This is a genomic window from Mangrovimonas sp. YM274, assembly GCF_030908385.1.
Lineage (GTDB): Bacteria > Bacteroidota > Bacteroidia > Flavobacteriales > Flavobacteriaceae > Mangrovimonas_A.
On the sequence record NZ_CP133091.1, the window covers coordinates 1322501 to 1553186 of the forward strand.

General features: G+C 38.5%; 184 protein-coding genes, 3 tRNA genes and 1 riboswitch (1 of these 188 only partly in view). Of the genes, 81 read left to right on the top strand and 106 right to left on the bottom strand.

Annotation, left to right across the window (positions count from 1 at the left end; translation table 11 throughout):
• The 5 genes in view from RBH95_RS05815 to RBH95_RS05835 are tightly spaced (at most 56 nt apart) and all read left to right on the top strand, a layout consistent with a single transcriptional unit that may run on beyond the window.
• Positions 1–749 carry the 3' portion of a glycosyltransferase family 4 protein gene (locus tag RBH95_RS05815; protein ID WP_307901743.1) on the top strand. It extends 370 nt beyond the left edge of the window, so 749 of the gene's 1119 nt are visible here — the last part of the coding sequence; the start codon falls outside the window, past its left edge; the stop codon is at positions 747–749.
• 51 nt (positions 750–800) lie between these two features.
• Positions 801–1937, top strand: a complete 1137-nt coding sequence (locus tag RBH95_RS05820; protein ID WP_307901744.1) for a glycosyltransferase — start codon at positions 801–803, stop codon at positions 1935–1937.
• A gap of 25 nt (positions 1938–1962) precedes the next feature.
• Positions 1963–3333: an O-antigen ligase gene (locus RBH95_RS05825; protein ID WP_307901745.1), complete on the top strand. Its 1371-nt coding sequence runs from the start codon at positions 1963–1965 to the stop codon at positions 3331–3333.
• Positions 3284–4297: a glycosyltransferase family 4 protein gene (locus tag RBH95_RS05830; protein WP_307901746.1), complete on the top strand. Its 1014-nt coding sequence runs from the start codon at positions 3284–3286 to the stop codon at positions 4295–4297. The genes RBH95_RS05825 and RBH95_RS05830 overlap by 50 nt, the downstream gene beginning before the upstream one ends.
• Positions 4298–4353: 56 nt before the next feature.
• The gene (locus tag RBH95_RS05835) at positions 4354–5754 is read left to right on the top strand and encodes a sugar transferase (RefSeq protein WP_307901747.1); all 1401 of its coding nucleotides are present in this window, start codon (positions 4354–4356) and stop codon (positions 5752–5754) included.
• 86 nt (positions 5755–5840) lie between these two features.
• Here RBH95_RS05835 and lnt read toward each other — a convergent pair whose 3' ends face one another.
• Together lnt and RBH95_RS05845 are read right to left on the bottom strand one after the other, a co-directional pair.
• Positions 5841–7424, bottom strand: a complete 1584-nt coding sequence (gene lnt / locus RBH95_RS05840; protein ID WP_307901748.1) for an apolipoprotein N-acyltransferase — start codon at positions 7422–7424, stop codon at positions 5841–5843.
• Entirely contained in the window at positions 7424–8467 is a 1044-nt protein-coding gene (locus RBH95_RS05845) for a PorV/PorQ family protein (protein ID WP_374047826.1), read from the bottom strand. The genes lnt and RBH95_RS05845 overlap by 1 nt, the downstream gene beginning before the upstream one ends.
• 354 nt (positions 8468–8821) lie before the next feature.
• Between RBH95_RS05845 and RBH95_RS05850 the strand changes: the two genes are divergently transcribed.
• Positions 8822–9562, top strand: a complete 741-nt coding sequence (locus RBH95_RS05850) for a phosphatidylcholine/phosphatidylserine synthase (protein ID WP_307901750.1) — start codon at positions 8822–8824, stop codon at positions 9560–9562.
• A gap of 20 nt (positions 9563–9582) precedes the next feature.
• Entirely contained in the window at positions 9583–10461 is an 879-nt protein-coding gene (locus tag RBH95_RS05855; RefSeq protein ID WP_307901751.1) for a DUF808 domain-containing protein, read from the top strand.
• Positions 10462–10464: 3 nt separating this feature from the next.
• Here RBH95_RS05855 and lptB read toward each other — a convergent pair whose 3' ends face one another.
• The 4 genes from lptB to RBH95_RS05875 form a co-directional block, all read right to left on the bottom strand.
• A complete protein-coding gene (lptB, locus tag RBH95_RS05860; RefSeq protein ID WP_307901752.1) occupies positions 10465–11205 on the bottom strand; it encodes an LPS export ABC transporter ATP-binding protein in 741 nt (246 codons plus the stop codon).
• Positions 11206–11323: 118 nt separating this feature from the next.
• A complete protein-coding gene (locus RBH95_RS05865; protein ID WP_307901753.1) occupies positions 11324–11671 on the bottom strand; it encodes a carboxymuconolactone decarboxylase family protein in 348 nt (115 codons plus the stop codon).
• 1 nt (position 11672) lies between these two features.
• On the bottom strand, positions 11673–12488 hold the full coding sequence (gene tatC, locus RBH95_RS05870) for a twin-arginine translocase subunit TatC (protein ID WP_307901754.1): 816 nt from the start codon (positions 12486–12488) through the stop codon (positions 11673–11675).
• Positions 12488–13453: an SIS domain-containing protein gene (locus RBH95_RS05875; RefSeq protein WP_307901755.1), complete on the bottom strand. Its 966-nt coding sequence runs from the start codon at positions 13451–13453 to the stop codon at positions 12488–12490. The genes tatC and RBH95_RS05875 overlap by 1 nt, the downstream gene beginning before the upstream one ends.
• Positions 13454–13540: 87 nt before the next feature.
• On the opposite strand from RBH95_RS05875, the gene RBH95_RS05880 reads away from it, so the two are divergent.
• Positions 13541–15742, top strand: coding sequence for an ATP-dependent DNA helicase RecQ (locus RBH95_RS05880; RefSeq protein ID WP_307901756.1), 2202 nt, complete (start codon positions 13541–13543; stop codon positions 15740–15742).
• Positions 15743–15930: 188 nt separating this feature from the next.
• Here the strand turns inward: RBH95_RS05880 and RBH95_RS05885 are convergent, their stop codons facing one another.
• Positions 15931–16386: a hypothetical protein gene (locus tag RBH95_RS05885; protein WP_307901757.1), complete on the bottom strand. Its 456-nt coding sequence runs from the start codon at positions 16384–16386 to the stop codon at positions 15931–15933.
• Between the two features lie 186 nt (positions 16387–16572).
• Here RBH95_RS05885 and RBH95_RS05890 point away from each other — a divergent pair, with 186 nt between their 5' ends.
• Positions 16573–17505 (top strand): peptidylprolyl isomerase, encoded by a 933-nt coding sequence (locus tag RBH95_RS05890; RefSeq protein WP_307901758.1) that lies wholly within the window; start codon positions 16573–16575, stop codon positions 17503–17505.
• Positions 17506–17550: 45 nt separating this feature from the next.
• On the opposite strand, the gene RBH95_RS05895 is transcribed toward RBH95_RS05890, so the two are convergent.
• Positions 17551–17922 (bottom strand): protease complex subunit PrcB family protein, encoded by a 372-nt coding sequence (locus tag RBH95_RS05895; protein ID WP_307901759.1) that lies wholly within the window; start codon positions 17920–17922, stop codon positions 17551–17553.
• 88 nt (positions 17923–18010) lie between these two features.
• The gene (locus tag RBH95_RS05900; RefSeq protein WP_307901760.1) at positions 18011–18889 is read right to left on the bottom strand and encodes a DUF1684 domain-containing protein; all 879 of its coding nucleotides are present in this window, start codon (positions 18887–18889) and stop codon (positions 18011–18013) included.
• Between the two features lie 161 nt (positions 18890–19050).
• Here RBH95_RS05900 and RBH95_RS05905 point away from each other — a divergent pair, with 161 nt between their 5' ends.
• Entirely contained in the window at positions 19051–21201 is a 2151-nt protein-coding gene (locus RBH95_RS05905; protein WP_307901761.1) for a TonB-dependent receptor, read from the top strand.
• A 14-nt stretch (positions 21202–21215) separates the two neighbouring features.
• Here RBH95_RS05905 and RBH95_RS05910 read toward each other — a convergent pair whose 3' ends face one another.
• Positions 21216–21785: a hypothetical protein gene (locus RBH95_RS05910; RefSeq protein WP_307901762.1), complete on the bottom strand. Its 570-nt coding sequence runs from the start codon at positions 21783–21785 to the stop codon at positions 21216–21218.
• 40 nt (positions 21786–21825) lie between these two features.
• On the bottom strand, positions 21826–22179 hold the full coding sequence (locus RBH95_RS05915) for a hypothetical protein (RefSeq protein WP_307901763.1): 354 nt from the start codon (positions 22177–22179) through the stop codon (positions 21826–21828).
• A 239-nt stretch (positions 22180–22418) separates the two neighbouring features.
• On the opposite strand from RBH95_RS05915, the gene RBH95_RS05920 reads away from it, so the two are divergent.
• The 4 genes from RBH95_RS05920 to RBH95_RS05935 are packed head-to-tail and all read left to right on the top strand — an operon-like array spanning position 22419 to position 25506.
• On the top strand, positions 22419–23051 hold the full coding sequence (locus tag RBH95_RS05920; protein ID WP_307901764.1) for a M48 family metallopeptidase: 633 nt from the start codon (positions 22419–22421) through the stop codon (positions 23049–23051).
• 9 nt (positions 23052–23060) lie between these two features.
• Entirely contained in the window at positions 23061–24404 is a 1344-nt protein-coding gene (locus RBH95_RS05925) for a histidine kinase (RefSeq protein WP_307901765.1), read from the top strand.
• 2 nt (positions 24405–24406) lie between these two features.
• The gene (locus tag RBH95_RS05930) at positions 24407–24754 is read left to right on the top strand and encodes a 2TM domain-containing protein (RefSeq protein ID WP_307901766.1); all 348 of its coding nucleotides are present in this window, start codon (positions 24407–24409) and stop codon (positions 24752–24754) included.
• A complete protein-coding gene (locus tag RBH95_RS05935; RefSeq protein ID WP_307901767.1) occupies positions 24751–25506 on the top strand; it encodes a LytTR family DNA-binding domain-containing protein in 756 nt (251 codons plus the stop codon). Before RBH95_RS05930 ends, RBH95_RS05935 begins: the two co-directional genes overlap by 4 nt.
• Before the next feature lie 5 nt (positions 25507–25511).
• On the opposite strand, the gene RBH95_RS05940 is transcribed toward RBH95_RS05935, so the two are convergent.
• The 5 genes from RBH95_RS05940 to RBH95_RS05960 all read right to left on the bottom strand — a co-directional run bounded on the left by RBH95_RS05940 (position 25512) and on the right by RBH95_RS05960 (position 31346).
• Complete coding sequence (locus RBH95_RS05940; RefSeq protein WP_307901768.1) at positions 25512–26687, bottom strand: LETM1-related biofilm-associated protein; 1176 nt, start codon at positions 26685–26687, stop codon at positions 25512–25514.
• Positions 26688–26792: 105 nt separating this feature from the next.
• Complete coding sequence (locus tag RBH95_RS05945) at positions 26793–27785, bottom strand: glycoside hydrolase family 43 protein (protein WP_307901769.1); 993 nt, start codon at positions 27783–27785, stop codon at positions 26793–26795.
• The gene (locus RBH95_RS05950; RefSeq protein ID WP_307901770.1) at positions 27778–28932 is read right to left on the bottom strand and encodes an endo-1,4-beta-xylanase; all 1155 of its coding nucleotides are present in this window, start codon (positions 28930–28932) and stop codon (positions 27778–27780) included. The genes RBH95_RS05945 and RBH95_RS05950 overlap by 8 nt, the downstream gene beginning before the upstream one ends.
• Positions 28933–28950: 18 nt before the next feature.
• Positions 28951–30405 carry an MFS transporter gene (locus RBH95_RS05955; RefSeq protein ID WP_307901771.1) on the bottom strand — a complete coding sequence of 485 codons (1455 nt, stop codon included), beginning with the start codon at positions 30403–30405 and terminating at the stop codon, positions 28951–28953.
• 335 nt (positions 30406–30740) lie between these two features.
• A complete protein-coding gene (locus RBH95_RS05960) occupies positions 30741–31346 on the bottom strand; it encodes a superoxide dismutase family protein (RefSeq protein ID WP_307902236.1) in 606 nt (201 codons plus the stop codon).
• A 199-nt stretch (positions 31347–31545) separates the two neighbouring features.
• On the opposite strand from RBH95_RS05960, the gene RBH95_RS05965 reads away from it, so the two are divergent.
• Complete coding sequence (locus RBH95_RS05965) at positions 31546–32379, top strand: universal stress protein (RefSeq protein WP_307901772.1); 834 nt, start codon at positions 31546–31548, stop codon at positions 32377–32379.
• 56 nt (positions 32380–32435) lie between these two features.
• Here the strand turns inward: RBH95_RS05965 and RBH95_RS05970 are convergent, their stop codons facing one another.
• The 8 genes from RBH95_RS05970 to RBH95_RS06005 all read right to left on the bottom strand — a co-directional run bounded on the left by RBH95_RS05970 (position 32436) and on the right by RBH95_RS06005 (position 41021).
• Entirely contained in the window at positions 32436–33137 is a 702-nt protein-coding gene (locus tag RBH95_RS05970) for a sulfite exporter TauE/SafE family protein (protein ID WP_307901773.1), read from the bottom strand.
• A 3-nt stretch (positions 33138–33140) separates the two neighbouring features.
• The gene (locus RBH95_RS05975) at positions 33141–33584 is read right to left on the bottom strand and encodes a FixH family protein (protein WP_307901774.1); all 444 of its coding nucleotides are present in this window, start codon (positions 33582–33584) and stop codon (positions 33141–33143) included.
• Between the two features lie 20 nt (positions 33585–33604).
• The gene (ccoG, locus tag RBH95_RS05980; protein WP_307901775.1) at positions 33605–35029 is read right to left on the bottom strand and encodes a cytochrome c oxidase accessory protein CcoG; all 1425 of its coding nucleotides are present in this window, start codon (positions 35027–35029) and stop codon (positions 33605–33607) included.
• A gap of 9 nt (positions 35030–35038) precedes the next feature.
• Positions 35039–36016 carry a cbb3-type cytochrome c oxidase N-terminal domain-containing protein gene (locus RBH95_RS05985; RefSeq protein WP_307901776.1) on the bottom strand — a complete coding sequence of 326 codons (978 nt, stop codon included), beginning with the start codon at positions 36014–36016 and terminating at the stop codon, positions 35039–35041.
• A gap of 2 nt (positions 36017–36018) precedes the next feature.
• Entirely contained in the window at positions 36019–36198 is a 180-nt protein-coding gene (locus RBH95_RS05990) for a CcoQ/FixQ family Cbb3-type cytochrome c oxidase assembly chaperone (protein WP_307901777.1), read from the bottom strand.
• A 6-nt stretch (positions 36199–36204) separates the two neighbouring features.
• A complete protein-coding gene (gene ccoN, locus RBH95_RS05995; RefSeq protein WP_307901778.1) occupies positions 36205–38394 on the bottom strand; it encodes a cytochrome-c oxidase, cbb3-type subunit I in 2190 nt (729 codons plus the stop codon).
• Positions 38395–38397: 3 nt separating this feature from the next.
• The gene (gene ccoS / locus RBH95_RS06000) at positions 38398–38586 is read right to left on the bottom strand and encodes a cbb3-type cytochrome oxidase assembly protein CcoS (RefSeq protein ID WP_053990350.1); all 189 of its coding nucleotides are present in this window, start codon (positions 38584–38586) and stop codon (positions 38398–38400) included.
• Between the two features lie 62 nt (positions 38587–38648).
• On the bottom strand, positions 38649–41021 hold the full coding sequence (locus tag RBH95_RS06005; protein WP_307901779.1) for a heavy metal translocating P-type ATPase metal-binding domain-containing protein: 2373 nt from the start codon (positions 41019–41021) through the stop codon (positions 38649–38651).
• A 221-nt stretch (positions 41022–41242) separates the two neighbouring features.
• On the opposite strand from RBH95_RS06005, the gene RBH95_RS06010 reads away from it, so the two are divergent.
• Positions 41243–42370 carry a VWA domain-containing protein gene (locus RBH95_RS06010; RefSeq protein WP_307901780.1) on the top strand — a complete coding sequence of 376 codons (1128 nt, stop codon included), beginning with the start codon at positions 41243–41245 and terminating at the stop codon, positions 42368–42370.
• Between the two features lie 38 nt (positions 42371–42408).
• Positions 42409–43875, top strand: coding sequence for a magnesium chelatase (locus RBH95_RS06015; protein WP_307901781.1), 1467 nt, complete (start codon positions 42409–42411; stop codon positions 43873–43875).
• Here the strand turns inward: RBH95_RS06015 and RBH95_RS06020 are convergent.
• Positions 43872–44447 carry a YdeI family protein gene (locus RBH95_RS06020; RefSeq protein ID WP_307901782.1) on the bottom strand — a complete coding sequence of 192 codons (576 nt, stop codon included), beginning with the start codon at positions 44445–44447 and terminating at the stop codon, positions 43872–43874. The two genes, RBH95_RS06015 and RBH95_RS06020, sit on opposite strands and share 4 nt — an antisense overlap.
• 11 nt (positions 44448–44458) lie before the next feature.
• Entirely contained in the window at positions 44459–46669 is a 2211-nt protein-coding gene (locus RBH95_RS06025) for a bifunctional alpha,alpha-trehalose-phosphate synthase (UDP-forming)/trehalose-phosphatase (RefSeq protein WP_307901783.1), read from the bottom strand.
• Between the two features lie 90 nt (positions 46670–46759).
• Between RBH95_RS06025 and RBH95_RS06030 the strand changes: the two genes are divergently transcribed.
• Positions 46760–48559 (top strand): glycoside hydrolase family 15 protein, encoded by a 1800-nt coding sequence (locus RBH95_RS06030; RefSeq protein ID WP_307901784.1) that lies wholly within the window; start codon positions 46760–46762, stop codon positions 48557–48559.
• Positions 48560–48562: 3 nt separating this feature from the next.
• Here the strand turns inward: RBH95_RS06030 and RBH95_RS06035 are convergent, their stop codons facing one another.
• The gene (locus RBH95_RS06035; protein ID WP_307901785.1) at positions 48563–49042 is read right to left on the bottom strand and encodes a DUF6265 family protein; all 480 of its coding nucleotides are present in this window, start codon (positions 49040–49042) and stop codon (positions 48563–48565) included.
• A 206-nt stretch (positions 49043–49248) separates the two neighbouring features.
• Between RBH95_RS06035 and RBH95_RS06040 the strand changes: the two genes are divergently transcribed.
• Complete coding sequence (locus RBH95_RS06040) at positions 49249–50274, top strand: hypothetical protein (RefSeq protein WP_307901786.1); 1026 nt, start codon at positions 49249–49251, stop codon at positions 50272–50274.
• A 100-nt stretch (positions 50275–50374) separates the two neighbouring features.
• On the opposite strand, the gene RBH95_RS06045 is transcribed toward RBH95_RS06040, so the two are convergent.
• The gene (locus tag RBH95_RS06045; protein WP_307901787.1) at positions 50375–51235 is read right to left on the bottom strand and encodes a hypothetical protein; all 861 of its coding nucleotides are present in this window, start codon (positions 51233–51235) and stop codon (positions 50375–50377) included.
• Positions 51236–51343: 108 nt separating this feature from the next.
• On the opposite strand from RBH95_RS06045, the gene RBH95_RS06050 reads away from it, so the two are divergent.
• A complete protein-coding gene (locus RBH95_RS06050) occupies positions 51344–51718 on the top strand; it encodes a BlaI/MecI/CopY family transcriptional regulator (RefSeq protein ID WP_053978392.1) in 375 nt (124 codons plus the stop codon).
• Positions 51719–51851: 133 nt separating this feature from the next.
• Positions 51852–53132: a M56/M15 family metallopeptidase gene (locus tag RBH95_RS06055; protein WP_307901788.1), complete on the top strand. Its 1281-nt coding sequence runs from the start codon at positions 51852–51854 to the stop codon at positions 53130–53132.
• A gap of 95 nt (positions 53133–53227) precedes the next feature.
• Here the strand turns inward: RBH95_RS06055 and RBH95_RS06060 are convergent, their stop codons facing one another.
• The 6 genes from RBH95_RS06060 to RBH95_RS06085 all read right to left on the bottom strand — a co-directional run bounded on the left by RBH95_RS06060 (position 53228) and on the right by RBH95_RS06085 (position 60844).
• Positions 53228–55030, bottom strand: a complete 1803-nt coding sequence (locus RBH95_RS06060) for an acyl-CoA dehydrogenase family protein (RefSeq protein ID WP_307901789.1) — start codon at positions 55028–55030, stop codon at positions 53228–53230.
• A 41-nt stretch (positions 55031–55071) separates the two neighbouring features.
• Complete coding sequence (locus tag RBH95_RS06065) at positions 55072–55425, bottom strand: four helix bundle protein (RefSeq protein WP_307901790.1); 354 nt, start codon at positions 55423–55425, stop codon at positions 55072–55074.
• A 55-nt stretch (positions 55426–55480) separates the two neighbouring features.
• Positions 55481–56671, bottom strand: coding sequence for an acetyl-CoA C-acyltransferase (locus RBH95_RS06070; protein ID WP_307901791.1), 1191 nt, complete (start codon positions 56669–56671; stop codon positions 55481–55483).
• 69 nt (positions 56672–56740) lie between these two features.
• Complete coding sequence (locus tag RBH95_RS06075; protein WP_307901792.1) at positions 56741–59149, bottom strand: 3-hydroxyacyl-CoA dehydrogenase/enoyl-CoA hydratase family protein; 2409 nt, start codon at positions 59147–59149, stop codon at positions 56741–56743.
• Between the two features lie 5 nt (positions 59150–59154).
• A complete protein-coding gene (locus RBH95_RS06080; RefSeq protein ID WP_307901793.1) occupies positions 59155–59604 on the bottom strand; it encodes a MarR family winged helix-turn-helix transcriptional regulator in 450 nt (149 codons plus the stop codon).
• A 193-nt stretch (positions 59605–59797) separates the two neighbouring features.
• Entirely contained in the window at positions 59798–60844 is a 1047-nt protein-coding gene (locus RBH95_RS06085; RefSeq protein ID WP_307901794.1) for a hypothetical protein, read from the bottom strand.
• Positions 60845–61137: 293 nt separating this feature from the next.
• Here RBH95_RS06085 and RBH95_RS06090 point away from each other — a divergent pair, with 293 nt between their 5' ends.
• Together RBH95_RS06090 and RBH95_RS06095 are read left to right on the top strand one after the other, a co-directional pair.
• On the top strand, positions 61138–65280 hold the full coding sequence (locus RBH95_RS06090; protein ID WP_307901795.1) for a T9SS sorting signal type C domain-containing protein: 4143 nt from the start codon (positions 61138–61140) through the stop codon (positions 65278–65280).
• 321 nt (positions 65281–65601) lie between these two features.
• A complete protein-coding gene (locus RBH95_RS06095; protein ID WP_307901796.1) occupies positions 65602–68019 on the top strand; it encodes a T9SS type A sorting domain-containing protein in 2418 nt (805 codons plus the stop codon).
• 87 nt (positions 68020–68106) lie between these two features.
• Here RBH95_RS06095 and RBH95_RS06100 read toward each other — a convergent pair whose 3' ends face one another.
• The 4 genes from RBH95_RS06100 to RBH95_RS06115 all read right to left on the bottom strand — a co-directional run bounded on the left by RBH95_RS06100 (position 68107) and on the right by RBH95_RS06115 (position 73641).
• Positions 68107–69876 carry a long-chain fatty acid--CoA ligase gene (locus tag RBH95_RS06100; protein ID WP_307901797.1) on the bottom strand — a complete coding sequence of 590 codons (1770 nt, stop codon included), beginning with the start codon at positions 69874–69876 and terminating at the stop codon, positions 68107–68109.
• Positions 69877–70141: 265 nt separating this feature from the next.
• Positions 70142–71179 carry a cytochrome d ubiquinol oxidase subunit II gene (cydB, locus tag RBH95_RS06105; RefSeq protein ID WP_307901798.1) on the bottom strand — a complete coding sequence of 346 codons (1038 nt, stop codon included), beginning with the start codon at positions 71177–71179 and terminating at the stop codon, positions 70142–70144.
• Between the two features lie 12 nt (positions 71180–71191).
• A complete protein-coding gene (locus RBH95_RS06110; RefSeq protein WP_307901799.1) occupies positions 71192–72568 on the bottom strand; it encodes a cytochrome ubiquinol oxidase subunit I in 1377 nt (458 codons plus the stop codon).
• A 161-nt stretch (positions 72569–72729) separates the two neighbouring features.
• Complete coding sequence (locus RBH95_RS06115) at positions 72730–73641, bottom strand: mechanosensitive ion channel family protein (RefSeq protein WP_307901800.1); 912 nt, start codon at positions 73639–73641, stop codon at positions 72730–72732.
• 258 nt (positions 73642–73899) lie between these two features.
• Between RBH95_RS06115 and RBH95_RS06120 the strand changes: the two genes are divergently transcribed.
• The 3 genes from RBH95_RS06120 (at position 73900) to ppdK (ending at position 79100) form a co-directional block, all read left to right on the top strand.
• Positions 73900–74775 (top strand): AraC family transcriptional regulator, encoded by an 876-nt coding sequence (locus tag RBH95_RS06120; protein WP_307901801.1) that lies wholly within the window; start codon positions 73900–73902, stop codon positions 74773–74775.
• Positions 74776–74840: 65 nt separating this feature from the next.
• Complete coding sequence (locus RBH95_RS06125) at positions 74841–75992, top strand: iron-containing alcohol dehydrogenase (protein ID WP_307901802.1); 1152 nt, start codon at positions 74841–74843, stop codon at positions 75990–75992.
• Between the two features lie 372 nt (positions 75993–76364).
• A complete protein-coding gene (gene ppdK / locus RBH95_RS06130; RefSeq protein ID WP_307901803.1) occupies positions 76365–79100 on the top strand; it encodes a pyruvate, phosphate dikinase in 2736 nt (911 codons plus the stop codon).
• Between the two features lie 94 nt (positions 79101–79194).
• Here the strand turns inward: ppdK and RBH95_RS06135 are convergent, their stop codons facing one another.
• The 12 genes from RBH95_RS06135 to RBH95_RS06190 all read right to left on the bottom strand — a co-directional run bounded on the left by RBH95_RS06135 (position 79195) and on the right by RBH95_RS06190 (position 94504).
• A complete protein-coding gene (locus RBH95_RS06135) occupies positions 79195–79881 on the bottom strand; it encodes a hypothetical protein (protein WP_307901804.1) in 687 nt (228 codons plus the stop codon).
• A gap of 413 nt (positions 79882–80294) precedes the next feature.
• Positions 80295–83960 carry a phosphoribosylformylglycinamidine synthase gene (gene purL, locus RBH95_RS06140; protein WP_307901805.1) on the bottom strand — a complete coding sequence of 1222 codons (3666 nt, stop codon included), beginning with the start codon at positions 83958–83960 and terminating at the stop codon, positions 80295–80297.
• 112 nt (positions 83961–84072) lie between these two features.
• Positions 84073–84933 carry a fructosamine kinase family protein gene (locus tag RBH95_RS06145; protein ID WP_307901806.1) on the bottom strand — a complete coding sequence of 287 codons (861 nt, stop codon included), beginning with the start codon at positions 84931–84933 and terminating at the stop codon, positions 84073–84075.
• Between the two features lie 60 nt (positions 84934–84993).
• Complete coding sequence (locus RBH95_RS06150; protein ID WP_307901807.1) at positions 84994–86082, bottom strand: endonuclease; 1089 nt, start codon at positions 86080–86082, stop codon at positions 84994–84996.
• Between the two features lie 18 nt (positions 86083–86100).
• Complete coding sequence (locus RBH95_RS06155) at positions 86101–87315, bottom strand: RsmB/NOP family class I SAM-dependent RNA methyltransferase (RefSeq protein WP_307901808.1); 1215 nt, start codon at positions 87313–87315, stop codon at positions 86101–86103.
• A gap of 193 nt (positions 87316–87508) precedes the next feature.
• A complete protein-coding gene (locus RBH95_RS06160; protein ID WP_307901809.1) occupies positions 87509–87952 on the bottom strand; it encodes a hypothetical protein in 444 nt (147 codons plus the stop codon).
• On the bottom strand, positions 87949–88464 hold the full coding sequence (locus RBH95_RS06165; RefSeq protein ID WP_307901810.1) for a hypothetical protein: 516 nt from the start codon (positions 88462–88464) through the stop codon (positions 87949–87951). Before RBH95_RS06165 ends, RBH95_RS06160 begins: the two co-directional genes overlap by 4 nt.
• A gap of 31 nt (positions 88465–88495) precedes the next feature.
• Positions 88496–89038, bottom strand: a complete 543-nt coding sequence (locus RBH95_RS06170; protein ID WP_307901811.1) for an RNA polymerase sigma factor — start codon at positions 89036–89038, stop codon at positions 88496–88498.
• Positions 89039–89331: 293 nt separating this feature from the next.
• Positions 89332–91158 carry an ABC transporter ATP-binding protein gene (locus tag RBH95_RS06175; protein WP_307901812.1) on the bottom strand — a complete coding sequence of 609 codons (1827 nt, stop codon included), beginning with the start codon at positions 91156–91158 and terminating at the stop codon, positions 89332–89334.
• A complete protein-coding gene (locus tag RBH95_RS06180) occupies positions 91158–92885 on the bottom strand; it encodes a phospho-sugar mutase (RefSeq protein ID WP_307901813.1) in 1728 nt (575 codons plus the stop codon). The genes RBH95_RS06175 and RBH95_RS06180 overlap by 1 nt, the downstream gene beginning before the upstream one ends.
• Positions 92886–92982: 97 nt before the next feature.
• Complete coding sequence (locus tag RBH95_RS06185; RefSeq protein ID WP_307901814.1) at positions 92983–93930, bottom strand: glycosyltransferase family 2 protein; 948 nt, start codon at positions 93928–93930, stop codon at positions 92983–92985.
• Between the two features lie 43 nt (positions 93931–93973).
• Positions 93974–94504 (bottom strand): DUF4199 domain-containing protein, encoded by a 531-nt coding sequence (locus tag RBH95_RS06190; protein WP_307901815.1) that lies wholly within the window; start codon positions 94502–94504, stop codon positions 93974–93976.
• Between the two features lie 160 nt (positions 94505–94664).
• On the opposite strand from RBH95_RS06190, the gene RBH95_RS06195 reads away from it, so the two are divergent.
• Together RBH95_RS06195 and RBH95_RS06200 are read left to right on the top strand one after the other, a co-directional pair.
• The gene (locus RBH95_RS06195) at positions 94665–94916 is read left to right on the top strand and encodes a type B 50S ribosomal protein L31 (RefSeq protein ID WP_307901816.1); all 252 of its coding nucleotides are present in this window, start codon (positions 94665–94667) and stop codon (positions 94914–94916) included.
• Between the two features lie 151 nt (positions 94917–95067).
• On the top strand, positions 95068–96246 hold the full coding sequence (locus RBH95_RS06200) for a GlmU family protein (protein WP_307901817.1): 1179 nt from the start codon (positions 95068–95070) through the stop codon (positions 96244–96246).
• On the opposite strand, the gene RBH95_RS06205 is transcribed toward RBH95_RS06200, so the two are convergent.
• Positions 96243–97835 carry an ABC transporter substrate-binding protein gene (locus RBH95_RS06205; RefSeq protein WP_307902237.1) on the bottom strand — a complete coding sequence of 531 codons (1593 nt, stop codon included), beginning with the start codon at positions 97833–97835 and terminating at the stop codon, positions 96243–96245. The two genes, RBH95_RS06200 and RBH95_RS06205, sit on opposite strands and share 4 nt — an antisense overlap.
• 331 nt (positions 97836–98166) lie before the next feature.
• Between RBH95_RS06205 and mtaB the strand changes: the two genes are divergently transcribed.
• On the top strand, positions 98167–99492 hold the full coding sequence (gene mtaB / locus RBH95_RS06210; RefSeq protein ID WP_307901818.1) for a tRNA (N(6)-L-threonylcarbamoyladenosine(37)-C(2))-methylthiotransferase MtaB: 1326 nt from the start codon (positions 98167–98169) through the stop codon (positions 99490–99492).
• A gap of 102 nt (positions 99493–99594) precedes the next feature.
• The gene (locus RBH95_RS06215) at positions 99595–100113 is read left to right on the top strand and encodes a hypothetical protein (protein ID WP_307901819.1); all 519 of its coding nucleotides are present in this window, start codon (positions 99595–99597) and stop codon (positions 100111–100113) included.
• A gap of 56 nt (positions 100114–100169) precedes the next feature.
• Here the strand turns inward: RBH95_RS06215 and RBH95_RS06220 are convergent, their stop codons facing one another.
• On the bottom strand, positions 100170–100466 hold the full coding sequence (locus RBH95_RS06220; RefSeq protein ID WP_307901820.1) for a GNAT family N-acetyltransferase: 297 nt from the start codon (positions 100464–100466) through the stop codon (positions 100170–100172).
• 203 nt (positions 100467–100669) lie between these two features.
• Between RBH95_RS06220 and RBH95_RS06225 the strand changes: the two genes are divergently transcribed.
• The 3 genes from RBH95_RS06225 to cls are packed head-to-tail and all read left to right on the top strand — an operon-like array spanning position 100670 to position 103779.
• Entirely contained in the window at positions 100670–101332 is a 663-nt protein-coding gene (locus tag RBH95_RS06225; protein ID WP_307902238.1) for an alpha/beta fold hydrolase, read from the top strand.
• A gap of 48 nt (positions 101333–101380) precedes the next feature.
• Positions 101381–102319: a lytic transglycosylase domain-containing protein gene (locus RBH95_RS06230; protein WP_307901821.1), complete on the top strand. Its 939-nt coding sequence runs from the start codon at positions 101381–101383 to the stop codon at positions 102317–102319.
• Entirely contained in the window at positions 102319–103779 is a 1461-nt protein-coding gene (cls, locus tag RBH95_RS06235) for a cardiolipin synthase (RefSeq protein WP_307901822.1), read from the top strand. The genes RBH95_RS06230 and cls overlap by 1 nt, the downstream gene beginning before the upstream one ends.
• A 7-nt stretch (positions 103780–103786) precedes the next feature.
• Here the strand turns inward: cls and RBH95_RS06240 are convergent, their stop codons facing one another.
• Positions 103787–104467 (bottom strand): hypothetical protein, encoded by a 681-nt coding sequence (locus RBH95_RS06240; RefSeq protein WP_307901823.1) that lies wholly within the window; start codon positions 104465–104467, stop codon positions 103787–103789.
• A gap of 182 nt (positions 104468–104649) precedes the next feature.
• A complete protein-coding gene (locus RBH95_RS06245) occupies positions 104650–105213 on the bottom strand; it encodes a DUF2892 domain-containing protein (protein ID WP_307901824.1) in 564 nt (187 codons plus the stop codon).
• Between the two features lie 166 nt (positions 105214–105379).
• Between RBH95_RS06245 and rpmH the strand changes: the two genes are divergently transcribed.
• The 3 genes from rpmH (at position 105380) to RBH95_RS06260 (ending at position 108959) form a co-directional block, all read left to right on the top strand.
• Positions 105380–105541, top strand: a complete 162-nt coding sequence (gene rpmH, locus RBH95_RS06250; protein WP_076663569.1) for a 50S ribosomal protein L34 — start codon at positions 105380–105382, stop codon at positions 105539–105541.
• 100 nt (positions 105542–105641) lie between these two features.
• Positions 105642–108494 carry a carbamoyl-phosphate synthase large subunit gene (carB, locus tag RBH95_RS06255; RefSeq protein WP_307901825.1) on the top strand — a complete coding sequence of 951 codons (2853 nt, stop codon included), beginning with the start codon at positions 105642–105644 and terminating at the stop codon, positions 108492–108494.
• A gap of 165 nt (positions 108495–108659) precedes the next feature.
• Entirely contained in the window at positions 108660–108959 is a 300-nt protein-coding gene (locus RBH95_RS06260; protein ID WP_307901826.1) for a T9SS type A sorting domain-containing protein, read from the top strand.
• Positions 108960–109032: 73 nt separating this feature from the next.
• Here RBH95_RS06260 and RBH95_RS06265 read toward each other — a convergent pair whose 3' ends face one another.
• From RBH95_RS06265 to RBH95_RS06285, 5 genes are all read right to left on the bottom strand, one after another.
• Positions 109033–110421: a DNA recombination protein RmuC gene (locus RBH95_RS06265; RefSeq protein WP_307901827.1), complete on the bottom strand. Its 1389-nt coding sequence runs from the start codon at positions 110419–110421 to the stop codon at positions 109033–109035.
• Between the two features lie 79 nt (positions 110422–110500).
• A complete protein-coding gene (locus RBH95_RS06270; RefSeq protein WP_307901828.1) occupies positions 110501–112228 on the bottom strand; it encodes a tetratricopeptide repeat protein in 1728 nt (575 codons plus the stop codon).
• A gap of 131 nt (positions 112229–112359) precedes the next feature.
• Entirely contained in the window at positions 112360–113154 is a 795-nt protein-coding gene (locus tag RBH95_RS06275) for an ABC transporter ATP-binding protein (protein WP_307901829.1), read from the bottom strand.
• 13 nt (positions 113155–113167) lie between these two features.
• A complete protein-coding gene (locus RBH95_RS06280; protein WP_307901830.1) occupies positions 113168–114199 on the bottom strand; it encodes an iron ABC transporter permease in 1032 nt (343 codons plus the stop codon).
• The gene (locus RBH95_RS06285) at positions 114192–115334 is read right to left on the bottom strand and encodes an ABC transporter substrate-binding protein (RefSeq protein WP_307901831.1); all 1143 of its coding nucleotides are present in this window, start codon (positions 115332–115334) and stop codon (positions 114192–114194) included. Before RBH95_RS06285 ends, RBH95_RS06280 begins: the two co-directional genes overlap by 8 nt.
• A gap of 72 nt (positions 115335–115406) precedes the next feature.
• Positions 115407–115631: riboswitch (cobalamin riboswitch) on the top strand.
• Positions 115632–115662: 31 nt separating this feature from the next.
• On the opposite strand from RBH95_RS06285, the gene RBH95_RS06290 reads away from it, so the two are divergent.
• Positions 115663–117498 carry a TonB-dependent siderophore receptor gene (locus RBH95_RS06290; protein WP_307901832.1) on the top strand — a complete coding sequence of 612 codons (1836 nt, stop codon included), beginning with the start codon at positions 115663–115665 and terminating at the stop codon, positions 117496–117498.
• Positions 117499–117501: 3 nt separating this feature from the next.
• On the top strand, positions 117502–118581 hold the full coding sequence (locus RBH95_RS06295) for a YncE family protein (RefSeq protein ID WP_307901833.1): 1080 nt from the start codon (positions 117502–117504) through the stop codon (positions 118579–118581).
• A 48-nt stretch (positions 118582–118629) separates the two neighbouring features.
• Here RBH95_RS06295 and RBH95_RS06300 read toward each other — a convergent pair whose 3' ends face one another.
• Positions 118630–120066 (bottom strand): S41 family peptidase, encoded by a 1437-nt coding sequence (locus RBH95_RS06300; protein WP_307901834.1) that lies wholly within the window; start codon positions 120064–120066, stop codon positions 118630–118632.
• A gap of 256 nt (positions 120067–120322) precedes the next feature.
• Here RBH95_RS06300 and RBH95_RS06305 point away from each other — a divergent pair, with 256 nt between their 5' ends.
• Genes RBH95_RS06305 through RBH95_RS06320 form a run of 4 tightly spaced genes read left to right on the top strand, consistent with a single transcriptional unit; the run spans position 120323 to position 122497 of the window.
• Positions 120323–120832, top strand: a complete 510-nt coding sequence (locus tag RBH95_RS06305; protein WP_307901835.1) for an RNA polymerase sigma factor — start codon at positions 120323–120325, stop codon at positions 120830–120832.
• The gene (locus tag RBH95_RS06310; RefSeq protein ID WP_307901836.1) at positions 120819–121310 is read left to right on the top strand and encodes a hypothetical protein; all 492 of its coding nucleotides are present in this window, start codon (positions 120819–120821) and stop codon (positions 121308–121310) included. The genes RBH95_RS06305 and RBH95_RS06310 overlap by 14 nt, the downstream gene beginning before the upstream one ends.
• 16 nt (positions 121311–121326) lie before the next feature.
• A complete protein-coding gene (locus RBH95_RS06315; protein WP_307901837.1) occupies positions 121327–121947 on the top strand; it encodes a DUF4252 domain-containing protein in 621 nt (206 codons plus the stop codon).
• A gap of 4 nt (positions 121948–121951) precedes the next feature.
• A complete protein-coding gene (locus RBH95_RS06320) occupies positions 121952–122497 on the top strand; it encodes a DUF4252 domain-containing protein (RefSeq protein ID WP_307901838.1) in 546 nt (181 codons plus the stop codon).
• A 75-nt stretch (positions 122498–122572) separates the two neighbouring features.
• On the opposite strand, the gene RBH95_RS06325 is transcribed toward RBH95_RS06320, so the two are convergent.
• The 3 genes from RBH95_RS06325 to RBH95_RS06335 all read right to left on the bottom strand — a co-directional run bounded on the left by RBH95_RS06325 (position 122573) and on the right by RBH95_RS06335 (position 124779).
• Positions 122573–122749: a hypothetical protein gene (locus RBH95_RS06325; protein WP_307901839.1), complete on the bottom strand. Its 177-nt coding sequence runs from the start codon at positions 122747–122749 to the stop codon at positions 122573–122575.
• Between the two features lie 16 nt (positions 122750–122765).
• Complete coding sequence (gene purB, locus RBH95_RS06330) at positions 122766–124109, bottom strand: adenylosuccinate lyase (RefSeq protein WP_307901840.1); 1344 nt, start codon at positions 124107–124109, stop codon at positions 122766–122768.
• Positions 124110–124215: 106 nt separating this feature from the next.
• Positions 124216–124779 carry an adenylosuccinate lyase gene (locus RBH95_RS06335; protein ID WP_307901841.1) on the bottom strand — a complete coding sequence of 188 codons (564 nt, stop codon included), beginning with the start codon at positions 124777–124779 and terminating at the stop codon, positions 124216–124218.
• A 37-nt stretch (positions 124780–124816) separates the two neighbouring features.
• Here RBH95_RS06335 and RBH95_RS06340 point away from each other — a divergent pair, with 37 nt between their 5' ends.
• From RBH95_RS06340 to RBH95_RS06350, 3 genes are all read left to right on the top strand, one after another.
• Positions 124817–125293, top strand: a complete 477-nt coding sequence (locus RBH95_RS06340; RefSeq protein ID WP_307901842.1) for a heme-binding domain-containing protein — start codon at positions 124817–124819, stop codon at positions 125291–125293.
• Positions 125293–126522 carry a glycosyltransferase family 4 protein gene (locus RBH95_RS06345; protein ID WP_307901843.1) on the top strand — a complete coding sequence of 410 codons (1230 nt, stop codon included), beginning with the start codon at positions 125293–125295 and terminating at the stop codon, positions 126520–126522. Before RBH95_RS06340 ends, RBH95_RS06345 begins: the two co-directional genes overlap by 1 nt.
• A gap of 122 nt (positions 126523–126644) precedes the next feature.
• On the top strand, positions 126645–129920 hold the full coding sequence (locus tag RBH95_RS06350; protein ID WP_307901844.1) for a T9SS type B sorting domain-containing protein: 3276 nt from the start codon (positions 126645–126647) through the stop codon (positions 129918–129920).
• Between the two features lie 2 nt (positions 129921–129922).
• Here RBH95_RS06350 and RBH95_RS06355 read toward each other — a convergent pair whose 3' ends face one another.
• The 5 genes from RBH95_RS06355 to RBH95_RS06375 all read right to left on the bottom strand — a co-directional run bounded on the left by RBH95_RS06355 (position 129923) and on the right by RBH95_RS06375 (position 136657).
• Entirely contained in the window at positions 129923–130681 is a 759-nt protein-coding gene (locus RBH95_RS06355) for a hypothetical protein (protein WP_307901845.1), read from the bottom strand.
• Positions 130682–130837: 156 nt separating this feature from the next.
• Positions 130838–132547 carry a right-handed parallel beta-helix repeat-containing protein gene (locus RBH95_RS06360; RefSeq protein ID WP_307901846.1) on the bottom strand — a complete coding sequence of 570 codons (1710 nt, stop codon included), beginning with the start codon at positions 132545–132547 and terminating at the stop codon, positions 130838–130840.
• A 129-nt stretch (positions 132548–132676) separates the two neighbouring features.
• The gene (locus RBH95_RS06365; RefSeq protein ID WP_307901847.1) at positions 132677–133150 is read right to left on the bottom strand and encodes a DUF1572 domain-containing protein; all 474 of its coding nucleotides are present in this window, start codon (positions 133148–133150) and stop codon (positions 132677–132679) included.
• A gap of 95 nt (positions 133151–133245) precedes the next feature.
• Complete coding sequence (locus tag RBH95_RS06370) at positions 133246–136035, bottom strand: sugar-binding domain-containing protein (RefSeq protein WP_307901848.1); 2790 nt, start codon at positions 136033–136035, stop codon at positions 133246–133248.
• Between the two features lie 61 nt (positions 136036–136096).
• Positions 136097–136657, bottom strand: a complete 561-nt coding sequence (locus tag RBH95_RS06375; RefSeq protein ID WP_307901849.1) for a thioredoxin family protein — start codon at positions 136655–136657, stop codon at positions 136097–136099.
• A 126-nt stretch (positions 136658–136783) separates the two neighbouring features.
• On the opposite strand from RBH95_RS06375, the gene RBH95_RS06380 reads away from it, so the two are divergent.
• Genes RBH95_RS06380 through RBH95_RS06390 form a run of 3 tightly spaced genes read left to right on the top strand, consistent with a single transcriptional unit; the run spans position 136784 to position 139063 of the window.
• On the top strand, positions 136784–137119 hold the full coding sequence (locus RBH95_RS06380) for a tRNA-binding protein (RefSeq protein WP_307901850.1): 336 nt from the start codon (positions 136784–136786) through the stop codon (positions 137117–137119).
• A 4-nt stretch (positions 137120–137123) separates the two neighbouring features.
• Entirely contained in the window at positions 137124–138035 is a 912-nt protein-coding gene (locus RBH95_RS06385) for a bile acid:sodium symporter family protein (protein WP_307901851.1), read from the top strand.
• Positions 138032–139063 carry a 1-acyl-sn-glycerol-3-phosphate acyltransferase gene (locus RBH95_RS06390; RefSeq protein ID WP_307901852.1) on the top strand — a complete coding sequence of 344 codons (1032 nt, stop codon included), beginning with the start codon at positions 138032–138034 and terminating at the stop codon, positions 139061–139063. The genes RBH95_RS06385 and RBH95_RS06390 overlap by 4 nt, the downstream gene beginning before the upstream one ends.
• A gap of 79 nt (positions 139064–139142) precedes the next feature.
• On the opposite strand, the gene RBH95_RS06395 is transcribed toward RBH95_RS06390, so the two are convergent.
• A complete protein-coding gene (locus RBH95_RS06395; RefSeq protein WP_307901853.1) occupies positions 139143–139544 on the bottom strand; it encodes a PUR family DNA/RNA-binding protein in 402 nt (133 codons plus the stop codon).
• Positions 139545–139621: 77 nt separating this feature from the next.
• A complete protein-coding gene (locus tag RBH95_RS06400; protein WP_307901854.1) occupies positions 139622–141379 on the bottom strand; it encodes an ABC transporter ATP-binding protein in 1758 nt (585 codons plus the stop codon).
• 135 nt (positions 141380–141514) lie between these two features.
• Here RBH95_RS06400 and RBH95_RS06405 point away from each other — a divergent pair, with 135 nt between their 5' ends.
• From RBH95_RS06405 to yajC, 4 genes are all read left to right on the top strand, one after another.
• Positions 141515–142618 carry a Glu/Leu/Phe/Val dehydrogenase gene (locus tag RBH95_RS06405; protein WP_307901855.1) on the top strand — a complete coding sequence of 368 codons (1104 nt, stop codon included), beginning with the start codon at positions 141515–141517 and terminating at the stop codon, positions 142616–142618.
• A gap of 112 nt (positions 142619–142730) precedes the next feature.
• On the top strand, positions 142731–143675 hold the full coding sequence (nusB, locus tag RBH95_RS06410) for a transcription antitermination factor NusB (protein ID WP_307901856.1): 945 nt from the start codon (positions 142731–142733) through the stop codon (positions 143673–143675).
• Between the two features lie 70 nt (positions 143676–143745).
• On the top strand, positions 143746–144228 hold the full coding sequence (locus RBH95_RS06415; RefSeq protein ID WP_053990288.1) for a DUF1573 domain-containing protein: 483 nt from the start codon (positions 143746–143748) through the stop codon (positions 144226–144228).
• A 3-nt stretch (positions 144229–144231) separates the two neighbouring features.
• Positions 144232–144522: a preprotein translocase subunit YajC gene (gene yajC / locus RBH95_RS06420; RefSeq protein ID WP_307901857.1), complete on the top strand. Its 291-nt coding sequence runs from the start codon at positions 144232–144234 to the stop codon at positions 144520–144522.
• 73 nt (positions 144523–144595) lie between these two features.
• Here the strand turns inward: yajC and RBH95_RS06425 are convergent, their stop codons facing one another.
• On the bottom strand, positions 144596–145189 hold the full coding sequence (locus RBH95_RS06425; RefSeq protein ID WP_307901858.1) for a YdeI family protein: 594 nt from the start codon (positions 145187–145189) through the stop codon (positions 144596–144598).
• A 77-nt stretch (positions 145190–145266) separates the two neighbouring features.
• A complete protein-coding gene (gene pepT / locus RBH95_RS06430) occupies positions 145267–146505 on the bottom strand; it encodes a peptidase T (protein ID WP_307901859.1) in 1239 nt (412 codons plus the stop codon).
• Between the two features lie 121 nt (positions 146506–146626).
• On the opposite strand from pepT, the gene RBH95_RS06435 reads away from it, so the two are divergent.
• From RBH95_RS06435 to guaB, 13 genes are all read left to right on the top strand, one after another.
• Positions 146627–147646: a quinone-dependent dihydroorotate dehydrogenase gene (locus RBH95_RS06435; protein ID WP_307901860.1), complete on the top strand. Its 1020-nt coding sequence runs from the start codon at positions 146627–146629 to the stop codon at positions 147644–147646.
• Entirely contained in the window at positions 147646–148263 is a 618-nt protein-coding gene (locus RBH95_RS06440; RefSeq protein ID WP_307901861.1) for a LysE family translocator, read from the top strand. The genes RBH95_RS06435 and RBH95_RS06440 overlap by 1 nt, the downstream gene beginning before the upstream one ends.
• Before the next feature lie 51 nt (positions 148264–148314).
• Positions 148315–149178 carry a hydroxymethylglutaryl-CoA lyase gene (locus RBH95_RS06445; protein WP_307901862.1) on the top strand — a complete coding sequence of 288 codons (864 nt, stop codon included), beginning with the start codon at positions 148315–148317 and terminating at the stop codon, positions 149176–149178.
• 137 nt (positions 149179–149315) lie between these two features.
• On the top strand, positions 149316–150521 hold the full coding sequence (locus tag RBH95_RS06450) for a DUF4856 domain-containing protein (RefSeq protein WP_307901863.1): 1206 nt from the start codon (positions 149316–149318) through the stop codon (positions 150519–150521).
• 99 nt (positions 150522–150620) lie between these two features.
• Complete coding sequence (locus tag RBH95_RS06455) at positions 150621–151730, top strand: imelysin family protein (protein WP_307901864.1); 1110 nt, start codon at positions 150621–150623, stop codon at positions 151728–151730.
• Between the two features lie 65 nt (positions 151731–151795).
• Entirely contained in the window at positions 151796–153154 is a 1359-nt protein-coding gene (locus RBH95_RS06460; RefSeq protein WP_307901865.1) for an HTTM domain-containing protein, read from the top strand.
• On the top strand, positions 153135–155612 hold the full coding sequence (locus RBH95_RS06465) for a TonB-dependent receptor domain-containing protein (RefSeq protein ID WP_374047827.1): 2478 nt from the start codon (positions 153135–153137) through the stop codon (positions 155610–155612). Before RBH95_RS06460 ends, RBH95_RS06465 begins: the two co-directional genes overlap by 20 nt.
• Before the next feature lie 210 nt (positions 155613–155822).
• Entirely contained in the window at positions 155823–156260 is a 438-nt protein-coding gene (locus tag RBH95_RS06470) for a thioredoxin family protein (protein ID WP_307901867.1), read from the top strand.
• A 9-nt stretch (positions 156261–156269) separates the two neighbouring features.
• Positions 156270–157247: an FAD:protein FMN transferase gene (locus RBH95_RS06475; RefSeq protein WP_307901868.1), complete on the top strand. Its 978-nt coding sequence runs from the start codon at positions 156270–156272 to the stop codon at positions 157245–157247.
• A complete protein-coding gene (locus RBH95_RS06480; RefSeq protein ID WP_307901869.1) occupies positions 157244–157456 on the top strand; it encodes a DUF4266 domain-containing protein in 213 nt (70 codons plus the stop codon). The genes RBH95_RS06475 and RBH95_RS06480 overlap by 4 nt, the downstream gene beginning before the upstream one ends.
• Positions 157457–157458: 2 nt before the next feature.
• Entirely contained in the window at positions 157459–158763 is a 1305-nt protein-coding gene (locus RBH95_RS06485) for a DUF3570 domain-containing protein (RefSeq protein ID WP_307901870.1), read from the top strand.
• Between the two features lie 35 nt (positions 158764–158798).
• Positions 158799–159521 (top strand): Insecticidal toxin complex protein, encoded by a 723-nt coding sequence (locus tag RBH95_RS06490; RefSeq protein WP_307901871.1) that lies wholly within the window; start codon positions 158799–158801, stop codon positions 159519–159521.
• A gap of 72 nt (positions 159522–159593) precedes the next feature.
• A complete protein-coding gene (gene guaB / locus RBH95_RS06495; RefSeq protein ID WP_307901872.1) occupies positions 159594–161066 on the top strand; it encodes an IMP dehydrogenase in 1473 nt (490 codons plus the stop codon).
• A gap of 71 nt (positions 161067–161137) precedes the next feature.
• On the opposite strand, the gene RBH95_RS06500 is transcribed toward guaB, so the two are convergent.
• The 8 genes from RBH95_RS06500 to RBH95_RS06535 all read right to left on the bottom strand — a co-directional run bounded on the left by RBH95_RS06500 (position 161138) and on the right by RBH95_RS06535 (position 168047).
• Positions 161138–162394: an NAD(P)/FAD-dependent oxidoreductase gene (locus tag RBH95_RS06500; protein WP_307901873.1), complete on the bottom strand. Its 1257-nt coding sequence runs from the start codon at positions 162392–162394 to the stop codon at positions 161138–161140.
• A 165-nt stretch (positions 162395–162559) separates the two neighbouring features.
• Positions 162560–162901, bottom strand: coding sequence for a hypothetical protein (locus tag RBH95_RS06505; RefSeq protein WP_307901874.1), 342 nt, complete (start codon positions 162899–162901; stop codon positions 162560–162562).
• A 141-nt stretch (positions 162902–163042) separates the two neighbouring features.
• On the bottom strand, positions 163043–164008 hold the full coding sequence (locus RBH95_RS06510; RefSeq protein ID WP_307901875.1) for a hypothetical protein: 966 nt from the start codon (positions 164006–164008) through the stop codon (positions 163043–163045).
• A gap of 208 nt (positions 164009–164216) precedes the next feature.
• Positions 164217–164642 carry a hypothetical protein gene (locus RBH95_RS06515; RefSeq protein WP_307901876.1) on the bottom strand — a complete coding sequence of 142 codons (426 nt, stop codon included), beginning with the start codon at positions 164640–164642 and terminating at the stop codon, positions 164217–164219.
• Between the two features lie 88 nt (positions 164643–164730).
• Positions 164731–165462 (bottom strand): hypothetical protein, encoded by a 732-nt coding sequence (locus tag RBH95_RS06520; protein ID WP_307901877.1) that lies wholly within the window; start codon positions 165460–165462, stop codon positions 164731–164733.
• A 31-nt stretch (positions 165463–165493) separates the two neighbouring features.
• Positions 165494–167350 carry a M1 family metallopeptidase gene (locus RBH95_RS06525; protein ID WP_307901878.1) on the bottom strand — a complete coding sequence of 619 codons (1857 nt, stop codon included), beginning with the start codon at positions 167348–167350 and terminating at the stop codon, positions 165494–165496.
• A 9-nt stretch (positions 167351–167359) separates the two neighbouring features.
• Positions 167360–167599 carry a hypothetical protein gene (locus RBH95_RS06530; protein ID WP_307901879.1) on the bottom strand — a complete coding sequence of 80 codons (240 nt, stop codon included), beginning with the start codon at positions 167597–167599 and terminating at the stop codon, positions 167360–167362.
• Positions 167592–168047, bottom strand: coding sequence for an SRPBCC family protein (locus RBH95_RS06535; protein WP_307901880.1), 456 nt, complete (start codon positions 168045–168047; stop codon positions 167592–167594). Before RBH95_RS06535 ends, RBH95_RS06530 begins: the two co-directional genes overlap by 8 nt.
• Positions 168048–168250: 203 nt before the next feature.
• Between RBH95_RS06535 and RBH95_RS06540 the strand changes: the two genes are divergently transcribed.
• The 7 genes from RBH95_RS06540 to RBH95_RS06570 all read left to right on the top strand — a co-directional run bounded on the left by RBH95_RS06540 (position 168251) and on the right by RBH95_RS06570 (position 179780).
• A complete protein-coding gene (locus tag RBH95_RS06540) occupies positions 168251–170236 on the top strand; it encodes a peptidylprolyl isomerase (protein ID WP_307901881.1) in 1986 nt (661 codons plus the stop codon).
• Positions 170237–171091, top strand: coding sequence for a peptidyl-prolyl cis-trans isomerase (locus RBH95_RS06545; RefSeq protein ID WP_307901882.1), 855 nt, complete (start codon positions 170237–170239; stop codon positions 171089–171091).
• On the top strand, positions 171054–172502 hold the full coding sequence (locus tag RBH95_RS06550) for a peptidylprolyl isomerase (protein ID WP_374047817.1): 1449 nt from the start codon (positions 171054–171056) through the stop codon (positions 172500–172502). The genes RBH95_RS06545 and RBH95_RS06550 overlap by 38 nt, the downstream gene beginning before the upstream one ends.
• Position 172503: 1 nt before the next feature.
• Positions 172504–173457: a MoxR family ATPase gene (locus RBH95_RS06555; protein ID WP_307901884.1), complete on the top strand. Its 954-nt coding sequence runs from the start codon at positions 172504–172506 to the stop codon at positions 173455–173457.
• A gap of 445 nt (positions 173458–173902) precedes the next feature.
• Positions 173903–176683, top strand: a complete 2781-nt coding sequence (locus RBH95_RS06560) for a bifunctional aconitate hydratase 2/2-methylisocitrate dehydratase (protein WP_307901885.1) — start codon at positions 173903–173905, stop codon at positions 176681–176683.
• 168 nt (positions 176684–176851) lie between these two features.
• Positions 176852–179122 carry an aconitate hydratase gene (locus tag RBH95_RS06565; RefSeq protein WP_307901886.1) on the top strand — a complete coding sequence of 757 codons (2271 nt, stop codon included), beginning with the start codon at positions 176852–176854 and terminating at the stop codon, positions 179120–179122.
• A 133-nt stretch (positions 179123–179255) separates the two neighbouring features.
• The gene (locus RBH95_RS06570) at positions 179256–179780 is read left to right on the top strand and encodes a TlpA disulfide reductase family protein (RefSeq protein ID WP_307901887.1); all 525 of its coding nucleotides are present in this window, start codon (positions 179256–179258) and stop codon (positions 179778–179780) included.
• Positions 179781–179832: 52 nt separating this feature from the next.
• On the opposite strand, the gene RBH95_RS06575 is transcribed toward RBH95_RS06570, so the two are convergent.
• The 3 genes from RBH95_RS06575 to RBH95_RS06585 form a co-directional block, all read right to left on the bottom strand.
• Positions 179833–179905 (bottom strand) — tRNA-Lys (locus RBH95_RS06575).
• A 50-nt stretch (positions 179906–179955) separates the two neighbouring features.
• Positions 179956–180039: transfer RNA gene (locus tag RBH95_RS06580), tRNA-Leu, on the bottom strand.
• A gap of 53 nt (positions 180040–180092) precedes the next feature.
• Positions 180093–180165: transfer RNA gene (locus RBH95_RS06585), tRNA-Lys, on the bottom strand.
• A gap of 117 nt (positions 180166–180282) precedes the next feature.
• Between RBH95_RS06585 and RBH95_RS06590 the strand changes: the two genes are divergently transcribed.
• On the top strand, positions 180283–180810 hold the full coding sequence (locus RBH95_RS06590) for a shikimate kinase (RefSeq protein WP_307901888.1): 528 nt from the start codon (positions 180283–180285) through the stop codon (positions 180808–180810).
• A gap of 10 nt (positions 180811–180820) precedes the next feature.
• Here RBH95_RS06590 and RBH95_RS06595 read toward each other — a convergent pair whose 3' ends face one another.
• Together RBH95_RS06595 and RBH95_RS06600 are read right to left on the bottom strand one after the other, a co-directional pair.
• Entirely contained in the window at positions 180821–181324 is a 504-nt protein-coding gene (locus RBH95_RS06595; RefSeq protein WP_307901889.1) for a phosphoribosyltransferase domain-containing protein, read from the bottom strand.
• A 51-nt stretch (positions 181325–181375) separates the two neighbouring features.
• Positions 181376–181750: an RNA-binding S4 domain-containing protein gene (locus RBH95_RS06600; RefSeq protein ID WP_307901890.1), complete on the bottom strand. Its 375-nt coding sequence runs from the start codon at positions 181748–181750 to the stop codon at positions 181376–181378.
• 190 nt (positions 181751–181940) lie between these two features.
• Between RBH95_RS06600 and RBH95_RS06605 the strand changes: the two genes are divergently transcribed.
• Positions 181941–182873, top strand: coding sequence for an FKBP-type peptidyl-prolyl cis-trans isomerase (locus RBH95_RS06605; RefSeq protein WP_307901891.1), 933 nt, complete (start codon positions 181941–181943; stop codon positions 182871–182873).
• Between the two features lie 75 nt (positions 182874–182948).
• On the opposite strand, the gene RBH95_RS06610 is transcribed toward RBH95_RS06605, so the two are convergent.
• The 3 genes from RBH95_RS06610 to RBH95_RS06620 form a co-directional block, all read right to left on the bottom strand.
• Positions 182949–183767, bottom strand: a complete 819-nt coding sequence (locus RBH95_RS06610) for a hypothetical protein (RefSeq protein ID WP_307901892.1) — start codon at positions 183765–183767, stop codon at positions 182949–182951.
• 167 nt (positions 183768–183934) lie between these two features.
• On the bottom strand, positions 183935–195637 hold the full coding sequence (locus RBH95_RS06615) for an HYR domain-containing protein (protein ID WP_307901893.1): 11703 nt from the start codon (positions 195635–195637) through the stop codon (positions 183935–183937).
• Between the two features lie 510 nt (positions 195638–196147).
• Entirely contained in the window at positions 196148–204610 is an 8463-nt protein-coding gene (locus tag RBH95_RS06620) for an HYR domain-containing protein (RefSeq protein WP_307901894.1), read from the bottom strand.
• Between the two features lie 426 nt (positions 204611–205036).
• On the opposite strand from RBH95_RS06620, the gene RBH95_RS06625 reads away from it, so the two are divergent.
• Genes RBH95_RS06625 through RBH95_RS06640 form a run of 4 tightly spaced genes read left to right on the top strand, consistent with a single transcriptional unit; the run spans position 205037 to position 208441 of the window.
• Complete coding sequence (locus RBH95_RS06625; RefSeq protein WP_307901895.1) at positions 205037–207391, top strand: patatin-like phospholipase family protein; 2355 nt, start codon at positions 205037–205039, stop codon at positions 207389–207391.
• A 38-nt stretch (positions 207392–207429) separates the two neighbouring features.
• Positions 207430–207654 (top strand): hypothetical protein, encoded by a 225-nt coding sequence (locus RBH95_RS06630; RefSeq protein WP_307901896.1) that lies wholly within the window; start codon positions 207430–207432, stop codon positions 207652–207654.
• Positions 207642–208043, top strand: a complete 402-nt coding sequence (locus RBH95_RS06635) for a hypothetical protein (protein ID WP_374047818.1) — start codon at positions 207642–207644, stop codon at positions 208041–208043. Before RBH95_RS06630 ends, RBH95_RS06635 begins: the two co-directional genes overlap by 13 nt.
• Before the next feature lie 8 nt (positions 208044–208051).
• Entirely contained in the window at positions 208052–208441 is a 390-nt protein-coding gene (locus RBH95_RS06640; RefSeq protein ID WP_307901897.1) for a YchJ family protein, read from the top strand.
• A gap of 39 nt (positions 208442–208480) precedes the next feature.
• Here the strand turns inward: RBH95_RS06640 and RBH95_RS06645 are convergent, their stop codons facing one another.
• From RBH95_RS06645 to RBH95_RS06655, 3 genes are all read right to left on the bottom strand, one after another.
• Positions 208481–210913: a glycoside hydrolase family 95 protein gene (locus RBH95_RS06645; RefSeq protein WP_307901898.1), complete on the bottom strand. Its 2433-nt coding sequence runs from the start codon at positions 210911–210913 to the stop codon at positions 208481–208483.
• Between the two features lie 162 nt (positions 210914–211075).
• The gene (locus RBH95_RS06650; protein WP_307901899.1) at positions 211076–212551 is read right to left on the bottom strand and encodes a HAMP domain-containing sensor histidine kinase; all 1476 of its coding nucleotides are present in this window, start codon (positions 212549–212551) and stop codon (positions 211076–211078) included.
• 4 nt (positions 212552–212555) lie between these two features.
• Positions 212556–213254, bottom strand: coding sequence for a response regulator transcription factor (locus tag RBH95_RS06655; RefSeq protein ID WP_307901900.1), 699 nt, complete (start codon positions 213252–213254; stop codon positions 212556–212558).
• A 219-nt stretch (positions 213255–213473) separates the two neighbouring features.
• Here RBH95_RS06655 and RBH95_RS06660 point away from each other — a divergent pair, with 219 nt between their 5' ends.
• A complete protein-coding gene (locus tag RBH95_RS06660) occupies positions 213474–214229 on the top strand; it encodes a spondin domain-containing protein (RefSeq protein ID WP_307901901.1) in 756 nt (251 codons plus the stop codon).
• Between the two features lie 76 nt (positions 214230–214305).
• On the opposite strand, the gene arsB is transcribed toward RBH95_RS06660, so the two are convergent.
• From arsB to RBH95_RS06690, 6 genes are all read right to left on the bottom strand, one after another.
• On the bottom strand, positions 214306–215352 hold the full coding sequence (gene arsB / locus RBH95_RS06665; RefSeq protein ID WP_307901902.1) for an ACR3 family arsenite efflux transporter: 1047 nt from the start codon (positions 215350–215352) through the stop codon (positions 214306–214308).
• Complete coding sequence (locus tag RBH95_RS06670; protein WP_307901903.1) at positions 215352–215972, bottom strand: low molecular weight phosphatase family protein; 621 nt, start codon at positions 215970–215972, stop codon at positions 215352–215354. The genes arsB and RBH95_RS06670 overlap by 1 nt, the downstream gene beginning before the upstream one ends.
• 14 nt (positions 215973–215986) lie before the next feature.
• A complete protein-coding gene (locus RBH95_RS06675) occupies positions 215987–216451 on the bottom strand; it encodes a DUF6428 family protein (protein WP_307901904.1) in 465 nt (154 codons plus the stop codon).
• A gap of 44 nt (positions 216452–216495) precedes the next feature.
• Positions 216496–216825, bottom strand: a complete 330-nt coding sequence (locus RBH95_RS06680; RefSeq protein ID WP_053978545.1) for a helix-turn-helix transcriptional regulator — start codon at positions 216823–216825, stop codon at positions 216496–216498.
• An 83-nt stretch (positions 216826–216908) separates the two neighbouring features.
• Complete coding sequence (locus tag RBH95_RS06685; protein ID WP_307901905.1) at positions 216909–218126, bottom strand: metallophosphoesterase; 1218 nt, start codon at positions 218124–218126, stop codon at positions 216909–216911.
• Between the two features lie 7 nt (positions 218127–218133).
• Positions 218134–218724: a CDP-alcohol phosphatidyltransferase family protein gene (locus RBH95_RS06690; protein ID WP_307901906.1), complete on the bottom strand. Its 591-nt coding sequence runs from the start codon at positions 218722–218724 to the stop codon at positions 218134–218136.
• 286 nt (positions 218725–219010) lie between these two features.
• On the opposite strand from RBH95_RS06690, the gene RBH95_RS06695 reads away from it, so the two are divergent.
• Both RBH95_RS06695 and RBH95_RS06700 read left to right on the top strand, forming a co-directional pair.
• Positions 219011–219397: a hypothetical protein gene (locus tag RBH95_RS06695; protein ID WP_307901907.1), complete on the top strand. Its 387-nt coding sequence runs from the start codon at positions 219011–219013 to the stop codon at positions 219395–219397.
• Between the two features lie 68 nt (positions 219398–219465).
• On the top strand, positions 219466–220317 hold the full coding sequence (locus RBH95_RS06700; RefSeq protein WP_307901908.1) for a universal stress protein: 852 nt from the start codon (positions 219466–219468) through the stop codon (positions 220315–220317).
• A 36-nt stretch (positions 220318–220353) separates the two neighbouring features.
• Here RBH95_RS06700 and RBH95_RS06705 read toward each other — a convergent pair whose 3' ends face one another.
• The 9 genes from RBH95_RS06705 to RBH95_RS06745 all read right to left on the bottom strand — a co-directional run bounded on the left by RBH95_RS06705 (position 220354) and on the right by RBH95_RS06745 (position 230505).
• A complete protein-coding gene (locus RBH95_RS06705; protein ID WP_307901909.1) occupies positions 220354–222852 on the bottom strand; it encodes a glycoside hydrolase family 95 protein in 2499 nt (832 codons plus the stop codon).
• Between the two features lie 166 nt (positions 222853–223018).
• Positions 223019–224452, bottom strand: a complete 1434-nt coding sequence (locus RBH95_RS06710) for an FAD-dependent oxidoreductase (RefSeq protein ID WP_307901910.1) — start codon at positions 224450–224452, stop codon at positions 223019–223021.
• 1 nt (position 224453) lies between these two features.
• Positions 224454–225125 carry a phosphoglycolate phosphatase gene (locus RBH95_RS06715; RefSeq protein WP_307901911.1) on the bottom strand — a complete coding sequence of 224 codons (672 nt, stop codon included), beginning with the start codon at positions 225123–225125 and terminating at the stop codon, positions 224454–224456.
• A 365-nt stretch (positions 225126–225490) separates the two neighbouring features.
• Positions 225491–225961, bottom strand: coding sequence for a hypothetical protein (locus RBH95_RS06720; RefSeq protein WP_307901912.1), 471 nt, complete (start codon positions 225959–225961; stop codon positions 225491–225493).
• Between the two features lie 1729 nt (positions 225962–227690).
• Positions 227691–228116: a UPF0158 family protein gene (locus RBH95_RS06725; protein ID WP_307901913.1), complete on the bottom strand. Its 426-nt coding sequence runs from the start codon at positions 228114–228116 to the stop codon at positions 227691–227693.
• A 100-nt stretch (positions 228117–228216) separates the two neighbouring features.
• Positions 228217–228729, bottom strand: coding sequence for a hypothetical protein (locus tag RBH95_RS06730; protein ID WP_307901914.1), 513 nt, complete (start codon positions 228727–228729; stop codon positions 228217–228219).
• 139 nt (positions 228730–228868) lie between these two features.
• Complete coding sequence (locus tag RBH95_RS06735) at positions 228869–229378, bottom strand: hypothetical protein (RefSeq protein ID WP_307901915.1); 510 nt, start codon at positions 229376–229378, stop codon at positions 228869–228871.
• A 103-nt stretch (positions 229379–229481) separates the two neighbouring features.
• Positions 229482–229922: a hypothetical protein gene (locus tag RBH95_RS06740; protein WP_307901916.1), complete on the bottom strand. Its 441-nt coding sequence runs from the start codon at positions 229920–229922 to the stop codon at positions 229482–229484.
• A 7-nt stretch (positions 229923–229929) separates the two neighbouring features.
• Entirely contained in the window at positions 229930–230505 is a 576-nt protein-coding gene (locus tag RBH95_RS06745) for a hypothetical protein (protein WP_307901917.1), read from the bottom strand.
• Between the last annotated feature and the right edge of the window lie 181 nt (positions 230506–230686).

Sequence of the window (230686 nt, forward strand, 5' to 3'; positions counted from 1 at the left end):
TCAATTTTAAGAATCCCCTTTTACGATATTCTATTCAGAAGTCTTTGGGTTTTATGGGACAAATAATTTCAGTGTCGAAATTTACAAAGAGATTGCTACCTGGGTATTTACAGCGGCGAACCACTGTAATTCCTAATGGGATTGAAAAGGCTTGGGGACGTGAAGCTAGCAAAGTTAAAGAGTTTAAGGGAAGTCCAAAACTTATAACCGTGGGACATGTTTCTGAACGGAAAGGACAGTTACATGTGATACGGGCTTTGCCTAGGTTGTTGGCATCGTTTCCTAATTTACATTATCACTGTGTTGGATTGGCAACCGCGCAGGAACCATTTGAACAGGAAGCAAAAGCCTTGGGAGTTTTGGAGCATGTTAGTTTTCATGGAAGGGTGTCTGAAGAGGAACTACAGGGGATGCTCAAAACATCAAATGTATTTGTAATGTTAAGCGGCATGACCCAAAGTGGGGATGTTGAGGGCTTTGGAATCGCCATTTTAGAGGCCAATGTCCTAGGAATTCCCGCTATAGGTACAAAAGAATGTGGGATTTCCGATGCCATTGTTTCTGGGCGTACAGGGGAATTGGTGACGCTGGGGGATATGGAGGGTTTGTCGCAAGCTTTGCAACGGGTGTTAGGGGATTATGATGCCTATTCAAAAGCAGCCAAAGGTTGGGCCCTAAAACATGACTGGAACATGATTGTGGAACGCTATATTAGTGTTATAGAACGGGAAATTGGGAATAAGACATGATGATGTTGAGACTATTTTTAACAGGGTAATCATGAAAATATTAAGAGCGTATTGAAACTAGCTATTATTTCGCATACTGAACATTATACAGCAGACGACGGCCGTATTGTTGGTTGGGGACCTACGGTAACAGAACTCAATCATTTATTAGAAGTTTTTGAAGAAATTTGGCATGTGGCTATGTGGCACGATGGGAGCGCTCCTAAGAGTGCGTTGCCTTATGAGCCCTACAAGATCCATTTTGTACCCATACCAACGGTAGGAGGCTACGGGCTTGGAGCTAAATTGAGCATCTTATGGCAAGCCCCAAAAACATTGGCTATCATACGGCAAACACTCAAACAGGTAGATTGTTTCCAGTTTCGGGCACCTACGGGTATTGGTGTATATGTTTTGCCTTTCCTAAGTTGGTATCGCCAAAAACCTGGTTGGTTTAAATATGCAGGAAACTGGAATCAAGACAAACCACCGTTGGGGTATCGATGGCAGCGTTGGTGGCTCAAACAACAGACGAGGACAGTAACGGTTAACGGTCATTGGCCGAAACAACCAAAGCATTGTTTAAGCTTTGAAAACCCGTGTTTGACACAAGAGGAATTGAAGGAGGGACTTTTATGGAGTGGTAATCGGAGCATACCAAGACGTTGGACTTTTTGTTATGTAGGACGAATTGAAGACGCTAAAGGCGTTGGACGTATCCTTGAGGCTTTAAAAACTTTAGAACCCAACTATCGATCACGGATAGCATGTGTGCATTTGGTTGGAGAAGGTAAGTCTTTGGATGCATATAGGTTGCAAGCAAATGATTGCGAAATTCCTATACTATTTCACGGCGCTTTGAGCCGAAAGGAGGTTTTCGGCATATATAAGGAGAGTGATGTATTTTTAATGCCTACGACCGCATCTGAAGGGTTTCCTAAAGTAATTGCTGAAGCTATGAATTTTGGGTGTATACCCATGGTATCTCAAGTTTCGGCCATCACCCAATATGTGGAAGACCAAAAACATGGATGGATTTTGGAGAACGTTGAAATGGCTTCTCTTCATAGCGCGCTTAAGGATATGATGTCTCTTAGTTCAGAAACTTATCTTGACTATGTTTCCGAATGCCATGAACAGGTAGGTCCTTTTTCCTTTAAATATTATAATGATCGAATTCGTTCAATTTCGGCAGGATTTATAAAATAGCTATTTTTAAGACTTAAAGACAACCGTGCAACCGAATAGCCAATCCAAATATATCACGCAGATCCTGATCCATATGGGAATGGGTGTATTGGTGTTTTTGTTTGAGCCTATCTCTAAGGTGTATTTTATTGGTGCCTTATGCTATCTGACTTGGCAAATTATTATGGGCCCAAAAAAGGATACCACTGTAAATGTGTTTTTGGCCTGTTCCTATTTTGTTGGTGCGGAAGTGTTTTTTAGAATGACTAAAGGAGGACTGTCCTATGAAGCTTCTAAATATTTAGTGATTGTTTTTACTGTTATGGGCATGTTTTATAAAGGTATTTCAGGAAAAGGCTACCCTTATTTTATGTATTTGATTTTATTGGTGCCCGCTATTGTTGTAGCTTCCATAACCTTAACGTTTAATGCAAATTTTCGTACCAATGTAGCTTTTGTGTTAAGTGGCCCAGTTTGTTTGGGCATTGCTGCTTTATTCTGTTACGATAGGAAGGTATCCCATAAACAGATACTGGATATGTTACTTTATATGTTATTACCCTTGGTCACTACTACAACCTATCTGTTTTTATATAACCCAAGTATTAAGGATACGCTATCAGGGACCGCTTCCAATGCTGCCAGCTCAGGGGGATTTGGTCCCAATCAGGTGGCTACCGTTTTAGGCTTGGGCATGAGTATTTTAGTGGTGCGTTTATTTTTACAATCCCCTAATCTTTTATTAAAGTTCTTAAATATTGGGTTGCTGAGCGCCATGAGTTTTAGAGCTATTGTGACCTTTAGTCGAGGTGGGATTTTTGCCGCTATTATTGTGGTTGGCGCTTTTTTATGGACCTTATTCTTTAGGTCTTCACTGAAACAAAAAAATCAAATTTTGGGTTCTTTTGTTCTTTTAGTAGTTGGGATTGGTATTACTTGGATGATTAGTTCGGTGCAAACTTATGGGCTCATTGATAAGCGTTATGCAAATCAGGACGCTTTGGGGCGTGAGAAAGGTGATATTTCAACAGGGCGTTTAGATTTATTTATGGAAGAAGTGGATGGTTTTTTGGAGAGCCCTTTTTTGGGGATTGGAGCCAGTAGAACCAAAAATAAACGTGTGGAAGAAAGCGGTCATCATTTGCCTTCCCATAATGAAGTGGGACGACTCCTAGCGGAGCATGGTTTTTTGGGGATTATTATATTAATGATATTGAGTTTTACCCCATTAGCCTATCGAGGCAAAAATTCAAGGAATTTGTTTTTTTGGGCTTTTTTGTGCTTTTGGTTTGCTACCATCAATCATTCTGGGATGCGCATAGCTGCTCCATCCTTTATCTATGCCCTTAGTCTTTTAAATGTGACATATGAGAAACGTCCTTTACATAGGAAACAACTTAAGCAATCGACATACTAATCTGTCCTCTATTCATGTTTTGGGTAAACTTTTGGAAGAGGAAGGGTATACCCTACGTTATGCATCCTCCTATAATAACAAATTATTTCGTTTATTAGATATGTTATGGCAATGTGGGCGTCTTGCCAAGCGTATGGATGTGGTTCTTATTGACACCTACAGCACCCATAATTTTTATTATGCTTTGTTGGTAAGTCAGCTATGTCGGGTTTTGCAATTGCCATATATACCTAGTTTAAATGGAGGGAATTTACCAGCACGTTTAGCACGTAATCCAAAATTATGTGCCATGATCTTTAAAAATGCACATTATAATGTATCTCCTTCCTCATATTTACAAGATGCCTTTGCAAAGCAGGGTTATGACAATGTGGTTCATATTCCGAATAGTATTAAGCTAGAGGAGTATCCGGTATCAAAGCGCCGGTATGATACTATTCGTTTGTTATGGGTGCGTTCCTTTTCAAAAATTTACAATCCGCAATTGGCGGTAAACGTCTTGAAACGGCTAAAGCAAAAGGGCTATGATGCATCGCTCTGTATGGTAGGACCTGATAGTGACGGCAGTTTAGAGTCCGTAAAGTTGTTAGCCAAAGATTTGAATTTGGATGTCCGGTTTACAGGGAAACTGACTAAGATGGAATGGACGCAATTGGCCAAGGAGTACAATGTATTTATCAATACTACTAATTTTGACAATACTCCAGTGAGTGTGATTGAGGCCATGGCCTTAGGACTCCCTATTGTTAGTACTGATGTTGGCGGGATGCCTTATCTCATTAACCATGGTGTAAGTGGTTTGTTGGTGCCGCCAAACGATGTTTATGCTATGGTAGGAGCTATAGAACAGGTTTATGGGCATAGTACACTTCGAGAAGATTTGGTAAGAAATGCCCGGACTGTGGTGGCAGAATTTGACTGGGAAATGGTCAAACAACGGTGGAATGCCGTATTACAACCCTAAGCCCTTTGTTCTGAGAAATATCTTTATATATTTACCACAAAATTCCAACTAACGCTATGGGGGGGCCAACCAAGGATATACATTTTGAGATTTCAGAGCGTAAGGTATTGTTGCGCTTAATGGATTTAGGGATGGTCCTATTGGGACTTTGTGTGTTGGAATATGGTTTTGGTTTTAAGTATCTTACCATTGACCAAGAACATACCGTTGCCTTGGTAGTGTTAGGCTTGTATATCATGGTGTTTGGAACCGTTTTTGAAATATACGATTTGCATAAATCCAGCAAGTTGGATACTACCTTCCGAAATGTTGTATTGACCTCTTCCACAGTGGTGCTTTTTTATCTTTTGACTCCTTTCTTTACGCCATTTTTACCCGAAAAGCGTTTACAGATAGTCTATTTTTATATAGCCCTAATTGTGGGCATTTTTCTATGGCGGCTTGCGTATACGGCTTTTATAGCTTCTCCAAGGTTTTATAAGAAGGTTTTGTTGGTTGGAGAAATTTCCAATATGGAAAATATCATAAAGCCTTTGAGGGATTCCGATCCTAATTACCATATCATCGGTTTTATCAATTGTGAAGCGGTGGCAGATGCCCCTTTAAAGTTCAAGGGTTTAAAAGAATACCATCCCGAGGAGTTGATTTCTGTAATTGTAGAGGAACGTGTCTCTGAGGTATTGGTAGCTAGTTTTAATGCCGAGACCATTATGCCGGAAATTTATCATGATTTGATGATGCTTTTGGAGCGTGGTTTTACCATTAGAGAGTATACCCAAGTGTATGAAGAGGTAACCCAAAGGGTGCCCATTCAATTTATTGGTAAGGACTTCTATAAGTATTTTCCTTTTAGCCGTAGTAACCAAAATGCCTTGTACCTTTTTTTTCATAGAACTTTCGATTTGGTGTTTTCTTTTTTAGGGTTGTTGGTTGGATCTTGCTTTCTTCCATTTATTTTATTGGGTAATGCAGTGGCCAACAGGGGGCCTTTATTCTACAAACAAGAACGGGTTGGAAAAAATGGACAGCCCTTCCATATCCTTAAATTGCGAAGTATGGTTGTGGATGCCGAACGCCATTGTGGCGCCAAGTGGGCTGAGCGCAACGATACCCGTATCACCAGCTTTGGTCGTTTCTTAAGACGGTCTCGTTTAGATGAGATTCCTCAGTTTTTTAACGTATTAAAAGGGGATATGAGTATTATTGGTCCACGACCAGAACGTCCCTATTTTGTCAATGAACTTTCCCAGGTGATACCTTTTTATGAAACTAGGCATGTGATACGACCCGGACTTACCGGATGGGCGCAAATCAATTACCGGTATGGAGCGACTATTGATGATAGCTTAACGAAACTTCAGTATGACTTGTATTATATCAAACACCGTAGTTTCTTTTTGGATTTTAGTATTGTTCTTAAAACCTTAAGTGCCATTGTGTATTATAGGGGACAATAGGTAGTGAGTAGTGAGTAGTGAGTAGTGAGTGGGACGATAAAGAAATGCTACATTCCTTAAAGGCTTTTATTCCATATAGTATCCAACTATATTCTAGGTCTTCTGAACATAGTGATCAAAAACAATCCAATCATCACAAACAAACTGATACGTGCAATAAAATCGCCAGCTTTGGTGTAAAAGGTTTGTGTTTCGTTTGTGGTAATGGTACCAGTGAGTGCGCCTTGTGTATTATATGCCAAGGTTTCCATAATATCTCCCTTCGCATTAATAATGGCCGAAATCCCTGTATTGGCACTGCGCACCACCGGACGTCGCGTTTCGATGGCCCGAAGTCGGGCATAGCTTAAATGCTGCTTATGTCCTTGTGTTTCTCCCCACCAGGCATCGTTGGTGATAATGGCCAAGAGGTTGGCTCCATTTCGAACATAGCCTGTGACAAATTCACCATAGACCGATTCGTAGCAAATGATGGGGGCCGCTTTGGTGGTTCCATCTGAAGTGGTGAATACCGAACGTTCCTTTTGAGTGGTTTTCATGGCTACGGTACCTCCCAAATCAATCATGACATCTCCGATTAAAGGTTTTAGGATTTCCTGATACGGAAAGTTTTCAATACCTACTACCAATTTTGATTTATTGTAGAATTGTACACTGTCTGATGCATTGAGCATGATGGCCGAATTATAATCATCGTACCAAAGGTCATCCCTGAGTTGGTTAGTTTCTGAACGGACCTTTTTAGGATTGCCAAACACATCTATGAAGGAAATACCTGTTAAGAAATTGACCTGAGGGTGCCTTTTTATATAGCCTTCCATAAAGGATTTAAAACGCGCATTGGGAAATTGTTTTAGGCGTACATTATCTGCAAAAACGGTTTCAGGTGCCAATATCAAGGTTGTGTTGTCGGTAATGGTTTGGTCCGTTAACCTTAAAAGCATTTGGGCAATACTGTCATTTGATGTATGGTATTTTTCACTGTAGGGATCGATATTGGGTTGGAGTGCCATTACCTCTACCTGAGTCCCTTCATGTGAAAACGTATGGTAGCGTACTAAGGATATTGTGATGGGAGAAAGCAATAGTACTCCGAGACCAATTAAAGGCTTTTTGAGAGCTATTCTCCCTTTTTCTTTAAAGGCTAAATAGGCTTTAAAGCCTATGATGTTGCCTAGCCATACCCAAAGGGTGCCTCCAAAAGTTCCTGTATATTCATACCATTGGATCCATGTGGGATGTTCGGAAAAGGCATTTCCTAGATTTAACCAAGGCCAGGAGAATTCCCAACCCAAATGCAGTTTTTCAAAACAGATCCATAAAGTAACCAAAAACAATAGTGCTTTGTTTTGGGAACTGCGCTTGGCAATTGTGTGGTAGAGCAGGATGACAAAAGTCATTAATAAGGAGTTGACCAAAATGGCAAAACTGGCTCCAAATACATCCGCAAAACGCAACCAATTGGTAGTAATAAAATTCCAAATAACAAAGCCTATATAGGCATAGCCCATAAGTTTTAAGCGCTTTCCTTTTGAAGCGGAGTGCCGTAACTGATGTTCTAAAACCAAAAGCGGTATAAAAGCCACAAATAGAAGCAACGGCATACCATAGGTTGGCCATGAGAGGGCCAGCAATAGTCCGGAGCTTATGGCTAGAATTGGTTTTTGCACTATCTAAAGATACTAAAATCGAGTTTTAGAGAAAAGACATTGGAGTATAGGGCGGCACTTTGGTCGCCTATATCTGTAAAGGCATAATCTATTTGAATACCACGGTATTTAAATCCTACCCCAAAATTGGGTTGAAAGGTCGTGGTTTGAGAATCGTCAAACTGAGTTTCATTTTGAAAATTACCTAGTCCCCCTCTTAAGAACACCAAATTGGTATAGCCAAATTCAAAGCCAAAGGCAGGATTGATGCTTGCAAAGGAAGTGGATATGATATCATTGTTTTCGGCAAAACGTACGTTTAAATCCAAAGCCGTTACCAAGGAATAATCATAATGGAAAATAAACTTTTTGGAAAGTCCAACTTGTAGTTTTGGTATGGTAATTTCGGTAGTTTCAGGAAGGCTTTGGTTTTGGCCTTCAACGGCATCGCTAATATAATTAAACTTATCCTCATCGATAGCCCAAGCGTTATAGGTGGTTGTAATATCTCGCGCCATAATCCCAAACTTCCAATCGTTATCAGTTTGAAATTGTAAACCGGCATCCAGACCAAAGCCCCAAGAGGATGCAAAGTCCCCAATGATACGCCTTATGACTTTAGCATTGATACCATAACTAAAGCCTTGAAGTTTAAGGTTTCTGGCATAGGAAAATGTCAAACCATAATCGGCCGTTGAAAAGCGTTTAATACGATCATAATTAATGTTGCCCTGATCATCTATAAGTTGGGTGGTATCCAAAATATCATCCACTCCAAAGCGGATCAATGAAATTCCCAAAGCACTTTCGGTGTCCAAAGGCATGGCAAAGGCCATATAATTATAATTGGCAATATTGGCAAAATAACTAGAGTGCATCAAAGCCAATTGGTTATCTTCTATAGCCGTTAGTCCTGCTGGATTCCAATAGCCAGAATTCACATCGGAGGTTAGGGATACCACGGCATTGCTCATTCCTAGCGCTGCAGCATCGACTCCAATATTCATAAATTCATTAGAGTATTTTCTAGCGGTTTGCCCGAGGGTTCCTAAGGAAACCAACATAAAAAGAAGCCCTACATATTTTTTCAATAGCAAAAAATTTTTACAAAGATGCACATTATTTTTAATCTATTAAACAACAAATGTCTTCACTTATTGTGTGTAATGTCATGACCAAGATTCTTTTTTATCGGTAAGCGTTTCTCATGGCGTTAAGGCGTAGAAAAGAATACAGACTGCGATTCTACCAATGGGATTGATTTTTGATAATGATATGATTTTATAATGTTGATATAATGCTATTTAATTATTGTATCCTGATGACATTTATATGGGAATTGAGAAAATACCTGAGGACAACGAGTTTTTACTCATAAACATTTCAAAATTGTTACTATTTTTACACAAAACGAACCTATGAGCATCAAGCGGCATATTCCCAATTTATTTACTTTATTAAATTTGTTTAGTGGCTGTATAGCCGTACTTTTTGTAGTGCATGGCAATTTTGTGGCAGGAGCCTTTTGTGTGTTTTTGGGGATTTTCTTCGATTTTTTTGATGGATTCCTCGCCCGAAAACTAGGGGTGCCCAGTGAATTGGGGCTTCAGTTAGATTCCTTGGCCGATATGGTAACCAGCGGATTGGTTCCAGGGCTAGTGATGTTTAAATTATTGACCATGGCCTTAGCAACAGAACCCTTAAAAGAGTGGAATGCCATAGCCGATTTTAATGGTGGGGCTTTTAAGCCTTTAGCTTTGGTTGGGCTATTGATAACATTGGCGTCGGCTTACAGGTTGGCAAAATTCAATATTGATACCGAACAACAAACCGCTTTTAAAGGTTTACCAACCCCAGCCAATGCTTTGCTAGTGTTGTCTTTGCCTTTGATATTGGAATATCAAAGCACCACTTGGCTTAGTCAATTTATACTAAATCCATGGTTTTTAATCCTATTTACCATTTTTAGCTGTTCTATGCTCAATGCCAGTATTAGATTGTTTGCCCTGAAAACCAAAGATTGGAGCTTTCAAGCCAACAAGGTGCGCTATGGATTTTTGTTGGTAAGCTTGGTATTATTGCTATTGCTTCAGTTTGTGGCAATTCCTATTGTAATTGCTCTTTATATCCTATTATCGTTGTTCGCTAAAAACGCTTAAATTTCTAAAGACTTAAATGTATGGCCTCAGGTTTCTTTGCCTTATTAGATGATATTTCTGCCCTAATGGATGATGTGGTGGTCATGAGTAAAATCACCACCAAAAAAACTGCTGGAATTTTAGGGGATGACTTAGCTGTAAATGCCGAAAAGGCTTCGGGTTTTGTGTCCTCTAGGGAGTTACCCGTGTTGTGGGCTATAATGAAGGGTTCTTTTTTGAATAAAGTCATTATTTTACCCATAGCCTTTTTGCTTAGTGCTTTTGTGCCCGTGGCTATTACGGTTATTTTGATTTTAGGAGGCTTGTATTTGGCCTATGAAGGAGCTGAAAAGGTTTATGAATTTTTTGTACCCCATGCCCCTCATAATGAAGAATCTCATGAGGCTGTATCTAAATCTCCTGCTGAAATCTTGGCTCAGGAACAGAAAAAAGTAAAATCAGCCATATTAACAGACTTTATATTGTCTATTGAAATTGTGATTATTGCTTTAGGCAATGTAATGGAATCTGAATTGATGGTGCAAATTGCTGTGGTTTCGGTGGTGGCCATCATTGCTACCGTTGGGGTGTACGGTATTGTGGCCTTGATTGTGAGAATGGATGATTTTGGTTTGAAATTGATTTCCTTGAGTGAAGGAGAAACCAATATGACCTATCATATGGGGCGTGGTTTGGTAAAGGCCTTGCCGCTTGTAGTTAAGGGCCTTTCCTTTGTTGGAACTTTAGCGCTATTATTGGTGTCTGGAGGGATTTTTGCCCATAACATCGACTGGTTCCATGAGCATCATGTGTTGGCATCTTGGCCAAGTCTGATCCGTGAATTTTTATTTGGGCTTAGTATTGGGGCCTTAGTCCTTTTGCTAGTGCTACTATTTAAACGCTTGTTTAAGAAAAAATAGAAATTAGAATTCCAATTTCTTTTTACGCAGCTCGAAGTTCTGCCCTAAGTATACTTTACGTACCATTTCATCGGCGGCTAATTCTTCTGGTTCTCCAGCTTTAAGTATGCTTCCTTCAAACATTAAATAGGTGCGGTCTGTAATGGCTAAAGTTTCCTGTACGTTATGGTCTGTAATAAGGATTCCAATATTCTTTTTGGTTAATTGGGCCACAATACGCTGAATGTCTTCAACAGCCACTGGGTCTACCCCTGCAAAGGGTTCATCCAATAGAATGAAATTAGGATTTGTGGCCAAGGCTCTTGCAATTTCGGTACGGCGGCGTTCCCCTCCAGAGAGCAGGTCACCACGGTTTTTACGGATATGCCCCAAACTGAATTCTTCAATAAGCGATTCCATTTTATGCAATTGTTCCTTTTTGCTCATTTTGGTCAATTGCAGTACGCTTAAGATGTTTTCCTCAATACTCAATTTGCGAAATACAGAGGCTTCCTGTGCCAAATATCCAATCCCATTTTGAGCTCTTTTGTACATAGGGTAGTGGGTAATTTCAGTATTTTCTAAATAAATGGAGCCTCCATTAGGTTTGATAAGCCCAACAATCATATAAAAGGAAGTGGTTTTACCAGCACCGTTAGGTCCTAATAATCCAACAATTTCCCCTTGGTTAACTTCCAAGGAAACATCTTTTACGACCTTACGTCCACTATAGGACTTCATTAAATGTTCGGCTCTTAACTTCACAGATTTTATTTTGAGTAATGGTTGCTATAACGGCAAACTTACAATTTTTATTTTATTCTCAATGGGCGCACTAAGTGCTGCCATAGGAGGTGCCTATGACTTTAAAAAAAGGGGATTTTTATTCCTGATTTTCCAGAGCTTCCCAAAATTCATAGGCGCGGCGTAAATGTGGTATGACAATCGTACCACCAACCAAAGTGGCAATGCCTAAAGCTTCACTGACTTCTTCTTTACTTAAACCTTCTTGATAAGCCGTTTGCAAATGGTATTTTATGCAGTCGTCGCAGCGCAACACGGCCGAGGCTACCAAGCCTAAAAGTTCTTTGGTTTTCACATCTAAAGCCCCCTCTGCATAGGCATTGGTGTCTAGATTAAAAATGCGTTTAATGACCTTGTTATTGTCGGCCAAGATCTTATCGTTCATCCTACTTCTGTAGTCGTTGAACTCGTTTACTAAATCAGCCATTTTACTTTGTTTGTCGTTTTTGTTTTTTAATAACTATTGCCGAAATATAGATGCTAACCTGGTAAAGAAGCAAAATAGGGATGGCCACAATAACTTGACTAGCAATGTCTGGAGGCGTAATGATAGCCGAAAGAATCAACACCAAAACTAGGGCGAACTTGCGATATTTTTTTAGGAACTGTGGCGTTACCAAACCAACTTTTGTTAAAAAATAAATGATAATAGGCAACTCAAATACAAAACCAGAGGCTAAGGAGGAGGATCTTACCAAAGCCACATAGGAGCTGATGTCTATTTCATTGGAAATTTCTGTACTCACGTTATAGGTTCCTAAGAAATTGATGGATAATGGTGTTACCACATAATAACCAAACAACACGCCTAAAAAGAACAGTAATGAGGTAATGACAATAAAACCACGGGAATGTTTTCTTTCGCTAGGGTGTAATCCCGGGCTAATAAAATGCCATAGTTGATAGACCACATATGGGAATGCTATGATGAGGCCAGCATAGATGGAGGTCCAAATATGGGCAGAAAACTGTCCTCCCATGGTACGGTTTTGAATTCTAAAGGGAAGCTCTTCTGCACAAAACGTTGTATCAATACCAATAAATTGAGAAATTTGACAGAGGTATTTATAAGTTGGGAAACTCATTTTTTTAGGTCCAAAAATGATGGTGTCAAAAATAAAGTCGCTCATTAAAAAAGCGACCACACCTCCCAAAAGTATGGCCAAGGTAGCCCGTATTAAATGCCATCTTAAATCTTCTAAGTGATCTAAGAAAGACATTTCGTTTACATTCTTTTTTGTCATTAGATAATTCCTTCTTTTATCAGGTCATGTAAATGTACCACGCCGGCGTACTTGCCATGCTCTTCTACTAACAATTGGGAAATGCCATTGGCTTCCATAAGCTCCATAGCATCTACCGCCATAGCGTTGGCTTTGATGTGTTTAGGGTTGTGACTCATAATGTCCTTAGCTGTAAGATGTATAAATGAGTCATTTTTGGATAGCATACGTCTCAAGTCTCCGTCGGTAATGATTCCTATGATTTGGTCGTCTTCAACCACGGCAGTAACTCCCAACATTTTTTCGGATATTTCAATGATGACTTCTTTTACATTGGTATCTGGAGTTACTTGCGGCTTTTGGTTTAAAGAGGAAAGATCACTAACTCTTAGGTACAACCGTTTGCCCAAAGCACCTCCTGGGTGGTATTTGGCGAAGTCCTTACTAGTAAATTCTCGAAGTTCCAACAAGCAGATGGCCAAGGCATCACCAATAACCAATTGGGCCGTGGTACTGGTAGTAGGGGCCAAATTGTTAGGGCAGGCTTCATGTTCTACATAGGCATTTAAAATGTAATCCGCCTGTTGGCCCAAAAAGGAACTCTCATTACCGGTAATAGCGATCATTTTGTTTTTGGCATTTTTAATAAGAGGCACCAAAACCTTAATCTCCGGTGTGTTTCCACTTTTGGAAATACATATCACAATATCATCTTCCAATATCAAACCCAAATCACCATGAATGGCATCGGCAGCATGCATAAATACAGCCGGAGTTCCGGTAGAATTTAGTGTTGCTACAATTTTATTGGCAATAATGGCACTTTTTCCTATTCCGGTAATAATAACACGTCCTTTGGAGTTATATATTAAAGACACAGCATCGGCAAAATCGTCATTGAGCAATTTACCTAGGTTGTCTATGGCATCCCGCTCTAAATCAATGGTTCTTTTCGCCGTTTTGAGGATGTCGCTTTTTATGTTCAAAATTTATTAATTTTATGGTTTGAAGCGGTTAAAGAAATTCATATCTTTAATCAAATGCAAATGTATATAAAATACTAATAGGGATTAATGAGTATCAAAGAAATTGACTTGCATTCAGCACTTAAGCAGTACTTTGGGTTTTCAAAATTCAAGGGGTTGCAAGAGCCTGTAATTCAAAGTATTGTTGATGGCCATAATACCTTTGTGATTATGCCTACGGGTGGCGGGAAGTCGTTATGCTATCAACTTCCAGCTTTGATCAAGGAGGGAACAGCTATTATTGTATCGCCATTAATTGCGTTAATGAAGAACCAAGTTGACGCTATTAGGGGGATTTCGGATAATGAAGGCATCGCACATGTGTTGAATTCATCACTTAACAAAACAGAAGTTCGCCGCGTAAAATCGGATATTTCAAGCGGTATTACCAAATTATTATATGTAGCGCCAGAGTCGTTGACCAAGGAAGATAACGTAGAGTTTTTACGCTCGGTACCTATTTCCTTTATGGCGGTAGATGAAGCCCACTGTATCAGTGAGTGGGGACATGACTTTAGACCTGAATACCGTAATTTAAGGCACATTATTAAACGTATTGGGGAAAATATTCCCATTATAGGGTTGACCGCTACGGCTACACCAAAGGTTCAGGAAGATATCCTGAAAAGTTTAGACATTACGGATGCTAATTTATTTAAAGCTTCCTTTAATCGTCCAAACTTGTATTATGAAGTACGCCCCAAGACCAAACAAGTGGATGCGGATATCATTCGGTTTATCAAACAGAACGAAGGTAAATCGGGGATTGTGTATTGTTTGAGTAGAAAGCGTGTGGAAGAATTGGCCCAGGTGCTTCAGGTAAATGGTATTAAAGCGGTGCCGTATCATGCGGGGCTTGATCCTAAGACAAGGGTAAAACACCAGGACATGTTCTTGATGGAAGATGTGGATGTGGTTGTGGCTACCATTGCTTTTGGAATGGGGATTGACAAACCAGATGTGCGTTTTGTGATCCACCATGACATGCCAAAAAGTATTGAAAGTTATTATCAGGAAACTGGTAGGGCAGGACGTGATGGTGGCGAAGGTCATTGTTTGGCGTTTTATGCCTATAAGGATATTGAAAAACTAGAAAAGTTCATGGCCGGAAAGCCGGTGGCTGAACAGGAAATTGGACACGCTCTATTGCAAGAGGTCGTTGCCTTTGCGGAAAGTTCGGTGTCGCGCCGTAAATTCATTCTACATTATTTTGGTGAAGAATTTGATAATGCCACGGGTGAGGGAGGTGATATGGATGATAATGTACGCCATCCGAAGAAACAACACGAAGCCCAAGATGATGTGGTGACCATTTTGGAAACGGTTCAAAAAACTAATGAAAAATATAAGGCCAAGGATTTAGTTCAAGTTTTGTTAGGGCGTTCCAATGCCTTGATTGCTTCGCATAAAACGGATGAACAGCCCTTTTTTGGAATTGGTAGCCATCACGATAAACGCTATTGGATGGCTTTGATACGTCAGTTGTTGGTGGCAGGATATTTAAAGAAAGACATCGAAACTTATGGGGTAATGCGTTTGTCAAAAGAAGGGAAGGCGTATTTAAAGGACCCTATCTCCTTTATGATGACTGAAGACCATGTGTTTGATGAGACTACCGATGATAGCATTGTAACTACGGCTAAATCGAGTGCCGCTGTTGCTGATGCCAATTTAATGGGAATGCTTAAGGACTTGCGTAAGCGCAACGCAAAGAAATTGGGCGTGCCGCCTTTTGTGATTTTCCAAGATCCTTCTTTGGAGGATATGGCCCTTAAATATCCTATGACTATTGAAGAGCTGAGCTATGTTCATGGGGTAGGAGAAGGAAAGGCTAAAAAATATGGGAAAGATTTTATCGAGTTGATTGCCCGTTATGTGGAGGAAAACGATATCATCCGTCCTGACGATATGGTGGTGAAAAGTACAGGAACCAATTCAGCCTTAAAACTTTTTATCATTCAAAACGTGGATAGAAAGTTGCCATTGGATGACATTGCGGCTTCCAAAGGCATGAATATGGGGGAGTTTATCAAGGAGATGGAAGCCATTGTGTATTCGGGGACGAAACTGAACATCGACTATTGGATTGATGAAATTTTGGATGAAGACCAGCAGGAGGAAATCCATGAGTACTTTATGGATTCTGAAACCGATAAAATCTCCGACGCCATCGAGGAGTTTGATGGAGATTACGACGATGAGGAATTACGACTGTATCGTATTAAGTTTATCAGTGAGGTAGCTAATTAAATAGTGTTCCTTAATAGTAAACAGTGAATAGTGAAAAGTAAATAGAAAAGGGAGCTAAGAGCTCCCTTTTTGTTGCATTTATGTCATTCCCTTAAAGGAGAAATCCCATTAAAGGTAAATGGATTCTTCATTTCGTTTCACTCCATTCTGAAGCCGAAGATTCGGTGCGGTCAATGACGATATTGTTTTTAAGCTTCTTTTGAAGGCTTATAGATATCAAAAGGAATGCGGTGTTTTTTGGCTTCCAACAACAAACTTTTGATGTTCGATTTTTTGAATTTAGCCATATCTTCTTTTTCAATGGCAAAATCGATGCGTGTGATGCTTCGGTTGGAAACGTTGGAATGTTCAGATTCCAATTCTTCCATATCCGAAGTCATGACCATTTTGAAATCTTTCCCATTAATGGTCAATCGTGCTCCTTTAATGGTTTTGATATGAAAACTTCCAACGATAATGGTCTGAAAAAAATGGTAGCCTCCCAATTCATTGAACCCTGCATAGCAAACATTCTCAGTTCCTAAGGCAAAAGGTTCATCCTCGATATCGTTGATAATGTTTTGGGTATAATCGTCAGCGTGCAATTTTTCCATGTTTTTGGAGTCTCCAAAGGCCGCTTTTAGTTTGGTAAGTGAAAATTTCATAGGTATCTGTTAGATCATTGCAAATCTAGGTTTTCAAACAGGCCTTTCCAAAAAGTATTAGTGCTAAATGCCGTCTGTTTTTCTAAAGCGTTTTTTCATCTTTTAGACAATGCATCTTCTTCAGGGAAGCTTTCTGCTTCAACCATAGTTTAGTATCTTTGCGCATCGAAACAAAATACAAAGACAATGCAAGACGGTTTATACGCAAAATTTAATACAAGCAAAGGCGACATTTTGGTTGCTTTAGAATTTGAAAAAGTACCGGGAACGGTAGGGAACTTTGTAGCCTTGGCAGAAGGAAATTTGGAAAATTCGGCAAAGCCACAAGGGAATCCTTATTATAATGGTCTAAAATTCCACAGGGTAATTCCAGACTTTATGATTCAAGGAGGATGTCCTCAAGGAACAGGAACTGGAAGTCCAGGATATAAATTTGACGATGAATTCCACCCAGACTTGAAGCACGATGGTCCTGGTGTATTGTCTATGGCCAATGCCGGTCCTGGAACCAATGGTAGCCAGTTTTTCATTACGCATGTAGAGACGCCTTGGTTGGACAATATGCATACCGTATTTGGAAAAGTGGTAGAAGGCCAGGATGTGGTTGATGCTATTGCTCAAGGTGACGTTATGGATGCGGTTGAAATTATCCGTGTAGGTGCAGCTGCTGAAAACTTTAATGCTATTGAAGCTTTTAGAACTTTTGAAGGTGCTCGTGAAGAGCGTATTGCTGCCGAGCGCGAAGCCAAGAGAGCTGAGTTGGATAAATTGGCTGCGGGGTTTGAAGAAACTGCTAGCGGTTTGCGTTACCAAATCATTCAAAAAGGAGCTGGTAAAAAAGCCGAAAAAGGAAAAACTGTTGCCGTACACTATAAAGGTCAATTGGCCGATGGGACTGTATTCGATTCTTCCTATAAGCGCAACCAACCTTTGGAATTTACCGTTGGTGTTGGTCAGGTGATTGCTGGATGGGACGAAGGTATTGGTCTGTTGCAAGTAGGTGACAAAGCACGTTTTGTAATCCCTAGTGATTTAGGGTATGGAAGTCGTGGTGCTGGAGGTGTGATTCCTGGTGACGCTACTTTGGTATTCGACGTAGAATTGATGGATGTAAAGTAATCCAGCCTTATATAAAATGGAAAGCACCTCATTGAGGTGCTTTTTTTATTGGAATATTATGGGGGTGTCCATTCGTGGAATGGCCATTATTTTAAAGGGTTGGGTCATGACGGTGGTAGCTATTCCTTCCGGCGCTTTGGTATTTACGGTAATGGTGCGCTGGGTTTTGGAAGTTTCTAATGCCATATCTATATGGTACCCTCCTGTGGTCTTCACATTTTCAAATACTGCAATGACTTGATGGGTTTTAAAATCAATGTCCTTAGGTGTGAATTGCTCCGATACGGGATTTACACGATCCATTTGCTTTTTTAAAGCATGCCATTCTGCTTCGGTATCAATAATGATCTGTTGCTTGGGAATGCCTTCGTCTCCATTTCCATAGAGGCTACCTTCCCCAATTGTAAAAGGTTCCATGTTCTGGGTTGTTTTATTTGGTTTTGCACCACAGTTCACTAAGGTAAACACGATGGTACATATTAGGAAGCATATATTTTTCATGGTATTATAATCTAGTGGTTGTTTCTCCAGCCAAAATTTCGAATGGCAATTGGTTTTGACTTGGTGGTAGTAAGCAAGTGGTAAAGGCACAATAGGCGCAAGGCGGATTGTATAATCTATTGAAATCTATGGTAACCGGTCCATTGGTACTCGGTATTTCCAAGACATAGTAGCGTCCGCCACCATAAGTGGTATTACCGGAAGTGGCATCGCCTAACATGATAAAACCATCGGCTTCGGTGTCGAGTTTGTATTCTTTACCTTTAAATTCAAAACTTACAAAACCGGCAAAATCTGTGGCATGCATATAGCCTAATTTGGATGCTACATCTTTAGTTTGGGTTTGGTCGTAATAGGTAAATTGCCCTTCTAGGATAAAATTTGGATTTAAAGGGAAGGTTTCAAATCCTTTAAAAGCGTCTATGGCCGTATTCTTTGCATCCCAAACCCTAATATAGCGGTTATCCCCTCGGGTAATAATTTGCCATTTCATATGCTGTTGATGTAGCATTTGTGAGCTTCCGTAGCTATCAAAAACCATGGGGAGTCTAGCTGATATGGTATCGGCTTCTACCGTAATAATTTTGTTTTCAGCTGGAGTGAATACAAGGCTATCGCCTTGTTGGGTATAATTGCCAAAGATGGTTTGCAGGTCTTCCTTTTTTGTGGAAGGTTGATTGCTTGCATTCAGTCCAAAAACAGTACTACTGTCGGCAAGTTTTAACAAGCCGGATAATTGTAGATAATTGTCCTTTCTTACCTCATTTTTAGACTTCCAAAACGCTTCAATGTCATCTTTATATGTTTGATCAATTTTCTTTTCTGAGGAAGCATTTCCGCAGGACATTAAAGCTATACATAAAAGGAAGAGAAGGATTCGCATGAATTGAGATTTTAGATTTGAAAGTTATGAAATTTAAAGATACTCACTTTTGGGAAATTGGAAGGTTCACACAATTCATCCTTAAAAACTAACAGCTCAGAGGGTTTGAATTTTAAGAGGGCCATCAGGAGATGATATTTGTACTCATAAACGAACCTATCATGAAATCACTTCTCTATTTATTGGTAATGCTAACCGTGGGCAACACATTTTCGCAGCAATTAATTTCAGGTACTGTTGTAGACTCTAAAGGGCTGCCTGTTGTAGGGGCCAACATTTATATTGATGGCACTTATGATGGTGCTACCAGTAATGAGGAGGGCCATTTTGAGTTCGAAACCCTTGAAGAAGGGCAGGTGCATTTGATAGTCTCCTATGTCTCATATGAAACCCATGATGTCACCAAAGCCGTTACAGACTTGCAAAACCTGAAAGTGGTATTGCGAGACGCCGTAAATGCTTTGGATGCCGTGGTGATTTCGGCGGGGACTTTTGAGGCCGGTGATAATTCCAAGGTGTCAGTTTTAAAACCTTTGGATGTGGTAACTACGGCGAGCGCCTTGGGCGATTTTGTAGGAGCGCTGCAAACCTTACCAGGAACCTCCACGGTGGCTGAAGATGGACGTTTGTTTGTAAGAGGTGGGAGTGCTGATGAAACTCAAATTTTTATTGATGGCATTAGAGTGTTTACACCCTATACCCCCAGTACCAACAATACGCCTTCTCGAGGGCGTTATTCCCCCTTTTTGTTTGATGGCATTACGTTTTCTACAGGCGGTTATTCTGCGGAATATGGTCAAGCTTTGTCCAGTGTTTTGTTACTAAACACTATTGATGAACCCGATCAAGAAAAAACGGATATTGGTTTGATGACGGTTGGAGGTACCTTAGGCCACACTGAAAAATGGAAACGTCGATCCCTAAGTGTGAACGCCAGTTATATCAACTTGGCTCCCTATACGGCAATTTTTCCCGATAGAAATGATTGGGACATTCCTTTTAGGGGAGGACAGGGAGAGGCAGTTTTTAGACAAAAGTTTGATAGTGGTCTGTTGAAATTTTACACCGCCTTTGATGCCGGTAGTTTTGCTTTGACCCAAGAGGATATCAATTTTGAGGAAGGGTTGTATGTACATTTAAAAAATAGAAATTGGTATACCAATCTGTCTTATCAAGGAACTTTGGGAAACGGATGGTCTGTACATTCGGGGATGAGCTATACCTTGGGTAAAAATGAGATTGAGCTTATGGAAAGCAAAATTGACAATCGAGAGCAATCGGCACATTTTAAGTTGAAACTGAAAAAGCATTTCAGCAATAGATTGAAGTTAAGTTTCGGAGGTGAAACTTTTGTAACGAATTTTGATGAAGACTTTAAGGAAGATGTACTGGCAGTGAGTTATGGATTTAGTAACAGCATTTCGGCAGCCTATACTGAAGCAGACATTATTTTCAGTAAGCAATTGGCTTTAAAGGCCGGACTAAGGGCCGATTATCATCATTTGTTCCAAAGTATGGAAGTAGCGCCCAGAATGTCCTTGGCTTTTAAAACCTCAAAGAATGGGCAGCTTTCTTTGGCATATGGGCAATTCTATCAAACGCCTTCCAACGATTATTTAAAGTTTAATCAGACTTTGGAGGCTGCACATACGTCCCATTATATTTTAAACTATCAGTATGTAAAGGATGGCAAGATTTTTAGAGCCGAAGCTTATAGAAAGGATTATAACGATTTACTGACCTATGATGGCCAACAGCCCACTTTTGATAGTGATTTTGGAACCGATGGTGATGGCTATGCCCAAGGGGTGGATGTATTTTGGCGTGATAACAGAAGCCTCAAAAATATGGATTATTGGTTGAGCTATTCTTATTTGGACACCAAGCGAAACTATTTGAATTTTCCAGAGGCAGCCACACCTAATTATGCCAATGCCCATAACCTTTCTGTAGTAGGGAAATATTGGATTGAGGCTTGGAAAAGTCAGTTGGGATTGAGTTATACCTTCGCTTCAGGAAGACCTTACGACAATCCAAACCAAACTGAGTTCATGGCCGCTCGAACCAAAACTTACAACAGTTTAAGTGTGAATTGGGCCTATTTAATAAGCCCGCAAAAAATCTTGTATCTATCCGTGAACAATGTTTTGGGCGTTAAAAATGTGAACGGCTACCAATACGCCAATACCCCGGATGTAAATGGACAGTATCATAGACGAGCTTTGTTGCCTGGAGCAGATCAGTTTTTCTTCATTGGATTTTTCTGGACCATTAGCGACGATGGTAAATCCAACCAATTGGATAACCTATAATTCAAGGCGAAGTCTTAACTCAAGTTTCGTAATATCTTTTTTAAACTGGAAATTATCAGCCCATTGGAGCTCTTTCCAAAGGCTAGTGAATTATCATTTTCTTCTACAGTCAAGTTGCCCTGTACTGTTTTTGAATATATTTTTTGCTGTAAGTTGAGGTCGTAAATCTCTAAAGTCACCAATCCAGAATTGAGTTTCTCGCTGTAGTTTTTTCCTATTTGTAGACCGCCCATGTCGTTGCTCAAGCGTTTGGCGCGTACGGTTATAAAGAAATCGAAACCCGTTCCATTTTTGATATCCAAGAGGGTGGATTTACTCAATGTTTCTGGAAGTTCTTTGGGCAGCATTAATTGTTTTGTTTCATAAACGGTTGAGAAGCGATTGCCAAGTAAGCTGGAAAATTCATTTACGGTGATGTCGGTCAAGCTGCTCACTAGGCTGGAAGGGGCTTCAATTTTGTTGAGAAGCCATTTGCCATCCTCGAAATTTAAAGTACCATGAGTATCCCCATAGCTGGTGTATTTTGGAGCATGGCAGGCGTGAAATAATGCTATGAAGCATAGTAGGGTGATAAGTCGGTTCATAGGTTTGGTTGGTTAAGGGCGAAAGTTGAAAGGTTAGATCTTAAAGTTCTAAAATGATGTTTTGAATTTGTTTGTTATGAGAAATGAGCTGAAAGTCGATGGCATCAAAATTTGATAAGGTTGTCATTTCCTGATCCAAAACGTTTTTTATTTCAGAGCTTCTTGTTTGTAAATAGGTACTCGATGTGTATTCGGAATCTTCAAAGGGAAACAATTTCACTATTAGGGTGTGGTTGCTGGAAGAACCTCCTAAAATACTGGTTGAAATTTTCGATTGGTAGCTAAAGTTGACCAAGCTATCTTTTCCTGTTATTTTAGACATCACCTCTTTATTGGAGTTTATCTTGATGGCTTCTCCTAAATCGGCTGTTTTCGGTTGTGTTTTGGTAACCAAAAGGTTGCAGCTAACAAGTTGACAAAAAACAGAAAATAGAAACAGCGATTTTATAAAGTTCATGCAGTTGAAAGTGGTGGTTATGACTTTTCAAATCTAATAAAGTTTTTCTATTTGGAGAACAGTACTGGTAAAAATAGAGATTACAATTCAGCTTTTAAAAGTTACAGTTCGGTAAGCTTCTTTTTAAAAGATCCCCAAAGGGTAGGATATTTGTTTCAACATTAAAACTTAGCATTATGAAACATTTTATCTACATCATTTTGTTGCTTTTGGGAAGTCTCACCCAAGCACAATCTAATTTTGAAAAAGGCATGCAGAAAGCCTTTAATTTATGGGAAGCCAATAATTGGACTGAAGCCGAAAACCTGTTTGAGCGCATAGCCAATGCCGAACCGGACCAATGGTTGCCCCATTATTATATCGCCCAGATGAACAGCTTGAAAAGTTGGGAGGAAAAGGATGCCGCTGTATTAAAGGCGCAATTGGACAAGGCTCAAGAGCACTTGAATACAGCCAAGAGTATCAGTAAAGACAATCCAGAGATTTTAGTGCTTCAGGCTCATGTATTAACCAATTGGATCGTGTTTGATGGGATGTCTTATGGCATGAAATACTCAGCAAAAATTAGTGAATTGTATGCCAAAGCCAAGCAATTGGCACCCAACAATCCTAGGGCGGTTTATGGAAAGGCAGATTGGGAGATAGGCAGTGCCAAATATTTTGGGCAGGACACCTCACCATTTTGTAAGGACTTAAACCATGCCTTGGAACTTTTTGCTACCTTTAAGCCTGAGACACCTTTTCATCCCACTTGGGGGCAGCAAAGGGTTGAACAATTGTTGGCAGAATCCTGTCAGGAAAAACACTAGCATAAGATCATGAACAAGTCAATGAAATCAGTTTTTATCGCCTTTGGTATTGGCTGTGCCGTATTTATTTTTGGCAATTTGCTTTACGGCGGTTTTACCAACAAAAGTGGCACCGATTATGTCATTGACTTTGTGTTTTACCAATTGTACGCCTTTGTATTGGGCTACTCCAATATGTATTATTTTCAATATTTGGAGCGTTTTCAATGGAAGCATTATCTCAAGCGTATTGTAGTAGGTGTATTGGGAGCCACCATCATCACCTTAATTGGTTTGTTTGTGTTAAGAGCCTTGACGGCCATGGTATTCAATGGACATTCCTTTGGAAGTTTTTTGGAACAGGAGACAACTGAGGCCTATAAGTTTGGACTTTGGATCACCTTGACCATTGTGGCTATTTTCCATGTAATCTTTTTCTACAATAGATATCAAAAGAATAAAATCAAGGAACAGCAGGTCATTGCCGGAACGGCCAGTGCCAAGTTCGATGCGCTTAAAAACCAGTTGGATCCCCATTTTTTGTTCAATAGTTTGAATGTACTCACTAGTTTGATTGAAGAAAACCCAGAGAGTGCCCAACAGTTTACGACCTCGTTATCCAAAGTGTATCGTTATGTACTGGAACAAAAAAACAAAGATTTGGTAACCGTTGACGAAGAGTTGGATTTTGCCAAGACCTATATGACCTTATTGAAAATGCGCTTTGAAGACAGTATTGTGTTTGATATTCCGGAAAGGGCTTCCAATCCAGACTATAAAGTAGTGCCATTGTCTTTGCAATTATTGTTGGAAAATGCTGTGAAGCACAATATGGTCACCAGTTCAAAACCACTTTATATAACTATCTATGAGCGTGAAGGAGCGCTTGTCGTGGAAAATAATTTACAGCCCAAACAAATAGTTAAGCGTGGTAGCGGTGTAGGGCTTGAAAACATAAAACAACGCTACGAATTGCTTACCAATAAAACCGTTAGTATTCACCAACAGCAGGGAAAGTTCTCAGTGGCCATCCCCATGCTGTCCAAAAAAATATCCGTTATGAGACCATCATTACAACCCGCTTCGCAATTTGACGATAGCTATTTGCGAGCTAGAAAACATGTAGATAACCTAAAGGGATTTTATTATAGTTTAATCTCTTACCTACTCGTGATTCCGTTTTTAGTTTTTATTAATTACAAGACCTATTGGGGTTTTCATTGGTTTTGGTTCCCGCTTTTGGGGTGGGGCATGGGCCTTATTTTTCAAGCATACAATGTCTTTGTTAACGACGGCATTTTGGGACAAAGTTGGGAAAAACGCAAGATTGAGCAGTTTATGAAAGAAGAGGAGAATCAACAAAAATGGAGTTAATCATGGAACCATATCAAACCAAAGATACCTATCCGTCACGTTTGGAAGATAGTTATATTTATAAAGAGGAAGCTTATTTGAGAGCTAAGAAAAAGGTTGAAAAACTGGTTGGCTTTTATTGGCATTTGGCGTCGTATGTGATTGTCAATTTATTTATCATCATTACTATTGCTGTGGCCAACCATGGTAATATCTGGAATTTTGGCACTTTTGCCACCGCCATTTTTTGGGGTGTGGGGCTAGGGTTTCATGCTTTGGGAGTGTTTGGTCCTGATCTCTTATTTGGGAAGCATTGGGAAGAACGTAAAATAAAAGAGTTTATGGAAAAAGATCAACAGAAATGGCAATGAACGTATTGATTATTGAGGATGAAAAACCTTCAGCAAGACGATTGCAACGCATGTTGGACAACATAGGGGTGAAGGCAGATACTCTGTTGCATTCGGTGGAAGAGAGCATTACGTGGTTCCAGTCCAATCCCCATCCGGATTTGATTTTTTTGGATATTCAGTTAAGCGATGGCTTGTCGTTTGAAATATTTGAAGCCGTGACCATTACTTCTCCTGTTATTTTTACAACGGCCTACGATGCATATGCCTTACAGGCTTTTAAGCTGAACAGTATTGATTACCTCTTAAAACCTATCGATACCGCAGAACTAAAAATAGCCGTAGAAAAATACCAACAACGTCTGCCGCAAGTAGGAATTGGAAGTTTGGATTTTGAGGCCATCAAAAAACTGTTAGTGAATCCTATAGAACGCGATTACAAAAAGCGCTTTTCGGTGAAGGTTGGACAACATTTAAAATTGATAACCATCGATAGCATTGAATGTTTTTACAGTGAAAACAAAGGCACCTACGCGCATACGGTAGAAGGGAGAAATTATTTGTTGGATGCCACTTTGGAACAGTTGGAGCAGGAACTGGATCCCGATCTGTTTTTCAGGATCAATCGTAAGTTTTTCGTCAATATCAATGCCATTGAAGACATGATTAGTTATACCAATTCTAGGTTGCAGATAAAATTGGGCAATTTTAAGGAGCAGGAGGTAATTGTAGCAAGGGAGCGGGTTAAGGACTTCAAACAGTGGTTGGAATAAAAGAATTATTCATCTTCCAATCTGTTGTCGTCAAAAGCCGAAGGGAGTAGTTTTGGAATAAACTTTATGAAGATAGGTAATAGCAACATGCCCCCGGGCAACAAGAAGATTGCTAAACTTGGAATGGATTTAATGATGTCCAACAGTTGGTCTGTTACTTTTTTTTGTTCTTCATCGGTAAGGGGGCGAGTAGTGGATTTGGTGAGTAGTACCATTAGTTCCTTACTTTGTCTCAACTCCTTCAAAAGGCGTTTGCTATTGCGTTTTATTAGCTTACTCACCATTCTACTGGAATTGTCGTAAAAACTTTGCACCATGTTTTTGGAATTCAACAGGGCTATTTTGTCTTTATTAGCTTTGTAAAACAGATCAATATCCTCAACAGATTGTTGGACGACTTCTTTCGGTAATTGCAAGTCGTTGCCAAAACGTTTTAAAAACTGCTGCTCTTCAGAGTCAATAATCTTATCACTCCAAAAAGCCATACAAACTACATCTGTAATATAGAATTTGGCCAGCGGTGCTTGCATGCAATTAATGACATCGTCATAACTCAATGATTCCTTATTTTGATAGCGTAAGGATGCTTTGAGTAGCTTGATCAAGCTTTTGTCGTATTGTGATTTTTCAGCTTTATAATCAAATACGGTCACCACTATGGTTTCTACGCAGGCTTCTAATTGTTTAATATAGGCTTCTGTAATGTTTTGTGTGCTGAGGTATTTTTGATAGGCCAAAACATCAACAAACAGCAGAGCGTTGGTAATAAAATAGTTGAAGTTTTTGGTAATGATATTATCATCAATATGCACCCGTTTATCAATAATATTTTCCAAAAGTTCAGGAGCTGATTTTTCTCCAAGTAAATCTTCAAAAAACGACCGTTTATAAGCTGCTATGGTATTGTAAAAAGAAACCAGGCTATCGATAAAGCTCTCAGGTTCTTTTTGAAGGTGATGTACATAGTAGAACGCCAATAGCAAATTAACTTTTCCAAGTTCTTTGTGGGAGAAATCCCTGTTAACAACACCATCCATCACCACTTCCACGTTACTGCCATAAATGAATCCACATTGTTTTAAGGATTCATAAAATGGATAGATATCATGACTAAGAAAGCTGTCATTTTTGGAGACTTCCTTAAGGCATTTCTTGATCCAACCGTTGGCCGAAGGGTTCATAGGCTATTGAAAGATTTAGGGTGTAAAGATACTTTTTAATCTGAAATCCTAAATCTTTCAATATTATATTAGTTCATTTGTGTTATTGCTTTGGAAGTAAGTTGGTTATTCCATCATGCCGTCCAAGGTTTCTATTGTACCATCTGGTCTATGATGTAATTCAACCATTTTAATGCTCCTTAAGTGGGTCACACCCTCCGATAATTTGCTGTCGTGGTGGAAAAGGTACCATTTGTCTTCAAATTTACAGATGCTATGGTGAGTGGTCCAACCCACTACAGGTGTTAGAATAACTCCAGCGTAGGTAAAAGGCCCGTAAGGATTATCACCAATAGCATAGCATAATAGGTGGGTGTCTCCAGTGGAATAGGAGAAGTAGTATTTTCCATTGTGGTAGTGCATCCAAGCGGCTTCAAAAAATCGACGGTTATGATCGCCTGCTTTTAAGGGCTCGCCAAATTTGTCCAAGATGACCAAATCCTTAGGTTTCTCGGCAAATTCCAAAAGGTCGTCCGTTAGTTTGGCTACTTTAGGGCAAAGAGCCGGTTCGTGGTCTTGCGGGATATGGGCAAAGGGGCTCTCAGGTTCACTTGCATTAAATTGTTCGGTTCTCCAACGCTGTAATTGGCCTCCCCACAATCCTCCAAAATATATATAGTGCGCCCCATCATTATCTTTAAACACCGCAGGGTCTATGGAAAAACTTCCTTTAATAGCTTCTGGTTGGGGGGTGAAAGGACCTGTAGGTGAATTGCTCACAGCCACTCCAATTCTAAAAATACCTTCGTAATCCTTAGCGGGAAAGAATAGGTAATAGGTGCCGTTTTTTTCTGCTGCATCTGGAGCCCACATTTGTTTTTCGGCCCACTGTACGTCTTTCACATCCAAAGCAATACCATGGTCTACAGCCTCACTGTTTGGTGAGTCCATAGAAAAGACATGGTAATCCTGCATATCGAAGTGGCTACCCAAATCGTCAAAGGCTTCACCCGCATCGATATCGTGGGAAGGGTAGATGTATAATTTTCCATTGAATACGTGAGCCGAGGGATCGGCTGTGTAAATGTGTTTTATGAGGTGTCTAGCTATTTTATTCATGGGAAGTGTTGTTTTGATTGTTGGCCTCTTCTATTAGTTGGTTGACAATAGGTTTGGCCTTGTTGTTTCTGTCAAACAGTAAAGGGTAATCGGTTCTTCCTGGAATTGGGAAATCATTTTTCCAGGAGTTTCCATCGTTAACGCCCCAAGTAGTAACTCTTGTAATACTCTTGCTGTGTTTTTTCCAAATATTGAATACTTTTTGAAAACGTTCATGCTGAGCCATGGCCATAGAATCTGTCAATCCTGCTTTAAAAGGATCCATTTTTTCCATATAGGCAGCTCGTTCGGAAATGTCTGCAGTCATTTGTTTGTTGGGCCATTTTAACACAGAAAGATCAAATTCGGTTATCATTACAGTGCCCAGTTTCGAAAACGCTTCAATACTTTCTTCGTATACTTTTAGGTCTGGATTGTCCATGGACACATGACTTTGCATTCCGATGCCTGTTACTTTAATACCTTTCTCCTGAATGGATTTTACAAGGTTGATAGCGCCTTGACGTTTTTCTGGATTTGAAAGGTTATAGTCGTTATAGTATAGTTCTGCATTCGGATCTACTTTTTGAGCAATGTCAAACATAATCTCCACCCAATCCGGACCAATGATGTTATAAAACTTACTCTCTCTCATAGAGCCATCTTCATTTAAGGCCTCGTTAACTACATCCCAACCTTTTACTTTGTCTTTGTAGCGGGTCATAACCGTGGTAATATGGTTGGTCATACGTGCAATCAATTCTTCTCTATTAATGTCCTTGCCCTTGTCATCTACAAATAGCCAAGAGGGTGTTTGTGAATGCCATGCCAAGGTATGCCCTGTTATGAACATGTTATTCCTAATGCCGTAATTAACAAAGGCGTCTGCATCTTTCCAATAATAGCGATCTTTTTCGGGGTGTATTAATCCCGATTTCATACAGTTTTCGGCAACAATGGCATTAAAATGAGTTTTTATAACGCTGTCTGTAACCGCATCCCGCTTATGGATTTGATTCACATTAAGGGCTGTCCCAATATAGAAATCATCTTTTAAGGCTTCTTTAAGAGCAGTTGTTTTTGGACTGGTTTCCTCTGTGCTTGCCTGAGGTTCTTTGGATTTACAAGCCACAATCAATAGAGAAAAAACAAGATATTTAAGTTTCATATAAAAAAGTTTCAATAGTTAAAATCGTCGTGCTTTTAGGTCGTTTTCAATTTGGGTTTCCATTTGTTTGTTAATGACATAGAAAAACAAGATAGCGGCTCCAATTAGAAAGGGAATGGCAGGATAAATACTTATCAACATTTTGGCGCCTTGCGCCACACTATCTGGTTGTACAATGGCTTGTCCTTCACTAACCATGTCCTTGGTAACGTATCCATAGCGGCCCAAAATCCAGGTGACTAAAGCACCACCTATACTCAATCCTGCTTTAAGGCCAACCATCATGGCCGAAAAGATGATCGCTGTAGCACGTCTATTAGTACGCCATTCTGAATAATCGGCAACATCGGCAATCATGGCCCAAAGAATAGGGATTGTGATACCATAGAAAAAACCGTGAAGGATTTGTGACCAAAACATCAAGCCAACACTTTTTGATTGAAAAAAGTAAAAGGCAATAATAAACAGGGTGGATATAAATAGGGCAATGCCAAAAACATCCCGTTTGCCATATTTGTCGGCCAATTTTTTGGAAATAGTAATTCCTATTATCATAAAAATAATGCCCCCTGCATTAAATAACCCAAACCCCGCCGAGACAGGATCTGAGCCAAAAAAGTTTATGCCCATATTGGACATGCTATCCAGAATAGGACTGATGTATTCGGTCAATGCTGTTTGGTCAACATAATTGTTGAAATAATATACATAGGACCCACCTTTCATGGCAAGGGTGATAAAAATCAAAATGGTTAATGTGAGCATGATTACCCAAGGACGATTTTTAAACAGATCGGATAAATCTTCTTTTAAGCTTGATTGCTGTTCTGGTTTAGGAACTATACGCTCTTTGGTAGAGGCAAAGGTAATAAGTAGCATAATGGTACCAATAATGGCCAACCAAGTCATGACAGTTTCTATCCCAGCTGCTTTGTCACCATCACCGGCGTACATAATGATGGGTAACATGAGCACTTGAACAAAAAACTGAGCAAACATTACAGCTACAAAGCGGTAGGCGGACATACTGTTACGTTCCTTCATATCTCCAGTTATCACCCCACTCAATGCGGAATAGGGAAGGTTGTTGGCTGCGTACAGCAAAAGGAGTAGGGTATAGGTTACCACAGCCCAAATAACTTTGCCTTTATAGGAGAAGTCCGGAGTAGTAAAAGCCAAAAGCGCTATCACGCCCAAAGGGACTGCGGTATACAGGATCCAGGGTCTAAATTTTCCCCAACGCGATTGGGTTCTATCAGCAAGGACTCCAATGATTGGGTTAAAAATAAATGCAGCCACAAGCCCAACCGAGAGCATAATGGCCGAAGCATGATTGTTTTCCAAACCATAAATGTCGGTATAGAAAAATGCTAAATAGGTAATTAAGGTTTGAAATACTAGGTTAGCTGCCAAATCTCCCAAGGCGTAGCCTACCTTTTCCACTACGGAGAGTTGTTGTGAATCTGAAGTCATCTACAAGTAGTTTAATGTATGGGTTAGAAGTTAGTTTTTTAGGATTATTACTTCAGCACATCTCTCCCCAGACTGTAAATAATTCAGTCGTTTTGCCTTTTCAGTTTTCGGCTTGCAGAAATAATCTCTTTGCAATCTACGAAAAATATAGGCTAATTTTAAGGAAAAACGCAATCGATTGTGAAAAAAATACGGATAATGAAATTTGTGAGTGAAATTGCGGGTTTTGAAAGGATTTTTTAATTCAAACAGGAACAAAAAAAAGATGCCCAAATGGACATCTTTATATTGTTAGGTTCAGAGAAGTTCAGATTCTCTATTTCTACTTGATTAAGTTATTCAATTATACCTCCACAGCTCACACGAGTTCCGGCTGCCCCAGATGGTTGGGACGTGAAATCGTCTGTTCCTTCATGAACAATAACTGCCTTTCCTAAAATGTCTTTTGCAGGGTCTCCACAACCAATACACCATTCATCCGTACTAAAGTTAATGGCTCCATTTCCTTTGGCGTCGGCAGTAAAGTTGCCAATATCACCTTTGTGGTACCCCTCTGGGCTTCCCCATTTTCCGTGAGGTTGTGCCGTTGGGTTCCAGTGGCCTCCAGAAGATTTACCGTCATCAGAAGAGCAATCTGCTTTTTCATGTAAGTGGATTGCATGGTCGCCTTCGCTTAAACCTTCAAACACAGCCGTCATGGATACAATGCCCTTAGATTCTTTAAACAGAACACTTCCTGAAACATTACTGTTGCTTTTGGGATCCAATGTTATCTTAATCTTTTTTGTTTCTACAGGAGTGCTCTCCACTGTTTTAGCAGGAGTAGCCACAGTTTCTGTAGTTTCCTGTTCAGTGCTCTCGCTTGTTTTTTTATTGTCGTTTTTACATCCCCATAGAAGGCCCAAAGCCACCATAGGAACTATTAAATAAGATTTTTTCATCATTAATTTGGTTTGAATTTTATCGAAAGTTACATATTAAAAGAGGAAAACTAAAATTTATTTTGAAGCTGTTAGAGCATTTATTTGATTTATAGCTGTTAAGATTTTCGATGTTAATTTCATGTTGATTGTACGTAAAAGCTGAATAAAAATCGTAATTTTATGCTTGGAAAAAACATAACCTAAACTACTTATTACAATGAAAAAAATTATTGTACCCGTTGATTTCTCTGAATATTCTGAATATGCATTGGAAGTAGCGGCAGCCATAGCCAAAGAGCACAATAGCGAATTAATGGTTATGCACATGCTTGAAATCTCTGATGCAGTGCTTAACACAGGCGATTTAGAGCAGGGAGAAAAAGCTGTATTTTTATTAAAAATTGCAGAGCAAAAATTTGAAACCTTTTTAGATAAGCCTTATTTGGAGGGATTAACAGTAACTCCAGTGGTAAAACATTTTAAGGTATTTAGCGAATTGGCAGAAGTAGCAGCCAACCACAGTGTAGATTTAATTGTGATGGGCTCTCAGGGAGCAAGTGGCTTCTCTGAAATCTTTGTAGGATCCAATACCGAAAAAGTGGTACGACATTCCGAAGTGCCAGTATTGGTGGTTAAGGAAAAATTGACCAGCGTAGAGTTTAATAACGTGGTATTCGCCAATGATTTCTCGGGAAAATCTATCAAGGCTTACAAGAAAGCAATGAAGCTTTTTAAGGGGATGAATGTAACACCTCATGTGCTATATGTGAACTTGCCTTCAGACCACTTTAGAAACTCTGATGAGATCGAAGAAAAAATTACGACATTTTTAGAAAAGGCCGATGGCAATTTAGACCAAAAGGAGAATGTATCGGTAGTAAACGATTATACCGTAGAAGGCGGAGTATTCAATTATGCTAATAAAATTGATGCCGATTTAATAGCCGTTGCTACTCATGGTAGAACTGGTTTCTTGCATTTCTTTGAGGGAAGTATTTCTGAAGATATTGCGAACCATGCATCATTACCTGTGTTGACATTTAAGATGTAACCTTGTTTAAGTTGATAATAAAAAAGGGTTGGAAACTCCAACCCTTTTTTATTTGATCAATGACACTCTATTTGGCTATTGGCCATTGGAGTAGAAGGTGCTGGAGAAAGGTAAGGAATGCCCAATCCCAATCCGCGTAGTATGAAGAGTAGACCAATTATTACTACAAATACGGGAATGGCTTTTTGGATGCGCTGTTTTACGGTGGTATTTAAAAACTTGCCTAAGTATATGGCAGAGGTCATTAAAGGCACCGTCCCCAGTCCAAAAAGTACCATATATAAGCTACCTTCTAACATATTATGGTTGGCTATGGCTCCAAATATGGCCATGTAGACTAGGCCACATGGTAAAAAGCCATTTAAAAAGCCAATGGTTAAAAAGGTATCGGCAGTCCTCTTTTGTAATGCTTTGCCTAAGCCTTGTTTGATTTTGGATATTCCTTTAAAGATAGGAGTTGTTACACGTGATGTTGCCCAATTACCTTGGGGTAAGAGGATTGCCAAAATCATAAGTACCCCAATGGCAATTGATAATTGTTGCTGGATTCCAAAAAGGTATAGGCTTTTTCCAATAAGGCCAAAAACAAAGCCCATTATGCTATAGGCCAAAATGCGCCCAAAGTGGTAAATGGCAATTTGTCCTACTTTTTTGAAACTGTTGGAACGGTCTACAGGCAGCATAAAGGCTATAGGCCCGCACATGCCTACGCAGTGCAAACTTCCCAATAATCCCAATATAAATGCTGTCCAAAGCATAGTTTAGTAAACAATTTGTTGTTTGTATAAATAGGCATTGTCCTCGTAAGACCAATCCACCCTAATATCCCAACGTCCTTCCAAAAGGTGGTCATTAGGTATTAAAAGACTGTGATTGGTTAACTTGATAGGAGCCTTGTAGTCCAAATGCTTGTTGGATGGGCGGTACAATTCAATATTGCCTGTAATTTTTTGAGCTTGTAAATTCTCAGGAAAGCTTATCAACATACCGCTATCTGTTTTTTGCCAACGTAGATTGCTCTCTAAACTTTTGGCATTATTTAGTTTATCAATATCATTTTGGAATTGCAATTCCTGCTGATAGTAATCCTCGGTTACCAAATGATGGTCGTTACGATCCTTACTCATCATAATTACAAAATAGAGGATAAAGCTCATAAAGGCTATAAAGGCAATCACAATTCCGGTTCCCCAATTAAATTTCATATCGCAATAGTTGTTTTTAATTATTTATAACTTCTCGGGCCTAAAAAATTAACCGTGGTGGTTTCAATCAGTTCTTCGTTACTATACACGTCGATGGTTAATTTATTTTTATCACCCCTTAAATCTCCTTGTTTTATTTCAATAAATAAAGTCCCTTCTGAAAGGCCTTGGCCTGGCACATCAAATTTTTCATTGGCAGACACCAAATTAATGATGCCTTCATAGTTTCTTAGTTTGAAACCAATATTTTCAATGTCCTTGGATGTTTTGTTGACCAATTTATAGGTGAAGACATTGCTGATAACATTGTCTTCTTTGTGTTCGTACAGTTGCCCCGGTAATCTTAATATCGTTGCTTCAACATCACTTCGTAATGCCAAAAGGCCGATCAAAAATCCTATCAATATGGTAAGAACAGCAATGTAACCTTTCATGCGAAGGGTAAGTTTGAATTTCTCCTTCTTTTCAATTTCATTCTCACTGGCATATCGAATCAATCCTTTTGGAAGATTGATGCTTTCCATGATATGGTCGCATTCATCTATACAAGCTGTACAGTTCACACATTCCAACTGGGTCCCGTTTCTAATGTCGATACCGGTAGGGCAAACGTTTACACATTGCAGGCAGTCAATACAATCACCATGGCCAAGGGCTTGACGGTCTTCATTTTTTCTGAATTTTTTACGTCCATTTTCTCCCTCGCCACGTTTGTGGTCATAGGCTACCACAATGGATTTGGTATCCAAGAGTACTCCTTGTAACCTTCCGTAAGGGCAGGCGATAATACACACTTGTTCCCTAAACCAGGCAAACACAAAATAGAATACACCAGTAAATATGAGCAGCGGAAATAAAGTGCCCAAATGATCTAACGGGCCATCTTTGATATGGGAAATCAAAGTGTCGCTACCAATTAGGTAGGCTAAAAACACATTGGCAATAAGAAAGGAGATCAATAAAAAGATACTCCATTTTATAACTCGCTTTCTAATTTTTTCTGCATTCCAAGGTTGCCTGTCCAAGCGCATTTGTTTGCCACGATCACCATCAATCCAATATTCGATACGACGAAAGACCATTTCCATAAAAATGGTCTGTGGACAAATCCATCCACAAAAGATACGTCCGAAACCCACAGTGAACAAAGTGATGAACAAGATGCCAATCACCATGGCAATCACAAACAAATAGAAGTCCTGTGGCCAAAATGGGAATCCAAAAATGTTAAAGCGCCTTTCCAGCACATTGAACAGTAAAAATTGGTTGCCATTAATTTTGATAAAAGGAGCCAAAACCAAAAACGCCAACAACGCATAGCTTACCAACTTCCGTTTGTCGTAGTAGGGGCCACTAGGTTTTTTGGGGTATACCCAAGCGCGATTTCCTTCTTTGGTAACGGTGCCAATAGAATCTCTAAAGGTTTCTTGTTCCGGAGTATCCATAGTTTAAGTTTATTGTACTGGGGCAGTGGCGGTAGAGTCTACCATTGTTTCTGCTTCAGTTTCGTCTGGGGTTGCTGGTGCTTCAGGCGTTTCGGCTGGAGCGGTTTGACCTTCTGGAGCCCATAAGTCACCTTGAGGTTCTTTAGGTTCGGCAGGCGTAGTGCCTTGGAACTCTAAAACATAGCTGGCAACCTGAGCAATTTCAGAAGGTTTTAGACTTTGTTTCCAAGCAATCATCCCTTTTCCGTTACGCCCTCCTTCTGAAATGGTATGGAATACATTTTTGATGCCACCACCCAAAATCCAATAATTATCGGTTAGGTTAGGACCAATTCCTCCACCACCATCGGCTTTGTGACAAGCTACACAGTTGGTGTCGAATATGACCTTTCCAGCGCTAAGATCTTTAGCATCAGTTAGCACTTCAACGGTATTGGCATCAACCAAGTCTTTGGCTGTTCTTTTGTATTCCTCAATGGCTTCTTTAGCTTCCGCATATTCTGTTTTCAGTTCGTCATACTGTCCGTCGGCATCAAATACTTCATATTTTACCAAATACACAAAGGCGAAAATTATGGTAGCATAAAAACCGTATAACCACCAAGGAGGTAGGTCGTTGTCAAGCTCTTTTATGCCATCGTAATTGTGGTCCAGAATAATCTCGTGCTCCAATTCTATTGGTTTAGAACCTAAAAGTTTTAGGTAGGTACGTTTTATCCAGGACACAAATTTTGGGTCTTTAGCCTGGGCTGCATCATAACGTTTTTTACCTTCTTCGTCAAGACTTTGGTATAGGATATTGTCCATAGAGCTTACAATACCCTCAATACCTATTAATAATAGCAGTACAAAGATGACAAATAGCAATAATGCAGGCTGTTCTAAAATGGCAGGCTTGCCATGGGATTCTATATTATATTCTATGAGTCCTACTATGACAAAGAATATTAGCGGTACTCGTATCCAAGATGGAATTAATTTTCTCATGATTAATCGATATTTTGGTTGTCTAATGGAAGGTTGCTCATTCTTGATATGTACTCTTTTTTGGCGGTAAATACCCACCAAAAAAGAAGTACAAAAAAGATGAAGAATATCATAAGGGAAATAATAGGGTAGACCTCTATCCCTTCAATACTGTCCATGTGATGTTTTATAAATTTTAACATAAGGCCTTAGTTTGAACTGGATGATACATCCTGTTTTACTTTAATGTCTGTTCCTAGACGTTGCAGGTAGGCAATTAATGCTACAATTTCACGATTGCGCATTTCTACAAAATCAGCGCCTCCAGATTTTTTATCGGCTTCATAGCTTTCGGCAAAATCGGGATCGGAATACAGGTTCTTTTCAATCTGAGTTCCTTGCTCTAGCATTTGCTGTTGGGCATTGGCAATATCCTCATCGGTATATGGTACCCCCAATTTCACCATGGTTCGCATTTTGGCTTCCGTTTGGGATTTGTCCAATTCATCTCTAATCAACCAAGGGTATCTTGGCATAATGGACCCAGATGAGGTACTCTGTGGATCGTACATATGGTTTAAATGCCAGTTGTCTGAGTATTTTTGGCCCAAACGGTGTAAGTCTGGCCCGGTACGCTTACTTCCCCATAAAAATGGATGGTCGTACACAAATTCTCCGGCTTTGGAGTACTCTCCATAACGTTCTACCTCACTTCTAAAAGGACGCACCATTTGGGAGTGGCAGCTCACACAACCTTCACGGATGTATATGTCGCGACCTTCCAATTCTAGAGGTGTGTAAGGTTGAATGCTACTAATGGTTGGAATATTGGATTTAACCATAATAGTAGGGACTATCTGGACAATACCTCCAATAAGGATAGCAATCGTTGCGTAGATGGTCAATTTTACAGGTTTACGCTCCAACCATGTATGGTAACCTTCACCTGCAACGCGGTGTTTAGAAACAGGTTGAAGGGCTGGTGCCTCTGCCAATTCATCGGTAACCGAAGCTTTGGAGTTTACAATAGTGGCAATAATATTTACAACCAGAATCAAGATTCCAATAACATAAAGGCTTCCTCCAATGGCACGCATTAAGTACATGGGCATGATTTCGGTTACAGTTTCCAAAAAGTTACCGTATACCAAAGTACCATCTGGATTAAATTGTTTCCACATACTGGCTTGGGTAAATCCAGCCACATACATTGGAAGGGCGTAGATGATGATTCCTAAGGTTCCAATCCAGAAATGGAAATTGGCTAATCCAACAGAATATAATTTGGTTTTGTACAAACGCGGTATAAGCCAATAAATCATTCCATAGGCCATAAACCCGTTCCAAGCCAAAGCTCCTACGTGTACGTGAGCAATAATCCAGTCTGTAAAGTGAGCAATGGCATTGACACTTTTAAGGGAAAGTGTAGGCCCTTCAAAAGTTGCCATCCCGTAACCTGTAATGGCTACCACCATAAATTTCAATACAGGGTCAATACGTACTTTGTCCCAAGCGCCTCTCAATGTAAGTAGCCCGTTGATCATCCCTCCCCAAGAAGGCATGATAAGCATTACTGAAAAGGCAACCCCTAGGTTTTGCGCCCATTCTGGCAACGCTGTATATAACAAGTGGTGAGGACCAGCCCAGATATAAATAAAAATCAAGGACCAGAAGTGGATGATGGACAAACGGTACGAGTAAATTGGTCTGTCGGCAGCTTTTGGTACAAAATAATACATCAATCCTAAAAACGGCGTGGTTAAGAAAAAGGCAACAGCATTGTGCCCATACCACCATTGTACCAAGGCATCCTGCACTCCGGCATATACTGAGTAACTTTTTAGCCCACTAACTGGTAATTCCAAACTGTTAAAGATGTGTAGTACTGCAACCGTTACAAAGGTGGCCAAGTAGAACCAAATGGCTACGTACATATGGCGTTGTCTACGTTTTAGAATGGTTCCGATAAGGTTCCATCCAAAAACTACCCATACTACGGCAATGGCAATGTCGATAGGCCATTCCAATTCAGCATATTCTTTGGAAGTGGTGAAACCTAAAGGTAGTGAGATGGCGGCCGAAACAATGATTAACTGCCAGCCCCAAAAGTTAATATTACTTAGGGTGTCACTGAACATTCGTGCCTTAAGAAGTCGTTGCGAAGAGTAGTATACCCCAGCAAAAATGGCGTTTCCTACAAAGGCGAAAATTACGGCATTGGTATGCAATGGACGCAAACGTCCAAAACTCAACCAAGAGATGCCATCGGTTAGGTTTGGGAAAATAAACATGAATGCCAGCAAGAGGCCTACAAGCATTCCAACAACACCCCAGAGCATGGTTGCTGTGAGGAATTTTTTAACGATTTTATTATCGTAATAAAATTGTTCTACTTCCATAATTTAATTGGTCTTTTTTTGTTTAACTGAAGGTTTTTGTACATCTTTTACAAGCTCGTCTTCAAAGAGCATGCGTATGGAGGGTGTATAGCTGTCGTCGTATTGTCCTTTTCTAACCGCCATAATAAAGGCGAAGAAAAACACAACAGCAACCACAATGCTGATACTTAATAGTAGGTATAAAACACTCATAACGTGGTGAATTGATACTTAAATTTAGGGTTTAATTTGCTTAGTTTCATAATCCTGTAATTTTAATTTAGTTTTTTGCCCAGCATATTGGTGGCAATAGTGGTAAACACTACTATGCTAATAGAACTTAAAGGCATTAATATGGCCGCAATAACAGGAGACAGCTGTCCGGTTACCGCAAAAAAGAGTCCTATAAGGTTATATACCAAGGATAGCATAAAGCTCCACTTGATGATTTGTATTGCTTTTTTAGATGTTTGGATGTACTGGTACAAATGCTTGAATTTCGAGGCATCCAAAATAGCATCGCAGGCAGGAGAGAATACATTGACATTTTCTGAAATGGCTATTCCCACATTACTTTGGGCCAAGGCTCCAGCATCGTTCAAACCGTCACCTACCATTAATACTTTGGCACCTTCACTTTGGTGGTGTTTGATATATTCCAGTTTGTCGTCTGGCTTTTGGTTAAAGATCAATTTTGTTTTGGCTGGTAAAAGCTTTTTGAGGTTGTCGCTTTCTCCATCATTATCTCCCGACAGTATAACTAAATCGTTTTCTTTTTTTAACAGATTAAAAAGTTGCGTGAGTCCTTTCCGGTAATTGTTGTAAAACGTGTATTTACCCTTGTACACATTGTTAGAACTTATGTGGACACTCGTTTCCAAAACCGGAGAATTTTCTGTTTTGCCAACAAAATTGGCAGAGCCTATTTTAATAAGGTCACTTTTAAAGCCCCCTTCAAGCCCCTGTCCCGGGTGTTCTTCAAAATGCCCTAGAGGTAAGATATTGTGTTCTTTTAATAATTGATACAGGTTACGGCTCAAGGGATGGTTGGAATTGCGAACCGTACTTTTTAGAAGGCCTTCTTCCTGTGCAGTTAAGGGCATGCCATCATATACAGCTTGCGTATGTTTCCCCGAAGTGATGGTTCCTGTTTTGTCAAAAATAATCAGGTTGATGTCTGCCAGCTGCTCAATAACCGACGCATTTTTAAGGTAAAATTTTTGCTTGCCAAAAATTCGCAGAATATTGCCTAAGGTAAAAGGGGCGGCCAATGCAATGGCACAGGGGCAGGCAATGATAAGGACTGCCGTAAAAACATTCATGGCTTTGCTTGGGTTGACGACTAACCAAATCAAGGTAGCAATAAAGGCAATGCTTAATACGGCAATGGTAAAATGTTTACTAATGGTGTTGGTTAAAGTGGTAAAGCGGTGTTCTTTGTCTTGTTGAAACACCTCATTGCTCCACAATTGGGTAAGGTAACTCTGTTCTACGGGCTTTACGGCTTCCATTTCAATAAGTCCTGAGGTTTGTTTGCCTCCCGCAAAGAGTTTGTCTCCAGAAACTTTTTTTACTTTTTTGGACTCGCCCGTTACAAAACTATAGTCGATGGCGGCATCGCCTTTTAAAAGAATACCGTCAACCGGAATCAACTCTTCATTTCTTATGAGTAGACGGTCTCCTTTTTTGATGTCGTATACCTGAATGTTGGTTTCCAAACCGTTTTCAACTTTGGTCACGGCTATAGGGAAATAAGATTTGTAGTCGCGTTCAAAAGACAGGAAAGAGTAGGTTTTCTGTTGAAAAAACTTCCCCACCAATAAAAAGAACACCAAACCGGTAAGACTGTCGAAAAAGCCACTGCCCCAATCAAATGTTATTTCAATGGTACTTCTAAGGAAAAGGACGGCTATCCCCAAGGCTATGGGCACGTCAATATTTAGAAGCTTAGATCGTAAGCCTTTATAGGCGGAAATAAAATAGTCTTGAGCTGCATAAAATACCACTGGAAGGGAGAAAGCGAACATGAGCCATCTAAACACTACTTTGTATTGCTCCAGCCAATATTCACCTACTTCAAAGTATTCTGGGAATGATAAAAACATCACATTCCCAAAGGCAAATCCGGCAATCCCTAACTTATAGATTAAGGTACGGTCTGTCTGCTTTTTATTGTTTTTAAAATCCTCAAGACTTATATAAGGTTCATAACCAATGCTGCTTAAAAGCAATACCAATTCCTTAAGCGAACAGGCCTCGCTATTATAGGTGACCGTTACCGTTTTTTTACCAAAATTAACTTGGGAACTGCTAATGTGACTGTTGAGCTTGTTGAGGTTTTCCAATATCCATATACAGGAACTACAATGGATATGTGGTATGTATAAGGTGGTAATCTGTACATCTTCATCATTAAAGTCGGTAAGCTCTTCTATAATGGCCGCTTCCGAAAGGAAATCGTATTTGTGCTGTTGGATTTTTGGAGTGGCCCCTGGAGCCGATTGAAAATCGTAGTAACAGGTCAATCCGTTATCCGAGAAAATCTCGTAAACCGTCTTACAGCCATTACAACAGAATACTTTTTGGTCTAAAGTAATTGTGTTGGAATTGCAATAATCGCCACAATGATAGCAGGTTAAGCCCTCCATGAATTTTTGTTTAATCTGTTAAACAAAGGTTAAAAGATAAGGAAAAATATAATATGATAATTATCATGTTTGATTCTGTAGTGCTTGTTGAAAGGTGTATTTGTTTGTATATCAGTTGGTTTTGATGGCCTTTTTGAGCAGGGGAAGCCATGCCGTGTTTATAGAGAACCGATGGCTGGAAATTCGGATGGCATGTCAAAAAATTGTAATTTTATAGGGCTATGAAAACAAACAGTTACATTTTTAAGGGCTTTGTCTTTAAAAGCTATGAGGCACCGGAGCAATCTATATTTGATAAGCTCCTAGAGATTTTTATGGAATTGATAACCCATACTTCAGGTGATTTTGATGAGGCTATCGATTGGTTGAGGCAATTGGATAAGGAATACAATCTAACTTCCGAGGATTACAACATCGATGATTTTATTGAAGACCTTAAAAAGAAGGGCTATATCAGGGAAGAACTGCGCCCTGACGGAGAAGGAGGTATGGGGATTACATCAAAGACAGAACAAGCCATAAGAAAAGCTGCCTTGGACCAAATTTTTGGAAAGATCAAGCGTAGCGGCCAGGGTAACCATAGAAGTAAAAGTCCGGGAATAGGCGATGAGCACACTGGCGATTATCGGGAATACCAGTTTGGAGATGCTTTGGACCGTGTTTCTATGACTGAAAGTCTTAAGAATGCTCAAATTAACCATGGGCTGGGAAATTTTAGCCTGTCGGAGGACGATTTGGTTGTGGAGGAAACCCTTCACAAATCCCAAATGAGTACGGTTTTAATGATTGATATCAGCCACAGTATGATTCTCTATGGGGAAGATCGTATTACCCCAGCCAAAAAAGTAGCTATGGCATTGGCCGAATTAATTACTACGAGGTACCCAAAAGACACTTTGGATATTTTAGTATTTGGTAATGATGCATGGCAAATTCAAATTAAGGATTTACCTTATTTGCAAGTTGGACCCTATCACACCAATACCGTAGCAGGGTTGCAATTGGCAATGGATTTGTTGAGACGTAAGCGAAATACAAACAAACAGATTTTCATGATTACCGATGGAAAGCCTAGTTGTTTGCATTTACCAAATGGAGAATATTACAAAAATAGCTACGGATTGGACGAGGTCATTGTTAACAAGTGTTATGCTATGGCGCAACAAGCTAGAAAACTGCATATTCCTATCACCACATTTATGATTGCTCAAGACAATTACTTAATGCAATTTGTAAGAGAGTTTACCTATGCCAACCAAGGAAAGGCCTTTTATACAGGTTTAAAAGGTTTAGGTGAAATGATCTTTGAGGATTATGAAACCAATAGAAAGAAAAGAATTAGGGGGTAGCATTACTTCTAAGATAAACCAATACTAGACACCAATATATGAACAGAACAGAGATTACCACTTTGGGGGCTTTAAAAAAAGCAGGTTACAAATACCAATCCATTAAAGATGAGCTGCGGAATAACCTTATTGAAAAGCTTAAAGGGGATGAACCTACTTTTGAAGGTGTACACGGCTATGAGCATACGGTCATTCCAGAATTGGAGCGGGCCATTTTATCTCGACACAATATTAATTTATTGGGGTTAAGGGGGCAGGCAAAAACACGATTGACTCGTTTGATGGTTAATTTATTGGACGAATATATTCCAGTGGTAAAAGGTTCAGAAATCAATGACGACCCTCAAAGGCCCTTGTCTAGGTATGCCCATGAACTTATTAAGGAGAAAGGCGATGATACCCCTATTGTATGGTTGCATCGCAGTGAACGTTTTGCTGAAAAATTGGCAACACCAGATGTTACGGTAGCTGATATTATTGGGGATGTAGACCCAATTAAAGCAGCTAACCTTAAATTGAGTTATGCCGATGACCGCGTCATCCATTATGGGATGATTCCAAGAGCCAATCGCTGTATTTTTGTCATTAACGAGCTACCGGATTTGCAGGCAAGGATTCAAGTAGCCTTATTTAATATTCTTCAGGAAGGGGACATTCAAATACGTGGTTTTAAACTGCGTTTGCCTTTGGATATCCAATTCGTTTTTACGGCAAATCCGGAGGATTATACCAACAGAGGAAGTATTGTGACTCCACTCAAAGACCGTATAGGTTCACAAATATTAACGCATTACCCTCAAGATATTGAGACCGCAAAGTTAATTACCCAACAGGAAGCCAAATTGGATTCCAGACAGTCCAAAAACATTTTAATTCCAGAATTGGCAAAGGATTTATTGGAGCAGGTTGCTTTTGCAGCTAGGGATAGTGAATATATAGATGCCAAAAGTGGTGTAAGTGCCCGTTTAGGAATTACGGCCTATGAGAATTTATTGAGTACAGCCGAGCGCCGAGCATTGCAATGTGAGGATGCCACAACAACCGTGCGCATGGGTGATTTTATGGGTATCATTCCTTCTATAACAGGAAAGGTAGAATTGGTGTATGAAGGAGAGCAGGAAGGGGCTTCGGTAGTGGCCTACAACCTAATAGGTGACGCCGTAAAATCATTGTTTGTTGAAATCTTTCCAAAGATTGAAAAATTGAAAAAGGAGACCGATGTTACTCCTTATGATGATATTGTATCTTGGTTTTTCAATCAAAAGGAAGGTTTTGAATTGTTGGACGATGTACCTGATAGAGATTATAAAGCCATGTTGGATAGCATAGCCCCATTGGACACTTTATTGAACGCCTATGTACCAGATATAGAACCTTCCGAAAAATATTTTGTAAAGGAGTTTGTGCTATGGGCCTTGGTAGAGTTTAAGCAGTTGAGCAAATTTCGATTTACCGAGGGGATTCAGTTTAAGGATCCTTACGGTAGTTTTTTTGGGGGCATTTAATAGCCCCCTCTAGTTTTAATATTGTTGGCGCAAAGGTGTACAATTTCAGAAATGCGCTTGATCCTAGTAGTTTCACGCTTGGCTTGGTTCAACCAATATAAATATCCTTTTCTATAGGACGGCGCAAAGTTTTGGTAGTTTTCAAAGGCTAGTGGATGCTGTTCAAAGGCTTGTTGAAGATCTTTGGGGATGATGCCGTTTTCCACATCGTCCAAACTTGTCCAACTGCCGTTGTTCTTCGCAATTTTTATTGTTTTTAGACCACTTTCATGCATTAGGTTGGATTCCATAAGTTCTTCAATGTATCGTTTGTTCAAAGCGCTCCATACACTTTTAGGGTTCCTTGGCGTAAAATATTGTTTCCGTTTACCATCTCCCAAGCTTTTTACGGTGGAGTCAATCCATCCAAAACAGAGTGCTACTTTAACGGCTTCTTCCCAACGCATACTGTCCATGTCATGGTTTACTTTATAGAAAATTAAATGTACACCTTCATACTGGGTGTGGTTAGCCATGAGCCATTCTCGCCATGCAATATGGGTTTTAAAATATAATTCGGGAATGTTGGACATGTTCCAAAGCTTTAAGCATTGACAAATTTTTCAAGTAACTGTCTAACCTCATTGGTGTCCTTAATGTAATATTTGGCTTTGGTGGTTTTGGAAGCTACTTTAACGGTATAGGCCGATTCAGGTAATTCCTCAAACATATATTCATCGGTCCAATCATCACCAATGGCAAAAATAAAGTCATAGGTATCGTCTGGTATTAATCTCAAGCAAGCTCGGCCTTTGTTGACATTACTGTTTTTGATTTCAATAACCTTATTACCCGAAAGAACGCTTAAGTTATCATTGGAAATTAATCCGGTTAGTACGGTGTTTAACTCGATGGTTCTAATTTGTGCCAGCTCGGGATCTGCTTTGCGGTAGTGCCAAGCCAAGGAGTATTGTTTGGTCTCAATGAATGTACCTGGTGTGCGATCCACAAATGTTTCCAAAATAGGCCTTACATTTTCCATCCAGTCATTTTTGAGATGTTCCAGTGCTTCCCAATTGGTTTCGGGACGTTTTAGCCACACGCCATGGTCGGTGATAAGGTTGTAGTTTTTATTGTTAAACCATTTTTTGAAGGTGCCTTGATCTCTACCGCTAATGATGACCAAATCAGTGTTTTCCTGTTCACTTAATTTATCTAAAAGGGCAAAGAGCTCATTGTCTGGACTAGCATCTTTAGGGTTGTCTTTAAAGCCAACTAAGGTACCGTCATAGTCCAAGAACAGAAGTTTTCTTTTGGCCTTTTTGTAATTGGCAAACATATCCGTTTGAGCAGCATCGTCCAAGCGCTTCGCCACGGCAACAGATTCTGTTACTTTAGTGGCGTTAAGAGATTTCATGAACTCATCGGCCCATTTTTCAACGGTATAGCGCTTGAGTCGCTTTTGAAGAATTTTAATGCGTTTGTGCTGCTCTTCCATAGGCATTTCCAAAGCCTGTTTTAAGGTGTTGGCAATGTCTTCAAAATTGTTTGGATTGATAAGCAAGGCTTCATTCATTTCTTTGGAAGCTCCTGCCATTTCACTTAAAATCAACACGCCATCACCATTAACTCTAGTAGCAATATATTCCTTGGCAACCAAGTTCATTCCATCTCGAAGTGGTGTAATAATGGCAACATCAGAAGAGGTATATAAGTCTATTAGGTTTTCAAAGGGCATGGCTCTATAAAAATACCATATAGGAGTCCAGCTGACGGTAGAAAATTCACCATTAATACGTCCTACAAGCTCATCGGTCTCTCGTTTTAGGCGTTGGTACTGTGGGACATTGGAGCGTGAAGGAACGGCCAACATGATCAACCTTACTTTTTCTTTAAATTCTGGGTATTTGTTCAAGAAATATTCAAAAGCCCTAAGCCTGTTGGGGATACCTTTGGTATAATCTAAACGGTCTATGGAGAGTATCATTTTAGCGTCATTGGTAGACTGGATATGGTCGTCCAAGCGGCGTTGCAATTCCGATTTTTCCGTGGGAACCATTTGGTTGTGGCGTAAAGCTGCATCGTGAAATTTGGTATAGTCAATCCCCATTGGGAAGGAGTCTACTTTTACAGTGCGATCGCCATATGTAATTTTATTAAACTTAACATCCAATCGCAATATGCGTTTTACCGAACTTAAAAAATGGCGTTCGTAATCGTAGGTATGGAAACCTAAAAGGTCGGCACCTAACATACCTGTTAAAAGTTCCTCACGCCATGGAAAGGTTCTGAATATTTCATAGGAAGGGTATGGGATGTGCAAGAAGAATCCAATAGTAGTATTGGGCTTTTTATCTCTAATCAATTGCGGCAACAGTAACAATTGGTAGTCATGAACCCAAACGGTGTCTCCATCTTCAAGGTTTTCCACCACTACATCTGCAAACTTTTGGTTCACTTCAATATAGGAATCCCATTGATCCTTTTCAAATTCAGTGTATTCCATGAAGTAATGAAATAGCGGCCAAAGGGTTTTATTGCTAAAGCCATAATAGAAATTTTCCACATCCTGTTCCGTAAGAGGAACCGCGACACATTTTTCTTTTTTGATGGCATTGTCCACCTTTTTGGAAAGCGCCTCGTCCAAAGCTTCTTCGGTTAAACCAGACCATCCTATCCAGATGCCATTGCCATCAGCATGAACCGATTTCATTCCCGTGGCAAGGCCCCCAACACTAGGGACAATATTTAAGGAATTCTGTTCTATTTTAACCTGTAATGGTAGTCTATTGGATACAATGATGGTTTTACTCATGAAATTTTATTTATAAAATTGTTTATACTGCGAATTTTGTTAATTTAATGAAAAATTGAACGTTTTCCATATCAAAAAGAAAAAGAATTAATGAACAACTTAGATTACGGGATTATAGGGAATTGCAGAAGTGCTGCATTGATTTCAAAAACAGGTGCTATAGAGTGGTGTTGCCTACCAGAATTCGATTCGTCATCGGTATTTGCTAAACTACTGGATGAGAATATTGGGGGGAGCTTTGAGATTTTGGTGGACGAAACTTACACCATTACCCAAGACTATATAGAGAATACTACAATTTTAGTGACTAGATTTAGTCAGGGCAACGATGTTTTTGAAGTCCACGATTTTATGCCGCGTTATTATAAGGCGAATGGAGGGTATCAAGCGCCTCCCGAGATTATTCGCTATATCCATCATATATCAGGAAAACCTACCTTTAGGGTAAAGTACAATCCTAAACTAGAATACGCCAAAGGTGTCACGGAAATCTATATTAAGGAACACTTCATTGTGAGTTTGACCTACGGGGAGAGATTTGATACTTTATTTCTGTATACCAATTTTGATAAAGAAAAGGTTGTTAATGGCGACACTATAGAACTTACAGAGGATGGCTATTTTTTGGTGGGATATAATGAGAAGGTATTCGAAACTACGGTAGAAAGCGTATATCTGGAACACCAGAGAACCAAGGTATATTGGTTGAATTGGATGGATAGGACTCCTAAATATAAACGTTACCAAAAACAGATTTCCAGAAGTGCCTTGACCCTCAAGTTACTAACATACGACAAGACCGGAGCTGTTTTGGCTGCGGCTACAACCTCCTTGCCTGAAACCATTGGGGAAGTACGTAATTGGGACTATAGGTTTTGTTGGATAAGGGATGCCTCTATGGTGATTAAAGTGGTATCTCAGTTAGGACATAAAAACATTGCTAAACGCTATCTTAAGTTCATCATGGATTTGATTCCGGATAAGGATGAGAAACTGCAGATTATGTATGGAATCAATAAAGAAAAGCGTCTGAGCGAAACAACTTTGGACCATTTAAGTGGTTATAAAAATTCCAGTCCTGTACGTGTGGGCAATGCAGCTTATAAGCAAAAGCAAAATGATATTTATGGAATTTTAATGGATGTCATTCACCAACAGTTTATCAACTTTTCTATGGATATTGAACATACCGAAGAGATTTGGACCATAACAAAAGGAATTGTTTGGGTAGTCAATAAGCACTGGAAAGAAGCCGATAAAGGTATTTGGGAATTTAGAACGGAGGATAGACATTTCACCTTTTCAAAGGTGTTATGTTGGGTTGCCGTTGATAAAGCTATAAAAGTGGCCGAAATATTGAATAAACAAGGGAAAGTAACCAAATGGAAACAAATTGCAGCAGAGATTAAAGAGGACATAATGAGCAAGGCCTGGAGCGATGAAGCTAAAGCGTTTACACAATCCTATGGCTCTCACGATTTGGATGCTTCGGTGTTGTTGATGGAGCCCTATGGTTTTATTGAAGCAAGGGATCCTAAATACATTAGTACCGTAAATGCTATAGAACGCGATTTAAGTAATGACGGTCTCCTTTATCGTTATAAAAATAGAGACGATTTTGGTTTGCCGTCTTCATCTTTTACCATCTGTACGTTTTGGTTCATTAATAGTCTATATAAAATAGGAGAGGTGCAAAAAGCAAAACAATGGTTTGATAGATTGTTGTCCTATAGCAATCATTTAGGTTTGTTTAGTGAGGATATCGATTTTAAAACCAAACGTTTGTTGGGCAATTTTCCTCAGGCCTATTCCCATTTGGCTTTGATAGAAACTGCTATCAACTTGTCTAATGTTACAGATGATGAACGTGTATTGGATAAGATGCGTTAAGCCTTAATTTGATTTTTTATAATTGAATTTCACAGTGTCCACTTCACCCGATTTGTTGTGGATATCCACGTAGACATTCATTTCGGTGTCGCTAATTTTTTCAAAGGTCATCCCTTCAAAAACAACTTTTGTAGGGGTGATTTCTTTTAAGGGAAAATCTACCGTTTCGTCTTTGTCTTCCCAGCCAGTTAAGTCATTTTTAAAATGTTTTAGTTGAAGAATCAGGGTATTATTGACTTCGCGTATGATTTCAATTTCATAAAAAGAGACTTTACCATCGTTGATAAGTTTGAAAGTGGCCATCATGGAGCCTCCCGAAGGTTCGCTCCAGTTTTCTTCAGTTTGTCCTCCAAAGGCTTCGCCTTTCCAATTACCTGCTATCCAAGAAATATTATCCAGTTTGGGTTCTAAAGCCATTGTTTGTGAGATGCCTAGAAAGGGAATAATTAACATTACCAGAAATAAGGATAATTTTGAAATCATAGATCTTATTTTATAAAGGAAGTTAGTGAGAATAGATTGGATTTGGTTCTTTTTTTGTTTTGTAATTAATTTAATTTCAAGTGGTTAGTGTGAAATACACTTTTTTTTATAAATTTAACACTCTTCCTTAATAGCGTTTCCCACGGCTGTATTTAACCTGCGCTTATTTATGCAATTTTATTTACTAACCAAAAAATCATTTTAAAATGAAAAAACTAGTTGCATGCTTTTGTGTGGTGTCTATTATGTTCACTGCATGTCAAGAAGGAGAATTTTTGGAAGCTAAAGATGTGGAGGCCGCTACTTCATTAGAAGATCAAATTATTAGGGTAAACCTAAGTTCTAATGTGAGAAATCAAACAGCCCGTTCGGGAAACAATAATGATGATCCTGCTCGGGAATTTATGTCTGCTATTAATACAGCACTTTCTGGACAGGGAATACTATTGGAGAAGATTGAGTTTCTGGGTATGGGGGAAGAAGGAAGAACTTTAACTTTTTTTAGTGATAGGGGCAATAAGCAATTAACATCCGATTTTGTTCCTAATGATTTTAGAAATGTTGGAGGAACAGCAGTTCCCTATTGGATTGATGATATGGAATTGGGCACCTCTTCAGGTATGACAGAACAAGAAACTTTTGATGCCATTGTGGATTGTATGGCCATTTGGGATGCTGAGACCTGTTCTCAAGGCCTTGATATTCCATTTTTAGGAACATCTGGAATGGATGTTGGATTGATACAGCTTTTTATGGGATATGGGGGATTTGATGGCATTATTCCAGGGACTATTTTGCACGGGGGAATCTTGCCGCCCAGTTTTTTTGAAGATATCAACGGGCTAGGTGGAGGTAGTGGAACTATTGGCGCGACTTTCACTTTTATTTGGCTTAATTTTGAAGATGGACAACCTTCAGATATTGATGGTAATGGAAAGGATGATGTTGCATTTAGGGAAATTTATATCAATGATAATTTTAATTTTCAGGATGCACCAAATCATGAATTGTTTGAGGGGGTTGTAGATTTTGAAACTATAGTTCTGCATGAAGTAGGCCATGGTTTGTCTCAAGGACACTTTGGGATGGCCTTTCCTGATAATGGACATTTTAATATACACTTTGCTCCGGCAGCACTTATGAACGCTGTGTATTCGGTTCCTAGAAGAGAGGTGACTCAAACAGATCAAGCTGGACATTGCAGTATTTGGGCAGATTGGCCAAACAATTAGAGTGCCATTCTTTATAAAAAATCAAAGCCCATTCAATAATTTGAATGGGCTTTTTCCAATTTATATTAGAATTCTGATTTAGTCAATAAATTTAAAAAATTCAACGCTCCGCAACAAGCGCTAGTTTTGTACCATCTGGACTAACCGCCATTCTAGTAATGTTGTGAAGGTTTAACTCTTTTAAACTTGCAATTTGAACCCATTCTTTTCCTTGTGTAGGATTTAGGTGATAGATGTAGTCATCCTTCGCCATTAGGATAGTACCGTCATTTAACCAGACGAGATCTTCACTATCTGTTAGTGTATTGGCAATAAATGTGAATTTTTGCGTTTTTTGGTTAAAAGAATGGATTTCCCATTGTGGTTTCTCTTTGGAAACATAGCTAATTAAATTGCTGTTTGGAATGTTGAGAAGGGAGCGCCCAATATTTCTTTGGATGGTATCTGCTTTGTGATGTTTTAGGTTGTATTCCACCAAGGAAAGCATGTCTGGTTCCAAAACGGCCAAAAACAAGGTGTTTTTATCTTTCCATGCATGATAGCCAATCAGTAAATTATCTATAAGAACTTCCGAGGAGTCATCATTCAAACTGTAGCTGTATAATTTTTGGCTGCTATCCAATCCTAAATTGATTGAAGAAACAGCTTTTTTACCAGGGATTTTAATGGGGGAGTATTCACTGCCTTCGGTGTTACAAAGCCAAGTTGTCTCACCTGTTTTCAAATTGTATTGGGCTATATCGGTTTGACCATTTCTAGTGGAAGAAAAGACTAGGGTGTAGTTATCTAGAAACGACGGTTGGTTGTCATAACCTTCCTTATTAGAAATATTTTGGATATTGGAAAGTTCCAATTTACCCGAGGAATGGTCAATATCGAACAGAAATACATCGGTATTGGGTTGGGCATAAATTACGGTTGTAATGCACAATAAAATGGGTAATAGAGAATAGCGCTTCATGATTTTGTATTTAGGCTAAAGATATAAAGTTTATGAATTAAGTAGGTGAAAACTTGCATGTGCAAATTATATTACTACATTTGTAGTATCAAAACTATAATTGTGGATATAAAACAACTGAACAAATCGGAATTGCAAATCATGAAATATCTATGGAGCCTCAAAAAGGGCTTCATGAAAGATATCGTAGAGCAATTTCCAGAACCTCGCCCTGCCTACACCACCATTTCAACCTTGTTGAAACGTATGTGCGATAAGGATTATATAGGTTTCAATAGGTTGGGACGTGATAAGGAGTATTATCCCATACTTCAAAAGAACGACTATTTTTCCGGGCAAATGAAAGGCATGATCAAGCACTTTTTTAATAATTCTTCTTCGCAGTTTGCTTCGTTCTTTACAAAAAATACTGATTTGAGTATTCAGGAATTAGAAGAGTTGCAAGAGATGCTTCAAGAGAAAATCAATCAAAAAAAACAATAGGATGTTGCATTATGTACTCTATTCAATATTGGGTTTAGGAGCTTCATTTGGCATTTTTTCATTGTTATTGAAGTATCATAAAAGCTTTTTGTTTAACCGCTTTTTCCTTTTAGTTTCCTTATCGCTTTGTTTGTTGGCGCCTTTACTTGAAATTGAGATGTTTAATAGTGTGCCTAATTTAGCTGAGGTTACTTTGGAACCTTCAAATTATAGTTTGCAGACCAACGAAATTCTTTCTGTTCAGACAGTTGAACACATTACGCTAAAACCAAATACGGCTATTAAAGGGCTCTTGGTTTTATATATACTCGTTACGGGATGTTTTGTTTTTAGGTTTTTAAAAAATTTAAGGCATATTCTGAAGCTTACAAAACAGCATTCTGGCCTTATAGAGGATTTAAAGTTGGTGCCCATTGATGGACAGGATGAAGCGTTCAGTTTTTTTAATTATTTGTTTGTTGATACTGAAAGTTTAGAAGATGCCATTTACAAGAGTAGTGTTGTAAAGCATGAAATGGCCCATTGGAAGCAGCTACACACTTTGGATGTACTCTACACTGAAATTATACTCTGCTTTTTTTGGTTCAACCCATTTGTATGGTTGTACAAAAAGGCAATTATTCAAAACCACGAATACTTGGCAGATAGGAGTGTAGTTGAATCGGGGATTGATACTCTTAACTATTCCCAGGCAATTATTCATTTTAACAGCGCATTGAAAGGACATCCCTTTGCGAGCGGCTTTAATTTTAATCAAACCAAAAATAGACTTCATATGTTACATCAATCAAAATCATCAATCGCAAATCGAACAGTTAAAATTGCTTTAGCCCTGGTGCTATCCACAGGAGTATTTGTGTTCAGTTCATTTACAGAAAGAAAGGACCAACTAGTAGTTGTTGTAGACGCAGGTCATGGCGGACATGATCTTGGGACTTTAATGGAAAAGGACGTAGTGCTCAAAATTTCACAATTGCTGGCTTCTAAAAGCAATAGTAAAGTGAAAATTATTGAAACAAGGAATTCAGATGAATTTCTAACGCTAGGGGAGAGAGCCCAATTTATCAATGAACAACAACCAGACTTGGTTATCAGCTTACATTGTAATGCTGCTAGTGATCCTTCTAAGAATGGGGTAGGAGTCATTTTTGACCGAAATAGTAAATATGCAGAGGCGTCTCATAAATATGGGAAGACCTTATTGGAACATCAATTGGGAGCGTTGTTCGATAAAGGCGATATACAAACAGGGAGTATGGTAATTCTTAAAAATATCAATTGTCCAGGTGTGCTTTTTGAGTTGGGCTTTTTAAGTAATGAAGGGGATAAGGCTATGTTGTTGGATTCAGATAATCAAGAACACATTGCTGCCTCCTTATATGAAGGGTTGCTTGAAATTAGGGACGAAAAATAGGTTCTGAACAACAGAGAATAAAAAAGCCAATTCAAATTAATGAATTGGCTTTTCTGCTTCTGTAAACTTAAAATTTTGAATTAGTCAGAACATATTTAGAAGCAGTATTTATTTTCGGCAGTTACCTTTTCGGCAATACTATTGCGTAAGGCAACAATGTCTGGGTAGTTTGCGTATTTGGTGAAACGTTTCAGTCCCATCAACATCATGCGTTGCTCATCTCCTTGTGCAAATGAAATAATACCTTCACGTCCATTTTGCTCTATCGTGGTTACGGCGTGGTACAAATACAGTTTGGCCATGGCAATTTGTGAAGCTTGCGCGTCTTCTCCAAAGCGTTTGGCATTTTTCTCAGCTCTTAAAATAGCCGATTCCGCCATGTAGATTTCAATCAAAATATCAGATGCCGCCAACAACAATTGTTGATGTGCTTCCAAATCTGGCCCAAATTTTTGAACCGCAGCTCCAGCAACCATCAAGAACACCTTTTTCAGTTTGGCAATCATGGCCTTTTCTTCTGAAAGCAATTCTGAATAATCTGGGGTGTCAAACGAAGGAATACCCATAAGTTCCTCTTGTACCTTCATAGCAGGTCCTAATAAGTCCACATGGCCTTTCATGGCTTTTTTAATCAGCATACCCACCGATAACATTCGGTTGATTTCGTTGGTTCCTTCATAAATACGGGCAATACGGGCATCTCTCCAAGCAGCTTCCATTGGCGTGTCTTTAGAGAATCCCATACCTCCAAAAATTTGGATCCCTTCATCGGCACAGTTTTGTACATCTTCCGATACGGAAACCTTCAAAATAGAACATTCTATGGCATATTCCTCGACACCTTTAAGCTCGGCTTCTTGGTGGGAATTTCCGGCTTCCATTCTTAAGGCTATACGATCCTCAATATTTTTAGCAGCTCGGTAACAGGCCGATTCGCCTACATAGGCATTGGTAGCCATTTCTGCTATTTTCATTTTAATAGCGCCAAAATTAGCAATAGGCGTTTTGAACTGCTTACGCTCGGTGGCATATTGTACCGCAGTGGTAGTAATGCGTCGCTGTGAATCCAAACAAGCGGCAGCCAATTTAATACGACCAATGTTTAAGGCATTCATGGCTATTTTAAAACCTTCTCCACGTCCAGCAAGCATATTTTCTACAGGTACTTCCGTATCACTAAAAAATACTTGACGTGTAGAGGAGGCATGAATGCCCAATTTGTGCTCTTCTTCCCCTAGGGAAATCCCATTATTAGGGTCGTTTTCAACAATAAATCCAGTGATGTATTTGTCATCCTCTATTCGCGCAAATACAATGAACATATTACAGAAACCCGCATTAGAGATCCACATTTTTTGTCCGTTGATCTTATAGCTTTTCCCGTCCTCTGAAAGTTGGGCCGTCGTTTTTCCTGAATTGGCATCACTACCAGCACCAGGTTCCGTAAGGGCATAGGCTCCAAACCATTCCCCAGTAGCCAACCTAGGAACATATTTTTGTTTTTGTTCTTCGGTTCCATAAAGCGTGATAGGCATGGTACCTATCCCCGTATGTGCTCCAAAGGCCGTACTGAAGGAACCTGTTCCACTGGAAATATAATCGCAGGTTAGCATGGTAGAGACAAAGCCCATACCAAGTCCACCATATTCTTCGGGAACGGCCACCCCTAAAAAGCCAAGTTCTCCAGCTTTTTTCATTACCTCTTCGGTTAGGGCATAATCCTTGGCCTCAAACCTAGGTTTATTGGGGATGATTTCACGGTCGTTGAATTCCATAACCGCTTCCTTCATCATTAGTTGTTCCTCTGAAAAATCTTCAGGAGTAAACACGTCGTCACAGTTGGTTTCCTTAACCAAAAACTGTCCGCCTCTTAAAATATCTTTTTCTGTAGTTTCCATATATTTAAAAGATTAAAGAAACAAGATTCAAGAGTCAAGACTCACTTGTCTAAACCAGATTGAAAACTTGAAATCATTTTTTGTAATTGTTTAATATTTTGTTCTAATTGATTAAATGTATTTTCCGAAAGATAACCTGCATTAAAAGCAATTATTAATTGAGTTTCCCATTCAAATGCAGATCCTAAACTATCTTCCAAATATTTATTGAAATGCTTACCGCTACTTTTACTAGAGCCTTCGGCAATGTTTGAAGGGATAGAAACAGCACAACGATTCATTTGAGAGGCAAGTCCAAACTTTTCAAAGTCAGGAAATGTTTTAGTAAGGCTATAGGTTTCAGAAACTAAAGTTATGTTGTCATTCCATATTTTTAGCTTTTTGAAGTTGTGCATAAAGTCTTTTATCTAGGTTCTTAGATCTTGATTCTTGGTTCTATTTACCTCAGTTTTAATTAAAAAATTCAAAAATTCCACAGGCACCTTGCCCTGTTCCCACACACATGGTTACAGCACCGTACTTGCCTTTCATATCACGTTTGCGCATTTCGTCAAACAATTGCACGGAAAGTTTGGCTCCTGTACATCCTAGTGGGTGTCCTAGTGCAATGGCTCCACCATTGACATTGACGATGTTTGGGTTCAATTCCAATTCGCGGATTACGGCTATGGATTGGGACGCAAAGGCTTCGTTAAGCTCTATAAGGCTGAGGTCTTCTTGTTTCAGACCGGCTTGTTTCAAGGCTTTTGGAATGGCTTTTACTGGGCCAATTCCCATAATACGTGGTTCAACACCGGCAGCGGCGTAATTTACCAAACGTGCAATAGGCTCCAAGTTGAGTTCTTTTACCAAATCTTCGCTCATCACCATTACAAAAGCAGCGCCATCGCTCATTTGTGAAGAGTTCCCTGCTGTTACGCTACCATCGGCAGCAAATACAGGTCTTAACCTAGACAAAGCATCTAGATTGGTATCCTTTCTTGGTCCTTCATCTTTGGTAACAGTATAGGTTTTTGAGGCCTTTTTACCATGTTCATCGATATAAACCTGTTCTACATTAATAGGGACAATTTGATCCTGAAAGCGGTCTTCCGCCTGCGCTTTTAAGGCTTTCATGTGGGAATTAAAAGCAAATTCGTCCTGATCTGTTCTGGAGACTTTAAATTGCTTTGCAACGGCTTCAGCGGTTAATCCCATACCCCAATAGTAGTCTTCATGTCCAGCTTTGGCGGCAGCATAATCCGGCACCGGTTTGTAGCCACCCATAGGAATGTAGCTCATACTTTCGGCCCCACCGGCAATAATACAATCGGCCATCCCAGCTTGGATTTTTGCCGTGGCAATACCAATGGTTTCAATACCAGAGGCACAATAGCGGTTGACAGTCACACCCGGTACGTCTTCAATTTTCAATCCCATGAGGGAAATCAAGCGGCCCATATTAAGACCTTGCTCGGCCTCGGGCATGGCGTTTCCCACAATGACATCGTCAATACGGGTTTTATCAAATTCAGGGAGTTGGTCCATCATGTACTGTATGGTTTCCGCAGCCAATTCATCGGGCCTTTTAAAACGGAACACTCCTTTAGGGGCTTTCCCTACAGCGGTTCTATATCCTTTTACTATATATGCGGTTTTCATGTTTTTTGTATTTAGATTTTTAGAATCAAGAGTCAAGAGATCTTGGTTCTTGTGTCTAGGTTCTATATTCTAATTGCGCAATGGTTTTCCTGTTTTCAGCATATGTTGAATGCGTTCTAACGTTTTACGTTCGGTACAGAGACTTAAGAAGGCTTCACGTTCTAGATCCAATAAATATTGTTCGCTAACCAATGACGCTTCTGATAAATCGCCTCCTGCCATCACATAGGCTAGTTTGGTGGCAATCTTTTTGTCGTGTTCCGAAATGTAATGACCCGCCTGCATAGAGTCAATTCCTACTAAGAACATACCCAAAGCTTGTTTTCCTAGCACCTTCACATCATTGCGTTTGATAGGTTGCGTATAACCTTGATCTGCCATAAGTCGGGCGTAGGCTTTAGCAGTAGCAATTTGTCGGTCTTTATTAACCACTACTACATCTTTACCTTTTTGGAGCACGCCAAAATCAAAGGCTTCATAGGCCGAAGTAGACACTTTTGCCATACCAATAGCCATAAAATATTCTTGTAGGACATTCAATTCCACATCATTTTTTCTGAAGGTATCCGAAGCTCTCAAAGTCATTTCCTTGGAACCACCACCACCAGGGATGACACCTACACCAAATTCTACAAGTCCCATATAAGTTTCAGCAGCAGCTACCACTTTATCGGCATGAAGTGACAGCTCACAACCACCACCTAAAGTCATACCATGAGGGGCTGAAATGGTTGGAATGGAAGAATAGCGCATGCGCATCATGGTATCCTGGAAATACTTGATGGCCATGTTTAATTCGTCGTATTCCTGTTCTACCGCCATCATAAAAATCATACCAATGTTGGCGCCTACAGAGAAATTGGCTCCTTGGTTACCAATTACCAAACCATCAAAATCCTTTTCTGCTAGATCAATAGCCTTGTTGATTCCTGCCAACACATCACCACCAATGGTGTTCATTTTACTTTGGAATTCACAGTTCAAAATACCGTCACCCAAATCTTCAATCACCACGCCCGAGTTTTTAAAGACTACATTGGATTTCCGGATGTTATCCAAAATGATAAAGGCATCCTGTCCCGGAACTTTAAGTTGCGTTTTGGATGGAATATCGTAACAATAGGTGGCGCCATCTTTCACTGTGTAGAAGGAAGTGCTTCCTGAGGAAAGCATGTCACTAACCCAAGATGCAGGTTCCAAACCTTCTTGTTGCATCAATTCAATACCCTTGGCAAGCCCTATGGCATCCCAAATTTGAAACGGACCATGTTCCCAACCAAAGCCGGCTTTCATGGCGTCATCTATTTTATAGAGTTCATTGGTGATTTCGGGGATTCTATGGGATACGTAGGCAAACATGGCCGCAAAGTTCTTTCTATAGAATTCACCTGCCTTATCTTTACCAGATACCAGAATAGGGAAGCGGTCAATAACTTTATCAACCGTTTTGGTAAGTTCCAAAGTGGCAAATTTTGCCGATTTTTTAGAACGGTATTCCAAAGTGTCCAAGTCCAAGGAAAGGATTTCACTCGAGCCATCATCGGCTTTTACTTTTTTGTAGAACCCTTGGCCTGTTTTGCTTCCCAACCATTTGTTTTCCATCATGGTACTGATAAAGCCCGGAAGTTTAAATAGCTCATGGGCTTCGTCATTTGGACAATTCTCGTAAAGACCATTGGCTACGTGTACCAAGGTATCCAAACCAACCACATCTACCGTACGGAAAGTGGCCGATTTAGGTCTTCCTATCACGGGTCCGGTAAGTTTATCAACTTCCTCAATCGTCAAACCAAGTTCCTTAACTTGGTGGAACAAACTCATGATGCCAAAAATCCCGATACGGTTACCTATAAAGGCCGGTGTATCCTTAGCAACTACTGAAGTTTTTCCTAAGTATTGTTCGCCATAACCATTTAGGAATTCCAAGACTTCAGGAGAGGTCTTAGGCCCAGGAATGATTTCGAACAATTTTAGGTAGCGTGCCGGGTTAAAGAAGTGCGTTCCACAAAAGTGTTTTTGGAAGTCTTCACTTCGGCCTTCACTCATAAAATGGATAGGAATCCCAGAGGTATTGGACGTGATTAAAGTCCCTGGTGTTCTGTACTTTTCAAGGTTTTCAAAAACCGATTTTTTAATGTCCAAACGTTCTACAACCACTTCAATGATCCAATCGACATTGGCCACTTTGGCAATGTCATCCTCAAGATTTCCAGTTTGGATGCGGTTTGCAAAACTTTGGTGATATATAGGGGATGGCTTCGATTTTAGGGCCGCCTTTAAGGCATCGTTTACCAAACGGTTGCGCACGACAGCATCGTTTAGTGTGAGGCCTTTAGCTTTTTCGATGTCGTTAAGTTCTCTGGGAACAATGTCCAATAGTAGGACTTCAACGCCAATGTTGGCGAAGTGGCAAGCAATGCCGCTTCCCATAATTCCAGAGCCTATAACGGCCACTTTTTTTATGATACGTTTGCTCATTTAATTTATGATCTTTCGTTTTGGTTAAATATTTTTTTGTTGGCTATCAAGTCGTTGATAGTTTCGGCAACTTCGTAGAAATGTGCCATTTTTTCTGCAGAAATATGTCGTTTGACCGTATCGTTAAATGTTAGTACACGGTCTTTGGACAATTCCCTCTTTTCCTTTCCAAAAGGAGTGAGATGGATTAATACCCCACGGCCGTCGTTAGGGTTGGGTTTACGTTCAATGAGTCCACGGGTTTCCATGGTTTTTAAAATTCGAGATAAACTTGTGGCCTCCATACCCATTTTTGGGCCCAATGAGGTAGATGGTGTTCCTTTTTCAGGGTCTATGCTTAATAAGGTAAAACCTGTGGCCATAGTTGTCTCAAATTTTGCAGCTTCATCATTATACATTTTGTTAACTGCCAACCAAGTGGTTCTCAGGACGTAGTCTATGGTTTTGTCTTTCATGAATAGTGTTTAGTTCTCTCAAATATAATAATTATTTATTATGCATGCATAATAAATGGAAAAATTAACATAAAAAAACACCTTGTAAAAAGGTGTTCATATTTGTAGGAAATTGATTAAAGTTCTTTCAGTGAATTTTTGGATATCTAGGTTTGATGAGCACTATTTCCATGTATTTATGAAATCAGTGTTTTCAATTTTGTTGGTAGGGGTAATCTTCTGTACAACCATGTTTCCGAAGTTTCACTCGCAATCTGTAAAAGTTGGTTTCAATGGTTCTTAGAGAAACACTTAATAGGTCGGCCAGTTCTTTATGGGCTAAGTTAAAAGGTTGCAGGGCAGCATAAAGCTTTTCTGTTTTCGTTAAAAACTCCAATGATTCTATATTGGAAATAACACTTTCATAGTCATTAATATGAGTTTGCTTGAAGTCGTTCCAATTCATAATCCTTTCTCCTTGATTGGAAAGAACGAACGGTTTGTTGTCAATAATTTTGGTTTCGTCTTGTTGGCTATAATCTTTTTGCCAATTACGCTTAAATCGAGTAATTAAAAACAACCAATTGGTATAAATGGCCAAGGTTATAATTAAAAGGGTCATTATTAAATTTGAAACCAAGGTTACGTAATACATTTGCTTAAAGACCTTGATGTCGTTGAAATACACCAAAATTGATATGAAAAAGAGGTTGTCTAAAATGTAATAGACAATAAAAAGAATACTGAACACCTTTTTATACACACCATCAAAGAGCTCGGGCCCTTTATTCACATTGATTTTTCTTAAATAATAAATGAAAAGAGACAGCAGTGATATATTGTAGATTAACTGCACTATGGCGTTAATATGCATATTCTTGTTGGTAGGGTAGAAAATTAAATGCTCTGTGTCATCTTGGGCAATGAGGAGGTGTATGATAGCAAATCCAACCCCAATAAGCATGAGAAGTCCGAAATACTTAAAGATTTTAGATTTAGGAACCGATTTTCCAAAAAGTGCGGCACAAAATACGGGAGCCAATAAGGCGAAATTTTCATTTATGACCCCATAAAAATCTAAAACCATTAAAGATTGGTCGGTGTAGTAATATTCTAAATACAACCACACTCCCAAAGAAGAAAAAAATAGAAACGAAAAGAACGTCAAGAATAATTCAAACGGCTCTTGCTTATTGCTTCTTACAATAAAGAGAATAAAACCAATGGCACTCAGGAAAAACGTCAAATGACTTAAAAACATGATTATAGTAGTTTTGTAGTAGTGTTACAGATACCTTCGAGTCCTTAAAAAATTACATTTACTTCATGATTTTTGATTGTAGGTTTCATGCTTCTTTTTGAAGGTCTACAAATACTTTTTTTAATCAAAACTGAAAAATACGACTGGCTTTCCAAACTCATTTTGAGGTACTTTTTATTGGTTGAATATCGTGTTTTTTTCTGATGTAAGTCAAGAAAATAAATTAAGAGCTCAGTAAACTTCATAGCATGTTGATTACTAGCTGAAAAAATAAATAGCAAAAATTAAATACAGTGAAACACAATTCCCTTTTGAACCATTTAGATTTAGTAAACTGCAAACATGGTTATTATACATTACTATTTTTTTTATTATCAACTCTTTTCTCAAATGTAATTATTGGTCAAACTACGCTGATAGATCCTTTAGGCGATGGTGGTTTTGAAACAGGTGATACATTTGCAACAAATGGTTGGTCCAACAATAGTTCTCAAACCAACCAATGGGTTTGTAGTACAGGGGCAACATCGGGCTTCAGTGGAACCAATGCGGCCTATATTTCCAATAGTCCCTCGTTAGCGATTCCTCCAAATGTATATGCCAATAATAGTTCAAGTGTTTCCCATATTTATAGAGATATATCCATACCTGCGGGAGAAACCTTTATTCAGTTGAATTTTGATTGGATCAGTAGGGGAGAGTCAGGTTTTGATTATATGAGAGTTTGGTTGGTTCCTGTATCCTACATCCCAAATAGTGGCACGCAAATATCCACTACGAATAGTGGAGGGACTAGTATTGGTCAAAATAATTATGGAGGGCAATCTACATGGAATAATGAATCCGTAACACTTCCATCTACTTATGCAGGTACTACCTTTAGATTGGTTTTTGAATGGCGAAACGATAGTTCAATTGGAACCAATCCACCAGCGGGAATTGACAATATCTCATTAACTTCAACAGCTCCCATACCGCCAGCAAATGATAACTGTGATAGCCCTATTTCCTTAATCGTAAATACAGATAATTCCTGTTCCCTTGCCACACAGGGGCAATTAACATTTGCCACAGCTTCGGGGATTGGCGATTGTACTACCGGCGTGCCCAATGATGACGTATGGTTTAGTTTTGTTGCCACCTCAACAACACATACCATTAGCCTTTTGGATGTTACAGGTACCTATACTGATTTAGTTCATGCCGTTTATAGTAATGCATGTGGTTCCTTAAATATGGTTTCTGGTAGTTGCTCCAATCCCAATGACAGTATGGTTACAGGGCTTTCTGTTGGGCAAACATATTTTATACAAGTGTATTCCTGGGCAGATTCAAGTACTTTAAGTCAACAGCCAACTATTGTCGATTTTGATATTTGTGTTGGAGCTCCGCCATCAAACGACGACCCCTGTAACGCCATTGCATTGGATGTTTCTGGTGACTGTATGAGTGCTTATGGAAACACTCTTTTTGCAACAGATTCCAACATCAGCAGTGCAAACTGCAATACGTCTGGAGATGACGATGATATCTGGTTTAGTTTTGTGGCTCAAGAGACATCTCACTCTATTAACATTGAAAATGTCTCCGGAAATACAACCAATTTATTCCATGCTGTATACGAAGGTAGTTGCGGAAGTCCTGCCAGTATGCCTTTGTGTTCATTTCCTAACAATAGTACAGCTACAGGGTTAATCCCTGGGGCTACATATTATGTTCAAGTTATGACTTCTAGCGTTGGTAATTATAATGCGAGTTTTGAGATTTGTACCATTCCATTGGTATCTCCCTGCTCAAATCCCTCAACCCTTCCTGAGTTATCATGTAGTACAAATGAGACTGCCTTTATAACTGGGGGGACTGGTTTTTTTGATAATAACCCCTGCGGATCTTGGGATCTTGAGGGGCAAGAAGCTTTGTACACTTTTACCCCTTCCGTTACGGCAGAATACAGTATATCACAAATTTCAACCTCTGGGTCGGGGAGTGATGCTCATATTAACTATTTGTATAAGGAAGCCAATGACGGATGTAATGCTAACAACTGGAACTGTATAGCGCATTTGGAAGGAAATGATCAAGGGAGCTCTACATTCACGCTTACTGGGGGCGTAACCTATTATATATTATTGGATACTGAAACGACGTCAAGTAATAATGTCACCTTTCAAATAAGTTGTCCTCCTCAATGCGGTGATAGTTTTTACGATTCAGGAGGAATTTCTGCAAATTATTCAAATAATGAAAGTCGAAGTATTACAATTTGTCCAGAAACTGAAGGCTCTGATGTAACGGTTACTTTTACTAGTTTTCAAGTAGAGGGGGCGGGAGCTAATTATTGTTTCGATAATTTGAGAGTTTATGATGGACCTGATGACACGTTTCCTCAAATAACCCCAGCAAGCTTGGGCTTGGGACCAGGAACGGATGGGTTCTGTTATCAGTCACCTACAGATGGAACTGCCAACCTCGTGGGGCAGTCCATCACAGCAACAAATGCAAATGGGTGTCTTACATTTGTGTTTACTTCCGATGGTACAACAACGCTCAGTGGTTGGGAAGCTGAGGTAAGTTGCTGTACTGTGTGGAACGGATCTGTCAATACAGATTGGAACGTCGCGGAAAATTGGTCCCCAAGCGAAGTGCCAACTTTGGAAGACTGTATCGTTATTCCAGACAATATCACTACTCCAAACGATCCAATTTTAGTGTATGCAGAGAATACCATTGCACCTCAGCCAGGGTATGGTTTAAGTTTAACGTTAAAAGATAATGCCTATTTAGAGCTTGATAGTTCGGAGTTGATAATTGATAAATGGATTGATGTTCAAGGAAGCGCCGTTTTCAATATAAAAAACAATGCAAGCCTAATGCAAATTGATGACAACAATCTTAACACCGGAAACATATATGTGCAACGAGCACCAAATTCCAACTTTTCGAGCGTTAATGGTTTGGAATATGTGTATTGGTCTAGTCCTGTAAATGACTTTAATGTAGGGGATGTTTCTCCTGGAACCGGTTCAGGCTTGATTTTTGAATGGAACCCTACAGTGTCAGGTTATGGAGTGGGTAATCATGGGTATTGGGAAAATGCCTCAGGCATCATGACAAAGGGGAAAGGGTACGCTATTAGAGGGCTTTCTGGGACATCAGAAACGGTTCCAAATAATTTAACCCCTGCTACAGAAATTACTGTAACGCCTCATACAGTATTGTTTTCGGGTGAAGCAAATAACGGAGTTATTGAAATGCCCATTCAACAAGGTGGATATAATGAGGTTGGAGATCCCGGGTATCAAGGAAATAGTTCTTTGGGAACCTTGGCATACAATGACGACGACAATTGGAATTTAATAGGAAATCCCTATCCTTCCGCAATTTCTTCCGATGCCTTTGTGGCCTATAACACCGATATCAATGGAACAGTGTACCTATGGCAGCATGAGGCTTTACCTAGTGCAGACGTAGGAGATCCTTTTTATGAAGATTATGTTTATAACTACTCGGCGGACAATTATATAGAATATAATAGTTCAGGGTCTAACCCTCCCGGATATGATGATTTACATATTGCCTCAGGTCAAGGTTTTTTCGTTTTGATGAACCATAGCACTACGGTTTTAAATTCCACAGTTACGTTTAATAATAGTATGAGAACATATTCTTCAGAATATAATAACAGTACTTTTTTTAGGCAAAACAATACAAATTCCAATACTCAAGATACGGACAGTGCAGATGAAACTATGTTGATTGAACGCCACAGAATTTGGTTAAATCTGTCCAATTCAAACAATATTGCAAATACGCTACTATTGGGATATATACAAGGAGCTACCAATAATTTTGACCGTTTGTACGATGGCTTTGAAGTAACCTCTACCGATTTAAGTTTCTATACCATCAATAGCGATGATAATCTGTCCATTCAAGGACGTTCACTTCCTTTTAATCAGGACGATACCATTCCTCTTGGCATGTATTTACCAGCGGACGATATTTTTAGCATAGCCATTAATTCTCTGGATGGTTTGTTTGTGGATGAGGGAAAAGGCATCTATTTAGAGGATACCTATTTAAATACCATTCACGATTTAAAACAGTCACCATATAGCTTTTCGGGTAATTTGGGGTTGGTCAATGATAGGTTCATTTTAAGATTTACCGGGAACACCTTAACCAACGCTGAATTCAATTTGGGAACTATCATGATTTCTGCGCCGGAAGGAGAATATATTAAAATCAGTTCAGGGAAGGATGTTGTTTCCAGTGTGACGGTTTATGATATACTAGGGAGAGTGATCATAACTAGGACGGACATAAATAAGCAGCAGCTAACCTTAAATAAGACTAACAAAACCTCTGGAGTTTATTTTGTAAAAGCTGTTTTGGCCAATGGTATTGAAAAAACACAGAAAGTCATACTTAAATGATGTTCATTTTTCATTATGTCCCGATATCTGAAAAATATGCAAGTCATCGGTTGAAATTTTTAAAAGCCTGAATGGATCCTCTGAATTCCCCTAGCAGCATGCAGTTTTAGTAGTTTTGCAGTAGTGTTTTTTTAGCCTTTTACAGCTCCTCAAAGCTATTTTTACTCTTGTGGTTGAGACACGCGATTTACTAGCTTGGCAAAATTCTGGATCCACTAATAAAGGAGTTTCAAAAATAATTATCGCGCTTTCAACTTACAACAAAACCCTTTTTAACAGAGATCAGTAAAAGGTCTAATTTATTAACACTAACATTTTTTTATGAAAAGATTTACTTTGCTATGTCTAGCGATACTTTGCTCGACAGTTTCTTATTCAATTTATGCCCAAAATCAATGTGATTTTAAACTAGTAATGATGGATTCCTATGGTGATGGGTGGAATGGTAACACCATAGATGTTTTAGTTGATGGTGCTGTAGTTTTAGATAATATTCAACTTTACGGTAATCAAGGAGGCGGATATTCCTATGCCGCGTATTTTTCTGTAACTGATGGTTCCAATATTACTACGATCTGGAATGGTGGAGGATATTGGCCCGGAGAAGTATCCTATGAGATTTATGATAACAATAATACTTTGCTGGGCTCAGGTGATTCAGCACATCAAATAAATATTGAGAACTCTTTATGCTATGTGCCACTAAATGCCAGTATTGGGGAGTCTTGTTACACAGTCTATAACGGCTATGATCCTCAAGAATGTGTGGAGCTTTCCGTAAATGTAGAAGGAGGTACAGGTAGCTATAATGTACTATGGAGCACGGGAGAGACTACACAAACCATTACGGTTTGTCCTTCGGAAGAAACAGCATATTTCGTAGCGGTATCTGATGCGTATGAAGTCATAAATGAAACTGCCACGGTTTTGGTGGTGGATGTCGCTTGTAGTAATAATGCGAACAATGGTAAAGTGCTTATTTGCCATATAGATGAGGAAGGAAATTATTCTACGTTGTGTGTCTCTTCCAATGCTGTAGAGAATCATTTGGCCCATGGTGATTCACTTGGGGCGTGTGACAGTATCACCTGCGATACACCTCCGGCTTGCGATATTACTGTTGTATCACCTGAAAATGGAACAGTTGAGGCTTCCATAAATCAAGAAATTTCTTGGACGGCAGCCTCAGGAATAGTTGGTGGCTATTATATATCTATTGGAACAACTTCTGGGGGCAACGATGTTTTAGATAGCTATGATGTAGGGAATGCCTTAAATTATGATGGCGGTAGTTTTGATTATAACACGACCTATTATGTTGCGGTTACGCCTTATAATGTTAATGGTAGTGCTAGCGGTTGTATGGAATATAGTTTTTCAACCATGGAAAACCCATGCTATAGAGCGATACCGATAGGGTGTGCAGAAACTGTGATGGGAAGCACTGTGGGAGCTCCCATTAATGAAGGTATGTATTGTGATTATAACAATTTAGGGCAATCTGGAGGAGTTTGGTATACTTTTCAAACTAATGATCCCAACATGAAAGTAACGATAGATACCGATGGTTCTGGATATGATACACGTCTAGGATTATTTAAAGGTAGTTGTGATGCCTTAGAGTGTGTGGATGCCGACAATGATTCTGGAGCAGGCTTGAACTCTAAAATAAATTTTGATGCCGAAGTAGGCACCCTATATTACATTTATGTAACAGGCGATAATTCTGAAGGGGCATACAATCTTAACGTATCCTGTTTAGATACTTCACCTGTTATGGTATCCTGTGGGACTTCTGTAAATAATGAATACTGTTATTCCGACAACGATACCACAGTGTTTACTTATACTAGTTCAGAAGGACTTCCTTTGGAAATTGTTGTGAACGCCGGGTATGTAGAAAATAATTGGGATGAATTTATTGTTTTGGATTCCGATGGTGTTACCCAATTGTATAATGGTTATGGAAATTATGGGGCTTTGGCAGGGTTGACTTTTGAAAGTACGGGTGATACAATTTCTGTAATGATTCAATCAGACTCCAGTACAAGTTGTAGTACTCGAGGTTATGTGTCATTAAATTATAATATTAATTGTGTCATTCCTTGTGGCTATGAATCTGTAGAAACGTATTGTTATGGAAATAATGAGAACAACCAGTTCTCTTATACAAGTACTGATGGTTCACCAGTGCATGTAGCGTTTATGGCAGGAAGTATTGAAACCAACTATGATGAACTCAGGATTTTGGATTCCGATGGTACTACGGTTCTGTTCAATAGCAACAATCCTTATACTTCAAACCTTTCGGACGTAAGTGTTGAAAGTACGGGGGATACAATCATTTTCGATATTTCTTCAGATGTCAGCGTGTCTTGTGGAAGTGGATCTCGATCTCAATGGGAATACTTAGTGTCTTGGGGCTGTCCAAACGATCAGGAAAACGTATCGAGAATGGTGGCTCCTTTAGTTGATGAAACGGAATCTATGGAAGATTGGACACTGTTCCCTAATCCAACAAGTAACGGCCAGGTGACTTTAAATTTGGCTAATTATGTGGGGCAATCTATGAATGTAAAAGTAAATGATGTTAGGGGTAAAGTTACTTTTGAAGAAACCATAGAACGTTTAGCATCTCCCAAATTAGAGATAGCTCTAGATAAGATTCCTTCCGGAATGTATTTTGTTACAATAACTAATGATGGAAAAACCTTCACTAAAAAATTAATCGTTAAATAACCAAGATTTAATCAGAAGAGAGTATTAAAAAAGGCGTTTCATAATTTGTGAAACGCCTTTTTTGTTGTTTGTTATTGATAGTTAGTTTTAACCATAAATTTTTTGGTATAGATCCTTATAGATATCTTGGATGATGTTTCGTCTCATTTTCATGGTAGGGGTTAGATGCCCACCTTTAATAGACCATTCGTCTGGAGTAAGTTCGAAACGTTTAATTTGTTCCCATTTTCCAAATTTGGCATTACATTTATCTACTTCTTGTTGAATTCTATCAATCACTTCTTTAGAAGTATAAATGGCTTCGTTGGTGGGGTCTATTTTTTTACCTTTATATTTAATCCATTCTTTGATGAATTCAAAATTAGGTTGAATAAAAGCGGCTGGCATTTTTTGGCCTTCACCAATGACCATCACCTGCTCAATAAAGCGGGATTGTTTTAACTCATTTTCTAATAGGGTAGGAATAACGTACTTTCCACCAGAGGTTTTAAACATTTCTTTTTTCCTCCCAGTAATTTTTAAGAAGCCTTCGTCATCAATTTCTCCTTTATCACCAGTATGAAAGTAATCGCCAGTCATGACCGATGCTGTTTTTTCAGGGTCCTTATAATATCCTTTCATAACATTAGGGCCCTTAATAAGGATTTCACCATCCTCGGCAATTTTAACCTCCACATTTTGTATAGGTATACCAACGGTTCCCACTTTAAACATGTTGTCTGCATATTTGCCTACAGCAACCACAGGAGAGGTTTCTGTTAGGCCATAACCTTCCATCACTTTCATGCCTGCAGCACAAAATAAGCGGATAAGTCTTGGTTGCAGTGCAGCACTTCCAGAAACCATAGTGTTTAACTCACCACCCAGTGCTTCTTGCCATTTACTGAAAACTAATTTTCGAGCAATGTTTAATTTGAAATGATACCAACCTCCATTTTTATTATAGGGTTGCCATTGTTCGCCTATGTATACAGCCCAGAAAAATATCTTTTGTTTTAAAGGTGATAATTCTTCGGCTTTGTGAACTATTTTGTCATAAACTTTTTCCAATAAGCGAGGGACCACACTCATTAAATGAGGTTTTATCTCTTTGGCATTATCCCCAATCTTATCTAAACCTTCAGCAAAATAAATCGAAGCACCCATGTATTGGTAAACGTATATCAATAAACGTTCAAAAATATGACAGATAGGTAAAAAGCTTAGAACTCTAGTGCCTGCTCCAGAAATAGGAAGTCTAGGAACACTATCCAATGCATTGCTTACAATATTTTTGTGGGTTAACATTACTCCTTTGGGTTTCCCTGTTGTTCCAGAGGTGTAAATAATGGTCGCCAAATCTTCAGGCAAAACCTCCTTTTTACGGTCTTCAACTTCTTGTTGGTTGCTTTCGTCTTCCCCTAGTTTTAGTAACTCAGAGTAATGTCTGCATCCTTTAATGCGGTTAAAGGAGTAGACTTTTTTTACTTTGGTATTGTGTTTTATGGTATTGACCTTGTCCAAAACTTCTTCATCCGATACGAAACAATAAATAGCTTCACTATGATTAAGTACATATTCATAATCTTCGGGAGAAATGGTAGGGTAGATAGGGATATTTTGTGCGCCTACCTGAAGCACACCAATATCCATAATATTCCATTCCGTTCTATTGGTAGATGAAATAACGGCAATCTTGTCGTTTTTTTGAACGCCTAATTTAAGTAATGCTCTACTAATGGCATTAGCCTTATCTATATAATCCTTGGTTGAGGTTGCTTCCCATTTACCATCGTATTTGGTAATCAGGGCATCTTCAAGGTTGTATTGTTCCAATTGGTAGTATGGAAAATCAAAAAGTCTTGTAATTGCTGTCATTTACTGTTTAAGAAAATTGAAGTCCTGCAAAATATAAAATAAATACAGGTTTTCAAATTGAATTATTTATAGGGCTAAATTTCTAAATTTCTTAATAATTGAGCCATTTCATTCCAAACTTAATAAAAATCTCGACATCTTTGAGTATTGTCCAACTATTGTTAGTGTGTAAATAGGCTTTCATACAAATTATTTTTTTAAATATAGTTTGAAGACCGGTTTTGATATGGTCAATCAGAAAATAGCAACCCTAATTTTATGTTTTCTAATAACTGGTCTCATCCAAGGTCACTTTTCCTCTAAATGTTCTATAGACAAATAAGGTGTATCCCAACACCAAAGGAGTTCCAATGGCTACAATGGTGAGCATAATTTGCATGGATTTGGTAGAGGATGCCGCATTGTAAATATCAATATGGTATTTATCGTCTATGGAGGACATCAACAAATTAGGATATAATTCAATGGCCACCAAAACCAAAGACAGTGCAATGGTCAACGACGAAAAAAAGAAGGCGAGTTTATAACGTTTTTTTGAGGCTAACCTTGGTAGATTGGCAATGCTTAAAAACACCATTAAAGGTACCACGAACAAACTGGGATTACTTTTAAAATCATCGGAAAGATGCGGTATGTAAATAAGGGTGTATAAAGTTGTAATGCCAAAACAAACCATAAAAAATATCATTCCTTTTTTAAGGAGTTTAGTGAGCTGTTCAAACATTTTGCCTTCCGTTTTTAATAATAGATAAATCGCGCCATGGGCCATAAACAATGACAAGGTTGTAAGTCCGGTCATGATGGCATAGGGATTCAAAAATTCCAAAAGGCCATCTCCTTGATAAAGATAATTTTCTCCTATTTGAATGCCTTGTAGCACATTGCCAAGAACCACCCCCAATAAAAAAGCCAACATAATGCTGGAAATGCTATAACAGGTATCCCAAAGGGTTTTCCACCATTTCATGTGTTCTTTTCCTCTAAATTCAATAGCAATAGCTCTAAAAATGATAAACACTAAAAAGAGCATAAAGGGGATGTACAGCGACGAGAAAAAGGTTGCGTACATTAATGGGAAGCCAGCAAAAAGGGCGCCACCCCCAATGACCAACCAAACCTCGTTGCCATCCCAAACAGGGCCAACTGCGTTAAGAGCCACTCTTCGGTCTAATTCTTTTTTGAAGAAGAGATGCCAAGCCCCAGCTCCAAAATCAAAACCGTCCAATATGGCGTAGCCAGAAAACAAACCTCCTACAACCAAAAACCACCAAGTGGGATAATCTATGCCTAAAAATGTGTCCATATTGAGAGAAGTTTAACCAGTTATTGCTTGTGAAATGTCTTTGGTCAACGGACGGTCATCGGTTTCGGATTCGTCGTAGGGACCATGTTTAATTTTCTTGTTGAGAAGGTATAGAAACAGAACTAGGAGTAATGCATATACCACTAAGAAAAGGATCAATGAAAATAAAATTTGACTGTCAGTAACCGATTGAGAGAAGGCTTGGGACGTGCGTAGCAAGCCATAAACCACCCAAGGTTGTCTCCCCATTTCTGCAGCAAACCACCCTACTTGATTGGCTATTTGAGGCAGAAATACTGCAAACACAAATACCCAAAGTAACCAGCGACGTCTAAAAAGTTTGCCTTTCCACCATAAAAAGCAGGCATAAAGGGTCAAGGCAATAAGGGTCATACCAATGGCTACCATAATATGATAGAACTGGAACACAGCATTTACTTGAGGGGGGCGCTCATCTTCGGGAAATGCGTTTAGTCCAGTTACCGGTGTTTTAAAATCGTAATCCAATAAAAAGGAAAGTCCTCCGGGAATTTTTAGTCCGCTTACTTTTTGAGTTTCTTTGTTTACCCATCCAAAAATATAGAGATCTGCCGGAGCCGAGGCTTCAAAATGCCCTTCCAAAGCGGCCAATTTTGCTGGTTGATTTTGGGCAACGCCTTCAGCAGAATGGTGCCCCGTAAATAACTGCCCAAGAGAAAATACCGTAGCCACCACCAAGGCAATTTTAAAGGCTTTTCGGGAAATACGCACATAGCGACGTCTTATTAAATAATAAGCATGGACGCTCAGCACTAAAAAGGAACCAGCCAAAAAGGCTCCCAACCATACATGTAACAAGCGATCCACGCTGGAAGGGTTGAATACCATGGCCCAAAAATCTGTTATTTCGGCCCGGGCCAGCATACCTTCTCCAACAATGTGATATCCTGCAGGGGTTTGTTGCCAGCTATTGGCTACCACAATCCAAACTGCGGAAAACATGGAACCAAAAAACACGCCAATGGTAGCCACCAAATGCACCCAAGGCTTCACGCGGTTCCAACCAAAAAGAAGGACGCCCAAAAAACCACTTTCCAAGGCAAAGGCAAAAATACCCTCGGCAGCCAAGGCACTCCCAAAAATATCGCCTACATATCTGGAATAGACCGCCCAATTGGTGCCGAATTCAAATTCCATGACTATGCCGGTTACTACGCCTATTCCGAAGGTGAGTGCAAAGATTTTGGTCCAAAATTTAGCCAAGATATGGTATTCGTCTTGTTTGGTTTTGATGTAAAGTCCTTCAAAAATTACAAGCAACAATCCTAAACCGATACTAAGGGGAGGATAGATGTAATGGAAGGCAATGGTAAATGCAAACTGGATTCTGGCGAGTATTTCGGTATCCATAGGTGTGATCCGTTTTGTGTTGATTAATCAAAAGTGATCAAAAAAGAGAGAATAGCTCTTAATTGCTTATGCAACATAAATTTAAGAAATTTTGGGATAGGAGAAAGATTGCCTCAGTAGAATATCTAAGCCGTTTTTTGTAAGAGGCCTTTTAATTAAGATTATTTAAGTTTGGTTTTCACATGAACCGTTGGAATTTCCACAATCTCTAAGGTGTTTGAGGCTAAAGTTACCTTACCTTGAGTACCGAGAATGCGTTTGCCAATGTTGTCCTGTAGGAGGTGTTTGGTAGACCGTCTTTTCTTGTAGTCGACAATATATCGTAGATTAAATTGAATCCAGTTGTCGGTTAGTGTAATGGCTAGGGTTGGATTTACTTGGGCATCTTCAATATAATATTTATCAACCACTTGTTGCCAATTGGTCTTAGAGGCTTCCACATATTCCGAAAGTAGGTCTTGGGCCACTTCAGTTACCAATTGTTTCGCTATCGCCACATCAGACCCATATTTAATAGGAAGGTCAAATTCATCCCAAACAAAAGGAAAATCTCTTGAATAATTATAAACAGGCCCTTTAAATACAAAGGCATTGCTCAGTTTTACAATGCGCCCACTATAGTTGTCGCTGGATACCCACTCGCCAATTTCCATCATAGTGGTATAAATACTGTCTATGTCTATGACGTCGCCTTTTATTCCTTGTATTTCAATGCGGTCTCCTGGCTTGTAAACCTGCACAAAAAAGATGTAAAAGGATCCGGCAATACTTAAGATAAGTTCTTGTAAGGTAATGGTAACACCAGCAGTCAAAAGTCCTATGGTCAATCCAAAGTCCTTAATACTTCCGGTAAAATAGGAGACCGTAATTATAGCAATAAAAAGGTAGCCAAGAATTTCGATGCCTTTTTGCGATTTGTACTTTACAGCAGTATCAGGAAGGTTTCTTTTAATGAAGCGTCGAGCCCACCCTATAAGCATAAAAATAATGGTGAGCCAAAGAAAGAACTTTAAGAAACTAGCAATGTTGGGGTGTTCTCCAATCCAGTGTTTGATGTCATTTATTAGTCCCATGGCTTTTAGGCAGACTTTCTTTCTGTCAATTTGTTCATTAAATTAAGCTATGAAAAGCAGAAAAGCAAGGATTGGTGCTATTGATGTTTTACAACACTTGAGTTAAAAGCAAAGTATATACAGCGCTTTTGGGTTTAAACCAAGAGGCGTAGTAAAATTTAGCTTTGTACTAATGGTTTTTGGAGGAAATAGTTCAATTCTGTTTTAAGCCTGCCAGCATTTATCCGTAACTTTAGCGGCTCAAAATTTTTAGCAGATATGGATATAGTAAATTATACCCTTAAAGAATACTTTGACCAAAAGAAATCACCTTGTCTTTCCTTTAATGTATTTGCATTGGATAAGGAGCATGAGGAAGATGAACAGAAATGGCATAGAAGTGATTATTTTCAAGTCTTACTTTTACAGGAGGGAGAAGTTTCTCAAGGAATAGAACATAGAAATTTTGATCTTTTAAAGCATCAAATCTCAGTGGTTTTTCCGCACCAAATCAATGCTTTGCAAATGGGGGACAATGCCAAGGGGATTGTGATACAGTTTGATGAGGTGCTGTTTTGTTCCGATTTGCTGAAAAATGAATTGATATCTTATAATAATGACTTGATGCATAAGCTGAACCATGTGGCCCTTGATGAGGAAACGTTTGCAAAAATCAACCACTATGGGGTTCAAATTTTTGAACTGTTCCAGAGTTTGTCACCAATTAAAAAGGAACAAATCCGCTTTTATATCAAAATTATGCTCCTAGAGATTATTGAGGCAGCCCACCAAAACTATCAAGGTTTCCGAGCTCCGGACGAATTGGATTATTTTGCTCGTTTTAAAACATTAATCGAGGCTAATTTTAAGTCCAAGCGCACAGTGAGCTATTACAAGGACCAGCTGCAAATTACTTCTAAAAAGCTCAATGAAATCTGTAAAAACAAAACAGGGCAAACAGCTTTAAATATCATTCATGAGCGTATCCTTACCGAAATTAAGAGGCTGCTAATCTTTTCAGGAAAAAACCATAAGGAAATAGCTTACGAATTAGGGTTTGATTCGCCATCGGCACTCAATAAGTTTGTTTATGCTAAATTAAAGGAAACCCCAAGCGAACTAAAACAGGAGCTTTCCAAAATTTATAAGTATTAGGCCTGTTTTTATAATCAAATGCAGCTTGTTCTCCGGTAGTTTTGCCTCATCAAAAAATACAAAAGATGAGTAAATTATTTATTGCAGGAGAAGTGCTTCACAGTGCGGGAAGTCTCGAAGAATTAAAAAATATAGCAGGAACCAAGGCGGTCATTGTTACGGGAGGAAGCTCCATGAGAAAGAGTGGTACTTTAGATAGGGCTATTTCTTTTCTTAAGGACGCTGGAATTGTAACTGAAGTGTTTGAAGGTGTAGAAGAAGATCCGTCATCAGCCACATGTATGAAGGGTGCTGAGGTAATGAAAACTTTCCAACCAGATTGGATTATTGGTTTAGGAGGATGTTCGGCCATTGATGCAGCCAAAATGATGTGGGTGTTTTATGAGCATCCAGACGCAGATTTTGATGCCATGACCAAACCGTTTTCAGTACCGACGCTAAGGAACAAAGCAAAATTTATCGCTATTCCTTCAACTAGTGGAACGGGGACTGAAACAACTGGTCTTGCGGTAATCACCGATCGTGAAAAAGGAGTGAAGTACCCTATTGTATCTTATGAGCTAACTCCTGATATAGCCATTGTTGATGGTGAAATTTGCGCAACCATGCCTGCCAATGTTACTTCAAATACAGGGTTGGATGCGCTTACCCACTGCGTTGAGGCGTATGTTTCCAATATCGAAGACAATTATGCCGATGTCTTAGCTAAGGGAGGTTTAGAAATTGTGTTCAATAACTTAGCTGAAGCTGTTAAAAACCCTACCAATATTAAAGCGCGTCAAAACATGCACGATGCATCTTTTATGGGTGGTTTGGCCTTTAACAATGCATGGTTGGGAATTGTACATTCTTTATCACACCAAGTGGGAGCACTATATGGAATTCCTCACGGGGCTTCAAATGCTATTTTCTTGCCAAATGTAATTCGTTATAATGCTAAGGTATCACAACGTTTTCCTGATCTAGCCAAGGTAATTGGAAAGGAAACTGCGGAAGATTTGGCTCAAGCTATCGAAGGATTGCGCAGTGAAGTTGATAACCAAGCTTCAATTAAAGAATTTGGAATTTCTCAAGAAGATTGGGATAAAAACTTGGATTATATAGCCAATAATGCCTTATTGGATCCATGTACAGGCTTTAACCCAAGAAAGCCCACTCTAGATGAGTTAAAAGATATTTACAATGCATGCTACAATGGTGAGGTGGTAAATTTCTAGGCTATTTTGGCACATCGTATTATAAATCCAGTCCTGTCGGGCTGGATTTTTTTGTTTCTTTTTAAGGCAGTAATGCTTGAGAGTATATTTCTAAATAAAAGAGTTATTAAAAGGAAGCAAAAACATCTTAATGGGATCAACGAAGTCGTCTTAAGATTCTAAAAAAGCAAAATACAGGTTAAAAACCTTATTTTTCAAAAGAAGAAATGAAAGGCTTTCTATTTGTGCTCTAATACGTTGAAGGTCCTTGTTGTAACTAGATATAAGTAATTAAAATCTTCCATTGTATGATATAAATCATTTATTGGGCTACTGGTAATGAGTACTTTTATATGTATAAAGAAGCGTTAAATTTTCTTAAAGATTAATATTATGGAAATAATGGAAGCAACAAAAACTAGAGTCTATCGGTTTGGAAATAAATCGGCAGATGGCAATAGTACAATGAAAAACCTTTTAGGAGGTAAGGGGGCCAATTTAGCAGAGATGAGTGCTATTGGTATTCCAGTGCCGCCAGGTTTTACAATCACCACAGAAGTTTGTACGGAGTACAATTTACTGGGTAAGGATACTGTTGTTGATATGATTAAGGAGGAGGTAGAAGCTTCTATTGCTAATATTGAATCTTTAATGGGAAGTGGCTTCGGAGACAAGGAAAACCCATTGTTGGTGTCTGTTCGTTCCGGTGCTAGAGTATCCATGCCAGGGATGATGGATACCGTTTTGAATTTAGGGTTGAATGATGAAGTGGTATTGGGATTGGCCAAAAAAACCAATAACGAACAATTTGCATGGGATTCCTATCGTCGTTTTATCCAAATGTACGGGGGCGTGGTTTTAGGCATGAAACCAGTATCTAAAGAAGATATCGATCCGTTTGAGGAAATCATGGAAAACCTTAAGGAAAAGCGGGGCATTCAATTGGATACAGAGTTTACTGTTCAGGATTTAAAAGATTTGGTATATGACTTTAAAGATGCTGTGAGAAAGCAAACAGGTCACAGTTTCCCAACCAATCCATGGGAACAACTTTGGGGAGCCATTATAGCGGTGTTTAATAGCTGGAATGGTGATAGAGCTGTTTACTACAGAAACATGCATGGATACCCAGCCGATTGGGGTACTGCGGTGAATGTTCAAGCCATGGTGTATGGAAACATGGGGAATAACTCAGGAACAGGGGTGTGCTTTACCCGTGATGCCGGTACTGGTGAAAATGTTTTCAATGGTGAATATTTAATCAATGCGCAAGGAGAAGATGTAGTAGCCGGTGTTAGAACACCACAGCAAATTACCTTATTGGGGTCTAAACGTTGGGCAGAATTAGCTCAAATTACAGAAGAAGAACGCGCAGAAAAATATCCGTCGTTGGAAGAAGTGATGCCAAGTATTTTTGCAGAACTCGATAGCTATCAAGAAACCCTTGAAAAGCACTATAGAGACATGCAGGATATGGAATTTACCATTCAGGAAGGCAAATTATGGATCTTGCAGACCAGAAATGGAAAACGTACTGGAGCAGGAATGGTGAAGATTGCCATGGATTTACTAAAAGAAGGTTTAATTGATGAGAAGGAAGCTTTACTTCATATCGAACCTAATAAATTAGATGAATTACTGCACCCAGTATTCGATCCTAAGGCTTTAAAAAGTGCCCATGTAATTGCACAAGGGTTGCCAGCATCTCCTGGAGCGGCTACCGGAAAAATCGTCTTTTTTGCGGACGAAGCGGCCAAGTTTAAAAACAGTATTTTGGTGAGAATAGAGACCTCTCCTGAGGATTTGGAAGGAATGCACATTGCCAAAGGTATTTTAACGGCTCGCGGCGGGATGACTTCACACGCGGCTGTTGTAGCCCGTGGTATGGGGAAATGCTGTATTTCTGGAGCAGGTGCTTTAAAAATCAATTATAAAGCAAGAACTTTAACCGTGGACGGTCATGAATATCATGAAGGGGATTGGATCTCTCTAAATGGTTCAACAGGTAATATTATTGAAGGAAAAGTAGAAACTGTAGAGCCAGAATTGAGTGGTGAATTTGCAGAATTGATGACCCTTACCGATAAGTATGCCAAAATGAAAGTGCGAACCAATGCCGATACACCAAAAGATGCTAAAATAGCGAGAGGTTTTGGGGCAGAAGGTATCGGACTTACCAGAACGGAGCATATGTTCTTTGAAGTAGATAGAATCAAGGCCATGCGCGAAATGATTTTGGCGGATACCGTAAAAGGTAGAAAACAAGCGTTACAAGATCTGTTGCCAATGCAACGTTCAGATTTTGAAGGTATTTTTGAAGCTATGGAAGGCCTTCCTGTTACCATTCGTTTATTGGATCCACCATTACATGAGTTTGTGCCTCACCAATTGGCAACTCAAAAGGAGTTGGCCGAAGAAATGCACATTTCTTTACAAGCTGTTAAAAATAAAGTAGCCGAACTGGAAGAGTTCAATCCAATGCTTGGACATAGAGGATGTAGATTAGGAAATACCTATCCAGAGATTACCGAAATGCAGACCCGAGCCATCATTGAAGCAGCCTTAAACTTAAAAGAGCGAGGCATTACTTGTCAACCGGAAATTATGGTGCCTTTAATTGGAACCGTTGAGGAGTTTGTAGCACAAGAAAACATCATCAGAACTACAGCCAACAACATTTTTGAAGAGCGTAATGATACTGTTGATTATTTAATTGGTACCATGATAGAAGTGCCTAGAGCAGCCTTGATGGCAGATCAAATTGCGGAGCATGCCGATTTCTTTTCTTTCGGAACCAATGACTTGACTCAGATGACCTTTGGATATTCTCGTGACGATGCTGGTAAGTTCTTACCAATCTACATTGAAAAGGGAATTTTGAAAGTAGATCCTTTTGAAGTCTTAGATCAAGAAGGTGTAGGTCAATTGGTGAAGGTTGGAACTGAAAGAGGTCGCAGCGTAAAACCTAAATTAAAAGTAGGTATTTGTGGTGAACATGGTGGGGAACCAAGTTCTGTTGAATTCTGTTATAATACGGGAATGAACTATGTAAGTTGTTCTCCTTTTAGAGTACCTATTGCAAGATTGGTGGCAGCGCAGGCAGCCATTAAAGCAGCTAGAAATGTTTAAGTAATTTGTTTACTTCATTTATATTGGTTTTAATTAAATGAAAAGCGGTCAAGAGTTTGTTCTTGACCGCTTTTTTTATAAGGGAATATTGTAGTTACTTCGTAACCGAGAGCTTAAATCTTCCTTCTGTAATTTCTATAAAATCTGAACTGTCTTCTGTATTGTACAATTTTGCTGAAAATTCTCCTTCAACTAATTGTTTTTGCGAAACCAAAGTGCCCAATAGGTATTGGTTCTGTGCTTCAGTACTTGTGATACTAAAAGTATTGTTGGGGTCAATTTCTCCGTATGATTCATAATGTACATCTCCCATGGCTATAGGTAAATAATCTACACCTATTTGCATCATTGTACCGGAACTTAAATCATTTTCAGAATATTCATAATTGCCTATGGCAAAGAGATCATTAAATACCTCAGTTGAGGTTTGAGGATTGGAGCATTGGTAGAATCTTATGAAAGATATGCCCATTTGTGGGTCTGTATCTTCATTGTCAAAGTTAGGGAACATTGCAGTTGAATAACTCAATTTAGGGTCTATGCCATAGGCACATGTTGCAGCTTCCAAAGGAATTTCGGATACTTCTTGATATTTTAGTGTGTTGTCATCCATGCTTTGGCCATAGAGGAAAGGTTCTCCATTAATTTTTCCTGAAATAAAATAGTAATAATCTGAACTGTCAAAATTGGAATTTTGATTGTTTTCTGAATCATTGTCATTGCTACATCCTAGAAAAGCACTCACACAAGTAAATAGCATTAATAATTGTTTTCTTTTCATTGTTGGTTTTTGTTTTTAATTGTTAATAAAGTTTAAAATCATATAAAATTTATGGGTTGGGTGGCGAATATAGTAAAGATGTAGGTTATTTCTTGTTTTTTTGTATGATTTATATGGCGATCCGTAATGCTTTTTAATTGGAATTTCAAACAAATTATGCTGATTCAGGTTTTTAATTTTTCGAAATCATGAGTTAACCTGCTGTTGTTGGGCAATTATGTCGCATTTCTAATAGGATCTTATAAAAAAGAGTAAATATTAAAGAAGATTTGCTAGTGTGTGAAATCAAAACTTCAACGAGGTTATTGTTTCGGATTGGTTTTAAATATAGCATGAAAATGTACCGAAATTAAAATGAAAAGCGGTCAAGAGTTTGTTCTTGACCGCTTTTTTTATGACAAATAAAAGTATTCTTATTGATGTTTTTCAATCCACTCTCTGGCGTTAACAAAAGCTTCAACCCAAGGCGATACTTCGTCTTGTCTGTTGCTTGGGTAGTGTGCCCAGTTCCATTGGAATGTAGAACGCTCAATGTGCGGCATCGTTACTAAGTGACGACCTGTTGCATCACATAGCATAGCGGTGTTGTAATCCGATCCGTTTGGATTGTGTGGATATTCCGCGTAAGCGTATTTTCCAACAATGTTGTATTGGTCTTCAGATTTTGGTAAGTTAAATTTACCTTCACCATGAGAAATCCAAACTCCTAAAGTGCTTCCTGCTAAACTTGATAACATTACAGAATTGTTTTCCTGAATAGTTACAGAAGTAAATGAACTTTCGTGTTTATGAGAATCATTATGAACCATTTTACCATGAACATCATGCTCAGGGTTAATCAATTCTAATTCCATCCATAACTGACAACCGTTACAAATACCAACTGAAAGTGTGTCTTCACGTTTGAAGAAGTTTTTAATCACTTCATTCGCTTTTTCGTTGTATTTGATAGCTCCGGCCCAACCTTTAGCAGAACCTAAAACGTCTGAGTTAGAGAATCCACCAACAGCACCTAAGAACTGAATGTCTTCAAGAGTTTCACGACCAGAAATTAAATCGGTCATGTGCACGTCTTTCACATCAAATCCGGCTAAGTACATAGCGTTTGCCATTTCACGCTCAGAGTTACTTCCTTTTTCACGTAAAATCGCTGCTTTTGGTCTTGGCTTACTAGCATCAATTACAGGAAGTTTCCCTGTAAAGTGACTTGGGAAGGTGTACTGTAATGGTTGATTTTTATAGTTGTCGTAACGGTCTTTTGCTAAGCCGTTAGCAGTTTGTTTTTGATCTAATAAGAACGATGTTTTGTACCACATATCACGTAATCGAGATACCGTCATGGTGAATACATCTGTTTCGTTGATGATGCTTAGCGTGTCACTTTCAGTTACTTTACCAATGTTGAAGAATTCAATGTTAGCTTCAGATAAAACAGACTCCACTGAAGTATCTTTCGACTGAATCACTAAACCAGCATTTTCAGCAAACAATACTTTAAATGAATCGTTTTCAGCTAAAGCGGTGATATCTAATTCCGCTCCTAAATTGTTGTCAGCAAAACATAACTCTAACAACGTTGTGATTAAACCACCAGAAGCCACATCGTGTCCTGCAACAATTTGTCCGTCAAGAATTAATTGTTGAATGGTGTTGAATACGGTTTTAACGTAAGCAGCAGATTGAACATTTGGTGTGTCGTTACCAATTTTGTTAACTACCTGAGCAAATGAACTTCCACCTAATTTAAAGTTGTCCTGAGACAGGTTGATGTAATACACATCACCAGCTCCTTTTTGGAATACAGGTTCAACTACTTTATTAATGTCGATACAGTTAGCCGCAGCCGAAATAATTACCGTACCAGGAGCAATAACCTCTTCGTTAGGGTATTTTTGCTTCATTGATAAGGAATCTTTTCCGGTTGGAACGTTGATACCTAAATCTATAGCGAATTCTGAAACCGCTTCAACAGCTTCATATAAACGCGCATCTTCACCTTCATTTTTACAAGGCCACATCCAGTTTGCCGATAAAGACACATTTTGTAATCCGTCTTTTAATGGCGCCCAAATAATGTTAGTTAAAGCTTCAGTAATCGAGTTTCTACTTCCTGCCACTGGATTGATTAATCCAGAAATAGGTGAGTGCCCGATAGAGGTTGCGATACCTTCCTTACCTTTATAATCTAAGGCCATCACACCAACGTTGTTTAATGGAATTTGTAATGGTCCAACACATTGCTGTTTGGCTACTTTTCCACCAACACAACGATCTACTTTATTGGTTAACCAATCTTTAGAGGCTACAGCTTCTAATTGTAATAACTGGTCTAAATAATTGTAGAAGTTTTCTTTGTTGTAAGCAACGTCGGCATAATTGCGAGCTACTTTTTTATCATGCATATATGTTTTTGGTGAGCTACCAAACATATCATCCATGGCTAAATCCATTGGTTTGTGTCCGTTGGTTTTAGATTCAAATGTGAAACGGTGATTACCGGTTACGTCTCCAACCGTGTACATTGGTGAACGCTCACGATCGGCAATCTTTTGTAAGGTTTCAATATGTTTTTCAGCAATCACTAATCCCATACGTTCCTGAGATTCGTTACCGATAATTTCTTTATCAGATAAGGTTGGGTCTCCTACAGGTAATTTATCTAAATCGATGTGTCCACCAGTTTCTTCAACTAATTCAGATAAACAGTTTAAGTGTCCACCCGCACCGTGATCGTGGATAGAAACAATGTAGTTTTCATCACTTTCAACCATACCACGAACCGCATTAGCAGCACGTTTTTGCATTTCAGGATTCGAACGTTGTACCGCGTTTAACTCGATACCAGATTCAAATTCTCCTGTATCAGCCGATGATACCGCAGCACCACCCATACCAATACGGTAGTTTTCACCACCAAGAATTACTACTTTATCGCCAGTTTTAGGAGTATCTTTTAAAGCTTGTTCAGCTTTACCATACCCAATACCTCCGGCTTGCATAATGACTTTATCGAATCCTAATTTTCTGGCATCTTCTTCGTGCTCGAATGTTAATACCGAACCACAAATTAATGGCTGACCGAATTTGTTACCAAAATCTGAAGCACCATTAGACGCTTTAATTAAGATATCCATTGGCGTTTGGTATAACCACTTGCGCTCATCCATAGCTTGTTCCCATGGACGGTTTTCTTCCAAACGCGAGTAAGACGTCATATAAACCGCAGTTCCAGCTAAAGGTAACGAGCCTTTACCACCAGCTAAACGGTCACGAATTTCACCTCCCGATCCTGTTGCAGCACCATTAAATGGCTCTACAGTAGTAGGGAAGTTGTGCGTTTCCGCTTTTAATGAAATAACAGATTCGAAATCTTTAGTTTCGTAAAAATCTGGTTTATCAGCTGTTTTAGGAGCGAATTGCTCAACAACAGGTCCCTTTACAAAAGCAACATTGTCTTTATATGCAGAAACGATATCGTTAGGATTGGTTTCAGAAGTTTTACGAATCATTTTAAATAATGACGTCGGTTTTTCTTCACCATCAATAACAAATGTTCCATTGAAAATTTTGTGACGACAGTGCTCACTGTTTACTTGTGAGAAACCGAATACTTCAGAATCGGTTAATGGGCGACCAATTTTTTCAGAAACACCTTCTAAGTAAGCCACTTCTTCATCACTTAAAGAAAGGCCTTCCTGAATGTTATAAGCTGCAATATCTTCAATATCAAGAATAGGTTCTGGCTTGATATCTATTGTGAATGATTCTTGGTGTAATCCGTTGAATTTTTCAGAAATCATAGGATCATATCCTTTGAAATCTTCAGAAACAGCTTCGAATTCCTCAATTCGAATGATGTCTGAAATCCCCATGTTTTGAGTGATTTCTACCGCATTGGTACTCCAAGGCGTAATCATCGCTGCTCTTGGCCCAACAAAAAAAGCATCCAATGATGCTTGCTCTATTTTAGGCTGGTTGCCAAATAACCATGTTAATTTAGAAATGGTTTCTGTTGATAATTCTTTTGTTGTTTGAACAGCAAAAACCTTACTGTTTACGTTTCCAAAGAAATGAATCATTGTTGATGTATTAGGTTGTAATTTGAAAATGCAAAAATACACTTTTTTAGTCATTTAAGTGGCATTTTTTAGGAAAGCTTATTCCTATTTTCAAAGGGTTAATAAGTAGTGCTTAAAAGTACTTTTCCAAGAGATGACTAACAGAACCATAGTAGCTCTTTCCAAACAAATTGAGGTGCACCAATAAGTAATAGAGTTGGTAAATAGAAATTCTGTCTTGGGTATGGGAAGTTTCGGAATGTTGTTTGTAGTAAGCCTTATAGAATTCTGGGGCAAAACCACCAAATAATTTGCTCATGGCAATGTCTACTTCATGGTGTCCGTAGTAAGGCGCAGGGTCTATAAGATAGGGAGTGCCTTCTTGAGAAATCAGGTAATTCCCGCTCCATAAATCGCCATGTAAAAGTGAGGGGACTACATTTTGGAAGAAGGGAGCAAGTTTTGCTGTCATTTGTTCTTTTGAAGGACATTCTGACTCTAAAAGTAATTGGTTTAGAATAGCGAGTTGTAATTGTGGAAACAGTCGTTCGTTTACGTAGAATTCGATCCAAGTGTTAGTTGGTTTGTTACTTTGATGCAAACTTCCTATATAATTGTCACTAACAAACCCAAACGAGCTGCTAGATACCTTGTGTAAGTTTCCTAATTGTTTTCCAAGCGTTTTAAAATTTTTGGAAGAAGGAGTTTTTGCAGGTATATATTCCATGAGTAGAAGAGAAGTGTCTTCAAGTTTATTGCAATGTAATACGTCTGGAGTGGAAATGGTATTGGTTTCAGCAATGTCCTTCAGTCCCAAGGCTTCCTTTTGAAACATATCGAGAGCTTTGGGACTCTTGTTGGCTTTTAGGAAATAGGAATTGTCCCTGGTTCTTAATAAATAAGCCTGAGAAATATCTCCTCCTGAAATGGATTGAAAGTCCAAAATGGATTCATTTAATTGTTCAGATAGGTAGGTGATGATATTGGTTTCCATGCAATAAAAAAGGTCATCTGTTGATATGATGACCTTAAAATTACAAATTCTTAATGAAAGCTATTGTTTGATAAGCTTTTTGGTGACTGCCTGATTTTGATACTGTAATTTGACCAGATAGATGCCGCTGTTTAGCTTGGAAATGTCCAACTTATTTTCAGTGTTGGAAACCTGTTTTTCAAGAGTCAGTTTACCTAAAACACTATAGATTTGAATTTCCAAATCAAAAGAAGTATCTATATAAAGTGTATTGCCATTTACTGGGTTGGGGTAGAAGTTAGGTTCCAAGTTTGTTTGGTACTCGCTAACTGATAATTCTTCCTGCCAAATAGCACTTACATATTCGGGGTGGTCAATAAAGGGGTTCCGATTGTCCTGATGCTCAAAAATGGCATTGTTTCTATCTATTTCCTTATTGCTTACAGGGTCGTTGATATGCCAACTGTAAAGCAGGTCTAAAGCCCATTGTTCAAATACTTTATCGCTGCTGCCATCCAACATACTGTTGCCGTTGGTGTCGTTCGTTTCCCATGAAGCCACATCTTCTTGGTAACGAACAGCAATATAAAATAGACCACGGGCAATATCCCCTTTATAATCGTCTATAGGTTCAAAAACTTCTCCTACAGGTCCCGAAAGGTCAGTGCTGCCTCTTTGACTACTGTTTAGAGACGTGTAGCTTGCCGTAGAAACTTCGCCAAAAGCCAAATTACCACGTTCAGCATTGACTTTTTTATCCGTTGGTAGAATATGGAAGGCATCGGCAAATATGGGATGGTTTTGGTTGTTGCCAAACCAACTTCGAGGAAAGGTATGTTCACGGTTGTATTTATCACATTCTACAGTACCACCTGTGCCATTGTCTTGGTCGGTGCCAAATTCAAAATCACAATCGCTATAAATATCCCAAACCTTACCATCAGCTCTTACATCAGAAGTTTGGTACAAAGTCCAAAGTTGACTATAGGTTACGGAAGTATCGTGGAAGACTTGGCCGTTACTATCATCAATGTCATCAATAATAGATTTAAGGGCTGTTTTTAGGGAATACCCCTCGAGTCCTTCGGCTGCATCATAATACCCTTCAGGAATCTGAGCAAACAAACGGAAAGTCATGAAAAATAAAAGCAGTAGGTAGTTATGTTTCATAAACGTACGTTTCGGTTATTATTTGTTTTTCTCCAATTGAGCCATGTAAAAACCATCAAATCCAGATTCGTAGGCCAAAATCTTTTTGTCTTTTACCAATTTGAAATCTTTACCGTTTTCCGACTTCAAAAAGGCGGCCACTTGGTTTTGGTTTTCCGATGGTAATACAGAACAGGTGGCATATACCAATTTTCCTCCTGGTTTTACCATTTTGGAATATTGTTGCAATACTTCCTGTTGGGTCACTTTGATATTTTCAATGAATTCAGGTTCCAGTTTCCACTTGGAATCTGGGTTTCTTCTCATTACTCCCAAACCAGAACACGGCGCATCAATTAAAACTCTATCAGCTTTTCCGTAAAGCTTCTTGATAGGCTTGGTAGAATCCAAAACTTTTAAATCCAAATTGTGCACACCGTTGCGTTTTGCTCTAACCTTGAGCTTTTTCAATTTACTTTCGTAAATGTCCATGGCAACTATTTGGCCTTTGTTTTCCATAAGGGAAGCAATGTGCAATGTTTTTCCACCGGCTCCCGCACAGGTATCAACAACTTTCATGCCAGGGGCAACGTCCAAATATGGCGCAACCAATTGAGAAGAAGCATCCTGAACCTCGAACCACCCTTCTTTAAAAGCTTCAGTTTTAAAAACATTGGCACGTTCCTTAAGCCTTAAGGCAGAAGGGTAGTTTGATAAAAACTCAGTCTCTATATTTTCAGACTGAAGACGAAGTTGAAGGTCTTTCTTGTTGGTTTTTAAAGTGTTCACCCTTAAAATTACATCGGCCTGTTCGTTTTGTTTTGAAATTTCTTTGGTCCAAACTGCTTCGCCTAATTCTTGAACCCCGAGCTCGTCCATCCAATCCGGAATGGAGTCGCGGAACTTTCTAATTTTGGAAAGTTCATCAAAACGTCCTTTTATTTTTCGTTGCGGCGTGTTTTCAAAATATTTCCAATCAGGCAATCTAATACCTTTCAAGGTAGCCCAAACAGCAAACAGGCGCCAAATATCATCTCTGTTAAAAGGTTCCTTTACATTGGCGATTTCAGCATACAGGCGCTTCCAACGTACAATATCGTAAGTAGTTTCGGCTACAAAGGCACGGTCACGACTTCCCCAACGCTTGTCGCGTTTCAAAAGCTGTTGGATTACTTTATCGGCATAAAGCCCTTCATTGAATATTTGTAATAAACCATCTACGGTTGCAAAACATAGGTTTCTGTGTAAGCGCATATTGTAATGTTCAAGGCCCTGTTGGCTAATTGGTTTTAATGCAATAGTTTAACAGTTGCCAGATTTAAAAAAATAAAAACATGCAAAGGTAGTTTAAAAGCTACGAATAGTCATAAGAATTTTAAGTAAAACACATTCATTTCGATATGTTGTGGTTGAAATGAAAAAGGAAGCCATTTTGGCTTCCTTTTTATTATGGTTTCCCGCGTTGTTCGCGACGACGTTTTTTGAATTCTTCAAACATTTGATGTTTAAAATCATCTTCGGATTGTTTGAGGAGTAAAATTTTCTTGGCAGATAAAATTTCCTGTAAATCCTTGAGAAATTTAATCTTTAATTGGTGGCGTTGGTCTTCGATAGCTGCAATTTCATTTAGTAGGGTTTTGGCCTCGGGTTCAGTTAAATTTTCCAAATTGGCATTTCTACGTTTAGTATAGGCCTCATGCCTTAGTTGATTGCTGGTTGCTTCGTAGGTATTATATACTGGCCAAAACTCTTGAGCCTCTTTTTTTGTAAGATTTAAACGTTCGGTTAAAAAGGCAATTTTCAAAGTTTTAATTTTTTCTCTGTCAGGTCTTTGGGCTTGTATGCCCAAACTGATACAGAAGAGAAGTAATGTTAAAGTGAATTGTTTCATGGTTCTGATATGAATTCCAAGTCGTCAAGCGACGAGTGTTCTAAAAGGTAATTTTCTATAGTTGAATCGGGGATCTCACTATCATCAAAGCCCTCAAAAAGGACATAGTCTTCACTGTTAAGAACTACTAAGTCTTGAACAGAAAAGTCTTCTTCAGATAGATAGTTTTCTATAGATACGGTCTCTAGGTCGTTAAAGTCTATATTGTTTTTAGAGTTTATAAAAATGCCCAATAGCACTAGGATACTGGCTGCAATTCCTGTAATGTACAATGAGGTTTTCCATGTCCAAAATGGTAGAGTTTTGGGTGTTGAAGCTTTTTCTATGCTAAGTTTTCTTAAAACTTTGGCATCAAAGGTATCAAAGTAATTAGTAGGCACATCAAATCCATGGACATCAATTTGGCTGGACAATTTTGTTTGGTCCCAAAGTGCCTCCTCGACCTTATCAAAATAGCCGTCCGGAATTTTATGCCCCGTACTTTTGTTAAGATGTAATTTGTTGTGTTTCATTGTATATTAGACTAAATAGGTCTTAAAAGGTTTAATGCGAGCTTAGGTATTGTTCTATTTTCTTCACAGCAATATGATAAGATGCTTTGAGGGCACCTTCACTGGTTTCCAATATGTCTGACATTTCTCTATATGTAATATCATCAAAATATTTCATATTGAAAATAAGCTGTTGCTTTTGTGGTAACAAGGCAATAGCCTTCTGTAATTTTAATTGAATTTCATCACCCTCAAAATACACATCGGCTTGTAAATTATCAATGGCCTGTTGCTGAATGTCCTCACTAGATACTTTCAAAAACCTGGCTTTGCGGTTTAAAAACGTGATGGATTCGTTGGTGGCTATCCGGTACATCCACGAAAACAATTGGCTTTCTCCCTTAAAGTTATGGATGTTTTTATAAACTTTTATAAAAGTGTTTTGCAAAACGTCATCAGCATCATCGTGGGAAATGACTATTTTCCTGATGTGCCAATATAAACGCTCCTTATACTGAGACAGCAATTCTTTAAATGCCTGTTCTTTGGTGCGTTCTGTTTTTAATTGAACTATGAGGTCTTGCTCGCTTATCACCTTTTGTTTATTGCTTAGACCCTACAAATTAGGAAAAGTTTAATGGAATTTTAATGAAATATTATTTTTAATTATTTAGTTGGTTATCAGTGCGTTATAATATTATAAAATCGATGAAATGCAATTAAATACGATAAAAAGCGTGTTTTTCTTGGTTTGTATGTGAAAATGTGCTAAGTTTACATCAGCCTAACCTACAAACCTGTTACCAATGTCCCCAAATTTGGTAATATAAAAGAAAAGGATGCAACAACTGTCGCATCCTTTTCTGGCTTTAAAGGGTGTTTGTTTTGTTAATCAAAACTTTGCATTTCTACCAGCTTTTTATAAACTCCTTGTTTGGCAAGAAGATTATCATGAGAGCCTTGCTCTACAATTTGCCCTTTTTGCATCACAATAATTTCATCGGCATTTTGAATGGTAGATAGCCTGTGGGCAATGACAATGGAGGTCCTGTGCATCATCATTTTTTCTAGAGCGTCCTGTACCAAACGTTCACTTTCCGTATCCAATGCTGAAGTGGCTTCGTCCAAAATCATTATTGGAGGGTTCTTTAACACGGCTCGGGCAATACTAAGACGTTGCTTTTGCCCTCCGGAAAGCTTGTTTCCTGAGTCTCCAATATTGGTTTCAATACCTTGAGGAAGAGTGCTTACAAATTCCCATGCATTGGCAATTTTGAGAGCCTTGATAATTTCATCTTCGTTGGCATCTTGTTTGCCAATTAGCATATTGTTTTTGATAGAGTCGTTAAACAAAATGGAATCTTGAGTTACCAATCCAATCAAAGCTCTAAGGGAATGTTTGCTCAGGTCGCGGATGTCATCACCATCTATGGTAATACTTCCCTGGTTGACATCATAAAATCTAGTGACCAAATTGGCAATAGTACTTTTTCCACTTCCAGATTGTCCTACCAAAGCCACGGTTTTTCCTTTTGGAACTGTCATGGAAAAGTCCTTCAAAACCCATTCATCCTCATATTTAAAGGAGATGTTGTTGACGTCTATAGCTGTAGTGAATTCATTTTTAATCTTGGCGTTTGGCTTATCCTGTAAAGGAGATTCTGTATTCAAAATTTCCAACACACGATCGGCAGCAGCATTACCAGCTTTTACTTTATAACTCGCTTTACTAATAGCTTTTGCCGGCGTTAATATTTGATAGGATAAGGCCATATAAGAGATAAACGCACCTCCTGATAGGCTGTTTTCAATAAGAACCATGCTACCTCCATACCATAACAATGCCGCAATAGTCACAATTCCTAGAAACTCACTAGTAGGTGAGGCAAGGTTTTGCCTGTTGAGCAAGGTGTTTGAAAAATGGTAAAAGCGGTTGGTGGAATCCTGGAATTTGTTATTGAATCGCTTTTCGGCATTAAAGCCTTTAATGACTTTAAGGCCGCTTAGGGTTTCTTCTAGAGTTGAGAGAAAAATTCCTTGTTCCGTTTGTACTTTATTGGATTTTCGCTTCAAACTTTTTCCAATTCGGGATATAATCAAGCCTGCAACCGGAATAAACAAAAACACAAAAATGGTGAGTTTTGTGGAAATGGCAAACATCATAATGATGGCAAAAAGAATGGTTAAAGGTTCTTTAACGATAAGCTCCAAAACAGCCAGCAGAGAGTTTTTAACCTCATTTACGTCACCGGAAATACGCGCAATGATGTCTCCTTTTTTCTTTTCAGAATAATATGAAATAGGTAAGGTAATGACTTTGTCGTAAATGGCATTTCTTAGATCTTTAAGCACCCCATTTCTTAGGAAGGTTATGGAATACAAGGCTAGATAATTAAACAGGTTTTTGAGTAAAAACAGGCTGATAATTAAAACAATCATGTACAATAAAGTGCGCTGGGGACCTTCATTGGCATTGGTTGCAGTAACAAAGTAATTTAAGTAATCTTGACCATATGATTTTAGCTCCGTTATGCCTTTGTACACAGGTTTTACCGTAAGCTGTTCCGTTTCTCCAAATAATACACTAATCATGGGCATTAAAGCCACCATGCCTAGTGTACTGAACAATGCATAAAGGATATTGAAGAAAATATTAAGGTACCCATACCTCTTATAAGGAAGGATGAATTGCGACAGTTTTTTTAGGTATTCCATTAATTGAGTTTCATGGCCTTTAAAATGGCATCGATTTTCGATTCCAATTTTTGTTCCACAGCTTTAAATTCTGACACATTGTCCAAAGTTGTATTTACGCTAATGTAAAACTTGATTTTTGGTTCTGTACCACTAGGTCTTAGGGCAATTCGGCTACCGTCTTCGGTTGTGTAGATTAATACATTAGATTTTGGAATGTCGATAGCACTTTCAGTGCCTTGTATTAAATCTTTAGAAATGGATAGTTGGTAATCGTCCACAGTCACTACTTTTGAGCCATTCACTTCTTTCAATGGATTTTCACGAGCATCGACCATCATTTGTTTAATTTCTTCTGCACCAGAAATTCCTTTTTTAGTTAAAGAGATCAATCGTTCCTTAAAGAATCCATATTTCACATAGGCTTCAATTAAACCTAGGTAGAAGGAACCGCCTTGAGCTTTAGTATATGCTGCAATTTCACAAGCTAGTAGGGTAGAGGTCACAGCATCTTTATCGCGCACAAAATCCCCAACCATAAATCCGAAACTTTCTTCACCGCCACCAATAAATTTCAATTCAGGGAAGTCGACGATCATTTTGGCGATCCATTTAAATCCGGTAAGCCCAACTTTATACGAAACCCCAAAGGCGTCGGCTAGGTTTTGCATCATAGGGGTAGAAACAATAGTGGAACCTATAAATTCCTTTCCTTTGATAAGGTCTTTATCATGCCATTGTTTCAATAGAAACTCCGTCATCATGATCATGGTCTGGTTTCCATTGAGCAATACCATATTGCCTTCCAAATCTCTCACGGCAACTCCCAAACGGTCACTATCGGGATCGGTTCCTATTACGATATCCGCATTGACTTTCTCAGCCAATTCCAAGGCCATTTTTAAAGCTTCAGGTTCTTCTGGGTTTGGGGAAGCCACTGTAGGGAAGTCTCCGTTTGGCTCACTTTGAGCTTCAACAATATGAACATTTGTAAAGCCAGCACGTTTTAAAGTTTCCGGGATTGTGGTAATGGACGTTCCATGTAATGGTGTAAATACAATCGTTAAATTGTCTTTGGCTTCCTGACTGGTAAAACTAGCATTGGCAACCGCTGCATCTACAAAGGCATCGTCAATATCTTTTCCAATGTAATGAATCAAATCTTCATTGGCATTGAATTTAACCTCGGAATAATCCAATGCATTAATTTCATTGATGGTTTCGTGATCCTGAGGGGGAACCAATTGGCCGCCATCTTCCCAATATACTTTGTAACCGTTATATTCAGGTGGGTTGTGTGATGCTGTTAAAACAATTCCGCATTGACATCCTAGGTGTTTCACTGCAAAGGAAAGCTCAGGTGTAGGTCGTAAATCTTCAAACAGATATACTGCAATATTATTGGCAGAGAACACATCGGCCACCACTTTTGCCAAAGTTTTACTGTTGTGCCTACAGTCATAAGCAATAACCACTTTAATAGGCTGATTAGGGAAGCATTTGTAAAGGTAGTTGCTCAATCCTTGGGTATTTTTTCCAAGGGTGTATTTGTTGATACGGTTGGTGCCAACGCCCATAATACCGCGCATTCCTCCTGTACCGAATTCCAAATCCTTATAAAAGGATTCCTTAAGTTCGTTTAGGTTGTTGTCCATTATAGATTTAATATGTTGCTGGGTATCGGCATCAAAGGTTGAAGTTAACCAGGTTTGGATGCGTTCCTGTAATTGAGGTTCTAAAGTGTTCATAAGCTAATATTATATCACAAAAATAAGCATTTCATACATTTTATGAGATGCTTTTGAGTTGATGAAATGGTTTTTAGAAAGTTAAATTGCTTTCTTTCTATAGGTTGAGTTCGCTTTTAATTAAATAGCGTTTTTTATCTTCTTTAGTTTGAAGGATGGTTTCTCCTAAAAAGCCAGCGACAAAAAATTGGGCTCCCATAATCATGGTGGTTAGGGAGATGTAAAATTGAGGACGTTCGGTAATCAATCTGCCTTGCGGGTGGATAAAGAGTTTGTCGATACCCAAATAAAGTGCAAAGACAAAACCAATGGCTACCATGATCACCCCTAGAGCGCCAAAAAGGTGCATTGGGCGCCGCGCAAATCTAGAAATGAACCATATGGTAATCAAGTCTAGAAATCCGTGGATAAAGCGGTCCATTCCAAATTTGGTGGTGCCGTATTTTCTAGCTTGGTGCTGCACCACTTTTTCGCCAATTTTCAGAAAACCGGCGTTTTTTGCCAAGACTGGTATGTACCGGTGCATTTCGCCCTTAACATCGATGTTTTTTACAACGTCTTTGTTGTAGGCTTTCAAGCCGCAATTAAAATCATTTAAGCTGACACCAGAGGTTTTTCTTGCCGCCCAATTAAAGAGTTTGGAGGGCATGTTTTTGGTAAGGACAGAATCGTAACGCTTTTTTTTCCATCCAGAAACCATATCAAATTGGTCCTGAACAATCATTTGGTAAAGTTCAGGAATCTCCTCAGGATTGTCTTGCAGGTCGGCATCCATGGTAATGATCACATTTCCTTCAGCTTTGGAAAAGCCTGCATGAAGCGCCTGTGATTTGCCAAAATTCTTCAAAAAACGGATTCCTTTTACATTAGGATCTTTTTTTGAGAGACCAACAATGGTTTGCCAGGATTGGTCTGTACTACCATCGTCGATAAAAAGGATTTCATATGAAAAATGATTGGATTGCATAACGCGTGCAATCCAATTATGAAGTTCTGTTAAAGACTCTTGTTCGTTAAGTAGTGGTATAACTACTGATATATCCATGGAGTGTATTTCAAAATTCTACGTCCAAAAGTAAAGAAATTATTTAAGCTGCGTTAGGATCATTGCGCTTCATGGCCAATGCTACAATAAGTCCGATGATTGAATAGAATACCAATTGAAATGCTACCGATTTTAATTGGTTACCCATTGCAAATTGATTTTCGCCTTCCATTTGTACCATTGCTTTATCAATTTCAGATTGTGGAGCTCCAAAATTTTCCATCATTTGTCGAGAGCTTTCCATAACATTTTCCTTGAGGATTTCAGAAGCTTCCGGATCAATAACATTAAAGAGTACAATACTAACAAGGGTACTAATTATAAACCCTACGGCAATTGTTATGAAATAGGATGAGAAAGCTTCTTTAAACGAGATAAACCCTTTTAATAAGCCTTTAGATCTTGCAGTAGAGACAATTCCAAAGACAAGAATTACCAAGAAAAGGATAATTCCAAGCCACCATTTGGTTAATAATTCTAGATTAATGGCATAAGAGAGTACAGTTACTAGGACAAGTGTTGCGCCAAGGTAAAGCCCATAATTAAGAGCTGAGGACTTGATAGATTTTTCCATTGTAATGATGATTATTTTTAGGTTACACTAGGGTTAGTAATCAAAGATACTAAAACGTTACATAAATTTACTGCAATAAAATTGAAAAAAACATTGTACATAAGTAAAAAATGCTTAAATTTGCAGCTCGAAAAAATGAAACGATAAAATAGCTTTAGCGATGAAAAAAGGTATACATCCAGAAAATTATAGACTTGTAGCGTTTAAAGATATGTCTAACGAGGACGTATTTTTAACAAAGTCAACGGCAGTTACTAACGAAACTTTAGAAGTGGATGGGGTTGAGTATCCATTGGTTAAGTTAGAGATTTCAAGAACGTCTCACCCATTTTATACTGGTAAATCCAAATTGGTTGATACCGCTGGACGTATTGATAAATTCAAAAACAAATACGCTAAATTCAAAAAGTAATTTAAAGCGTCTTAATATACATTCAAAGCCTTTGGGAAACGTCCCAAGGGCTTTTTTGTTTTGGGTAAATATGGTATTTTTGACATGGCTATAGCTCAAGTTTCTTAGGAAATAGAGGCTTGTCCTTATTTTAATCTTTAACTCATTCCAAATGAACTATATTCTTTTTGATGGTCCCTCTCGTAACAATTTGTTGCCATTTACCTATACGCGTCCAGTGGCCGATATTCGGGTTGGAATTTTAACCATTCGTGAAAAATGGGAAACATTTTTGGGCTATACCACCACAACTTTGACAGAAGAATATCTTTCGGAGAAATTTCCTATGGTTGAAATAGAGGAGAACGTCATGATCAACGCGTCCTATTTGCCCAATGCGGAGTTGATTGAGATGGTGAAAAGCTTGAAAGAGAACCAAGCCATTTTTAAAGATGAAGATGTGTTGGCATTTTTTACCACAGATACCCAGGAAGAAGTGGATTTTGAAATCTATGAAGCCATTGAGTTTGAAGATGACGTTTTGAAAATAGAACATACTTGGGATATTTTTGCTAAAAACGGAGAAGCTATTTCCGAAGATTTTGAATTGTTGACCAAAGGAAAGGAATCTCAGCCAATCCCGTCTTCAAACAATACCATTCATGCCAATAGAATTTTTATTGAGGAAGGTGCCAAATTGGAATTTGTAACCCTAAATGCTACCAATGGGCCAATTTATATTGGAAAGGATGCCGAGATTATGGAAGGTTCTATCATCCGCGGGCCATTTGCCTTATGTGAAGGTGCCACCGTAAAAATGGGCGCTAAGATTTACGGACCTACCACAGTTGGACCCTATAGCAAAGTTGGAGGGGAAATCAATAATTCGGTGCTATTTGCCTATTCCAATAAGGGACATGATGGATTTTTAGGGAATTCGGTGTTAGGAGAATGGTGTAATCTAGGCGCCGATACCAATAATTCCAATCTAAAAAATAACTATGCCGAAGTCCGTCTTTGGAATTATGAAACTGAAGGCTTTGCTAGAACAGGCTTACAGTTTTGTGGGTTGATGATGGGGGATCATAGTAAGTCTGGTATCAATACCATGTTTAATACGGGAACGGTTGTTGGGGTGAGTGCCAATGTTTTTGGTAGTGGTTACCCAAGAAATTTCATTCCAAGTTTTGCTTGGGGAGGAAGTTCGGGGTTTACAACTTTTTTGACCAAAAAGGCTTTTGAGGTGGCTAAAGTAGTGATGTCAAGACGTAATATTGAATTTACGGAGCAAGATGCGGCCATTATGGAACACGTATTTGAATTGACCCAGAAGTACCGAAAATCATTTTAATTCTTTTTAACTGTTCTTAAATCCAATTGGTTTACAGGGTTAATGCCTAATCCTGAAACATTCTTTTGTGTAAACCTAATGACTTCGTCATAATATAATGGAATAATGGGCGCTTGTTGCATTACCAAGCTGTCCATTTGGGTGTAAAGTATTTTACGTTTTTCAATATCGTTGATGGCAAAGGACGCATTGTAAAGGCTGTCAAAAGCAGTGCTTTTAAAGTGTGTGTAGTTGGAGCCGTTTGGAGATAAGGTTTTGCTGTAGAATAAACTCAGATAATTTTCAGCATCTAGATAGTCGGCGACCCATGAGGCTCTAAATAGGCCTAATTTCCCGTTGTTTCTGGCGTCCCTTAAGGTTGCAGAGGGCAACACATCCACATTAGCCAAAATACCAATCTTGCCTAATTCCCTTTGAATGTATTCGCAAAAGTTTAAATAGTTACTAGTTGTGGATATGGTGATTTCCGGGGTTTGGATGTTGGTCTCTTTTTTGAACTGCTCTACCAATTGTTTGGCTTTTTCTGGTTGATATGAGAAACCGATATCTCCTTTGTAGCCAGGAAGTCCTTTGGGAATCATCCCGCCGTGTGCTGGCACGCCCACCCCATTTCGTAAGTAGATCATCATTTTGGTTCTGTCGAAACCATAGTTTACAGCTTTTCTTAAAGTTTCAGATTGTATTTCTGGAATGTCTGCATCAAGATAAAAGCCTAAATACTCCGTGTTTAAATAAGGGCCTCTAAGCATATTGACTTTTTGGGCGTAATTGGACCTTAATTCGCCTTTGGCAGTGAGTATTTCGTCTTTGTACGAGGCATCCAGACTGTTTAAGAAATCGAGTTTGCCCTGTGCAAACTGTAAAAACTCACTTTGTTTGTCTGGAAGAAAAGTTGCGGAAACAGCTTCTAGATAAGGGAGTTGGTTTCCGTTGTCATCATATTCAAAATAGGCATCATTACGCCTTAAAACCAATTTGATATTTTCCTCCCAGCGTTTAAATGAAAAGGGGCCTGTACCAATAGGGTGAGACCTGAACTCGTTACCATAATGATCTACGACTTCATGTGGCACCACAGAACAGTATTTCATGGTCGTAAGTCCCAAAAAAGCGGGAAATCTAGTATGAAGTTGAACTTGGAAAGTAGTATCGTTAATGGCTGTAAAGTCATTGACCTTATTTAAAACCCAACTTCCAGGTGACGCTATTGATTTATCCCGAAGTCTATTGAAACTATAAACAAAGTCTTTGGCAATAACAGTTCTTGTAGAATCCTTGCCAAAAAGAGGGCTTTTATGAAAGTAGATATCGTTTCTTAGAGTAAAAGTGTAGGTCAAACCATCTTCTGAAATGTGCCAGGTTTCAGCAATACATGGTGTAATATTTAAACTGTCATCTGTTTGTACCAGGCCATTGAAGAGTTGATTTGCCAGCCAATTTTCTCCCACATTTCTCGAAAATGCCGGATCTAATGAGCCAATAATATTACTTTCATTATAGCGGAAAACTAAATGGGTGTTGCTCTCTTTGTTCTGGCAATCAAACAATAGGGGTAAAAGGAATAAACAATAAATAGGATGAAACTTCATTTGCGAATACTGATAATGCGTATTTGGTTTTGTGGTAAATCTCAAAATTTAAAAGTATGAAAAAAAACTACAAGGGCTTTTCTTGTCTTGAAGGTATGCTACATATTACTTTGTCTTGACTTTTTGTTCAAACTTTACGCCTAGTTATATCATTGAAATTTTATGGATTTGTTTAAATTATTTGAGAAGATAAAAGATTTTTAGGTATTGAAACTTAAAGTGGTTTAGTGCAATAAAGCTTTTGTTTTCAAAGACTTAAAAAAGAGTGCTCTAGGTTAGATTAAGCGCTCTTTTTTTGTATTTTTGCACTCCTTTTCAATAGTTTAGGATAATGAACAAAAAAGTCGCTTTTTACACCTTAGGATGCAAGCTTAATTTTTCGGAAACCTCCACCATCGCCAGAAGTTTTTCGGACGAAGGATTTGATCGCGTTGATTTTTCGGAAAAGGCAGATATCTATGTAATCAACACGTGTTCGGTTACAGAAAATGCCGATAAGCGTTTTAAAAGTATTGTAAAGCAAACTCAAAAAGTAAATCCAGATGCGTTTGTTGCAGCTGTAGGGTGTTATGCCCAATTAAAACCTCAGGAACTGGCCGATGTAGATGGGGTAGATTTAGTTTTGGGAGCGACGGAAAAATTTAAAATCACGGACTATTTGAATGACTTGAGCAAAAATGATTTTGGAGAAGTACATTCCTGTGAAATTGAGGAGGCCGATTTTTATGTAGGGAGTTATTCCATTGGTGATAGAACACGAGCGTTCCTTAAAGTACAGGATGGATGTGATTATAAGTGTACCTATTGTACCATTCCTTTGGCTCGTGGTATTTCCAGAAGTGATACCATGGACAACGTTCTGAAAAATGCTAAGGAAATTTCTGATAAAAATATAAAGGAAATTGTTTTAACTGGTGTAAATATTGGTGATTATGGTAAAGGGGAATTTGGAAACAAGCGTCATGAACATACATTTTTAGATTTGGTAACCCAATTGGATCAAGTTGACGGAATTGAGCGCTTGCGCATATCTTCCATTGAGCCAAATCTTCTAAAAAATGAAACCATTGAACTGGTGTCAAAATCCAGAGCCTTTGTGCCTCATTTTCATGTGCCATTGCAAAGTGGGAGCAATGATATTCTTAAAAAGATGAAACGTCGCTATATGCGAGAGTTGTATGTGGATAGGGTTGATAAAATCAAAGAGGTGATGCCGCATGCCTGTATTGGTGTGGATGTTATTGTGGGGTTCCCAGGGGAGACAGACGAACACTTTTTGGAAACATACAATTTTTTGAATGAATTGGATATTTCGTATCTACACGTTTTTACCTATTCTGAACGTGACAACACAGAAGCCGCTTTAATGGAAGGTGTGGTGCCTAAAAATGTGAGAAGTAAGCGAAGTAAAATGTTAAGAGGGCTTTCGGTTAAAAAGAGACGCGCTTTTTATGAAAGTCAAATAGGCACGAACAGAACAGTTTTGTTTGAAAGCGAAAACAAGGAAGGTTATATTCATGGTTTTACAGAAAACTATGTGAAAGTGAAGGCGCCTTGGAATCCAGAGTTGGTTAATACGCTTCATGAGGTAAATTTAACTGCCATAGGAGAGGATGGGATTGTGCGGTTTGAGTTTGTGAAGGCTTTGGTTGTTTAAGTTGAAGCTTCATTTTAACTGTTTTTCTCACTGTTCATCCATTTTTTTAATCTCGGAAGTTTTTCAGCGGTAATTTAGAAATTTTAAACTGTTTTTAACTGGATGAAACGATTAGTAGCTGGGCTTTCTATGATTTGTGCAATAATAGGCTTTGAGGGGTGTTCTGATAATAACGCTTCTAAGAATGCCTTGGTTGGTGAATGGAAATTGACTTCTTGGAGTGCGGATGTATCAATGGACTTGAATAATGATGGTGTTGAAAATGTCAATCTTCTCAAAGAAACGACTTGTGCAAATAATGAGCTTTTGAAGTTCGAAAGTAATGGCATTGTGGCCTCTGAAAACACATTCAACCCAACAGTCATGATTTCAGAGCTGGATGGGGAAGAAGAGGTTTCCTATGAGGTAGAAGTTGAATGTGCCGAAGGAGTTATAGGTTTTGCAACAGATTATGTCTATAATACTGCAAATGGCAATGTTCAGATAGGAGAAAATACTGCGGCAACAATTGGAGAAAACACACTGACCATAGTGTATGAAAATGCGATAGAAATATATAATACAAATCTATCTGAAGTGGTGGCGACAAAAGATTTGACTAAAGTGTACACCAAACAGTAAAGAAGAAACTCACAAACAAAAAACCGAAGCCTTGTATTAAGACTTCGGTTTTTTTATTATATCCTGATACCTACCGGTAGCATTTTTTTATATTGTCTGTGTCTTCTTATGAACTTTGCTATTTCTGGACTAGTTGGAACTACACTAATATTTCGGTCCTGAATGTCCGCGAAAACCAACTTTAAAAAATCCTCAGCAAACTTATCAGACTCCACAGTTTCTGGAATAATAAGCTTGGTTAGAAAAATTTTACGGTCTTGAAGCGAATACTCAATTTTAGCAAGTTCGTTGTCGATTTTTAGTTCGTATTGACGTAAAAAATCGTTGTCAATTAATTCAGCTGCATCAATCATAGTTAATTATTTATTTTAAGGGTCAGTGGGGAAACAAAAAAACATTTCTGTAGTTTTGCAGTGCAAATTTACAAAATTTATTACATATATTAAAGCCCTGTAAAGGTTAAGTGTTTAGTAGATAAAACTTTAGGTTTTTTAGGGGCGTTTTTGGTTTGCAACCAGGTTTTATTGTTGAACTCTTGAGATTGGAATTACAAGGAATGAGCGAGGAGATTATACACGTTTACATGATGCCGGGCATGGCAGCAAATCCAACAATTTTTGAACATATTAAATTGCCTGAAGAACAATTTGAAATCCACTGGCTAGAATGGATAATGCCAGAAGATGATGAAAGCCTATCTCATTATGCGCAGCGCATGGCTGCTAAAATTAAACATACAAATGTGGTGCTTTTAGGCGTTTCTTTTGGTGGTATTTTGGTTCAGGAAATGAGTAAGTTTATACCGGTAAGGAAATTAATTGTGGTTTCCAGCGTTAAGGGTAGCTATGAGTTACCTAAACGCATGAAAATGGCAAAATTTACAAATGCTTACAAATTATTGCCTACACAATTGGTCAAACATGTTGAGACCTTAAGTAAATATGCGGTGGGTAAAACAATGTCCAAACGAGTAGAGTTGTATAAAAAGTATCTATCGGTTACGGATAAGCAGTATTGGGATTGGGCGATTAAACAAGTAATATCTTGGGACCAGAAGGAAGCCCACCCTAATGCTATTTATATCCATGGCGACAAAGATGGGATATTTCCACATTCCTGTGGGGGTAATTGTATTGTAGTGAAAGGAGGTACCCACATAATGATTGTGAACAGATATCGTTGGTTTAATGAACATTTGCCTCAACTAATTTTGAGTTAACGAGCAAAGAATGAGGGATTTTTAATAAATTTATATAAAAACAGGATTATGAAGACTTTGAAAAATATTTTAGCAGGTTTAGGTTTAATTTGTGTGTCTGGGCTATTTATTTTCGCAACACAAAAATCAAATTCAGATAACCTTTTAACAGAGCCTACTCATTACATCAACGACTATAATGTCTATGCCTTGAGTGTGCCGGAAAACTTAAATTTTGCTGGTGAATTGGTACCTTTGGAGAATCCCGATATCTATGAACGGATGGATAGGGAGCTATTAGTGAATACCTATTGGCAATCTAATGGATTGCTGCTGTTTAAACGCGCACATAAATACTTTCCTGTAATTGAACCTATTTTAAAAAAGAATGGTGTTCCGGACGATTTTAAATATTTGGCAGTAATTGAAAGTGGCTTGACCAATGCTGTGTCTCCGGCTGGAGCCAGAGGTGTTTGGCAAATTATGCAAGCGACCGGGAGAGAAAACGGATTGGAAGTAAATGATAATGTTGACGAGCGTTATCACCTTGAAATGGCAACGGAGGTGGCCTGTAAGTACCTTTTGGAGGCGAAAGAACAATTTGGTACATGGACCCTAGCGGCAGCAGCTTATAATGCGGGTATCAATGGGGTTTCCAGAAGATTGGAAGAGCAAGGCGTGACTGATTATTACGATTTGCTTTTGGGAGAGGAAACTGGGCGCTATTTGTTTAGGATAGTGGCATTGAAAGAAATTTTAAACCACCCAAGTAAATATGGCTTCAACTTTAAGCAAACAGATCTTTATACTCAAGTTCCAACTTATAAGGTAAAAGTGGATACTGCAGTAACTGATTTTTCAAAATTCGCAAAGGATTTTGGAATCAATTACAAGATCTTGAAAATTCACAACCCTTGGCTTAGGGAACCACATTTAAATAACAAGTCTAGAAAAGAATATTTTATAGAAATCCCTAAGGATGGCTATTACCAGACGTCGAAACCTTAATGATAGAATTTGTAAAAAGTAATTTTTGGACAATAATTTTAGTATTTAACTATCTTTTGGCAGCTTCAGCAGCTGCCACAATTTTGTCTAAAAATATCAATCCTACTAAAACCATCTCATATATTTTGACTTTGGTTTTTTTTCCATTTTTGGGATTGATTGTGTATTACTTTTTTGGACAGGAGTATCGTAAGAATAAAATATTCAACAGAAAACATATTCTCAACCAAAAGATTATCAAATCGCTTCAAAGGGATTTTGAGTTGGATTTCAGGCAAATGGCCAAGCTAGATGATTTTTTGGGGGATAAGATAAAATTGGTCAATCTTTTAAAGAAGAGTGAAAATTCACCATTAACCCTGCATAACGATGTAGAACTCCTTATTAATGGAGATGAGACCTTTGACTGCTTGTTGGAAGATTTAAAAAGAGCAAAGGATCATATCCATTTAGAATATTACATTTTTATTGATGATGATATTGGTTCAGAAATTATTGATATTCTATGTAAAAAAGCTTTGGAAGGTGTAGCGGTGCGGTTTAGTTTTGATTCTGTTGGAAGTAAACTGTCCAATGCCACCCGAAACAAATTGAGTAATAGTGGGGTGGAATTCCATCCCTTTATGCCTGTGCTTTTCAAGAAGTTTACAAGTAAGATGAACTATAGGGATCACCGGAAAATAGCAATTATTGATGGTAAAGTGGGGTATCTTGGGGGAATTAATATTGCAGACAATTATTTGAACAAAAGGAAGAAGAATAAACATTTCTGGAGGGATACTCACGTTAAAATAACAGGAGCGGCTGTAAAGCCCTTACAGGTACATTTTTTGACAAATTGGGAGTTTGTATCGGGACAATCGTTTAAGGTATCGAAAAATCTATTTCCGGAATCGATAGCGACTCCTGGACATGTTGCCGTTCAGATTGCTGCCAGTGGGCCAGATACAGATTGGGCCAATATTATGGAAGCTATTTTTACAGCTATAAATACGGCTGATAAATACGTGTATATCACAACGCCGTATTTTATTCCCAACGAACAAATTATTACAGCTTTACAGGTAGCAGCCAAAAGTGGTGTGGATGTAAGGCTTTTGATTCCCAAGATATCTGATTCTTGGACCGCCAAATATGCCAGTAACTCTTATTTGGAAAGCTTGTTGGAGGCCGATGTTAAGGTATATCGTTATACAAAAGGGATTATCCACGCCAAAACAATTACCGTAGATGGTGTGTTTTCATCCATAGGGACTTCTAACATGGATTACAGGAGTTTTAATATCAATTTTGAAATTAATGCACTTATCTATAATAACGAATTTAGTACGCTGTTGGAAAATCAATTTATGAAAGATTTAAAGGATGCGGAACGGGTTGATTTTGAAAGATGGAAATCCAGGCCATTTCATCAAAGGGTAAAGGAATCTTACTGCAGGCTATGGTCTCCGCTTCTGTAAATGATGGTTATTGTCTATCTGTTAAGAGGCTTTTCTTGAATTCTTCAAATAGGAAAATAAGTTCTTTGATATGGTTTTCGGTGTAGGCATAGGCTTGTTTGGTCTGGTCCATATCAAAAGAAAATAAAGAGAATTTTTTATCCAAAGCCATGAGCTGTTTGGTGCTGGAAACAAAGAAACAGGCAGGTGCCCCAAACGAGTGTTTATAGGTTTTTATAATACTGTTGGATAGGTTTTCGGTTTCGTCAATGTAGGTGATGGTTACATATCTATTGTAGTTGCCTGTAATTTTCTTTACATTTTTTTTAGTACCCCAATACAGTACAATAATTTCAACTTGGTCTCTGTAGGCTTCTGCAATGGTGTTAATGGCTTCTATTTCTTTTTCAACGGGGAAATCCCAAGTAGTTTTGGTAATTAAGAGGAAAGGATTTTTAATATCATCTGTTTCCAAGTTTCCGCCAGAAACCTTTGGTAGCTTAAGGTTGGGGATAAAAGTATTTAGTAGATGGTTTGCCAAAAGAGAGTCAAAGAGTATTTCAGCCAATTCATAATCCTTGTTTTCAAATGCTAGATTACTCTTTTTTACATAGGGTTTCAAATGTTGGGAAAGGGCGTCGTTGAAGTAGACTTTATTATCCTGGGAGTAGGCTAAAAAAGTAGAGGCAAACAGTAATATTGTAAACATTCTAAGCATATGTAACAATATTTTATTAATGAGCAGTTACCTAAAGTTACAAAACCATACAATAAATCCAAAGGTTATTCGTTTAAACTTATTGTTATTTAACGATTTATAAATTATTAAGAACAAAAAAAGCACTGTAAATACAGTGCTTTATTACTTTTATAAGGTTTGGATGTAAAATCCTAACGCCTTCTTCCGTGTCGCATGGAGCCGTAGTGTTGGTTCGGCATTTGAGCTTTCTTCATGCTGTCTTTCATCATTTTTATCTGGTCTGTCAACATACCGCGTTTGTCCAATTTTTGCGCTTCACCAAGAAGAATTTTAGCTTCCTGGGGTCTTCGTTTACTAAATGCAATACCTGCCAAATTCAATTTGGCCATAGCCAGATCATGATCCATTGCCAACCCAAGGGATACTGCCTTTTTGAAAAATTTCTCAGCTTCGTTCATATTGGTTTGAGAAACCATGATCCCGTGCAGATAATTGTAATAACCTTCTTGTTTTTTTACTAAGGCACTGGATGGATTTTTAATTTTACTTAGCCATTTCTTAGCGCCTTCAAAATCTTGTTTTCTTAATTTAAGAAAGGCTAATAGTATGAACTCATTCTTAAAGTAAAAGAATACAAACACCAAGGAAAGTAGGATAAGCATAATGCCATTTCCTATATAACTTTCAGTGAATTGATAGATGGCATAACCAAATATTAAGGCAGCTATGACTAGTTTGATATTTTTGTTGTACATTACCTAATAAAATTTAAGTCTGCAAAGTTAATAAAAAGTATTGAAAATATTTTTTGCTTTTGGTTTGCTAGAGTAAAAAGTCTTTGTATATTTGCACGCAGTTTTTAGAACGGCTATAAAACTTAGTTACAGTAATAAGCAAAGAAGATTTTAAAGATATAAGACAATGAGTAAAAGAACGTTTCAACCGTCAAAAAGAAAGAGAAGAAACAAACACGGTTTCAGAGAAAGAATGGCTTCTGCTAATGGCAGAAAGGTACTTGCTCGTAGAAGAGCTAAAGGAAGAAAGAAATTGTCTGTATCGTCTGAACCAAGACATAAGAAATAATGATTGACAATTGTTAATATATTAAGGTGTTGCTTAGGTAACGCCTTTTTTTATATCATTTTGATAACTATTTTTGTAAATAATTTATTCTCTCATAAAAATGCCAAAAAATAAAAACATAAATTCTGTACTTCTCATAGGATCGGGACCAATCATTATTGGTCAAGCATGTGAATTTGATTATTCTGGATCGCAGGCGCTTAGATCTCTAAGAGAGGATGGAATAGAAACGATTTTGATTAATTCGAACCCGGCAACCATTATGACCGATCCTGCCATGGCGGATCACGTGTACCTATTGCCGTTAACTACAAAATCAATTATTAAGATTTTGGAGGAGCACCCTCAAATTGATGCCGTATTGCCAACCATGGGAGGGCAGACTGCATTGAACTTATGTATTGAGGCCGATGAAAAAGGAATTTGGGAAGAATACAACGTGGAATTGATCGGGGTGGATATCGATGCCATCAATATCACGGAGGATAGAGAGCAGTTTAGAGATTTAATGACTAAAATTGGAGTGCCAATGGCACCCCAAGCTACGGCAACTTCATTTTTAAAAGGAAAGGAAATAGCGCAAGAGTTTGGATTCCCATTATGTATTCGCTCGTCGTTTACATTAGGTGGAGCAGGAGCCGCTATTGTCCATGATGAAGCAGATTTTGATGAGTTGTTAAGTCGCGGACTTGAAATTTCACCTATCCATGAGGTGATGATTGACAAAGCCTTATTAGGTTGGAAAGAGTACGAGTTGGAGTTGTTGCGCGATAAAAATGACAATGTTGTTATTATCTGTACTATTGAAAATATGGATCCAATGGGAATCCATACAGGAGATTCTATCACGGTAGCTCCAGCCATGACATTATCAGATACGGCATTCCAACGCATGAGAGATATGGCTATCCATATGATGCGAAGTATTGGAGATTTTGCTGGAGGATGTAATGTACAGTTTGCTGTAAGTCCAGATGATAAAGAGGATATTATTGCAATCGAGATTAACCCTCGTGTATCTCGCTCATCGGCTTTGGCTAGTAAAGCAACTGGATATCCTATCGCTAAAGTAGCTTCTAAGTTGGCAATTGGTTATACCTTAGATGAATTGAGTAACCAGATTACAAAGTCAACTTCAGCATTATTCGAACCTACTTTGGATTATGTAGTGGTTAAGATTCCGCGTTGGAACTTTGATAAATTTGAAGGAAGCGACCGTACCTTAGGATTACAGATGAAAGCTGTAGGAGAGGTAATGGCCATTGGACGTTCATTCCAAGAAGCACTTCATAAAGCGACCCAATCATTGGAAATCAAGAGAAATGGTTTGGGAGCCGATGGAAAAGGCTATAAAAACTACGACCAAATCATCGACAAGCTTACACATGCTAGTTGGGACCGTGTATTTGTAATTTACGATGCTATTCAGTTGGGTATCCCATTGAGTAGAATTCACGAAATTACTAAAATTGACATGTGGTTCTTAAAGCAATATGAAGAGCTTTACCACCTAGAAAAAGAAATCTCTAATTACAGTATTGATACCATTGAAAGAGACTTGCTTCTTGAGGCTAAGCAAAAAGGATATGGAGACCGCCAAATAGCACACATGTTGAACTGTTTGGAGAGTCAGGTACACAGCCGTAGAGAAGAACTTAATATCAAACGAGTGTACAAGTTGGTTGATACTTGTGCTGCAGAGTTTAAAGCGCAAACACCTTATTACTACTCAACTTTTGAGAATAGTGTAGAAACTGCCGATGGAAACGTTTATTCAGAAAATGAAAGTGTAGTTTCGGATAAGAAGAAAATTATCGTATTAGGATCTGGACCAAACAGAATTGGACAAGGGATTGAGTTTGATTACTGTTGTGTGCATGGTGTTTTGGCAAGTGCCGAGTGTGGTTACGAAACCATCATGATCAACTGCAACCCTGAAACGGTTTCAACAGATTTCGATATTGCAGACAAATTATATTTTGAGCCAGTATTCTGGGAGCATATTTACGACATCATTAAGCATGAAAAACCAGAAGGTGTAATTGTTCAGCTAGGCGGTCAAACGGCCTTGAAATTGGCAGAGAAATTAGACCGTTACGGTATCAAAATTATAGGAACAAGCTTCCAGTCTTTAGATTTAGCTGAAGATAGAGGTAGTTTCTCAACCTTATTGAAAGAAAACAACATTCCTTATCCACAATTTGACGTGGCTACCACAGCAGATGAGGCCTTGGCAATTTCTGATGTATTGGATTTTCCAATCTTGGTGAGACCGTCTTATGTATTGGGTGGACAGGGAATGAAGATTGTTATCAACAGAAATGAGTTGGAAGAGCATGTAGTGGATTTATTACGCACCATGCCAGATAACAAGCTGTTGTTGGATCACTATCTAGATGGAGCAATCGAAGCTGAAGCAGATGCCATTTGCGACGGTGAAAATGTATACATCATTGGTATCATGGAGCATATTGAACCCTGTGGAATCCACTCTGGGGATAGTAACGCTACCTTGCCACCATTCAACCTTGGTGAGTTTGTAATGCAGCAAATCAAGGATCATACTAAAAAGATTGCTTTGGCATTGAACACGGTTGGATTGATCAACATTCAGTTTGCTATTAAAGATGATACAGTATACATCATTGAGGCTAACCCAAGAGCTTCTCGTACGGTGCCATTTATTGCCAAGGCTTATGGCGAGCCTTATGTGAATTTTGCTACCAAAGTGATGCTTGGAGAGAAAAAGGTAACAGATTTTGATTTCAATCCTCAATTGGAAGGATATGCGATCAAGCAGCCGGTATTCTCTTTCAACAAGTTCCCGAAAGTGAATAAAAAATTAGGGCCAGAGATGAAGAGTACAGGAGAAAGCATCTTGTTTATAGATAGTTTAAAGGATGATGAATTCTACAATCTATATTCAAGAAGAAAGATGTACTTAAGTAAATAATTCATCATTTTTCGATGAAAGGTAAGTGAGGGTATTTAAAAAATTAGTAATTTAGTGTTAACATAGGATGAGATTATGAGGATAAAATTACTAGGTTTTAAAATATTATGTCTCACACTACTAACGTTTTATTGTGTTGAAGCACATAATGGAAGCAATTTTGAAATGACTGTGTCTAATGAGTTAATGTCTGAAAGTACAGTTTTATTAAACACGCTTCAGGATGACAATTTGGAGTTTACAATTTCCCCAAATCCAGCATCCACAAAATTGAATATTCGCTTGCCAAAGGGCTTGCAAAATGCCCAAGTGAGTATTTTTGATGTGCTAGGAAAAAAGGTGTACAGCCAAGAATTGAATTCCTTAACAGCTTCAATAGATGTATCAAAATGGAATAGTGGTGTGTATCTTGTTAAGGTGTCAACAGACACTTTTAAACAGACCAGAAGGTTTGTTAAACAATAAAAGATAATCACTTTATATAAATATAAAAGCCACCTGAAAAGGTGGCTTTTTTGTTTTGAATCTTCTACATAATTTATTCATTTTCAGAATCGGCACGTTTAATAATTGCTTCGGGAAGTGCTTTTTTGGCTTTTGCTCCCAATTTTTTCAATTTTTCAACACTTGTAATTAAATTACCACGTCCATCAACTAATTTGTTCATCGCGGCTGAGTAGTCTTTTTTGGCGTCGTCCAATTTTTTTCCAACACCAGTTAAATCCTTTACCAAACCTTCAAATTTGTCATATAGCGCACCTGCCTGTCTGGCAATTTCAATAGCGTTTTGCTGTTGTTTTTCATTGTTCCACATCGTGTCTATCGTTCTCAACGTGGCCAATAAAGTAGAAGGTGTTACAATAACGATGTTCTTTTCAAAGGCTTTATTGTAAAGTGTATTGTCATCATTTATGGCAACGGCAAAGGCAGGTTCAATAGGAATAAATAACAGCACGAAATCAGGAGATTCCATGTCGTATAAATCGTGATAGTTTTTCTCTGAAAGCTGATCTACGTGGCGTCTGATAGAATTTACGTGGGCTTTTAAAAATTGTGGGCGGTGTTCCTCATCTGCATTTACAAAACGCTCATAATCTGTTAAAGATACCTTACTGTCAATAATCATGCGTTTGTTGTCCGGTAGATGCAATACCACATCTGGTAACACCCTTTTGCCGTCTTCCATTGTGAAATTTTGCTGGACAAAATATTCCCGATCCTTTTCCAAACCTGATTTTTCAAGGACGCGTTCCAAAACCAATTCTCCCCAGTTTCCTTGCATTTTACTGTCGCCTTTTAAGGCCTTTGTAAGGTTGGTAGCTTCTTTGGTCATTTGTTGGTTAAGGTCCTTTAAGCCCAACAACTGTTCTTTTAAGGCAGAATGCATACTTATGCTTTCTTTTTGGCTGTCCTCCACCTTTTTCTCGAACACTTGAATTTTTTCTTGGAGTGGATTCAAGATATTCTTGATGTTTTCCTTATTCTGAATGGTGAACTTTTCCGATTTTTCATCAAGGATTTTAGTAGCCAATAACTCAAAATCTTTTCGGAGTTGTTGTTGGCGTTCTTCAAGTTCTTCTTCACGTTTTTGGTTGAGCTGTTGAAGGTTTTCGTACTCTGAGTTCCGTCTTGCCAATTCCGTATTCAAAAACTCTTTTTCACGACGAATGTCCTCACGTTCGGCTTCAATTTTTGAAACCATCCCCTTAAGTTCATTGAGTTGCATACCATATTGCTCAGATTGCTTTTGGAGTTCAGTGTCTGAAGAAAGTTTGAAATCCTGTAATTGTTGTGCAAGGTTGGCATTGCGTTCCTCCAAGGTGCTTTTTTCCCCTTTGCTTTTCAGTTTGGTGAAGGTCATACCAATATAAGTGCCAACTCCAGCCGATCCAGTCATGGCTAGAATAAGTATTAGATTGTCGCTCATTTAAAATTGAAGTTTGTCCAAAGATAAATGTTTAGTTGGAAGAATATATCTTGAGAAAGAAGAAATCATCATGCTCCACCTAAAGTACTGAACTGGTAATTCTGATATCCGCCTCACTCCAAGCTTGATTGAATTCATTTAAAATGGCTTGGGCCTCTTCAATTTTATCTTGTGCTAGCAGACTTTTATGAAGCCCGATCAAGGACCAACCATTTTGACGTAAATTTTCAAGGTCTTGTTTGTAGACTTTTTCGGCTTCTTCATATTGTTCGGCCTTTAATAAAACGGCTCCTAGGTTTTGGCGTGGCGGGATATGCCATTCGGAAGGTTCATTGTAGACTAAATTATCTTCTATTTCTACAGCTTTTTCTAGATGACTGATAGCTGAGTCTAAGTTGCCTTTTTCTGCTTCCAATTCGCCTGCTACAACCTCGTAAGCGAGTTTTGCTATGGTGGTTCCAGAATCAAACCCCGTAGCTAGATTGGTTTCCATGTCTGGATCCTTGATCAGGACGGAAATGGCCTCCAATTCCTCTTCAGCTTCAATAATATTGTGTTTTCTTATGAAAGCAATCCCTCTTGTATAGTGCCAAATTAGAGAAAGGTGTTTTATTTCAGAGTTTGGTTTTGGAGTGGTTAAAATATCATTCCATTTTCCAAACCTTGTGTAGGCTAGCAGGGGTGTTGACGCGAAATTTTGAAGGAAATGAAGGTCTTTCATTTCCCCAACAGGAACTTTTTCGGCTGTTTTTTTTGCGGCATCAATGGCGATTTCACTTGCTCCTAACAAACTGGAAGCGGACCATAGAAAGTGAATGTTATGTGGATAATACCCTAAAGGGTACATACCTTGGGCATAACATTGAGAAATATAATCCTCGTCCGCTATAATTGCTTTTTGATTGGCTATTACAGCATCCTTATATCGGCCAACTCTAATGTAAATATGTGAGGGCATATGGACAAGGTGTCCCGCCGAGGGCATTAGTGTACCTAATTTTTCGGCGCTGGGAACCGCTAGATCCGGTTTTGGTAATTCTACCATATGAATATAATAATGGTGCGCTCCAGGATTATTGGGGTCTAGCTCTATGGCTTTTTCTAATGCGGCTTTGGCCTCAGGGATGTTGGCCGAAGGTTTACCAGATTTATCCCAGTAGTTCCATGGAACCGTATTCATAACTGAAGCTGCGTAAAGAGTTTGTATATCAGAATCGGAGGTGTAGGTGTTGGCTACCTTGGACATGGCTTCCATGTAAGCAAGATTAAGATCTTGGATATCCGTTGTGAGATTTGTTGAATAGCGATGGTTTAGGGCATTGATCAAGTCTTGTTCTTTTTGCGTGCTGTTAACAGATAATTCTAAGGCTTTGGCAATGGCTTCATTGGCTTTGGTTTTTCTGTCATCATCAGGAGCTGGATCGTTAATATTAGGGCCTAAAACGTAAGCTTGTCCCCAATAGGCCATGGCCAAATCAGGATCAAGGCGAGAGGCCTCCATAAAAGATCTGTGTGCTTCAGCATGATTAAAACCATAGGTAAGACGTAGCCCTTGATTGAAAAATTTTTGGGCCATATCATTTTGGGTGCTTACGGTGTAGGTATGATTTCCTAGGTTTTCGAAAAGTGGGGATATTTGACTGCTAAAATCTATGTCTTCCAACATAAAATTAGCAGGCGTACAACTAATGGCATTAAGGCCAACTTGGTCAGGGTACTTGTATGCTTCTTCTGTATTGTTGAAATGAATAAACGTTACAATGATGGTAAGTGAGGACAATACCAGCAAAATTAATTTAGTTTTCATGACTATTGAGGATAAAAATTAGATGCAAAGAACTTATCCAAACAAATAGGTGAAAATTTTTAAGGTAGATTTAAAACGTTGGTTTATAGTTTACTAAATGTAGTGAAATTATGACGATAATGAAAGGTTTTTTATTTCTTCACTTTAAAACTGCCCGTGTCAAAATCAAAAACAATTAAATCTTTAGGAAAGAGTTCGTTAAAGATACCTTTAGAAATTAGGTTTTTTGGAGTGTCCAAAGTAACCTCAGAATTGGTCATGACAATCATGGAGTCACACAGCTGAATAGCTAAGTCTATTTCATGAGAAGAAAACAGAATGGTCTTTTTGGTTTCTTTTACCAATCTTTGCAATAGCTTCAGAATATAGGCTTTGTGGTACATGTCCAAATGTGTGGTGGGCTCATCCAGAATGATTAAATCGGTGTCTTGGGCAAGGGCCCTGGCAATCATGGCTTTTTGGAATTGTCCATCACTGAGTTCAAAACACTTTTTGTCTTTTAGGTCCGCTATATTAATTTGAGAGAGACTTTTATTGACTATAGAAATATCGGTTTCATTTAAGTTGCCAATCCAATCGGTATAGGGGTGTCGCCCTAGGGCTACCAATTCAAAAACAGAAAGATTTTTGGAAGCAATTTTTTCAGTAAGCACTAAACTTAAGGTTTTTGCTAAATCTACAGGGCTGTAATGAGACAGATTTTTTCCGTTGAGCAGAATTTGCCCAGTTAAGGGCTTTTGAACTTTGGTGAGGGTTCTTAATAGGGTTGATTTCCCGATACCATTGGCACCAACCAAGCCAATAAGCTGGCCTTGCTTCAATTCCAAATTGACTCCAGACCTTACTACATGCTGAGACTTTTTGGAACTGTACCCAATAGAAAGATTTTCTGTAGAAAGAATGGTATGTTGCGTATCTAAAGCCACTTATTGTGTATTGTTAAAACATCATTTTTCGTTTTCTCACCAACAGCCAAATGACTACAGGAGCTCCAATTAAAGAGGTGATAGCATTAATTGGAAGCGTAAAATCACTATGGGGCAATTGAGCAATGCTATCGCAGATAAGCATGACGATAGCTCCCAGCAAAAATACGGCAGGCAATAATATTTTATGGTTCGAAGTGTTGAAAACCTGACGAACCATATGTGGAATGGCTAGTCCGATAAATGCTATAGGGCCTGCAAAGGCTGTAATGGTCCCTGCCAAAAGACTTGTAGCAAAAATGATGACCAGTCTACTTTGTTTAATATTTAGTCCTAAACTTTTGGCGTAGTTTTCGCCTAATAGTAAAGTGTTTAAGGCTTTAATTGAAGTAACGCTTAATAGTAACCCCAAAGCGTAAATACAGAAGAACACCAATAGTTCATGCCACGAAAGATTTCCTAAACTACCGAAGCCCCAAAAGATATACTGTTGTAATTTTTCTGCAGAACTAAAATAGGACAGTACACTTACAACTGCCGAGGTAATGCTCCCAAACATCAATCCTATTATTAATATAGCCATAGTATCCCGGACTTTTATGGACATAGCCAATACAGCTAAAAGCACCAGTAAACTACCTAAACTTGCCGCTATAACAATACTCCATTTAGACATTAAAAACGTGGAGAGGAAGCCTCCAAAAGTCCCTGCGCCTAATATAACAAGGGCGACTCCCAAACTCGCCCCAGAGCTAATACCTAATACAAAGGGGCCTGCCAAAGGATTTCTAAATAGAGTTTGCATCAATAAGCCGGAAATACCTAAACCAGATCCCACCAGAATAGCAGTAATGGCTTTGGGTAGCCTAAAGTTGAGGATGATGTATTGCCAAGATTGATTTTCGATTGTCCCAAAAAGGCTATTGAAAATCTCCTTTAGCGGAATAGAAACCGACCCTAAAGAAATGTTTACAAGAAAAGAAATAGCTAGTAACAATACCAACAGCGTAAATGAAATGTTATATGTTTTGAGCGTGTTATTCAAGAGGTTTGAAAAAATGTGGTTGATAGTCTTCTAGCAAATCTGGGTGACATATTTTTACAAGGTCTTTCAAAACAAGGTCGGGTCTTGCCGTACCCAATTCGTAATAGGTGACACCACCGGTTGGACCAGTTGTATTTACGAAAGAGTATACTTTTTTATTGATGAAGGCATCAAATTCCGTGTAATGGGGATTGGCCTCCTGTAAAGCTTCAAAGGAATTGTAGTAGGAAGGGCTCAACCAAATATCGGCCGATTTTCCTTTTGCAAATACAGATTCAAAACTTAAGGAAAGACTACCGCTACTTTGGGTGTCCTTCCATAAATAATTAACATTGGCGTCATTCAGTAACTGCGCTTCCGGACTTGTTCCGCTTGGCAAATACCAAACATCCTTGTACATGGCACCACTTAAAACACTTGGTTGCTGTTTAACGTTGGCAGCAAGTTCTTTCGCCTTGAGGTAGTCTGATTCTATTTGGTTGAATATGGAATCAGCAGCTTTCTGTTTATTGTAGAGCACTCCAAAAAACTTAATCCATTCAGCTTTAGCTAAGGGAGAACTTTCAACCCAGTCACCATTGTAAATAACAGGAATACCAGCTTTTTTGATAGTTTCAAAGGTTTTGTTGTTTCCGTCAATGCCAAAGCCAATCACCACATCTGGCTGTAGCTCCAATAAGATTTCGGTGTTTAGGTTTTCGTTTTTTCCCAGTTCCCTAATGCTGCCTTCATCAATAAGTTTTCGAGTTTTAGGGGAAGAAATGTATTCCGTACCAGGAAATCCAATTAGCGAAGTTTCTTCTTCCAGTAACTCCAAAGCGGGAATATGAGTAGTAGAGGTCACTACCATACGCTCAATAGGTAAAGGGATGATAGCATCAAATAAATTAGCATCAAACGTGATGCTGGGCAATACATTTCTGTGGACTAAAGCATATCTGTATTGTTTACTGGCGTTGGGCCATGGATCTGTAATGGTGAGTACCTTGAAGTTTTCGTTGTGTACAATTGAAAACCCTTTGGCATATTTGAATTGCGAGCGGCTTCCATCCATTTTTTGGTTGGGAATGGTTTGTTTGTCGTGTTTACAGCCAAACAGGCCCAAACAAAATAGTATTAGAAACAGAGGTCTCACAGGTATCAATTTTTTCACATGTCAAAAATAGGATTATTTGTGCTTTATAGTAAAACATTCGGGGAATTGTTTACTTTTGCAGAGAATTTTGGTTCCGTTAAACTTAATTGTACGGATTAAAAGGGAATCTGGTGTAAGTCCAGAGCTGTTCCCGCAACTGTAAGCATAGTGTCCAACATATTTGGACATCTCTTTTAGAAAAGAGTTACTGTTCACTTCATTAACCACTGGTGAAAACTGGGAAGGTAAAACAGTAAAATGCAAGTCAGGAGACCTGCCAATTTCATAACTAGATATAAAACTTTTCGGGAAAAAGAGTTTTAACACTATGAAACAGGCTTTAATATACATCACGGTTCTCCTAGCAGGGTTTAGTTCTTATGCTCAGTCTACATTGGACTCTTTGCAACAATTGGATGAAATAGTTGTAAAGACGGATACCTATTTAAAAACATTTTCCAACACTCAATCGGTGTCAACTCTTAAGGACAGTGTTTTGGTGCGAAGTGCTTCCTCGTTAACAGACGTTCTCAATTTGAATAGTTTTGTTTACTTCAAGGAAAATGGGCTGGGAATGGTGTCTTCGGCGGCCTTTAGGGGAACTACGGCGCAGCAAACGGCAGTAGTTTGGAATGGCATCAATATCAATTCCCAGTTTAATGGTCAGACAGATTTTAATACCATCAACATTAGAAATTTTGATGAGATTGATGTGAGGAGTGGAGGGGGAAGTGTCCTATACGGAAGTGGTGCTATTGGAGGGTCAATTCATCTTAACAATGTATTGCATTTTGATGAGGGCTTTAACAATAGTTTGTTAGCCCGTTACGGAAGCTTTGAAACTGTGGATGTCGCTTATCAATCAGGATATTCCAATGACCGAATAAGTGTGAATGCCGTGTTAAGTAGAACAAGTTCTGAAAATGATTACGACTTTGTAGATAGTGAGAAATCCAATTTGAATGGAGAATTTTACAACACTAGTTTTTCGGCTACCATTGGTTATAAATTAAGTTATAGAAGCTTTCTCAAGTTTTATAGTTATGTGTTTGATGGTGATAGACATTTTTCTTTGCAAAACCCCACAGAAACCCCTACAAAATACAAGGATTTCAATACTAGAGATATGTTGGAATGGGATGTATTCTTTGGAAGTTTTAGGTCTAATGTCAAGTTGGCTTATATCACAGAGCGGTTTAAGTATTTTGGTAATATAGCTTCGGATTCCTATACTTTTGGTGAAGCGAAATCCCTTATTGGAAAATACCAATTGGGATATAAAATAGCCAAGGAAACTTATCTCCAAGGCGTGTTGGATGTGACGCATACCAATGGCGAAGGCTCCAGCATTCATGAAAATGAACGCACCATTACAGGTGGAAGTTTGTTGTGGAAACAGGCTATTAAAAAGTTCTTTTACGAAGCAACGATAAGAAAGGAAGTCACTCAAAATTACGACAGTCCATTGTTGTTTAGCCTAGGACTTCAATATAAATTCAACAAAGTATACACACTTAATCTTAATGCTTCCAAAAACTACAGAATTCCTACTTACAATGACTTGTTTTGGGCAGGAAGTGCTAACCCAAATTTAAATCCAGAAACGTCTTATCAATTTGAGATTGGTAATGATATTTCCTTTAAAAATGGGACGTTTTCTCTTGTAGGGTTTTATAACGATATAACCGATATGATTAGATGGCTTCCAAATGGTTCAAACTGGAAGCCTAGTAATACAGATCATGTTTTGACTTATGGTTTAGAATCAAGTTTGGAATATCAAAGGAGCTTTAAAGAGCATGAAATGTCATTGAACGTCGGGTATGCTTACACAAAATCCGAAGATCAAGCTACCAAAAAACAGTTAACCTATGTGCCTTACCATAAAGCTTTTGGTGGATTGGGATATCATTATAAAAGACTCAATGCTTACTGGCAAAGCGTATTTACAGGAGAGGTTTTCATGCTTTCAGATAACAATCCAAGGTATGTTTTAGACCGTTATTGGTTACATAATGCTGGTGTAGAATATGGCTTAGGTAAAGCCCCATCTTGGACAATGGGAATTCAAATTAAAAATATTTTGAACAAAAACTACCAAAGTGTAGCCAACCGCTACATGCCTGGTACCAATTATAACCTTTATTTAAACTTTAATTTTTAAACAATGAAAAATATATTTAAGTTTTTAGCTCTGTTTTTGTCTATGGGGCTATTTTTAACATCTTGTAGCAGCGATGAAGATGACTCCGTTAACTTGCCTGTAGAAGAAGGACAGTATGAAAATGGCATCCTAGTATTGGCCGAAGGGGGGAGTCTTTCTGGTTCGGTTTCCTTTGTGGCAGATGATTACAGTTATTATGAAAACAGCATTTTTTATGGTGTCAATTCAGAGGAATTAGGCACTTATGTACAATCAATGGGATTCCACGACGGTAAAGGGTATATTGTAACGGATAACAATACCATTAATGTGATAGATAGATATACATTTGAAAAAGACGTGACCATTACTTCGGGATTATCATTGCCACGTTATATAGCCTTCGCCAATGGGAAGGGGTATGTTACCAATTGGGGAGACGGATTTATTGGTGATGATGATTTTGTAGCAGTTATCGATTTAGCTACTAATTCTGTAGAAACCACGATTCCTGTGGGGGAAGGCCCAGAGCAAATTATTGCTGTTGGAGATAAATTATTTGTGACCCATAAAGGAGGTTATTCTACCAATAACATTGTTTCGGTGATAAATACTACCGACAATGCTGTAGAAACTATTGAAGTGTATGACAACCCAGATGAAATTGTGCTTAGTACTTCAGGGGATTTGATTGTGTTGTCCGAAGGTGCTACAATTTATGATGAAAGTTGGGCCGTAGTAGGGTATACTCAAGGTGCGATAACTAGAATAGATCCTTCAAGCAATACAGTAGTTTCCGAAATTCCTTTTGAAGAAGGAAACAGTCCAAACTTGATGAGCTATGCCAATGGGGCTATTTATTTTCAAATGGGAGGACAAATTTTTGAGATGTCGGAATATGATACTGCATTACCTACAACCGCAATTGTAGATATAACCGCAATGTCTCCATACGGATTTAATGTGAAAGATGGAATCGGGTATATAGCCGATGCCAAAGATTTCGATTCGTTGGGTGATCTATTGATTTACGATTTGGCAACAGGTAATTTAATCAATACAATAGAAGTGGGTCTTGCAGCTTCTAAGGTTTACTTTAACTAAAAGGAATAAAATAGATAAAAAAAATGGCCGCTCATTAGCGGCCATTTTTTATTTAAAAGGAGAGTGATCGTGGTCTAAATACATAAAGTCATTAAAAGGATCTTTGTCTATTTCAGCCTTAATTGGTTTTAGTAATGGTTTTTGTGTGGAAGGAGCCAATCTTCCCGAGCTTCCAAAAATATCCGCTAAAGCGGCTGCCAAAAGGGGTTCGTTAACATCTCCCAAGGTGCCTAGGTTCAAGGCACTTTCCACGACTTCAATATCTGGAACCAATCCGCTGGAAGGTACCGCCTCATCAAGGGAATTGATAGATTGTGCGACCAAAGGTTGAAGAGCATAAGTATGGTTAGGGTTTCTGTTTTGTGCTGTAAAGTTTGGAGAATCATATACCGTAATAGAGGCTTGGCTTTTTCCAACCGTTTCATCCCCAACTACAACAACATTAATGTAAGGTTTTAAACTGTTAATGACCAATTCGCTTGCCGATGCCGTACGAGCAGAGGTTATTACGTATACTTTGCTTAGATTTAGTTGATTAATGCCAATGCCGCTGAAACTATCTTTAAATTCGTATGTGGAATTTTGAGATTGAAGGTCACTGTTATAAATAAGTTTGGAAAAGTTTTGGCCTGTAAATTGACCAGTTATCATACTTCCTAAAAGTGATGCTGTATTTACAGACCCACCAGGGTTGTAACGAAAATCCAAGATTAAGTGCTGTACATTGCTTGCCTGAAATTCTGCAAAGGCATTGTTGAGGTGGCTATCGTAATTATTGTTGAATCGATTGTACATTAAGTAGCCCACATTTTCTCCATTCACTTCCAAAATATTGGAAATATAAACGGGGTTTTCATTATAAACAACTTTGGTAAGGCTTGTGCTTTGCCCATTAGACGCTACAAAGTCGTCTTCAGTCTCGGGGGTGCCATTATCATTATAGTCTACAAATCCCAAAGTGTAACTTTGTTGGTTTAAAAGCTCATTGTAATTATCAATATTCATAAGGGTACCGTCAACCGAGTTAAAGATTTGTCCTCTTTGTAAACCTGCTGCAGACGCTTCACTGTCATTTAAAACCATTCTGATGATTCCGATAACATTCGAAGAATTTTCGGGAAATTCATAAAGTGAAAACTGAAGGCCATTACTGTACGAAACCCCGTCAAAACTTTGTTCCAAGGCAATATAGTCGTCTACAATAACACTGAACCTGTCAACGGTTTCGCGTTGGAATATTAAACTTTCAAACAATTCTTCAGGGGAGAAGAAGCTGTTGAGGTAGTTGCCGTATTCTTCATTGGAGGAAAATCGGTCGTTGGCTAAATCTGGGATTTCATCCTTGTATAAATACCAAAAGTTCATGCCTTTCCACACAAAATCATTGACATTGCTAGACAAGACAATATTATCGTCTCTATCGTCAAAACAGCTGCTTACTGTAAAAAGTACCAAAGCCAAAAGGCTAAATTTTAAAATCTTCATAGGCTATTTTTAAGATGTCGCTTAATTGTATACATCACAAATAAGCTTCAAAGTAGGTTAATACGCTCTAAATTTACTTACATTAAAGTAAATTAAAAAATATAAATTGTTCCTAAACCATAAGTGTACAACCCATAGACACAGGTGTTTGTTGCGTAATTGAAAAAATATTTTTTACCGTGTAACAAAATTTATAGTATATCGTCGTAATGATAGAAAGCGATAGTAAACCGTTTTCGACTGACCAAACCAAATAATGACACAGAGTGATTTTGTACATATTGTAATGCCTTTAAAGGATAAGGTTTTTAGACTGGCAAAGCGTTTGTTGGTGTCTAAAGAAGAGGCTGAGGATGCTACTCAAGAGATTTTTGTGAAGTTGTGGAACAACAAACAGAAAATGGCCGAGTATAAAAATATAGAAGCATTTTCTATGACCATGACCAAAAACTTTTGCTTGGATCGCTTAAAATCTAAACAAGCACAAAACCTGAAGATTGTACATAGCAATTACCAAGATCATAATGTGGCGTTGCAAAGGGAAGTTGAAGTTAGGGATAGCATGAGTTGGGTGTCCAAAATCATGGCGGAATTACCCGAACAACAACAAATTATCATACAGCTTAGAGATATTGAGGGGTATGAATTTAGTGAGATTGCCAAAGTAGTAGACATGAATGAAACCGCCATTAGAGTGGCGTTGTCTAGGGCAAGGAAAACAATAAGAGAAAAATTAACACATACGCACAGTTATGGTATTAAATAGTATAGAGCGGTTGCTGGAAAAGTACGATAATGGAGAGACTAGCTTGAGAGAAGAGGAGCAGTTAAAGGCCTATTTTGCTCAAGAAGATGTGCCTCCACATTTAGAGTCTTACAAAGTAATGTTCCAGTATTTTGACGCTACAAAACAAGAGCAGTTTACCAAGGACGTTCCATTAAAACCTAAGAAATATCAATTGTATAGATGGATTTCGGTCGCGGCAGTAGCAGTTCTTATGGTATCGGTGTATATGCTTACCGATACAAAACAAGGGTTGGATAGCCTTAGCCATGAGGAGCTAATGGCCTACAACCAAACAATGGAAGCTCTTAACCTGGTATCTACAAAATTTAACAAAGGTGCCAGTAGTTTAAATGCCTTGACATTGGTCTCTGATAATTTGGAGAAGGGTGTTGAGTCTATGAACTATGTAGGAGAGTTTTCAGAAACAACAAATAAGATTTTTAACCTGAGTAATTAAGAAAAGAAACAAGATTATGAAAAGATTAGCGCGTTTTAGCACATACGTAAACCAAATACATACTATGGGCAAGAGTTTAGTAATAATGGTGGCTTTGGCATTGTTGCCAGTGCTGTCATTCGGACAAAGTATTTTTGATAAATACGAAGACCAAGACGGAGTTACTTCTGTTATTGTCAACCAAAAAATGTTTAGCATGTTGGCAAGTGTCAATGTGGATTTGGATGACCCAGAAGCACAACAATTTATGGATATGGCCAAAAGAATTACAGGTTTAAAGGTGTTTACTACAGATAATATGGCGGTGTCCAAAGATATGAATGCAACCGTGAACAGTTATCTTAAAAGCTCTAGTTTGCAGGAGTTAATGAGAATTAAAGATGGTGATCAGACGGTAAAATTTTATGTGAAGGAAGGAAAGGATGAAAACCACGTAAAGGAATTGTTGATGTTCATCAACGGACTTAAAGAATACACTAAAGATGCAGACATCACTATTAATGGTGAGAAACGTGAAGTTGAAACGGTACTATTGTCCTTAACAGGAGACATTGATTTGCGTCAAATTTCAAAATTGACCAATAGTATGAATGTCCCTGGAGGTGAGCATTTGGAAAAAGCTGGTAAGAAAAATTAAGATTATGATACCATCAATCAAAAATAGCATCTGGTTGGTAGCTTTGGTTATAGCTTTATTAAGCTGTAGCCAAGGACCAACCTTGCAAACCTATTACGTAGATAGCGAACTGAAACCAGGATTTACTTCTATAGATGTCCCTACTAGCTTTTTGAATATCGAAGAAACCTCTTTAACCGAGGAACAGAAAGAAGCTTATGAGTCGGTTGATAAATTGAATATGCTGGCCTTTGTAGTATCCGACTCCAATAGAACGGAATACGAAACTGAGGTAGCAAAGGTAAAGACCATCTTAAAGGATCCTAAATACGAAGAACTTATTAGAGGAGGAAATTCTACCGACGGACATTTTGTAGTAAAGTATCTTGGAGAGGAAACCAATATCGATGAATTGGTGCTTTTTGGAGATTCCAACGACAAAGGATTTGCCATTATTAGAGTTTTGGGAGATAACATGAACATTAACAAAATCATGAAATTGTCTACAGTGTTGGAAAATGCAGATTTGGAAGATGCCGAAATCAGTAAGTTTGCCGAAATGTTCAAGTAGAAGAACAAAAAATCACACATAAAAAAATCACCTTGATTCCAAGGTGATTTTTTTATTTATAGATGTAATACTATTTTATTTTGATTGTTTATCAGAAAGAAGCATCACACAGAAATAGGCGATGAAAGATCCAAAACTGATAAACAATAATAGTTTGATCATGAAATTGTCCAAAATGTCAAAAAGCCCCGAGATAAAAAATCCAGCAGCAATCACAGCTGTAAAAATTACGGATAGGACATTTTTGTTCATAATCTCTTAAGTCAAATTAAATACCAGTATAATTAGATGGTGTGATTACTTTTAATTCGTCCTTGATTTCTTCAGACACCTCTAAGGTATCAATAAAATTTGAAATAGACGTTTGAGTAATCCTTTCATTGGTTCTGGTAAGGCCTTTTAAAGCTTCGTAAGGATTAGGATAGCCTTCTCTTCTCAAAATAGTTTGAATAGCTTCAGCAACTACCGCCCAGTTGTTTTCCAGGTCTTGCGCAAACTTAGCATCGTTCAACAATAGTTTGTTCAATCCTTTCAACGTAGCTTTAAATCCAATGATGGTATGTCCAAAAGGAACCCCAACATTACGTAAAACGGTACTGTCAGTCAAGTCTCTTTGTAGACGAGAAATAGGTAATTTAGCCGCCAAGTGCTCAAAAATAGCATTGGCAATTCCTAAGTTTCCTTCAGAGTTTTCAAAATCAATTGGGTTAACTTTATGTGGCATTGCGCTACTTCCAACTTCTCCTTTTTTGATTTTTTGCTTGAAATAGTCCATAGATACATACGTCCAGATATCTCTGTCCAAATCAATCAAGATGTTGTTGATTCTTTTCAAGGTGTCAAAAAGAGCTGCCATGTGATCGTAATGCTCAATTTGAGTCGTTGGGAAGGAGTGATACAATCCTAATTTCTTCTGTACAAACTGCCCTCCAAATTCTTTCCAGTCAATATTTGGGTAAGCTACTTTGTGGGCATTGTAGTTTCCTGTAGCACCACCAAATTTAGCCGCACTTGGGATATCGTTCAATAAAGCCAATTGTTCTTCAAGACGTACTACAAATACGTTAATTTCCTTACCTAAACGCGTAGGTGATGCTGGCTGACCGTGAGTTCTTGCCAACATCGGGATGTCTGCCCATTCCTCTACAAGTTCCTTTAATTTGTTTACAACACTAAAATATTCAGGAACGTAAACGTCGTTCATGGCTTCCTTGATGCTTAAAGGAATAGCCGTGTTGTTGATATCTTGAGACGTTAAGCCAAAGTGGATAAACTCCTTGTATTTGGCAATGTCAAGAGCATCAAACTGTTCTTTGATAAAATATTCAACAGCCTTAACGTCGTGATTGGTAATGCTTTCAATGTCTTTAATTTTAAGAGCATCTTCCGATGAGAAATTTAGGTAAATAGCTCTTAACTTATCAAATAGCGTGATGTCAAAATCGGCAAGTTGGGGTAGAGGAATTTCGCAAAGCGCGATAAAATATTCAATTTCTACCTGAACGCGATATTTAATAAGCGCTTCTTCAGAAAAATATGGAGCAAGCGCTTCTGCTTTACTTCGGTATCTCCCATCAATTGGAGAGATGGCATTTAATGGTGATAAAGACATGATGTATGTTTTTTTAGAAGTTGCAAAGATAATCTTTTTAGGTGTAAGACCGAAGTGCAGATTATGAAGTTTTTGGAAGAATTGGGGCGACTTTTCTTTACAAAATCTAAGATTTTATTTTTTTGAGAATATGCCGTGCTCGGGCTTTATATCCTGCACTTTGCAATTGAAAATCACGCTCCAAGATCATGGCAAGTTCCGGATGGATCCAATCGTAATCTTTGCCTAACAGAAAAAGGGTATGCATGGCATAGGCCTTTGGAGCAATTTTTTGATCATTGATCATGTAGTCAAAGCAGACTTCAATAATGCGTTCCCTATGGGTTGGGGACAATTCGGTTTGGATCCGGTTTGGAGTTTTGTCGTAATAGGCTTTAATCAGGTATTCACATACTTTGGCCACAGGCCTTACAGCCGAATCCAAATGCACTTTACCCATATCTTCCGTAAACCTATCTAGGAATGGAATCAAAGCCTCCAAATCTTCTCCTCCTACAAACTCCAATACCCAAGCGGCCCTACAGGAAACCTTGTCATCTACCATAAACAAAATATCCAATAATTTAGGAATAAGTGTAGGGGTAGAGATTACCAAATTGGCATAGTACAAGCGCTTTTCGCGGGAATGGTTGACAAAATTTAATTCGTCGTAGAGTTGAGCTGAAGTCACTATTTATTGCTATTTTTAAATCCTAAAAATAACTAAAATGAAAATATTCAAGAAAATCTTATTGGTACTTTTAGTCCTTGTTGTTGTGGCTCAGTTTTTTGGTCCTGAAAAGAATGAGGGAGACCTTGCTTCTTTGGAGCCTTTTTTAACTGAAACCAATCCTCCGGAAGATGTAAAAGTCATTTTAAAGGAAAGTTGTTATGACTGTCATAGTGATGTAACTAAGTATCCTTGGTATAACAATATTACGCCAGTGAATTTTTGGATGGGAGAGCATGTAGAAGATGGTAAGAAACATTTGAATTTCTCTGCTTGGAATGACTATTCTGTGAAGAAAAAGGACCATAAATTGGATGAATTGATAGAAGAAGTTGAAGAAGGCAAAATGCCATTACCATCCTATACTTGGACTCATGGTGAAGCCAACCTTACCGAGGCCCAAATAATAGCACTTAACTCTTGGGCCAAGCAATTGCGCAACCAATACCAAGCTCAAATTACCAGCAACGATTAATGAAACAACTGCTTATTATCGGCTTCGTGTGGCCCGAACCCAAAAGTTCGGCGGCAGGAAGCCGCATGATGCAATTAATTTTTAGTTTTCTTCAACAGAATTACCAAATCACCTTTGCCACGGCAACGGCTAAAACCGATAATGCTTTTGATTTAGAAAGCATTGGTGTTACAGTAAAAGCCATAGAGCTGAACAGCTCAAGTTTTGACACTTTTGTCAAGGAATTGCATCCCGATATTGTGTTGTTCGATCGGTTTTTGGCTGAGGAACAATTCGGTTGGCGGGTAGCAGAGCACTGCCCAAACGCTCTACGTATTTTGGATACTGAAGATTTGCATTGTCTACGCCGCGGAAGGCATCAAGCTTTAAAAGAAGCTAAGGAATTTGACAATGGTTATCTGTTCAACGACACAGCAAAAAGGGAAATAGCCAGTATCTATCGCTGTGATTTAAGTTTGATCATTTCAGAAGTAGAAATGGACTTGCTTACTGAAACATTCAAAATAGACCCTTCATTATTGTATTATTTACCGTTTCTTCTGGATGAAATCCCAGAGGATACTTTAAGAAATTTACCTTCGTTTGAAGAGCGGCAAGATTTTGTAAGTATTGGCAATTTCCTGCATGAGCCTAATTACAATATGGTGTTGTATTTAAAAACTGCTATTTGGCCATTGATAAGAAAGCAATTGTCTAATGCAGAATTACATGTCTATGGTGCCTATCCCTCCCAAAAAGTGTTTCAGTTATATAATGAAAAAGAAGGCTTTTTAATTAAGGGAGCAGCTGCCGAAGTCGATGAGGTCATGCAAAGTGCCAAAGTGTGTTTGGTTCCTCTGCAATTTGGCGCGGGACTTAAGGGGAAATTAATAGATGCTATGATCAATGGTACACCTTGTGTGATGAGCCCAATTGCAGCCGAGGGGATGTTTGGCCAATTGTCACCGAATGGTTTTATTGCGGTAACACCTCAAGAATTTGCAGACCAAGCAGTGTGTTTGTACAATGATAAAGTGGTCTGGGAGCAGAGCCAAGAACAAGGTTTTCAATGTCTTGAAAAGCGATTTATGAAATCCCAATTTGAAATACTTTTTATGAACCGGATAGAGGAACTATTAAAAACTTTGCCTCTTCACAGACAACAAAACTTTATTGGCTACATGTTATTACACCACAGTATGCAAAGTACCAAGTTTATGAGCAAGTGGATAGAAGCTAAAAATGCATAGATTTTTTACAACATTTAGACTTTTACATATTTTTTAATGGTTTTTGCTTAAATCTTATTTTAGAGAGGGGATAATTGCTGAATTTTTAATGTAAATTTACAGTAAATTTTTACAAAGCATTTGTGATCCCAAAAATACATATATTCCTATTTCTAGTTATTCTACCTATTTTTTGTGCTGCCCAAGGTAATGTGCCTCCTTCCATTGAAGCTGTAGGAGATCAGGATTACTGTCCTTTATCACAAATAAATATTGTTACCAGTTTTGATATTGTAGATCCGGACGATACCAGCGTTGAGGCACTCTACATTCAAATATCTACGGGCTATCAGCAAGGTATTGATAATTTGGTGTTAACAGGAAGTCACCCAAACATTTCTACAAGTTGGGATGCCAATCAAGGAAAATTGACCTTGAGTGGAGTGGGAACTTCAGAGCCAACTTATACCGATTTAATTGCGGCTGTTAGTGATGTGATGTATCAAAGCAACACGGCCAATGTGTCTGGGGAAAAGTACTTTTCATTTACCGTTGGAGATGCCAACTATTTACCCTCTACGGGGCATTATTATGAATACGTTCCAAATTTAGGAATCACGTGGACAGTGGCAAAAGCTGCTGCGGAAAGTAGCACATATTATGGGCTTCAAGGGTATTTGGCCACCATAACATCTGCCGAAGAAGCGCAATTATCTGGAGAACAAGCTGCAGGGGCAGGTTGGATAGGGGGTAGTGATGTAGAGTCCGAAGGGACTTGGAAATGGATGACAGGGCCAGAAGAAGGTATGGTATTTTGGAATGGCGGCGTGAATGGATCTACACCCAACTATGCTTTTTGGAACACAGGAGAGCCCAATAATTTGAACAATGAAGATTATGCCCATGTCACAGCTCCGGGGGTTGGTGTTCCTGGATCTTGGAATGATTTACCTAATGCGGGTGATCCTGCTGGAGCGGGAGATTATCAGCCTAAAGGATATATAGTGGAATATGGAGGCATGCCGGGCGATCCAGAAGTTGATATTTCAGCCAGTACCAAAATTACCATTCCTGAAATTGTGAATGTTGTTGGGGCTGCGGTTTGTGGTTCGGGTTCCGTGGAATTAGAAGCCGTTTCTTCAGGTGGGACGGTGTTATGGTTTGATGATCCCAATGGGACTTCTATTGCTTCTGGATTGACCTTTGTTACTCCAGAAATTTCAGAAACGACTACTTATTATGTGCTAGCTTCCATAAACGGTTGCCCAAATGGGGTAAAAGAACCTGTTGTTGCATCGGTGGTTGAAATTCCTACCATAACAGATTATAATGATGCCATTATTTGTGGAGTATCTGGGAGTGGCGTACTTAGCGCAACCCCTTCTCAAGGAACGGTTTTTTGGTATGATGCCATGGTTGGTGGTAATGTAGTTGGGACAGGAAGTACTTTTACAACACCAGAACTTAGTGATACCACAACATTTTATGCTGAAGCCCAAAATAACGGATGTACAAGTGTAAATAGAGTTCCCGTAACCTTGACGGTTCAGGATACACCATCACCTATAGCAGATGCGGAACAAGTTTTCTGTAGCCTTGAAAATGCTACCATTGCAAATTTGCTGGTTGAAGGAACAGCCGTTGCTTGGTATGCTTCGGATACAGGCGGAACGCCTTTGGCGACTTCCCAAAACTTAGAGAATGGCACGAGCTATTATGCCTCCCAAACTATTGATGGTTGCGAAAGTTCTATTCGTACTATGGTGACGGTAGTTCTTTTTGAAACGCCTCAGGTACCAAATGATATATCGGTTTTGGAAGTTTGTGATTCCAATTTGGATGGTGATGATACTAATGGTGTGTCAAGTTTCGATTTAACCCAAAATGAATCTGTGATTTTGGATGGAGCCCCAGCTTCAGAGTATGGTTTCTCATATTTTTTGGATGCGGCATTTTCTCAGGAAATCTTAACTCCTGAAAATTTTGAAAATACAGTTGCTAATACTCAAGCTATTTATGTTCGCGTTACCAATTTGCAGGAGGGTGGCTGTTATTCGGAAGGAAGTTTTGATATTCAAGTAAATGCTTTGCCAGACGTTGTTTCAAGTTTGGTGTTTAAAAATTGCGATGAAGATGGATTGGCGGATGGCTATACTAATTTCAACCTGAATGAAATTAATGAAGTTTTGGTTAACGGAAGTTCAGAAGTTTTTGAAATTTCGTATCACTTGACTTTTGACAATGCCAATGATGGCATTGAGGCAGTTAATCCCGTGCCATTCAATAATTCTGTTTCGGAAGAAGTGTTTGCAAGGGTGGTTTCAGAAAATGGGTGTTTTCGGGTTTCAACCATTACATTAGAGGTGTCCACAACTTCGTTTCAGGACGGTTATATGGAAACTTTAGAGTATTGTGATGACGATGGTGATGGCTTTTATGAATTCGATTTAAGCCAGATGTCACAGGTATTTTTGGACCAATTTCCAGCAGGACAAAATTTAAGTGTTCATTACTATCGAAATCTAGCAGATGCCCAACTGGAGCAAAATGAAATCGATGCCTCCATACCTTATACCAACGAAACTCCTGATGCCCAATTATTGTATGTAAGGGTTGAAAGCGATGACAATGGTGACTGTTTTGGGATTGGACCTCACTTGATGTTGGAAGTCTATACTTTGCCTCAATTTGATACCGACGATGAAGTCATTTACTGTTTGGAAGGAGATCCTGTTACCTTGATGGTGACAAACCCAAATGGTAGTTACACCTATGAGTGGACAGATAGCAGTGGTACAGTTATTTCTAATACACCTTCGGTTTCTGTTGCTTCGGGAGGAATGTACTCGGTAGTTGCGACTTCGGAATATGGTTGTCAATCAGAACCGAGTGTGGTAACAGTCATAGAATCTTCGGTTGCAGAATTGGATGAGGAAGATATAACGATTCAGGATTTTTCAAATAATAATACCGTTTCTATAAATCCCAATGGTTTGGGGATAGGGGATTATGAATACGCCTTGGATGATGAGTTGTCTGGTTTCCATGACGACCCTTATTTTGATGGTGTTGCTGCAGGAGAGCATATCTTGTATGTTAGGGATAAGAATGGTTGCGGCATCGCCCAATTGGAGATTTTTGTGGTAGGTTATGCGAAGTTTTTTAGTCCGAATGGAGATACTTATAACGATGTCTGGAATATCAAAGGATTTAATGAAGCCTATTCTGAAAAATCTACCGTTAATATTTTTGACCGCTACGGAAAGCTTATGGCCGTAATCAAGCCTTCAGGAACGGGCTGGGATGGCACCTTTAACGGCCTAGCTTTGCCAGCTTCCGATTATTGGTTTGAAGCTCAATTGATACGTTTAAATGGGCAAACTAGAACCTTAAGAGGGCATTTTAGCCTTTTAAGATAGGTTTAGTTGTAATAGCCGGATGCTTCTAGATAATCCTTGATATCGTTGGATAGTTCCAGTGCACGATTTTGCACTTCCACCACATAGGTTTTGATGCGCTTTTTTCTGAAAAGACTGGTACGGAGTAAATTTCTCCCTTTCACAGATTTTAATTGCGCTTCTAGAACAGCTTTTTGAATAGAGTCATTGTGGAGAAATGGTAAATCTTCATCAAGGTATCGGTTTTCAAATTCATCATTGTAATACCAAAACTCAGCTTCTTCTAAAGTGTATTTTTCATCCCAAACAACATGGGTAAGATATCTGTTCTTGATAGTGGTATAATAGGTGTTGATATTGTTGTAAAGCTCTTTATTGTCAATAAGTTTGGAAATGTTTGTGGAGTTGTATTTTTGGTAGGTTCTGTCTATAATAGGTTTGGTAAGGTAAATGGGCATCACTAATTTGATAATGGTATCCATTTCAAGATGTTCATGCGAAATCTGCTTTAAAAGTGTTCTTTTTCTATTGCTCATATCATCCAGAAATTGGATGTGGTCCTCTAGGTTTTCCAAATCCAATGCAATGTCAACTGTCAAGTCGTTTAGGTAATCCAAGGTATGTTGTTTTTCAATTCGGTCTTGATTCCAGTTGTTTACTTGAAGCGCAATAAGAATCCCTAAAACGACAAGAAGAATTTCTCCCAAGGCATATTTTAAATACTGTCCCAATTGATTTTTATCCAGAAGTGTTCTTCTGATGTTTTTAAAGAATTTCAGCATAGTTGGTTAATGAAATGATAGACATTAGCAACTAATTTAATCAAAATTGAATAAAGCTGAGGAAATGAGTTTTGAGACCAATAATTTGCAAAAAAAAATACTACCGTTTATAAGAAGATATAAGCAGCAGTATTTTTTTGATTTAAACAAACGAGTTTATTTTTTCAAGAGTTTAATTGTATTGAGCTCAAAATTGTTATTGAAAAGACCTAAAAAATAAATTCCAGAATTTAAGTTATCTAAATTTTCTATTGTGTATTCACTGGTTAAATTCTCTAGGGTGAACTCATTTATCATTTTTCCATTTAAGTTGTAAAGTATTATTTTATTGAACTGCTGCTTCTTTGCCCCTTTTATATTGAGATGGTCTGAAATGGGATTAGGGAAAATGGAAACATTATTTTCCAATAAATCGTTTATAGAGAGAGTTTCAGAACTCTCCTTAGCACCTATGTCAATTATTGTAGAATTATAAATGTTCTCTATGTCGGGATCGCCCGCATTAATGGCGCTAGAGGAATTATTTAATTTACAAAAATCTGGGTTTAGAGGATCCATAGAAATCAAATCAGCTGAAGAGAAGATATTGTAATAGGTGTCTGATGGGGTTCCATTGTCATTGGTGGTCACAATGGTCCCAATTCCTATAGGTAAATTGCTTACATCATTACCATTATTGTACAAAAGGTTGTAGGTTACAGAGTTCGGAACAGGAGTTCCTTCTGAAATGATTCCGCTTACACTGTTGTTTATAATTATATTGGAGTTTATTATAGGGTTTGGGTTAAATGCATCTGAATTATAAATGCTTACTCCTTTTAAATTTGAAAAAATAGTGTTGTTTCTTATGGTAGGTTGGTTACCATTAACAGAAATCCCTTTAGTTGAATCGAAAATAATATTGTTGTGGATAGTAATGCTTGTATAAGTTGATATACCATTTATACAATCTGAAATGATATTGTTACGAACTACAGTTTGGTAATTTGCCCAACCTGTATAAATCCCAATCGCATTGTCATAGATACGGTTACCATCGATAATTGCAATGGGGTTAGTTGAATCATTGAAAAACACACCTCTATCACAATCCGATATTTCATTGTTTAAAATGTTCACATTTGTTGCATCATTGCCAATACTTATTCCTTTTTCATCACTATGTCTTATAATGCAGTTTTCTATAGTGGCTTCAGCTTCTATATTTACTATTCCTTTATTCTCAGAATTCTCTTCTTTTCCATATTCAATGATACAGTATTTCAAAATAGTTGAGTTTGAACTTGAATTAATGTTTATGCTATTCCAATCAGTATTTGAAGGATTGGAATTTTGAGAAGTAAACCTAATGTAATTTTCCTCAGTCCCAATAGCATTTAAGGTGCCGTTAACCAAAATTGAATAGTAACCACTGAATTTAATTAGTGTTCCAGGTTCAATGGTTAGAGTTGCTCCAGAGGGTACTTTAATATTTCCGTTAACAATATAGGTGTTGTTACTTGTCCAAACGCCAGATACGTTTGTTGGAAATAAGCCAATTATTCCAATATTGACTATAGAGTTGGAGTTTAGAACAACGCTTGGAAGTGTTGTGTTTTCGGCGATGAACTGGTCGCTCAAGGTGTATGTTTGATAGCCTTCTTTTTCAAAGGTGACATCATAAATTCCATTCTCAATGGTTGCGTTGAATGTACCATCTGAGTTTGATGTTGTTTCACCATAAACAGCACTAGGCGAAATAGGGGCAAATTTAATGGTAATACCACTATGATCGGAGCTGTCATCGAGCAAAACGCTTCCTGTAATTACAGAAGCATTTGCAAAAGTGGATAAAAAGAAAATTAAATAAAGTAGATTTTTTTGCATGAGAGTACAGTTATGGTTGATATCGAGGAGAAAAGTAGTTTTAATGTGAGAAATTTCCAAATTTTATTTCAATAGGAAATAGGTTAAGGTTATTAAATTTTATAAAATCATTTATAATTGAAACTAATTCTACCTTGACGATAAAACTAATTTCTTTAACAATGAAATTTGCCCAAGATGATAATAGCTGTGTTCTATGATGGCTTCAATATTACGTTCATAGGTTCCGTAGGCCTCTTTTACAAAAACTTTATCTAGATCCTTAGAGGAGAGTTTTTCAACCTCAAGAGCAAAGGTTTCGGCATCTTCAATGATTATTTTCAGTCGTTGTTCCCAATCTTTTTGAGAAGTTATAGGAGGGAAATCAAAACTGAATTTGTCCTTTATTAAAAGGTCTCCTCCTTGTAAAACATTTAGAGTGCCAGCAATGTAGTAGTGGATGTGTTGGGCAAGAGTACCTATAGTGTTGAGTTGCCCAGCAGGTGTGATGGCCATTTGCCAATTGACATCGGAGAGTAGTGATTTTAAATTGGTGTTCGCAATCCAATCCCCAGAAAGGATCACCTCCCTAAACCGATTGGCAATTTGTTTTGAGCGTTTCATAAAAGTAAAGGTTACCATCAGGTTTTTTAAGTCCAATTCGAAAAAAAAATAGGACATTTAAAAATACAAAATTGATGGTAACCCTTAGTTATTTTCTAATGAAATAGAGAAGTCAATTCTTCTGCAGATATTTCATAGGACGGATGGAAATCTTCAGACTCCATATAGTTAACAATGGATTGGTATAATTGACGTGCTTCTGGTCTGTCTGCAATTTTGTTCAATTGGGACATGCAAACCAATAACTTTCCTGTACCAACCTTAAATTCGAAAATGAGGCCTAATTTGTGGTTACGTTCCAAATTGTCAATTACCTGAACAATAGGACGATAATCATTAGCTGTATTATCCAATATTAGAGAATTACTGTTTTTGATCATTGAAAACCATTGCCAATTGGTATGAAAATCGGTAGGGAAAGCATTAAATATTGGATGTTTTGGATCCATAAGTAATCCTAGTGTTCCTGGCGAAACAGGTTTGTTGTTGGATTCGCTAATGCTCTTGAACATGCCGTAGTTCCAAAATTCGGGAGGGAAGTGTCCTGGAAAACTGTTCTTTTCAATAGATGATGTTTTTGGGAAATACAAAACCGTACCGCCGTTTTTTAGGTTGTTTAAAGCAGATGTATTCAAATCTTCAACAATGGAAATAGAAGTTGGAATTTCAATATCCTCTTTGGAAGGATACACCCAAATAGGATAGGAGTTGCTGTATTCCGTATTGGCAATGGACACCAAAACGTTCAATCTTTCAGGTTTTTCAATGTTTGACAAGTCAAAACTTAATTTTCCTAAATTGGATAACCCGTCATTGGAAATGGATGTTGCGCTAACATTGCCTTGGTTCATGACAAAGCCATTTTCTTTTTCAACTTTCCATTGCACGCCTTCAGTAATCGCCTTGTTGGAATAGTTAACAACATCTAATTGAGCTGTGAAATGTTCACTGTTGGTCCATGTGTATTTAGGGAATTCAAGTAGCAGAACCACATCGTTGCAGGACTGTTTCCATGTTTCAGGAGTTACCACATCTTTACTGTCCATAAAAGCATCCAAAATACCAACCAAAGCTGTTCCTTGACCAGGGAAATCTTGAAGGTCTAAAAGTTGGAACCCTGCCATATCTTTTGTGCGAAGCGCGGCTTCCATTTCTGCCTTATAGCAAATAGCGGACCAAGCACCTGAAGCCTTTTGAAAGGCACTATCCAAATCTAGCATACCAGCTTTTTCAAGTCTGTTTTTAAACTCGATAAGGTTCCAAGCCTTTAAAATACCGGTGTATTTTTCAATTTCTTTGTAATCAGGATAGATTTGGTATTGCCCGATTTCATGACTGATAATTGGAAGCTCCAAACGAGATACCGAATAATCAAAATTGAAATTTGTTGATGGTGTTTGGGTGTTCAAAATTCCGCCATCCTTGGCATCGGCAAAGGCGTGTGTTAATCTTGTGTGAGCTTTGTTGGCATCGCCATCAAAAGGAGTTCTGGCCCCTACAAAAAACTCGGCATAGTCACGAGGAGGGACATAGCCTATATTATTGTTAGAACCTATGGTGTACATTGGGCGACCGTCGTAACCTTTTAAAGACACCATTAGTTTTTCAACATTGTCATGCCCGCTCCAAATTTCATTTCCAGGGGAAAACATGACAAACGATGGGTGGTTGGCATAGGCTTTCAACATCGCTTCTCCTTCGGCTTTCAATTGGGCAGCAATAGTATCAGACTCCAAACCTCCCCAAAATGGAAGTTCGGCCTGAAGATACATACCTTCTAGGTCAGCCGCAGTAAAGGCTGCTTCTGGAGGACAGTAGGTGTGGAAACGGTAATGGTTGATGCCGTAAGATTTAGCAATCTTATAGATTTTTCGCCAAGATTCCACATCCATGGGTGTGTGTCCTATATTTGGAAACACGGCAGCATCGTGCTTTCCTCTTAAAAAGGTTTGGCGTCCATTGATGGCAAAATGTCTTCCGTCAACTTTAAAATTGCGCATTCCAAAAATCACTGATTGGGCATCTTTGGTGTTTTTATTGGAAATAATGGCTGTTACTTTGTAAAGCGGTTGTTCATACTCATCCCATAGCGCTATGTCGTTTTCAAATACATAACTCACGGTGTTTTTAGATTTATTGGCAAGTATGAATTGTTGAGGTTTCAATTGTGTAGTTACGCCATTGATGGTGTTCTCCACTAAAAGTTCTAGGGAAACTTGATCTGAGCCATTTTCTACCTCAATGGCAACATCTATTGCTTTCTTTTCAATATTTGGAAATACCTGTAGGTTGGAAATGTAGGTAGGCGCAGAGGCTTCTAAGTACATTTTCCCAATAACCCCATTCCAATTGGTTTGGGTATCATCGGTGTAGATATGCACATTTCCGTAAGGCGTTAATTTTAAATCGTTATTGATTTGAAGCGTGATATAATGTTCCCCGGGACTTAAAAAGGAGGACACATCAAACTGTTGAGGTGCTTGCAATAATTGTGAAGATCCAACAAGCGTACTATCAATCCAAACATTTGAAGGTTTTGTGCGTTCCAAATACAATATGATATGCTGCTCCTTGAAATTTTCCGGAATGATCACCTTTTTTCTATACCAAGCGGCACCTTCATAAATAAAAGGACGGTTGAGGTGCATAGTGGTGGTATCTGTGTTAACAAAGCCTTTTTTATTGGAATCTGTAGTTCCCGGTAAAGTTACGTTGTCATTCAAATCCGTCAAGAACCATTTTTCGGAAGTGCCAACATTGGCTGTGTCCAAAGCAAATTGCCATGAACCTTCCAGATTTAATGTATGTCTGTATTGTGTTGGAGTGGGGGTGTTTTGGCAGTTAAAGCAAATCACACTGAGTATAATGAGATAGGCGTATTTCATTTGGAAATTGTTCTGAGGGCTTTTGGTTGAAGTTGATTAAAAGGTTGGTAATGCAGATTGACTAAGCATTTTTCCATTTAATGTTACAACCAATGCTAGGCTTTTGGTTGTCTGAAATAGGAGAATTGTTAAGTAGTGCATTTAAGGCGTCTCTAAGGTCCTTTCCTGTTACCGGAATATCATTTCCAGGTCTTGAATCATCTAGTTGCCCTCGGTACACAAGCTTTAAATCATCATCAAATAAATAGAAGTCTGGGGTACAGGCGGCATCGTAGTCTTTAGCTACTTTTTGGGTTTGGTCATAAAGGTAAGGGAAGATAAAACCTTCATTTATGGCCATTTCTTTCATGAGGTTAGGGTTGTCTTCAGGATAATTTTCAACATCATTACTAGAGATGGCTACCCAATTTATTCCTTTGGAGGTAAAGTCTTTGGCTATTTTGGACAATTCAGTATTCACATGCTTGACAAAGGGGCAGTGATTACAGATAAACATAATTACGGTTCCTTTTAGACCTTTAAGGTCATCCAAGGATTGGTTGGTGCCGCTTACGGTGTCGTAAAGTGTAAATTGTGGTGCTTTTGTGCCCAAGGGCAACATGTTTGAAGGTGTTCTAGCCATAACAATTAAATTAAACTCAAAATTACTTAAAAATTAGCCAACCTAAAAGAATACTTGGGAGGCATTTGTATAAGGATCTCATAAACAGGATGGGGGCATTTTTAAAATAGTTTGTACTTTTGGCGGATGAACAACAGCATAACTTTTGAGGACTTTTCTAAAGTGGATCTTCGTGTAGGAACCATTATTGAAGTAAATGATTTCCCTAAGGCACATCGGCCAGCCTATCAGTTAACTATTGATTTTGGTACTTTGGGAATTAAGAAGTCCTCCGCCCAAATTACGAGCTTATATACCAAGGCGGAATTACTGAACAAACAAGTTGTGGCTGTTGTCAATTTCCCTAAGAAACAAATAGCCAATTTTATTAGCGAATGTTTGTTGTTGGGAGCAGTAGATGGAAAAGATGTGGTGTTGTTGAATCCAGAGCAGCATGTAGATAATGGAACTTCTGTAGCTTAAGAATATGCAAGAATTAGATACTGTCCAAATTCAGTTCAACAATGATGATTTATGGGTGCTTAACGTTGCTTTGGCTGTGGTGATGTTTGGAGTGGCTTTGGGAATATCGGTTGAAGATTTTAAAAATGTAATGAAACAGCCTAGATTGATTTTTGTAGGGCTGCTTTCGCAATTTATTGTCTTACCATTATTAACTTTTTTAGTGATTTTGGTTATAAATCCTCAACCAAGTATTGCCTTAGGTATGATGATGGTAGCGGCTTGTCCTGGCGGTAATATATCAAATTTCATGACACATTTGGCTAATGGAAATTCGGCATTGTCAGTAAGTTTAACGGCTTTGGGAACCTTGTTGGCTATTGTTATGACTCCTTTAAATTTTCAGCTTTATGGCAACCTGTATCCGCCAACAGCCCAAATATTGAGAACAGTGGAAGTGGCTCCATTGGAATTGCTGAAACTGGTAGTGTTGCTTTTGGGAATTCCATTAATATTGGGCATGACATTGCGGTATAAAAATGTAAGGTTGGCTGAGCGCTTGTCGAAATTGTTGAAACCGCTTTCTATTATAGTTTTTGTAGCTATTGTGATTATAGCTTTTTCAAATAACCTAGATGTGTTTAATAATTACATTTCTCATGTAGTTTATATTGGAACTGGTCATAATTTGTTGGCAATTAGCACAGGGTTTATTGCCGCAAAATTATTTGGATTGACCAAACGTGATCAAAAAACGATAGCAATAGAAACGGGCATCCAAAATTCAGGGTTGGGATTACTCTTGATTTTTACCTTTTTTAATGGACTGGGAGGTATGGCTATTATGGCTGCCTTTTGGGGTATTTGGCATATTGTGTCTGGGTTGGCTTTGGCCTTGTATTGGTCTAAAACGTCTTCTAAAATTAGTGTGGTTTGAATAAGATTTGGTTGTTTTTGGTAAGAAGCTATGTGCAACTAGGTCTCTTTTTTTATTACCGAAAAGTTTTGGTAGCAAAGCAGCAGCCTTTTTCCAAAAATGAGGCCGTAATCTTTTTGGGGAATCACCAAAATGCACTTATGGATGCTTTGGTTATAGCTGCCAAAAATGGTCGTTTTGTCTATTTTTTGACACGAGCAAGTGTTTTTAGCAACCCTTTGGTCGCTAAAATTTTAAGGAGTCTCAGAATGTTGCCTGTCTATAGGGTAAGGGACGGTTGGAAAACAATTTCAAAAAACGATGAAGTTTTTAAAACCTGCTCCAAACTATTGCAAGACAAAAAGGCGATAGCTGTTTTCCCAGAAGGAAACCACAATTTAAAACGAACTGTCAGACCCTTAAGTAAGGGCTTTACCAGAATTGTTTTTGAAACCTTGGCGAAGTACCCTGACACAAGGCTGTCGTTGATTCCTGTGGGGATCAACTATGAAGACGCTATAGGCTATGCTAATGGCGTCTTATTAAATTTTGGAACCACCATAAAGGTTACGTCCCAAGACATTATAAAAAGTCCTAATATGGCGCAACAACTTAAAACAAGGGTTCATGAAGAGTTGTGTGCATTGACTACTCATATTGATTCAAAAGCTTATGACGATACGTTGCAAAGATTGGAGGCAGACAAAGTTGATTTTCTCAATCCTATTGCTGTCAATAAATATGTAGATACTGGTTTTAATGGAGCTCATTTGAAAACTGCAACACAAGGTGGATGGACAAAGCGATTTTTTGTATCCCTTTTGAAATGTGTTTTGTTGCCCCCTTATTTGGTTTGGAAGCAAATATTGTTGCCTAGGATAAAGGAACGTGAATTTGTGTCTACCTTTCGGTTTGCTGTGGTGTTAACTCTTGTGCCGTTTTACTTAATTCTATCTACGACAATAATTGCAGGTATATTTGGACTGCCTGTTGCCGGGATATATTTATTAGGTATTCTTATAGTCGCTTTATTGGCAGTGAAACTTTAGGGAATGGTAGTGAATCTATAAAAAAAAAAACCGCTACAAATTGCAGCGGTTTCTCCTTGTGTTATGTTACATAAAATAATTAAATATCTTCAAAGTTTACATCGGTAAAACTTCCAGTAGAGGCCGTAGTCTCGTAGCTTGTTTCTCCTTCTTCAATATCGTCGTTAGAATAATAATCGTCTTTTTTGAAGTTTTTTTGGTGACGCTCGCTAATTACTTCATCTCCTTTTTCTTCGATGATATAATCTGTCATTTCAGCTAAGATTTCGTTAAATTCAGCAAAATCTTCTTTGTATAAGTAAATTTTATGTTTTTTGTAGTGAAAAGACCCATCCTCATTGGTGAATTTTTTACTTTCTGTAATAGTTAGGTAGTAATCTCCAGCTTTGGTTGCTCTTACGTCAAAAAAATATGTTCGTCTTCCTGCTCTTAATACTTTAGAAAAAATTTCCTCTTTTTCCATCATTCCTTGGTCACTCATAAGATTTTAATATTAAAAAATTAGTTCCTATTAATGTCTCAAAAATCTAAAAAAAAAGCAAAGAAACCAACAATTTGTCATATTTCTTTTTCGCTGAGCTGTTTTAAATAAAGGTCTTTGTAGTAACCTTTTGAATTTAAGAGAGTTTCATGATTTCCTCTTTGAATGATCTCGCCATTATCCAAGACAATGATGTGATCTGCGTTCTTTGCAGAGGAAATCCTGTGGCTTACAATTACGGTTGTTTTGTCTTTGGATACCTTGTTAAGGTTCTTGAGGATTTTCTCTTCGGTTTCTGTGTCGACAGCTGAAAGACAGTCATCAAACAATAAAATTTTAGGTGACTTTATAATGGCCCTTGCAATGGATATCCGTTGTTTTTGTCCTCCAGATAAGGTAATCCCGCGCTCTCCCAAAATAGTATCATAGCCTTTTGAGAATCCAGTAATATTTTTGTGGACATCTGAGTTTTTGGCGGCATTAATAACCTCTTCATCCGTGGCGTCCTCTTTTCCAAACTTAATGTTGTTTTTGATGGTATCCGAAAACAGGAAGGCGTCCTGCGGTACATAACCAATGCTGTCTCTTAAATCGGTTAAGTTTACACGATCAATTGGCGTTTCGTCTATAAGAATAGTACCTGTATCAATATCGTAAAGTCGCCCAATAAGGTCTAGAATAGTAGATTTACCGGAGCCTGTTTTTCCCAAAATGGCAAGAGATTCTCCTTTTTTCAATGTAAAACTAATGCCCTTTAATGCTTGAATATTGGTGTCTGGATAGGTAAACGATACATTTTTAAATTCAATATTTCCTTGAATCACACTGTGAGCATCGGTGTTGTTCTTTATACTAGGTTCTATTTTTAAAAATTCATTGATGCGTTTTTGGGAGGCTTCAGCTCTTTGTACCACAGAGGTTACCCAACCTACGGTGGCAACAGGCCAAGTAAGTAGGTTTACATAGATTATAAATTTGGCAATAACCCCTAAACTTTCTATTTCTCCATCAATATATTGTTTCCCACCTATATATATAACGATAATGTTACTTAGCCCAATTAGTAAGATCATTAACGGAAAAAACAGGGCTTGTACTTTGGTTAGGTCAATGTTCTTTTGTCGGTTTTCAGCAGAGAGCTTATCAAAATCTTCATACACCTGCTGTTCGATGCCGTAGGATTTTATAACCCCAACACCACTAAATGATTCTTGGGCAAAGGTATTAAGTTTGGAGAGCCAAACTTGAACAATGGTACTGCGCTTGTGAATGGCTTTACTTAAAATATAAATGAAATAAGAAAGCACAGGAAGAGGAATAATGGTATACAAAGTCAACATAGGGGCTGACTTGAACATTAAAAAGAGAGCAATAATAAATAAGGTGATGGTATTGATACTGTACATTATGGCTGGGCCTGCATACTCTCGTGCTTTTCCAACATCTTCGCTAATACGATTCATTAAATCTCCGGTACGGTTGGATTTATAGAAATCCAAGGAGAGACGCTGGTACTGATTGTACACTTCATTCTTTAAATCGTATTCAATATATCTGGATACGTTGATGATGGTCTGTCTCATTAAAAAAGTAAAGACTCCTCCCACTATGGCAGCTCCCACTATGTATAAAATATTAATGAATAGCTCCTTTTTTACTAAAGCAATATCTGTAATAGCACCCTTTCTATATTGGTCGATAACGTCAACAGATGACCCTACCAATTCAGGAGTAAACAATAAAAAAATACGGGCTACTATGGTAATGACAATACCTGCGAGAAGTTTGTAACGATACTTGTAAAAATATTTGTTGAGATGTTGTAATTCTTTCATTGAAAAAAAGGAACTGTTAAGCTTTTTTTAAGATACTTTAATTTTATGATTATTTTTTGCTAATATTTCAATAATGGATTAATTTTGCACGCGTTTTTAGAGGTGCTAAAAACGTATTTAATTAATTCAAATTACATGATTTCAGACGTTATAAGTTCTTCAGAACTTTCGAAAGTCGATCCGGTTTTTGGTCAATTGTCTTTTGACAACCATGAGCAAGTGGTTTTTTGCAACGACAAAGATACTGGTTTAAAAGCAATAATTGGTATTCATAACACAGTTTTAGGTCCTGCTCTGGGAGGTACAAGAATGTGGAACTACAACAACGAATGGGAAGCCTTAAACGACGTATTGCGTTTGTCTAGAGGGATGACCTATAAATCTGCAATTACGGGCCTAAACCTTGGTGGAGGGAAAGCTGTAATTATTGGAGATGCTAAGACCCAAAAAACTCCAGAACTTATGAAAAAGTTTGGTGAGTTTGTACATTCTTTGAGCGGTAAGTATATTACGGCAGAGGATGTTGGAATGGCAACTTCAGATATGGATTTGGTGAGGGAAGTAACGCCTTATGTAACGGGTATTTCAGAAAGCAAGGGTGGCGCTGGTAACCCATCGCCAATTACAGCTTATGGAGTGTTTATGGGAATGAAAGCAGCGGCCAAGTTTAAATTTGGTTCGGATGTGCTGGAGGACAAAACTGTGTTTGTACAGGGGATTGGTAATGTAGGGGAAGCCTTGGTTGAGCATTTGGTTAACGAAGGTGCGAAAGTAACCATTACCGATATAAGTCCTGAACGTTTGGAAATGGTAAGTTCAAAATACGGAGCTACCATCTATAAAGGAAAAGACATCTACAGCGAAGCTATGGATATCTATGCGCCTTGTGCTTTGGGAGCTACTATTAATGATGATACCATTAACCGTATTCAAGCAAAAATTATTGCTGGAGCAGCCAATAACCAATTGGCAGAAGAGCGTACTCATGGTAAAATCTTACAGGAGCGCGGTATTGTTTACGCTCCAGATTTCTTGATTAACGCAGGTGGAATCATTAATGTGTATGCTGAATTGGAGAATTACGGCAGACCAGAAATTATCCGCAAAACTGAAAATATCTACAATACAACATTGGAAATTCTTGAAAAGGCTCAAGCTACTCAAATTACAACCCACGAGGCAGCTTTGAAAACTGCTCAAGAGCGTATTGAAACGCGCAAGAAGGAAAACGCAAAATAATTGCGGATAGATTCCTTTTTTTAGTTTCAGCAATGAATAAATAATAGTATTTTTGCGAGGCGAAAGAAATAACACTTTCGCCTCTTTAATTTTTTATAAAAGGTTCTTATATATGCTTAATAGAAGACATATCCGTATTAAGGCGATGCAAACCATTTATGCTTTTAATGGTACAGAAAGTGACGACATCAAGAAGGATGAAAGATTTTTGCTTCAAAGTTTGGATAGTATGTACGATTTGTACTTGGTCATCCTAGCATTATTGATAGAAACTCACAAAAGAGCCGAAGACCACTTAAACAAGAGTCAGAAAAAATTCCTGGCAACACAGGAAGAAAAGAACCCCAATGCCAAATTTGTAAACAACTCCGTTCTACAGGCATTGAGAAACAATCATGAGCTTTTAGATGAAATTGAATCCAGAAAGTTGAATTTCTGGTATTTGGATTTTGAGTACGTAGAAATCATATTCAAAGCTATTGTTGAAAGTGATTTGTATAAGGAATACATGGCTTCAACAAATTCAAGCTTTAAAGAAGACAAGGAGTTGGTTGCTACCATCTTTTCTGAAATTATTGCGCCTAACGACAAACTGTACGACTATTTTGAGGATAAAAAGATTACTTGGGTAGATGATTTGCCCATAGTCAATACTAGTATTCTTAAATTATTGAAGAAAGTTAAAAAGGATAGTCCAGAGAGTTATTTTACGCCAGATTTGTACAAAGATTTGGATGATCGGGATTTTGCAGTAGACCTATTGAAGAAGACGCTTTTGAATGTGTCTAAGTACAATGAGGACATCTCCAAAAAAACTAAAAATTGGGATACCGAGCGTATTGCAAGCCTTGATGCGGTACTATTGCAAATGGCCATTTGCGAGTTTCAAAAGTTTCCATCGATCCCAGTAAAGGTAACCATTAATGAATATCTGGAAATAGCCAAGGAGTACTCCACACCAAAGAGTAGTATCTTTATAAATGGTATTTTAGACAAGATTATCAAGGAGTACACGGCTGAGGGCAAATTAAATAAAATTGGACGCGGATTGATGTAGTTAGAAATAATTACTACATTTACGCCTCGAAAAAGGAACAATTAAATATTAATAATTAAATTTTATCCCAATGAAAAAAGTGATATTAAGTTTAAGCGCTCTTTGTTTAGTAGCTTTTACTTCATGTAAAGAAGATGCAGCAAGTAAAGTAAAAAGTGAAAATGTAGCAGTAGCTGCAGAAAGAGATGCTGTTGCTGGAGACCTACCTGTAATCTCTTTTGAGGAAACAGAGCACGACTTTGGAACCATTAAAAACGGAACCCCAGTTGAAACTAAATTCGTTTATACAAATACTGGTAAAGCTCCTTTGGTAGTAAGCAACATCAAGAGTACTTGTGGATGTACAGTACCTCAGGATTGGAGTAAAGAGCCTTTGGCTCCAGGAGAATCTGCTGAGTTTACAGTGAAATTCAACGGTAAAGGTAAAAACCAAATCTCTAAAACGATTACCTTAACAACCAATACGGAAAAAGGTAAGGAAATGGTTAAAATTAAAGCATTTATCGAAGCTGATCCTGCAGACGCTGCAGCTAAGCCAGCAGCAGCACACTAAAATATGGGAAACTTAACTGATTTTTTACCTTTTATAGCCATGTTTGCGGTGGTGTACTTCTTTATGATTGCACCGCAAATGAAAAGAGCTAAACAGGAAAAAAAGTTTGCTAACGAGCTAAAAAGGGGAGACAAAGTGATTACCAAAAGCGGTTTGCACGGTAAGATTGTCGAACTGAACGATAAAGACAATAGCTGCGTTATTGAAACCTTGGCGGGCAAAATAAAATTTGAACGTTCTGCCATTTCAATGGAAATGAGCAAAAAGATTCAAGACAAAGTAGCCACGAAATAGGTTGTCTTTTAAGCATAAAAAAAGCCACTTCATTTGAAGTGGCTTTTTTTATGCTGACTAGATTGTAAGTTTATTAGCAATTCTTGTATTTGTCGTATAAGCCTTTGCCCTGTAAAATCATAGGAGTGATCTTTTCCAACCGACTTAGTTTTGTCGCATCTCTTTTAGCAGAGGCAATGTATTCGCAATATTCTCGCTGCTTACCGGGTGATAAGGTTTCAAAATGTTGCTTTAGTTCTGTACTGTCCTCAAGAAGCTCTTTGAGTTCCTTTGGGACTTCAACAGTTTTCCCTTTTCTCTCGGGTTTGAGCTCTTTTCCCAATTTTTGGTTTTCTATAGCTTCTTTTACATAAGAAAGCACTACATTTTTATCTATGTCCTCAATGCTTTCAAAGCGCATTTGTCTTAAAGCCTTAGTTTTTTCTTGAGCATTGACCAACAGTTGTTTCTCATCTTTTAAAAATACACCGTTGAAAAACCATATGCCGAAATGATTTTTAAAAGCTCCCAATCCAATAACATTTTTACCATTGATGGCATACACAGGAGCATTCCATTTCAGGGATTCTTCTACTTCGGTGGAAGTGATGATATCCCTTAAAAGGCCCAGAGCTTCGGGGAAATTAGAGTTTTCAATATAAGCTTCAACAGAAGTTGCCTTTGCCATAATACTTTAGAATTTAGAAAAGAAAAACGGGAACTTTTGGGGTTCCCGTTTACTAAATTAGGCAATTTTATTCAATCTTATTTTTTCAATGCAGTAAGTTCGGCAATTTTACAGATCACTTCGGTAGCCTTGATCATGCTTTCCACAGGGACATATTCGTAACGTCCATGGAAGTTATGGCCTCCAGCAAAGATGTTTGGACAAGGTAAGCCCATATAGCTTAATTGCGACCCGTCTGTACCACCTCGGATAGGTTTGATGATAGGTTTAATGTTCAGTTCTTTCATAGCCTCTTCCGCAATATCTACAATGTGCATTACAGGCTCTACTTTTTCCTTCATGTTGAAGTATTGATCCTTGATTTCAATTTCAATGACTTCTCTTCCGTATTCAGAATTGATTTCGTTGGCCAATTTCTGCATCACTTCTTTACGAGCTTCAAAATGTCCTTTGTCGTGGTCACGAATGATGTATTTCAAAACGGTTTCCTCAACTTTCCCTTCCATGCCATGCAAGTGGAAAAACCCTTGGTAACCTTCTGTATGTTCTGGAGTTTCGAGTCTTGGCAAGGAATTGATGAAGTCGGTAGCAATATACATGGAGTTTACCAATTTTCCTTTGGCGTAACCCGGGTGCACAATCTTTCCTTTTACCTTTACAGTGGCTCCTGCCGCGTTGAAGTTTTCGTATTCCAATTCACCAATTTGGCTCCCGTCCATGGTGTAAGCCCATTCAGCTCCAAATTTTTCAACGTCAAATTTATGAGCGCCTCTACCAATTTCTTCATCAGGTGTAAAGCCCACGCGAATAGGACCGTGTTTTATTTCTGGGTGTTGGATAAGGTATTCCATAGCCGAAACAATTTCGGTAATACCCGCCTTGTCATCAGCGCCTAAAAGGGTGTTTCCGTCGGTGGTAATCAAGGTTTGACCTTTGTATTGCAATAAGTCATCAAAGTAGGAAGGAGACAGGATAATGTCCTTTTCAGCATTTAAAACAATATCCTTACCATCGTAGTTTTCTATAATTTGTGGTTTTACATTGGCGCCAGTAAAGTCAGGTGATGTGTCAAAATGCGATACAAATCCAATAGTTGGCACTTCATGGTCTACGTTGCTAGGCAAGGTTGCCATAATGTAGGCGTTCTCATCAATAGTCACATCGGTCATCCCAATATCCTTCAGTTCTTGGGCTAGGGCATTGGCCAAATCCCATTGTTTTGCGGTACTTGGAGTCGTTTCAGATGCAGGATCCGATTCTGTGTCAACAGTTACATAACTTATAAATCTGTCTATAAGGTGTTGTTTGTTTATCATGAGAGGGTATTTTAATGAAAATCAATGTTAATAAAGTCTTCAAAAATACTACTAATTTCTAAAATGAATAGTAAGGTTATTTGTCATTTGCGTAGTATTTTTGCAGTCCAAGCTTGTAATTATGTATAAACTTATCGTTAGACCGTTATTTTTTCTTTTTGACCCGGAAAAAATTCACCATTTCACATTTTCCTTAATTCGAATTCTTCATAAAATTCCTTTGGTACCAAGCATATTTAGAGGCTTGTATCTTGTTGAAGATAAACGATTGGAACGCGAACTCTTTGGTTTGAAATTTAAAAATCCTGTTGGTTTGGCGGCCGGTTTTGATAAGGATGCCAAATTATATAAAGAGCTAGGTGATTTAGGATTTGGATTTATTGAAATAGGCACCTTAACGCCAAAAGCGCAACCTGGAAACCCTAAGAAACGTTTGTTCCGTTTGAAGGCAGATTCTGCTATCATCAATAGAATGGGCTTTAACAATGGAGGTGTTGAAGAAGCTGTAGAACGCTTGAAAAAGAATAAAGGCGTGCTGATAGGAGGGAACATTGGAAAGAATAAAGTGACTCCTAATGAAACCGCGGTGGAGGATTATAAAATCTGTTTTAATGCGCTGTTTGATTATGTGGATTACTTTGTGGTAAATGTAAGTTCTCCAAATACACCAAACTTAAGAGCGTTACAGGATAAGGAGCCTTTGACGCATCTTTTAAAAACTTTGAAAGACCTCAATGCTGAAAAGTCGAGTCCAAAACCAATTCTACTTAAAATTGCTCCAGATTTAACCGATGAGCAATTACTAGACATTATCGATATTGTGAAGGATACCAAAATTGAAGGTGTTATTGCAACAAATACGACCATTTCAAGAGAAGGGTTGAAATCTGAAAGCAAAGAAGAAACTGGAGGCTTAAGTGGAAAACCATTGACTCAAAGATCTACAGAAGTGATTCGTTTTCTTTCTGAAAAAAGCAATAAGGCATTCCCAATTATTGGAGTAGGAGGTATCCATTCTGCAGAAGATGCTCTTGAAAAACTTGATGCAGGTGCTAGTTTGGTACAGTTGTATACAGGCTTCATTTATGAGGGGCCAAAACTGATTTCCAAAATCAACAAAGCGATTTTAAATCACGCTTAATGAATGTTGATATTCTGATATCGTTTGTAGTGGCAACGTCGGCCTTGGCAATTTCGCCAGGACCGGATAATATTTATGTGCTGCTGCAAAGCATTGCCCATGGCAAAAAATATGGTTTGGCTACTGTAGCTGGATTGATTTCGGGATGTATAGTACATACCACTTTGGTGGCTTTTGGAGTGTCTACCTTGATTAAGGAAAACGACTATGTGTATTTAGCCATCAAACTTTTTGGTGCGGGCTATTTATTGTATTTGGCCTATAAGGTGTATAAAAGCAGTTCGGCATTGGAATTGAACTCCCGTGGCATTCCTAAAAAGAGCGTGTCGCAATTGTACAAACAAGGGGTGATTATGAATGTTCTCAACCCCAAAGTATCCCTATTCTTTTTAGCACTTTTTCCTGGTTTTTTGTTTAGTGATAGTCTGTCAACCGTTTGGCAATTTTATGTGTTGGGATTTATTTTCATGGGCGTTTCCTTGGTGATTTTTGCCGGTATAGCTATTCTTTCAGGAGCTATTTCAAATTATCTTATTCATCATAAAAATACAGGTTTGGTGTTGAAATGGCTTCAGATTATTGTCTTTGTGGGAATCGCCATTTTCATTTTAATCTAGTTTATAAGAAAACGTTTTAGTAGACGGTGAACTTTACTATCTTTGACTTTTATGAGCGACTACGTTAAAATTATAGAATGCCCTAGAGATGCCATGCAGGGCATTAAGGATTTTATTCCAACCGAAAAGAAAGTTCAATATATCCAGTCGTTGCTTAGGGTAGGCTTTGATACCATCGATTTTGGCAGTTTTGTCTCTCCCAAAGCCATTCCACAAATGGCAGATACCGCCGAAGTGTTATCGCGTTTAGATTTAAGCAATACCAACAGTAAACTATTGGCCATTATCGCCAATACCCGAGGTGCAATGGATGCCTGCCAACATCCAGAAATCCAATATTTGGGCTATCCGTTTTCCATTTCAGAAAATTTCCAAATGCGTAATACACATAAAACCATTGCGGAGTCCGTAGTGACCTTACAGGAGATCCTTGATATTGCTAATAACGCAGGCAAGGAGGTTGTGGTTTATATTAGTATGGGCTTTGGAAATCCTTACGGAGATCCTTGGAATGTGGATATTGTAGGCGAATGGACGGAAGCTTTATCAAAAATGGGAGTGAATATTTTATCGTTGAGCGATACTGTTGGAAGCTCCAATCCAGAAAGTATTGAGTATTTGTTTTCCAGTTTAATTCCGCAATATCCCAACATAGAATTTGGAGCTCATTTACATACCACACCCACCACTTGGTTCGAAAAGGTTGATGCAGCTTTTAAATCGGGATGCAGACGTTTTGATGGCGCTATTCAGGGTTTTGGTGGTTGCCCAATGGCGAAAGACGAGCTTACAGGAAATATGCCTACAGAAAAATTACTGTCTTATTTTACGGCTAAAAAGCAGTCCAACCTTAATGCGATGAGTTTTGAAAGCGCACATAACGAGGCTACAAAGATTTTCAAAAATTATCATTAAATAGTTTTAGTGGAGGCTTGCTAAGTTTTGGATAAAATTATTTTATTTAAAATTAATCCAGATAAAGTTTGCAACTTTCAAAGTGATGACTACTTTTGCGAGACGAAACAACTTATTTTAAACAAGTCTAAATTAAGATGAAAAAAGTAGTATTAACTTTAAGTGCACTAACTGCAATTTGTTTAACCTCTTGTAGCAGTGACGATGATAGCTCCGTAAACAATAATCAAGTAATAGCGCCTATTACCTATGAATTTGAAAGAGGAGGGAATTCAACCGTTAGTTTTTCTGGTCAGACTACACGAATTGCCATGGCGCAAGAGCTAAGAGGCGCTTTGTTAGACAACACGCTTTCGGCATCTCAGTTGATGGGAATGTTTGCCCACGAAGAAGGGAATGAAGATTTCTCAGATGCAACATTAAATGCCTCTAACAAGAACATACGAAGTAAAACAGCTGCATCTTCAGATTATTTTTCGGCAAATACGGTAGCTGCAGAGGCTATTAAATCTGATTTGGATGCATGGATTACAGAACAAGCCGATGTTGTTTTTGCAAATTGGGCGGTGACAGCCGAAGCTGGTGTTGCAGGGCAAATCCAAGAACCAGGAGGAGGAACAACCCGTTACGTAAATGCTAAGGGATTGGAACTAAACCAAGCTGTAGCAAAATCTTTGATAGGTGGGTTGATGACCGATCAAATGTTGAACAACTATTTGAGTGTAAATGAACTTGATGCAGGGGATAACATGGAAAATAATACGGCAGAGGTTTTAGAAGATGGACAATTATATACTTCTATGGAACATAAATGGGATGAGGCTTATGGATACTTGTACGGTGCCGAAGTAGATCCATCTATGCCAGTTTTGAATGCGGATAGTTATCTGAATACATATTTAAGTCAAGTGGATAGCGATGCTGATTTTGCAGGAATTGCAGAAGCCGTTTACGAGGCATTTAAATTAGGACGTGCAGCCATTGTAGCCCACGACTATGATCTACGTGATGAGCAGGCTGAAATTATCAGAGCTTCAATTTCTAAGGTTAGTGCCGTAAGAGCAGTACATTATTTTATTGGAGGTAAGGAAGCTATGGAAGCCAATAATATGGCTAAGGCATTTCATGAACTTTCAGAAGGGTTTGGTTTTATGTACAGTCTTCAATTTACACGCAAACCGGGAACTAATGCCCCATATTTTTCTAAGTCAGAAATAGACGGATATGTTAGTACATTAATGGCTGGAAATGGGTTTTGGGACGTTTCTGGAGAAACCTTGGAAACAATGGCGCAAGAAATTGCTAGCAGATTTGGGTTTACCGTTGAGGAAGCTGCAAATTAAAAAATATAAAATTTAAGTAATTAAGTGGTTGTTGCATTAGGTTTGCGGCAACCACTTTTTTATATTTGCAAAGTTTATTTAGAGTAAATAAAAATAACCATGAAATATCTTTTTAGTTTAGCTATAGTTGCATTGCTTTTCACCGGATGTGATTCTGATTCTGGATCCAGTAGTTCTAATGGTGACGGATATGACAGAAGTCTTATACTTTCTAATTTAGCAGATAATATAATCATACCGGCTTATACAGAGTTCGGTAATGACATTTCTGCTCTTAAAACTTCTGCTAGTACTTTTGTGGAAAATGCAAATCAAGCTAATTTAGAAGCTTTAAGATCCAATTTGTTTGAAGCCTATAAGACATGGCAATATGTAGGTATGTATGATTTGGGGAAGGCCTACGAACTGCAATTGGGATATCAAATGAATGTATTTCCTACCTCTGTTGCTGAAATAGAAGCCAATATTATTGCTGGTACTTATGATTTGGGACATAGTAATAACCATGATGCTGTTGGATTCCCTGCGTTGGATTATTTACTCTATGGGATTGGAGAGAATGATATGGATATTCTAGCCAAGTATACTACCGATCCTTTGGCTGAAAACTACCGAAACTACTTGATGGATTTGGTCAATAGAATGGATGCTTTAACACAGCCTGTAGTTGCAGATTGGCCAAATTTCCGAAGTGAGTTTGTTAGTAGCAGTGGCAATACGGTTAATAGTTCGTTGAACAAATTGATGAACGATTATATTGCTTTTTACGAAACTGCCTTAAGAAAAAATAAAATTGGATACCCTGCCGGTGTTTGGACAACAAGTACGTACCCAGAGAAGGTAGAAGCCTATTATAGTGGAGCGTATTCCAAAGAATTGTCTTTACATGCATTAAAAGCTGTAGAGGATGTTTTTAATGGCAAACATTACAATGGAAGTGCTGTTGGGGAGAGCTTCAAAACGTATTTAGACTATTTGAACCAGATAAAGGACGGTACCGATTTAAGCGAACTTATCAATAATCAATTTGATTTATCTAGGGATAAAATCAATGTTTTGGATCCGAATTTTTATTCTCAGATAACCACAAATAATACGATGATGTTAGCAGCCTATGACGAACTTCAAAAGAATGTTATTTTGATGAAGGTTGATATGCTTCAAAGCTTTAATATATCGGTGGATTATGTAGATAGCGATGGGGATTAATCCTTGATGCTGTAACAAACAAACGCTAGGATTCTTGCCATATCAGGTAAGAATCTTTTTTATATATGACTTCTGCCTTAAAAAAATATTTGTCGTCCTATGCCAATGTAGCTCCTTTGGTGGTATTTCGTATTGGGTTTGGCCTTATGATGTTTGCAAGTATTATACGGTTTTGGAGTAAAGGGTGGATTGAAAAACTTTATATTGATCCTCAATATCATTTTTCGTATTACGGTTTTGAATGGGTGAAACCCTTAGGTGGTTTTACCTATTTATTATTTGTAATATGTGCTATAGCGGCTTTTTGTATAGCAATAGGCTATAAGTATCGATGGATGGTAGCGGCTTTCTTTTTAAGCTTTACCTATATTGAATTAATGGACAAAACTACCTATTTAAACCACTATTATTTTATTAGCGTGTTAAGTTTTATAATGATTTTTCTACCAGCTAATGCTGCGTTTTCTGTGGATAGTGTATTCAAAGGAAAATCATATAAGACCATTCCTAAATGGACTATTGACAGTATTAAGTTAATGCTGGGGGTGGTTTACTTTTATGCCGGTATAGCAAAGCTAAATTCTGATTGGTTATTAAGGGCCATGCCTTTAAAAATATGGCTGCCTTCAAAATATAGTTTACCTTTTATAGGAGAAAATTTAATGCAGCAGGAGTGGTTTCATTATGCCATGAGTTGGGGAGGTATGCTATATGATGTGAGTATTCCGTTTTTATTGCTTTACAGGAAAACAAGATGGTTTGCCTTTGCAATGGTGGTGTTTTTTCATGTCTTTACAAGAGTTTTATTTCCTATAGGGATGTTTCCATATATCATGATTGTAAGCACCTTAATTTTCTTTGATGCTGGTTTTCATAATAGAATTATTGCAGGCCTAAAAAAAGTGCTCTCATTTCAGAAAAAGCCTAACATCCAAGAAAAATACCTCTATAAATTTCAAAAACCAGCTTTGCTAGTATTGAGTATCTTTTTCGTGGTACAATTGGTGTTTCCTTTTAGATACTTGCTTTATCCTGGTGAATTATTTTGGACAGAGGAAGGTTATAGACTGTCATGGCGGGTAATGTTAATGGAAAAACAAGGGCACACCACGTTTAAAATTGTTGATGGTAAAACAGGCCAATTTAAATATGTAGATAATTCTCAGTTTTTAACAACATTTCAAGAGAAACAAATGAGCTTTCAGCCAGATTTTATTCTGGAGTTTGCTCACTTTTTAGGGGATTACTACCGAGAAAATGAAAATTTCCAGGAAGTACAGGTGTATGCCGACAGTTATGTGGCTTTAAACGGGAGGTTGAGTCAACAATTTATAGACCCGACAATAGATTTATATAAGGAACGGGAATCGTTTAAACATAAACATTGGATTTTACCATTTAATGATGAAATTAAAGGACTTTAGCATGTTATTCAATTGGATAGTTAAATTATTTACTAAAGAAGTTATCACTATTTTTTGTGTTGTTTTATGTGTGTTGCAGTCAGTAGCACAGCATAAGGTGTCTGGCATGGTAACGGACAGTCTTACAAAAGCTCCTGTTGGTGAAGTTGAAATTTACGATAAGTTGAGAGGGCTTATAACAACAACGGATGCTAAGGGACATTTTGAATTTCAAACAAATAAAAGTAAGCTTACTTTGGTATTTTTTTCATTGTACCATGATGTTTTGGAAAAGGAACTTGCCATTACAAAAGATGTTGAGATGGCTATCGAATTATCCGTGACCGTAGAAGAATTGACGGCTGTGCAAATCAATTCTAGGCGTGCCAAAGCCTTTGCTTTAGAGCGTTTGGAAGACGTGGAGGGAACGGCAATTTATGCTGGGAAAAAGACGGAAGTAGTATTGGTTGACCAATCCATGGCAAATCTAGCAACCAATAATGCGCGACAAATCTATAGTGAAGTGGCGGGGTTGAATATTTATCAAAATGACGATGCTGGTTTGCAGTTAAATATTGGAGGGCGTGGTCTAGATCCTAATCGTACTTCTAATTTCAATACGCGTCAAAATGGTTATGATATCAGTGCCGATGTTTTGGGGTATCCCGAAAGTTATTATACCCCGGCAGCAGAAGGTTTAAAGGAAATACAGGTTGTAAGAGGAGCAGCATCCTTACAATACGGAACCCAATTTGGCGGATTGGTAAATTTTGTAATGAAGGAACCTAATGCCAATAAACCTTTTGAATTGATAACCAGAAACACCTTGGGCAGCTTTGGGCTCTATACCAACTTTACAAGCATTGGGGGGACCAAAGATAAGCTTAGTTATTATGGATATTTTAATTATAAAAAAGGTGATGGGTTTAGGCCAAATTCGGAGTTTGAATCAAAGAATGCCTATATGCATTTAGGCTATCAGCTTACTGATAAAACAAAATTGACTGGAGAGCTTACCCATCTGCACTATTTGGCACAACAGGGAGGTGGGCTTTCAGATGGTATGTTTGCTGAGGATGCTTACCAAAGCAATCGTGAAAGAAATTGGTTTCAGGTTGATTGGTGGTTATACAACCTAACCTTGTCTCACCAATTTTCGGAAAACACCAATTATACTTTTAGTGCTTTCGGGCTTAATGCCTCTCGTTATGCGCTTGGATTTAGGGAAAATAGAGTAAGCCAAGCCGATAATTTACAGGAACGAGATCTTATTAAAAGTGAGTTTAACAATTTTGGATTTGAAACCAGATTGTTACATAAATATTTGTTGGGTGATACCAAGAGCACGTTTTTGATTGGGGGTAAATTTTATAAGGCCAATAATTCTAGTGAGCAGGGGCCGGGATCGGATGGTTTTGGACCGGATTTTGACTTTTATTTGGATGATTATCCTACCTATCAAAATCAATCAGCTTATACGTACCCTAACTTGAATGTGGCAGCATTTGGTGAGAATATTTTCTATTTCAACGAAAAATTTTCTATTACTCCGGGGTTCAGGTTTGAATATATCAATACCGGAAGTGAAGGCTTTTATAAGGAATTTAGTGTGGATGGGGCCGGAAATATTGATGAAGAGATTACGCATTTTCAAGATGAAACCAGAGAGCGCTCGTTTGTGCTTTTAGGGTTAGGAGCTAGCTACAAACCTGTTAAAGGAGCGGAACTTTATGCTAATATTTCTCAAAACTACCGGTCTGTAACCTTTGCGGATATCAGTATTTTCAATCCTTCATTTAGTATTTCTCCAGATATTTCAGATGAGAAGGGATTTACAACAGATGTGGGCTTACGAGGACGCTTTAAGGATATTGTATCTTATGATGTTGGTGGATTTGCAATTTCTTATCGCGATAGGATTGGGATCGTTTTAAAAGAGCGGGAAGATGGTAAACTGGTAAGTGAACGAGGTAATGTGGGGAATGCTCTTATTTTTGGGATGGAGTCCTTGATTGATGTCAATCTAAATAATTGGTTGATTGATAATAATGATTTGGTTTTAAGTTGCTTTTTCAATGGCGCTTTTATTAGTTCGGAATATACGTCTTCTGAAGAAACAGGTGTAGTGGGCAATGAAGTAGAGTTTATTCCCGCTGCAAATATCAAAACTGGACTTAATTTTGGATATAAGAATTTCCTTTCTAGAATACAATATACATATCTGGGAGCTCAATTTACAGATGCTACCAATGCCGAAACTGACGAGCAAAATGAGAGTGGTGTATCGGGAATGATTCCTTCTTATGATATTTTGGATGTCTCTCTATCATATTCCTACAAAAGATTTAAGCTAGAAGCAGGTGTAAATAATGTGCTTGATAATGTTTATTTCACTAGGCGTGCCACTGGGTATCCTGGTCCGGGTATTATTCCATCTGCGCCAAGAAATTGGTATACCTCATTGCAAATACGGTTGTAGTCAATTATATAATTTCATTTAGGCTTTTTCAAATACGTGTTTGTTGGTTCCCAAACCAGAGTTAAATGCTGTTTTTGGAGGGGGAGCAATAAGCCCCTTTCTTAAAGTTTGCTTAAGATATTGATTTTGTAACAATTGTTACTTGTTAATTGAAATAAAGCACATTACTTTACGTTGTTAATGTGATTAAACATACACAATTAAGTTATTATGCGTAAGTTATTAGTGCTTCTACTATTTATTTTGGGAGTAAATAGTGTGTTTTCGCAAGAATGGCAAACCAACTTCGAGGAAGCCAAATCCCAAGCAGCTAAAGAGCATAAATCCATTGTATTGATTTTCTCAGGTTCCGATTGGTGTGCACCGTGTATCAAATTGGAGAAGCAGATTTTGGAAACAGAACAGTTCAAATCGTTCGCCAATGAAAGGGCTGTGCTTGTTAGGGCTGATTTTCCACGGAAAAAGCAAAATCAATTGGATGAAAACCTTCAAAATCAAAATAAGCACTTAGCAGAAATGTACAACCAACAGGGATATTTTCCACTTGTGGTTGTAATGTCTCCCGAAGGGAAAGTTTTGGGTCAGGCAGGGTATGAAAAAACCAGTCCAGAGGCTTATGTAGCAAAGCTAAAGGGCTTTATGAAATGATAGGCTGAAATGAAACGTCTCTTCTTGATCCTATTTTTTTTATGGGGAATCTCAGCTTCCGCACAGTCCGTTTTTAAGCGGACCCTAAAACTAATGGGAAGTCGTTTTGATATCTCTGTTGTAGCAGAAAATCAACAACAGGCCGATGGTTATATTGATATTGCGGTTGAAGAAATTACCAGAATTGAAAAGTTGATATCATCGTGGGATGCCAATTCCCAAACCTCAATGATCAATGCCAATGCGGGCATACAGCCTGTTATAGTTGATAGAGAGTTATTCAATTTAATTAAACGAGCTGTGGGATTGTCCAAACTCACCCAGGGAGCTTTTGATATTTCATATGCGTCCATGGACAAAATTTGGAAGTTTGATGGCAGTATGGAAATGATGCCAACAGAGGAGGAAATTAAGCAGTCTGTGTCTAAAGTTGGCTATCAGCATATCGATTTGAATGAAAATGCTGGTTCGGTTTTTTTGGATACTAAAGGAATGAAAATTGGCTTTGGGGCCATTGGCAAGGGGTATGCCGCAGATCAAGCAAAAGAGCGTTTGAAGGCTTTAGGGGTGCAAGCAGGTATCATTAATGCTTCTGGCGACATGAATACATGGGGACGGCAACCCAATGGCGAACTTTGGAATATTGCCATTACAAACCCTCTTAACAAAGATAATGTGTTTGCCATGCTGCCAGTAGACAACCAGGCCATTGTAACTTCCGGTAATTATGAAAAGTTTGTAAAGTTTAACGGGGTACGTTATGCTCATATTATCGACCCTAGAACCGGTTACCCTAGTACGGGAATTATCAGCGTAAGTGTTATGGCAGCAAAAGCTGAACTCGCCGATGCTCTTGCTACCTCGGTATTTGTCATGGGCAAGGAGGTAGGTTTGGATTTTATCAACCAATTAAATGGTGTAGAATGCATCATTATAGATGAACAAGGAAATATAAATTACTCCAATTTAATAAAACCAAAACAATGATTAAGTACGTGTCATTAATGGGATTTTTAATAATCTCATTAAGTTCTTGCACGGCGGTAAAAGAATATGAAAAGGTCAATATTAATGACCCGGAAATGGTCTTGTCCGCTCGAAAAGCAGAACGCTTCGAAACCAATTTTCAATTGTATAGAGAAGGTTCCTCCGGTGCCAATGGAGGTAAAACGGGAGGAGGCTGCGGATGCAATTAGGTATGAAAAAGATAAGTTTACTGCTGTTACTGTTGGCAGTAGCTGTTGGCTATTCGCAAAACAAACCTGCAGATTCCTTACAAAATTCTACAGTAACAGCCTATAAAAAGCGCGTATTGGAAACTACGGAAGTAGATTTTTTAATGAGTTATTATGCACAGGATGGTAAGCATGCTGCGGTTTCTGGTGGGATTGGTGATGAAAACTTAACCGATATCACACCAACCATTGTGGTAGCCATTCCTTTGAACAGCGACGATGTTTTGACCGTGGACGCTGGGATTTCTGCATACACTTCGGCATCTTCCAGTAACATTAATCCGTTCGATTCTAACAAACCGGCGAGCCCGTTTTCTGATTCTTCGGGGGCATCTAGGTCTGATACTTGGGTGAATGGAAATTTTAGTTATGCCCATTCTTCGGACGACAGAAATCAAATAATAGGAGCGACTCTGAGTGTGGCTTCAGAATACGATTATTTCTCCATAGGTTTTGGTGGAAATTATACGCGTTTGTTTAACGAAAAAAATACAGAACTTGGAGTAAAGGCCAATGTGTTTTTGGATACTTGGAACCCTCAATACCCTATTGAGTTAAGAAATGGTTTTTCGCACTCGGGTATTGAAGGACCAGGAACTTATGATCCATTTAAATATGAAAAATTTAATGACTTGGGCCGAAACTCCTATAGTTTGTCATTGAGCTTTTCGCAAATCCTGACAGAAAATTTACAGGCCTCCATTTTTATGGATCTTGTGTTGCAGCAAGGATTGCTTTCTACACCGCATCAAAGGGTATATTTTATGGATCAACCAGATTTCTTTATAGCAGATTTTCAGTTGGCTGATGATGTAGAGCGTTTACCAGATAGTCGATTTAAAATTCCGATTGGGGGTAGGTTAAATTATTTTATAAATGAAAGATTGACACTTAGAACTTATTATCGGTTTTATTCAGACGACTGGGGGATTACGTCACATACAGCTAGTATAGAAGTGCCTTACAAGATCAGTGATAAATTTACGATATACCCAATTTATAGATATTATACCCAAACGGCAGCCGATTACTTCGCTCCTTATGAAGCGCATTTGTCAAATGAAGACTATTACACTTCAGATTATGATCTCTCAAAATTTGATAGTAATCAATTTGGTGCAGGTTTTAATTACACTGATATTTTTACAAGCTTCCATATTTGGAAAGCTGGCTTGAAAAGTATCGATTTCAGGTATGCTCATTACAAGCGTAGCGACGGGCTGTCAGCCAATATATTCTCCACTGCATTTAAGTTTTTGATTGATTAGAATTTAAGTATCTTTATGTTTTATCAAAGCTCAAGTTGATTCAACAAAAGACCTTAAAGAACGGCCTTATATTTTTGTTTTTAACCCTTGGCCAATTTGCCTTGGCCAAGGAATGGATATGTTTTAAAGACTTTCAAAAGACAACAGGAAACCTTGAGTTGCCAACTTCTGATTGGTTGAAATCTGATAGGAAACACAATACCCTTAAATGGGAACAAGCAAACGCATACAATTTAGAGCATGGTCTCTTTGGGGAATACACCAGTATTCAACAAAGAACAGATTTTTATCAATGGCTTTACGAAGCGTTGGACAAAAAGGGACATGAAGTTGTATGGCCAAAAATGGCCCATTTCATATCTAATAAATTAAGGCTTGTTAAAGGATTTCCGTATTGCATATTCATGAAAGGCAGCATCAAGAAATATGCTTATTTAGGAAGTGAGGCTGCTTTTAATGGAGCCCTCGAAACTTTGGGAGCACTTTACTATTCCAAAGTCATATTTAAAGGAGAAAATGCCTTGGATTGGGATAAGCAACTTCTATACAAGGAACAACATATATGGCTAGAAAATATCTATAAAAAAGTAGATGCTTCAACCTTGAAAACCATTGAACGTATGGCTAAGGGAAAAGGATTTTATGCTTTGATTGTACCCAGGGAAATTCGTTTTCAAGGCGATATTTCATTGGAAGAAAAGCGCTACGAATATGCCTTGCATACTTTGAGGGATTATTGCAAGGAGCATTATCCATAATTTAACTTCATTTAAAAGTTTAATGTCATTAAAAGTCGTATATTTGCACGCAATTATAACCGTAATTGCATCATGATAGCACATCAAAACAAAATTCTAGGAGAAGGATTAACCTATGACGACGTCCTTCTAGTGCCAGCCTTCTCAGAAGTCTTACCAAGAGAAGTAAGTATTCAAACAAAATTTACGAAAAACATTACGCTTAATGTTCCTATTGTATCGGCTGCAATGGATACCGTAACCGAAAGTAAAATGGCTATTGCCATGGCTCGTGAAGGAGGAATTGGTGTTTTGCACAAAAATATGACTATCGCGCAACAAGCTGCTAAAGTAAAGCGTGTAAAACGTGCTGAAAATGGGATGATAATCGACCCTGTGACCCTTCCGTTGACAGCGAAAGTTGCAGATGCAAAACAATACATGAAAGAACACAGTATTGGAGGAATTCCAATCGTGGATGAGAGTGGAACTTTAAAAGGTATTGTAACCAATAGAGATTTACGTTTTGAGCATAAAAACAGTCGTCCTATTTCTGAAGTAATGACCAGTGAAAACTTGGTGACAGCGGGAGTGGGAACGTCGTTGAAAGATGCTGAAATTATTTTGCAACAACATAAAATTGAAAAGCTACTTATTGTAGATGACAATTATAAATTGGCTGGGTTGATTACCTTTAGAGATATCACTAAGCTTACCCAAAAACCAAATGCCAACAAAGACGAATACGGTCGTTTGCGTGTTGCTGCTGCTATTGGTGTAACTGGAGATGCAGTTGAAAGAGCAGAGGCTTTGGTAAATGCAGGTGTTGATGCGGTTATTATTGATACAGCACACGGTCATACCAAAGGAGTGGTAGCGGTATTGAAAGAAGTGAAAAAGAAATTCCCTCAGTTGGAAGTGGTAGTAGGAAATATTGCTACGGCCGAAGCTGCAAAATATTTGGTAGAGGCTGGAGCAGATGCTGTTAAAGTGGGTATTGGTCCTGGATCTATTTGTACTACACGTGTAGTTGCTGGTGTTGGGTTTCCACAGTTTTCTGCGGTTTTGGAAGTTTCTGCGGCCATTAAAGGTACCGGAGTTCCTGTAATTGCGGATGGGGGTATCCGTTATACAGGAGATATTCCTAAAGCGATTGCTGCTGGTGCTGATAGTGTGATGTTAGGATCTTTATTGGCAGGAACTAAAGAATCTCCGGGTGAAACCATTATTTACGAAGGAAGAAAATTTAAGTCTTACCGAGGAATGGGGTCTGTTGAAGCGATGAAAGAAGGAAGTAAAGACCGTTATTTCCAAGATGTAGAAGATGATATCAAAAAATTGGTGCCAGAAGGTATCGTAGGACGTGTACCTTATAAAGGAGAATTGGTAGAGAGCATCCATCAATTTATTGGCGGTTTACGAGCTGGAATGGGTTACTGTGGCGCTAAGGACATTGAAACTTTGAAGGAAAAGGGACAATTTGTGAAAATTACTTCTTCCGGAATCAATGAGAGCCACCCTCATGATGTAACAATAACAAAAGAAGCTCCTAACTATTCTAGATAGTAAGGGCTGCAATAAAACAAAAAGCGCGATGGATTCCATCGCGCTTTTTGTTTATAGAGGTTATTGGAGAATTATTTTTTAGGTTTAATAATCATCCGGAACGATTGATCCTTATTAATGTAATATCCAATCCAATCGTAAAGCGCCCGCATTCTGTTTCTAAAATTTACCAACGACATGATGTGCACAAAAATCCAAATACACCATGCCAAAAAACCTTTAAAGAAAAACTTTTGGTCTGGGCCGTCTGTAACAGCTTTGTTACGTCCAATTATGGCCATTGTGCCCAAATCTTTATAGGCGAAAGGCTTCCATTGGTGGGTTGAACATAAATTTTCACCAAGGTTCTTGGCTTGCTGAATAGCGGTTTGCGCCAATTGAGGATGGCCTTTTGGGTAATTGGGGTCTCCTGAAACCAAAGCAGAATCTCCTATAGCATAGATATTGTCATAACCATCGACCAAATTAAAGGCATTGGTTTTTAAACGTCTTCCCGGGCCATAGTTTTCAGGTGTAAAACCGTCAAAGGTTTTGGCTGAAATTCCTGCAGCCCAAATTAGGTTGCGGCTGTGTATTTCGGTACCATCCGATAGGGATATCACATCATCCTTAAAGTCTTTAACCAGAGTATTGAGTTTGATGGTAACTCCAAGTTCTTCCAGCTTTTTATAGCTGTATTTTTGGGTTTTTTCAGACATCACGGCTAAAACAGCATCTTGACCGTCAATTAGGTAGATTTCGCCTAGGTCATTCATGCTTAATTCAGGATAATCTTTGGTTAATATATGGGCACGCATTTCAGCAAAAATTCCGGAAAGTTCCACTCCGGTAGGACCTGCACCAGCAATGACAAAGGATAGCAGTTTTTTGCGATCTTCTCTTTTTTCAAGACGCGTGGCACGTTCCAATCGGGTAAAAATAACATTTCGCAAGGCCAAGGCATCGCTGATGGTTTTCATTGGTAAGCTGTATTCTTCAATATTTTTGTTTCCAAAGAAATTGGTTTCAGCTCCCGTGGCCATGACCAAAAGATCATAATAAAGCTCTCCGTTGCTTACAATGATTTTGTTTTCTTGAGGCACTACCTTTTCAAGGGCTCCCAATCTGAATTTTACATTGGGTTTTGAGCGTAATATTTTCCTGAAGGGGTAACTAATGGCGGACGGCTCCATAAAGCCAGCAGCGACTTGATAGAGTAAAGGAGGAAAGAAATTGTAATTGTTGGTATCCACCAAAATTACATTATAGTTGGAGTTGCCTAGTTGGTTGATAAGTTCTAAACCAGCAAAGCCACCTCCAACAATGATGATGGTTTTTCTATTGGACATGATGTAATGGATAATCTGAATCTACCTACAAAGATATTGGCTACGGTCAAACTACAGATGATTTAATAATATAAAAATAACATGGAATTACGCTTTTTTTCAAAATGCAATTATTTTGTAGTATGAGATGATTATTGTAGAGTATTTTGCTTAAAAAGTTGCGGTTTATGGATCTTTTAAAATATGTTTTAAACCTAACAGTAAGTTGTGCTCCAAGGTGTCAATATGGCCATCGACACTAAAGAGTTCTTTAATTTCACTAATTAATATTTCTAATTCTTCGGGGTTGTAATTAAGGGAAGATAGGGAGGATCTAATTTTTTGAATGCTTTGATAATCGTTGTCTTTGTCAAACTCATGATGGATTTTCTCAAGGTCCAAATCTTTGATTTTTGATTTTATGTATGCTTTTTCAGCTTTGGACTCATTAAAATCGGCATGGGAACAAAAAATCATGATATATGCCTTTAATTCGTCTTTACTCCAATTGGTAACAAACTCATTCATAGGAATGGAAATTAATGGTTTGAAAGTGTCAAACAGTGATACATAAAGTTACGGAATAAAATTGTAGAATTAAATTTTAGGAATTAAAAAAGCCCTATACTTGATGTGCAGGGCTTTTAAAGGTTCTAGAGTGTCCGGAGTTTATTCAGTACAATCAAATTTTATGTTGGAAACATCTCCTTTTTTAGAGTCTCCGTTTACTTTAAAGTCGGTAAAAATATTTGCGAAATTCGCATTGTTTTGATCACAGTCGGCATCAAAAACAATGGCAAACGTAGTTTCTGCACAGGCTTCCAAATCGCCAACCCAAGTTAAAACCGTTGGGGATCCTTGACCATTTCCAGGATTAACCGAATATTCCTTATCGTCCAAAGGTGTAAAATCTACAATGTGAGGACAAGTAAATTGAACGACTGCATCTTCTAAAGCATCAACACTTGAATAAGTGAACAGGTAGCTGTTTTCCCCTATAGCTTCATAGCTAAAGCTTTCTTCACAAGGGCAAATGCCTATTAAAGAATAAGTAGCATCTAATGTAAGATCATCAGAAAGACCTTCTTGTTTAATGCTAAACGATATTTCATCACAAGCTTCCCAATCCATTGGTAAATTGTATATCAGAGATACAATTTCTCCACCTTCCAGATTATCTTGAATTACCGGGGAAATATTGACTACTTGTGGTTCACCATTAATATTGACATTAGTAATTTCAACTTCAATTGAGGAATTGAAATTAGCATTTCCGATATACTGATAGTAAACATCAATTATAAATTGTGTCTCGGTATTATAAGCTTCATAGCTTACTTCCTTTTTTTTATATCCGTTGCCGTTGCCTTGTTCGTGAAAGTCAGAGTCTGCCATTACAAAGTAATCACCACTACCGGCAACAATACAAGAAGTTTCGCAGTCTACATAAGCTTCACGCATGGCAGAAGCAGCCATAGCTGTCTTGTTTACAGAAGTAAGCTTTTCCAAGCTTAAGGATTGTGTGTTTTCAGGGATTTGGTTATCCTGTAATTCTTCAGATTGACAGGAAAACATTAGGATAGAAACCAACATACAGCACCCTAAGAACTGGTTGATTTTGGGCATGTTTTTCATGATTCATTTAGTTAAGGTTACTATCAAACACTATTGTTTGATAGGGTTTTGCTAACAAATGAATTGAATTTTGAAATCCTGAAGATTTATTTTTGGTGAACTACTTAAAAAGTAGAGGAGTTACAAGTAGATTCAAAAATCATCGACGAAATGCATTTCTTACAATAGTCAGAAAAAGCAAAATTTAGTTACGATATAATTCCGACAATCAATTATTCCAATAATTAAGGTTTTCCCTTAATACCTTTGATTTTGAAAGGTAATGGGCCGCCCAGAAGGAAATCCAAATAGCGTATATTAAAAACGCATAAATTCCTATTTGAAGATTTTGAATGGCTAGTATTAAACTAACAATAAACCCAAGGGCTAAATTAAGCCTAACGGCATTTTTAATGCGCATGTTAAAAACACCGGTTAAAAAATTCCACTTGGTTAGCTCATTGGTAATTACTGGTTTCTTTGGATTGGAGAAATCGATGGATACTTGTTGGGAAGGTTCCATTTTTACGATTATTTGGTCGTCCCGTCGAAGATAATCGTAGTCGAATTTCTTTAAGAAATCCTCTGTATGCTGCAGTTTCATATAGTTTGTCGTTAAACGGTAGTTGGCTGCTTGAATTGCTAACAGCCTCATGGTGGTTAACTTGAACGATAAATTTACGACTTAAAGCGATGAAGCTTCCAATTTCAATGTTAAGAGAATGTAAAGTTTTAGAATTCTATTATTGAATACATGACTGTAAATAGTTACAATTATAAAAACTCAATATTTCGGAAATATTCTTCTTGGTGAATTCTTCGTTTTCTACTTTTTCTAAAAGCTCAGGACAATCATTGAAGTAGTTTTTCATAGATCTTTTAAAACTCTTGGAAAATGGGAGTCCTCTTGTATACAATGTTTCAATTTGATCGCTATTTCCATGCCCAACATAATAACTATATCGAGGGAAATTGACAACTAAACCACACGTGTTTTGTCCAATAGGTACTAAATTTCCATTAGGAAGCCTTAAGTTGTAATTGATTTTATAGTTTGAAAATGGATTTATAAAGTCAAGTCCTTTAGGCTCTGAGTCATCAAATGATATTAGTCTATTGTTGCCATTATTATCTATAAATGAGCCTTCATAAACCCTTACATATAGGCTTAGACTGTCTATGGAAACAATTTCAACTATGTCTTCAAATTTAGAGCCGTCAACATGTTTGTACCTGAATTTTCTAAAATAGTTGTTTTCTAAAATATCAACACCTATAAGGTCCTTGGATTTGTAGCCCTTCCATTTTAAAGTGTCATTTTTGAATTTTACAGTAACGATAGAGTGAATGCCGCTTATTTCTGCTTCTCCTGATATACGCGTACTATCCTTTAAAATTAATATGGCAGGACCTTTTTGTGCAGAAGCAACGCTATTGAAGCAAACAAATGCTAAGCATAAAATTAAAAATCTCATTGTGGTTGGTTTTGTTGATTTTAAAATGTTTTTATTCTAGCGAGGTTTCGAGCAACATATCTATTGTACCAGCCGTGACTGAGTGGTAATTACCCCGTGTTTCTTTGTAAATGGATAATGCTTCCTCAACTTTGTCTGCTTTTTTATAGGCTTTAAATAAGGTTTCTACATACCATCTTCTTCCAACATGGGTTAGGAATGATGCAATATTTTTATCGACCTCGTTGCCTCTGTAATCGTGAATGATTGATTGTTCGAACCAAACCATGGCAATATGGGAGTTGCCAGAATTTGTAAAGTCAAAAGCCTTATCCAAAAGCGCCATTTGTTCTGGCGTGATGGTTTCTGGGAAATTACGAATGAAATGCACCCACTCTTGAGTGGTCCAATTACTGGTCAAGGTGGTGTCTACTTCATTCAATGTTAGAAATTGCTCCAAAGTGCGTTCCGCAGTATCAAATTTATCTGAAGCAATTACAGCAGCATTGGAAGGAATGCCTGGTTTGTAAATCCATTCTTTAGTGTTGAATGTAATGTTGTTTGGTTGTAGCAGCTGTGTGTTCAGGTAATTGACAAAATCTTCAGTAGTCAAAGTGCTAAAAGCATTGGTTGTAAAATAGCTCTTTAAAAACACATCAAACTTATCGCGGCCAACAGTTTCTTCCAAAGTTCTTAAAAATAGGTACCCCTTGTCATAGGCAATACTGTTCATGCCATCATCAGGGTTTTCATTTTTCAAGTCCAATTTTAATTGTGTGCTTTTAGGCGTATCCTTAAGATCTTCTATTTCATCTTCCAAATCCTGACGGCCAATCAAGGCCAACATATCGGCACGTTCTTTCCCGTAAAGAGCTTCCATAATTCTGATTTCAAAATAGACGGTAAAGCCTTCATTCAACCAGAAATCGTTCCAAGTTGAGTTGGTAACCAAATTACCCGACCAAGAATGCGCCAATTCGTGTGCAATCACCGAAGTTAAACTTTTGTCACCGGCAATTAAAGTAGGCGTAGCAAATGTAAGTCGAGGGTTTTCCATGCCTCCAAAAGGAAAACTAGGCGGCAGTACAATGACATCAAATTGCTCCCAGGCATAAGTGCCATAAAGTGCTTCGGCAGCCTTGAGCATATTGTCCATTTCAGAAAATTCATTTTGAACTTTATCAATCATAGACGTTTCGGCATATACACCTGTACGGTTGCTAATAGCTCTATATTCTAAATTTCCTACGGAAAGCGCTATCAAGTAAGGGGAGATTGGTTGTTTCATTTGAAAATGATACAATCCTTCAGTGTTTTTTTCTTTAGGGTTCTCGGCACTCATCACAGCCATAAGCTCAGTGGGCACTTTTACAGTAGCGTTGTAAGTGATGCGTATTTGAGGACTATCTTGAATAGGAATCCAAGTACGGGTTAAAATGGCTTGCCCTTGGGTAAACAAGAACGGATGTGTTTTATCTGCCGTTTGTTGTGGAGCTAACCATTGCAAGGCTTCGGTACGATCTGTGGTTTCGTAGAAAACCGTGACTGTTTTAGTGTCCTGTTTAATATCTATATGAAGTGCTTGCCCCAGAAATTCATCAAAATCGCCTAAATGGAATGAAGTTGCTTTACCGTCAGCTTCCACACTTTTAATATTTAAAAACTTACTGTCCAAAACAATTTCAGAAGCATTACTATTGGTAATGTCATATGTGGCTGATCCTTTTATAGTTTGAGAATCAAAATCAACTTCAATGTCTAAATCTAAATGGTTGATGTAAGCCTTGTTGGGAACGGCGAAGGAATGGGGTTCCTCCACAAAGGTTTTGGGTATTGCATTTTCTTTTTCACTAGCACAGTTAAAGCATGACAATGCTATGGTTAATAGAAGAATAAGGGGGTATTTCATGTTAAAAGATTATAGGTTTTGGTACACTTGGCCACGATGTGGTTTAAGTGCATCACGAACAGGTTTCATCTGGGATTCATCCACCACTAAAAATGCGATGGAATGCATTTCGGATAGGGTTTCCACACCCGTAATCTCGAGATCCAGATTTTCCATGCGAATATACTCTTTTAAATGGATTTCATGGTGTTGGGCGGTTTTTAGGGCGGCTGGCCCACGGAAGTCCCAGATTAATTTTAATTTACGCATTGGCTACAGAAGTTCCTTTTTCTGCAAAGTTCTTAAAATCTACCATGTATTGCAACGATTGTTTCTTAAAAGCACTGGGCATGAATTTGGTCATTAATTTCATGGTAAAGCTTAAGGGGACAAATTCATTGTCCGAAGTCCAAACGGTTTGACCGTCTTCTGTTTGTTTAAAGTAGTTTTCTTGGATATTATGCATGCCATGGGTTGTGTAGGTGGCGTGCAATTCGTAGGGTAAATTAGCGTGTGTAATAGTTTCCACAAGTTCCATTACGCGCTTTCCCAATTTATAGACCAGTTTCATTTTGGATCCAAGTTCTCCCGGTGTGCCCGAAATATGTTCGGCAGCAATGAGGCCTTTTTGCCAATGCTTCATATTTTCCGTATTGTTGAATTTATGTAGGAATTCATCCAGTGGTAGGGCCACAGTAATTTTAGTGGAGTACTTCATTGTTAGCAGTTTATTCGAAATTAAAGATACTATGTTATTTTGATATTCCATTCGTTTTTTTGTTTACACAATGAAATGTTCGGTTTTAACATGACTGATAGCTTCTTTTTATACGAATTGCTTTATAAGGACGTTTCATAAAAGCAGCTTGTCAAATATGTTAATTATGTTATTTTTGCTGCAATTGACCAATTGTTTTTTCTATGAAATCAAAACTAAAGTTTTTAGTCCTTTTATTATTTGTTTCTGGGTTTGTATGTGCGCAAACTACGAGTGATGATGTGTTGTTTACTGTGGATGGAGACCCCGTAAAGGCTTCTGAGTTTATTAGGGTTTATAACAAGAATCTTGATTTGGTAAAGGATGAATCACAAAAAGATGTAGATGAATATTTAAAGCTTTTTGTGAATTATCAATTGAAAATTAAAGAGGCAAAACGTTTGGGACTAGATGATAATGCCCAATACAAAAGGGAATTTGCCAATTACAAAAAGCAACTGACCAAAAACTTCCTGACTGATAATAAGGTGACCGATGCCTTGGTGAAGGAAGCCTACGATAGGATGTCATATGATATTAAGGCTTCTCATATTTTATTTCGTGTAGAAGAAGCTGAACGAGATACTCTTAAGGTGTACAACGATTTATTGGAGTTGCGTGAAAGAGCTAAAAAAGAAGGTTTTGAAAGCGTGTTTAAAGAGTTGAACACCAAATACAAGGCCCCTGGTTCAAGAGAAATTAATTACAAAGGACATGAAACTTATGCTGAGGAGTTGGGGTATTTTTCGGCCTTCAAAATGGTTTATAATTTTGAAACGGTAGCTTACAATACTGAGGTGGGGGAGATTTCTATGCCATTTAGAACGCGTTTTGGATATCATATTGTGATGGTTGAGGACAAGCGTCCTTCTAGAGGAGAAGTTACCGTAGAGCACATCATGGTGTCTAAAGTTCAAAAGGATTCTTCTTTAAATCCAGAAGTAAGAATTAATGAGCTCTACAAAAAAATCATGCAAGGCGAGTCTTTTGAGGCTGTGGCAAAACAGTTTTCAGATGATAAAAGCTCGGCGGCTAAAGGCGGTTTGTTGCCATCATTTAAAGGTGGGCAATTAAGCTCTTCGGAATTTGAAGAAGTGGCCTTTGGCTTGACGGAAAATGGACAGATTTCGGAACCGTTTAAAACAGAATTTGGATGGCATATCGTGAAATTGATTGACAAAACGGGAAACCCAGAGTTTGATACCATTAAGTTGGAATTGGAACAACGTGTAAAGCGTGATTCAAGATCGGCATTAATCAATACGGCTCTTACCAATAACTTAAAACAACGTTATAGTGTTAAGGATAACCAAGAGGCCTTGACTTATTTTGAAGGGTTGATTAACGCCAGTTATTTTCAAAACAACTGGACTTTACCGGGGGATTTTATCAAAGACAAAACGTTCATCACCATAGGGAAACAAGATTACACCTATGGAGCGTTTGGGGATTATTTAGTATCTTCTCAAAGAAAATATTTTGGAAAGCAATTGACCAATACCGAAGTTGTTGCGGCCGAGTATGAAGCCTTTTTGGAAGCCAAACTTATAGAATACCGAGAGCGTAATCTAGAATTTGAAGACGAGGAATTCGCTTTTATTTTAGGTGAATATAGAGATGGGTTATTGTTGTTTGACCTAATGGAAAAGGAAGTTTGGAATACCGCTTCTAAAGATACCGTTGGATTGAAAAGCTACTACGAATCGCACAAGGCAGATTACGTTTGGCCGGTTAGGGCAGATGCCGTGGTTGCTTCGGCGGCCAAGAAAAGAGATATTTCTAAGGTGGAGGATTTGCTGGAAGACAACAAATCGGTTGAAGAAATCAGTGATAAGTTGAATACCGAAAGCGAACAAAAGGTTATTTTTACTAAAGGAATAATGGATACAACGCATCAAGCATTGCCTGAAGATTTTGAATTTAAAAAAGGCGTGTCTTCGATTTATAAATTCAATGATTCCTATCATGTTGCAATGGTAGAAGAGGTATATCCTAGTGGGCCTAAAACCTTCGAGGAAGCAAGAGGGAGTGTTGTAAGCGACTATCAAAATTATATTGAAAAAAACTGGTTGAACACTTTGCATGAGCGCTATAATGTTGAAATAAACCAAGACGTGTTGGCTAAGGTGAAATCTCAAATCCTGAATTAATTGAATAAAAACAGCCTAATCATATTATTACTGTTGCTTACGGTTTTCTCATGCGATTTGTTTAAAAAGACAGACGATAGAGTGCCTATTGCTCGAGTAAATGAATCTTATTTATATCAGGAAGATATTGAAGGTTTGGTGGCAGAGGGAACCCCAAAAGAAGATAGTACGCTTTTAGTAAATGGATTTATCAACCGGTGGGCAACGCAACTTTTATTGGTGGATGGAGCACAAACCAACCTACCAGAGAAGATGCAGCAGGATTTCAATAAACTAGTATCGCAATATAAAAAAGACCTTTTTACCAAGGCTTATTTGGATGCTTTAGTTAAAAAGAATATTGATACCACGGTTAGCAAGGAAGAGGCTCAAAAGGTGTATGATCTCAACAAAGAGACTTTTAAGCTTAATGAAGAGTTGCTTAAGCTGAGATATATTAAAATTGCTCAAAACGCCATAAACAGGGAGGACATAGAGAAGCGTTTTAAGCGCTATGACGAAGAGGATAAAACCTATTTAGATTCAATTTCAATTCAATTTAAATCCTATACTTTGAACGATTCCGTTTGGGTAAAAGTTTCCCAAGTAATCGACAAGGTTCCCGTGTTACATGCTGAGAATAAAAAAGAACTGTTAAAAAAATCTAATTTTTTACAGCTCAAAGATTCATTAGACCTATATTTGATGCAAATAAATGATGTCCTTTTGCAAAATGATTATGCGCCCTTGGAATACGTCAAGCCAACCATTAATCAAATAGTAATGAACAAAAGGAAATTGGAACTCATTAAACAGCTGGAAAAAGATATTACCAAAGATGCTATTAAAAACAAACAATTTGAAATCTTCAATTAATTTAAAATTTATGATGGCCACTTTAGCGCTTATGTCGTTTGGAGTGGTTCCTGCCCAGGAAATTATAGAAGAGCCTGAAGTAGAAAAGGAGGCGCAGATCATCGATCCTAATGCCCGTAAAAAGGTTGATGGGGTTGTAGCTGTGGTTGGAGATTTTGTGGTTTTAGACTCAGATATCGATAAGGAATTTATTCAGTTGCAGGCCAGGGGAGTCTCTACCGCAGAAATTACAAGATGCCAGTTGTTTGGAAAACTGTTGGAGGACAAATTATATACCCACCACGCGATTCAGGATAGTATTACGGTGAATGAATTGGAAATTCGTTCCAATATCGATCAACAGATTAATGCCTTCTTGGAGCAGACTAATGGCTCTATGGATGAGCTGTTGAAATTTTATAATAAAGATAGTGAGGAAAGCCTAAGAGAGGAGATGTTCATCATCAACAAAAATGGAAAGTTGGCATTTGAGATGCAAAACAAGATTGTTGAGGATATTGAAGTGACTCCGGAAGAGGTTAGAGAATATTTTAACAATATACCTAAGGACGAACGTCCTATGTTTGGAACAGAGCTGAAAGTAGCTCAAATTGTAGTTATTCCGGAAGTGTCCCAAGAAGAAAAGCAAAAGGTAATTGATAGGCTAAAGGAATTTAAGGCCGATGTTATTGAAAATGGCGCTAGTTTTACTACCAAAGCAGTATTTTATTCAGATGATGTTGCATCAAGGAAGAATGGTGGTAAATACGAATTGAACAAGAAGCACCCGCAAATGGTAAAGGAGTTTAGGGAGGTAGCTTTTTCATTACAAGAAGGCGAGATTTCGGAGCCCTTTGAAACCGATTTCGGATATCATATCATTTATCTAGAAAAGATTAAAGGCCAAATTTATGAGGTAAGACATATTTTATTGCGTCCTGAAATCACTCAAGAAGCTGTTAAGGAGGCTAAAGATAAAATTGAGCTGATTAGAAAACGCATTGTAGATGGTGATGTGTCGTTTGCTGATGCCGCAAAGGAGTTTAGTGATGAGAAGGAAACCAAACAAGATGGCGGGCAATTGATTAATCCTAGAACTCAAGATCATAATTTCGAGTTGACTAAAATGGATCCAGAATTATACTCTCAAATCCAGCATTTAAAGGATGGAGAGGTGAGTTTAGTATTGCAAGATGAAGACCGAGTAAACCGTATTAAATTTAAAATTTTGACGGTAACAGATAGAATAGATGAGCATGAAGCAGATTTTGCCAGAGATTATTTGAAGATTAAAAGCCTAGCAGAACAAGAAAAGCAATTAAAAGCCATTGATAAGTGGACCGAAGAGAAAATCCAGGAAACCTATATCAAAATTAATGGTGAATATAGAGATTGCGAGTTTAACAGTAATTGGTTAAAAAAAGAAAAATAATATGTCTGACGTAACAGCTGTAGAACAGTTTGTAAAAAAACACAAAGCCCTAAAAAGTGAAGTTGCTAAAGTAATTGTTGGTCAAGATGAAGTGGTAAATCAAATTTTGATTTCCATTTTTTCGGGTGGTCATTCCCTCCTAGTGGGAGTGCCAGGATTGGCAAAAACCTTAATGGTAAATACCATTGCACAAGCTCTTGGGTTAGATTTCAAACGTATACAGTTTACACCAGATTTGATGCCAAGTGATATTTTAGGAAGTGAAATTTTGGATGAAAATCGTCATTTCAAGTTTATCAAAGGACCTATTTTTGCCAATATTATCTTAGCGGACGAAATTAACAGGACGCCTCCAAAAACGCAGGCAGCCTTATTGGAAGCTATGCAAGAGCGGGCGGTGACGGTTGCTGGCCACCATTACAAATTAAGTTTGCCTTATTTCGTGCTTGCCACGCAAAATCCAATCGAACAGGAAGGAACTTATCCTTTGCCAGAAGCCCAATTGGATCGTTTTATGTTTGCCATTAACTTAAAATATCCTTCATTTAAAGAAGAGGTAGAGGTTGTGAAGTCAACAACTTCGGATACTAAATCAGAGGTGAATGCTTTGTTCACAGCAGAGGAAATTATCAAATTCCAAAGTGTTATCAGACGTATTCCTGTAGCGGACAATGTTATTGAATATGCCGTTGGAATGGTTGCAAAAACAAGACCAAATGAACCGTCAGCATCAGACTTAGTAAAAGAGTTTGTTGATTGGGGAGCTGGTCCCAGAGCCTCTCAGAACTTGATTTTGGCAGCAAAATCACACGCCGCTATTCAGGGGAAATTTTCACCAGACATTGAAAATGTACAGGCTGTTGCCAATGGCATCTTAAGACACCGTATTATAAAAAACTACAAAGCAGAGGCGGAAGGTGTTACTGACGAGCAAATTATTGAGAGTTTGTTTTAATTTTGCAGAAGGATACGATAAACTTCCCATAGTCCGTTATTTGGTTTCCTTTTAATTTAATCTTCAATAATTTTAAAATTAGAGTTTAAAGCTAAGTTGGTGTATGTTACCTATGTTTTATATTCTTAATTTCGAAAAGCCCTTTATGGACCTAAGAGACCGCCCAATCATTAAGACTTTATTTCAAGAATCTCTCGGCAACCAGCGGTTTTGAAGCAGAGTTAAATCTAGTGTCATATCAATTAATTATAGCACTATATGCATTTAATATAATTGAATATTGTATTCACTATTTTATTTTTAAAACTTTGTATTAATTCTTTACTTTTGCGAGGCTAAAGAAAAAAAATATTTTAAAAACGGCTTTGGTTTAGATAGAGTGTCTGTAGTTTTTGGACGCTATTTTTTTATCACTTATAAGCCATTAAATTATAATATCTTAAATATGAATATATACAACGATTACATCAAGGAAATCGAAGAGCGTAAAGCTCAGGGACTTCACCCTAAACCTATTGATGATGCAGCTTTATTAAGCGAAATCATTGAGCAAATTAAAGATTTGAACAATGAAAGCCGCAAAGATTCTCTAAATTTCTTTATTTACAATACTTTGCCTGGAACAACCAGTGCCGCAGGAGTAAAGGCTAAATTTTTAAAAGAAATTATCCTTGGTGAGTCAGTTGTTGAAGAGATTAGCCCTGCTTTTGCTTTTGAGCAGTTGTCACACATGAAGGGAGGCCCTTCTGTAGAAGTGCTTCTTGATTTGGCTTTAGGAAGCGATGAGGCCATTGCTGCAGAAGCTGCCAAAGTATTAAAAACACAGGTGTTCCTTTATGAAGCAGATACTGCTCGTTTGGAAGAAGCATTCAAATCAGGTAATGCTATTGCAAGGCAATTGATTGAAAGTTATGCTAAGGCTGAGTTTTTTACAGAACTTCCGGAAGTAGAAGAAAAAATAGAGATTGTAACATTTATTGCAGGTGTAGGGGATATTTCTACAGATTTATTGTCTCCTGGAGCCGATGCCCATTCTCGTTCAGACCGTGAGTTGCATGGACAGTCTATATTTGAGCATAACAAAGAAATGCAAAACGATCTTAAGGCCTTACAAGAACAACACCCGGATAAGCGTGTGATGTTAGTTGCTGAAAAAGGAACTATGGGAGTAGGGTCTTCAAGAATGTCTGGAGTAAACAATGTGGCTTTATGGACAGGTATACAAGCTAGCCCATATGTACCATTTATCAATATTGCTCCTGTTATTGCTGGAACAAACGGAATTTCTCCAATTTTCCTTACTACTGTGGGAGTAACAGGAGGTATTGGAATTGATCTTAAGAATTGGGTTAAGAAAAAAGATGCTGAAGGAAATGTTGTATTGGATGGAAATGGAGATCCCGTTTTGGAACAAGCCTATTCAGTAGAAACTGGTACCGTTCTAACCATTAATACAAAAGAGAAGAAATTATATAATGGAGATCAAGAGTTAATTGATATTTCTGCATCCTTAACGCCACAAAAGATGGAGTTCATTAAGGCAGGGGGATCTTACGCTGTTGTATTTGGGAAAAAATTACAGACGTTTGCCGCTAAAGTATTAGGAATTGAGATTCCTCAAGTTTATGCACCGTCAAAAGAAATTTCTGTGGATGGTCAAGGTCTAACGGCAGTAGAAAAAATATTCAACCAAAATGCAGTAGGAACAACTCCAGGAAAAACATTACATGCAGGTTCTGATGTTCGTGTTGAAGTAAATATTGTAGGATCTCAAGATACTACGGGGTTAATGACATCTCAAGAGTTGGAAATGATGGCGGCTACGGTAATTTCACCAATAGTGGATGGTGGGTATCAGTCTGGTTGTCATACAGCTTCCGTTTGGGATGACAAGTCCAAAGCGAATATTCCTAAATTGATGAGATTTATGAATGACTTTGGCCTAATTACAGGACGCGATCCTAAAGGAGTCTACCATGCAATGACCGATGTAATTCATAAAGTTTTAAATGATATTACAGTAAGTGATTGGGATATCATCATTGGTGGAGATTCTCACACACGTATGTCTAAGGGAGTTGCATTTGGTGCCGATTCTGGTACTGTAGCATTAGCCTTGGCTACAGGTGAAGCGACTATGCCAATACCGCAATCTGTTAAAGTGACCTTTAAAGGAAACATGAGAAGCTTCATGGATTTCCGAGATGTAGTGCATGCTACGCAACAACAAATGTTGAAGCAGTTTGGAGGTGAAAACGTATTCCAAGGACGTGTAATTGAAGTGCACATTGGAACATTGACTTCAGACCAAGCCTTTACATTTACAGATTGGACTGCAGAAATGAAGGCCAAGGCGTCTATCTGTATTTCTGAAGATGAAACTTTAATCGAATCTTTAGAGATTGCAAGAGATCGTATCCAAATCATGATTGAAAAAGGTATGGATAATGAAACGCAAGTACTGCAAGGTTTGGTAGATAAAGCAAATGCAAGAATCCAAGAGGTTAAAACTGGAATTAAGCCAGCTTTAAGACCAGATGCCAACGCGAAATATTATGCAGAGGTTGTCATTGATTTGGACGAGATTGCAGAACCAATGATTGCCGATCCAGATGTCAACAACGAAGATGTATCTAAACGATATACCCACGATACCATCAGACCATTGTCTTATTATGGAGGTACAAAGCAGGTAGATCTAGGGTTTGTAGGGTCTTGTATGGTTCATAAAGGAGATATGAAGATATTGGCTCAAATGTTGAAAAACATCGAAGCACAGCAAGGTAAAGTAGAGTTTAAAGCTCCTTTAGTTGTAGCACCTCCAACCTATAATATTGTTGATGAGTTGAAAGCTGAAGGTGATTGGGAAGTATTACAAAAGTACTCTGGATTTGAGTTTGATGATAATGCACCAAAAGGTTTAGCACGTACTAAGTACGAAAACATGCTGTACTTGGAGCGTCCAGGTTGTAACCTGTGTATGGGTAACCAGGAAAAAGCGGAGCCAGGAGATACAGTAATGGCAACATCTACACGTTTATTCCAAGGAAGAGTTGTAAAAGATTCTGGAGAGAAAAAAGGAGAATCTTTATTGTCTTCCACTCCAGTAGTAGTGTTATCTACTATTTTAGGTAGAACTCCTACTATGGAAGAATATGAGGCAGCTGTTGAAGGTATAGTTTTAACTAGATTTTCACCGTCTCAAAAGCAATTGGTATTAGCTTAAAAGTTGATTTAATATATGTGAAAGTCCGAGTTTTAACTCGGACTTTTTTTTTCTGTCGTTTTAAATCCTTGAATTGGAAACCTTGACATTTTAAGTTTTTCAAACGAGTACATATTTTGTATATTGTAAACACCAAAAAAAGGAATAGAAATAAACAATAAAAAACTTATGGCATTTGATATAGACATGATAAAGGAGGTTTATGCTAACATGGCAGAACGTGTAGATAAAGCGCGTGAAGTTGTAGGTAAACCATTGACACTCTCTGAAAAGATTTTATACTCACATCTTTGGGATGGAACTCCAGAGAAGGCTTTTGTTAGGGGAAAGGATTATGTGGATTTTGCTCCAGATAGAATTGCATGTCAGGATGCAACCGCACAAATGGCATTGTTGCAATTTATGCAAGCTGGAAAACCTAAGGTTGCCGTACCAACTACAGTACACTGTGATCACTTAATTCAAGCAAAACAAGGGGCGAAAGAAGATTTAAGACAAGCCAATGAAACTAGTAAGGAAGTGTTTGATTTTTTGGCGTCTGTATCCAATAAATATGGAATTGGATTTTGGAAACCGGGAGCAGGGATTATTCACCAAGTAGTTTTGGAGAACTATGCTTTTCCAGGCGGAATGATGATTGGTACCGATTCTCATACTGTAAATGCAGGAGGCTTGGGAATGGTAGCTATTGGAGTAGGAGGGGCTGATGCCGTAGATGTAATGGCCGGTATGGCTTGGGAGCTTAAGTTTCCAAAGTTGATAGGTGTAAAATTAACAGGAAAACTATCTGGTTGGACGGCACCTAAAGATGTAATTCTTAAAGTTGCTGAAATTTTAACGGTAAAAGGTGGTACTGGAGCCATAGTGGAATATTTTGGCCCGGGAGCAACAGCGATGTCTTGTACCGGTAAAGGTACCATTTGTAACATGGGAGCAGAAATTGGAGCAACCACCTCTACATTTGGTTATGATGAATCCATGGAACGTTATTTACGCGCTACGGAAAGAGCTGATGTTGCCGATGCTGCCAATGAAATCAAAGATTATTTGACAGCAGATGCTGAAGTATACCAAAATCCAGAGCAATATTTTGATCAGGTTATAGAAATTAATCTTTCAGAATTATCTCCACTTTTAAATGGTCCGTTTACGCCAGACTTGTCTACACCTGCTGGTAAGGAAATGACGGAAAAGGCAAAGGCCAATGAATGGCCATTGGCTGTTGAGTGGGGCTTGATTGGATCATGTACGAACTCGTCCTATGAAGATTTGTCGAGGGCTTCTTCAATAGCACAGCAAGCTTTGGATAAAAATTTAAAAACCAAAGCAGAATTTGGGATAAATCCAGGTTCTGAACAGGTGCGTTATACTGCCGAACGTGATGGTATTCTTCAAGTGTTTGAAAAATTAGACGCTAAAATTTTTACCAATGCCTGTGGTCCCTGTATCGGGCAATGGGCACGATATAGTGACCCTAAAAATGCTCCTAAAAACAGTATTGTGCATTCCTTCAACAGAAACTTTGCAAAGCGTGCCGATGGTAACCCTAACACGCATGCCTTTGTGGCATCCCCCGAATTAACAGCGGCAATAGCTATTGCGGGACGTTTGGACTTTAACCCTCTCACCGATAAGTTAATCAACGAAAATGGTGAAGAAGTAATGTTTGATGAGCCTACAGGATGGGAATTACCGCCAAAAGGTTTTGAAGTTAAAGAAAATGGATATGTAGATCCTGTTGAAGATGGAAGTGGGTTAGAGGTTTCTGTAAGTCCTACTTCGGAGCGTTTACAATTGTTGGAGCCATTTACTCCAATTGGAGATACTATAACGGGAGCTAAATTATTAATCAAGGCTTTTGGTAAGTGTACCACAGACCATATCTCTATGGCAGGACCTTGGTTACGTTTTAGAGGTCATCTAGATAATATTTCCAACAACTGCTTAATTGGTGCTGTGAATGCGTACAACCAACAAACAAACTTTGTGAAGAACCAATTGACAGGTGAGTATGGTGGCGTACCAGATGTACAACGCGAGTATAAGGCAGCAGGGATTAAAACAGTAGTGGTTGGAGATCATAATTACGGAGAAGGGTCTTCCAGAGAGCATGCAGCTATGGAGCCGAGGCACTTAGGAGTAGCGGCAGTATTGGTGAAGTCTTTTGCACGTATTCATGAAACAAACCTTAAAAAACAAGGGATGTTAGCTTTAACCTTTGCAAATGAAAATGATTATGATTTGGTACAAGAGGATGATACTTTCAATTTCTTAGATCTGAATGAATTTGCTCCAGATAAGCCTTTAAGCATTGAGTTGGTACATAATGATGGATCTAAAGATGTCATTACAGTTAACCATAGTTATAATGAAGCGCAAATTGCATGGTATAATGAGGGATCTGCATTGAACCTTATCAAAAAGCAAAATGCCGCATAAAAATATGATAATGCATTATTAAGAAAAGGCTCCTAGTATTATGGGAGCCTTTTTCTTGATGATATAAAAACTTTTGTAGTTATTTTTGAATATGAAGCTGAATAAATCCCAAAAACAAAATATTGTTTTTTTAGTGATACTTGTACTGCTTTTAGTACCACAAACTAGGTTTCCAATTCAATTGCTTATAAATAAAGGCCTGGCTTTATTTGGTCCTTCGATTGAGGATGTTGAAGATAGGGAGGTCCTGAGTAGCTACAATTGGAAGTTAATGGATAGTAATGACAAAATCGTAAATTTTGAGGACTATCAAGGTAAGGTGGTGTTAATCAATTTTTGGGCCACTTGGTGTCCTCCTTGTATTGCTGAAATGGACAGTCTGGAGGAACTTTATGAAATTTATAAAGATGAAGTTGTGTTTGTATTTGTTAGTAATGAAGAACAGCCTGTAGTAGAACAATTTTTAATTAAAAAGAATTACGGTTTTAGGGCATATAGGCCGCTTCAAGCGCCTCCAAAAGAGTTAGAGGTATCTACTATACCGAGAACATTTTTAATAGATAAGAACGGCGCTATTGCTATAGATAAAACAGGTGCGGCCAATTGGAGTAGTGATGCGGTAAAAGAACAAATAGAAAAATTGTTGAATATTAAGTAAGGATGGTATAAAACAAAAAAAGTTAAGCCTTTTCGCTTAACTTTTTTCTTTGTGACCCGGCTGGGGCTCGAACCCAGGACCCTAACATTAAAAGTGTTATGCTCTACCAGCTGAGCTACCGAGTCATTATGTTTTTGAGGTTTAAAACGTCCCTTCTCAGAGGCGTTGCATTCTGTGCGCACGAGAAGATTCGAACTTCCACATCCTAATGGATACTAGCCCCTCAAGCTAGCGCGTCTACCGGTTCCGCCACGTGCGCATACGGTCAACTTAATAAAAAAAGTTAAGCTATTTCGCTTAACTTTTTACTTGTGACCCGGCTGGGGCTCGAACCCAGGACCCTAACATTAAAAGTGTTATGCTCTACCAACTGAGCTACCGAGTCTTTTTGTAATGCGGGTGCAAAGATAGGATGATTTATTTGTTTTCCAAACCATTTTCAAAATAATTTTTTGTTTTTTTGCCTTAGAGATTCATATGCTTTTAGCAATCAATATATAACATGGAAAAAAAAATATTTTTAGTTGGGTACATGGGGTCAGGTAAAACCTCGGTTGGGGCCAAATTGGCGAAAATTTTAAAATGTGATTTTTTAGATTTGGATGTCTTTATTGAGGAAAAGGAGGGAATGACTGTTAGGGAACTATTCAAATTAAAAGGAGAGATTTATTTTAGAAGAGCCGAATCAAAATACCTTCAAGAAATTATTGACCAAAAAGAGATCAAGGTTATTTCGTTAGGAGGGGGGACGCCTTGTTATGGAAATAATATGGGAAGAATTTTATCGGCTTCCAATGCTAAAAGTGTGTATTTAAAGGCATCCATTCCTACTTTAACCAAACGTTTATTTGAGGAGCGTATAAATAGGCCATTGATTGCACACTTGGATTCTGAAGAACTTTTAGTGGAGTTTATAGGAAAACATCTTTTTGAACGTTCACCTTATTATAGTCAAAGTGAGGTAACTGTTCTAACGGATGGCAAGAGCTTAGATGATATTATAAGTGAAATTTTGAGCGTGGAGCAATGAAGCTTCTTGCTTATTGCAAGAAGGCTTCAAAGGTGTCTCCGTCTAGAATTACTTCTACATGTTCTTTAATAGAAGTAGAAAGTGAAATACCTTTAAAATCGGCTTTCACAGGGTATTTTTTATGATTTCGGTTCACCAATACGGCTGTTTTAAATTGCTTTAAGGGAACATTTAAAAAATGCTTAACGCCATAGATTAGGGTGCTGCCAGAGTTTAATACATCGTCAACCAATACAATAGATTTGTTTGTGTAGTCCTCTTGCTTTAATGAGGTTTTAACTTCTTCCAAAGGATGTTTTTTATCAACAATCACTTTGCACAATATGGTATTGATATCGGAAATGTTATCTAGAGAGGCTTTGAGTTTTTGTGCCAAAAGATACCCGTTGCTATCTATTCCGGCTAAAATGACCTCTTTTTCTGAAACGTTACTTTCATAAATTTGATAAGCAATACGACGGATTTTATGTTGGATTTCTTGGTGGTTTAGTATAGTGTTTTTTGTAACAGTCATCGCTAATGTTGTTTTGTCAAAGATAAAGGAGAAAATTCAATAATGTTCTATTCAGTCATCATTTTCACCATAATAGCCTTCAAGATCACGACGGTCTTTTTTGGTAGGTCGGCCGGTTCCTTTTTTTCTATAGTAATCTTGAGAGTATTTTAAAAGTTCCTTGGCTTCAAACTCTTCTTTTGGAGTTAAATCGGTTCGGTATATATCGACAAGTTTTGCACCAACACGATTAGGAGGCACGTCGTTGACCTTAATTTTATAATTGATTTGATCTTTGCGTAATTCTATTGTGTCCGATATAAAAACTTCCCTGCTTGGTTTGGCTACTTGTTCATTTATTTTTACATGGCCCTTTTTGCAGGCTTCTGTTGCAATACTCCTTGTTTTATAGTATCTCACACACCAAAGAAATTTGTCAACTCTCATATTAAAATTATAAAATCTACGTTAATCTTTTTGTACAAAAGTATTATAATATTGTATCTTGCGCACTTAAAATTACGCATTATTGTTGTGTTCTGCCTAACAGTGTGCAATATAGAAAAGGAAAATTAGTTAACTACGTATTAAGCTTTCAAAACTACAGGTTTGAAGGATTAAGGTTAAAAAAAAGCATATGAAATTAAAAAATTACCATGTAATATTGCTGGGAGTGATTTTGTCCTTTGTGTCTTGTAATAAGGATGATGACGGAACGACCTCGATTCCAGAAAGAGACCGAGAGGAACAACAATTGACCGATAAGGATTCTTTAATGGGGTATTTTGAAACTCATTATTATAACGCTTCTACTTTTGCAACTCCTGGTAATTTTTCATTGTCAGATTTGATAATAACCGAATTACCAACGGATGAAGATGGGAATTATTTAGAGCTACCGGATCCAGAGAACAATACTTTGTTAATTGATGCTGTAGAAACCCATTTAACCACCTACCAGGAAACCGAATACGAATACTATATTTTAAGGTTGAATCAAGGAGGAGGTGATATGCCTCACTTTTCAGACAGCGTATTGGCCAACTATTCTGGGAATACAATGGATGGAGAAGTATTTGATAGTACTGTAAATGCCGATTCGGATTTTGATTTACTTAGTGTAATACCTGGGTGGAGGGAAGTGTTGCCTCAATTTAGTGCCGCAACTTCATTTGTTGAAAATGGAGATGGAACGGTAACGTATGAAGGCTATGGTTTTGGAGCCATGTTTTTGCCTTCAGGTTTAGGATATTTTTCTTCGGCACAAAGCGGAATACCTTCATATTCCAATTTAATATTCAAGTTTGAATTGTATCAAACGGAAGTTAATGATCATGACAGTGATGGGGTGCCATCGTATTTGGAAGATTTGGATGGAGATAAGGATTTATATAATGATGATACCGACGGTGATGAAGTTCCAAACTTTTTGGATGTGGATGATGATGGTGATGATGTATTAACAAAGCATGAGGATTTAAATAATGATGGTGACCCAACTAACGATTTAAATAGTGAAGGAGTTCCTCTTTATTTAGATGAAAACTCCACTGAATCTAATCAAGATTAGATTTAGTTTATTTTATATTAAAAAAAGAGCCGCTATTAATAACTAGCGGCTCTTTTTTTGTGTCTATTTTAAGGATTATTTCAGGCTATTAAGAGCTATTTGCTTTGTGTAGGTACCCTTTGAACTTTCAATAACAATTAAATATGTTTGATTTACTGTTTTTGTAAATGGAATGTCGGCTTCATTTGTATTTATATTTAATTTATTTAAGATTCTTTGTCCAGCCATATTGTAGATAGAAACATGTTCTATTGTGTTGCCTTGAGAAGTCTTGATTTGTAATTTTTGTGAATATTGCGAATAGGTTATTTGGGCGGGTTCAATTTGGTTGTTTTTTAATCCTAAAGTGCCATTTGAACTATTTACGAACGTAATTTCATTAATATTATTGGAAAAGGTAATGTAGTATCTGTCCAAATGATCTCCACTAGTTAATTGTTTTGAATAATTAGCATCGTTAATTTGTGTAAAAGTATTTAGTATAGAGTCGTAAATGTATACATTAATTTCGGTATCAAAATTTTCTAGATTGTTCAAAGCTATTTCTATTTCACCTGAATTATCCAAAAACATGGCAAGTGGATAGGACTTTGTGGCATTAAAAGCACCAACACCTTGAACCTCATAATTTTGATTGTTAATTCGCCAGTTTAAGTCATCTGGTAAATTCTCGATATTGGGAGCGTCGTAACCATAATCAATGCCATCCGTTGCAGAATTGTCTGAGGTAAATGCCAATAATAAATGTCGAGTGTATCCAAGAGGCGTTACAAAATCAATGCGTACTCTTTGAATTGTACTGTTAGTAGATTGCGTGGTGTTATTGTCTGCTATTGCAAAATTAAAAGCACATAGCACTGAGATTAGCGAAAGTAGAGTGGTTAGTTTTTTCATTTTATTGGGGTAAAATAATTATGCTTTGTTTTGTACGATAATATGTGGAGACATGTAGAATAACTGTATTTAAAATAAAAAAATTGGATAGAATGTATGTTTAATACCGTATTATAGGGAATAAAAAAAGCAGCCCTTTAGGCTGCTTTTTTGTAGGTAAATTGTTTTTAATTGAGTTTAATAACAATTTTTTTGTTGATTGCTCCCTTGTCTGTAACTACTTTAATAATGTAGTTACCATCAGCAATCTTTTTTACAGGAATTTTAAATTCACTTGAAATAGTTGTGTTTGTAGCATTCCAAGATTTTACTTTCTGGCCAATAATGTTAGTAAGATATACTTGTTTTACATTCAGGTGCTCTTGTGTTTTGATGTAAATCTCTTCACTACTGTTGAGGTAGTTTATAACGATGTTTTGTAGGTTCTTGTTATTTACAGTAAGAGTGTCATCTGCTTCAAATGTAATGTAGAATCTATTTTCATAGGTTCCTGTATCCAATTGTATTTCAAAAGCATTTTGATTTATCTGTGTATAAATGCCTGTTACGGAGTCAAAAACAAACACATTAGTTTCTTGTTCAAAGTTCTCTTGCTCACGTAACACTATTTTGAGGTTTCCACTTTGAGCCATTACCACATTTAAAGGGTATTGTTTGGAGGAATCAAAAGCGCCTACTCCTTGGATGATATAATTCTCTCCGGAAATGTTCCATGAAACGTCGGTGCTAAAGGAGTCCTTGTTCTTGGCGTCATACCCAAAATCAAAATTATCACTAGCCTCATTATTGTCAACAAACCCAAGCAATAAATTTCTCACTATATTATTGGGTGTTGAGGCGCTCAATCGGATCCGTTTAATTTCATTTTGAGACTCTTCCTGTTCTTGGTTTTGATCGGTGTTGGCGGTTCTCATGAATGTGGATGTTCCAGAGCCGGTTTCTCTTTTGAACACTCTTTGGTCATTTTCAAATTTAATTTGCCCTCCTGTTCCTGGTTGAGATGCGTGTACTACAAATCCTTGACCAACAGGTATGTATTGACCGGGTGTTACATTTGAAAATCCTTCGCCACTGCCTTGATAGCCGTCTTCAGTAATTGGTGGGGCCGAAGGAATTTCTCCCCCCGTTAAATTGTAGACAGCGAAGCCGCCTTCATATTCGGAAACATTATGCGAATTGTTGGAGGCATAATGAACCCAAAAATAGAGGGCGCCATCAAAAGCACTTGAAGTTTCAGGGTTTGCAGCGGAGTTGTAATCGGAATTGGCAATACTGTTTGGAATATTGTCCTTGATAAATTCATCAGCATCAAGAGCACTTGGATAGGGATTTCCAATTAGAAATTCTTCCCCATTGCTAAATTCTGTAGAGCTGTTTTGAATAGTACCATTGTGAGGTTTACCTTTGAATACATAATTCTGATAGGCTCCACTAGCTCCACTTCCTTTCATGGTATAACCATTACCGGTAGGTATACTGCCATAACTAGCCATATGATTCCATTGTAAATAGGTGTTGGAAACTGCATTGTAAGTATAGATCCAACGATTGGTAATGGATAATGGCGGTCCAGGGTTAGAATTGTGGCCTTCAATCCAATTTATAGTCTGAGGTGAGGCTGCATTGGTACCGTCCATTAAAACATCAGCAACGGTATAATCTGTATTGTTTGCTGTTGTATTCTGAGGACTCACAGGGCTACTCCAATAATTATAGTTATAGAGATTACTAGTCCCTTGTTGGTCTCTTTCGATATATCCTCCACTGGAGAGATCCAATTCGCTGTCATTCAATTGGTCTATGTTGTATCGCTTTTGAATCAATTGGGATTCACCTACTAAATCTATTTGTCCGTTTAATTTAAGATAATGGGTGATCCAAAGTCCATGGCCATCGTTGGTTTCGTCCTCAGCCCCGGTTCCCGTTATAGTCAGCTCATTGGAATCCACTAATAAGCCTAAAAGGGTAACGTCTTGAGCATCACTAGTCACATCATGCGTTGTTTCAACAATATTCCAATCAATCATGGTGCCGTTAATACCTGGGCTATTAGGATGATCCCAAACAGGATAATTGGTCCAAGGTGAAGCTGATGTATTATCATTATTCCAATCCCCAGTTTGAACAGTTGTATAAGGGAGTGGAGCGGTTTCTTGTTGGTTGGAGGTAATATTTTTTAAGCGACCATTCGCTCCTAAGGCAAAATTTGGTGATAGGTTACCACAAGCAATATCCATACGGTAATAGCCTTCTAGATTAGACCATAACAACGGATTGTCATCAATCCCATCTTGATTAGCATCTGGACCGTTTATTTTTGTACCTAAAACCACACCTCCAACATCCGAACCTAAAGGCTCGATTTCTTGGTTCATCATTTGTCTAATGTGTTCAATTGACAAGGCTTTGTTCCAAATACGCAATTCATCTATCCAGCCATTAAAGTGATTGGTAGGAACTGTGGAAGAGGCTTGGGCCATGGCCCCTAAAATAGCTTTGTAATTATTGTTTGAAGGCTGACCGCCACCTCCAACTTTTATTAATATACCATCAATATAAAGTCTATATTGATTACCTGCTCGAGTTAATGCTAGATGATACCATCTAGATGTGTCTAGGGTATAGGGAGAAGAATTTAAGAATCCACTTTGATTCCAACGAAATTCTACAATACCAGAATTGTTTATTCGTAAATCGTATCCATGCGCCCCACCAGTGAAGTTAGCGTCTCTTTTAGAGAAGATAGATTGAATTCCTCCTATTGTTTCAGGTTTCACCCATACTTCAATGCTAAAATCACCACTATCTAAATCATAATTATTTTTTCCGAAATCTACATAATCGTCTCCACCATCAAAATCAACCAAATCACAATTTATAATTTCAATGGTCATATCACTCGAACAGCCATTAACCGTCCAAGTTAAGGTATATGTGCCAGCATCTCCTGTAAATATTGCGTCAGGATCATTGATATCAGAAATTGAGAAATTACCACCACAGGTACTACTTTCAGTAATGGCCCATTCCCCTGCAATCTCTGTATCATCTATAGCTCCTTCATCATCACAGGTTAAACAATTGTTGGGGAGTGTAAAGGCTCCCTTAGCGGCATTTTCAGAGGCCGTCAATCTATTGTCATAGGCATTCAGCTGAACGGTATCTTGGCCACATTCTGCAGGGGTAAACGTAATATCTTCACCAGCATATGCATAGGATACTTTTATTTCAACTAAATCGGTACCTTCTTCGTCGTAGGATCTACAACCATTAATCAATGCTGTTGCGCCATAATTATGGCGTCCTGGAACCTCAGGAACAAAGGAAATAGGTACTTGGGTTTGGCCAGTTACAATTGGGGCTTCACTAGGGTCTCCTATACCATCAGTCCATTCCAATTCTGTATCCACAAAGACCTCTTGATAAACAAAAATGTTGTCCATGGCCCAGGCACTTTGGTCAGTAGTACCGGTAAAAGACCATCTAATCCTTACATTGCTCTCGCCTATATAGGCATCAAGAGGAATAGAAGTGTTATCTGTTTGGAAGTTGTATTCAGTTGGAGTTGACCCGGCCACAGATTCTGCAGTTCCTGCTGTGTACCAATCTACGTCACCAGTTCCTGGAGCATGCATTAGTACTAGTGTGGAATAGTTTACACCTCCATCGGTAGATATTTCAATAATGGCATAATCTTGATCAGAAAAATAGTATGCTTGATCAAAATCCAAACTTGCGCCTTCCACATCGGATAAATCCATAATAGGAGTCTCTAGAGTTGTTGGAGTGGCTCCATTATATTGATTAGAACTGAAATCGCCATAAGCTATGGTGTATTTTCCTTCGTTCGAACAGTAAACAATATTGCCGTTTGTTTGATTGTTACAGGTTTTTGCGGACCAATTCCGTGGTTTAGTTGCACTTCCTCCAGCTGTAAATCCACCTGTCTCGCCATCAACCAACCAGCCATCGGGATCTTGGGTATTTAGCTGACCTTGATTGAAATCTCCCGGAGGATAGTCAGGAAATGCCTCTTCCGTCGCTACGTAATTACTTGTTGCTAGTAGATTGACATCATCTCCTAAGCAATAGTTGGTATCGGCATCTAAATTTTCAATTGTGGGAGCAGATCCAGGAGGTAAAGATCTAACATAAAACAGACTAGAATACACGCTGCAATTTTCTACTTGAATTAAAACCCTGTAATAGGTAGACTCCAATTCGCCAATTGCGAAAGTTATTGAATGGTTATCATTTGTATTGGAAATGATATCCCAAACACCTTCGTTTACTGCAAATTGTTCCCATTGTATTATTGTTCCTACTTCACCAACTAAATCTAAATCAATATTAATTTCAACTTCACAGGAGGAGATATCAATTTGGTTGGAAAAAACGGTCCCCTCAAATGTACCTTCTAGCGTACCACCATTAATATTTGGAGGTGTGAGTGTGATATTTTGGGATTGTATGGTGACGTTGCCATTACTATCTATAAATTCCCAATCGATCGTTTCCGTTCCCGAAAAGGAAAATGGAAACACAAAATCAGGGGATAAAGTTCCTTCAATGATTCCATCGCAACCATCTGTAGCAGTAGGGATGGTTAATTCTGAAATGTTTGAAATTTGACACCCAGAAAAAGACAAGTCTGGTAAAGAAGCATTATCAGGTATAGGACCTGCGCTATCGGCAATGGTTATATCTTGTGGTACAATAATGTAGTTACCCGAGTTGTCCTCGAAAGTCCAGTATATGGTTTCTGTTCCTACTGTATCAAAAATTAAACTAACATTAGAGGTGGCTGTTATCTCTCCGTCACAATTATCATTGGTTGTTGGAGGGATTACTTCTATATAACAATCTGCTATAATCGGATCTAAGATAGGTGTTTCTGGTTCTTCTCCATCCAATACTGTTACAGTAAAGGAGCAGGTAGCTGTATTGCCTGCAGCGTCAGTTACTACGAATGTGTTAGTTGTTGTGCCCTTTGGAAAAACACTACCAGATGGCAAACCTTCTGTCTGTATCGTTGTTGGCCCTGTACAGTTGTCTGAACCCATTGGAGTAAAATAGGTTACTTCAGCACCACAAATACCAAAATCATTGGTTGTCACAATATTACTTTGGCATGAGATAGTTGGCGGTGTTGTATCTTCAACGGTTACGATCTGTGTACAGATAGTCGTTAAACCAGCATTATCGGTAACGGTCCATGTTACAATTGTCTCTCCAAGCGGGTATGTTGCAGGGGCATCATTGGTAACACTGGCCACTCCACAATTATCGGAAGTGATAGGGGAGCCAAGGGCTACTCCAGTAGACACACAGGATGCGTTGGCACTTACGGTAACATTCTCTGGACAGGTGATGGATGGGTTTTCATCATCCATTACAGTTATGATTTGTTCACATTGAACTGTATTCCCACTATTATCGGTAGTAATCCATGTGATGGTAGTATCCCCAATAGGGAACAGATAGGTTGTAGGGTTAATAGTAGCCCCTCCTATTTGTGCTATGGTGGAGGCGATACCGCAATTGTCATTAACTGTTGGTATTCCAATAGCTACGGTTGTGTTACAGTTGCCTGTTCCATCGTTACTTGTGTTTTCTGAGATATTCCCTGGGCAGGTTATGATTGGAGACGTGTTGTCCACTACCGTCACTGTGAATGAACAGTTTGTAACAACTGAGTTTCCAGAGGCATCTGTATAAGAATATACTATGGTGTAAGGCGAACCGCTGACATTTACTGTGGTACCCGGAGTTGGTCCTGAAACTAGAGTAGCGGTACCGGTTCCGTCACAGTTGTCGTTAAATGTTGGTGGAGTATAGTTTAATGTTACTCCGCAGTCAGTACCCCCGTCAGAGTCTGTGTAAAGTGTAAGGTTTGTTGGGCAGCCTGCCAGTGTAGGTGCGATGTTGTCCTCAACGGTAACGGTAGCGGTGCATGTTGCCGTATTGTTATTGACGTCCGTTACGGTAAGTGTCACGTTGTTGGTGCCTATGTTGTCACATGTGAAAGCTGTTTGGGAGGCTGATATTGAATCGATCCCACAGGCATCAGACGACCCTCCATCAATGTCTGCGGCTGTAATGGTTGCATTGCCTGAGTCATCAAGCAGAACAGTTATGTTTTGACATACTGCTGTAGGTGCGATGTTGTCCTCAACGGTAACGGTAGCGGTGCATGTTGCCGTATTGTTATTGACGTCCGTTACGGTAAGTGTCACGTTGTTGGTGCCTATGTTGTCACATGTGAAAGCTGTTTGGGAGGCTGATATTGAATCGATCCCACAGGCATCAGACGACCCTCCATCAATGTCTGCGGCTGTAATGGTTGCATTGCCTGAGTCATCAAGCAGAACAGTTATGTTTTGACATACTGCTGTAGGTGCGATGTTGTCCTCAACGGTAACGGTAGCGGTGCATGTTGCCGTATTGTTATTGACGTCCGTTACGGTAAGTGTCACGTTGTTGGTGCCTATGTTGTCACATGTGAAAGCTGTTTGGGAGGCTGATATTGAATCGATCCCACAGGCATCAGACGACCCTCCATCAATGTCTGCGGCTGTAATGGTTGCATTGCCTGAGTCATCAAGCAGAACAGTTATGTTTTGACATACTGCTGTAGGTGCGATGTTGTCCTCAACGGTAACGGTAGCGGTGCATGTTGCCGTATTGTTATTGACGTCCGTTACGGTAAGTGTCACGTTGTTGGTGCCTATGTTGTCACATGTGAAAGCTGTTTGGGAGGCTGATATTGAATCGATCCCACAGGCATCAGACGACCCTCCATCAATGTCTGCGGCTGTAATGGTTGCATTGCCTGAGTCATCAAGCAGAACAGTTATGTTTTGACATACTGCTGTAGGTGCGATGTTGTCCTCAACGGTAACGGTAGCGGTGCATGTTGCCGTATTGTTATTGACGTCCGTTACGGTAAGTGTCACGTTGTTGGTGCCTATGTTGTCACATGTGAAAGCTGTTTGGGAGGCTGATATTGAATCGATCCCACAGGCATCAGACGACCCTCCATCAATGTCTGCGGCTGTAATGGTTGCATTGCCTGAGTCATCAAGCAGAACAGTTATGTTTTGACATACTGCTGTAGGTGCGATGTTGTCCTCAACGGTAACGGTAGCGGTGCATGTTGCCGTATTGTTATTGACGTCCGTTACGGTAAGTGTCACGTTGTTGGTGCCTATGTTGTCACATGTGAAAGCTGTTTGGGAGGCTGATATTGAATCGATCCCACAGGCATCAGACGACCCTCCATCAATGTCTGCGGCTGTAATGGTTGCATTGCCTGAGTCATCAAGCAGAACAGTTATGTTTTGACATACTGCTGTAGGTGCGATGTTGTCCTTAACGGTAACGGTAGCGGTGCATGTTGCCGTATTGTTATTGACGTCCGTTACGGTAAGTGTCACGTTGTTGGTGCCTATGTTGTCACATGTGAAAGCTGTTTGGGAGGCTGATATTGAATCGATCCCACAGGCATCAGACGACCCTCCATCAATGTCTGCGGCTGTAATGGTTGCATTGCCTGAGTCATCAAGCAGAACAGTTATGTTTTGACATACTGCTGTAGGTGCGATGTTGTCCTCAACGGTAACGGTAGCGGTGCATGTTGCCGTATTGTTATTGACGTCCGTTACGGTAAGTGTCACGTTGTTGGTGCCTATGTTGTCACATGTGAAAGCTGTTTGGGAGGCTGATATTGAATCGATCCCACAGGCATCAGACGACCCTCCATCAATGTCTGCGGCTGTAATGGTTGCATTGCCTGAGTCATCAAGCAGAACAGTTATGTTTTGACATACTGCTGTAGGTGCGATGTTGTCCTCAACGGTAACGGTAGCGGTGCATGTTGCCGTATTGTTATTGACGTCCGTTACGGTAAGTGTCACGTTGTTGGTGCCTATGTTGTCACATGTGAAAGCTGTTTGGGAGGCTGATATTGAATCGATCCCACAGGCATCAGACGACCCTCCATCAATGTCTGCGGCTGTAATGGTTGCATTGCCTGAGTCATCAAGCAGAACAGTTATGTTTTGACATACTGCTGTAGGTGCGATGTTGTCCTCAACGGTAACGGTAGCGGTGCATGTTGCCGTATTGTTATTGACGTCCGTTACGGTAAGTGTCACGTTGTTGGTGCCTATGTTGTCACATGTGAAAGCTGTTTGGGAGGCTGATATTGAATCGATCCCACAGGCATCAGACGACCCTCCATCAATGTCTGCGGCTGTAATGGTTGCATTGCCTGAGTCATCAAGCAGAACAGTTATGTTTTGACATACTGCTGTAGGTGCGATGTTGTCCTCAACGGTAACGGTAGCGGTGCATGTTGCCGTATTGTTATTGACGTCCGTTACGGTAAGTGTCACGTTGTTGGTGCCTATGTTGTCACATGTGAAAGCTGTTTGGGAGGCTGATATTGAATCGATCCCACAGGCATCAGACGACCCTCCATCAATGTCTGCGGCTGTAATGGTTGCATTGCCTGAGTCATCAAGCAGAACAGTTATGTTTTGACATACTGCTGTAGGTGCGATGTTGTCCTCAACGGTAACGGTAGCGGTGCATGTTGCCGTATTGTTATTGACGTCCGTTACGGTAAGTGTCACGTTGTTGGTGCCTATGTTGTCACATGTGAAAGCTGTTTGGGAGGCTGATATTGAATCGATCCCACAGGCATCAGACGACCCTCCATCAATGTCTGCGGCTGTAATGGTTGCATTGCCTGAGTCATCAAGCAGAACAGTTATGTTTTGACATACTGCTGTAGGTGCGATGTTGTCCTCAACGGTAACGGTAGCGGTGCATGTTGCCGTATTGTTATTGACGTCCGTTACGGTAAGTGTCACGTTGTTGGTGCCTATGTTGTCACATGTGAAAGCTGTTTGGGAGGCTGATATTGAATCGATCCCACAGGCATCAGACGACCCTCCATCAATGTCTGCGGCTGTAATGGTTGCATTGCCTGAGTCATCAAGCAGAACAGTTATGTTTTGACATACTGCTGTAGGTGCGATGTTGTCCTCAACGGTAACGGTAGCGGTGCATGTTGCCGTATTGTTATTGACGTCCGTTACGGTAAGTGTCACGTTGTTGGTGCCTATGTTGTCACATGTGAAAGCTGTTTGGGAGGCTGATATTGAATCGATCCCACAGGCATCAGACGACCCTCCATCAATGTCTGCGGCTGTAATGGTTGCATTGCCTGAGTCATCAAGCAGAACAGTTATGTTTTGACATACTGCTGTAGGTGCGATGTTGTCCTCAACGGTAACGGTAGCGGTGCATGTTGCCGTATTGTTATTGACGTCCGTTACGGTAAGTGTCACGTTGTTGGTGCCTATGTTGTCACATGTGAAAGCTGTTTGGGAGGCTGATATTGAATCGATCCCACAGGCATCAGACGACCCTCCATCAATGTCTGCGGCTGTAATGGTTGCATTGCCTGAGTCATCAAGCAGAACAGTTATGTTTTGACATACTGCTGTAGGTGCGATGTTGTCCTCAACGGTAACGGTAGCGGTGCATGTTGCCGTATTGTTATTGACGTCCGTTACGGTAAGTGTCACGTTGTTGGTGCCTATGTTGTCACATGTGAAAGCTGTTTGGGAGGCTGATATTGAATCGATCCCACAGGCATCAGACGACCCTCCATCAATGTCTGCGGCTGTAATGGTTGCATTGCCTGAGTCATCAAGCAGAACAGTTATGTTTTGACATACTGCTGTAGGTGCGATGTTGTCCTCAACGGTAACGGTAGCGGTGCATGTTGCCGTATTGTTATTGACGTCCGTTACGGTAAGTGTCACGTTGTTGGTGCCTATGTTGTCACATGTGAAAGCTGTTTGGGAGGCTGATATTGAATCGATCCCACAGGCATCAGACGACCCTCCATCAATGTCTGCGGCTGTAATGGTTGCATTGCCTGAGTCATCAAGCAGAACAGTTATGTTTTGACATACTGCTGTAGGTGCGATGTTGTCCTCAACGGTAACGGTAGCGGTGCATGTTGCCGTATTGTTATTGACGTCCGTTACGGTAAGTGTCACGTTGTTGGTGCCTATGTTGTCACATGTGAAAGCTGTTTGGGAGGCTGATATTGAATCGATCCCACAGGCATCAGACGACCCTCCATCAATGTCTGCGGCTGTAATGGTTGCATTGCCTGAGTCATCAAGCAGAACAGTTATGTTTTGACATACTGCTGTAGGTGCGATGTTGTCCTCAACGGTAACGGTAGCGGTGCATGTTGCCGTATTGTTATTGACGTCCGTTACGGTAAGTGTCACGTTGTTGGTGCCTATGTTGTCACATGTGAAAGCTGTTTGGGAGGCTGATATTGAATCGATCCCACAGGCATCAGACGACCCTCCATCAATGTCTGCGGCTGTAATGGTTGCATTGCCTGAGTCATCAAGCAGAACAGTTATGTTTTGACATACTGCTGTAGGTGCGATGTTGTCCTCAACGGTAACGGTAGCGGTGCATGTTGCCGTATTGTTATTGACGTCCGTTACGGTAAGTGTCACGTTGTTGGTGCCTATGTTGTCACATGTGAAAGCTGTTTGGGAGGCTGATATTGAATCGATCCCACAGGCATCAGACGACCCTCCATCAATGTCTGCGGCTGTAATGGTTGCATTGCCTGAGTCATCAAGCAGAACAGTTATGTTTTGACATACTGCTGTAGGTGCGATGTTGTCCTCAACGGTAACGGTAGCGGTGCATGTTGCCGTATTGTTATTGACGTCCGTTACGGTAAGTGTCACGTTGTTGGTGCCTATGTTGTCACATGTGAAAGCTGTTTGGGAGGCTGATATTGAATCGATCCCACAGGCATCAGACGACCCTCCATCAATGTCTGCGGCTGTAATGGTTGCATTGCCTGAGTCATCAAGCAGAACAGTTATGTTTTGACATACTGCTGTAGGTGCGATGTTGTCCTCAACGGTAACGGTAGCGGTGCATGTTGCCGTATTGTTATTGACGTCCGTTACGGTAAGTGTCACGTTGTTGGTGCCTATGTTGTCACATGTGAAAGCTGTTTGGGAGGCTGATATTGAATCGATCCCACAGGCATCAGACGACCCTCCATCAATGTCTGCGGCTGTAATGGTTGCATTGCCTGAGTCATCAAGCAGAACAGTTATGTTTTGACATACTGCTGTAGGTGCGATGTTGTCCTCAACGGTAACGGTAGCGGTGCATGTTGCCGTATTGTTATTGACGTCCGTTACGGTAAGTGTCACGTTGTTGGTGCCTATGTTGTCACATGTGAAAGCTGTTTGGGAGGCTGATATTGAATCGATCCCACAGGCATCAGACGACCCTCCATCAATGTCTGCGGCTGTAATGGTTGCATTGCCTGAGTCATCAAGCAGAACAGTTATGTTTTGACATACTGCTGTAGGTGCGATGTTGTCCTTAACGGTAACGGTAGAAGTACAATTAATAACTTCGCTTCCGTCACTAATTAATGTTACAGTTAAATCTACGATAATAGGTGTTCCAATATCAGTACAATCAAAAGTGTATTGACTAATTGTTATATCATAAATAAAATCATCTGCATAAGTCCCATCCTCAATATCATCTGGAATAATAGTAGCGTTGCCTGTATTATCCAAATAAACAGTTATATCTTGGCAGGGAGCATCAGCTAATGCTACTCCATAAGTTGATTGGGTAACAGATACTAGAGTATTAGTATCAACTTCGGTATCCATTATTATGGATACATTGTTTAAACTAATATAGTTGTCTATTGGGTTGGTTTTAGCGTAAGAAAAATTGGCGATAACGAGAATGGCCAATTGGACATAGTAGGTGTAGATTTGTTTCATGTAGCAAAGTTGGTTCGTTAGGCTATAACCACATTCATAAAATGTTATAAAGTTGGTTTATTTAAAAATATCTACTTATTATAGAATATATGTGCAAACATACTAGTAAGTAACTTTATGAGTGAAAATTCTCGATAAAGTGTCTTGTTATTTCTATAACAGTCATTTAAATCGAGGTGCAATATAATTAAAAATCGATAAAACGTATAATAAATTCGATAAAATACATTTTAGTGTAGAATAAAGAGGGGATTCATGGATTTAAAAGAGTGTCTTTTGTTGGTGTCTGGTGAAACGTATTGTTTTGAAAAGTTATAAATAAACATCAATAAATTATGAGTTTGAAATAGTTATAACGATAAAACCATTTTCTGTGAATAGACAAGCGGTATAATAATAAGTGAAATGGGCAAAAACTTTGTGGTTTTGCCCATTTTCAATATTCTCAATTTCTTAAGTTGATGGTTTTCTTCTGTTGAACTATCTTTTTTTGTTAGTTATGGTTATTTTCTAATCTAATGTAATGACTACCTTTTTATTGTACGTACCTTGGTTGGTGACTACTTTTATGATATAGTTGCCATCTGCAATCTTTTTGACAGGGATTTTAAATTCACTTGAAATGGTAGTGTTGGTCGCATTCCAAGATTTAATAGTCTGTCCAATGATATTGGTGAGGTAGACTTGTTTGACATTAATGTGTTGTGGTGTCTTTATATAAATGTTCTGAGAGCTATTTAAATAATTGATAGTTATAATTTCTTTATTGACTTCTTCTAGAGACAAGGCATTATTGTCTTGGAAAGTAATGTAAAATCTGTTGGGGTAATTTCCAGGTTCCAATACGATTTGGTAACTAAGATTATTAATTTGTGTGTAAGTATTCAATAATGAGTCATATACGTACACATCTATATTCTCTTCAAAATTTTTCAATTCCAATAAAGATATCTCGATAGTTCCCGTTGTACCAACATCAACGATTAAGGGGTACTGTTTTATTGGGTCAAAGGACCCAACACCTTGTATAATAAAACGCTGGTTCTCAATTGACCAAGAGATGTCTGAAGGGTAGGAGTCAAGGTTTCTGGCATCATACCCAAAATCAAAACTATCGGTAACAGTGGCATCAGAGACAAACCCTAGCAATAATGTTCTAAAAGTACTTTCTGGAGTTTTTGCACTAAGGAATATTTTTTTTATCTGTGAAGATACATTTTCACTTTGTTCTCCCTGATTATTTTCCTGTCTCAAGAAAATAGTTTGGTCAGGGTTGGACTCTCTCATAAAAAACCTTTGGTCATTTTCAAATTTAACATTCCCTCCAGTACCCTCCTCAATAGCAAAAGTTGTAAATCCTTGTCCAACAGGAATGAACTGTCCGGGCTTTAGGTCTGAGCTTCCCAATCCACTGATCCAGAATCCGTCTGTGGTTAGCAATTGGGATGAAACGGGAGGTATGCCCTCATTTAATAAATTATACATTGCAAACCCACCCTCGTATTCATTTAGGTTATGAGAGGCATTTGAATTATAATGTATCCAGAATTGTATAGTACCGTCTATGGCGTTGGAACTACCTAGGTTAGCATTCGGACCAGGGATGTTATCTTTAATAAATTCCAAGGCGTCAATGGAAGAAGGATAAGGGTTACCTAAAAACAACTCATCACCAATAGCTATAGAGTTTTCGATCAAACCGTTATGGGGGATTCCCTTAAAGACATAATTTTGGTAAGCTTCATTGGTTCCGCTGCCTTTCATGGTGTATCCAATACCGGATTCTATGTTGCCGGTACTGCCTACCTGGGACCAAACGGAATAGGTATTTGCTGTTCCATTAAATTTATATATCCAATAGCTACTCATAGTAATAGGAGATGTTGGTGCTGCATCGTCATAGCCCGAAACCCATGTGATATTCAATGGGTTTGAAGAGTCTGTACCATCCATAAGTATGGACTCCAAAGAATAATCGGAATTGATTCCTGAATTTATAGGGCTTACAGGTGAGCTCCAATAATTGTAGTTATACTTATTGTATGTTCCTTGCTGGTCTCTTTCAATAAAACCGCCGCTTGTGGGTTCCAATTCGCTGTCATTTAATTGGTCTTCGTTGTATCTCTTTTGAACCAATTGGGATTCCCCGATTAAATCAATTTGACCATTTAATTTCAGATAATGGGTTACCCAAAGCCCATGGCCATCGTTGGTTTCGTCGTCAGCTCCAGTACCTTTAATGGTCAACTCATTGGAATCTACCAATAAGCCTAAAAGGGTAACGTCTTGAACATCACTGGTTACATTGTGCGTGGTTCTAACGATATTCCAATTAATAGGAACTCCATTGATCCCATCGCTATTAGGGTGGTCCCAAACTTGATAATGTAACCATGGGGAGGCCGTGGTTGTATCCTCATTCCAATTACCATTCTTTGCCGTTCTATAGGGGAGAGGTGCTGTTTCTTGTTGGCTGGTTGTTATATTTCGTAATCGACCACTAGGACCAACACCAAAGCTGGAAGATAAGCTACCACAGGATAAGCCCATACGGTAATAACCTACAAGATTTGACCATAATAATGGATTGTCGTCCACACCATCTTGATCGACATCTGGGCCATCGATTTTTGTACCTAAAATGGCTCCTTCCACATCGATTCCGGAGGCTTGGATCTCCTGATTCATCATTTGTCTGATGTGCTCTGGGGACAGAGCTTTGTTCCAGATGCGTAATTCATCAATCCAACCATGGTAATAATTTGTAGGAACATTGGGAGGTGATTGATCCATAGCCCCAATAAGAGCTTCAATGCTTCCTGCGGTATTATCCGGAGCAGAGCCGCCGGTAGTTTCTAAAGGAATTCCATCAACAAAAAGGGTGTAAAGGGTGCCATTAAAGGTGGTTGCCAAATGGTACCATCTATCAGATCCTACGGTAAGGCCAGCAGAGGTTACTTGTCCAGTTCCTCCAGCATTGGCATAGCTAAATATGACTTCTCCATCAACAATACTTAGGTCATATCCACTTGTAGTGCTTCCCGCTTCTTTCCTTGAGAAGACGGTATTTATTCCATTGGTTGAATTGGGTTTTACCCAAACTTCAATACTGAAATCCGAATTTAATTGGTAATTATTTCTAAAGGTTACGTGGTCATTGATTCCATCAAAGTCTATGGCAGGACAGTCTTTGACTTCAACGGTTATCTCATCGAAACAGCCATTGTCCAAAGTCCATCTAAGAGTAAAAATTCCTGGGTCCGCCGAAAAGATGGCATCAGGATCAAACTCGCTGGAAAAGACAGCAGAACTTCCGCATGATTGGTAAGTAGCGCTTTCAATGGACCATGTTCCACCCATAGCTGTTCCAAGGTAATCGGTATCACCAGCAGCAATGTCGGGTACGACATATAAGTTGGTTTCCCAAGCCCCTTTATTAAAGTTTTCTACAGCTGTTTTTGTGTTGTCATAGGCATTTAACTGAAGCGCATTCTCTCCGCATTCGCTGTTTAATGGTGTGTAATCTTTACCAGCGTAGGCCAAACTGGTATAAAAATCGACAAATGCAGTTCCGTCATCATTTTCGGACCTGCATCCATTTACCAAAGAAGTTACCCCGTAGGTTCTAATTCCTGGTGTTACTGGAGTGATGGTGGCTTCCGTAGAGGTGGAAACTACATTGTCATCCTCATCTGTCCATTCTATTTCTTCATCTACATAAGCAAAGGCAAAACCAACATTGTCAATCGTCCAACCACTTGCCACATCATAGGTAGGGTTGCCACCACAATTGTTGCCATCGGCAATAGGAAAACTGACATCTTCACAAGTACCGGTGCTTCCATAAAAGGTAAATTTCACTCTCAACCCTGATAACCCAGTATAAGCGCCTAAATCTATTGAAGCTGATACAAGTCTTGGGATGGTTGTTGGTCTTTGTCCATTGTTGCAGTTTCCTCCAGATTTTACCACTTCTACTCCAGTTGTATTACCAGAGGTGAAATTATATCCTTCTACCGTATTTAATGTTATTGGATAATCTTCCCCAGCATTAAATGACAATTCAATGGTTCCATAGCCGCCATTACAGAAATAAAAACTAGTATCAAAAGTCATTATGGCTTCGCTGGAAGTCATACCTATGGTACTAAATACAGGGGTTTCCAAGGTTGTTTCATTACCCACACCGTGAGCTATGGCAAATTTGGTATTATCATAGGTGTCATAATTTATCCCGCTAAACAAGGCATTGTTGTTGGAGTTGGTCTCCTTCCAGGTTTCTTCAGAGCCATTATCTCCACTAGCAGGAAAAAAACCATCCATATAATCTACGCGCCAACCTTCAGGTTGGGCATGGTTGAATTCACCGCCTTCTCCAAATTGACCATTAGGCTGATCAAAGAAACTTTCAGCGGTTACTATGACGGACTCGTTTAGACATATGGCAGGTGGATCTGGATTGATTTCGGTGATGATTGGAGGCTCGTCAGGGGGCAAAAAACGTACATAAACCTCGGCAGTATATTGGCCATTAAGATCTGGGTCACTACTGTCAACTTTGATTTTGGCTCTAACAAAGGTGTCGTTGGTTATTCCGGAAATTGTATAGTTCAATGTGTTATTAGAAGGAGGTGTGGTAAGTACTGTCCAATTTTCACCGTAATCATAAGACACTTGCCAATAATCAATATCGGTGGCTACCAAGTTAAACGGAGATAAGCCCTGTAAATTAAAGCTCACTGTGACCCCGTCTAATAATTCTCCTGGACAAGCGGTCACTTCTACTAAGGGGCCAGGTGGTTGGGGAAAGTCTGGAGTAGGATTGGTAATGATTCCAGTCATATAAGTGGATGTGTTTTTTGGAGGTTCAACGGTCACGGTTGTTGTACAAGTGGAGGTTAAACCATTTACATCGGTTACTGTTAAAGTGACAGGTTGGTCATATTGTTGTCCTGCATTGGTGTCTCCAAATGTATTTGGGGATACCGTTATGGAAGCTATGTCGCAATTGTCATAAGAGCCATTATCAATATCGGAAGCATCAATGCTAGCTTCCCAATAAATAGGATCCATTACTACAACAGCGCTTTGGCAAAAAACAGTAGGAGGAGTGTTGTCCTCAATGGTTACGGTTGCTGTACAAGAACTGCTATTTCCTGCTTGATCGGTTACGGTTAATGTGACATCATTACCGCCTACATCAGAACAATTAAAGGAACTTTGGGAAACTGAAAATGAAAGGTTTGAATTGGAACAGTTGTCTGTCGATCCATTGTCAAGATCTGAAGCCAAAATATTAACAACTCCATTGTTTTGAGTGGCACTTAAAGAAACCGTTATATTTTGGCAAATGGCTTGAGGAGGTTCGTTGTCAACAGGTGTAACGCTAAAAGAACACGTCCCTATATTACCAGCGGCATCAGTTGCTGTTAAGGTAATTGTGGTGAAACCATTTATAGGGGTTCCTGGGGCTGGACTTTGGGCAATAGTTACTGTTCCATTACAATTATCTGAAGTAGTGATGAATGCTGCTTCATCTGCGATGTAGTCAGGTAACACAAAATCGCAAACAGTGGGGTCGAAATCAACAGTTTTGTTTGAAGGACAATTAATGATAGGTGCTTCAGTATCTTCCACAGTTACAGTCGCCATACAGGTTGAAACATTGCCTGAGTTATCGGTTACGGTAAGGGTCACGGGATTGGCTCCCAAATCAGCGCATGTAAAGGCTGTTTGTGATGCGGATATAGAAGCAATCCCGCAATTATCCGTTGAACCTCCGTCAATATCAGCGGCTGTAATAAAGGCATTACCCGCTGAATTTAATGGTATGGAAATGTCTTGGCAAATGGCTGAGGGAGCTTCATTGTCTGTTACGGTTACCGTGAAAGAGCAGGTAGCCGTATTACCTGCTATATCTGTCACGACAAAGGTATTTGTTGTAGTTCCCAAGGGGAAAGTATCTCCAGAGGCTAGGCCCTCTGTTTGAGAAATGTTACTTCCGGTGCAGTTATCGTCATAAGTGACACTATAGGTTACAGTCGCTCCACAGATTCCAGTATCTACGTTTTGGGTTATATTGCTTGGACATGTAATTGTGGGATTCTGTGTATCATCTACAAAGACAGTTTGTTCCTGAGTTGTTGTATTTCCATTGCTGTCGTCATAGGTCCATGTGATGGTATAGGTACCCTGTTCCGAGTATGAAGTGGGATCAGTGGTGGTAGCTGTTATGTCCCCCTCACAGTTGTCTGTTGCAGTGGGGGCTGTGACTGTTGCACCACATTCCCCTATTTCGTTTGGTAACGAGGCGAGATCTGGTACTGGGGGAGTAACATCGTCCACGATGACTGTCTGTGACTGTGTTGACTGGTTCCCGTTGCCGTCGTCATAGGTCCAAGTAATGGTGTAGGTACCCTGTGCGGAATATGTCGTTGGGTCTGAAGTGGTAGCAGTTATGGTTCCCTCACAGCTGTCTGTTGCGGTGGGGGCAGTGACTGTTGCACCACATTCCCCTGTTTCGTTTGGTAACGAGGCGAGATCTGGTACTGGGGGAGTAACATCGTCCACGATGACTGTCTGTGACTGTGTTGACTGGTTTCCGTTGCCGTCGTCATAGGTCCATGTAACGGTATAGGTTCCCTGTTCGGAGTAAGAGGTGGGATCGGTCGTGGTAGCAGTTATGGTTCCCTCACAGTTGTCTGTTGCGGTGGGGGCTGTGACTGTTGCACCACATTCCCCTGTTTCGTTTGGTAACGAGGCGAGATCTGGTACTGGGGGAGTAACATCGTCCACGATGACTGTCTGTGACTGTGTTGACTGGTTTCCGTTGCCGTCGTCATAGGTCCAAGTAATGGTGTAGGTACCCTGTGCGGAATATGTCGTTGAGTCTGAAGTGGTGGCAGTAATAGTCCCCTCACAGCTGTCTGTTGCGGTGGGGGCAGTGACTGTTGCACCACATTCCCCTGTTTCGTTTGGCAACGAGGCGAGATCTGGTACTGGGGGAGTAACATCGTCCACGATGACTGTCTGTGACTGTGTTGACTGGTTCCCGTTGCCGTCGTCATAGGTCCATGTAACGGTATAGGTTCCCTGTTCGGAGTAAGAGGTGGGATCGGTCGTGGTAGCAGTTATGGTGCCTTCACAGTTGTCTGTTGCGGTGGGTGCTGTAACGGTTGCACCACATTGCCCTGTTTCGTTTGGCAACGAGGCGAGATCTGGTACTGGGGGAGTAACATCGTCCACGATGACTGTCTGTGACTGTGTTGACTGGTTTCCGTTGCCGTCGTCATAGGTCCATGTAACGGTATAGGTTCCCTGTTCGGAGTAAGAGGTGGGATCGGTCGTGGTAGCAGTTATGGTTCCCTCACAGTTGTCTGTTGCGGTGGGGGCTGTGACTGTTGCACCACATTCCCCTGTTTCGTTTGGTAACGAGGCGAGATCTGGTACTGGGGGAGTAACATCGTCCACGATGACTGTCTGTGACTGTGTTGACTGGTTTCCGTTGCCGTCGTCATAGGTCCAAGTAATGGTGTAGGTACCCTGTGCGGAATATGTCGTTGAGTCTGAAGTGGTGGCAGTAATAGTCCCCTCACAGCTGTCTGTTGCGGTGGGGGCAGTGACTGTTGCACCACATTGCCCTGTTTCGTTTGGCAACGAGGCGAGATCTGGTACTGGGGGAGTAACATCGTCCACGATGACTGTCTGTGACTGTGTTGACTGGTTCCCGTTGCCGTCGTCATAGGTCCATGTAACGGTATAGGTTCCCTGTTCGGAGTAAGAGGTGGGATCGGTCGTGGTAGCAGTTATGGTGCCTTCACAGTTGTCTGTTGCTGTGGGTGCTGTAACGGTTGCACCACATTGCCCTGTTTCATTTGGTAACGAGGCGAGATCTGGTACTGGGGGAGTAACATCGTCCACGATGACGGTCTGTGACTGTGTTGACTGGTTTCCGTTGCCGTCGTCATAGGTCCATGTAACGGTATAGGTTCCCTGTTCGGAGTAAGAGGTGGGATCGGTCGTGGTAGCAGTTATGGCTCCCTCACAGCTGTCTGTTGCGGTGGGGGCAGTGACTGTTGCACCACATTCCCCTGTTTCGTTTGGCAACGAGGCGAGATCTGGTACTGGGGGAGTAACATCGTCCACGATGACTGTCTGTGACTGTGTTGACTGGTTTCCGTTGCCGTCGTCATAGGTCCATGTAACGGTATAGGTTCCCTGTTCGGAGTAAGAGGTGGGATCGGTCGTGGTAGCAGTTATGGTCCCCTCACAGTTGTCTGTTGCGGTGGGGGCAGTGACTGTTGCACCACATTCCCCTGTTTCGTTTGGCAACGAGGCGAGATCTGGTACTGGGGGAGTAACATCGTCCACGATGACTGTCTGTGACTGTGTTGACTGGTTTCCGTTGCCGTCGTCATAGGTCCAAGTAATGGTGTAGGTACCCTGTGCGGAATATGTCGTTGGGTCTGAAGTGGTGGCTGTTACGGTTCCCTCACAGTTGTCTGTTGCTGTTGGTGCTGTGACTGATGCGTCACATTCTCCCGTTGCGTCTGGCAATGAGGTTACATCTGGTAACGGTGCTGTATTATCAACCACGTTCACTTGAGCTTGACATGTTGTGGAATTATTTGTATCAGTAATGATTACTGGAATTGTTGAGCCTGCATCCGTACAGGTAAAACTATCAATGTCTAATATGAAATTGGCGCCAGTGTTGGAAGGATTAAAGTCTTCCGGCACAATGGATACATTCCCAGTATCGTCTAAATATACCTCAATAGCTCCGCAAGATGGATCGGCTGCCAAAAATAGAGATGAGGTTTCAGAAGTGTCCTCGTTGAGGTTTGTATTTAAAATTATAGAAACATCATTAAGACTAATGTATTGATCTAATAAATTGGTTTTCGGGAAGCTGAGATTGGTCATCAATAACAGTACAGCTAGTTGGATAACGCTTGGGTAATGGTATTTCATAGTCACATTGTTGTTAAGAGGGTTATGAAAACTTGGAGCAAACAATACCACAACAACCAAAAAACTATTTTAAAGTATGTTTTGGCTATTGTAGAAACAATGGCTATTAATTATATTGTTAATTGTAAAAGAATTACTTAAAAGTATTTTAAAACCAGTAGGTTATGAAATAAAATCGATGAACAACACCTTTCGACTGTATGTGTTTTTTAGGGTAGGAATTTTATATTAGTTTCGTAAGTTTAATCTGTAATATATTGATTTATAGTTTTCTTGATTGCGGTTGGTTTGGAGGTGAATGAAATCTAAATTATCTTTTATTTTAACTGAAATTTATCTGTAAATGTTGTTTCTTGTTGTACGAAAACACACAATCAAATGAGGGCCGGTAACTTTTCAAAAACTATCTTGTTTTCAAAAGTGAAAATGTATAAAAAATTCCTTTTAGGAATCTTCTTTTTTATGCTGTTGGTTGTGCCTGCAAATTTGATGGCTCAAAACAAAAGTCCTCAAGAAGAAACTTCGCAACAAGAAAAGCCTAAGGTGGCCTTGGTACTTAGTGGAGGTGGGGCTAAAGGGATTGCTCATATTCCGTTAATACAAACTTTAGATAGTTTAGGAATTGTACCAGATTTAATTGTTGGTACCAGCATGGGTAGTGTGGTTGGAGGCCTTTATGCCATGGGATATTCTGGCGATAGTATTGCTAAATTGGCCCAAACCGCGAAATGGAACGATTTGTTGGGCGGTACTGTATCGCTAAAGGATGTTGGGGTTGAAGAGAAAAGTGAATTTCAACGGTATTTGTTGAGTCTAGATATTGTTGACGGCAAGCCTCAAATTAAACCTTCTATTCTAAGAGATCAAAACCTGAGGGAGTTTTTTAGCCTGTTAATGCACCCCGTTTATAATATTGAGAATTTTGATGATTTACCGATTCCATTTCGAGCCATTGCTACGGATTTGGTTAATGGCCAAAAGGTGATTCTTAAAGATGGGCAATTGGGCGTGGCTGTTAGGGCAAGTATGTCCATTCCAAGTGTATTTGCTCCAGTACCTTATCAAGGTACTTTGTTGGTAGATGGCGGGGTGGTGGACAATTTTCCTGTGGATGTAGCCAAGGAAATGGGAGCGGATATTGTAATAGGTAGCGATGTTGGGGGAGGTCTACAACCTATGGAAAAGCTTAATAACATGGCAACGATTCTCTTTCAGACCTCTATGTTAACAAGTAATCTGAAGAATGAAGACAGTAGAGCACAATGTGATATTTTGCTGGATCATACCAAAAACCTAACATATTCTACACAGGATTTTGAGAGGAGTGGAAATATTTATGAAGAAGGGAGAGTTGCAAGAGATTTAAATGTACCTGCCTTAGTCAGCTTAGCCGAAAGATTAAAACAATATCCACAACGTGAGCACAATTTGCCGAAGGTGTCGGATACCATTCATATAGATAGGATTGTATATCAAAATATAAGTGAAGCCAATTTAAATTTGGTTAAGGCAAGAACGCTCTTGGAGGCCAATAAAAGTTATACAACCCAAGAAATTGTCTTGGCTATTGATCGAGCCATGGGCACCGAACTTTTTTACCAAATTAATTACTATTTGGAAGAGAAACTTGGAGTTACAACTTTAAATTTGGTAGTATCCGAAAAAAGTAGACACCAACTAAGTGGCGCTTTGCACTATGATACTAACCATGGGGTTGGCCTTATAGCCAATTATACGGGGCGTAACATTTTGGGCAACGCTTCACGAGTATTGATAGGGCTTGATATAGCCGAACAGCCACGGTTTAGAGTGCAGTATCAAACCAATTTCGGGAAGCTTAAAAACTGGTGGTCTCGTACAGAAGTTTTTGGAGAACGTATTAACCAACACTATTATGGTAACGGTGTTCGAGGAGATGAATTGATCAATAAATATTTGAGGTTAAATACTCAATTCAATAGAAACCTAAATCCCTTTAAGAGTTATATTGGCTTAGATATTGCTTATGAATACTCAAAAATAACCCCTAAAACAGATCCTTCTATTAACAACAATGCCTATGACTTGAGACGCTACAGTTTCAATAACTTGGAGTTGAGTGCCCACTTTTCCTATAACAGTTTCCATCAAGTGTTTTTCCCAAAACGAGGGACTAAAATATTTACAAGAATTGGAAGGTCTTTGGTACATGAGGTAAATGTGTCGTATGTGGATCAATTTGAATACGATGCACATGGAAGTACCGATGGGTTTACGAAAGTTAGTTTTGAGTACGAAAGACGGATTCCTTTAGGACCTAGTACTTCCGTAATTGTTGGACTCGATGCTGGATTTATGTTTTTGGACGTTCCCGATGATGATGATATTTCTTTTTTAGATCATGGACATTCGGGAAAATTTTTCTTAGGAGGAAATTTGGATAAACCGAGACGGGATACTTATAGGTTTCAAGGTATTGATCATGCTGAATTGGTGGTAACACAATTTACCAAATTCAATCTAGGATATCAATGGAATCCGGTTAGGAAAATCTATGTAACCCCTTACGCCAATTGGGCCTATGTTGGGTTTGGGGGCTTTAAGGATTACATGGATAGGGCATTTAAGGAGCAAGATAAATGGATTAATTCAAACGATCCAGGGATTATGTTTTCAACGGGAGTCACTTTATCGTATGCGTCCTTTTTAGGACCTGTTCATCTCGATGTATCCTACATGAATAATTTAAGTAGCTTACAACTCTTTTTTGGCGCTGGGCTCTTGTTAAATATCCCAGATTAACTAAATTGCTGTTTTCCTTTTTATACCTCAAATCAACCATGAAATTATTAAAGAACCCGGCTCTTTTAGGTCTTGTGGTATGTCTTTTCAGTTCCTTTAATATTGCAGAGACTAATGTGTATATTTGCAAAGGTAATTACAGTAAAAAATATTATTACAAGAAATCTTGCAGAGGCCTGTCCAACTGCTCTACGGATATTTACAAGGTAACCTTGGCAGAAGCCAAGGAGTTAAAAAGAACACTTTGTGGTTGGGAAGATTAGTCTCTAAACATAAAACAGAATACATTTTGATAAGGGTTGAGGATATTGTGGGCAATTTTAGCCTATTGGGAAAGAATCAGGATGATACCGAACATTCCTATAAAGGCGTTTTGACATTGGAATTGGATGCCAACAATAGAATAGTGGCCAATTGGTTGATTAATGGCGAACAGGTGCAAACGGGTACTGGGTTTTTCAAGGATCAAATCTTGGTGCTTAACTTTAAGTACAAAGGTGAAGACGGAAATACCTATAAAGGCGTTGCTGTCTATCGCTGTATTTCTGCCGATGTTTTGGATGGATTTTGGTCTGAAAAGCATGGAAACCCCTTGTATTTGGGGGAAGAACATTGCTTTAGAATTAAAGATAAAAAAGAACTCGTTAATTAATCATTGATATGCAATGTCCGTGCGATCCTTCCAAATTATATAGTGAATGCTGCCAAAAGGCTCATGATAACATTCTGTCGGTGTCTACTGCCGAAGCTTTAATGCGTTCCAGGTTCAGTGCTTTTGTTCTGGCTGATATCGATTATTTGCAGAAAAGCCACCATAGCAGTAAACGGCCTTCAAAGCGGGAAAAGAAAGAAATTCAGCAATGGGCAAAGTCCGTAGATTGGATAAAATTGGAAGTCCTGAACACTACTAAAGGAACCGCTTTAGACGATACAGGGACTGTAGAATTTAAAGCCTTTTTTATGGAAGATGGCAACATACAAGTCATCCATGAAAATTCCCGATTCTGTAAAGAACAAGGGCATTGGGTATATCTGGATGCTGTAGAATAAACCTTTTAAGAATTTGGAAACAATAAAACCGTAGAGGTGCTATTCCTTAGAAATAGCACCAAAAGGGTTCTGTTCTTTTAGAGGGAAATATGCCTTTCCTTTTTCGGTGTCAAAAGTGATTTTTTGTCCTTTAAATTCCAAGGTACATTCACCTCCTTCTTTGGAAAATACTTTTACATCAACGGGAATACCTTCTTTCCAACTGACATCTACTACAAAGCCACCACGGGCACAAAGTCCTTTGTAGCTTCCATTGGCCCAAGATTTTGGTAGGGCAGGTAACAAACGAATGCTTCCAGATTGACTTTGCAACAACATTTCAGCAATACCAGCTGTGGTTCCAAAATTGGCATCTATTTGAAACGGAGGGTGCGAAGTGAATAGGTTAGGGTTGGTACTTTTTTGTAATACCATTTCCAATCCGTGAAGGGCATTTTCAGCTTCTCCCAATCTAGCATATTGATTAATCAGCCAAGCGGCGCTCCAACCTGTATGGCCACCACCATTGGCAATTCTAAAATCTAATGATTTCTTCGCTGCAGCAGCTAATTCAGGGGTTTCTTCAACATCTATTTGATAGCCTGGGTGCAAACCAAATAAGTGGGAGATATGGCGGTGTCCTGGCTCTGCTTCCTCGAAAGCTTCATTCCATTCCATCAATCGGCCATCTGTTCCAATTTTAGGTTTTGCCAAACGCTCTTGAGCGGCTGTTACCTGTTGTACAAATTCATTGTCTATATCCAAGGCATTGGAAGCGTCTATAAAGTTTTTAAAGAGTTGCCAAATCACCTGCTGGTCGTGAGACGGTCCCATTGAAATCTGACACTTGCTGCCATCTGGAGCAATAAAGGTGTTCTCAGGAGATACCGATGGGCCAGATACCAAGTCGCCTGTTATTTTGTCTTCAACCAACCAATCCATATAAAATTGGGTAGAAGCCTTTAAAATAGGGTAGGTGTCTTCCAAAAAGGCCTTGTCCAAGGTGAAGTAATAATGCTCCATGATATGTGAGGTCAACCAAGCACCGCCTGTAACATGCATACCCCAGCTGGCACCTTCTCCCGGAGAGGTGTACCCCCAAACATTGGTGATGGGGTGCACCACCCAACCATCAGAATTATAATGTACTTTGGCAGTTTCTGATCCCGAAGTTTGCAATGTTTTTGTTAAGTCGAAAAGCGGTAAGTGCATTTCACCTAAGTTGGTAGTTTCGGCTGGCCAATAGTTCATTTGCACATTTACATCCGTATGGTAATCGCCATTCCAAGGGGTTTGAACTTTGTTGGCCCAAATACCTTGTAAATTAGCCGGAAGAGTTCCTGGTCTAGAGGACGAAATCAATAGGTAGCGCCCATATTGAAACAACAATTCCACTAAATGTAAATCGGTTGTTGAGGTTTTAAAGTTTTGAAGCCTTATATCTGTTGGAATGGTATCCCTTAGGTTGGAAGTTAAACTTAAATCGACTCTTTTGTAGTATTGTTGGTAATCGGCTACATGTCTGTTTAAAAGATCTTCGTAAGACGTTTGCTTTCCTTTTTGAAGGTGGGTTTTGGTAAGGTCTTTATAAGGGCGTCCTTTGTATTTTGGATAGTCCAACACATAATCTGTAGAAGCGGTTAGCAATAAGATAACTTCATTAGCATTTTTAACCACAAGTTCGTTATCTGCAAAACTAAGGTCTCCACTTTTATTGACTGCAGAAAGGCGCACCATATAGTTCAGTCCTTCACCTTCTTTACCGTCTGTCATAGTACCTTCCATAATCAATTGATCATTTTCAGTGTGGATTTGGGAGTGTTCAGGTCTACTCATACTAGTACTGAAGGACAGCTTTCCTGGTTGGTCTGCTGTTAATTTGATGACCATCAATTGGTCTGGATGACTCACAAAAACTTCTCGTTTGTAGTTGACACCATCTTGGGAATATTGAATTCTGGAAACCGCATCTTCAAGATCCAATTCTCTTTGGTAATTTTCGTAAGGTTGTTTGTTTTCAAAATCAATCCATAAATCACCCAAGGTTTGGAAGCAGCCAAAAGGGACATTGGCTCCGCTACCATATCCAGAGCCCACGCCTTTACATATTTGGGTGGCGTTGGTGAGTTCTGTGGCCTCTTTGTATTTGCCTTCGTATAAAAGCTCTCGGATTTTTCCAAGGGCCGGAAAAGCGTCTGGATTGTTATTGTCGTTTTCACTTCCAGACCACATACTTTCTTCATTCAACTGAATACGTTCCTTGTGCACATCGCCAAACACAACAGCTCCAAAAGCACCATTTCCCATAGGCAGACCTTTAAGCCATTCAGCATCGTCGTTCCATCCATTTGGATCGTCGGTTACCGAAGCCTTGGCGGGTTCCTTGTACCATAATTTCATGTTGGAAGTTTGTGGTTCTGCAGTTTGTTGTTCACAGGAAGTGAAGCTTATGGCTAAGCCTAAAAAGGCGATTAGATATAATTTAGATGTCATATGGAATGGTGTATTCTAAAATTTTTAAGGGTTAAGGTCTAAGTGACCTTAATAAAATGTAAAGATAACCAATTACCCTGATATTATAGGATTTTCAGAAGGGTTATCAACCTAGTAAATGTGGTTTTTCTGAGGAATGGATGGCTGCTTTTGAAATTTGATTTACACCGTTGATAGCCTTTTTATGGGAAGGCTAAAGAAAAACTCTGTGCCTTGATTAAGTACGCTTTTAACATGTATGGACACTTGATGTAAATCCATAATGCGCTTTACAATGGCTAAGCCAAGCCCACTTCCTTTTTTGGAATCAGTTAGGAATTTCCCCTTTCTGTAACGTTCAAAAATATGAGGCAATTCTTCAGTGGAAATACCACTCCCGGTATCGGAAATGCTTACTTTGAGTTCGTCGTCATTTCTAGTCAATTCCAAAGTCACCACATCGCCTTGTTCGCAATGGTTGATAGCATTGTCAATAATATTTTGAAGCGCCCTGTCAATTAAGGCGATATCGGCATACACTAAAGGCAAATCCTTTGAATATACCGTATTGATGCTAACTCCTTTTTTTTGGGCAATGATGCGGTATTTGTCGGCAATATCCTGAATGATTTCGGCCATTTGTACAGGTTCATAATCAGGTGTTCGTTGTTCTGCTTCCAGTTTGCTGAGTTCAAATAAATCATCGACCAATTTTTTGAGCTTATCAGAATTTTTGAGCACAATTTCCATATAGCGCTCTTTTTGGGCTTCAGTCAGTTCATCGCCTTTAATCATTAGGGTTTCCACAAAGCCTCTGATGGACGCAATGGGTGTTCTAAGGTCGTGGGAAATATTGGCAATCAATTCTTTTCTAAGGTTATCTACGCTTTGAAGTTCTTCAATATTGGAGGCGATAGTATTGGCCATATCGTTAAAAGTATTGGCCAAAAGGCCCATTTCACCTTGTTTAACGCCTTTAACCCGCGCATCATGATTTCCGGCCTTGAATTCCCTAAACGTTGAGGTGATCTTGTTGAAATTCCGTGTAAGCAAATAAATGGTCAATAAAGAAATGACCAAGGCAGCTAAAAGGGCGTACAACATATTACGTACGCTGAGTTTACGGATGTAACTGGCTTCGTGTTCTTTGATGAGCGCATCATAATCGTTACCTCCAACAATGGTGTAAATGTAACCAACGGTTTGTCCGTCGTGAGTATAGGGAGCAGCAGAAAATATCTTTTTGCCACCGATGGTTTTAGGGTCATCGCCTTTAATGTAGATTTGACCGTCTTTGGCAATAAATTCCTTTACGGGATCTAAATCAATTGAGGTTGCTTTCACCTCTTTGTTCATGGCTACATGTTTGAGGATGTTGCCTTTTAGATCCAAAAGATACACTTCTGTGGCGGGGTTGGTCGCCATTACGTGGTGCATTAAATCGCCCATTTTTGATTCTACTACCGAGTCGCCATCAAAGAGGCCTTGCACTTCTTCAACAATGTATTTGGACACATCCTTATTGAGCCCTTGGGTGATTTCATCATGATAATCTTCCGAAAGCTTTACAGAGGAATTACTTATCAAAAAGGCCAAGCCCAAAAAAAGGAGGGTTAAAACTGCAGCAATTTTGTAAAATAAGGTGTTACTTGTTTTCATGATGTTAATCTTCAGTAAATCTGTACCCAACGCCCCAAGTGGTAAGGATAAATTCTGGTTGACTGGGATCCTTTTCCAATTTTGCCCTTAATCTGTTAATGTGTGAGTTGACGGTGTGCTCATAGCCTTCAAATTCATAGCCCCAAATGCGGTGCAAAAGTTTGGCGCGGCTAAAGGTTTTACCTGGGTGATTAGCCAAAAGGGAGAGCAGTTCATATTCCTTTGGGGTAAGGCTCAAACGTTCGTTGTTGAATTCTACTTTTCGCAGTTCTTGATTAATCATTAGGTTTTTAATCTTGATATCTGGCAATTTTTCCCCTTCATTTTCATAATTATCAAAAGTGGAACGTCTTAAAATTGCTTTCACGCGGGCTTGAACTTCCCTCACACTAAACGGTTTGGTAATGTAATCGTCTGCTCCAGTTTCCAAACCTAAAATTTTGTCAATTTCATCACTTTTGCTGGTCAACATCATAATAGGCGTGTGAATTTTACTCGCCCTTAAATCCCTACAAATATCCATGCCTTTTTTTCCAGGCAGCATTAAATCCAGAATAATTAAATCGTAATCGGTCTGCGTAGCTTCAATATAACCTTCACTACCATGGTAACAACAACGTACTTTGGTTTGATCGTCCTCTAGGTTAATAGCTATCAATTCGGCAATGTGCCTATCGTCTTCGATCACTAATATATTGGTCATGAATTGGATTCTTTTCAAGCAAGTTAGCGAAGAATTTTGGAAAAAGTATCACAATTGTATCACATTCTAAAAAAGGTGAAACAACCAGAAGTGCTTGGTGGATAAAGGTGAATTTAAAGAACCGCTGTATAAAAATGTGACACATCCTTTACAACCTTGTTATAGGATTGTGATACTTGGCGAGTAGGTTTGTGTAGTCAACAATAAAAATCAATTATTATGAGAACAGTATTATGTATGATCGCGTTTATGGCCTCAATGTTTACGGCCTGTACAAATGACACAGAAGCCATTGCTAGTGAGGCAGGGACTTCTGAAGAAGCCGCTAGAAAGGCTAATGAAAACAATGCGTTTACCACTTTTAAGGTAACCATTGCGAATATTGGCGCCGAAACAACCTACCCAACGGTGCTTTCTCCTGGGGTGTTTGTGGTTCAAAAGAAAAACACCATGCCTTTATTCATGGCTTGGGAAGCTGATTATGGTGAAGGTGTAGAGGGCATTGCCGAGGATGGTAACCCAAGCATGTTACATGAAAGTTTAAGCAATGCGGCCAACCCGGATTTACGTTCTTTTGGGGTGTTTAATACCCCTGTGGGAGCTGATATGTCGAGTCCGATTACACCTGGAAATTCTTATGAATTTTATGTAACTGCCAAACACAATGATTATTTGAACTTTGTAACGATGTATGCCCAGTCCAATGATATTTTTATTGCACCAGAGGCTATGGGGATCGCTTTGTTTGATGATAACAAAATGCCCATTAGTGGGGATGTGAGCATGTATTTGTCGCTATGGGATGCAGGAACCGAAGTTAATGAAGAACCAGGAATTGGACCTAACCAGGCACCTAGACAATCGGCTCCGAATACTGGAGAAGATGAAAATGGTGTCGTGAGAATGGTAGATGACGGATTTACCTATCCAGAAATTGCCGATTTTATTCAAGTAACGGTAACTCCTATGGAATAGTGGAAACAAGTTTAGTTGAAAAGAAAAATGCCCTGAATAAGGGCATTTTTTCTTTCAATAGGTTTCTGAAAATATACTAGGCTTTGGCCTTTACATAGTATTTGTCTTTTAGCCAAAAGGCAACTTTTACCAATAAAATCAGAGCTGGTACTTCAACCAAGGGACCAATAACGCCAGCAAAGGCCTGCCCAGAATTTAATCCGAATACGGCAATGGCAACGGCTATGGCCAATTCAAAATTGTTTCCTGCTGCGGTAAAGGCTACTGAGGCAGTTTTGTCATATTCGGCACCCATGGATTTGGTAACGAAAAATCCAATGATGAACATTAATCCGAAATAGATCAATAACGGAATGGCAATAATGAGCACATCCATTGGGATTTCAACAATCAATTCCCCTTTTAGTGAGAACATGATCACAATGGTAAACAACAAGGCAATAAGTGTCATAGGGGAGATTCTAGGTATAAAAGTATTCATATACCATGCTTCACCTTTTAGTTTGACTAAAATCAATCGGCTTAAAATTCCCATTAGGAAAGGAATTCCTAGATAAATAGCTACACTTTCCGCAATGGTTCCAATGGAAATATCTACTATAGCGCCTTCAAATCCAAAATAGGGAGGAAGTATGGTAATAAAAATCCAAGCATAAAAGCTATAGGCAAAGACTTGGAAAATGCTGTTGAGCGCTACCAATCCTGCACCATATTCGCTACTTCCTTCGGCAAGGTCGTTCCAAACCAATACCATGGCAATACAACGCGCCAAACCAATAAGGATCAATCCCACCATATATTCTGGGTAATGCCTAAGGAAAATAATGGCCAAAACGAACATTAATATCGGACCTATAATCCAGTTGAGCACCAATGAAATGGATAGGATTTTCTTGTTTTTGAACACTTGTGGCAACAAGGCGTAGTTCACTTTTGCCAAAGGAGGATACATCATTAAAATCAATCCAATCGCAATGGGAATATTGGTGGTCCCTTGATTGAAAGAGTTGATATAATCTGGAAAGGAAGGGATGAAATACCCCAAGCCAATCCCAAGTGCCATGGCAACGAAAATCCATAGCGTAAGATTACGGTCTAGAAAACTTAATTTTTTTGTAGCCATTAGTTAGTTTGGATTTTTGAGAATACATAAAAGAGTTCGGTGGCGATTTGCGTGCTGCGTTCGCTGTATTTTTCAGCCTGTTGAGGTGTGTTGTCAAAGGCTTTTGGGTCTTTGAACATAATTGGAATGCGTTGTTCTGCACCAGGAACAATAGGGCAGGCTTCGTTGGCTGAATCACAGGTCATAATGGCTGCAAATTCAGATTTTGGATTGAATTCATCATCCATTTTTTTTGAAAAACCAATGATTGGGTGGGCGTTTTCAGCATATTTTATACTGTAAACGGGATTGGTGCCTTCGGATAATCTAGCAATTTCAAATCCTGTGTTCTGAAGGGTTTGCGCAGCCATAGGAAATAAGGCCGTGGCTTCTGTGCCTCCCGAATAACAAAACACTTGTTTGATCCCAAAATGGTAGGCCATGGTTTGTGCCCAAACTTGCGATAAGTGACTTCTTCTTGAATTGTGGGTGCAAATAAAATTGATACAAATATCGTTTTTCTGTGCTACTTTTTGTTGAATATAATCCACAAGAGGCTGAAGGATTTCTTTGCGTTCTTCCGAAATAGAATTCACATCTAGGGTAGAGATGAACTCCTCTATACTTTTAAATAATGACATATTTTGAATGGTCTTTAACAACAACCGTTATTGGGTGTGCAACAAGCGTTTTGAAGGTCTGATAGTTTTACTTTTGGTTTTTGGGCTGGGATACCACAGTTGTCTTTAGCCAAACAATCTGTTTGTTTTGTGGTAAGTTGGAAGTTCGTGCCGTCAAAATCCAACCCAAATTTTTGAATGGTTTCTCCTTGGTATTCCACTTCAATTTCGGCATCATTAAGGCCAAGGGTCTTTTCTGAAAGTTCTATGATGTGCACGAGTTTTTCTGGATGCAATCGGTGATTGTAATCGTTGGCATTCCAAAGCTGGAAGTTGATGACTTCTTCCTGTCTCACCGTTCCACCACAATCGATAAAATGCTTCGTGATTTTGCCTATTTCCGTTACGTGGAAATGTTCAGGAACCAAGGTTCCGTTTGGTAATTGGAACGCTAGTGTGTCCAACTGTTCCAAATGTTTTTTTACTTCTGATAGTTTCATATCTATAGGTTTTTAGCAAAGCTGCAATTAAATATGTTTGAATTTTAGCAACAATCCGTTTTTGGAATGTCCTTGTTGAGGAATTCAGAGAGAAGGGTTTTCATCTCCGTCCAATTTTCTTTGTGAATGCAATAGCATACACTGGTGCCTTCAATATTTCCCTTAATCAAACCAAGTTGTTTGAGTTCTTTTAAATGTTGGGAAATGGTTGGTTGTGCTAGGCCAATTTCTTCAACCAAATCACCACAGGCGCAAGCATCAATTTTGAACAAATGCTCTAGTATGGCCACTCTTGCAGGGTGACCAAACGCTTTTGCCAATAGGGCTATTTGGTTTTGGTAATCGGTAAATATTTCGGTTTTGGTGATGCCCATAAGTTCTTTAATTGTTTCATTGCAATATTACGATTAAGTAAGACGGTAACAAAATTATTTTTCTTAAAATGTATCACTTAATGTTATTTGCTATACAATTCAAACCAAGTAATTTCGGGGCGCATGCCCAATCTTCCAGGGAATCCCAGCCAGCCCAAGCCTTTGTTGACATATAAAAACTGCTCATGGTGCATGTACAGGCCTTCCCAATGTTTGTACTTGTATTTTATGGGACTCCAAGTTTTGTTTTTGTAATTGACACCGAATTGCATACCATGGGTATGACCGGAGAGGGTTAAAGCAATATCCGTATTGTCCAAAACCTCTTCACTCCAATGGGTGGGATTGTGGGACAATAAGATTTTAAAAGGAATGTGCTCTGTGTTTTTCATTGCCTTTCGTAAATCGCCATATTGTTTAAAAGGAGGCGTGCCCCAATTTTGTACCCCAATTATAGCAATGCTTTCGTTGTTGGTTTCTAGATTTTCAGACTCATCCATGAGTAATGTGAAGTCAATCTTTTTAAAGAAATTCTGTATGTCATTGAAATTTTCATGTTTGTCCTTGTCCTTGTCCCATTTGGAATAATCGCCGTAGTCGTGATTGCCCAACACTGCATATTTCCCTTTGGTAGCCTTTAGTTTATTGAGCACTTTATCCCATCCAATCAGTTCCCAAGCATAGTTATTGACAAGGTCACCCGTAAAAACAATTACATCTGGATGAAGGCTGTTGATGAGTCGTACGGCTTTTTCAAGAATGTCGTATTTATAGTTGAAACTGCCGATGTGCAAATCGGATATCTGGACAATTTTTAATCCATGAAAAGCTTCAGGAAGTTTCTTGAAATGTAATTTATGGTGAATGATTTTAAAGCGGTAAACCGCTTTAAAAATTCCGTAGAGAATTACGGCAAAGGGAAGCAAGCCAGCTAAAAGTCCCACAATAGGAATAATGACTGCCGATTCGGTTTCTGAAAATGCTTGATTGGCATAAAATAGAATTGAAATGACAATTACAAAGACAATTTTTGGGATAAATGAGGACACCGTTAGGCCGTACAAAGATGAAATGAGTAAATGCTTTCTCCTTGGATTGATATCGTCCAAAATGACTTTAAGAATGATAATGCCAACCACAAGTCCAATGGTGAAAGTCCAAAACAATATGTTTATTGCAATTTTTAAAGTTGAAGAACTAAAAAGTTTGGTAATGGATTGCAACCAATAAAATGCCAATGCGTCAACAATTAAGATAGCAAGACACAATAGCAAAATTGAAAACAATGAATAACTTTTCATAATGGTTCTATTGTTTGTTTTCTAAACGCCTTTTGTCTCGCAATGCCCAATAAATTCCCTTCACATCAGCTGCCCATGTATCATACATAAAGATAAGGGTGATTTCCTCTACCGTTTCCAGGATGCCAATAGCCAACATGATGTAAAAGAGGGCATACTCCGGACTAAAAAACAGCGACCACAATATAAAAATACTTTGTACCACGGCAGACAGTTTTGCCAAATAGGTATGAAATGCAGTGGCTTTGCCATATTTATAATAGGCAATGAACATTTGTATAATAAAGGGAAAAAACGCAATTAAAATTAAGGTAAGATTGGTTTTTATAAAGCCAGATTCAAAATTTAAAAGTCCAATTAACCCCATAATTAGGGTAATTTGATCGCCAATAGAGTCTAATTGAGAACCTCTAGGACTGGTTATTTTTAATTTTCTTGCCAGTTGGCCGTCAATGGCATCTGTAAGGTAGCTAACCAGCAGAAAACAAGAAAAAATGAATCTTAAATCCAACCAGATTAATATCAAAAGTAGAGGAGAAATGATGATCCGGTAGAATGAAAACCAATCGGCAATATTGAAATTTTTAAACGTAAACATGGATTGTTTAAACCTTTAGCATCTATATAGGATTTAATTTAAAAAGAAATACGTTGCATTGCAAATGCTTTACTGCTCTAATAAGAATAAAGGTACATTTGTACCATAAGTTTTACTATGATATTTCTCAGATTTTAAAGGTTTTATGTGTTAAAAAAGTGAAATAAATAGTCTTGTATTGATAATTATCATTTTATGTTAACTGGTTTATTTATAGCTTAGTAAGGATAATGTGTTGGCATGATAAAATATGTTTTTTGAGTGCTAATGCAAAAACTAACATGCAATGGACGCTTCAGTGTTTTTGACCAAATTTTGGGGATGGTATCTTATCATTTTCTTCTTTGTGTTAAGTTTTAATCCCAAACGGATACGACAAATTTTTAGGGATTTAAGGAATGAAAAATTTCTTATTCTTACCGCCTTTATTGCCATATTGGTAGGATTGGTAAATATTCTGTTCCACAATATTTGGGAGTTGAATGAGAAATTAATCATTACTTTAATAGGATGGTTTTCTTTGTTTATAGGTTTATCGCTATTCATATTTCCTAAGCCTACGGTAGACTGGTTGGAATTTATAAACATAAAATTAGTGCAAGTTTTCTACATGCTCCTTTTTTTGATAGGGTTGTTTTTGTTGAATACAGCCTATCAAATAGTGCCAATTTAATCGTGGGGTTGAACCCATCAAAAAGTGGCGTGAATTAGTTATTTATTGGAGTTCTAAAACATTTAGCCATGAAAAAAATACTCTTACCAACAGATTTTTCCGAAAACTCGTGGAACGCCATAACGTATGCTCTACAATTGTTCAAGAATGAAGAATGTACTTTTTTTCTGTTGAATACCTTTGCGCCTGCTGTTTACCAAGTAGAGTACCTGTTGGTAATGCCCCAACCAGATGAAACACTGAATGTTTATAAAGAAAGCTCTCTGAGAAATTTGGAAATGTTAAAGGAGAGGATGCAAACGGAGTTCAGTAATCCCAAACATTCTATTGAAACCATTTCAATTTTTAACACCTTGGTTCATCAAATAAATGAAGAGATACAAGATAAATCTATTGATTATATTATAATGGGAACAAAAGGGGCTACGGGCGCTAGGGAAATTCTTTTTGGTTCCAATACGGTGTTTGTGTTGAAAAAAGTAAAATGTCCAATCATTGCGGTACCTGAGACCTTTACTTATGAATCTCCTCATGAAATTTTGTTTCCCACTGATTATGGAATTAACTATCAAGATGAACATATACAACCGCTTTTGAATCTTACAGGAAACAATGTGGCAAGAATAAATATTCTGCATGTAGATAAGGGGAGAGGTTTAACCGAGTATCAAGAAAGGAATAAACAACAACTGGAGTCTTATTTTAAGCATTCGGCTTATTTATTTCACAGTGTACAAAATGAAAGTGTTCAGGAGGCCATTGCAAATTTTCAGTTAAAAGTGAGAGTGAATTTATTGGTTATGCTAAACAACAAACACTCTTTTTTTGAAAACCTGTTCTTTAAATCTACTATAAATCAAATAGGTTTTCATTTGAACATTCCCTTTTTTGTTATTCCTACCAAGCTTGGGAAAAAATAACAGGGTTTTAAAGACCTTCGTGTTATGAATAGTTCATCATTCTAAACTGAGATTAATAATCTCTCCAGTTTTTGTATTGATATCGTATTCATAAACGTTTACTTCAGAAGTTTCCATGCCTTTGGTTGAATGTATTAAAGGGCTTAAGGTTGGTCTAACCCTAAAATATGGATTAGGGTTGTCTCCATTCGCTTCTGTAATATTTTCACCTTTTAAAGGAACATAGGAACGAATACGGCAATTACCGCCCAATGTAGATTTTATCCTTGCATTGGCTAGTGTTCCATTTTTCCAATTTATATCCACAGTAAACCCTCCATATGTTTTAAGGCCTTTAATGGAGCCTTCTTTCCATGTGTCAGGTAAAGCCGAAAGTAGGTGGATAGCGCCATCGTGACTTTGCAATAACATTTCGGTAATCCCTGATGTGCAGCCAAAATTACCATCAATTTGAAAAGGTGGGTGGGCATCAAACAAGTTGGGATAAGTGCCTCCTTCGTGACTTCCATCTTCTTGTATGGATGGTTTTAGTTGGTCCTTGATTAATTTCAACGCATGATTTCCGTCCAATAATCGCGCCCAAAGGTTGACTTTCCAGCCCATGGACCATCCTGTAGATTTATCACCACGAGCAAGTAGTGAGGTTTTGGCTGCAGCAAACAAATTAGGCGTTCTAAAAGGCGATATTTGGTTGGATGGAAAAAGTCCATATAAATGGGATACATGGCGGTGTTTGTCGCCTTCCTGGTCCCAATCTTCCATCCATTCTTTAAGTTGCCCCCAATTACCCACTTGCATAGGAGCTAATTTGGGTAGTATTGAACTTAAACTGTCGGCATATGTTTTGTCAATCCCTAGGTTTTTGGAAGCCTCAATAACATTGTTGAAGACATCATTAACCAGCTGATTGTCCATAGTGGTCCCACCTGCAATGGTAGTTTTTTCATGGTGGGAATTTTCCGGAGACATGGAAGGACAAATTACCAACCAATTATTTTTGGGTTCTTCAACCAAGATATCTTTATAAAATAATGAGATCCCTTTTAAAATTTGGTAATTCTCTTTCAAAAAATCTTTATCTCCTGTAAACAGGTAATGGTACCAAAGATGTTGACTCAACCAAGCACCTCCCATTGGCCATAAGCCGTAATAACCCCCATCTACAACTCCGGATATTCGCCATATGTCGGTATTATGGTGGATGTTCCAACCTCTAGCGCCGTAAATTTTTGAGGCTGATTCTACGCCAGTTTTTGAAATATCCCCAATAAGGTCGAACAATGGGCTGTGCATTTCCGAAAGGTTGGTTGGTTCGGCAGGCCAATAGTTCATTTCCGTATTGATGTTGACAGTGTATTTGCTATCCCAGGGCGGTTTTATTTTGTTGTTCCAAAGTCCTTGTAGGTTGGCAGCCTGGGTTCCTGGTTGTGAGCTTGAAATTAAAAGATAGCGTCCAAATTGATAGTACAATGCAACTAATTGAGGATCATTTGAAGTGTTAAACTGCTCCAAACGTACATCTGTTGGGTTGTTGATGGAATCTGTTGTTCCAAGATCAATTTCAACCCTGTCAAAATAGTTTTTGTACACTGTTGAATGTGCCTTTTGTAACTCAACAAATTCTTTTTTATAGGCTGTTTCTAATAATTTAGAAGCTTTTAAATCGGCATCCTCCGTAAGGTCATTGTAGGACTTGAAATTGGTAGCTACCGATAAGTAAATTATTAGTTTGTCGGCATTGGAAATAACCAATGAACTATCCGTTGAAGTGAGCTTTCCTCCTAAAATCTTGGGCTTAATAATGGATGTGAATTTTACACTCCCTTTTTTGTTTTCGTAATCACTACTGATGCCTCGCAACCATAAGGCATTGCTGTTCACTTCTGAATTCTGATTTTCATGAGGGCTATTAACCGAAAGGATACAAGAAATGCTGGAAGGGGTGTTGGAAGATATTTCAACTGCAATAATATCATCTTCAAGGGATGCGATGACTTTTCTTTGGTAATTGATGCCATTGGCTGTGTATTTTACGGTAGATACGGCATTTGAGATGTCTAAATCTCTGTAATAATCGGTAATATTTGTGCTGTCAGGTATGGTTATTTGCAAATTGCCCACTGGCTGATAGCACATGCCATAGTTGTTATTCTTACTTGCTCGACGCGGTAAATAGGTATTTGCCAAATTTTGAGCCTCCTCATATTTGCCTTCAAAAATGAGCTGACGAATTCTGGGTAAGTGTTCCTTAATCTCTGGGAGTATATTGTTTCCGGGCCCCCCGGCCCAAACAGTTTCTTCATTAAACTGAATGACCTCTTGGTTGGTTTTGCCATAAACCATGGCGCCAATTCTTCCGTTCCCAATAGGTAAAGCTTCCTCCCAAAGTTTTGCTGGTTTATCGTACCAAAGTTTAAGATGTTTTTCGGGAGTTGTTGTTTCCGAAGGCTTATCCGCGGAACAGTTTGAAAAAGAAATAGCAAGAAAGCCTACTGAAAGTAATTTGATTATAGTGTTCAATTTTGTCTTAATCATCAAGTTTGGTTTTTCTGGTTGATTAAAGACCAATTAGGTTCATCCAATCGTTCTTAATTTATGTGAAAATACTGAACTTTTTTATCTTAAATTAAGAATGAATTCAAAAGGTGTTTCGACACTCTATGTAATAAAGGGTAACTGGTGAACAGTGAGTGTATTGCGGCTATTTTTTTTCAATAAGCAATCTGGACAGGGCTTCTGGATACCCACGTTGAATGGCCAATTCACCTGCGAAAACATCAATCTCTTTTTTGGAGATGCTGTTCAATAATTGGTTTTGTTCAGGCTTAGTTTTAATAGGAGGGATTATGGATTCCTCTTGAATTTTATGGATGATTTGATTAGCAACTGTTAAGGCAGAAGAGGCTTTGATAATTTCGCTTCTGGCATAAGACTTACTAGGGAAGCTAACTTCTCCAACCCTTAAGCTTGGGTCATCTCCAGAAATTTGCTGGGCCCCATACAGAGGTGGACCGCCAAGAGTTGCAGATTCAAAAGCAGGTACAAATTTTGCTACAAAGTCTATCGCTTTTTTAGTTCTGTCTTTAATTTCATTGTCGTTCCAACCGCGATTTAATTTTTCCTTAATATCATCACTGAATTCAGGTTGGGCACCATTATTTTTTGATTGTACCAATCCATTTTCGAACAAAGTAATGTCTTTGGTCATACCATGAATTTGATAGTAGTTGTCACAATAAGGGGTAAGTTGTGCCATTCCATGAGGGGTGCCGCGTTCTCCATGAAAAATGAGTTCAGGAATTAATCCGGGAATAGCTTGCCATTTAGAAACATAAGCCGCTTTAAATTCAATATGGCGTTTACTGTTTAATCGTAGAGATTCATCAAATTTTCCAGTATTAAAACCACTAGAATTAACCAGATATTTGACTTTATAAACGACATCTTGAGTGTGTATTTCCCAGTTATGATCTAACTTTTGATTACGGACGTCTCTAATCTTAGTGACAGAGGTATTTGTCTTAAGATTGCACTTGTCAGATTTCGTCAAAGCTAATTGCGCTTGGGCAGCCAGCCTAAAAAGATTCCATCCATATTCTTGAACCAGGACCACAGGTGTTTTTAATTTTTTATAATCAATAAACCTAATGGCATTGGTCATCCACTCATCTGGAGTGTTTGGATGCTCTATTGTTGGTTTGTTGGATAAGGCTGTTAAATCTTCATAATTATATACCTTATAATAGTCCTTAGGAGTACCAAGAATTTCATTTTCAGGGTCTTTTTCTATTAATGCTTCGTAATACGTCACGAGCATGTCCAGACGTTCCAAAATGTTCTTTATGTCTTGCTGTTCTGATTTAGGAATACTAATAAATGTTGGTCTTTCATCAATAGATTGCGGAAATAATCGCGCCATCTCTATCGACTGCTTCATGAGAATTTTGCATTGTTCATCAGAGATTTCAGGATATAGATTTCCTCCGGCATGTAAATGACAAAATGGAGGGCCGTTAACTACGCTGCTTTCTTGTTCGAACACTACACTGTCTATGCCATGGTTGGCTAATTCCAATGCTGTAACTACGCCTGAAATTCCACCTCCAATAATCCCAACATTGTAAATTTTACTCATGCTAAAACAGGTTTTGTAGCTCAGAGAAATCATCGAGCACTAAAGTAGGGTTGTTATCTGCAATATTTTCGTTGTAGTTATAGCCGTAAGTTAGACCAATACTTTCCATGTTGGCATTATGAGCGGCTAGGATATCATTTTTGGAATCACCAACCATGATGCTTTTTTCAACAGATGTACCTTGGGTGTCTACCAAATGAAGTAGGGGAGCTGCATTGGGTTTTTTTTGAGGTAACGAATTTTCGCCAATCCAATCTTTGAAGAATTGCTTGATTTCTAATGTATCTAAAATGGGCTCGATAAAATCCAATGGTTTATTGGTGCAGATTACCATGTTATAGCCTTTGTTATCAAGATCGTTTAAGGTTTCCAATACTCCCGGATACATAAATGTGTCTACACAAGTATCTTCTTTGTAGGCTGAAAAATAAATGTCAAAAGCGTCATTTAATAGGACTTCCGAAATGTTTTTATTTTGCATGGAAAGTTCTAGAGATCTCCTTACCAGAGGTTTCGCCCCGTTACCAACAAACGGAGTGACCTGTTCTACGGTTAAAGGCAATAGTTTATAATGAGATAACATTTTGTTTATTGCCAAGGTGAGATCTGGAATGCTATTGATGAGCGTACCATCAAAGTCGAAGATAATGAGTTCTTTGTCTTTATAGTTCACAATGCGAATTTTGAGGCAAAGATGCGGAAGTTTTAATTAAATAGTAAGTGTTTATGGTAATTTTAAGAATATATTGGGTGTAGACGTATTGATGCTCAAGGAATAAATTGTTGCCGAAAGAAGCTATTTGCAGGAAATAGGGTAATGCGTGTTGTATAGTATTGTCAACGGTTTTTTATTGACTACTGCTTTGATCAAACTTTGTTAATTTTTTTCGGTTTTGGTTATGTGTAGTTGCTTGGCTTAGCAGTTAACTTAATGGGTATAGACCAAACTAAAAATCCTCCAGGATTTTCAGAAATAGTGAGAACAAACAATTACTTAGAGTCAATGATGTGGGGAGTAATTTATAATGTTAAAATTTGTCAATTACTATTCAAAAGGCTTCTAAATGCTTCCCATTTAATCGGATCTCCATTTATTTGGAATGTTCTTGAGTTTTTATCAATAGTGGTAATTGCACCAATTCCCGCACCACCTACGGTAAATATCAAAGTTCCAATTCCCGTTAGCACATCATAATCATTTGGTGATCCTCCTGATCCACTTATAAGAAGAATTGCAGCACCAGCACCAATTGATGCACCCATTAATATGTTATTACCTCCAGATCTTTTAGTTTTAATTGAACCTATATTTTCGAAAGAGATGGTTATGGGATTTTTATTCCGTTTTAATGTTAAACTAGATTTGTCAGTCGATAACAACTTTCCTTTTGCAATTTTCTTACCGTTTAAATCGTAAACTCTCAAAAAAGTTTTTGATTTCAATTCTTTCTCTTGAGCGTTTAAACTATAGCACAAGGAAAAAGTCAAAATGAGGATTAGATATTTCATGACAAAAATTTTAAGTATTCATTCCATTTTATTGTTAGATTGTATTATACTAAAATGGGTTGATCTTTTTTGAGTTGATTTTCGGTCGTTCAAAGCGATCCTTTCAAATCGTTAAAGGATTAAAATTACATCATTTTTACGATACAATTTGTAGTTGATGTTGGAATTGAGATGTGCCCTGGCAGGTTTTCTCAGACCCAAGCAGAAATGAGTTCTTAGGTTGTTGTAAATATAGACCGCTTGCTTAATTAGTTTTTGAGTTGGAAAAATTCTTTTTTTGGGACAAATCGTATGCAGTTTAGTATTCACTTTCGTATGCAAAAGCAAGAATCTGTTCAGATGTAAACATAAAATAAGCGGTTTAGTAAAACCTAAACCGCTTATTTGCAAATGATTGATTGTTGTAGCGAGGACGAGATTTGAACTCGTGACCTCTGGGTTATGAACTCCAAGGAAATCGTTTCAAAAACGTATTTACTGGGCTTTCAGAGCTACAATTTTATAAAATCGTATGCAAAACCGTATGCAGGTTTTGGTTTTTGGTTAAAACAATATTTATTCGAATATAGTCAAAAGTATTCAAAATATGAAAGTGATAAAAAGAAAAATTATGGTGGAATTTTGATAGGTTTTTAGGTGAATAATTCACTATTTTAGAATGCGATCTCATACTGTATTTAGCACTTAAAATTGTTCAAAATAGCTTTGAGAAAGTTCTATTGGATATTGGCATATTGTTCCAGATAGAAAATGTAATTAAGGAATTTGAATTCTATTTGAATTCGTGTAATGAGCTAAAATTTCGCTACGCTAAATAGGTAAGGAGGAGGGCAAAGTTCAATGTGTAATAAATATTGTGGCTAGAAATTCAATGGAGTTTTATGTGATAAAAAGCGTGATAATTTTGTGATAAAAAAATATCACAAACAATATTTTTGTTTTTTTTTGGATAGTTGAGTTACACTAATAATCCTATTAATAAGGTATTTTTTAATGCTAATAGAGTGCATTGAATAGTTGCAACTGTTTGTTTTTTGTGATACAAATTGAAGTTTATTTATTGATTATTACTTTAATTATAATTGAGTCCATTTTATTATGCAAGGGGGAGTGGGGAATAAATTAGAAAAACTATGATTTGAGAAACCTACCAATGTGAGGCACCTGAATCTCAAATCATAGTTCATGAATAAGGAAACAGGGTTTCCGTTGAATTTCTAATTTATTGGAGTTGGAAGCATTGGAATACAAGGCAATTTTAAACGATGCTATTTCGCTCAGTTTAAGATTCCGTTGCGAGAAAAAATCGTAGAATTTTTTGGAGTAGGAATCTGTAGTCTCCTTATTGGTCAGAAATCCGCCAAAGCGGATAGTAAAGCAATGCGTTTTGCATAATATAGTCAATTGGTATAATTTTCAAATTCTCCACCTTTAGCACTGAAGAGATACGCTAAATTTTGTAAGACAATTTGTAATACAAATGTAAGACAGTTGTCTTATAAATTTCTTTTTTGTTTTTTGAACTGTTGATTTGACCACGCTTGCGGTCTAAATTAGCCTATTTTTAGAGGTTTTTGGGTGTCTGTGGCTTCAATAACGGTTATTGATGTTATTGTTGGAGTATTGTTATTTGTAAGACAGATTGTGGTTTTTAAGAAATTTAGTGGAGTACTTGTATCAAAAACATTTTCAATAAGGTCACTTTGTTTGATTTGATAGCTGGCTAAAATTAAAGGTTTAATTTTAATTGATTTTCTACTATTCTTTCGAGTTGATTTTTTTTGAAATCGAACCAATCTTGTCTAAAATCAGAATTGTCGATTGAATTCTTAAAATTTTGGAACGGTTTTCTTTTTTGTAAAATATTTTCCAAATGTGATTTGAATAGAGTATCAGGAATTTGGTCAATAAATCGTTCCATTATATTAAACGATTCAAAACTTTCTAAAGGTTCTATTTTTATTAAGTGCCCTTTGTTCCATTTGATATTTTTTAGTTCATCATTAAAACATTCCCTAAATTCTTCTTCGTCCAAAAAATTTGAAAAATTCGGAATTGTTATAATTTCGTTCGTTTTAGGATTGAAATAACATTCGTTTCCACAATCTAATTCTTGCGCAATTTCTTTAATTATTTTCGACCTTGAATTTTCCATTTAGAATCCGATTTTTCTGTTCGTTAAAGTCAAATCTAGTAAATTTTTTTTCTAATCTGATAGGGGTGTTTTAAATTAAAGCAATGAATTATACACGGTGTTACACACTGGCTTTTTCTATTATTTCACTCATTATTTCCTTGGGTTGACGCCAATTCAATTGCTTGAAAGGTGTTAAATTCAATTTCTCAGTTAATTCTCGAATCACAGAAGAATTAAAAATTTCATATTCATATTTCAGGTAGTCAATCTTTGAAATATTGTAATTGATAATTCCAGTCATTTTTTTATCGTTATCAGTCGAGTAGAATTTCAATTCACCCACATTGTCAACAAGAAATTCTGCATCAGTTTTAATTTTTTCAAAATCTAATTGTGCGTAAAAATTTTCAAGGAACAATAAATGAATTTTATCTAATTCAGTAGTGGAAAATCTAGGGATTATTACAGAATAAAAACTTTTTGAATTAACAAAGAGTAAACATTTTTTTCTAGCAATGTATAATACAGAAGCGTTCCATTTTCCAAAAATATTTTCAACAGTTAGAGTTCTGTTATCAATTCTTTTTTTTATTAATTTTTCTAGTTTTTTTGTCGTAAATATTTCAGTCATTGGCTTGTGTGTAACGCCGCCGTTGTGACGTAGTAAGGTTTAAAGATAGGCAAAGGAAAATTATATTACACGTTTGCGAGGATTTTCCGTGAGGAAAATCGGAAGCAATCAATTATACACCGTGTTGCCTACAGTATTTTTAATTTCCATATGATTGCTCGTAATAAGTCAAATAGTTTTGATTAACGACTTTTTTAATTTTTGACAATAATAAAAGTCGGTCATCTTGAGAATATTGTTTTTCATTTATCCAACCTGGTAGTCCATATTCAAAAATCAAAAGAATTGCTTGAACGAACTGGTCTATGTTTTCTGCAAGTCTTAAATGGACTTTATCATATTCCATATCGTACATAATTATTTCGCCAGATTTTTTATCAAGTCCCATGTAGAATGGGTCACTTAAACCGAAAAATACAAAGTCGCTATTCTCATTTAATTTTTCAAGAAAGTCAAATCCGATTGTGCGACCTGATAGGTCGTAATTTGTATGCAAATCATTCAAGAAGTCTCCAGTCAGATTTAAGCCTTTGTTTTTTGATTCAGGGATTAAAATTTCATTCAGATATTCTTGTTCATCCGATATATTAAAACTTCCGAAAAGTTCTTTTAGTTTATCTACAAATTCAATTGCGTTTAGTTTTTCCATATTGTAGGCAACGGCCTGCGGTATGAAACGTTGCGCATTTCGGAGCACAAACCTATCAACCCGCTAAGCCGTTGATTAAATGTTATTTGGTTTAAATATAGCACTATCCGCGCAATGTTTTATGACCGCTTGTTGTAGCCAGTTTTTCTTTCCGTACAATCTCAATTATCTGAAAAATCAAGAATCCTCCAAAGAATACAAGTGCTGAAATACCATCTCTTTGCCAAGTATAATAAATGACCATTCCAAGAGCTATTGGCATCAAGTAGTTCATTACTTTTCCAAAAATCCGAAAATTATTTAGTGATTTATCTGACATTTTTGATTTAATCCGATTCGTTATATTTTGAAAGAAAAGTCCTAGCAAATGAGCTATTGTCACTAATATTATAAATCCCAAGATGATAACTGTAATAAATCTCTCAGTACCAGCTTGAGTAAATACCCTAACTAAAAATCGCACACTAAAAATTAGTACACCTAAAATTATGAGAGGTTTGAAAAACTTAGTCCACAATGTCTTTAAGAATTCTTTTCTGTCCATTTCAAAGCTATTTTATGGTTTTTCCATTGTAATCTATTAAATACCTATTTGATTCAAAATCAATCAGCTCAATTTTGTTCTTATGAATGGTTACCTCCTCTTTTCCATCTGGATTAACCCATATATCACGCCCCCCATAACTCCATTTTATATTTCCATTCCTGTCAATCCGATGTATTTGCAATTCACCTCTTAAAAGAAAATCATCTTCTAAGTCATAAAATTCAAAAATCTCAGCCATATCAGGTCTGATTTTCCAATTGAATTTCATCTTATCTAAATCAAACGAAGCTAAAGTGAATCCCAAACTTATTATCAATTCATCATCAAGCAGTTTAACAGATTGACTGTTGTCATCCATTGTTGATAAATGAAAGTAGCAACCACCATCAATTCCAGAAATCAAGCAATTTTTAAATGGCTCTCCGTTTTGTGTGCAAATCAAAGCTAATTGTGAAGTCCACTTACCTTCATCACCAATCTCTATTTTAAAATCATATGTTTGATTAGCAATAATATTCTGAGGTGAATAGGAACTCTCGTAAATCAAATCAATTTTCCATTTTGCAGATTCAACCGTCAAATTCTGTATGTCAAAGTTATTTGTTTGCACTGTCTCTCCTAAAATGTCTTGTCCTGAAATATGGCTACAACGGTTTGTGTATAGTTTTGTTGCGTGAAAATCCGTAGGATTTTCGTGTTAAGAAACTAAGATAGTAAGTTGCGAGGATTTTCCGTGAGGAAAATCGGAAGCAATGAATTAT

Coding starts and splice junctions, on each gene's coding strand:
- RBH95_RS05830 (WP_307901746.1), top strand. CDS start 3,284: ATGAGAAACGTCCTTTACATAGGAAACAACTTAAGCAATCGACATACT.
- RBH95_RS05835 (WP_307901747.1), top strand. CDS start 4,354: ATGGGGGGGCCAACCAAGGATATACATTTTGAGATTTCAGAGCGTAAG.
- RBH95_RS05845 (WP_374047826.1), bottom strand. CDS start 8,467: ATGTTGGTTTCCTTAGGAACCCTCGGGCAAACCGCTAGAAAATACTCT.
- RBH95_RS05850 (WP_307901750.1), top strand. CDS start 8,822: ATGAGCATCAAGCGGCATATTCCCAATTTATTTACTTTATTAAATTTG.
- RBH95_RS05855 (WP_307901751.1), top strand. CDS start 9,583: ATGGCCTCAGGTTTCTTTGCCTTATTAGATGATATTTCTGCCCTAATG.
- RBH95_RS05865 (WP_307901753.1), bottom strand. CDS start 11,671: ATGGCTGATTTAGTAAACGAGTTCAACGACTACAGAAGTAGGATGAAC.
- tatC (WP_307901754.1), bottom strand. CDS start 12,488: ATGACAAAAAAGAATGTAAACGAAATGTCTTTCTTAGATCACTTAGAA.
- RBH95_RS05880 (WP_307901756.1), top strand. CDS start 13,541: ATGAGTATCAAAGAAATTGACTTGCATTCAGCACTTAAGCAGTACTTT.
- RBH95_RS05885 (WP_307901757.1), bottom strand. CDS start 16,386: ATGAAATTTTCACTTACCAAACTAAAAGCGGCCTTTGGAGACTCCAAA.
- RBH95_RS05890 (WP_307901758.1), top strand. CDS start 16,573: ATGCAAGACGGTTTATACGCAAAATTTAATACAAGCAAAGGCGACATT.
- RBH95_RS05895 (WP_307901759.1), bottom strand. CDS start 17,922: ATGGAACCTTTTACAATTGGGGAAGGTAGCCTCTATGGAAATGGAGAC.
- RBH95_RS05900 (WP_307901760.1), bottom strand. CDS start 18,889: ATGCGAATCCTTCTCTTCCTTTTATGTATAGCTTTAATGTCCTGCGGA.
- RBH95_RS05905 (WP_307901761.1), top strand. CDS start 19,051: ATGAAATCACTTCTCTATTTATTGGTAATGCTAACCGTGGGCAACACA.
- RBH95_RS05910 (WP_307901762.1), bottom strand. CDS start 21,785: ATGAACCGACTTATCACCCTACTATGCTTCATAGCATTATTTCACGCC.
- RBH95_RS05920 (WP_307901764.1), top strand. CDS start 22,419: ATGAAACATTTTATCTACATCATTTTGTTGCTTTTGGGAAGTCTCACC.
- RBH95_RS05925 (WP_307901765.1), top strand. CDS start 23,061: ATGAACAAGTCAATGAAATCAGTTTTTATCGCCTTTGGTATTGGCTGT.
- RBH95_RS05930 (WP_307901766.1), top strand. CDS start 24,407: ATGGAACCATATCAAACCAAAGATACCTATCCGTCACGTTTGGAAGAT.
- RBH95_RS05935 (WP_307901767.1), top strand. CDS start 24,751: ATGAACGTATTGATTATTGAGGATGAAAAACCTTCAGCAAGACGATTG.
- RBH95_RS05940 (WP_307901768.1), bottom strand. CDS start 26,687: ATGAACCCTTCGGCCAACGGTTGGATCAAGAAATGCCTTAAGGAAGTC.
- RBH95_RS05945 (WP_307901769.1), bottom strand. CDS start 27,785: ATGAATAAAATAGCTAGACACCTCATAAAACACATTTACACAGCCGAT.
- RBH95_RS05950 (WP_307901770.1), bottom strand. CDS start 28,932: ATGAAACTTAAATATCTTGTTTTTTCTCTATTGATTGTGGCTTGTAAA.
- RBH95_RS05955 (WP_307901771.1), bottom strand. CDS start 30,405: ATGACTTCAGATTCACAACAACTCTCCGTAGTGGAAAAGGTAGGCTAC.
- RBH95_RS05960 (WP_307902236.1), bottom strand. CDS start 31,346: ATGAAAAAATCTTATTTAATAGTTCCTATGGTGGCTTTGGGCCTTCTA.
- RBH95_RS05965 (WP_307901772.1), top strand. CDS start 31,546: ATGAAAAAAATTATTGTACCCGTTGATTTCTCTGAATATTCTGAATAT.
- RBH95_RS05970 (WP_307901773.1), bottom strand. CDS start 33,137: ATGCTTTGGACAGCATTTATATTGGGATTATTGGGAAGTTTGCACTGC.
- RBH95_RS05975 (WP_307901774.1), bottom strand. CDS start 33,584: ATGAAATTTAATTGGGGAACCGGAATTGTGATTGCCTTTATAGCCTTT.
- ccoG (WP_307901775.1), bottom strand. CDS start 35,029: ATGGATACTCCGGAACAAGAAACCTTTAGAGATTCTATTGGCACCGTT.
- RBH95_RS05985 (WP_307901776.1), bottom strand. CDS start 36,016: ATGAGAAAATTAATTCCATCTTGGATACGAGTACCGCTAATATTCTTT.
- RBH95_RS05990 (WP_307901777.1), bottom strand. CDS start 36,198: ATGTTAAAATTTATAAAACATCACATGGACAGTATTGAAGGGATAGAG.
- ccoN (WP_307901778.1), bottom strand. CDS start 38,394: ATGGAAGTAGAACAATTTTATTACGATAATAAAATCGTTAAAAAATTC.
- ccoS (WP_053990350.1), bottom strand. CDS start 38,586: ATGAGTGTTTTATACCTACTATTAAGTATCAGCATTGTGGTTGCTGTT.
- RBH95_RS06005 (WP_307901779.1), bottom strand. CDS start 41,021: ATGGAGGGCTTAACCTGCTATCATTGTGGCGATTATTGCAATTCCAAC.
- RBH95_RS06010 (WP_307901780.1), top strand. CDS start 41,243: ATGAAAACAAACAGTTACATTTTTAAGGGCTTTGTCTTTAAAAGCTAT.
- RBH95_RS06015 (WP_307901781.1), top strand. CDS start 42,409: ATGAACAGAACAGAGATTACCACTTTGGGGGCTTTAAAAAAAGCAGGT.
- RBH95_RS06020 (WP_307901782.1), bottom strand. CDS start 44,447: ATGTCCAACATTCCCGAATTATATTTTAAAACCCATATTGCATGGCGA.
- RBH95_RS06025 (WP_307901783.1), bottom strand. CDS start 46,669: ATGAGTAAAACCATCATTGTATCCAATAGACTACCATTACAGGTTAAA.
- RBH95_RS06030 (WP_307901784.1), top strand. CDS start 46,760: ATGAACAACTTAGATTACGGGATTATAGGGAATTGCAGAAGTGCTGCA.
- RBH95_RS06035 (WP_307901785.1), bottom strand. CDS start 49,042: ATGATTTCAAAATTATCCTTATTTCTGGTAATGTTAATTATTCCCTTT.
- RBH95_RS06040 (WP_307901786.1), top strand. CDS start 49,249: ATGAAAAAACTAGTTGCATGCTTTTGTGTGGTGTCTATTATGTTCACT.
- RBH95_RS06045 (WP_307901787.1), bottom strand. CDS start 51,235: ATGAAGCGCTATTCTCTATTACCCATTTTATTGTGCATTACAACCGTA.
- RBH95_RS06060 (WP_307901789.1), bottom strand. CDS start 55,030: ATGGAAACTACAGAAAAAGATATTTTAAGAGGCGGACAGTTTTTGGTT.
- RBH95_RS06065 (WP_307901790.1), bottom strand. CDS start 55,425: ATGCACAACTTCAAAAAGCTAAAAATATGGAATGACAACATAACTTTA.
- RBH95_RS06070 (WP_307901791.1), bottom strand. CDS start 56,671: ATGAAAACCGCATATATAGTAAAAGGATATAGAACCGCTGTAGGGAAA.
- RBH95_RS06075 (WP_307901792.1), bottom strand. CDS start 59,149: ATGAGCAAACGTATCATAAAAAAAGTGGCCGTTATAGGCTCTGGAATT.
- RBH95_RS06080 (WP_307901793.1), bottom strand. CDS start 59,604: ATGAAAGACAAAACCATAGACTACGTCCTGAGAACCACTTGGTTGGCA.
- RBH95_RS06085 (WP_307901794.1), bottom strand. CDS start 60,844: ATGTTTTTAAGTCATTTGACGTTTTTCCTGAGTGCCATTGGTTTTATT.
- RBH95_RS06095 (WP_307901796.1), top strand. CDS start 65,602: ATGAAAAGATTTACTTTGCTATGTCTAGCGATACTTTGCTCGACAGTT.
- RBH95_RS06100 (WP_307901797.1), bottom strand. CDS start 69,876: ATGACAGCAATTACAAGACTTTTTGATTTTCCATACTACCAATTGGAA.
- cydB (WP_307901798.1), bottom strand. CDS start 71,179: ATGGACACATTTTTAGGCATAGATTATCCCACTTGGTGGTTTTTGGTT.
- RBH95_RS06110 (WP_307901799.1), bottom strand. CDS start 72,568: ATGGATACCGAAATACTCGCCAGAATCCAGTTTGCATTTACCATTGCC.
- RBH95_RS06115 (WP_307901800.1), bottom strand. CDS start 73,641: ATGGGACTAATAAATGACATCAAACACTGGATTGGAGAACACCCCAAC.
- RBH95_RS06120 (WP_307901801.1), top strand. CDS start 73,900: ATGGATATAGTAAATTATACCCTTAAAGAATACTTTGACCAAAAGAAA.
- RBH95_RS06125 (WP_307901802.1), top strand. CDS start 74,841: ATGAGTAAATTATTTATTGCAGGAGAAGTGCTTCACAGTGCGGGAAGT.
- ppdK (WP_307901803.1), top strand. CDS start 76,365: ATGGAAATAATGGAAGCAACAAAAACTAGAGTCTATCGGTTTGGAAAT.
- RBH95_RS06135 (WP_307901804.1), bottom strand. CDS start 79,881: ATGAAAAGAAAACAATTATTAATGCTATTTACTTGTGTGAGTGCTTTT.
- purL (WP_307901805.1), bottom strand. CDS start 83,960: ATGATTCATTTCTTTGGAAACGTAAACAGTAAGGTTTTTGCTGTTCAA.
- RBH95_RS06145 (WP_307901806.1), bottom strand. CDS start 84,933: ATGGAAACCAATATCATCACCTACCTATCTGAACAATTAAATGAATCC.
- RBH95_RS06150 (WP_307901807.1), bottom strand. CDS start 86,082: ATGAAACATAACTACCTACTGCTTTTATTTTTCATGACTTTCCGTTTG.
- RBH95_RS06155 (WP_307901808.1), bottom strand. CDS start 87,315: ATGCGCTTACACAGAAACCTATGTTTTGCAACCGTAGATGGTTTATTA.
- RBH95_RS06160 (WP_307901809.1), bottom strand. CDS start 87,952: ATGAAACAATTCACTTTAACATTACTTCTCTTCTGTATCAGTTTGGGC.
- RBH95_RS06165 (WP_307901810.1), bottom strand. CDS start 88,464: ATGAAACACAACAAATTACATCTTAACAAAAGTACGGGGCATAAAATT.
- RBH95_RS06175 (WP_307901812.1), bottom strand. CDS start 91,158: ATGGAATACCTAAAAAAACTGTCGCAATTCATCCTTCCTTATAAGAGG.
- RBH95_RS06180 (WP_307901813.1), bottom strand. CDS start 92,885: ATGAACACTTTAGAACCTCAATTACAGGAACGCATCCAAACCTGGTTA.
- RBH95_RS06185 (WP_307901814.1), bottom strand. CDS start 93,930: ATGGATATATCAGTAGTTATACCACTACTTAACGAACAAGAGTCTTTA.
- RBH95_RS06190 (WP_307901815.1), bottom strand. CDS start 94,504: ATGGAAAAATCTATCAAGTCCTCAGCTCTTAATTATGGGCTTTACCTT.
- RBH95_RS06195 (WP_307901816.1), top strand. CDS start 94,665: ATGAAAAAAGGTATACATCCAGAAAATTATAGACTTGTAGCGTTTAAA.
- RBH95_RS06200 (WP_307901817.1), top strand. CDS start 95,068: ATGAACTATATTCTTTTTGATGGTCCCTCTCGTAACAATTTGTTGCCA.
- RBH95_RS06205 (WP_307902237.1), bottom strand. CDS start 97,835: ATGAAGTTTCATCCTATTTATTGTTTATTCCTTTTACCCCTATTGTTT.
- mtaB (WP_307901818.1), top strand. CDS start 98,167: ATGAACAAAAAAGTCGCTTTTTACACCTTAGGATGCAAGCTTAATTTT.
- RBH95_RS06215 (WP_307901819.1), top strand. CDS start 99,595: ATGAAACGATTAGTAGCTGGGCTTTCTATGATTTGTGCAATAATAGGC.
- RBH95_RS06220 (WP_307901820.1), bottom strand. CDS start 100,466: ATGATTGATGCAGCTGAATTAATTGACAACGATTTTTTACGTCAATAC.
- RBH95_RS06225 (WP_307902238.1), top strand. CDS start 100,670: ATGAGCGAGGAGATTATACACGTTTACATGATGCCGGGCATGGCAGCA.
- RBH95_RS06230 (WP_307901821.1), top strand. CDS start 101,381: ATGAAGACTTTGAAAAATATTTTAGCAGGTTTAGGTTTAATTTGTGTG.
- cls (WP_307901822.1), top strand. CDS start 102,319: ATGATAGAATTTGTAAAAAGTAATTTTTGGACAATAATTTTAGTATTT.
- RBH95_RS06240 (WP_307901823.1), bottom strand. CDS start 104,467: ATGTTTACAATATTACTGTTTGCCTCTACTTTTTTAGCCTACTCCCAG.
- RBH95_RS06245 (WP_307901824.1), bottom strand. CDS start 105,213: ATGTACAACAAAAATATCAAACTAGTCATAGCTGCCTTAATATTTGGT.
- rpmH (WP_076663569.1), top strand. CDS start 105,380: ATGAGTAAAAGAACGTTTCAACCGTCAAAAAGAAAGAGAAGAAACAAA.
- carB (WP_307901825.1), top strand. CDS start 105,642: ATGCCAAAAAATAAAAACATAAATTCTGTACTTCTCATAGGATCGGGA.
- RBH95_RS06260 (WP_307901826.1), top strand. CDS start 108,660: ATGACTGTGTCTAATGAGTTAATGTCTGAAAGTACAGTTTTATTAAAC.
- RBH95_RS06265 (WP_307901827.1), bottom strand. CDS start 110,421: ATGAGCGACAATCTAATACTTATTCTAGCCATGACTGGATCGGCTGGA.
- RBH95_RS06270 (WP_307901828.1), bottom strand. CDS start 112,228: ATGAAAACTAAATTAATTTTGCTGGTATTGTCCTCACTTACCATCATT.
- RBH95_RS06290 (WP_307901832.1), top strand. CDS start 115,663: ATGAAACAGGCTTTAATATACATCACGGTTCTCCTAGCAGGGTTTAGT.
- RBH95_RS06295 (WP_307901833.1), top strand. CDS start 117,502: ATGAAAAATATATTTAAGTTTTTAGCTCTGTTTTTGTCTATGGGGCTA.
- RBH95_RS06300 (WP_307901834.1), bottom strand. CDS start 120,066: ATGAAGATTTTAAAATTTAGCCTTTTGGCTTTGGTACTTTTTACAGTA.
- RBH95_RS06305 (WP_307901835.1), top strand. CDS start 120,323: ATGACACAGAGTGATTTTGTACATATTGTAATGCCTTTAAAGGATAAG.
- RBH95_RS06310 (WP_307901836.1), top strand. CDS start 120,819: ATGGTATTAAATAGTATAGAGCGGTTGCTGGAAAAGTACGATAATGGA.
- RBH95_RS06315 (WP_307901837.1), top strand. CDS start 121,327: ATGAAAAGATTAGCGCGTTTTAGCACATACGTAAACCAAATACATACT.
- RBH95_RS06320 (WP_307901838.1), top strand. CDS start 121,952: ATGATACCATCAATCAAAAATAGCATCTGGTTGGTAGCTTTGGTTATA.
- RBH95_RS06325 (WP_307901839.1), bottom strand. CDS start 122,749: ATGAACAAAAATGTCCTATCCGTAATTTTTACAGCTGTGATTGCTGCT.
- purB (WP_307901840.1), bottom strand. CDS start 124,109: ATGTCTTTATCACCATTAAATGCCATCTCTCCAATTGATGGGAGATAC.
- RBH95_RS06340 (WP_307901842.1), top strand. CDS start 124,817: ATGAAAATATTCAAGAAAATCTTATTGGTACTTTTAGTCCTTGTTGTT.
- RBH95_RS06345 (WP_307901843.1), top strand. CDS start 125,293: ATGAAACAACTGCTTATTATCGGCTTCGTGTGGCCCGAACCCAAAAGT.
- RBH95_RS06355 (WP_307901845.1), bottom strand. CDS start 130,681: ATGCTGAAATTCTTTAAAAACATCAGAAGAACACTTCTGGATAAAAAT.
- RBH95_RS06360 (WP_307901846.1), bottom strand. CDS start 132,547: ATGCAAAAAAATCTACTTTATTTAATTTTCTTTTTATCCACTTTTGCA.
- RBH95_RS06365 (WP_307901847.1), bottom strand. CDS start 133,150: ATGAAACGCTCAAAACAAATTGCCAATCGGTTTAGGGAGGTGATCCTT.
- RBH95_RS06370 (WP_307901848.1), bottom strand. CDS start 136,035: ATGAAATACGCCTATCTCATTATACTCAGTGTGATTTGCTTTAACTGC.
- RBH95_RS06375 (WP_307901849.1), bottom strand. CDS start 136,657: ATGGCTAGAACACCTTCAAACATGTTGCCCTTGGGCACAAAAGCACCA.
- RBH95_RS06380 (WP_307901850.1), top strand. CDS start 136,784: ATGAACAACAGCATAACTTTTGAGGACTTTTCTAAAGTGGATCTTCGT.
- RBH95_RS06385 (WP_307901851.1), top strand. CDS start 137,124: ATGCAAGAATTAGATACTGTCCAAATTCAGTTCAACAATGATGATTTA.
- RBH95_RS06395 (WP_307901853.1), bottom strand. CDS start 139,544: ATGAGTGACCAAGGAATGATGGAAAAAGAGGAAATTTTTTCTAAAGTA.
- RBH95_RS06400 (WP_307901854.1), bottom strand. CDS start 141,379: ATGAAAGAATTACAACATCTCAACAAATATTTTTACAAGTATCGTTAC.
- RBH95_RS06405 (WP_307901855.1), top strand. CDS start 141,515: ATGATTTCAGACGTTATAAGTTCTTCAGAACTTTCGAAAGTCGATCCG.
- nusB (WP_307901856.1), top strand. CDS start 142,731: ATGCTTAATAGAAGACATATCCGTATTAAGGCGATGCAAACCATTTAT.
- RBH95_RS06415 (WP_053990288.1), top strand. CDS start 143,746: ATGAAAAAAGTGATATTAAGTTTAAGCGCTCTTTGTTTAGTAGCTTTT.
- yajC (WP_307901857.1), top strand. CDS start 144,232: ATGGGAAACTTAACTGATTTTTTACCTTTTATAGCCATGTTTGCGGTG.
- RBH95_RS06425 (WP_307901858.1), bottom strand. CDS start 145,189: ATGGCAAAGGCAACTTCTGTTGAAGCTTATATTGAAAACTCTAATTTC.
- pepT (WP_307901859.1), bottom strand. CDS start 146,505: ATGATAAACAAACAACACCTTATAGACAGATTTATAAGTTATGTAACT.
- RBH95_RS06435 (WP_307901860.1), top strand. CDS start 146,627: ATGTATAAACTTATCGTTAGACCGTTATTTTTTCTTTTTGACCCGGAA.
- RBH95_RS06440 (WP_307901861.1), top strand. CDS start 147,646: ATGAATGTTGATATTCTGATATCGTTTGTAGTGGCAACGTCGGCCTTG.
- RBH95_RS06445 (WP_307901862.1), top strand. CDS start 148,315: ATGAGCGACTACGTTAAAATTATAGAATGCCCTAGAGATGCCATGCAG.
- RBH95_RS06450 (WP_307901863.1), top strand. CDS start 149,316: ATGAAAAAAGTAGTATTAACTTTAAGTGCACTAACTGCAATTTGTTTA.
- RBH95_RS06455 (WP_307901864.1), top strand. CDS start 150,621: ATGAAATATCTTTTTAGTTTAGCTATAGTTGCATTGCTTTTCACCGGA.
- RBH95_RS06460 (WP_307901865.1), top strand. CDS start 151,796: ATGACTTCTGCCTTAAAAAAATATTTGTCGTCCTATGCCAATGTAGCT.
- RBH95_RS06465 (WP_374047827.1), top strand. CDS start 153,135: ATGAAATTAAAGGACTTTAGCATGTTATTCAATTGGATAGTTAAATTA.
- RBH95_RS06470 (WP_307901867.1), top strand. CDS start 155,823: ATGCGTAAGTTATTAGTGCTTCTACTATTTATTTTGGGAGTAAATAGT.
- RBH95_RS06475 (WP_307901868.1), top strand. CDS start 156,270: ATGAAACGTCTCTTCTTGATCCTATTTTTTTTATGGGGAATCTCAGCT.
- RBH95_RS06480 (WP_307901869.1), top strand. CDS start 157,244: ATGATTAAGTACGTGTCATTAATGGGATTTTTAATAATCTCATTAAGT.
- RBH95_RS06485 (WP_307901870.1), top strand. CDS start 157,459: ATGAAAAAGATAAGTTTACTGCTGTTACTGTTGGCAGTAGCTGTTGGC.
- guaB (WP_307901872.1), top strand. CDS start 159,594: ATGATAGCACATCAAAACAAAATTCTAGGAGAAGGATTAACCTATGAC.
- RBH95_RS06500 (WP_307901873.1), bottom strand. CDS start 162,394: ATGTCCAATAGAAAAACCATCATCATTGTTGGAGGTGGCTTTGCTGGT.
- RBH95_RS06505 (WP_307901874.1), bottom strand. CDS start 162,901: ATGAATGAGTTTGTTACCAATTGGAGTAAAGACGAATTAAAGGCATAT.
- RBH95_RS06510 (WP_307901875.1), bottom strand. CDS start 164,008: ATGAAAAACATGCCCAAAATCAACCAGTTCTTAGGGTGCTGTATGTTG.
- RBH95_RS06515 (WP_307901876.1), bottom strand. CDS start 164,642: ATGAGGCTGTTAGCAATTCAAGCAGCCAACTACCGTTTAACGACAAAC.
- RBH95_RS06520 (WP_307901877.1), bottom strand. CDS start 165,462: ATGAGATTTTTAATTTTATGCTTAGCATTTGTTTGCTTCAATAGCGTT.
- RBH95_RS06525 (WP_307901878.1), bottom strand. CDS start 167,350: ATGAAATACCCCCTTATTCTTCTATTAACCATAGCATTGTCATGCTTT.
- RBH95_RS06530 (WP_307901879.1), bottom strand. CDS start 167,599: ATGCGTAAATTAAAATTAATCTGGGACTTCCGTGGGCCAGCCGCCCTA.
- RBH95_RS06535 (WP_307901880.1), bottom strand. CDS start 168,047: ATGAAGTACTCCACTAAAATTACTGTGGCCCTACCACTGGATGAATTC.
- RBH95_RS06540 (WP_307901881.1), top strand. CDS start 168,251: ATGAAATCAAAACTAAAGTTTTTAGTCCTTTTATTATTTGTTTCTGGG.
- RBH95_RS06550 (WP_374047817.1), top strand. CDS start 171,054: ATGCTATTAAAAACAAACAATTTGAAATCTTCAATTAATTTAAAATTT.
- RBH95_RS06555 (WP_307901884.1), top strand. CDS start 172,504: ATGTCTGACGTAACAGCTGTAGAACAGTTTGTAAAAAAACACAAAGCC.
- RBH95_RS06560 (WP_307901885.1), top strand. CDS start 173,903: ATGAATATATACAACGATTACATCAAGGAAATCGAAGAGCGTAAAGCT.
- RBH95_RS06565 (WP_307901886.1), top strand. CDS start 176,852: ATGGCATTTGATATAGACATGATAAAGGAGGTTTATGCTAACATGGCA.
- RBH95_RS06590 (WP_307901888.1), top strand. CDS start 180,283: ATGGAAAAAAAAATATTTTTAGTTGGGTACATGGGGTCAGGTAAAACC.
- RBH95_RS06595 (WP_307901889.1), bottom strand. CDS start 181,324: ATGACTGTTACAAAAAACACTATACTAAACCACCAAGAAATCCAACAT.
- RBH95_RS06600 (WP_307901890.1), bottom strand. CDS start 181,750: ATGAGAGTTGACAAATTTCTTTGGTGTGTGAGATACTATAAAACAAGG.
- RBH95_RS06605 (WP_307901891.1), top strand. CDS start 181,941: ATGAAATTAAAAAATTACCATGTAATATTGCTGGGAGTGATTTTGTCC.
- RBH95_RS06610 (WP_307901892.1), bottom strand. CDS start 183,767: ATGAAAAAACTAACCACTCTACTTTCGCTAATCTCAGTGCTATGTGCT.
- RBH95_RS06615 (WP_307901893.1), bottom strand. CDS start 195,637: ATGAAACAAATCTACACCTACTATGTCCAATTGGCCATTCTCGTTATC.
- RBH95_RS06620 (WP_307901894.1), bottom strand. CDS start 204,610: ATGAAATACCATTACCCAAGCGTTATCCAACTAGCTGTACTGTTATTG.
- RBH95_RS06625 (WP_307901895.1), top strand. CDS start 205,037: ATGTATAAAAAATTCCTTTTAGGAATCTTCTTTTTTATGCTGTTGGTT.
- RBH95_RS06630 (WP_307901896.1), top strand. CDS start 207,430: ATGAAATTATTAAAGAACCCGGCTCTTTTAGGTCTTGTGGTATGTCTT.
- RBH95_RS06640 (WP_307901897.1), top strand. CDS start 208,052: ATGCAATGTCCGTGCGATCCTTCCAAATTATATAGTGAATGCTGCCAA.
- RBH95_RS06645 (WP_307901898.1), bottom strand. CDS start 210,913: ATGACATCTAAATTATATCTAATCGCCTTTTTAGGCTTAGCCATAAGC.
- RBH95_RS06650 (WP_307901899.1), bottom strand. CDS start 212,551: ATGAAAACAAGTAACACCTTATTTTACAAAATTGCTGCAGTTTTAACC.
- RBH95_RS06655 (WP_307901900.1), bottom strand. CDS start 213,254: ATGACCAATATATTAGTGATCGAAGACGATAGGCACATTGCCGAATTG.
- RBH95_RS06660 (WP_307901901.1), top strand. CDS start 213,474: ATGAGAACAGTATTATGTATGATCGCGTTTATGGCCTCAATGTTTACG.
- arsB (WP_307901902.1), bottom strand. CDS start 215,352: ATGGCTACAAAAAAATTAAGTTTTCTAGACCGTAATCTTACGCTATGG.
- RBH95_RS06670 (WP_307901903.1), bottom strand. CDS start 215,972: ATGTCATTATTTAAAAGTATAGAGGAGTTCATCTCTACCCTAGATGTG.
- RBH95_RS06675 (WP_307901904.1), bottom strand. CDS start 216,451: ATGAAACTATCAGAAGTAAAAAAACATTTGGAACAGTTGGACACACTA.
- RBH95_RS06680 (WP_053978545.1), bottom strand. CDS start 216,825: ATGGGCATCACCAAAACCGAAATATTTACCGATTACCAAAACCAAATA.
- RBH95_RS06685 (WP_307901905.1), bottom strand. CDS start 218,126: ATGAAAAGTTATTCATTGTTTTCAATTTTGCTATTGTGTCTTGCTATC.
- RBH95_RS06690 (WP_307901906.1), bottom strand. CDS start 218,724: ATGTTTACGTTTAAAAATTTCAATATTGCCGATTGGTTTTCATTCTAC.
- RBH95_RS06695 (WP_307901907.1), top strand. CDS start 219,011: ATGGACGCTTCAGTGTTTTTGACCAAATTTTGGGGATGGTATCTTATC.
- RBH95_RS06700 (WP_307901908.1), top strand. CDS start 219,466: ATGAAAAAAATACTCTTACCAACAGATTTTTCCGAAAACTCGTGGAAC.
- RBH95_RS06705 (WP_307901909.1), bottom strand. CDS start 222,852: ATGATTAAGACAAAATTGAACACTATAATCAAATTACTTTCAGTAGGC.
- RBH95_RS06710 (WP_307901910.1), bottom strand. CDS start 224,452: ATGAGTAAAATTTACAATGTTGGGATTATTGGAGGTGGAATTTCAGGC.
- RBH95_RS06720 (WP_307901912.1), bottom strand. CDS start 225,961: ATGAAATATCTAATCCTCATTTTGACTTTTTCCTTGTGCTATAGTTTA.
- RBH95_RS06725 (WP_307901913.1), bottom strand. CDS start 228,116: ATGGAAAATTCAAGGTCGAAAATAATTAAAGAAATTGCGCAAGAATTA.
- RBH95_RS06730 (WP_307901914.1), bottom strand. CDS start 228,729: ATGACTGAAATATTTACGACAAAAAAACTAGAAAAATTAATAAAAAAA.
- RBH95_RS06735 (WP_307901915.1), bottom strand. CDS start 229,378: ATGGAAAAACTAAACGCAATTGAATTTGTAGATAAACTAAAAGAACTT.
- RBH95_RS06740 (WP_307901916.1), bottom strand. CDS start 229,922: ATGGACAGAAAAGAATTCTTAAAGACATTGTGGACTAAGTTTTTCAAA.